This window comes from Butyrivibrio proteoclasticus B316 (genome assembly GCF_000145035.1).
GTDB lineage: Bacteria > Bacillota > Clostridia > Lachnospirales > Lachnospiraceae > Butyrivibrio > Butyrivibrio proteoclasticus.
In genome coordinates this window covers 1-186,325 of record NC_014390.1, presented here as the reverse complement: position 1 = coordinate 186,325, position 186,325 = coordinate 1, and the positions used below count along the sequence as shown (strand labels likewise).

General features: G+C 38.1%; 197 protein-coding genes, 1 tRNA gene and 1 pseudogene. 80 read left to right on the top strand and 119 right to left on the bottom strand.

What is annotated here, in order from left to right:
• Positions 1-945 precede the first annotated feature (945 nt).
• The 7 genes from BPR_RS19355 to BPR_RS20240 form a co-directional block, all read right to left on the bottom strand.
• Complete coding sequence (locus tag BPR_RS19355; protein WP_013283210.1) at positions 946-1,938, bottom strand: ParB/RepB/Spo0J family partition protein; 993 nt, start codon at positions 1,936-1,938, stop codon at positions 946-948.
• Between the two features lie 14 nt (positions 1,939-1,952).
• On the bottom strand, positions 1,953-2,393 hold the full coding sequence (locus tag BPR_RS19350) for a hypothetical protein (protein ID WP_013283209.1): 441 nt from the start codon (positions 2,391-2,393) through the stop codon (positions 1,953-1,955).
• 16 nt (positions 2,394-2,409) lie between these two features.
• Positions 2,410-3,204, bottom strand: a complete 795-nt coding sequence (locus BPR_RS19345) for a ParA family protein (protein WP_013283208.1) — start codon at positions 3,202-3,204, stop codon at positions 2,410-2,412.
• A gap of 1,357 nt (positions 3,205-4,561) precedes the next feature.
• Positions 4,562-6,190, bottom strand: coding sequence for an IS1182 family transposase (locus BPR_RS19340; protein WP_042257919.1), 1,629 nt, complete (start codon positions 6,188-6,190; stop codon positions 4,562-4,564).
• Positions 6,191-6,545: 355 nt separating this feature from the next.
• Complete coding sequence (locus BPR_RS19335) at positions 6,546-7,052, bottom strand: hypothetical protein (protein WP_013283207.1); 507 nt, start codon at positions 7,050-7,052, stop codon at positions 6,546-6,548.
• Between the two features lie 12 nt (positions 7,053-7,064).
• On the bottom strand, positions 7,065-7,829 hold the full coding sequence (locus BPR_RS19330) for a hypothetical protein (RefSeq protein ID WP_013283206.1): 765 nt from the start codon (positions 7,827-7,829) through the stop codon (positions 7,065-7,067).
• 112 nt (positions 7,830-7,941) lie between these two features.
• A complete protein-coding gene (locus BPR_RS20240) occupies positions 7,942-8,658 on the bottom strand; it encodes a helix-turn-helix domain-containing protein (protein WP_013283205.1) in 717 nt (238 codons plus the stop codon).
• A 282-nt stretch (positions 8,659-8,940) separates the two neighbouring features.
• Between BPR_RS20240 and lepB the strand changes: the two genes are divergently transcribed.
• The 3 genes from lepB (at position 8,941) to BPR_RS19310 (ending at position 11,963) form a co-directional block, all read left to right on the top strand.
• Complete coding sequence (gene lepB / locus BPR_RS20235; protein ID WP_013283204.1) at positions 8,941-10,893, top strand: signal peptidase I; 1,953 nt, start codon at positions 8,941-8,943, stop codon at positions 10,891-10,893.
• Positions 10,894-11,022: 129 nt separating this feature from the next.
• Entirely contained in the window at positions 11,023-11,379 is a 357-nt protein-coding gene (locus BPR_RS19315; RefSeq protein ID WP_013283203.1) for a hypothetical protein, read from the top strand.
• A complete protein-coding gene (locus BPR_RS19310) occupies positions 11,376-11,963 on the top strand; it encodes a hypothetical protein (protein ID WP_013283202.1) in 588 nt (195 codons plus the stop codon). Before BPR_RS19315 ends, BPR_RS19310 begins: the two co-directional genes overlap by 4 nt.
• A gap of 84 nt (positions 11,964-12,047) precedes the next feature.
• Here BPR_RS19310 and BPR_RS19305 read toward each other — a convergent pair whose 3' ends face one another.
• The 5 genes from BPR_RS19305 to BPR_RS19285 form a co-directional block, all read right to left on the bottom strand.
• Positions 12,048-12,923 carry a hypothetical protein gene (locus BPR_RS19305; protein ID WP_013283201.1) on the bottom strand — a complete coding sequence of 292 codons (876 nt, stop codon included), beginning with the start codon at positions 12,921-12,923 and terminating at the stop codon, positions 12,048-12,050.
• A 42-nt stretch (positions 12,924-12,965) separates the two neighbouring features.
• Complete coding sequence (locus tag BPR_RS19300; protein WP_013283200.1) at positions 12,966-14,471, bottom strand: ATP-dependent DNA helicase; 1,506 nt, start codon at positions 14,469-14,471, stop codon at positions 12,966-12,968.
• Positions 14,472-14,528: 57 nt separating this feature from the next.
• On the bottom strand, positions 14,529-15,866 hold the full coding sequence (locus BPR_RS19295; protein WP_042258785.1) for a YqaJ viral recombinase family protein: 1,338 nt from the start codon (positions 15,864-15,866) through the stop codon (positions 14,529-14,531).
• 193 nt (positions 15,867-16,059) lie between these two features.
• Positions 16,060-16,644: a hypothetical protein gene (locus BPR_RS19290; protein WP_013283198.1), complete on the bottom strand. Its 585-nt coding sequence runs from the start codon at positions 16,642-16,644 to the stop codon at positions 16,060-16,062.
• 47 nt (positions 16,645-16,691) lie between these two features.
• Positions 16,692-17,753, bottom strand: a complete 1,062-nt coding sequence (locus BPR_RS19285) for a DUF3854 domain-containing protein (protein WP_167531183.1) — start codon at positions 17,751-17,753, stop codon at positions 16,692-16,694.
• 345 nt (positions 17,754-18,098) lie between these two features.
• On the opposite strand from BPR_RS19285, the gene BPR_RS19280 reads away from it, so the two are divergent.
• On the top strand, positions 18,099-18,809 hold the full coding sequence (locus BPR_RS19280) for a DUF6100 family protein (protein WP_013283196.1): 711 nt from the start codon (positions 18,099-18,101) through the stop codon (positions 18,807-18,809).
• A gap of 121 nt (positions 18,810-18,930) precedes the next feature.
• Here BPR_RS19280 and BPR_RS19275 read toward each other — a convergent pair whose 3' ends face one another.
• Positions 18,931-19,179 (bottom strand): hypothetical protein, encoded by a 249-nt coding sequence (locus BPR_RS19275; RefSeq protein ID WP_013283195.1) that lies wholly within the window; start codon positions 19,177-19,179, stop codon positions 18,931-18,933.
• 41 nt (positions 19,180-19,220) lie between these two features.
• The gene (locus BPR_RS19270) at positions 19,221-19,487 is read right to left on the bottom strand and encodes a hypothetical protein (RefSeq protein WP_013283194.1); all 267 of its coding nucleotides are present in this window, start codon (positions 19,485-19,487) and stop codon (positions 19,221-19,223) included.
• Positions 19,488-19,757: 270 nt separating this feature from the next.
• Here BPR_RS19270 and BPR_RS19265 point away from each other — a divergent pair, with 270 nt between their 5' ends.
• The 10 genes from BPR_RS19265 to BPR_RS19225 all read left to right on the top strand — a co-directional run bounded on the left by BPR_RS19265 (position 19,758) and on the right by BPR_RS19225 (position 23,946).
• Entirely contained in the window at positions 19,758-20,456 is a 699-nt protein-coding gene (locus tag BPR_RS19265) for a metallophosphoesterase (RefSeq protein WP_013283193.1), read from the top strand.
• A 5-nt stretch (positions 20,457-20,461) separates the two neighbouring features.
• Positions 20,462-20,713, top strand: a complete 252-nt coding sequence (locus BPR_RS19260; protein ID WP_013283192.1) for a hypothetical protein — start codon at positions 20,462-20,464, stop codon at positions 20,711-20,713.
• Positions 20,710-21,273: a hypothetical protein gene (locus tag BPR_RS19255; RefSeq protein WP_013283191.1), complete on the top strand. Its 564-nt coding sequence runs from the start codon at positions 20,710-20,712 to the stop codon at positions 21,271-21,273. Before BPR_RS19260 ends, BPR_RS19255 begins: the two co-directional genes overlap by 4 nt.
• A 37-nt stretch (positions 21,274-21,310) precedes the next feature.
• Complete coding sequence (locus BPR_RS20230; RefSeq protein ID WP_013283190.1) at positions 21,311-21,874, top strand: GNAT family N-acetyltransferase; 564 nt, start codon at positions 21,311-21,313, stop codon at positions 21,872-21,874.
• A gap of 11 nt (positions 21,875-21,885) precedes the next feature.
• Positions 21,886-22,338, top strand: a complete 453-nt coding sequence (locus tag BPR_RS19245) for a cysteine hydrolase family protein (protein WP_013283189.1) — start codon at positions 21,886-21,888, stop codon at positions 22,336-22,338.
• Between the two features lie 3 nt (positions 22,339-22,341).
• On the top strand, positions 22,342-22,560 hold the full coding sequence (locus BPR_RS19240) for a hypothetical protein (protein WP_013283188.1): 219 nt from the start codon (positions 22,342-22,344) through the stop codon (positions 22,558-22,560).
• 196 nt (positions 22,561-22,756) lie between these two features.
• Positions 22,757-22,912, top strand: a complete 156-nt coding sequence (locus tag BPR_RS21420) for a hypothetical protein (RefSeq protein WP_242662280.1) — start codon at positions 22,757-22,759, stop codon at positions 22,910-22,912.
• Positions 22,909-23,436, top strand: coding sequence for a hypothetical protein (locus BPR_RS19235; RefSeq protein WP_013283186.1), 528 nt, complete (start codon positions 22,909-22,911; stop codon positions 23,434-23,436). Before BPR_RS21420 ends, BPR_RS19235 begins: the two co-directional genes overlap by 4 nt.
• A gap of 71 nt (positions 23,437-23,507) precedes the next feature.
• A complete protein-coding gene (locus BPR_RS19230) occupies positions 23,508-23,729 on the top strand; it encodes a hypothetical protein (RefSeq protein WP_013283185.1) in 222 nt (73 codons plus the stop codon).
• Entirely contained in the window at positions 23,698-23,946 is a 249-nt protein-coding gene (locus tag BPR_RS19225; RefSeq protein WP_052301852.1) for a hypothetical protein, read from the top strand. Before BPR_RS19230 ends, BPR_RS19225 begins: the two co-directional genes overlap by 32 nt.
• Before the next feature lie 481 nt (positions 23,947-24,427).
• Here BPR_RS19225 and BPR_RS19220 read toward each other — a convergent pair whose 3' ends face one another.
• Complete coding sequence (locus tag BPR_RS19220) at positions 24,428-25,207, bottom strand: hypothetical protein (RefSeq protein ID WP_143754416.1); 780 nt, start codon at positions 25,205-25,207, stop codon at positions 24,428-24,430.
• A gap of 557 nt (positions 25,208-25,764) precedes the next feature.
• On the opposite strand from BPR_RS19220, the gene BPR_RS19210 reads away from it, so the two are divergent.
• The 8 genes from BPR_RS19210 to BPR_RS21170 all read left to right on the top strand — a co-directional run bounded on the left by BPR_RS19210 (position 25,765) and on the right by BPR_RS21170 (position 30,625).
• Positions 25,765-26,592, top strand: coding sequence for a DUF5688 family protein (locus BPR_RS19210; protein ID WP_013283180.1), 828 nt, complete (start codon positions 25,765-25,767; stop codon positions 26,590-26,592).
• A gap of 63 nt (positions 26,593-26,655) precedes the next feature.
• The gene (locus BPR_RS19205) at positions 26,656-26,988 is read left to right on the top strand and encodes a hypothetical protein (protein WP_013283179.1); all 333 of its coding nucleotides are present in this window, start codon (positions 26,656-26,658) and stop codon (positions 26,986-26,988) included.
• 542 nt (positions 26,989-27,530) lie between these two features.
• Positions 27,531-28,055: a helix-turn-helix domain-containing protein gene (locus tag BPR_RS19200; protein WP_013283178.1), complete on the top strand. Its 525-nt coding sequence runs from the start codon at positions 27,531-27,533 to the stop codon at positions 28,053-28,055.
• A 26-nt stretch (positions 28,056-28,081) separates the two neighbouring features.
• Entirely contained in the window at positions 28,082-28,837 is a 756-nt protein-coding gene (locus BPR_RS19195) for a PIN domain-containing protein (protein ID WP_013283177.1), read from the top strand.
• Between the two features lie 30 nt (positions 28,838-28,867).
• Positions 28,868-29,053, top strand: coding sequence for a hypothetical protein (locus tag BPR_RS19190; RefSeq protein WP_013283176.1), 186 nt, complete (start codon positions 28,868-28,870; stop codon positions 29,051-29,053).
• Between the two features lie 271 nt (positions 29,054-29,324).
• Positions 29,325-29,666, top strand: coding sequence for a hypothetical protein (locus BPR_RS19185; protein ID WP_042258775.1), 342 nt, complete (start codon positions 29,325-29,327; stop codon positions 29,664-29,666).
• Positions 29,667-30,186: 520 nt separating this feature from the next.
• Complete coding sequence (locus BPR_RS19180; RefSeq protein WP_013283174.1) at positions 30,187-30,417, top strand: hypothetical protein; 231 nt, start codon at positions 30,187-30,189, stop codon at positions 30,415-30,417.
• A gap of 4 nt (positions 30,418-30,421) precedes the next feature.
• Positions 30,422-30,625: a hypothetical protein gene (locus BPR_RS21170; protein ID WP_013283173.1), complete on the top strand. Its 204-nt coding sequence runs from the start codon at positions 30,422-30,424 to the stop codon at positions 30,623-30,625.
• A 170-nt stretch (positions 30,626-30,795) separates the two neighbouring features.
• On the opposite strand, the gene BPR_RS19175 is transcribed toward BPR_RS21170, so the two are convergent.
• Genes BPR_RS19175 through BPR_RS19160 form a run of 4 tightly spaced genes read right to left on the bottom strand, consistent with a single transcriptional unit; the run spans position 30,796 to position 33,051 of the window.
• The gene (locus BPR_RS19175) at positions 30,796-31,083 is read right to left on the bottom strand and encodes a hypothetical protein (protein WP_013283172.1); all 288 of its coding nucleotides are present in this window, start codon (positions 31,081-31,083) and stop codon (positions 30,796-30,798) included.
• A 12-nt stretch (positions 31,084-31,095) separates the two neighbouring features.
• Positions 31,096-31,404 (bottom strand): YolD-like family protein, encoded by a 309-nt coding sequence (locus tag BPR_RS19170; protein ID WP_013283171.1) that lies wholly within the window; start codon positions 31,402-31,404, stop codon positions 31,096-31,098.
• 25 nt (positions 31,405-31,429) lie between these two features.
• A complete protein-coding gene (locus tag BPR_RS19165; protein ID WP_013283170.1) occupies positions 31,430-32,707 on the bottom strand; it encodes a Y-family DNA polymerase in 1,278 nt (425 codons plus the stop codon).
• Positions 32,704-33,051, bottom strand: coding sequence for a hypothetical protein (locus BPR_RS19160; RefSeq protein ID WP_013283169.1), 348 nt, complete (start codon positions 33,049-33,051; stop codon positions 32,704-32,706). The genes BPR_RS19165 and BPR_RS19160 overlap by 4 nt, the downstream gene beginning before the upstream one ends.
• Before the next feature lie 221 nt (positions 33,052-33,272).
• Between BPR_RS19160 and BPR_RS19155 the strand changes: the two genes are divergently transcribed.
• Both BPR_RS19155 and BPR_RS19150 read left to right on the top strand, forming a co-directional pair.
• Complete coding sequence (locus tag BPR_RS19155; protein ID WP_242662279.1) at positions 33,273-33,977, top strand: hypothetical protein; 705 nt, start codon at positions 33,273-33,275, stop codon at positions 33,975-33,977.
• A gap of 3 nt (positions 33,978-33,980) precedes the next feature.
• Complete coding sequence (locus BPR_RS19150; RefSeq protein WP_013283167.1) at positions 33,981-35,492, top strand: hypothetical protein; 1,512 nt, start codon at positions 33,981-33,983, stop codon at positions 35,490-35,492.
• A gap of 292 nt (positions 35,493-35,784) precedes the next feature.
• Here the strand turns inward: BPR_RS19150 and BPR_RS21680 are convergent.
• Positions 35,785-35,886: pseudogene (locus tag BPR_RS21680) on the bottom strand (flavodoxin); the annotation flags it as partial.
• A gap of 126 nt (positions 35,887-36,012) precedes the next feature.
• Between BPR_RS21680 and BPR_RS21515 the strand changes: the two are divergent.
• The gene (locus tag BPR_RS21515) at positions 36,013-36,147 is read left to right on the top strand and encodes a hypothetical protein (RefSeq protein WP_275450188.1); all 135 of its coding nucleotides are present in this window, start codon (positions 36,013-36,015) and stop codon (positions 36,145-36,147) included.
• Positions 36,148-36,279: 132 nt separating this feature from the next.
• Positions 36,280-36,519: a hypothetical protein gene (locus BPR_RS19145; protein WP_013283165.1), complete on the top strand. Its 240-nt coding sequence runs from the start codon at positions 36,280-36,282 to the stop codon at positions 36,517-36,519.
• 283 nt (positions 36,520-36,802) lie between these two features.
• Here BPR_RS19145 and BPR_RS19140 read toward each other — a convergent pair whose 3' ends face one another.
• From BPR_RS19140 to BPR_RS20225, 3 genes are all read right to left on the bottom strand, one after another.
• Complete coding sequence (locus BPR_RS19140) at positions 36,803-38,695, bottom strand: hypothetical protein (protein WP_013283164.1); 1,893 nt, start codon at positions 38,693-38,695, stop codon at positions 36,803-36,805.
• Positions 38,696-38,944: 249 nt separating this feature from the next.
• Entirely contained in the window at positions 38,945-39,736 is a 792-nt protein-coding gene (locus BPR_RS19135) for a hypothetical protein (RefSeq protein ID WP_013283163.1), read from the bottom strand.
• A complete protein-coding gene (locus tag BPR_RS20225; RefSeq protein ID WP_013283162.1) occupies positions 39,736-40,092 on the bottom strand; it encodes a Mor transcription activator family protein in 357 nt (118 codons plus the stop codon). Before BPR_RS20225 ends, BPR_RS19135 begins: the two co-directional genes overlap by 1 nt.
• A gap of 391 nt (positions 40,093-40,483) precedes the next feature.
• On the opposite strand from BPR_RS20225, the gene BPR_RS19125 reads away from it, so the two are divergent.
• From BPR_RS19125 to BPR_RS18950, 39 genes are all read left to right on the top strand, one after another.
• Complete coding sequence (locus BPR_RS19125; protein WP_013283161.1) at positions 40,484-42,184, top strand: KAP family P-loop NTPase fold protein; 1,701 nt, start codon at positions 40,484-40,486, stop codon at positions 42,182-42,184.
• Between the two features lies 1 nt (position 42,185).
• Positions 42,186-42,575: a hypothetical protein gene (locus tag BPR_RS19120; RefSeq protein ID WP_013283160.1), complete on the top strand. Its 390-nt coding sequence runs from the start codon at positions 42,186-42,188 to the stop codon at positions 42,573-42,575.
• 209 nt (positions 42,576-42,784) lie between these two features.
• The gene (locus BPR_RS19115) at positions 42,785-45,169 is read left to right on the top strand and encodes an AAA family ATPase (protein ID WP_013283159.1); all 2,385 of its coding nucleotides are present in this window, start codon (positions 42,785-42,787) and stop codon (positions 45,167-45,169) included.
• Complete coding sequence (gene mcrC / locus BPR_RS19110) at positions 45,159-46,247, top strand: 5-methylcytosine-specific restriction endonuclease system specificity protein McrC (RefSeq protein WP_013283158.1); 1,089 nt, start codon at positions 45,159-45,161, stop codon at positions 46,245-46,247. Before BPR_RS19115 ends, mcrC begins: the two co-directional genes overlap by 11 nt.
• Positions 46,248-46,278: 31 nt before the next feature.
• Complete coding sequence (locus BPR_RS19105) at positions 46,279-47,265, top strand: helix-turn-helix transcriptional regulator (RefSeq protein ID WP_013283157.1); 987 nt, start codon at positions 46,279-46,281, stop codon at positions 47,263-47,265.
• Positions 47,266-47,378: 113 nt separating this feature from the next.
• Complete coding sequence (locus tag BPR_RS19100; RefSeq protein WP_013283156.1) at positions 47,379-47,714, top strand: hypothetical protein; 336 nt, start codon at positions 47,379-47,381, stop codon at positions 47,712-47,714.
• Entirely contained in the window at positions 47,711-48,034 is a 324-nt protein-coding gene (locus tag BPR_RS19095; RefSeq protein WP_013283155.1) for a hypothetical protein, read from the top strand. Before BPR_RS19100 ends, BPR_RS19095 begins: the two co-directional genes overlap by 4 nt.
• A 21-nt stretch (positions 48,035-48,055) precedes the next feature.
• Positions 48,056-48,358 (top strand): HIRAN domain-containing protein, encoded by a 303-nt coding sequence (locus BPR_RS19090; protein ID WP_013283154.1) that lies wholly within the window; start codon positions 48,056-48,058, stop codon positions 48,356-48,358.
• A 22-nt stretch (positions 48,359-48,380) separates the two neighbouring features.
• A complete protein-coding gene (locus BPR_RS20925; protein ID WP_013283153.1) occupies positions 48,381-48,545 on the top strand; it encodes a hypothetical protein in 165 nt (54 codons plus the stop codon).
• A gap of 4 nt (positions 48,546-48,549) precedes the next feature.
• On the top strand, positions 48,550-49,341 hold the full coding sequence (locus tag BPR_RS19085) for a replication initiation protein (RefSeq protein WP_013283152.1): 792 nt from the start codon (positions 48,550-48,552) through the stop codon (positions 49,339-49,341).
• A gap of 15 nt (positions 49,342-49,356) precedes the next feature.
• Positions 49,357-49,497 (top strand): hypothetical protein, encoded by a 141-nt coding sequence (locus tag BPR_RS20920; protein ID WP_154649900.1) that lies wholly within the window; start codon positions 49,357-49,359, stop codon positions 49,495-49,497.
• Positions 49,498-49,786: 289 nt separating this feature from the next.
• A complete protein-coding gene (locus tag BPR_RS19080; RefSeq protein ID WP_013283151.1) occupies positions 49,787-50,206 on the top strand; it encodes a hypothetical protein in 420 nt (139 codons plus the stop codon).
• A gap of 38 nt (positions 50,207-50,244) precedes the next feature.
• Complete coding sequence (locus BPR_RS19075; protein ID WP_013283150.1) at positions 50,245-50,595, top strand: helix-turn-helix domain-containing protein; 351 nt, start codon at positions 50,245-50,247, stop codon at positions 50,593-50,595.
• Between the two features lie 10 nt (positions 50,596-50,605).
• Positions 50,606-50,827, top strand: coding sequence for a hypothetical protein (locus BPR_RS19070; RefSeq protein WP_013283149.1), 222 nt, complete (start codon positions 50,606-50,608; stop codon positions 50,825-50,827).
• A 154-nt stretch (positions 50,828-50,981) separates the two neighbouring features.
• Positions 50,982-52,016, top strand: a complete 1,035-nt coding sequence (locus tag BPR_RS19065; protein WP_242662277.1) for a helix-turn-helix transcriptional regulator — start codon at positions 50,982-50,984, stop codon at positions 52,014-52,016.
• A 12-nt stretch (positions 52,017-52,028) separates the two neighbouring features.
• A complete protein-coding gene (locus tag BPR_RS19060) occupies positions 52,029-52,862 on the top strand; it encodes a hypothetical protein (RefSeq protein ID WP_013283147.1) in 834 nt (277 codons plus the stop codon).
• 16 nt (positions 52,863-52,878) lie between these two features.
• Positions 52,879-54,066, top strand: a complete 1,188-nt coding sequence (locus BPR_RS19055) for an MBL fold metallo-hydrolase (protein ID WP_013283146.1) — start codon at positions 52,879-52,881, stop codon at positions 54,064-54,066.
• Positions 54,067-54,336: 270 nt separating this feature from the next.
• Positions 54,337-55,017 carry a hypothetical protein gene (locus tag BPR_RS19050; protein ID WP_013283145.1) on the top strand — a complete coding sequence of 227 codons (681 nt, stop codon included), beginning with the start codon at positions 54,337-54,339 and terminating at the stop codon, positions 55,015-55,017.
• Positions 55,018-55,199: 182 nt separating this feature from the next.
• Positions 55,200-55,409 (top strand): hypothetical protein, encoded by a 210-nt coding sequence (locus BPR_RS19045; protein ID WP_013283144.1) that lies wholly within the window; start codon positions 55,200-55,202, stop codon positions 55,407-55,409.
• On the top strand, positions 55,397-56,602 hold the full coding sequence (gene dnaX / locus BPR_RS19040) for a DNA polymerase III subunit gamma/tau (RefSeq protein WP_013283143.1): 1,206 nt from the start codon (positions 55,397-55,399) through the stop codon (positions 56,600-56,602). The genes BPR_RS19045 and dnaX overlap by 13 nt, the downstream gene beginning before the upstream one ends.
• A 101-nt stretch (positions 56,603-56,703) precedes the next feature.
• Entirely contained in the window at positions 56,704-58,146 is a 1,443-nt protein-coding gene (locus tag BPR_RS19035) for a DNA polymerase III subunit alpha (protein ID WP_013283142.1), read from the top strand.
• Positions 58,147-58,265: 119 nt separating this feature from the next.
• The gene (locus BPR_RS19030; RefSeq protein ID WP_042258768.1) at positions 58,266-59,528 is read left to right on the top strand and encodes an AAA family ATPase; all 1,263 of its coding nucleotides are present in this window, start codon (positions 58,266-58,268) and stop codon (positions 59,526-59,528) included.
• A 27-nt stretch (positions 59,529-59,555) separates the two neighbouring features.
• Positions 59,556-60,554: a hypothetical protein gene (locus BPR_RS19025; protein ID WP_013283140.1), complete on the top strand. Its 999-nt coding sequence runs from the start codon at positions 59,556-59,558 to the stop codon at positions 60,552-60,554.
• A gap of 138 nt (positions 60,555-60,692) precedes the next feature.
• Positions 60,693-61,538: a DnaA/Hda family protein gene (locus BPR_RS20220; protein WP_013283139.1), complete on the top strand. Its 846-nt coding sequence runs from the start codon at positions 60,693-60,695 to the stop codon at positions 61,536-61,538.
• Positions 61,539-61,660: 122 nt separating this feature from the next.
• A complete protein-coding gene (locus BPR_RS19015) occupies positions 61,661-62,293 on the top strand; it encodes an SGNH/GDSL hydrolase family protein (protein WP_013283138.1) in 633 nt (210 codons plus the stop codon).
• A 196-nt stretch (positions 62,294-62,489) separates the two neighbouring features.
• Positions 62,490-62,774, top strand: coding sequence for a hypothetical protein (locus BPR_RS19010; protein ID WP_013283137.1), 285 nt, complete (start codon positions 62,490-62,492; stop codon positions 62,772-62,774).
• Positions 62,771-67,243 (top strand): PolC-type DNA polymerase III, encoded by a 4,473-nt coding sequence (locus tag BPR_RS19005; RefSeq protein ID WP_013283136.1) that lies wholly within the window; start codon positions 62,771-62,773, stop codon positions 67,241-67,243. Before BPR_RS19010 ends, BPR_RS19005 begins: the two co-directional genes overlap by 4 nt.
• Before the next feature lie 17 nt (positions 67,244-67,260).
• Complete coding sequence (locus tag BPR_RS20915) at positions 67,261-67,428, top strand: hypothetical protein (RefSeq protein WP_013283135.1); 168 nt, start codon at positions 67,261-67,263, stop codon at positions 67,426-67,428.
• 168 nt (positions 67,429-67,596) lie between these two features.
• Positions 67,597-68,946, top strand: coding sequence for a replicative DNA helicase (gene dnaB, locus BPR_RS19000; protein WP_013283134.1), 1,350 nt, complete (start codon positions 67,597-67,599; stop codon positions 68,944-68,946).
• Between the two features lie 43 nt (positions 68,947-68,989).
• On the top strand, positions 68,990-69,970 hold the full coding sequence (locus BPR_RS18995; RefSeq protein WP_013283133.1) for an ATP-binding protein: 981 nt from the start codon (positions 68,990-68,992) through the stop codon (positions 69,968-69,970).
• The gene (locus BPR_RS18990) at positions 69,963-71,180 is read left to right on the top strand and encodes a replication initiation protein (protein ID WP_042258766.1); all 1,218 of its coding nucleotides are present in this window, start codon (positions 69,963-69,965) and stop codon (positions 71,178-71,180) included. The genes BPR_RS18995 and BPR_RS18990 overlap by 8 nt, the downstream gene beginning before the upstream one ends.
• Before the next feature lie 147 nt (positions 71,181-71,327).
• Entirely contained in the window at positions 71,328-71,717 is a 390-nt protein-coding gene (locus BPR_RS18985) for a hypothetical protein (protein ID WP_013283131.1), read from the top strand.
• Positions 71,718-71,971: 254 nt separating this feature from the next.
• The gene (locus BPR_RS18980; RefSeq protein WP_013283130.1) at positions 71,972-73,267 is read left to right on the top strand and encodes a hypothetical protein; all 1,296 of its coding nucleotides are present in this window, start codon (positions 71,972-71,974) and stop codon (positions 73,265-73,267) included.
• A gap of 14 nt (positions 73,268-73,281) precedes the next feature.
• Positions 73,282-76,602, top strand: a complete 3,321-nt coding sequence (locus tag BPR_RS18975) for a protein kinase domain-containing protein (RefSeq protein WP_242662283.1) — start codon at positions 73,282-73,284, stop codon at positions 76,600-76,602.
• A 138-nt stretch (positions 76,603-76,740) separates the two neighbouring features.
• Positions 76,741-77,115, top strand: a complete 375-nt coding sequence (locus BPR_RS18970; RefSeq protein ID WP_042258764.1) for a hypothetical protein — start codon at positions 76,741-76,743, stop codon at positions 77,113-77,115.
• Positions 77,116-77,151: 36 nt separating this feature from the next.
• The gene (locus BPR_RS18965) at positions 77,152-77,397 is read left to right on the top strand and encodes a hypothetical protein (protein ID WP_042258763.1); all 246 of its coding nucleotides are present in this window, start codon (positions 77,152-77,154) and stop codon (positions 77,395-77,397) included.
• Positions 77,398-77,462: 65 nt separating this feature from the next.
• On the top strand, positions 77,463-77,696 hold the full coding sequence (locus BPR_RS18960) for an HTH domain-containing protein (RefSeq protein ID WP_013283126.1): 234 nt from the start codon (positions 77,463-77,465) through the stop codon (positions 77,694-77,696).
• A 131-nt stretch (positions 77,697-77,827) separates the two neighbouring features.
• On the top strand, positions 77,828-78,688 hold the full coding sequence (locus BPR_RS20215; protein WP_013283125.1) for a cold-shock protein: 861 nt from the start codon (positions 77,828-77,830) through the stop codon (positions 78,686-78,688).
• A 605-nt stretch (positions 78,689-79,293) separates the two neighbouring features.
• A complete protein-coding gene (locus BPR_RS18950; RefSeq protein WP_013283124.1) occupies positions 79,294-79,554 on the top strand; it encodes a hypothetical protein in 261 nt (86 codons plus the stop codon).
• A 213-nt stretch (positions 79,555-79,767) separates the two neighbouring features.
• Here BPR_RS18950 and BPR_RS18945 read toward each other — a convergent pair whose 3' ends face one another.
• A complete protein-coding gene (locus tag BPR_RS18945; protein WP_013283123.1) occupies positions 79,768-79,980 on the bottom strand; it encodes a hypothetical protein in 213 nt (70 codons plus the stop codon).
• A gap of 33 nt (positions 79,981-80,013) precedes the next feature.
• On the bottom strand, positions 80,014-81,507 hold the full coding sequence (locus BPR_RS18940; protein WP_013283122.1) for a caspase family protein: 1,494 nt from the start codon (positions 81,505-81,507) through the stop codon (positions 80,014-80,016).
• A gap of 487 nt (positions 81,508-81,994) precedes the next feature.
• On the opposite strand from BPR_RS18940, the gene BPR_RS18935 reads away from it, so the two are divergent.
• From BPR_RS18935 to BPR_RS18920, 4 genes are all read left to right on the top strand, one after another.
• Positions 81,995-82,067, top strand: a tRNA-Ala gene (locus tag BPR_RS18935).
• A 29-nt stretch (positions 82,068-82,096) separates the two neighbouring features.
• Entirely contained in the window at positions 82,097-82,525 is a 429-nt protein-coding gene (locus BPR_RS18930; RefSeq protein ID WP_013283121.1) for an SWIM zinc finger family protein, read from the top strand.
• Positions 82,526-82,543: 18 nt separating this feature from the next.
• Positions 82,544-82,882, top strand: coding sequence for a hypothetical protein (locus BPR_RS18925; protein WP_013283120.1), 339 nt, complete (start codon positions 82,544-82,546; stop codon positions 82,880-82,882).
• A 197-nt stretch (positions 82,883-83,079) separates the two neighbouring features.
• Positions 83,080-84,219: a tyrosine-type recombinase/integrase gene (locus BPR_RS18920; protein ID WP_013283119.1), complete on the top strand. Its 1,140-nt coding sequence runs from the start codon at positions 83,080-83,082 to the stop codon at positions 84,217-84,219.
• Positions 84,220-84,479: 260 nt separating this feature from the next.
• On the opposite strand, the gene BPR_RS18915 is transcribed toward BPR_RS18920, so the two are convergent.
• The gene (locus BPR_RS18915) at positions 84,480-84,821 is read right to left on the bottom strand and encodes a hypothetical protein (RefSeq protein WP_013283118.1); all 342 of its coding nucleotides are present in this window, start codon (positions 84,819-84,821) and stop codon (positions 84,480-84,482) included.
• 145 nt (positions 84,822-84,966) lie between these two features.
• Here BPR_RS18915 and BPR_RS18910 point away from each other — a divergent pair, with 145 nt between their 5' ends.
• Positions 84,967-87,063 (top strand): PASTA domain-containing protein, encoded by a 2,097-nt coding sequence (locus tag BPR_RS18910; RefSeq protein ID WP_013283117.1) that lies wholly within the window; start codon positions 84,967-84,969, stop codon positions 87,061-87,063.
• Between the two features lie 199 nt (positions 87,064-87,262).
• On the opposite strand, the gene BPR_RS18905 is transcribed toward BPR_RS18910, so the two are convergent.
• The 11 genes from BPR_RS18905 to BPR_RS18855 all read right to left on the bottom strand — a co-directional run bounded on the left by BPR_RS18905 (position 87,263) and on the right by BPR_RS18855 (position 101,513).
• Complete coding sequence (locus BPR_RS18905; RefSeq protein ID WP_013283116.1) at positions 87,263-88,483, bottom strand: hypothetical protein; 1,221 nt, start codon at positions 88,481-88,483, stop codon at positions 87,263-87,265.
• Between the two features lie 507 nt (positions 88,484-88,990).
• A complete protein-coding gene (locus tag BPR_RS18900; protein ID WP_013283115.1) occupies positions 88,991-91,963 on the bottom strand; it encodes a type I restriction endonuclease subunit R, EcoR124 family in 2,973 nt (990 codons plus the stop codon).
• 27 nt (positions 91,964-91,990) lie between these two features.
• Positions 91,991-92,773, bottom strand: a complete 783-nt coding sequence (locus BPR_RS20210) for a restriction endonuclease (protein ID WP_013283114.1) — start codon at positions 92,771-92,773, stop codon at positions 91,991-91,993.
• Positions 92,774-92,782: 9 nt separating this feature from the next.
• A complete protein-coding gene (locus BPR_RS18890) occupies positions 92,783-94,009 on the bottom strand; it encodes a restriction endonuclease subunit S (protein WP_013283113.1) in 1,227 nt (408 codons plus the stop codon).
• A gap of 21 nt (positions 94,010-94,030) precedes the next feature.
• Positions 94,031-95,197 (bottom strand): restriction endonuclease subunit S, encoded by a 1,167-nt coding sequence (locus tag BPR_RS18885; protein ID WP_013283112.1) that lies wholly within the window; start codon positions 95,195-95,197, stop codon positions 94,031-94,033.
• A 2-nt stretch (positions 95,198-95,199) separates the two neighbouring features.
• The gene (locus tag BPR_RS18880; protein ID WP_013283111.1) at positions 95,200-96,795 is read right to left on the bottom strand and encodes a type I restriction-modification system subunit M; all 1,596 of its coding nucleotides are present in this window, start codon (positions 96,793-96,795) and stop codon (positions 95,200-95,202) included.
• Positions 96,796-96,814: 19 nt separating this feature from the next.
• A complete protein-coding gene (locus tag BPR_RS18875; protein WP_013283110.1) occupies positions 96,815-98,197 on the bottom strand; it encodes a restriction endonuclease in 1,383 nt (460 codons plus the stop codon).
• A 605-nt stretch (positions 98,198-98,802) separates the two neighbouring features.
• On the bottom strand, positions 98,803-99,657 hold the full coding sequence (locus BPR_RS18870; RefSeq protein WP_013283109.1) for a restriction endonuclease: 855 nt from the start codon (positions 99,655-99,657) through the stop codon (positions 98,803-98,805).
• Between the two features lie 494 nt (positions 99,658-100,151).
• Positions 100,152-100,412 (bottom strand): Txe/YoeB family addiction module toxin, encoded by a 261-nt coding sequence (locus BPR_RS18865; protein WP_013283108.1) that lies wholly within the window; start codon positions 100,410-100,412, stop codon positions 100,152-100,154.
• A gap of 4 nt (positions 100,413-100,416) precedes the next feature.
• A complete protein-coding gene (locus BPR_RS18860) occupies positions 100,417-100,677 on the bottom strand; it encodes a type II toxin-antitoxin system RelB/DinJ family antitoxin (protein WP_042258756.1) in 261 nt (86 codons plus the stop codon).
• Positions 100,678-100,757: 80 nt separating this feature from the next.
• Complete coding sequence (locus BPR_RS18855; protein ID WP_013283106.1) at positions 100,758-101,513, bottom strand: hypothetical protein; 756 nt, start codon at positions 101,511-101,513, stop codon at positions 100,758-100,760.
• A 210-nt stretch (positions 101,514-101,723) separates the two neighbouring features.
• On the opposite strand from BPR_RS18855, the gene BPR_RS18850 reads away from it, so the two are divergent.
• Complete coding sequence (locus BPR_RS18850; RefSeq protein WP_013283105.1) at positions 101,724-102,140, top strand: hypothetical protein; 417 nt, start codon at positions 101,724-101,726, stop codon at positions 102,138-102,140.
• A 15-nt stretch (positions 102,141-102,155) separates the two neighbouring features.
• The gene (locus BPR_RS18845) at positions 102,156-102,374 is read left to right on the top strand and encodes a hypothetical protein (protein ID WP_013283104.1); all 219 of its coding nucleotides are present in this window, start codon (positions 102,156-102,158) and stop codon (positions 102,372-102,374) included.
• A gap of 57 nt (positions 102,375-102,431) precedes the next feature.
• On the opposite strand, the gene BPR_RS18840 is transcribed toward BPR_RS18845, so the two are convergent.
• The 6 genes from BPR_RS18840 to BPR_RS18815 all read right to left on the bottom strand — a co-directional run bounded on the left by BPR_RS18840 (position 102,432) and on the right by BPR_RS18815 (position 104,646).
• Positions 102,432-102,851 carry an SseB family protein gene (locus tag BPR_RS18840; protein WP_013283103.1) on the bottom strand — a complete coding sequence of 140 codons (420 nt, stop codon included), beginning with the start codon at positions 102,849-102,851 and terminating at the stop codon, positions 102,432-102,434.
• 18 nt (positions 102,852-102,869) lie between these two features.
• Positions 102,870-103,148 (bottom strand): hypothetical protein, encoded by a 279-nt coding sequence (locus BPR_RS18835; protein ID WP_013283102.1) that lies wholly within the window; start codon positions 103,146-103,148, stop codon positions 102,870-102,872.
• 2 nt (positions 103,149-103,150) lie between these two features.
• Positions 103,151-103,456: a hypothetical protein gene (locus BPR_RS18830; protein ID WP_013283101.1), complete on the bottom strand. Its 306-nt coding sequence runs from the start codon at positions 103,454-103,456 to the stop codon at positions 103,151-103,153.
• Between the two features lie 134 nt (positions 103,457-103,590).
• Positions 103,591-103,803 (bottom strand): hypothetical protein, encoded by a 213-nt coding sequence (locus BPR_RS18825; RefSeq protein WP_042258751.1) that lies wholly within the window; start codon positions 103,801-103,803, stop codon positions 103,591-103,593.
• 28 nt (positions 103,804-103,831) lie between these two features.
• Positions 103,832-104,188, bottom strand: coding sequence for a hypothetical protein (locus tag BPR_RS18820; protein ID WP_013283100.1), 357 nt, complete (start codon positions 104,186-104,188; stop codon positions 103,832-103,834).
• A 167-nt stretch (positions 104,189-104,355) separates the two neighbouring features.
• On the bottom strand, positions 104,356-104,646 hold the full coding sequence (locus BPR_RS18815; RefSeq protein WP_013283099.1) for a hypothetical protein: 291 nt from the start codon (positions 104,644-104,646) through the stop codon (positions 104,356-104,358).
• A gap of 137 nt (positions 104,647-104,783) precedes the next feature.
• On the opposite strand from BPR_RS18815, the gene BPR_RS18810 reads away from it, so the two are divergent.
• Entirely contained in the window at positions 104,784-105,200 is a 417-nt protein-coding gene (locus BPR_RS18810) for a hypothetical protein (RefSeq protein ID WP_013283098.1), read from the top strand.
• Positions 105,201-105,266: 66 nt separating this feature from the next.
• Here BPR_RS18810 and BPR_RS18805 read toward each other — a convergent pair whose 3' ends face one another.
• Entirely contained in the window at positions 105,267-106,226 is a 960-nt protein-coding gene (locus tag BPR_RS18805; protein WP_013283097.1) for a DUF5688 family protein, read from the bottom strand.
• A 473-nt stretch (positions 106,227-106,699) separates the two neighbouring features.
• On the opposite strand from BPR_RS18805, the gene BPR_RS18800 reads away from it, so the two are divergent.
• The 3 genes from BPR_RS18800 (at position 106,700) to BPR_RS18790 (ending at position 108,858) form a co-directional block, all read left to right on the top strand.
• Entirely contained in the window at positions 106,700-107,299 is a 600-nt protein-coding gene (locus tag BPR_RS18800; protein WP_013283096.1) for a hypothetical protein, read from the top strand.
• Positions 107,300-107,358: 59 nt separating this feature from the next.
• Positions 107,359-108,084, top strand: a complete 726-nt coding sequence (locus tag BPR_RS18795; RefSeq protein WP_013283095.1) for a hypothetical protein — start codon at positions 107,359-107,361, stop codon at positions 108,082-108,084.
• A gap of 228 nt (positions 108,085-108,312) precedes the next feature.
• Positions 108,313-108,858 carry a hypothetical protein gene (locus tag BPR_RS18790; protein ID WP_013283094.1) on the top strand — a complete coding sequence of 182 codons (546 nt, stop codon included), beginning with the start codon at positions 108,313-108,315 and terminating at the stop codon, positions 108,856-108,858.
• Between the two features lie 108 nt (positions 108,859-108,966).
• On the opposite strand, the gene BPR_RS18785 is transcribed toward BPR_RS18790, so the two are convergent.
• The 8 genes from BPR_RS18785 to BPR_RS18750 all read right to left on the bottom strand — a co-directional run bounded on the left by BPR_RS18785 (position 108,967) and on the right by BPR_RS18750 (position 115,146).
• A complete protein-coding gene (locus BPR_RS18785; protein WP_013283093.1) occupies positions 108,967-109,749 on the bottom strand; it encodes an ATP-binding protein in 783 nt (260 codons plus the stop codon).
• A gap of 15 nt (positions 109,750-109,764) precedes the next feature.
• Entirely contained in the window at positions 109,765-110,550 is a 786-nt protein-coding gene (locus BPR_RS18780) for a hypothetical protein (protein WP_013283092.1), read from the bottom strand.
• Entirely contained in the window at positions 110,525-111,046 is a 522-nt protein-coding gene (locus BPR_RS18775) for a transcriptional regulator (RefSeq protein WP_013283091.1), read from the bottom strand. Before BPR_RS18775 ends, BPR_RS18780 begins: the two co-directional genes overlap by 26 nt.
• A 6-nt stretch (positions 111,047-111,052) precedes the next feature.
• Positions 111,053-111,379 (bottom strand): hypothetical protein, encoded by a 327-nt coding sequence (locus BPR_RS18770; RefSeq protein WP_013283090.1) that lies wholly within the window; start codon positions 111,377-111,379, stop codon positions 111,053-111,055.
• 111 nt (positions 111,380-111,490) lie between these two features.
• Positions 111,491-112,315 (bottom strand): hypothetical protein, encoded by an 825-nt coding sequence (locus BPR_RS18765; protein ID WP_013283089.1) that lies wholly within the window; start codon positions 112,313-112,315, stop codon positions 111,491-111,493.
• 181 nt (positions 112,316-112,496) lie between these two features.
• On the bottom strand, positions 112,497-112,754 hold the full coding sequence (locus BPR_RS18760; RefSeq protein WP_042258745.1) for a hypothetical protein: 258 nt from the start codon (positions 112,752-112,754) through the stop codon (positions 112,497-112,499).
• A gap of 44 nt (positions 112,755-112,798) precedes the next feature.
• The gene (locus BPR_RS18755; RefSeq protein ID WP_013283087.1) at positions 112,799-113,041 is read right to left on the bottom strand and encodes a hypothetical protein; all 243 of its coding nucleotides are present in this window, start codon (positions 113,039-113,041) and stop codon (positions 112,799-112,801) included.
• A gap of 587 nt (positions 113,042-113,628) precedes the next feature.
• Positions 113,629-115,146, bottom strand: a complete 1,518-nt coding sequence (locus BPR_RS18750) for a hypothetical protein (RefSeq protein WP_013283085.1) — start codon at positions 115,144-115,146, stop codon at positions 113,629-113,631.
• A 217-nt stretch (positions 115,147-115,363) separates the two neighbouring features.
• Between BPR_RS18750 and BPR_RS18745 the strand changes: the two genes are divergently transcribed.
• The gene (locus tag BPR_RS18745; protein WP_013283084.1) at positions 115,364-116,368 is read left to right on the top strand and encodes a hypothetical protein; all 1,005 of its coding nucleotides are present in this window, start codon (positions 115,364-115,366) and stop codon (positions 116,366-116,368) included.
• 164 nt (positions 116,369-116,532) lie between these two features.
• On the opposite strand, the gene BPR_RS18740 is transcribed toward BPR_RS18745, so the two are convergent.
• The 22 genes from BPR_RS18740 to BPR_RS18635 form a co-directional block, all read right to left on the bottom strand.
• Complete coding sequence (locus BPR_RS18740; protein WP_042258743.1) at positions 116,533-117,525, bottom strand: ORF6N domain-containing protein; 993 nt, start codon at positions 117,523-117,525, stop codon at positions 116,533-116,535.
• A 144-nt stretch (positions 117,526-117,669) separates the two neighbouring features.
• A complete protein-coding gene (locus tag BPR_RS18735) occupies positions 117,670-117,867 on the bottom strand; it encodes a hypothetical protein (protein ID WP_013283082.1) in 198 nt (65 codons plus the stop codon).
• A gap of 236 nt (positions 117,868-118,103) precedes the next feature.
• Entirely contained in the window at positions 118,104-118,388 is a 285-nt protein-coding gene (locus BPR_RS18730) for an HU family DNA-binding protein (RefSeq protein WP_013283081.1), read from the bottom strand.
• 146 nt (positions 118,389-118,534) lie between these two features.
• On the bottom strand, positions 118,535-120,013 hold the full coding sequence (locus BPR_RS18725) for a hypothetical protein (protein WP_013283080.1): 1,479 nt from the start codon (positions 120,011-120,013) through the stop codon (positions 118,535-118,537).
• The gene (locus BPR_RS18720; protein ID WP_013283079.1) at positions 120,000-120,239 is read right to left on the bottom strand and encodes a hypothetical protein; all 240 of its coding nucleotides are present in this window, start codon (positions 120,237-120,239) and stop codon (positions 120,000-120,002) included. The genes BPR_RS18725 and BPR_RS18720 overlap by 14 nt, the downstream gene beginning before the upstream one ends.
• A 110-nt stretch (positions 120,240-120,349) precedes the next feature.
• Positions 120,350-121,639 carry an MFS transporter gene (locus BPR_RS18715; RefSeq protein WP_013283078.1) on the bottom strand — a complete coding sequence of 430 codons (1,290 nt, stop codon included), beginning with the start codon at positions 121,637-121,639 and terminating at the stop codon, positions 120,350-120,352.
• Between the two features lie 140 nt (positions 121,640-121,779).
• Positions 121,780-121,971: a hypothetical protein gene (locus BPR_RS18710; RefSeq protein WP_013283077.1), complete on the bottom strand. Its 192-nt coding sequence runs from the start codon at positions 121,969-121,971 to the stop codon at positions 121,780-121,782.
• Positions 121,972-121,992: 21 nt separating this feature from the next.
• Positions 121,993-122,634 carry an SGNH/GDSL hydrolase family protein gene (locus BPR_RS18705; RefSeq protein WP_013283076.1) on the bottom strand — a complete coding sequence of 214 codons (642 nt, stop codon included), beginning with the start codon at positions 122,632-122,634 and terminating at the stop codon, positions 121,993-121,995.
• Positions 122,635-122,647: 13 nt separating this feature from the next.
• Positions 122,648-124,747, bottom strand: a complete 2,100-nt coding sequence (locus BPR_RS18700) for a helicase-related protein (protein WP_013283075.1) — start codon at positions 124,745-124,747, stop codon at positions 122,648-122,650.
• A gap of 19 nt (positions 124,748-124,766) precedes the next feature.
• On the bottom strand, positions 124,767-125,366 hold the full coding sequence (locus BPR_RS18695) for a hypothetical protein (RefSeq protein WP_143754413.1): 600 nt from the start codon (positions 125,364-125,366) through the stop codon (positions 124,767-124,769).
• Positions 125,367-125,392: 26 nt separating this feature from the next.
• Positions 125,393-125,812 carry a hypothetical protein gene (locus BPR_RS18690; RefSeq protein ID WP_013283073.1) on the bottom strand — a complete coding sequence of 140 codons (420 nt, stop codon included), beginning with the start codon at positions 125,810-125,812 and terminating at the stop codon, positions 125,393-125,395.
• Between the two features lie 200 nt (positions 125,813-126,012).
• On the bottom strand, positions 126,013-126,894 hold the full coding sequence (locus tag BPR_RS18685; RefSeq protein ID WP_013283072.1) for a hypothetical protein: 882 nt from the start codon (positions 126,892-126,894) through the stop codon (positions 126,013-126,015).
• On the bottom strand, positions 126,894-127,481 hold the full coding sequence (locus tag BPR_RS18680) for a hypothetical protein (protein WP_013283071.1): 588 nt from the start codon (positions 127,479-127,481) through the stop codon (positions 126,894-126,896). Before BPR_RS18680 ends, BPR_RS18685 begins: the two co-directional genes overlap by 1 nt.
• A 36-nt stretch (positions 127,482-127,517) precedes the next feature.
• On the bottom strand, positions 127,518-127,700 hold the full coding sequence (locus tag BPR_RS18675) for a hypothetical protein (RefSeq protein ID WP_013283070.1): 183 nt from the start codon (positions 127,698-127,700) through the stop codon (positions 127,518-127,520).
• 313 nt (positions 127,701-128,013) lie between these two features.
• Positions 128,014-128,472, bottom strand: coding sequence for a hypothetical protein (locus BPR_RS18670; RefSeq protein WP_013283068.1), 459 nt, complete (start codon positions 128,470-128,472; stop codon positions 128,014-128,016).
• Between the two features lie 22 nt (positions 128,473-128,494).
• The gene (locus BPR_RS18665) at positions 128,495-128,989 is read right to left on the bottom strand and encodes a hypothetical protein (protein ID WP_013283067.1); all 495 of its coding nucleotides are present in this window, start codon (positions 128,987-128,989) and stop codon (positions 128,495-128,497) included.
• A gap of 265 nt (positions 128,990-129,254) precedes the next feature.
• Positions 129,255-129,611 (bottom strand): hypothetical protein, encoded by a 357-nt coding sequence (locus BPR_RS18660; protein ID WP_013283066.1) that lies wholly within the window; start codon positions 129,609-129,611, stop codon positions 129,255-129,257.
• Between the two features lie 128 nt (positions 129,612-129,739).
• Positions 129,740-129,976, bottom strand: a complete 237-nt coding sequence (locus BPR_RS18655) for a hypothetical protein (protein ID WP_013283065.1) — start codon at positions 129,974-129,976, stop codon at positions 129,740-129,742.
• A gap of 169 nt (positions 129,977-130,145) precedes the next feature.
• A complete protein-coding gene (locus BPR_RS18650; protein ID WP_042258737.1) occupies positions 130,146-130,367 on the bottom strand; it encodes a hypothetical protein in 222 nt (73 codons plus the stop codon).
• Positions 130,346-130,840, bottom strand: coding sequence for a TNT domain-containing protein (locus BPR_RS18645; protein WP_013283063.1), 495 nt, complete (start codon positions 130,838-130,840; stop codon positions 130,346-130,348). The genes BPR_RS18650 and BPR_RS18645 overlap by 22 nt, the downstream gene beginning before the upstream one ends.
• A gap of 151 nt (positions 130,841-130,991) precedes the next feature.
• A complete protein-coding gene (locus BPR_RS18640; RefSeq protein WP_013283062.1) occupies positions 130,992-131,600 on the bottom strand; it encodes a hypothetical protein in 609 nt (202 codons plus the stop codon).
• A gap of 319 nt (positions 131,601-131,919) precedes the next feature.
• On the bottom strand, positions 131,920-132,837 hold the full coding sequence (locus BPR_RS18635) for a hypothetical protein (RefSeq protein ID WP_013283061.1): 918 nt from the start codon (positions 132,835-132,837) through the stop codon (positions 131,920-131,922).
• Positions 132,838-133,027: 190 nt separating this feature from the next.
• Here BPR_RS18635 and BPR_RS21165 point away from each other — a divergent pair, with 190 nt between their 5' ends.
• Complete coding sequence (locus tag BPR_RS21165) at positions 133,028-133,309, top strand: hypothetical protein (RefSeq protein ID WP_042258734.1); 282 nt, start codon at positions 133,028-133,030, stop codon at positions 133,307-133,309.
• Between the two features lie 82 nt (positions 133,310-133,391).
• Here BPR_RS21165 and BPR_RS18625 read toward each other — a convergent pair whose 3' ends face one another.
• The 21 genes from BPR_RS18625 to BPR_RS18530 all read right to left on the bottom strand — a co-directional run bounded on the left by BPR_RS18625 (position 133,392) and on the right by BPR_RS18530 (position 155,019).
• A complete protein-coding gene (locus BPR_RS18625; RefSeq protein ID WP_042258800.1) occupies positions 133,392-133,808 on the bottom strand; it encodes a single-stranded DNA-binding protein in 417 nt (138 codons plus the stop codon).
• A 215-nt stretch (positions 133,809-134,023) separates the two neighbouring features.
• Positions 134,024-134,293, bottom strand: a complete 270-nt coding sequence (locus tag BPR_RS18620; protein WP_013283059.1) for a hypothetical protein — start codon at positions 134,291-134,293, stop codon at positions 134,024-134,026.
• A gap of 46 nt (positions 134,294-134,339) precedes the next feature.
• Positions 134,340-134,510, bottom strand: coding sequence for a hypothetical protein (locus BPR_RS20910; protein ID WP_013283058.1), 171 nt, complete (start codon positions 134,508-134,510; stop codon positions 134,340-134,342).
• Between the two features lie 25 nt (positions 134,511-134,535).
• A complete protein-coding gene (locus BPR_RS18615) occupies positions 134,536-134,799 on the bottom strand; it encodes a hypothetical protein (RefSeq protein WP_013283057.1) in 264 nt (87 codons plus the stop codon).
• Between the two features lie 43 nt (positions 134,800-134,842).
• A complete protein-coding gene (locus BPR_RS18610) occupies positions 134,843-136,795 on the bottom strand; it encodes a hypothetical protein (protein WP_013283056.1) in 1,953 nt (650 codons plus the stop codon).
• Between the two features lie 11 nt (positions 136,796-136,806).
• Positions 136,807-138,468, bottom strand: coding sequence for a hypothetical protein (locus tag BPR_RS18605; RefSeq protein ID WP_013283055.1), 1,662 nt, complete (start codon positions 138,466-138,468; stop codon positions 136,807-136,809).
• Between the two features lie 140 nt (positions 138,469-138,608).
• The gene (locus tag BPR_RS18600; RefSeq protein WP_013283054.1) at positions 138,609-139,451 is read right to left on the bottom strand and encodes a hypothetical protein; all 843 of its coding nucleotides are present in this window, start codon (positions 139,449-139,451) and stop codon (positions 138,609-138,611) included.
• A 192-nt stretch (positions 139,452-139,643) separates the two neighbouring features.
• Positions 139,644-139,838 carry a hypothetical protein gene (locus BPR_RS21410; RefSeq protein ID WP_042258727.1) on the bottom strand — a complete coding sequence of 65 codons (195 nt, stop codon included), beginning with the start codon at positions 139,836-139,838 and terminating at the stop codon, positions 139,644-139,646.
• 234 nt (positions 139,839-140,072) lie between these two features.
• Entirely contained in the window at positions 140,073-141,173 is a 1,101-nt protein-coding gene (locus BPR_RS18590; RefSeq protein ID WP_013283052.1) for a hypothetical protein, read from the bottom strand.
• Positions 141,174-141,181: 8 nt separating this feature from the next.
• Positions 141,182-141,709 (bottom strand): hypothetical protein, encoded by a 528-nt coding sequence (locus BPR_RS18585; RefSeq protein WP_013283051.1) that lies wholly within the window; start codon positions 141,707-141,709, stop codon positions 141,182-141,184.
• Positions 141,710-141,730: 21 nt separating this feature from the next.
• Positions 141,731-142,147, bottom strand: a complete 417-nt coding sequence (locus tag BPR_RS18580) for a hypothetical protein (protein ID WP_013283050.1) — start codon at positions 142,145-142,147, stop codon at positions 141,731-141,733.
• A gap of 59 nt (positions 142,148-142,206) precedes the next feature.
• The gene (locus BPR_RS18575) at positions 142,207-142,647 is read right to left on the bottom strand and encodes a hypothetical protein (protein WP_013283049.1); all 441 of its coding nucleotides are present in this window, start codon (positions 142,645-142,647) and stop codon (positions 142,207-142,209) included.
• A 66-nt stretch (positions 142,648-142,713) separates the two neighbouring features.
• Complete coding sequence (locus BPR_RS18570) at positions 142,714-144,711, bottom strand: hypothetical protein (protein ID WP_013283048.1); 1,998 nt, start codon at positions 144,709-144,711, stop codon at positions 142,714-142,716.
• A 14-nt stretch (positions 144,712-144,725) separates the two neighbouring features.
• The gene (locus BPR_RS18565) at positions 144,726-146,579 is read right to left on the bottom strand and encodes a P-loop NTPase family protein (protein ID WP_013283047.1); all 1,854 of its coding nucleotides are present in this window, start codon (positions 146,577-146,579) and stop codon (positions 144,726-144,728) included.
• Between the two features lies 1 nt (position 146,580).
• Positions 146,581-147,756 carry a hypothetical protein gene (locus tag BPR_RS18560; RefSeq protein ID WP_013283046.1) on the bottom strand — a complete coding sequence of 392 codons (1,176 nt, stop codon included), beginning with the start codon at positions 147,754-147,756 and terminating at the stop codon, positions 146,581-146,583.
• Positions 147,757-147,766: 10 nt separating this feature from the next.
• Entirely contained in the window at positions 147,767-148,405 is a 639-nt protein-coding gene (locus BPR_RS18555) for a hypothetical protein (protein ID WP_013283045.1), read from the bottom strand.
• Positions 148,406-148,415: 10 nt separating this feature from the next.
• Positions 148,416-149,360, bottom strand: coding sequence for an SAF domain-containing protein (locus BPR_RS20205; protein ID WP_013283044.1), 945 nt, complete (start codon positions 149,358-149,360; stop codon positions 148,416-148,418).
• 64 nt (positions 149,361-149,424) lie between these two features.
• Positions 149,425-150,693 carry a S1 RNA-binding domain-containing protein gene (locus BPR_RS18545; protein ID WP_013283043.1) on the bottom strand — a complete coding sequence of 423 codons (1,269 nt, stop codon included), beginning with the start codon at positions 150,691-150,693 and terminating at the stop codon, positions 149,425-149,427.
• A gap of 26 nt (positions 150,694-150,719) precedes the next feature.
• The gene (locus tag BPR_RS18540; protein WP_013283042.1) at positions 150,720-151,295 is read right to left on the bottom strand and encodes a cell wall hydrolase; all 576 of its coding nucleotides are present in this window, start codon (positions 151,293-151,295) and stop codon (positions 150,720-150,722) included.
• Between the two features lie 40 nt (positions 151,296-151,335).
• Positions 151,336-152,496 carry an NlpC/P60 family protein gene (locus tag BPR_RS18535; protein WP_013283041.1) on the bottom strand — a complete coding sequence of 387 codons (1,161 nt, stop codon included), beginning with the start codon at positions 152,494-152,496 and terminating at the stop codon, positions 151,336-151,338.
• Between the two features lie 291 nt (positions 152,497-152,787).
• Entirely contained in the window at positions 152,788-155,019 is a 2,232-nt protein-coding gene (locus tag BPR_RS18530) for a hypothetical protein (protein WP_013283040.1), read from the bottom strand.
• A gap of 226 nt (positions 155,020-155,245) precedes the next feature.
• Here BPR_RS18530 and BPR_RS18525 point away from each other — a divergent pair, with 226 nt between their 5' ends.
• A complete protein-coding gene (locus BPR_RS18525; protein ID WP_013283039.1) occupies positions 155,246-155,626 on the top strand; it encodes a hypothetical protein in 381 nt (126 codons plus the stop codon).
• A gap of 52 nt (positions 155,627-155,678) precedes the next feature.
• Here BPR_RS18525 and BPR_RS20200 read toward each other — a convergent pair whose 3' ends face one another.
• From BPR_RS20200 to BPR_RS18450, 15 genes are all read right to left on the bottom strand, one after another.
• Positions 155,679-157,895, bottom strand: coding sequence for a P-loop ATPase, Sll1717 family (locus BPR_RS20200; protein WP_013283038.1), 2,217 nt, complete (start codon positions 157,893-157,895; stop codon positions 155,679-155,681).
• Positions 157,896-158,477: 582 nt separating this feature from the next.
• Complete coding sequence (locus tag BPR_RS18515; RefSeq protein ID WP_013283037.1) at positions 158,478-159,392, bottom strand: alpha/beta hydrolase; 915 nt, start codon at positions 159,390-159,392, stop codon at positions 158,478-158,480.
• The gene (locus tag BPR_RS18510; RefSeq protein ID WP_013283036.1) at positions 159,392-159,766 is read right to left on the bottom strand and encodes a hypothetical protein; all 375 of its coding nucleotides are present in this window, start codon (positions 159,764-159,766) and stop codon (positions 159,392-159,394) included. Before BPR_RS18510 ends, BPR_RS18515 begins: the two co-directional genes overlap by 1 nt.
• A 184-nt stretch (positions 159,767-159,950) precedes the next feature.
• Positions 159,951-160,235, bottom strand: coding sequence for a YbeD family protein (locus tag BPR_RS18505; protein WP_013283035.1), 285 nt, complete (start codon positions 160,233-160,235; stop codon positions 159,951-159,953).
• 2 nt (positions 160,236-160,237) lie between these two features.
• Complete coding sequence (locus tag BPR_RS18500) at positions 160,238-161,092, bottom strand: hypothetical protein (RefSeq protein ID WP_207636513.1); 855 nt, start codon at positions 161,090-161,092, stop codon at positions 160,238-160,240.
• A 103-nt stretch (positions 161,093-161,195) separates the two neighbouring features.
• Positions 161,196-161,939, bottom strand: coding sequence for a hypothetical protein (locus tag BPR_RS18495; RefSeq protein ID WP_013283033.1), 744 nt, complete (start codon positions 161,937-161,939; stop codon positions 161,196-161,198).
• A gap of 66 nt (positions 161,940-162,005) precedes the next feature.
• Positions 162,006-162,731 carry a hypothetical protein gene (locus BPR_RS18490; protein ID WP_013283032.1) on the bottom strand — a complete coding sequence of 242 codons (726 nt, stop codon included), beginning with the start codon at positions 162,729-162,731 and terminating at the stop codon, positions 162,006-162,008.
• Entirely contained in the window at positions 162,731-163,051 is a 321-nt protein-coding gene (locus BPR_RS18485; RefSeq protein WP_013283031.1) for a hypothetical protein, read from the bottom strand. Before BPR_RS18485 ends, BPR_RS18490 begins: the two co-directional genes overlap by 1 nt.
• Positions 163,052-163,338: 287 nt before the next feature.
• Entirely contained in the window at positions 163,339-164,079 is a 741-nt protein-coding gene (locus tag BPR_RS18480) for a hypothetical protein (protein WP_013283030.1), read from the bottom strand.
• Positions 164,080-164,257: 178 nt separating this feature from the next.
• Positions 164,258-164,851 (bottom strand): hypothetical protein, encoded by a 594-nt coding sequence (locus BPR_RS18475; RefSeq protein ID WP_242662281.1) that lies wholly within the window; start codon positions 164,849-164,851, stop codon positions 164,258-164,260.
• A gap of 57 nt (positions 164,852-164,908) precedes the next feature.
• Entirely contained in the window at positions 164,909-166,108 is a 1,200-nt protein-coding gene (locus BPR_RS18470; RefSeq protein WP_013283028.1) for a glycosyltransferase, read from the bottom strand.
• A 298-nt stretch (positions 166,109-166,406) separates the two neighbouring features.
• A complete protein-coding gene (locus BPR_RS18465) occupies positions 166,407-168,542 on the bottom strand; it encodes a VirD4-like conjugal transfer protein, CD1115 family (protein ID WP_013283027.1) in 2,136 nt (711 codons plus the stop codon).
• A complete protein-coding gene (locus tag BPR_RS18460; RefSeq protein WP_013283026.1) occupies positions 168,542-168,829 on the bottom strand; it encodes a hypothetical protein in 288 nt (95 codons plus the stop codon). The genes BPR_RS18465 and BPR_RS18460 overlap by 1 nt, the downstream gene beginning before the upstream one ends.
• Positions 168,830-168,898: 69 nt before the next feature.
• Positions 168,899-170,086 (bottom strand): hypothetical protein, encoded by a 1,188-nt coding sequence (locus tag BPR_RS18455; RefSeq protein ID WP_013283025.1) that lies wholly within the window; start codon positions 170,084-170,086, stop codon positions 168,899-168,901.
• Between the two features lie 248 nt (positions 170,087-170,334).
• Entirely contained in the window at positions 170,335-170,919 is a 585-nt protein-coding gene (locus tag BPR_RS18450; protein WP_013283024.1) for a hypothetical protein, read from the bottom strand.
• A 271-nt stretch (positions 170,920-171,190) separates the two neighbouring features.
• Here BPR_RS18450 and BPR_RS18445 point away from each other — a divergent pair, with 271 nt between their 5' ends.
• Positions 171,191-172,309 (top strand): IS110 family RNA-guided transposase, encoded by a 1,119-nt coding sequence (locus BPR_RS18445; protein WP_013280040.1) that lies wholly within the window; start codon positions 171,191-171,193, stop codon positions 172,307-172,309.
• A 480-nt stretch (positions 172,310-172,789) separates the two neighbouring features.
• On the opposite strand, the gene BPR_RS21675 is transcribed toward BPR_RS18445, so the two are convergent.
• The 9 genes from BPR_RS21675 to BPR_RS18400 all read right to left on the bottom strand — a co-directional run bounded on the left by BPR_RS21675 (position 172,790) and on the right by BPR_RS18400 (position 186,261).
• Positions 172,790-175,138, bottom strand: coding sequence for a VirB4 family type IV secretion system protein (locus BPR_RS21675; protein ID WP_013283023.1), 2,349 nt, complete (start codon positions 175,136-175,138; stop codon positions 172,790-172,792).
• A gap of 196 nt (positions 175,139-175,334) precedes the next feature.
• Positions 175,335-175,766, bottom strand: a complete 432-nt coding sequence (locus tag BPR_RS21400; RefSeq protein ID WP_013283022.1) for a hypothetical protein — start codon at positions 175,764-175,766, stop codon at positions 175,335-175,337.
• A gap of 135 nt (positions 175,767-175,901) precedes the next feature.
• Complete coding sequence (locus BPR_RS18430) at positions 175,902-176,606, bottom strand: hypothetical protein (protein ID WP_013283021.1); 705 nt, start codon at positions 176,604-176,606, stop codon at positions 175,902-175,904.
• Between the two features lie 15 nt (positions 176,607-176,621).
• Positions 176,622-178,955 carry a C39 family peptidase gene (locus BPR_RS18425; protein ID WP_013283020.1) on the bottom strand — a complete coding sequence of 778 codons (2,334 nt, stop codon included), beginning with the start codon at positions 178,953-178,955 and terminating at the stop codon, positions 176,622-176,624.
• 5 nt (positions 178,956-178,960) lie between these two features.
• Positions 178,961-182,653, bottom strand: coding sequence for an autotransporter outer membrane beta-barrel domain-containing protein (locus tag BPR_RS18420; protein ID WP_013283019.1), 3,693 nt, complete (start codon positions 182,651-182,653; stop codon positions 178,961-178,963).
• Positions 182,654-182,804: 151 nt separating this feature from the next.
• Complete coding sequence (locus BPR_RS18415) at positions 182,805-183,104, bottom strand: hypothetical protein (RefSeq protein WP_013283018.1); 300 nt, start codon at positions 183,102-183,104, stop codon at positions 182,805-182,807.
• Positions 183,105-183,358: 254 nt separating this feature from the next.
• Positions 183,359-183,808: a hypothetical protein gene (locus BPR_RS18410; protein ID WP_013283017.1), complete on the bottom strand. Its 450-nt coding sequence runs from the start codon at positions 183,806-183,808 to the stop codon at positions 183,359-183,361.
• Positions 183,809-183,822: 14 nt separating this feature from the next.
• Positions 183,823-184,773: a ParM/StbA family protein gene (locus BPR_RS18405; protein WP_013283016.1), complete on the bottom strand. Its 951-nt coding sequence runs from the start codon at positions 184,771-184,773 to the stop codon at positions 183,823-183,825.
• Positions 184,774-185,016: 243 nt separating this feature from the next.
• Positions 185,017-186,261 (bottom strand): replication initiation protein, encoded by a 1,245-nt coding sequence (locus BPR_RS18400; RefSeq protein ID WP_013283015.1) that lies wholly within the window; start codon positions 186,259-186,261, stop codon positions 185,017-185,019.
• Positions 186,262-186,325: the final 64 nt, after the last annotated feature.

The following is a 186,325-nucleotide window of genomic DNA, read 5'->3' as shown; positions in this document are numbered from 1 at the left end:
CCCGATTTCTATATATCTTGTACCCCACAACGTCACAAGTTAATACTATAACCTTTTTTCTTGTTCCTATAATATATATATCTTATTCCCAAATACGTCATAAGTTTCTTTTTTAGGCAAGAACTGACGTAAATGGGAATAATATGTGTTAACCTATTTGGTCAAACCTCATTGGTCAATTTGCTTTTCATTCCCTTTTACATCACAAGTTAGGTTATTTTTATTCCCTTTTGCGTCATAAGTAACCTTTTTTGCTTCCCTTTTACGTCATGAAATACTTTTTTCATTCCCTTTTACGTCATAAGTTAATGATCATAAATTTTGTTTTACAATTTTTTCCATTCAATATTTTGTATTTATTATTTTCCAGACGTCAAATTCTTGATTAGATGCCTTTTTTATACTAAAATAACAACGTTTTATTGTTAAATCATTCCCTTTTACGGTGTAAGTAAATGACCAGTTCCTTTTTAGGTCATAAGTTTAAAAATGTCATTCCCTTTTACGTCACAAGTTATAGCATTGAACATATCTCCTGGAAGGGAAAAAGCATGTATTTATCAGTATTTCCCACTATTTATATACTGATTTTCCCTTTTACATCATAAGTTTAATAATAAATACCTTTTTACATCACATGAAATTCCTAAAAACGTCAGAACTTGCGCCATTTTCATCAGTTCTTCGTTCCCTTTTAGGTCATGAAAAACGTTCCCTTTTTAGTCATTTCTATAACCTTTATACACCACAACTTAATCCCATTTAGGTCACAAGTATTTCCCAAAAACACCACATCTTTCATGTAAAAATCCCATATTTATGGGCTTTATCCAGGGCCTAATATTAATTAATACAACTGTTGTATATAAAATAAACAAATTAACACAACCGCTGTTGCTGTAAAAAATAAAAGAACCCATATTACAAATATGGGCTCCTTAGTAATCATAAGCTTTTTTCTAGTTTCTCAAGCGCTTTCTTTAACTCAGCTATTTTATCAAGTACTGCTTTTTTATCTGCAATACTCTTAGCACTCTTTCGGTATTCATTCAGGGTTGTAATGCACTGGTCAAATCCAGTAAGATTAACACTGCTCTCTTCTGCTAGATTATTCTCGATGATAGTTTCAATGCTTATAACTTCTTCACTATCGTCTTTAATGATCAGATCTGTCAAATCATTTGAATCTTCTTCTACAGGCTTTGGCATTGGAAAATCATCATCAATCAGCTCTTCCTGCTTTTTAGCGTTTTCCTTTGCTCTTATCTTTCCGTTGATAATCTGCTCTATTCTTGTTCTTGAGAAAACTATCTCGTCTTTTTCTACTTCGTCTTCGCTGATATTTTTGGTATCTGCCTCAAGTCTAATAAGCTCGTTATAAAGCTGCCTTTGCTCTTCTTTTGTGAGCGATGCAGCCTGGCGAAGAGAAGAATATGGGAACTGAGGTTTTTTACAGAATTCCTGAAGCTCCGGGATAAGTTTTAATAAAACTTCATAGCGGAATACATTTGACTCGGAGATATTAAAGTATTCTGCTATTTTTTGACGTGTATTGCCCTTAAAATTCTCTTTTTTGAGTATCTGCTTATAAAAGCTAATTGCGTTGGCCATTTCGAGTGGAGAAAGCCTTCTGGTGGCAATATTACTGCTAAGAAGTTTTCTGTCCTTTTCCATCTCTGTTTTGTATCCAGCATGGATATAACATGGGATTTCTTTTTGGCCTAATAGTTTCATGGCCTGATAACGTCTGTGTCCAGATGTTATCTCATATCTGCCATTCTTTTTCTTGTATACTTCTATAGGCGTTGTATAGCCTTCTTCATCAATTATCTTTGCAAGATGGTCAACGCTCCTCATGGAAAAAAGCTTGTCGTTTTCAGGGTTTCCATCGATCTTATCAAGTGGGATGTTCATTACAACAATTTCATCTTTTTTCATGGCTGCGAGTCTCCTTATTGTTTCATGTTTGATTTAACCATCTCGTAATACTGCTGGTTCTGTGCATAGTCCTGATTGATAAGGAATTCAATATAATCTGTTTTTGAAAGACCCTTGGCACTTGATCCTATGTTTATCTTTTCTTTAATTGACTCTGATATTCTGAAATTGAACATGGATCTGTCTTCGTCAGTCTTTTTTGGACGGCCTACCTTTTTTTGCTTTGGAGCTTCGCTTTTTGGCTGCTGTACAGGAACTTCTACTATAGGCTGAATCACAGGCACAGCTACTGTTTCAACTTTAGGCTCAACAATAGGCTTAGCAGGAGTGGCCGGCTTTTTTACTTCTTGCTTTTCTTCATGCTCGTACAGCTGTTCCACAAGATCTTCAGTAAGGTTTGATTCTTTTCGTGAATTGTACATTGTTTTAAACTTATTTGGTCTACCAGAAGCCATTTTTACCCCTCCTATCTCACTCTTCTATTCTTCTGACAATTTCATCAACAATACGTCTGTAGTCCATTGAAGCTGTAGATGATTTCTTATAAAGCTCAAGTGGCTTGTGTACCATTTTTGCTTCATCTACTGCTGCTGTTTCTCTTACCGTCATGATAAAGGGTCTTTCTTCTGGCTTAAGAACATCAGGTACATCGGTATCAAGCTTTTCGTTTATTATGTCTAGTACTGCATTTCCAATGTTTGTCTGTCTAAATCTTGTAATCAGTATTCCCAGTATCTTTGCATCGGATAGAGATCTCTTGTTTGATTTATGGTATTTCATCATGTCAGATACAATTGCATCTATACCATCAAGTGAATCTTCTCCTGAATCTGCGCACATGATGAAGTAATCTGCAGCAATATAGCTCATGTTTAGAGGAATATTTCTTGCTGGAGCATTGTCTATGAGGAAATAGTCATAATCCTCTGAAAGTGCATCAATAAGGTCATCAAGAAGATATACAGCTGTTGGATCATCAAAGATCTTGTCGGCCTTTGACATTTCAGGAGATCCTGCGATTATGCTATAACCAGCATCTACTGTCTGAATTGCCTGTGCCATATCAACATCATCTCTGCTAAATAAATCAAAAATAGTTGGAGCAGTTCTATCTGCTTCTGCGTTTTTTGTAAGGTTGCACTGCTGATCTAAGTCGATTGCAAGTACTCTTTTACCTAGCTTTGTAAGTATTGTTGCAAATTCTATAGTTGAGGTTGTTTTACCAACTCCACCTTTTTGGTTTGCCATTGCTATTGTTACGGACATTTTTGTTTCTCCTTTGAATTATGTAAATAAAAAATACACAAATAAATATGTAAAGCAGATATTTATGAAAATGCTTAATTATATAAATAATGTAAAGCTAAAATACACAAAACAATATGTAAATATCTGTATTACAAAACTAAATAATTGTGTAAATACAAAATACACAAAAATATTATATAACATCACTATAATTATGTAAAGATAATATTCACAAAATTATTTATGTAAATATGTGCTTTACATAAATATGACTAAAACAGTTGAGAAAAAGTATTTTTGTTGTGTTCAGTATGAACTAAAACAAATACAGAATATGAGTACAAGTGTAAATTTTGTATATTATTGCTTTACAAAAATATTTGGGAAGATTTGACTAGAAAACTAGATATAAAACGTAAATAAAAAATACACAAAACATAAGGAAATACGTAAATAATAAATTTACAAAACAAAGAATAATAATGTAAATAATAAATACACATAATAAAACAATTATGTAAATAAAAAATATACGTAAGCTAAAATCATTATGTAAATATAAAATATACATAAATAGAAATGAATATGTAAATATTAAATTCACAAAAATGTATAATATGTAAAGCTAAAATACTCAAAAAACAATTATTATGTAAAGCACATATTTACATAAATATTTGTAAAGCATTTATTCATAAAAACCAAAGGAATGGGAATTATGTAAAGCAAATATACACAAAATCATAGGAATATTTTGTAAATATAATATTTACAATAAAAGAACGTATGATTTAGGCTAATAGCTTAGGTGTATGTAAGAGGAAAGCTTTAAAAATATGGATAAGAACTTCTCATAGTTTTTAATCCAGCTTTATTGATCTAGAAAATTTAATTTGATAAATAAAGTTCACAGCCAGCAAAGAGCCGGTGCTGAAAGAATTATCGGAGGATCTCTGCATGTATCGGTGGTGCGGATCCAGTGAATTAGAAGAATAGAGCAATTTTGTAAATATATGCTTTACATAAATTGCAATATAGTTAAGAGAATATGTAAAGCAGAAATATACAAAAATGCCTTGAGAAAAGTGGAATGAAAGCCAAAGAAGTAATAAAGCATTATTTGGCTGTTTTAAAGACTTTTTTATGTAAGTGGGTAAATATCAAAGAATGACAAGAAGGCTTTTAAAAGCCAAAATATAAAGAAATGGGGCTGTCGCTCTAGATGATAAAATCATATGGGCGAGGCCCCATTTTTATGCCTTAAATAGTGGATTTGAGAAGTCGGTATCTTTCCTGCTGTCAAAAATAGAGTACTTTAATAAGCCGATGTGCTAATCGGTGCATTGTTGCCTTTTCTGCTTTGAAGTTTCAAAAATTATGAAACCTTTTTTAATTCAAACAGATGCGTTCCTGTTCGCTCAGCAGCAATTTTATGATGCAGCTTATTTATGTCATAGCCGATTGCCAAAAGTATGCTCTGTGTAAGAACATTTTCTTTTCCACGGTACAGATATCTTCTGAAGTTCATGTCTTCTTTCACATTTGCGAAGGATCCTTCTGCCTGGATGCTTCGGTTCATCCTCAGCTGTGTTCCGTAATCACTGGTTATCCGTTCAAGACATTCTGCTCGTTTTTCTTCCATTTTTCTTGAGACAGAAAGCTTTTTATTTCTATCTTCTAATGCGGTCTTACAGTTATTCCCTTTAATGCAATCTTTCTTGTAGGGGCAGTTATTGCAACTACTGCATTCATATATCGTAACTTCACGCTGATATCCGGTTGCTGATTTTTGTGTTCTTTTGGATACTGCAGGGAGCTGTTGACCATTTCTGCATGTGTAGCAGTCTGACTCAGGATCATAGTCCATGTTTTCACGCCTGCTTATGTCATTCCTGAACTTCCTTGTTTTTGAAAGTTCGTAGTTTTGAGGCTTGATGTACGCGGCCTGCTCGTTGGACTCGATGAATATGTAGTTTTCTTCGCTTTCGTATCCTGCATCAGCAACGATGTTTTTATACTTGAATGTAAGATGTGACTCCATGTCTTTCAGAAATGGTATCAATGTAATGGTATCTGTTGGAGCCGGAAAGACATCCAGCCATGTGACATACTCTGAATCCACGCCATGCTGCAGATTGTATGCTGGCTTAAGCTGGCCATTGAGCATGGCATCTTCCTTCATTCTCATGAATGTTGCGTCGGTATCAGTCTTTGAATAACTATTTCTGGTGCCGCATACATAAAGCTTATGGTTGTATTCTTTGAGTTTTTCTATGTATTCTTCAAGAGCTTCCAACGAACGTTGCAACTGAGTTTTCCTTTTGCCAATTCCATGAACGAATTCAATACCTTCATCCTCCTTGAGCTTGTACAGTTTCTTTCTAAGACGCTTAAGGGTATGTAATGATATCTGATCGTTATAGACTACTTTTATTCCATAAAGTTCTTCACATCTGGCGCAGAAAACACATATCTTTTCAGTGAGCTTTATCATGTTTTTGGACACAGCTTTTTTCCATACAAAGGTATACTTGTTGGCTACTGACTCTATCTTTGTTCCATCGATAAAGATGTTTTCGCCTGATATTTCTCCCAGTTCGAGCAGTATGGTCCCTACCTGTGCCATGATCTGCTTAGCGCATTGTGAAAGATGCATTGATATAAATCTTGCTATTGTGGAATGGTCTGGAGCAGGTGCTCCATCCAGAAGGTACATGAAATTGATGTCTCTTTTGCAGGCGGACTCAATATCACGACTTGAATAGATTCTGTTCATTGCTGCATAGATAACAATCTTAAGCATCTGACGCGGTGAAGCCTGGCCTTTTCTGATTCTGTCATAAGTTTTATACAGATCAGAAAGATTCATTTCCTCCACAAATGCACTTAACAGGCGCACCGGATCATCGGATGGGATAGAAATTTCTATGTCGAGCGGAAGTTTGATTTGATGATACAAGGAAGAAACTGTATAATCTCCTTGTAAGATTTTGTTTAGTCGCATAAACATATTTTACAGTAAAAACCAGGCTTTTCGAAGTCTGGTTTTTGCTTTATGTGAAGATATTTACTAGCAGCCCAGCCCCTCAGACATCTGCATGGAAATGTGCAGTTCTCGGACGAGGATGATGATTTTCAAAACGAAGAAAGCATCAAATGCCGATTTCTCTGAGCAACGTCGAAATGAGGCATTTGATGCTTAATGAGTTTTAGAAAATCACACCGCAGACGAAAACAATCATTTCTGTGCGGATGCCTGAGGGGCTGGGCGTTAAAAAGGCTGTCACACTAAATTAGTGCGACAGCCCCGTTGATAATTATTTGGAGATCATTAACTATGAGGAAAAATGAGGATAAGTTTATGACCTTAAAACATGCATGAATATAGGATTGAGAACAGTGTATGTGTTCTGGTTAAGCTGGCTTATTGAACCTTCATCTGAATAAATCCTTACAATATCGCCAGTCTTGTATGATGAAGAGAATGCAACAGGCTGCTTGAACTTTATGCCTTCTTCATTTTCAAGTAGGAGAGTACAAGTTTTTGAAGTGGTCATATCTTTGGAGAATGAACCAAGAAGCTTGTTTTCTTTTCTTTCAAGGTCAATGCATTTTGCATCAATAACCAGGACTCTGTTTGTGAGGGACTTATATATCTGCCAAAGAATATAAACTGCATAACCACAAGCTATAAGAAATGCAATAAAGATATAAAACCATTCTTTTAACATGACAAATACAAATGTAGCAGCAATGAATCCTAATCCGGTCAAAACAAATTCTTTTATAAAGTGGCTCTGATATGGAGCATCTAGATTGGAAAAAGATAGCTCGGGTTTCTCAAAGCTGTAATTGAAAATCTTCATAGCAATTCCCCTTTATACCTGAACGTAGAAGATACAATATGTAATAAGTGCAGCGATACAAACTGCTGAAAGGCTTATCTTTAAGATTACGTCCATATGAGAAGTCTTGGTTACTTCATCAAGGATAGCAGGAAGTCTGTCGTCATAATATCCGTCATGATTAGGATCATATTCTTGCTTTTTCTTTCCAAGAGAAGACTTTGTCTGTGAAGGCCTTTTTGTAGTCGGCATCTTTGGAGGAGTATTTCTATTCTGTCTTATAGTTGGAGCAGAAAGTACTTTTCCTTTAGATGGGAATTTGATTGAAGGCTTTGCTGGGGCAGCTTCAGGTTCATCAGCCTCTTCAACTTCATCTTCGTAGTCTTCTGTATCTTCATAGTCGCCTGATTCGTATTCTTCCTCAGCAGGAGCTTCGTCTTCGTAGTCGTAATCCTGGTAGTTGTTAGTAGTCTGAACAGGCTCTTCAATATCTTCCTCGTCTTCATATTCTTCATAAAGAGCTGCAGGCTGTGGAACAGGCTTAGGCTGCACAGGCTTCTTTACAACGGGAACAGGCTGAATGATAGTACATGTCTTTTTTGGAACGTTTATCTTTGTGGCTGGAGCTACAGGCTTCTTTTCAGATGTCTCTTTATTTAAGCTGCTTTCTCCAACTTTAGTAAATTTCTTTTTTGCAGGACTGCTTTTTGCATACTCAGGATTAGGAGCTGCACATTCAGGGCAGAACTTAAAACCAGAGTCATATGTATTTCCGCAATTGCATGTAATCTGTGACATGATTGATTATCCTCCTTATACAATTAGATATATTATATCAAAATATATACATAATGCAAGAAAAAAGGACGTATCCATAAAGATACGTCCTAAAAGGGGTGTATATGCTTAATTATTTCTTTGATGACTTTTTGGTATCAACAACTCTGTAGGCTACATCTAGTCCTTCGTAGCTGAGTGTCATACCTTTTTCATTTACGAGGCAGGTCTTGTCAGGAGTGTGATGGTACCAACCGGATACCTGACCTCTAAGAAATGGATCTGGAGAGATAGACTCTACAAACACATCCTTCATTTTGCGAACATCCTCAAGACCTAAATAGTGATGCGCAAGACTCTGAATAGTAATCAGTTCAGGTGGTGTGATAGTGCTGTATTTTAACTTTGGTGAAAGAGCAAGTTTCATATCATGGCAGATCAGAGTCTTTTTGCTGTAATCAAGGATTGCCCACTGAGGCTTCAATGATCCGTTAGGTCCTGTTATGAATACAGGCTTTCCATCATAATCCTGAAGCTTGTTAAAAGGAATTTCAATCTGCTCATCTATAGATGTGACCTTCTTTTTGCTTTTTGAAGCACCGGATGGTGCATTTTCAGAAGAAAGACCAAGAAGGTAATCAGCTGATACGTTAAAGAATTTGCACATCCATATGATTGTATCTGTAGGAGGAAGTTTTCTTCCTGTCTCCCAGTTGGAAATAGTCATCATAGAAAGAGTTTCTGTACGATTGATAAACTCAGAAAACTGATTGGCAAATTCCTGCTGGTTGAGGCCAAGGCCACTTCTTAACAATTTGATTCTTGCAGCTGTTACTTCATTTGGATTCATGGTGTTTCTCCTTGTAATTTGTCATATTGGAATAATCAACTAGCAATATGATTTAAGCATAATGAAATTATAACATAAATTATGTATAAAAATAGTTATAGTTTTGAAGTTAAAAGAGCTTTTTTGATAGAAATTGTGAGTAAATCCTGCGGAAAAAGGGCGGGAGAGGGCAATATAGTTCACTGTGAACAGAAAAAAATGATGGCGAAATGTGGCGGCATTAATTGACACCATATATATAAATAGATATAATATACTTAAAAATTTAATTGGGAGCCTTTTATGAAAAGATTAGTATATTATCTGGCTGTGCCTATTATGGTGTTAATGCTTCTTTGTCCTAGGTTTGCAGTTACATCTCATGCCGAAGAAAGCAAGACAATACAGGTACCCATAAACAAAAATTATACGTCAGCTAAATTCACATTAAACTTTGAGTACTATGATGATTACGTGGTAGTGATCAAGTCGCCGTCAGGTAAGGAATATAAGGGAGTACTTGCATCAACAAATGTCGTACAGTGCGTAGTTGATGATATCGAGATAGGGCAGTGGCAGGTACTCATTTCATATCCGGAAGAAATTAAGGATGAGCCTTCTGAGGAAGCTTCAACCGAATCGTCAGAAGAAAACGAAGGAGAGAGCGTACAAAGAAGAGCTATCAGTCCAGTCAAAGTACAGGTCCAGGGTTCTACAGAAAACCTAGTTGATGTTGACAGAGGAATATCTGTAGCTACAGACATTGCTGGTCTTAAGATGTATTTCAAGGATGACAGTTTCGTAGCTGAATGGACAGATACAACATGTGGAACTGTAAATGTTGAAGTAGTAAATGCGAAAAATCTTCAAAAGATAGATACTCAGCAGGTACAAGGAAATTCATATTGTTGTCCGCTTGAACCAAATGTGCAGGAGATTATGGTAAAGATAGTTCCTGCTGTAAGTTCTTCAGTACAGGGAGCAGAAAATACCTTCACATTTAAGTTCGATAATCATCCGGATGCTACGGTTACATACGAGGATCTTACAATAACAAACCATGACAGTATGCTGGTAAGCTGTGAACTTAGGGATAAGTACAGTGTAAGGATTCTGGTAAATGGTAAGCAGGTTGAAAATACTGATGTTTTGGATACCGGAATATATGAGTTCCAGGTTCCAATCGAGGTTGGCACAAACGAGCTAGTAACATACATAGTTGATTCCGACGGCAATATGCGTTCTACAAAATATTCCGTTGATAAAGATGTCATAGGCCCTTCTCTTGAACTTGTTTCATCCTACGAAGACATCGTTACACAGAATGAATCAATAGTCATTGAAGGTGCTGTAGATGATTTTAAAACACTCATGATCAACAGCGCTGAGGTTGAGATAGAAGGCGACAATACTTTCAAGTATGAGTATAAGCTCAAGGAAGGCGTTAATCAGATTGCAATCATAGCATCAGATGAAGCTGGAAATGAGACGGAATACGATATAGCAGTAGAGCGTGTTATTCCTGAAGAAAAGCCTATCCCATGGCTTAAGATAATAATCTGTGCAACTCTAGGTGGCATCCTTGGAATCTATGTGGTTGAGGTTATAAGGAGAAAAAACAATCCTGAGAAATATGAGAAAAAGAAAAAGGATGACGAGGACCACAGCGAGTACGATGATGTAGATATCTCTCATCTTTCCAAGAAAGAGAAGAAGGATCTGATGAAAGGTCCACATATAGCTTGGGATATCCTTTCATTTGCGGTTCCCCTTATAGCTGCATACATTGTCCTTTCGTATATCGTCATGGTATCAGTTATTCAGTCAGGATCCATGGCACCAACGCTTTCAGTAGGAAATACTGTTTTCTATAACAGACTTGCGTATGTTAACTCTGAGCCGCAAAGAGGCGATGTAATAGTATTTTACTCAGATGAATATGGTTCCTATTTTGGAAAAAGAATCATAGGTATGCCAGGAGATAAGATAAGATTCAAGGATGGATATGTTGTCGTAAATAATCAGTTCTGTGATGAAACAGCATATATATCTTCTGAGATAGAAACCAATTGTTCAAAAGAGTTTGAAGTACCGGAGGGATGTTACTTCCTTCTTGGAGATAACAGAGAAAATTCAAATGACTCAAGATATTGGAAAGAGCCTTATGTAGCACGAAACAAGATCGTGGGTAAATATATGGGCCAGATAGATTTCAGTTTTGAAAGAGATATTCTTAAGGTATATGCGAAAGAGTAAAATTAAGCTCCTATCCAATGTGGATAGGGGCTTTTTTAAACAATGGATGTGTTGTCTGAAGCAAAAGATGGATTTGAAACATATCGCCATTTTAAAGTGTATTCAGAGTAAAAGATGTGAGGGATGTGCATGGGAAAGATAAGAGTTGAAACTAATGAGGATTCGCTTTTTCTTGAGGGAGAGAAGATACATGCTGTCACAGCAGGTGAGGAGTATATTTTTGATCTAGAGGATGTTGTAAAGATGGTGATCCTTACGACCGATATGGGGCCTATGTACTGTGATATGGGACTTGCAGTTGATGTGGGAAATGGAAATGTCATATTCATAATGTCAGACCACAGGTGCTATAAGAGTTTTCTTTTTGATCAGATAGGAAAAGCCCTTCCAATTGATTACCAGAAAGTGATAGAAGCTGCCTCTTGCATAGATAACCAGGTATTCCTTATCTATGAGAAAAAGAATCAGGAGGAAACCGCAAGTTGAAAGGCAAGATAATCAAGATTACTGTGCTTGTAGCAATGATACTGATTTTTGTGTCAGCCCTGATGTATGAGGTAAAGCATATGCCGATTCATATAAAGGGGAATACTGGCTATAAGCCTGTAGTTATGGCTGATGGGGTGAAACTATCAGATGATATTTTCATTGCCATAGACTACGATGTATGTGGATATGGACCAATACTAGAATGTATGCCAGGGAAGCTTATCTTTTACACGAATGGCGATGTCATCCTTCAATTTGAAGGCAAAAACATCTATAAGGAAAATGTGAAAGATTTTGATAAAGTAATGGAGCAGATTGATATTGAAAAGCTCATGACTACAGATCCAGAGTCTGCTATAGATGCATTAGATGGAGCTAGCTGGGGATATTATTTCTATGATGAGGAGGGGGAAGTTGTTTGTAGAAATGTAGGATATTGTCCACAGAATGATGCATTTAGAGAGCCTTGCAGGATACTTTTTAGAAGCATAAATGAAGACTATTTTGACAGTGCTTTGGAAAATGCAAGGAGAGGGTATGGCAGAAGAAAAGGGATTCCGTATTATAAAAATCGGTGGTGAATAGTATTTTATTAATTAAATGTTTATAGCTGGGAAGGTTACAAAAGTAACCTTCTCAGCTATTGTTTTGAGCTTTAATAAAAATCATGCAAATCTAGTAAGATAATAATCGCTGTCTTTTTCTGCAACTTCAGCAGAAAATTCTAAAGTACCATTTGCAGATACTCTGGAATTTAGCTGAGATTCGAAAGAAGAAAGTTTCTTTTTATCAGCAATCTTATCCATTAGGCAAATAAGGCGGTGAATATTTCCGTTTTCTGTAACCTGGCACACCTTAATATTGCTTTTTCCTTTTACAGGCTCAAGGGCGCTTGTTGCCACAAGCCTTATGGTCTTCATTTTGGCTTCTATAGCCTTTTCTTTTTCTTCTGCTGATTCTGAAGCGTAAGTGTCTTCATATCTTGGCTGGTAGTCAGACTTCATGTTTAAAAGAGAATACTTTTCTGACATGTAGTCTTTTTCCAAAAAGCTCCATTTGTACTGAAGGACTTTCAGGTCGTTGAAAGTACATGGAACCCTGAGAGTAAGTATTGCTTTGGAGCCTTTTACCTTGATGAAAGCACCGTTGTCATTCTGCTCAGCCGGAAAACTGTAAGCAGTGAACAATACCTCGCTGGAAGAACCAGGGGCAATCTCAAAATACCTTGATATAGGTTTTCCGTTGTTACCTGTGGCATTTCCACCAACCGGTGACATCCATATGGGCTTAGGGTACTGTTCACCTTTTGCCTTTTCATCCATTATGGCTTTTAATAAGCTTTTATCCGTTATGGATGCCATGAGTATGGCACCAAACTCCTCAGCAAGCATGTAGCAGTCAATGTGGTCTTTTGTATTATTAAGGTCCACAAATGAAAACTGGATCTTTCCAATCTCAAGGCACTGCTTAATCTTAACAAATGCCTTTTTGCCATAGTAAGCGGCTAATAAATTCTTTTCTTCATTCTTTCTTTCGCTCATTTTTTGTCTCCTTTTTTTACGCTTTGATTTAGGTTGCGTTGCTTACATTAAGCTAATAAACAGTTCATATCGCGCTTTTTGATGCATTATCTCTTCTGAAAGACGTGTAACTCTATCATATCCGGACTCTTTCTTGCAGGCTTTTTTCGCTGTGTCTTCATTTGTAACTACGATGCATTCCTGCTTAGCTCTTGTAACTGCTGTATATATGGTGTTACGTGAGAGCATGTCCAGATCATCTGAAATAGCAGAGGTTATAACTGCCTTATATTCAGAGCCTTGGCTTTTAAATACACTCATCGCATATGCAAGTGACAGCTGAGATAGCTGTTTTTTTGAGTAAGTAACTATGCAGTCTGAGAATTGTACCTTTAAGCGCTGCTTGTCCTTGTCAATCTCGCAGACAGTGCCAACATCGCCATTTGCGACTCTTTCAGCATTGGCTAGTTGCATTACAGGATCACCGACTCTTAGTTTGGTCTGGTATCTAAAGCCGTCCTCTTCTTTTGTGGTATATGAAAAACATAGACCATTATCCTTTGGAGGATTGATGATAGCCTGCAATATGTTATTTAGCTTTATTGCGCAAGCTTCACCTTTCCGTCTGTAGGGAGTAAGGCATACAACCTGGTCTAGACCGTACTTTTCAGTGGCCTTTAGGTATTCCCTGACCATGATTTCTTTTGCCTTGGAAGTGTTTTCTGCTTTAAATACTTTAAAGTCGTCCCTTTCTTCAAAGCCGGTATAAAGACCTGCTTTTATCTGCGCAATGTTGGCAAATAGTCCGCTTTCAGAAGCCTGTCTGAATGTCTTCTCAAGCTTTGTGGTAGGAATCCCTGCATCAATGAGATCGCGAAGGACAGAGCCGTAGCCTACACTTGGAAGCTGCTCCGCATCGCCAACAAGGATGAGCTTTGTTTCGTGGCTTATTGCGGTAAACAGCGCGCAGGCTGTGACGGTATCCAGCATGGATATCTCATCAACTATCATGCATGCATTATTGACTGGCTTTGGTTTTGAGTTATCATCCTTAAGCCCCAGAGCTCTTGCCACGGTCTGTGCAGGGCATCCAACCGACTCGGTGATCCTTCGTGCGGCTTTTCCTGTTGGAGCAGTAAAGATAATATCCTCTGTCTTAAGGATCTTTTTAAGGCAGTAAAGGATGCATTTTAGAGTTGCAGTTTTCCCTGTTCCCGGTCCACCTGTAAGGATAAAGAGGTTATTGTTCACACTCTGAAAAACAGCATCCTTTTGCCACTCATCAAGCCTGATACCTTCCTGCTCTTCGTAGAATCCTATGTAGATTTCTATGAATTCTTTTGGGTATCTTTTTCTTTCGTCTTCACCAAAGTGAAGATGAGTGACTATTCGCTTTGCAAGTTCTATTTCCCTTGAACATACGGATGGGAGAGTGTAGTAACCGTTCTTTTCGACCAGTACTTTTCTTTTTACGCCTCCATCAAATAGTCTTTTGTACTTGGGTGAAGGCTTGTACCATGTGGATCCGGTATCGTTTATGTAGCTTTCGACTGTTTGTAATACGTCCATTTTTTCCTTTCTAATGGGGCCAATAATCTGGCCCCATGCAAATGTGATTGCTTTCCTTTAAGCCCTTTTTGCGTATTTATAAATCTCAAATGAGGGCTGCCCTTTAGGGTTTGGTTCTGCGGGGAGAGTGTATTTTGTTTTCATCTCCTTATACTTTTTTCCAAGGCTTGTTGTATCAAGCTGGGTTACGCTGAACTCATCGTAAAGGTCAGGATGGTCTTTTTTAAAGTTTTCCTCGTCGAACTGGGCTCTTTTCATAGGTGTCTTAAGCTTTATGCCGTAGATAGATTCATCATCCATCTCAATCTTGGCATAGGCATTAGTACCCATGACTGGCTGTATCTCTTTGCAGAGCTCAGCTCTTTTTGCCTCAAGCTCAGCAAGGCGCTTTTCTTCCTCTTCAATCTCAAGGTCTAGTTCCAGAGCTCTTTCTACTAGGATTCTACAGTCTGCTGGAAGTTCAACTGCGGTGTCTTTTGTGCCTGTAGCAGGGCCATAGAGCCTATAGTAGTACTGACTTACAAGCTCAGGATCAGATTTTGATTCTTCAAGAGGAAGCCCTATCTCCATGTCCTCTACAAACTTTGAGAGGTAGTCCATGAACTCTTCTTCAATCTTTAAGTCACGCTCAAGATATATCACTGCCATATCCTGCAATGTCACGCCCCAGATACATGTGATATATGCAAAATCTACATTCATGACTGCCATGTAAAATACCAGCTGCCAGTAGTAGTAGGGCGGGATCTTCCCAACTTCCCAGTAGTTTTTGATGCTCTGCCTTCTTGAAGTTGTTTTTGCTTCAAATATCCCTATGCGTCCGTTTATCTCAACAAGTCCGTCAATATTTGCAAGAGCAAAGGGGTATTTGAGAGTTCCATCTGGATTTTTGGTGTTGCAGCGCCACATGGATGATGGGTTCATGGGCCATTTCTTTCTGAAGCTTTCAATGACTTTTTCCTGTGATCTTAAAAACTCTTCGTATGATGTCTTGTCAGGACATGCATCCTCAAGATATGGAAGTATGTCACGTATGCAGTCTTTAATGAGTTTTACTTTTGTCTCAGGAAAGTTCATGTGCATGTAGCGGAGAAAGTTGATAGCTACAAAAGGCTCAAATACATGGCCTGCAGCCTTGCTTTCTTCAGAAAATGCAGCCTCAAGTACCGGCTTTATTCCCATCTTTTTATCCCTGTACTCTTCATCCGACAGCCAAGGGTTTACTCCAAGTGCAGCAGATGCACCTGAACCTGTTATGGTGTATGGGATGTAATCGGGATCAGTTGGTACTTTTCCAAGTCCGTGCTCACGGATTTGAAGCCACGTTTCATTGTCCATTCCGGTGGTATCAATGAGTTCTGTTGGATCTAAGGGTCTGTACTTTGTTTTAGACATCTTTCTGTCCTCCTTTAATTGGGGTTTTATGTTCCAATTTGCCATACATACAAAAAGAGCCCTTACTCTTTTGCCTTAAGAGTAAAGACTCCTTGCTGTAAAAATAAAAAAACCCCGGTCAGAAACCGAGGTATATAAGCAACAATGTATGAATGGTAAATCACTACTAAACAAAGTTATTTTATCACTATTATTACAATTGAGCAATAAGATGAAGCCTTATTACGTTCAAAAAATCGATCTGGAAGTACAGACAGATGATATATGCTGCGATGAAAAGAGCCCATATACCTTTCAGCATGATCTTTACATCTGCAAAACTCATTGAGGCATGGATGATGATTGAAAAGATAAGGTATATCATTGGCACAAGTATGTAGAATGGAACCGTATTATTTGCTGCGTAGGCAAAAAGAAGGATGGATGAGAGTGTTCCGAGTATCACAGGTGCAGTTGATGTGAAGGTACACTGAAGGCATCTCGTAAAAAGGGACCCTCTTGTAGAAAAGTTTACGTGCCCTAAACTTCCTGAAGTTTTGTCAGGCCAGAAGGGTTTAAATTCAGTGACAATAGCTCCTGTAAGAAGTGCAAGGGCAGCATGGGATAGTTCGTGGTGAATAACACCAGGGATGGTGAGATAGTTAACAACCGTCATGGCTACCTTCTCAGAGGAAATCTTTGATAGAAGGATATAAAGGAGTTTATTTAGAAAGTATATTAGAAGCCCCCAGATAGGGATGATCAAAGTTATTATAAGTGCTGAAATAAGATAATTCATATGGATTCCTTTTTGTAAGGCTGCCTTTAAAGGGCAGCCTTTGCTTTTTAGTTTTTGATGATGACCGGTTTTATTCCCCTTTGCTGGAATGCAAGGTAGTCATCAAGGCCTTTTAGGAAAAACTCGTTTCCGGATTCGTCCTTTTGTTTGTATTCCCAGTTCATCAGATTCTCATATTCAAGGCCAAGTTCCTTTATGAGAGCAGTTACCTTTTCCATGGCTTCTTTGACATTCTTGTTTGTCAGATAGTCCATGTCAAAAGCAACATTTACGGTCTTAAGGCCAAATGGCTTAAGTGCTATAAGGGCTTCTTTTAGCGGATTAAGTGCATGCACACCCTGAACAGCTATAAGTGAAGCGTGATTGTCTAATAGGCATGCGCAAAGATCTGCTTTCATTCCGCCTTCAGTCAAAGTTACCTTATTTCCGTGAAGGACTGGCTCGTACTGCTTTTTATCCCTGTAATAGATAAAATCAGTAGCAATGTGGACTGTCACATGAGGTCCGGTGCCGTGGGACTTGCCTTTACTAGAAAACCACACTATCTTGGCTTCAAGCTCTCCGTCATACTCGCGCCTTAGGTCATCATCCTTTCTTATCTGGAATCCTTCGATCTGATTATGGATTCCAATCTGCGGAATGATGATTCCTGGTGTGAGTCGTACGAAAGTCCATTCGTTCTTAGTGTTCTTATAGAAACCAGGAACTCCGGCAAGAGTGCAGCCTTTGTTTAAGAGCCTTCTGCACAGGTCCTCAAAAGATGTGTTTTCGGCTGAAGGGAATGTCTTATATCCTTTGGCCACAATGTCATCATCTGTGAAGCCTCTGGCTCTTAGGTTATCGTAGTTCTTCTGCGATAGGATAAGTTCTTCAAGAAATGCCCTGTATGTCCTGTCCCGTACTTCGATAGGGGCAAGTTCTTCCTGCGTTTCTTCCTTGTAGACCATTCTCTCAGGGAGATTGCCTTTCTCATCTGGGATATTTAGTCTTTTCCTTATGTCGTTTCTTGCATCATTTAGGGATAGGCCAGTATGTGCTGCATAATAGCTTGCTGAATCAGCAGTTTCGCAGCAGTTAAAGCAGTGCCCGATCCCTTTTTTGATGTTCATTCCGAAACGCTTTCCTCCGCAGAATGGACAGTAGATAGTCTGTTCCTCTTTGTTTGGGTTGAATTGGACTGACAGAAGTGATAACACGTCGGAGCAACTCCAAGAATACCCTTTGTACATGTTTGTTTTACCTCCTTTTTTGGGTTGTTAAGTGATTAAGGTTGTTTGCTGTTTGGCAGCTGATTAATAAAAAAAGGCAGCCAGATAAAAAATCTGACTGCCTGCAATAATAAAAATCAAACTACTAAACATAACCATAATACTACATTTAGATAGAAAATGCTATAACAAATAGATATAATATAATTAGTTAAATGGACGTTCACAGTGAACATGGAGGAATAAATGGTTTTTACTAAGATCTCTAAAGAGACTTCGAAGGAACTAGATAAAGAAGAGCTTGAGAAAAAGGGAAATAGAAGAGCAGTTCTTAAGATGTTTGAGCTACTTGATTCCTATATCAGTGCGCTCAAGACTTCCTCAGATTCACTTAAAGACATGATGTTTGAGGATTCTCCCAATTCATATCTTGTAAATAAGGAGTTTATGCAGCTAGGCCTTATATTTAAAAAGACAGGAAATAAGATAGGGGAGATAGGAAGGTACTCTGGTTTTACCGGAAAAAATGAGATAAGCAGCATAATAGGAGAGGAACTTAAGTTTTCCATGGAAGGCGATAAGCTCCACATTGTTTTTCCAACCCTTCTTCCAAAAAGGTACAATAGTTCAAGCAAAGCAATCTATACAAATGCTGACATCAGGCAGATGTATGAGCCGGCTTTTACAAAGTTTTTCTCAGGAGAGAAGCATGTAATATATCTTAAAAAGGCAGTTATCATATATACTCATTTCTTTTCTACAGAAAAGGAATTCATGGACCATGATAATTTCGAAACCAAGATCATCACAGATCTTATCACGGCAAACATGTTCCTTGATGATTCACCGAAAAACTGCGCGATATTCATGGATTACAAGATGGGTGAGCACAGTCATACAGAAGTAGACGTGATTCCTTATGACAGGTTTGGAGAATACATCGAGAAAAAAGAGTAAAATAAAAAGAAGCGGTGGCAAATCCCGCTTCTTTTCTTGTACCCGTAAAAAAAGGAAAAACAATTTTTACAAAAGCACAACCTTAAATCATTTATTATATTATTACATTTTGGGATACTTGTCAAACAGCAAATCTACAACTCCCTGTAGAGGAAATATCCTCTATCTTAAGCATTGAAAGGGTGTAGGAGCGATCATTTGCTGTGACAATGAATGTACGTTCATCTTCGTTTATGCTCTGGATCAGGGCGTTCTGTAAATATCCAGCAGATCTGTCCTTGATGTCTACAATCTGGCCTTCATAATACCAGTCACTTAAGTTGATTGAAAATGCTGCGATAGTTTTTGTTGCTACTGGGTTCAGGTTCATGTTCTGTCCTCATTTCGTTGTTTAGTAGTTTTTATTTAAAGTCAGCCCGCGGAGCTGTTTTCACTTTCTTCTTCTTTTCCGTTCACAAGCCGGTCAATGGCATGCAATATGTCGCTAAGGATTCCTTTTGAGATCTCCTTTGTTTCTTCGATGTACTCTTGTCCTTCCTCACTTTGTACTGCTTCTACTGTTTTCTCTCTTACCCAGTCTACTGCACAGAAATTAATATGGCCGTGGTTAACCAGGAATGTTACAAATACCAGTACGCAGAATAATGAAATAAGCTTATCTAGACCATTTCTAACCATTGTTTCCCTCCAAGACGCAAAAAAGCCGAAATCCTTAAACATAAGAATTTCGGCAACAATATTTGAATCAATTCAAAAAACTATTTACTAACTTAACAATAACGATATTAGCATATGCCGCAAGAAATGTAAACACCTAGTTATAATATAATTTTAAATATATTTTATATCTAAAAGTTTGGGTTTGTAGCTAAATATTTGCGTATATTAATATTCTAAAAAGGGATATCATAAAAGGCATAGGATATAAAAAGTAAGGAATAATGGGATATGTCGCTATATGCACTTGGAGATCTGCACCTTTCTTTTCAGGCTGACAAGCCTATGGATATGTTTGGTAAAGTGTGGAGAAACCATGAAAAGAAAATAGAAAAGAACTGCAATAAGATCCTTACGGATGATGATACGCTCGTCCTTGTCGGAGATCACAGCTGGGGAAGAAAGCTTGAAGACTGCGAAGAAGATCTTAGGTTTATTGAAAACCTTCCTGGCAAAAAGGTCCTTATTCGTGGAAATCATGATACTTTCTGGGATGCAAAGAAGACCAAAAAGCTAAATGACCTTTATGCTGGAAGGCTCTTTTTCCTTCAGAACAACTATTATCCGTATGGAGATTATGCGCTTGTAGGCACAAAGGGCTTCTGCTTTGAGAACAAAGGAACCAAAGAGCATGCGGATATGTTAGTTGAAAGAGAAGCAAAGCGCCTTAAGGAATCATTTGAGGCGGCTAGGGCTGATGGCTACGAGAAATTCATTGTGTTTTTGCATTACCCGCCAACTTCACTTTGGGAGAAGAGAAGTAGATTTACCCTTATGGCTGAAATATATGGAGCGGAGCAGGTAATCTACGCTCATTGCCATGGAAAAGAAAGATTCAATGACAGTCTTAAAGGTAATGTTAATGGAGTAAAGTATAGTCTTGTGTCAGGAGATTATCTGGATTTTAAACCGCAGCTGATATTAAGGTAAATAGAATGAGACTTGATAAAGAGAAAGTTAGAAGTGAAAAGCTGTATAGTGTTGGTTTCTCTAAAGAACTAGATTCTTATGTGATGAGTATCGTTGTTCCATGGACAGCTTGGTATAACAGATATTATAGGATCACAAAAGAAGAGTATGATTTCTTCAGTACAGATGAGCTTGATGAACTTGCTGAAAGATTTAGGCAGGAAGAATGCTCATCGGACAGATTTTTAAAATCAGATAAGGTGGAAGAAAACAGATGAGTAAGATACTTATTGGCAACTGGCTTATGGTTATATTCAGTATTTTTTATCTTACATGGTGGCTTATTGTTTTTAAGCCTCCGGCCCCGAAGGGAAGCCTTATCGGAAATATACTCCTTATTTGCGCATTTGCTTCTGGAATAGCGGGTTTATTTCTAACAATAAGGGAAATGGCTGTTCCGACAGCAGAAATGCAAAATAGGGGCGTTAATGGCTTTTTAATCATAGCCATCGGAATAGTTCTTTATTTGGTCCTGCTTGCAATGACCAAGATTGTATTCCACCGCCAGGTCACATCTGAGCTGTTCATAATAACCGGATGGATTGTACTACAAGCTGCCATCTGTAATTACATGTATGCTTTGGGTGTTTTCACCGTAAAAGAAGCAGCTATTGTGGCTGTAGTGGTACTTATTGCAGGCATAATAAGTCTTGTCTGCTATATTCTGTACTATGAGCTTCCATACGTTAAGGGATATATAGACGGATGTATACCACTGGTACTGGTGATGATAGTAATGATTGCTATTAACTTAATGATCAAGGGAAAGACTCTTTGATAAATAAACCAGAAGATAAATGATTGGAGCATTGTAAGTGAAACTAAGCGTTTTGAATATTGCTAAAATAAAGGAAATCTATGAGACACGAATGGTTATAGATTTTCCAAAGGCAGAACTAAAACCCATGAAATACATAATTGAAGCTGTTAATGTAGGAATATATGAGTGTCTGGGCTTATATGAAAATGAGTACTGTATCGGGTATACGTTCCTAGTAAAACAGGGAAATAGTTATCTTATCGATTACATAGCTATTTATCCAGACAAAAGAAATAAAGGCGCAGGGAGTACGCTCTTAAGGCTATTAAATGAGTATCTAGCTGATGCGGATATTGTGATCGTTGAAGTAGAGGATTCTAAATATGCAAACAGCGATGAAGAGAAAGACCTGCAGACAAGGCGTCTAGGTTTCTATCTGAGAAATGGTTGTATTGATACAGGGCTTCGTGTAAGGTGTTTTGGCGTTCCATTTATAATCCTATCTCTAGGAAAAGATAATGGTGGCGAGCCTGATACTCTTTGGGATATATACAATGCTTATTACAAGGCAGTACTTCCAAAGGAGATGTACGAAAAGAACATTGAAAGAATAGGTTAGGAGAGGGGAAAGTGTCATTAGCTCTGATAGTAATAGATATTCAAGAAAAATACATGGATAAATATGACATGGGGCTTGTTGACCGCGTGAATGCCAGGATAAGAGAAGCAGAAAAAAGCGGGATGGAAGTCATTTATGTTATGAACTCTGGAAAGAATGAGCATGATCCTGAATATAAGCTAGCTGATAAACTCTTTCTTGTTTCTAACTGTATTTATGAAAAGCATTTTCCAAGTGCCTTTACGTCTGAGAGATTTGTCGGATTATTAGATAGCAAGAGTATCAGAGAGATTGAACTGATTGGGATTGATGGTAGTTCCTGTGTTGCAAAGACAGCCTTAGATGGAGTTAAAAAGGGATATGACGTTACAGTAAACCTAAACTGTGTTAGTAGCATAAATGATAAGATTTTTAATGAGACTATTAAAAGGATGGCAGAAGAAGGGATAAAGATAATCAGGTAGCCTATGGAACAACAAAAACTTTTTTATAATATCTGTAATGACCTGTGGGCTTTTGCCAAGACACTTGATAAGACCAAGGACCAAATGACAGATGATGACTGGATAGCAGCAATTTCACTTATGGAGAAGACGTCAGAGAAATATAAGAGTCTGGGAGATGACGAGTATGACCTGGCATATTCAAGCATGATGATTATAATGGATTATATTGAGAAGTCATGAGAATTATGTAATACAAAATATAATGTAATACAATATATAAATAAATGCCACCGGTGCTTTTTGTTTGATAAGCTCGGTGGTTTTTCAATTTGGTAGGAATAATTGTTCCTATTTTGCCACTATTTGTCTATATCCTATGTTACAGATGTATTATCATCTTTCATGTAGGGAGCGGTTCCCAACAGAAGGAGATTGTATGAAAAACAAAAAGTTAGAAGCATTTGTATTTTTAATTGGTGGTGCAGCATGGGTATATGTGGCATTAACGAGTGGTAAGCCGATATTCTTTTGCGCAGCATTTCCGCTACTATATTTGACATATGATCTGTTTATGAAGGGAAAAAAAGGATGAGCAGTGATGCAATCTATCCAAGAAGGCTTGAAGATGTGGTCCTTCTTGATGGAAAAGATTTGGATATTTCGGATGTAGCTTATGCGCTGAAAAAGGACTGTATTAAGCTATTTGTCGGATATGTTTTTGCTTTGATACTTTCTGTGTCTTTCCTATCGTGCATGATAGTATTTAGTAACATTACTTTTTCTGATGCGCTATCTACGCTGAAAGCAGTGATAGTGATGATAATACTTCTTGCTATTGCTATATTTTCCGTTTGTGGGATGGTGGCAGTATGGAGAGTTAGATGTAAAAAAGCATTTAGGGGAATTCGCGGAACATGTGATAATTTGATTAAGTCCCATTCAAAATATGGAAATTATACAGCATATCACTGTACTACAGAGCTTTGTGAACATGGCATTGCTTTTGTAAATGGGTTTAAACAGAGAGCGGAAATAGGCGAACCAATCGTATATATAAGAGTTTTTAATCATGACTTTATTTACGCTGATAAAAGGAGCTGTGAAAGAAGAATATAGATATTAACCTGAACATACACTATACTGCACCGGATTATGTCTGGGACAAGATAAGAAATGTATATGAATCTATGCCTTATTGGATAGGGGATGATAATGGTCCTTGTTGGAAGGGAGATAATATAGATCTCTGGGCATCAGTTGAGCCTAGTGGAATCCAGATTGCTGGTGAGATGCCTGAAGACATTTGGGATAAGTGGTATCAGGATCTTAGGGACAAGTTGACTGAGGCACTTGGATATGAGATTGGAGAGCCTGAAGATGGCTATAAATTTAAGTATGACTGGAGCTGAAAACATGAAATGCATTCATTGCGATACTGAAATGATCACAGCCAATATGGATACTGGAATGACAGTAGGATCCTATTTTTATCTATGGAATAAAGAGAAGGGTATCTTTAATTCAAGGAAAACTACTACAGTAAAGGTTTATGTATGCCCCGATTGTGGGTATATAGAGCTTAGAGCTGAGAAGCCGGAGAATCTTGTAATAAATAAAAAGAGTTGAGTAGATTTAAAAAACGGAATTTGGGGATCATGTAAGTGATGTGATAAACCAATTTTTCCGCTTTTATCATTTTTACTAAATAAGAAATACCGTTATTGTTGTAAGGACAAAGAAGGCGCGGAATTGGATAATGAGGCGCGCCCTTGAATATATTGGGAAACCCCAGTGGCGCCCTTGCCCGTTTCCCAAGCCCTTCCCCGCTATTATATACGCGGTTTTTGTGTTATTTTTTCGTGATTGTTTTCTCTGAAATGCTGATATTTTCTGCATTTCATGTTATAATATTTTTAGTGATTCCGTTTGATTAGTCAAATTGTGAATTGAATGTGCTTGCCTCAGGACCAGTCATCCTGAGGCTTTTTTTCGGCTCAACTAAAAGGCAAGGAGAGCACGGTAAGTGAGAATAGAAGCGTGCTCTTTATGCTATTAGGGGACACCTTCCAGCCAGCCCGTCCCATAAGACCCTCACCGGTGACTGCGCTTATCTATCGGTAAGTCCGTATGTACTAAAAAGTTCATATAGTTCATCTGTCTTATCTCTGGCAAGCAGGTCTGCCCTTTCATCCATGGCTTCTTCATATGACCTGAAGATATTTATGTCCCTGTCTGCTATCTGTTTTCTTCGTTGTTCGCTCTCTTCAAAACAAAGGTCTCTTACCATGTCAGAAACAGAGTACTTATCGAAAAATTTCGGAAACATTTCTTTGTACTCATCGAAATTGTTTCTTATCTTTTCCAGGTAAAGGTCTGGGGAATCATAGTAGTTTAGTTTTTTGCTCCTCCTTCCGTGCCTCATCGGTATGACCCAGAAGTTTGCAAGGCAGTGGATCTTTTCATCTACATGCTGGAAACATTTCTCAAGCTCGCTCTCGTCAGTATCATTATTTCTTGAATACACGTATCTGAGGCTCTTTACTGTAAGGATCGTATCTCCGGCAAATTCTCTGTCAATTATGCTCCCATCTTCAAGCAGGATTTCTCTTTTATCTTTTAGTATCGTGTCTTTATAAAGGGCTTTGTAAAAGGCTATGGCGATATCACTCATGTCAGGGTCTAGTGCTCTTTTAAACTTTGAGCCATAATGCTGGGTGCTCTTGATGGTACTGCCTTCTTTCCATATCTTCTTTTTCTCTTCAGGACCAGTTTTTACACTTTCAATCTGCGTCAGAAGGATATCTTTTATCAGTTTTTCTTTTGCTGTCAGTGGACTTTTTTCAGGCATGTTTTTCCTCCGTAGGGCTTTCTTACAATATTCTTTCATGATAGTTTCTGCAGTTCAAGTACTTTTCGTGTACCATTCCGAGCAGCTTCGCAGGTCTGCCCGAGCTCCCAGACCAATATGTCCCTGACTTCCACCAAGGAAGTCTTAGTGTGGGACATACAAGGAATTATCTTAGTCCCCTTCTCCAACGGGTTCCCCAGAAGGAACCCCCTCTTTTTTCGTGTGGATTTTCCTATGTGTTTTTTCATCCCTTTCTGTATGGACGCACTTTCCAAGTCCACCGCCTGTCGGTTTGCTGGAGTGCATCGTAGCCCTTCTGGTCCTGTCTGCAAGGGCTGCCCTACGGCGTCTCGTTCCTTGTCTCTTGCATCCTGTCCCATCCGGGCTACAGAAGATGCACGCAAACCCGACAGATAGGCGATGAACTCAGAAAGCACATCCATAAACACAGAAAGGAGAAGAAAAAAAGCACATGGAAAATCTCACACGAAAAAAGGAACGCTCCCCTCCAGAAAAGGTTCTGAATCTAGAAAGCACATTCAGGGCTCTGCCCAAAAAACAAAAAATCGACTAATTCAAATTTGGAGGAAAAAATCATGAACATTACAGTTAATTCTATTATCGAGGAACTTACAAACAGAGGTTATATCGTATCAGAGCAGACTTGCATCAAGAATGGAATTGAAAAGAAAGGCGTTTCAGTCAAGAAGAGCGAAGAGGACAGGATTGCTCCTACTCTGTATCTTGAGGAAGTTGTTGAGGACGCAGAAGAGAGGAACATGACTCTTTCAGAGGTTGTGGACAGCCTTGAGAACCTTGTTTCTAGGGAGTTTAGTTTTGACGTTGACAAGTTATTTTCGGCAGACTACCTTGCAGAGCATATCCGCATAGGAGTACAGAGAGAGGGAACAGAGGAACTTATCAAGAAGACAAGTGAGTTTGAGGGAATCGAAGAGTATCTCTATATCGCAGATACAAACAACGGAGAGAGCTTTTCGATAAAGCTAAAGCCTAGAATGGCAGAGCAGGCAGGACTTACAGAGGAATATCTTTTCGAGGTTGCAGAAAGGAACAACCACGAAGAGTTTACCGCCCAGCCGCTGATGAACCTCATTGCGCAGATGATGGGCACGGACTCTTTCGGAAGTGATGGAGAGGTTGCTCCGATGTATGTTCTTTCTAATAAGAGCAACATCAAGGGAGCAAGCGCAATGCTTGATAAAAAGGGTATCGCAGAACTTGCCGACAGAATCGGTGTTCACGAGTTTGTACTTCTTCCATCGAGTATCCATGAGTGCATTTTAGTACCCAAGACAAGCGAGGTTGACATGAAAATGTTTGAGAACATGGTTAAGGAAGTCAACGCAACCACAGTTGACCCACTAGAAAGACTTGTTGACAGAGCGTATCTACTGACCGCCTAACATATAGATTATAAGACCAAGTGGGGAAGAGGAAAAAACTCTTCCCTACGGAAAGGAGCATTGATGACAAACGAGCAGATTATATTTAACAGCCGAATAAGGCTGATGAACGAGGGAGTTATAGGAACTACGGGAAGAAACATAGTGATAGAGGATAGTGAGGGTAGAAAAACACTCACAAGGGAACCCGAGGAGATACACACATACATGGAGTGGAAGAGAAGAGGCTACACCGTAAGGCATGGCGAGAAGTGCATCTCACGGCTTCCGATATGGAAGAGCATTCCGCTGAAGAAAAGCGGAGAAGAGCCACAAGAAAAAATGATCCTGAAAGAGGCTTTTTTCTTTAAGGCTTCTCAGGTAGAAAGGAGCGTAGAAGAGGAAAAGCCAGTCTGAAAACTTAATACCAGAAGAGAAAAGCAGCCGCGAGGAATTTATCACAGAATACCTTTTGGAGCGTGGCTGCTTTTGTCGTGGGGGAGCCCATGAGGCTTGACCCTTTCCCCCACACCCCCTTTCCCACAGGCGTTAGGAATGTCGAAGGCACGTGAGAATTAAAGTCGCCATTCCTAACGCCTGCACTGGTCTGCACTCGCGAGAACGTGAGAATTTAGTTCGCTCCTGCAGACCAGTTTACGGGCGGCGCAAGAAGGGGAGTTCTAGCGCGCCGCCCGAATCTAGTCATGACACCCCCGACACCCCGGCAGATCACAAGGATAATTGCCGCGCCCGTTTCCCGACACCCTTCCCAGGCAACGCCCAAAGTGCTGAAATAAAAAGAAATAGGATCTAAGTCAGTATTTTACTGGATTCTAGTAGTCGTTTTTTTGCCCCCAATAGGACAACAAATTAATACCACATTAAATGAGCAATATTTACTACAACAATATTGACAGGAACAAATAATATGTGGTATTAATTTTTCTGGAGGTGTAAAAATGAAAACTTATACTGTAAACGATATTGCAGAATTATTGCATACAAATCCTGAAACTGTTAGACGTTGGATACGTGAAAAAAAGCTTAAAGCAACGAAAAGTTCGAATAAGGAAGGAAATGAAATAGCTGAAAGTGATTTTGAGAAATTTTTAAAGGCTTCTCCAAAATACGCAAGTGTTGCAGGAATTTCACTAATTAGTGCTGGAATAGGTGGAGGAGTGGTTAGTCCAGCTTTAAGTGCGATAGGAATAGGAACAGTAGTTGTTGGAGAAATAATTAATGATGTGCTGAAGAATAATGATAACACCTCTGAAATACAAAGGTATGACATTCAAGATTTTATTGATATTTTTAAAAATCATTTAACTTCAAATACAGTAAAAATTAAGGCAAAGAAAGAAGAAGTTGAAAAAAAACGAGAAGAAATAGCTAATTTGCAGGCAGATATTGATAAACTTGAAAAGAAGAATAAAGCTCTAAAATCGACTTTGAAGATACTTTTGAAGGAAACAAAAGAAAAGTAAGAAGTAGTTTGGGAAAGGAATCCAGTATGGCAGATCAAAGAAATCTAGGTTACGTCAGAAAGATGCTTAGAGTAAATAACATAATTTATATTGATACATGTTCTCTAATGAATCCAGCGATAGACAAATTGATAAAGAATTATAAACACCTTTTTATTATGTATGATCGTAAAATTACTATTACGCATGATGTTTATTGTGAATTAGGTCGCCTTCTTTCTCCTGATAGCGATGAATGTAATAAGGCCATGCATGCTATTGAAATCTTACATAATAATCCTGATCTTTTTAATATAGAGCATGAGATAATTACGGAGGAAGCACTTGAAAAAGCGTTTGGAGATTATGACATTCATCAATTGATTTTTGAAAACCGACGTGAGGCGCATCAATTATTGATTACAAATGATCATAATCTTAGTGCAGACGTATTCAAATATAATAGTTTTAGGTCGGTAAAAGGAGAAAGCGTTTGGGTATGTTACATTAACTACAATGGTGAGTTACAACCATGCGAATGTGTTGCAGAAAAGGTATACGCCCAAGCTATTAATGGCTACCTGCAAGAGCAAAAAAGAAAGAAAGATTCAGATGGGAAAAATGAAACCGGGGATAAAAATAAATCCGAAAAAAGTGTAAACGCTAATCAAGAGAAGCATAAGCAGAAAACAGGCTGGGAAAAAGCTATGTATGGTTTGGCTGGTGTGGCAACGGGATTTTGTATTGGGAAGTTTGGAAAGGCAGCAATATCTGCACTTGGATCATTTATTTCGATGGTATAAAGAGTTTTTGTTTAGGAAGGAAGAGAGTATATGACAACTACTTTTTTTGATAATGATTTTTATAATGAGTATTTTGATGAGCCAGATCGCATATGTACAAATAGTTCAGATGGCGCGGTGTTTGCAGGATATGATGACGAGGAAGGTAATACCACTTGGTATAACAAGAATGGTACTATTGAGGGCACTTATGCAACTCAGGATGACTGGTGCTAGTATCCGGTATATACACTGAAGAAGTAGTATCTACTTCAGTGGTTGCTTGTTCTTCAAACCAAGTGCAAATTGACTGATAGTGGGCGGCTAGCGCAATCGCCCACTTTTTTGTTGGCGTAATTTTGTTTCGCAAAAAAACTATTTACAAATGGTTTTCATTCTGTTATATTATCCCTCGCAGCCATTCACAGCTGTAGTTATTGCGGTCGCAATAATTTACTTTCCAACACTTTTAGTTACTGACGTTTGTTTTTTGTTACAAGGAGTTTTTATGTTTACAGCTAATGATTTTTTATCAATGACAGATTACTTTGATTTCCGTTCCACAGATGGAGAGACTTTCTTTGAAGTAGTATCAAAGAACACTACTCACTGTTGGAAGGTGGTTGATATGGGAGCTTATTACAGGCTTTATCATGCCCATAAATACGAAGATGGATACCATATTCATGGCCAGTTTGGTCTGATGCTCGACTGTGTGCTTGAGATTGTTGAACATGATGAGTGGAAGATTGGATTGTGGAGACACAAGAATATCGGTAGAAGGAAGCAGCCTAAGACTTATTTTGACAAGCTTATAGAAACATATGTCAGAGTTCCAGCGTATGCGTAAGGTGGTTTCATGTTTCTTGAGGACCAGGCATGCCAAAATGGAGTTTGAATCTCGAATCGGAGTCAATAAAAGCCAGGCAGTGCCTGGCTGGATTGTAGGGAGGAAGGCTACCCTGCTAATCCAATTGGTAGCCTGTGTGTTATGAATATGAAAAAGTATGTGTGGGGTATCAGGTTTTCTGTTCCTGATAAGGCAATGATAGTATCTCAACCTAAACCAAACCTAAATTGAATCTGAAAGAAATATAAAGCTTATTATGCATCACCTGTTCCATTGGCGTTCCATTGGACTGTGGGAGCTGAATTATAGATACAGAAACGATTCTTGCGAATATAACGCAGTTTTGAAGTAGCAAAAAATATAGACAATTTGAAACCGCATGTAATCTAAGGTTCAAGGTAACCATATGATTGAGCTAGCTTTACTTCCAGATAAAATCTGCCTTTTTACTGGGAAGAATAATGTACATTTTATTGTTCATAATTCTGCGTAAGGCGGCATAGGGGATAGGAGATATGATATGTGTAGATATTGCGAAGATCATGATGAGTACTATGAAGGATGTATGATTGCCACTAGTATTGATTTGGGGCTTGCTGGAGAAATTAATATGTGGGTTCTCATTGAACCTGAAAGTAAGCAGCTTGCGGTACATGTTTTACATAGGGGAACTGCTAAACAGTTGGAATTTCGCAGAGGAATAAATTACTGTCCTATGTGTGGCAGAAACCTGATCAATGTAACTGAATAATACAATGGATTGGCCTATGCTGTCTCGGAGGAGCTATAGGGGAGATATTAGACCAGTAATCAGTATGAAGAGGAAAAGAGAAAAGATCATAATAATTTATGACAAAATAAAGGCGGCTCTCTGGCCGCCTCTAAAATCCCTTGGCCTTTATGAAACATACGTCATATTGGCTGTAGATGTATTTTTGATACCCTTTAGTAAAGCTTAAGCTACCTGAAGTATCTTTTTTTCCTATGCATTGGTAAAGCATCGCTACCTTTGCTGGTTTATGTTTTTAATACGGCTCGTCTTTTGTAAAGCGAAAGCTACTTGGACTGCTGTATTTTTGATGTTCTATATATTTATACGAACAAGGAATGATTGTGGCAAAACAATATATTATATTCCAAGTCGCCATTTTGGTTTTGTTGAGGGCTCGTAATATAACCTGATGATACGTTTGGTATTCATGGCTATGATCATACACTCAAATAAATAGGTATTACTTGTAATATAGACGCCATCCTCTGTAGTAAATGTTCCTTTGTCCTTTACCTGCCGGTATCCTTTGATATTATAGGTTTCGTATTCACCATTTTCGTCCATGAATCTCAAACGCATTGGAATAATGCTGCCATCTGCCTTGTGCTCACAGATCACATCAACTTCATCTTTTATTTTTCCCATAAATTGACCTTTCTATATTCCCTGGATTTCTCTGATATCATCAAAGCTTATGTCAGTAGTTACGACAGTAAGATACCGTGCATCTTTTTTGATCTTGGAGATAAGCCCTGTTTTGGTGAGATAGGCGCCATTATCAAAATAAACGATAGTGACCATATCGCCTATCTTTAACAGAGATAGCTGATAATCCAGGTACTCAAGGGACTCCTCTGTCAGAAGAATCTTTTCAACTTCAATATGTTCCTGTAGTCTTAATGCCTCTTCAAAGCCCTTTAGGGCTGCAAAGGGCATGAACTGGCTTGCTCTGTCCGTTCTTGGCATTGTCCTTTCCTCTGTATCAGATGTTTCACGCTTTGTGGCCGCCAATAAAGCTGTTTTTGGCTATGGTATTTCCGGCTTCAAGCAGGTCCATTCCCTTAACGATGGCATTTTTCCCATATCTGTTTTTTATCTGGTTGACGGACCGGATGATCTGTCTGTCTTTTTCCATCACCGTAGGATCAACAAAAAAGCTGTACTGCTCAAAGCATTCATCAAGGATAGCGTTAGCACTGACATTGACCCGTCTTATCGGAACATTCCTGAGCGTACTCTTCAAATATAGCTGAACAAAAGCATCCATCAGAATCCGGAAGGAATTGGTAGTCACCTGCAGCGTTGCACTTGCTCCTGTGGGCGGGAAAGTTTCTGCACTGTAGCCTATGAAAAGAGATATATTGTTACTCACTACATGGGCTGCGACCATATTTAAAGACAGTTCATCAGCCATCTCTTTTACTATCAAAAGAGCCTCATCATAAGAATAATCACGCATTAGGACCTGACCGCATGACAGGGACTTGGATCTTGTCTGATAGTTCTTGATGTCCTGCATGGTACACGACTCGCGCCCCCAGGCATGGTCTATGAGATACTCTGCAAGGACTCCGAACTGCTTGTACAGCATCTTTTCAGGGAAAAGAGCTATATCCCCCTGGGTGTACATACCAAGGGAGTTGAGCCTTCTCTGTGTGCCGGGACCAATCCGCCAAAAGTCAGTAAGTGGCCTGTGTTTCCACAGCCTTTCCTTAAATGAGTCTTCATCAAGCTCCGCAATGAAGTCAGGAGAGTGCTTGGCAAGGATATCAAGGGCTACCTTGGCGAGATACAGATTAGTACCAATGCCGCAGGTAGCCCTGAGTCCAAGCTTATTTCTGATGTCACCCATTATACGAAGGGCAAGCTCGTGTGCCGATAACCCATATAGAGCAAGGTACGCTGTCACATCAAGAAAAGCTTCATCTATGGAATATACATGAATGTCCTCCTTGGCAATGTAACTAAGATATATTCCGTATATGCTGGCTGAGACATCTATGTAGCGCTGCATCCTGGGCGGAGCAACTATGTAGTCAAGATGCGTAGGTATCTCGTAGATCCTGCAGCGGTTCTTGATACCAAGGGCCTTCATTGCTGGCGTGATGGCAAGACAGATAGTTCCCTTGCTGCGCTCCTTGTCTGCAACTGCAAGAAGAGTAGTCATTGGATCCAGCCCTCTGTCTACGCACTCTACGCTTGCATAGAAGCTCTTAAGGTCTATGATCATGTAGCTCCTCTGATGGGATGAAAGAGAAGAGCTACTCATAATGCAGCTCCTTGGAGATTTCCCATAGCATCGATATAGACACTTCTGTCGTCAATATACAGGTCACAGGTGATCTTCCTGCTGTTGTTTCCATAAAGCTCTACTATCTCAGGCAGATTGTCATTGACCGCATCAAAAGACACTCCGTGGTCCTCACACCATCTTGTGGCATCCATCAGCGCCTGCCCCGCACGGCAGGTCCAGAGGATGAGCTTATTTCCGGCAGCTTTTTCTTTAATCAGATATTCTATTAGTGTCTTATTGGGTGCACCCAGATCCGGCCAGTTGCTATAGCAAAGCGTTCCATCAAAGTCCACTGCAATAATCTTATAATCTGTTTCCATAGCATTTCCTCATAATAAAAATCGAATATATGTTCCGAACAACTGTTTGCGTATTTCATATAATACACTTACCGAACAAATGTTTCAATCGAACAGATTATAAAATTTTTGTGTTTAATGATATAGATGTACAATATTATTTGTTGATTAATTATAATGGAACTGATATGTGACAAGGAAAGGCTATAAATATGATTAAACAAACAAAGAAACTAATAATTGTGTGCGATGAAAAAACAGAAGGATATGCAAACTACCTTAGGCAACTCATCAGCACTAATGACGATAAAGAAGATAAGGTGGTCGGATTAGCTGATGGATCAGTAGATGCAGCAGTTTGGCTTGAGACAGATTATTTAGCAAATAAGGTAAAGATTTCTTCGAACGAGCATATTTTGTTCGTGGGAAACACCAAGGCCAGCAAGAGCGAGACTTCAAGCATGATTGTTAGGTTTGAAAAATTTGGAATGAAATATGGATGGCTTGGTAAGCGAGGAATGATGGTTGTAGATAATGATATGTTAAAGCCAGAAGAATACGATCAGTTTATTGAGCTTTGTTTAGGCTATGAAACTACTTTTGAAAAGATCGCCATGAAAAAATCTAAGTTAAAAGAATTAGTACACAAGCCGGAGGGACTAATTGATAATAAAGTAGATGAAGACGATGGTCAGGAAGTTGTAGAAGTGCCTGATACTGATGGAAAAAAGAAACTTTCGAACGCATTGGTGGCTGTTGGGAAAATCGCTGCTGAAGCTGCTGTAGGAGTTGGTGGGATTGGCCAGGCCGTAGGAGTAGCAGCTTCCAAAGGAATTGTGGATGGCATTAACAAAATACAATTACACAACAAAATCAAGGATCAGCAGTACAGAGCACTTGCCGTAATATTATATATTGATGGACTCTCAGAGTTTATGGAGGGATAAGGCATGGAGGGATTCAGAGAAGGATATAACTTCTTTGCAGAACATGCAGGCGTTTTCTTGGGAGTGGACACTGGTGAGATATATGTTGATCAGGTTAATCAAGAAATTAGCAACTTTGTTGAAAGTATCGATCATTTTGAGGGAATGAAAAGCAATGTGGATACCTTAAAAGGTGATCTGGCAGAGTTTTGGCATACAGGAACGTTTAATATTGATGCTGTTATAAAAGGGTCTGAACATAGAGTTCAGGTTGATAGAAGTCATGAATTTGGATCAGCTGATATAAGCGCAGTGAATTTTGATCGTTCTTTTGGCTTAAAATACTACAAAAATGGTGTCGAGAGTGCAAAACAGCAGGCGAAAAGTGTATTTGATGCCTATAAGCATTACAAGTCAGGAGGCGGAAAAGAAGAGTTAGAAGAATACTTGATTAATAGAGGGTATCCAGACGAAACTGTATTAAATGATCCAGTATATTCAGGACAGTATCGTGTTATTCCTGCAGACCAGTATAAGATTGCTGAACAATGGCTCAAGAATAAAATAAATACAGAGCGAGCAAATAGATCTGATCAGGTTAAACGTTATGAAGATGCTTTGCACATGCTTAAAAAGAGAGTAGAAGATGGTAATGGAGTAACTTCAAAGGATTTAACTGAAAAGGGGGCCAGAGCGTTGGCCATTCATGCAAAAGCTGGGGATGTTGATCCTGAAAAGCTTGGTCTTACTACAGAGGAATTGATTGAATATGAATATATCTTAAAGCAGGCATTCAAAGCAGGATTAACTGCGGCAACTATTTCTATAGTATTAAAAACTGCACCTGCAATAGTAAATGCAGTTAAGTACTTAATAGATAATGGGGAACTTGAAGGTGAGCAGCTTAAAAAGGTTGGTTTTGCTTCGCTTACTGGAGCTTCTGAGGGCTTTGTAAGAGGAACTGTTTCAGCTTCTCTAACGGCAGCTTGTAAATCCGGAATCCTTGGTGAAGCTCTTAAGGGCATTGACCCTTCAGTCATTGGTGCAGTGACAGTTATCACAATTAATACCATGAAGAATGCTTATGAAGTATCCGTTGGTAAAATGACTCGCAGCGAGATGGCAAATGAACTGATTAAAACAATGTTTACAAGCACGTGTGCCTTGGCATTAGGAGCTGTGTCCCAGAGTTTCGTAGAAATCCCTGTATTGGGATATATGATTGGAAGCTTTATCGGTTCACTGTTTGGATCTTTTACTTATTCAGCACTTTATCACCCGGCCATCTCATTTTGTGTAGATACAGGGTTTACTATGTTTGGGCTTGTCGAACAGGATTACCAGCTTCCTGAGGAAGTTATAAAAGAAATAGGAATTGATGTTTTTGATTATGAGCAATTTCAGTATAATCAGTTTGAACCCGAAAAATTTGAATTTAAACAATTTGATACAGAACAGTTCGCACCGCAGCAACTTGAAATGACATTTTTACGAAGAGGTGTTATTGGTGTTAATGAAATAGGGTATGTATTTTAATCATGAGAAATGATGTTGGAGCATCTGATATTAGTAACTCAACGGTGTCAAGTATTAAAACATTTGACACCGCTTTTTATATGGTATAAAGATGCGTCTTGGATCGGAGCCATATATAAGTGTCATGAAGAAAATAACCGAAATGGGTATGATTTTTGCAATACATACTTCGCATAACTACAATTAGGCGAAATATAATATATAATACAAATAAAAAACTTGCTTTTTTCTTAATTAAAACCGTGGAATTCTCCGTTTGAAACCCTGAAAACGCAATACAGAGCATTTTCTGTTATAAGTTCTTATAGAACTCTACAGCGTCACTGATTTCAGCTTCATCAGGATGACCCTTCTGGATTCCGCCAACAAGTCTGAATGGTTCATAGGTGTCAAAATCAGGAAATTATGATTTTGATACTTATGGGACCTTTGTATCTTTCATTCAGATTTAGAGAGTGGCGTGATAGCAAGAAATAATGTGTTTTTATATTTTTGAAAAATATGTGCTGGAGGTAGCTGTATGAAAAGGGATATGGCAGTAAAGAAAGAATGGACACTGATGGGAGTATTATTGTTTATATCTACAGTATTTGGTTTCCTTGGCTTTTTTGTTGGCAGGGATGCTTTTGGAAAGATGATTGGAAAAAGAAACTAACGTAGTGATTTAGTGTACGTATGAATGAAGTTAAAGCTCTTTAAATGTTATCTGCCAGATCAAGACACCATTCGTATAAATAAGTGAAAACAAAAAACATTAGCCCTAAGGTGAAGGCAGAAAGGAGCGCATATGAGAAACAATGAGTATAAAAAGTTCAAACTTAATGATAATGAACTTATGATGGTTGCTGGTGGTGACGCTGGTGGAAAATACTATATCGTGAGATATAAGGGAAATGATGGAAAGTATTATACAGCAATTTGCGCTACGTATCAGGCCGCACTTGACTTATGCGCTCGTGTAGGAGTGGATCCTTCAACCATAGATGTTACTGATAATCCTTTTCCAAGTTGGGGATTTGGAGCTTAAATCCATATGATCGTTCTCTATAAGTTGATAAGAGGGCAGGAGTTTCTGAACAGGAGCACCTGTTAAAAGCCGGAGCAAAAGCTCCGGCAGAATCTTAGGGAGGAAGGCTGTCATGCTGTTGTGACAGCCTTTTTGCTATGAAAATGAAAAAGTATGTGTGGGGGGTTATCAGGTTTTCTCTTCCTGATAAGACAATGATAATCTGCCTACTTTAATCCAACCTAAATTGTTTCTGAAAAAATCTTAACCCGATGGAACACTCGTTACGTTAGTACAAAATAGATTAACCTGTGCGCGAGGTTATTTTGATTTTCCCATTATTATACGCAGTGACGGTTCTATCTTTAAAACCCGAAATACTATCTTTAATGTTAAGCGACGAAAGGAAAGCTGATGCCATATCTGTTCCAGATGCAATTGAGGAAGGAACTATTGTTTCGAAGCCATCTTCTCCGCGAAGTTCCAAATATAGTTCCTTGCCCGCTTGGTATCCGACAGATGCAAGCATTGCGCCTGCCATGCTTCCAGCCATATAGGAAAATGGTATGAACGGGAATAGCGCAAGCATAAGTGCACCGGTTGTTTGAGAAGCAAGGGCGATAATTATATCCTGTGTCATTAAGTCTGCATATTCTGTTTTTGTAATTTTTCCTGATGAGAGCTGATATCCATAGCGGATAGCGTCTATTGTTAATACTGTCAATGTTCCAACGGTCTCTGGAGCAATGTTTACAAGACTTGTACCAAATTTCCCTGACTGAGCAGCGACGACAATCGCACTGCTCACAGAGCCTTCTACAAAGCCTTCAGAACCGGCAAGTATGCCATCAATACCGGTTTCTTTGAGTTTCTCTTCATCAACTTTGCCATTTTTAGCTGCATCTACAATTATTTCATATATATCTGGTCCAATGGCAAAAGCTGTGCTAATCATTGCTGATTGCGCACCAGCATTAATGGATTGCTTGAGGATATATCTGGTGGTAATAAGCTGTGATGGAGAAATACCAAAGTCTGCAGGATCAAAATCTCCATCCCTACATAGTTCAACAATTGCTTTTGCCTCACTCTCACTGAGAGGGCGTGACTTTGTACCATCAGGGGCTTCAATTCTATCAGCAAGGTTATCTATGGTTTCTTGTAAAGCGGGAGATAGCGCTTGCCGATCAAGGCTGTCGCTGCCTGTCATCTTGGCATTTCGATTTTTTAGATATGTCTTAGCCTTATCTAACTGATCTGTCGGGATGATTCGTCCTTGTCCGGAGTACAATGAATCATAAAGTGAATCCAGTGATTTGCCATATTGTGCAAGATATTCTTCATCGGACATAGGAGTTCCGCCATTGCGTTCAGTTTTGGCGCAATACTCACGATAGTCTTCAAAAAATGTCCTAGCTTGGGCATTTGCACTGCTGTCAGCGTCCTTATAGTACTTTAGACTGTAATCAGAAGTGTTTTTTCCATCTGAAATGACTACATCTGCGGAATTGGCTTTATTTGATGATGGCCTTGTAGCTTTATAATCAGAGTTGTTCAGAGCGGCATCGATGTTAAATGTATCTGTTGCCCACACCTCAGCAGCAAATCCGGCTTCTTGGGCAATGCCACGATTTGTGCGTACTGTGTCCACCATGTTTTTTTGGAGTGAGGTAATACTGTTCTGGACAGAGTTGACGTAGCTCTGTCCTTTTAGAGCTGCTATTGCAGTACCGGTATACTGTGCAGCATAATCCCATCCTGCCTCGAACTTGGCAGTGTCTATATTGGCGATATAGTTCTTGATGCTGTTGCCGGCTTTTGATGCCGCGTTTGATGCGGAATTATAAGCTTTTCCAGCACCATCAGAAATTACTTCACCAGTTTTTTCCGCACCTTCCTTGGCCTTAGTGGCAGCTTCCTTTGACGCTGCACCTGCTTTTTCAGATACATCTTTTGCAGCTTTTCCGGCGTCATCCATTGTTTGTTTAGCAGCAGAGCCAGCTTTTTCAGCGGCTTTTTTAGTCGCTTCAGCGGCTTCGTTAGCTTTTTCTTTAGCAGTGTTACCTGCTTCTTCGGTCGCTTCTTTAATTTTTTCTAGCGCAGATGCTGAAGCTTTTATTGTAAAGTAAGGCATGGAAACAGAGCTAAGAAGAATAGATATAGAAAGCAAGATAGTCAGAGGTAACTTTTTGCACATAAATAAAATCCCTTTCACTTTATAGCAAATGACCATATTGTGAGGTTATTTTATCATGTGTATGTTTTTACAATTATAAAAATAACTGCAACTTATTATGAAAAAAATATTAAGCTACGCAGTGAGATACATGTTCACATTTCTCGTAAACGAAGGATAAAAAAGCACCTTAAATGCGAAACCTGAGTTCTACATTTAGGGTGCTTTTGTTTATATTACATCGAAAGGCAATATCCTAACTATATGTGTTTATAATGGATTAATTGGTATTTCTATCAGTTGTCCATGATAGTATTCATAGTAAAATTGCCCATTAGCCTTCTTCACCACTCCCCATTGATTGGTTTTATCAACCCCTTCGTATACTACGTCCAAAATGATAAGGTGACCAGATTCTGATACATATCGGATATTTCCATTATTATTTGCTCCGCTTACTGAGGAAGACCAGGTTCCATCGGAATTGATTGAGATTGATGTTTTGGCCTCCTCTTCCTCATTATCATATTTATCTATATATGTGATTTCACCATACCAGTCATTGTATATCTGATCTGCCGGCTCAGATTCCAGCTTAGTCATTTTAAACTCTATAGTTTCCATATGCACGTATTCGTAATAATATCCATCTGGATGCTTTTCAAAAGACCATTCATTTGTGCCATCGGTTCCTTCATACTGGACGGTCAATACAATTCTATTTCCCTTTTCAGAAGCAGCTTCCCATGTGCCCCAATTAAAGTCTCCATCAACACAAGACGCCCAGGTATTGTCAGCGTTGATAGATAATACTGCATCAAATGTTCCATCATTATAATCGGTGTGTATTTCTGTTTGTCCAAACCAATCACCTATTATTTTTTCAACACCACCTGTTTCTTCGACACTTTCCTTTGACGCATCTGCTGGTTCATCAGTTTTCTGTGAATCTTGAATCTTCACGCTTTCAGAATTCTGCGGCGTTATTTGTGAAGACTCTCCGCATCCAAATAAGAAGAAATATAATGTGCACGTCAACATAATACTAATAATCTTTTTCATTAAGCGTTTCTCCCATTTTCTTTTTCGTTTTTTATCTCGTTAATGATTTGCCTTATCCTTCTTTCTGAAAGGTTCACATTCCTGGCTATATCATGAGGACGCATGGTTTCCATGTTTTCTTCGATAAACTGTCTAGTGAATTCCTTTGAGTATAGTCTTTGCGGAAAGGAGATATTCAGACCTGAAAAGCGCTTCCAGATCTTTACTGCTGCAGCATCGCCTAGCAAATCAGCCATTTCTTTATAAACTCCGCTATAACGGTCTGGATTGCTGTTTATGACTATCACCTCCTCATTTCTATATTCTACAGAAGAGTTTTTGAAAATATCAGTTGTTGTGTTCTCTGAAATATTCATATGAAATATACACATGTTAATTTCCGACTATAACAAGTGCCATCCTCCTTTCTAACCGAGGGCAGGATTTTTACACGAGCATATAAAACTATGAATATACCCAGCTATATCTGCTGTTATTAGCATGATGGGGAAATGATTATAAAACGTGAAAAAACTATGCAGTGAGTAGCAGATAAGGGGCAAAAATTCCATATCCTTTATTAATGGAATGCGATTATTTGACTGCAAAGGACATAGCCACTATTAAGGAAAACTTAGTAAGAAGATAACGGAACTGTGTTCAAGAATGAATACGCTTAATATTTATTTAATATCCGTTAACTTGCGTATGATGTAACATATATTTGTGGGATTGATCAATCGTGTTTTAATAAGGAGAAACCAGGATATGACACAGAACAACAATTATGTAATTGCATCATCTGACCTTCCTGCATCAGAGGATTCTTTTGGAATAAAGAACTATATAGCTAGTATGGCAGATTTTTTAATGACATGCGCAACACCGCTTACGGTGTCTATTCAGGGAAGCTGGGGAACAGGAAAAACTTCTATCATGAAGATGATTGAGAAAGAGTTGGATAAGGATAAATGCAGTTTTGTTGAGTTTAATACATGGCAATTTTCTCAGTTTAACATGGAAAGTAATCTTTCAGAAACACTTATTAAGAGTCTGATTGCAAAGATTGATCCTGAAAAGGGAAAGTCCAAAAACATGAATGCCTTGTTTACAACACTTTCTGTGATTAAATATGCGGGAATGCCAATTGTAGAGAAAGCAACAGGTCTTGGTTCATTTGGTGAGTTGTTTAAAACTGCAATGGATGCTGTATCGAAACAGATGGGTGGAGCGGATCCAGCAAATCCTGTTAACATAATGAATAAAATAAAAGAGGAGTTTACTAAAAGTGTAAACGAAAACCCTAAAGAACGAATCATTATTTTTATAGATGATCTTGATAGGCTGGAGCCAAGGAAAGCAGTAGAACTCCTTGAAGTATTAAAGAATTTTCTAGATTGTGAGAAATGCGTATTCGTTCTTGCGATAGACTATGATGTGGTCTGCAGGGGAGTTGCGGAAAAGTATAATTTTGATTTCAAGGATCCTGTAAATTACAAAAAGGGAAAAGACTTTTTTGATAAGATCATACAGGTTCCGTTCAAGATGCCTGTAGAACAATATAATATAGAATCTTACCTTGAGAAACAATTGACTGCTGTAGTTGTGGATGGAAAGCCAGTAATAGACGGCAATGATAATATAGCTATTTATGAAGGATTGGTAAGGAACTCTATTGGAACTAACCCTAGAGCTATCAAACGTCTCAAGAACAGCTATCAGTTATTGTGCATGATTGTCAGCAGAAATCATGATCTGGATCTAAAAGAGTGTAAATTACTTATTTTTGCGACATTATGTCTTCAAGAATTAGATTATTCTGTTTACAAGGCAATAGTTCAGGTGAAAGATGATCTATCTCCGGAAATGTTGCAATGCTTATGCGATATTGATTCTAACCTTGAAAGAGTTATGGAGTATTATCCTGATATTGACTTCAAAAAAATCGATAAGCCGAGGGTGGAGGCGTTTATAAGTGGTCTTATCGATGTTCTAGACACAAATAAAGACGATCCGCTCAGCAAGCCAGAGCTTGTGCCACTTATTAAAGTTATGAAGATTGCATCCATAACGGGAACTGATGCTCCTCAGGCAGAAGGTAAAAAACAGAGAACTGCATATACCTATGATGGTAAGATTTATGAAAAGCAAGGTGCGGGATTAAAGCTGTATGATTTGATGTGGGATTTAATTGTTAATGAAGTTATCGATGAATCCTGGAACTATCAACAGTTACATGATTATATAGTTGACCTTTCGCGGAAAGCAAAATGTAAATGGATTAGCTCAAGGATGCTTGTTAGGGATGTTGAGAAGAAAGAGGATTGGCTTATGGAAAGGCCTATAGAACTTTCGGATGGGACTAAGGTTTATCTGTATAGATGGTGGCCTTCTAATGACATCGATAAATTTTTAAATGCGTTAAGTATAACTGGAAAAGTAGTGGAATGCGAAAAAGTCGGAGAATAATATGGCTGGATTTATTATCCTGGTGATAATGATAGGATCAAGTGCTGTTGGTTACTATTTTAATCGCAGTTATGAGGATAAATATGGCGAACCAGCGATTAATTGGGCGGCGTTTGTATTGCAGGCTTTATTTATACTTTGTGCATTATTCACGTGGCCCAATCCGGACGTATCTTTTTGGTTTATAGTTTGGTGTTTGTTGTCGTTGATTTCGTATGTTGTCGCGGTGATAGCTTGTAAGCAACATGCGGAACAACAAGGTGCTCTCCGAGAAGATATAAAAAAAGCTATTGCTGCGCAGATTTTACTGCCGGTTGGAACTGCTATTGTTATATTACTCGCAATTGCCATGGTGCTAGGAGTTTTGGGTGGTGGAAAGAAAAAACGTTAGATAGGTAAACATTAAAAAATAAAGTAATTATTTAATGAGCGGTGTGCATAATTTTGCACATCGCTTTTGTTAAAATGCGGAAATATGGTGATTATAAGGGGTAGTCATTTTCTAAAACTATTATTAAATGTTTGTAATTACAACAATAATTGTTCTGTAAGTAATAAAATAGTATATGCGAGATAAGCACTCAAATAGGAGGTTAGCTAATGAATCTTGAAAAACTGGATGCAGCTGTAAATAGCTATAAAGAAGCTTTTGCTGGAAGATGGAATGACGAAAGATTTAAATGGGATGCGGTAAAGCAATTCCAAGATAATTGGGATATTAAAGCAGAAGACTTATCTGCAATGATAGAAGAGGCTACTGGTAAAACAGAAAGCCTTCTTACCTCTGTAAACAACTTTCCTAGAAGAATGATTGTTCACTATGCAAAACAGGATCCCGAGGCAGTTCGTGCCATGTTTATAGATCTTTTTGATGATAAAAAGGACCTTGCGGAACGTATATCTAGATTCCAAGATGAATCTCAGAGACTATGCGATATTCATAGCCCTGGAAAGAGTCACTATCAAAGACCAATGGCTATTACGGTTTATCTTTGGCTGAACAATCCTGAGAAGTACACTATCTATAAGTATTCAAATTTTAAGAGCGGAGCAGCTTATCTTGAATCAGATTACATACCGGCTAAGGGCCATACAACGGAGAACATACCTGAACTGATGAAGTACCTGGATGCGCTTAGAGATAGACTTGTCGAGGATAAAGATTTCATAAAAGAATACAGGGATTACCTTGATGACAATAGTTATGATGATCCAGATAATAGAATGCTTGCTTTGGATTTCTCACATTATGTAGCAAATGTTCTTGTGGAGAAAAAAGAAAAAAATACAGAATGGCTTGATCCAGAATTTAATCCGGGTATATCTGTTGATGAGTGGGTGGAACTGCTGAATAATGAAGATGTTTTTAATCAACAGAGTCGCGAAATAATAAAGAGATTAGAGGATTATGGTGGAGAAGCTACGTGTACCCAGTTAGCTGCAAGATATGGTGAAAGTGCAAACTTTTATAATGTTGGCTCCAGTTCACTTGGAAAACGTGTACAAAAGAAGACTGGTTGTAAGACGTTAAAGAATAAAAATGGTAAGGATGAGTATTGGTCAATACTGTATAAAGGAAGATATGCAAGCAGTGATGAAGATGGAGTATTTGTCTGGAAAATAAGAGATGAACTTCGCGAAGCAATAAAGCAAGTAGATATTTCTGTTGATCTATATGCTGGTTTTGAGCAAGATGATGTACAGTATTGGTGGCTAAATGCTAGTCCAAAGGTATGGAGATTCTCTGACATTTCAGTAGGAGAGGTTCAGACTTATTCAATATACAACGAGAATCATCATAAACGTAGAATATTCCAGAATTTCCTCGATGCTAAGGTTGGAGATCTGATTATCGGTTATGAGTGTTACCCTACAACTCAGATAGTAGCGCTGGCTAAAATCGTTAAGGAAAACGATGGAGAATATATCTATTTTGAAAAGACTGAAGGACTCAGTGCGCCTATAGATATCAAAGAATTGGAAGAGACACCTGAGCTTGAGAAAATGGAGTATTTCTCAACAAGGCAGGGAAGTCTGTTTAAGCTTACCAAAGGCGAATATGAAATCATCATGGATCTCATCCGTGAGCAGAATCCGGCTCCTGGCAAGAATGAAGAAGAGATTAAGCCCCAATATGATAAACAGAATTTCCTTGATGAAGTGTTCATGTCAGAGAGTCGATATGAGTCATTGAAGAATCTGCTCTTGAATAAGAAAAATGTAATTCTTCAGGGAGCTCCTGGAGTTGGTAAGACATTTGCAGCAAAACGACTGGCATATTCAATCCTTGGAGAAAAGGATGACAGTAAGATAGAGTTTGTTCAATTCCACCAGAGTTATACGTATGAGGATTTCATAATGGGATATAAGCCATATGAAGATGGCTTTAGACTGGAAAAGGGAATCTTTTATCGTTTCTGTAAGAAGGCAGAAAATGAACCACAGAATAAGTTTTTCTTCATCATTGATGAGATAAACCGAGGAAATATGAGTAAGATCTTTGGCGAACTATTGATGCTGATAGAAAGAGATTATCGTGGAACAAAGGCAACATTAGCATATGATGGCCTGTCTTTTGCAGTTCCAGAAAATCTGTATATTATTGGAATGATGAATACTGCGGACAGAAGTCTTGCACTTATTGATTACGCTCTTAGAAGAAGATTTAGCTTCTTTTCTATGGAGCCAGGGTTCCCTTCTGCAGGTTTCAAAAAATATCAGGAATCGTTGAAGAATGAGACGTTGGATGAGCTTATTCTGAAGATAGGAGAATTGAATAAGCAGATTGAATCAGAGTTTGGACCAGGTTTTTGTATTGGACACAGCTATTTCTGTGGTCAGAAGACATGCACAAGCGAGTGGATGAGATCGGTTGTTGACTATGAAATTATTCCAATGCTTGAAGAGTACTGGTTTGACGATAAGAGCAAAGTTTTGAAGTGGGCAAATGCACTTGAGGAGATAGTAGCTTCTAATGATCAGTGATAAGGGTATTCTGATAAAAAATATATACTACATGCTTGCATACGCATTTCAGGCATTACATCAGGATAATTATGCAGATATCCGAACAGAGGAATTTGAGCATATCCATGATCTTTTTGCTGTTATATTAGGCAGAGGTGTTGCCAGGCAACTAAAGCAAGGTCTTCACAGAGAGTATATTACTCTTAATGAAGACCTGAGTGTTATGCGTGGACGTATTGTAATATCGGGAACCATAAAGAATAAGCTGCAGCAAAAACGAAGGCTGAACTGTGAGTATGATGAGCTTTCGGAGAACAATATATTCAATCAGATTATAAAAACTACCCTTTTAGAACTCATTAGGTGTCCTAAGGTTAAAACTGAGAATAAAAACTCTTTGAGAAGCCTTAGACCGTTCTTTGACAATGTTGATTGTATCGCACCTCAGGATATACGATGGAATTCCATTATCTATCGCCGAAATAATCAGGAATATAGGATGCTTCTGAGTATCTGCTATTATGTTTTGACCGGGCTTATTATTACCGATGACTCAGGGAAAACAAAGATGGCATCATTTCTTGATGAGCAGAGAATGTGCAGATTATATGAGAAGTTTATTCTTGAGTATTATCGTGCAGAGCATAAAGAGATATTTGCCAATGCTATTCAGATAGATTGGGCACTGGATGAAGGGGAAGCTAAGTACATGCTTCCGGTTATGCAAACGGATATAACACTGCAGACTAGAGACCTGAAGAAAACGCTGATCATAGATGCAAAGTATTATTCTAAGAATACACAGATGCAATATGACAAGCACACAATTCATTCCCATAACCTGTACCAGGTATTTACCTATGTGAAAAACCTGGAGGCGCAGTATTGCGCGGACAGGACTATTTCAGGCATGTTGCTATATGCTAAAACAGAGGACCCGTTCCAACCAGATGGAGTGTTCCACATGACAGGGAATGAAATAACCGTTAGGACGCTTGATCTGGGCCGAGATTTTTCAGTAATAAGGAAAGACCTGGACGGAATATGCAACAAGCTTCTGCAAGAAGAGGATGTAGTAAATGAGACTTTAGTATGATACAAGGTATTTTCTCAATGGAGGAATTTTGATGTTTGCTACCGGAAATAAGAAAATGCTTAATATGCTCATCCTTGAAATTCTAAGGCAATATACGGATGAGAATCATTCTTTAACACAGCAGGAGATCATAAAGCTTCTTAAAAAGAATTATGATATGCCTTGTGACAGAAGATCTGTAAAAGCTAATGTCTTGTCACTTAAGGAGTTTGGCTATGATATAGATATGGAAGATGGCTACCGGCTTTTGACAAGAGAGTTTGACGATGCGGAGCTTCGTATTCTGATTGATAGTGTGCTCTTTTCAAAGGTTATTTCTACCAAGCAGGCCAAGGACCTGATTGACAAGATACAGAGACTTGCTAGCAATTTCTTTAATGCAAAGGTATCTCATGTCAGTAATCTTCCGGAGCTTAATAGGACCATAAATAAGCAGGCCATGTATGGTCTGGACACGCTCAACGATGCTATTGCAGCCAAGCACCAGGTGAGCTTTATGTATAACGATATAGGAACGGATTTTAAGCTCCATCCTCGCTGGAACATGCATTATATTGTTAATCCATATCAGATTGTGGCCAACAATGGCAGATTCTATCTTATCTGTAACTACGATAAGTATGATACAGTATCACATTTCAGGATTGACAAGATGACTGATGTGAAAGAACTGGATACAAAGGTTAAGCCTATGAAGTATGTAGAAGGCCTTGAGCATGGGCTCAATCTTCCAAAGCATATGGCAGAACACCTATATATGTTCAGTGGGCCTACAGTTCCAGTAAAGCTGGAAACCACAGTAGAAGTGTTTACGGATATTGTCGATTGGTTTGGCACAGATGTAAAAGTAATAGAAGAAGACGGTGATAAACTGGTTGTAAGAGTAATATGCAATGAGGAGGCCATGAGATATTGGGCTATGCAATACGGAACAAGTGTAGAAGTTCTCGAGCCTGAATCATTAAGGAATCAGATTATTTCAGATATAAAAGATATGATGAAAAGGTACAAAAAATAGCATAAAACTGCGTATTTACAGAAGGGGCTTCGGCCTCTTTTTTGTGTGCAAAAAAATGTACATTTGCTTTGTTATTATTTAGCTACACAGAAAGGAGAAGAAAGGAGAAGCGCATGATTAGCATAGAAGAATTCAAAAGATTTGTTGCTGATAATAACTGGATATTTGCCAAGACCTATGCTGAATGGGCACCGCATGAGTATGTTGTAAAAGATAAGCTAGATGAACGTAATCAGGCGCTTGTTCCAGAGGTCGTAGCTTTTATAAGAGAAAATGGATTCCCTGCTTTCTTTGGAAATCAGGAACATAAGTACTTGTACTACGATTGCCACTATTACTGGGAAATGGGCGATGATCCAGGGAAAACCATAATCATTAATCGATGCAAATATGACGATTATAGAATGACTTATAGGAAAAGCAACAATGAAGAAAGAGGTACTACATGAAAGTAACGGACTGGGAACAAGTTATAGATATGCAATTTAACTATGAGGATATCAAGGAAATAACAGAGAAAGGAATAATATTTCCTGATTACGACCTCCTCTTTGAAGAAGCCGTTAAGAACAGCTACTACGAAGGTATTACGCCTGGAATATTCGATAGGAAATATGTGTGTGATAGAAATAGCATGACAAAACCGCTTTATATGAAATTTGTTGTAAATGGAAAGGTAGTGATAATTCTTTTTAAAGATTATCATGATTATGGCAAAATGATCGGAGAATTAAAGGTCTTTGGTTATGAAACCTATGATATAACATGAATTTTGCATTGGAGGACATAAATGTGTGATTTATTCTTTACTATAGCAGGAACAAAGAATTATTACGGATGCGATTATCTTGAGCCAGGTATGAAAGTCAAGCTGGTCAAGGAGCCTGATAATGAGTACGACAAGGAAGCAATAAGGGTAGAACTCAGAGGACTAGGAAAGATTGGATACGTGGCAAATAGCCCATATACAGTGCTCGGAGAGAGCATGAGCGCTGGTCGCCTATATGATCATATTAAAGATGAAGCAGAGGCAGAAGTGCTTTACGTAACTTTTAAGGGTGCTGTTTGTGAGCTGAAATCAGCTTCAAAATAAAAATGAAAAGGAGATAAAGAAAATGGGTTCACTTTATGATGAGGATGAAGAGGAAATCGAGGAGTCTTTAACAGATGAGCAGGCAAAAAGGTTGACAGAGTGGGTGATTAAGAATGGACACACAAAGGAAGAAGCTTATGAGGCTCTCACGTATGTCATGAGCGCAACAGTGGAAAGAGGAAAATAACAATATGGGCGAAAAGTTATTCAAGAAGTCTAATAACCTGATATATGCATACAGTAATGGAACTCTTTTAGCTAACCAGCTGTTTGCTATTGGTTTGCAGAATATCTTTATTGATGAAGATAATCGTGCTGTTTCAAAAATGCTTGGAGAAGATATCAAAAAGGAACTTAGTCTCACCTCAAATAGTATTTACAAAAGGATCAGAGACCTGTGTGATAGAGAAGATGCTGTTGGTTCAATCTATGATTGGATGATTATGTACAGGGATTGCGAATCCGGAAAGATGATTGATTACAAAGTGGTATCGGATGCTTCATTTAGTAATGGCATTTTGTGGATTGCCTATAACAAAGAGATTACAAATCTGATTATGAATCTGAGCAAAAACTATACTGCATTATCCCTCTCAGAATCCATGTGTCTAAAGACCAAAAACTCTTACAGGCTCTACGAGATTCTAAAAGCAGATTATGATTTCAAATCACATGAGCAGAAGAGTGGCGAGATAGTTGTTGATTATAATCTTATGGAACTGAAACTGATGTTGGGAGATGTAGATTATAAGGCAATACCACTTATTTCTAATGAACTTGAAAAGGAACAACCAGATTATAATAGGATTGAAGATATCGTTGATAGTAAAGGTTTTGACTTTCATAAGGGATATTCCAAGTTTAATGAAAGAGTGCTTGCTAATGCCGTTAATGAGATAAATGAAAAGACGGGGCTAAAAGTGGAGTATGCTCCAATTAAGGATGGAAGAGCTGTTATAGGAGTTAGATTTTTTATTTATTGACAGTGAGGGATTATTATGGGAACCGGTTATCGTTTTAAGTGTAAAGAATGTGGACACGAATACAGCATACTTCTTGGCATTGGATTTCTGTACCCAAAGGTATATAGAGATACTTTAAAAAAGATTGCTGATGGCAAATATGGAGAAGAGTTTTGAGTTAGTTGAAGAGGATAATTACTTGATTCTATAGCTTTGCAAAAGATAAGGTGTATTTATTTTTTGTGCATAATCATATAATCAGCCCCAGACCACGTGTGATTGGTGATCTGGGGCCTTGTTTTATTCACTCCTAAATAATTATTCGCACTTTACTATAGCTCCAAGTTTTTTCTTATGAAAACTTCGTTCTATATTATTGCAGCATGATGGACTAATTATGTCCATGCCAAGTTGTATTGTTGTTTACGTACCAGAGGTTTGTTTGTAAATAGCATGTTAGGAAGATATGAAACTTAGTGAATATTATGAAGGTAGAGAGGAATCTGAGAAAGATAGCCCGGCCAGAAGGAAAAAGGCATTAGCACGAAAAATAAAGAAGATACAGAAGCGGCGGGATGATCATAAAGGGGAGTGGATTACCTTTGAAGATGCAAAAGAGTATCGCGATAGGGCAGAAAAACTGCCTTACAACGGCCTTCAAGATATTGGGGAAAGAAGAGAATTAAGGATTGAGTTACAGGAACGGTTTGGGCTTACTGAAGGAGAGGCTATCAATATTCTTAACGGTTTTCATATGAGGGATATAGTACAAGTTTACGATAACATCAAAAATCTGAGAATGCCGGAAGTTTCAAACATCGCTAATCCTTATAAAGGCAATTCTGACTCAGAGGTAAAAGAACGTCTGGAGAGCGATTTTGACTAGGTACTAAAGAGAATTTGGATTATAGGAGTATTAAAACGATGAAGAAACAATATATGGATAGCAACCGAGTATCTGAATTGCAAAAGAGAGATACAGAAATAGAGCCTTCCGTAATCATGAGAGCAGTGTGTGAGTACTGTCATGTTGATGAGGGAGACATTGTTTCCAAGAAAAAAGATGAAAAACTGGATTCTGCAAGAACGTTAATCATGTATCTATGTCGCAAATATACAGATATGTCGCTGGAAGGAATCGGAAAAATGCTGGGAATACGTGACCATACCAAGGTGATGAGCGGCATCTTTTCAGTTAAACGTGAAATGGAATCTGGCAGTGCTTATGCATATTCGATTGCAGCTATAGAAGAGTACATGTTCAATAACCACTGAGGGAGAGGTAATGGCTGATTCAGTTGAGTACGTGTTTAGAGACGCTTTACGGAAGTATTCTTGTGATGAGGGCAAGAAGAACGTTTATGGAGTGTGTTGGTATGCGTATCTTCTAGACAAGTTCGGTTGCGAAAATGAAGCAATACTTGAAGGTTGTGCATACAGAGGAAAAGAGAGTATGTTGTCTATGATATACTCGTTTTTGGAAAAGTATGGTATCGAACATTTTTGAATTGTGAAAAATGAATACTGCATATAATTGATAAGAGCGATGTGCCAAAAAATGCACATCGTTCTTTTTATTATTTTCTTGAAAGAACTATAAACAATGTATTAAAAAGCGTTAATATATGGCGATATATCGAATTGAGAGATGTAAAATGGACATGAATAATAATTTAGTTGATAGTAACGGAAAAGACCTGGAGGATTATTCCATGTACGGAACAAGTACGAAGAAAATGCTCAATATGCTCATCTTAGATATCCTTAAGGAACATTCTGATAGTGAACATAGACTTTTGCAGCAGGACATCATAGACTTACTAAATTCAGAATATGGCGCAACCTGTGAGCGAAGAGCAGTAAAGAACAATATTACTAGCCTTCAAGAGATGGGGTATGACATAGTAGCTGATAAAGGCTATTTTCTCAGGAAACGAGAATTCACAGACGCCGAGCTGCGTTTGATGATAGACAGTATCTTTACTTCTGGAGCTATTACGGATAAAGAGGCTCATCAGCTAGTAAAAAAACTTGAGAAGTTTTCAAATAAGTATTTTAAAGCCCATGTATCTCATATCCATAGTGCATCTAGTGGAAAGAATGCGGAGAATCAGAATGTTATGGAATCTATAGCAGCAATTGACACTGCTATTTCAAAAGGGAAGAAGATAAGATTTACATATCTTCAGTATGGAACAGATTTAAAGCTCCATCCGAAGCGGGATATAAGATATGTGGTGAGCCCGTATCAGATGATTAGTAGTAAAGGTAAGTATTATCTGATTGGTAACTATGACGCTTATGATGATATTTCACACTACAGATTGGACAGGGTAACTGATGTTGAGATACTTAAGGATGCTCGAAAACCAATGAAATCTGTAAAAGGATTGGAGAATGGTCTCAATATCGCAGGACATATAGCTGAGCATGTTTACATGTTTTCCGGAGAAAGTGAGCATTTCAAGCTTAGAGCAAATGAGAACCTCATGGATACACTTGTAGATAATTTCGGAAAAGACCTTCGGATTAATTACAGTGAAGGGACCGATATTGTGGTTGATCTTAAGTGTAATCCAGATGCGTTCTTCTATTGGGTGATGCAATATGGCAAGTATGCAGAGATTGTAGAACCGCAGAGCATGAGAGAACGAATAAAACAGGCATCGTTGGATATCTATAAAAGATACAAGTAAGGAGCATTATATATGGAATTTGAAAAAATAAAAGAAAAAATACATAAAAATCCAAAGAGTATCAATGTTCTTTATAGATGGTTAATGGACAAGGAGTTTTCTGGAGCTGCCTGCGAAGAACTGTGTAAGTACCTGCTTGATAATAAAGAGTTATTTGATAAGCACTTTTATCGTGATTTAGTACGCGTTAATTGTAATGGAGATTCTTTGGAATACAGATACGACAGCAGAGATGGAGCAACTGATTCTGAACCTAGAAAGGATAAAAATGGAAAAATAGATGAAAAACACCTAGCAATGATCATCTTTAAGCAAGGTAGAAAAGGTAAAGAACTAGTAAAAATCGATAATCTGGGATTCATACTGGATTATGAAATGCCTATAGGAGGTAACACTGAAAAGCTACTGAAAGAAAACGGAGAGCTTCGTGGTATATGCGATCCTGACCCGAACTCTAATCCATCAAAAAATAGCATGCTTTTCAATCCAGGTAAATGTGATTTGGTGTCATTTGATAATAATTGCTTTACAATACTTGAACTTAAAAAAGAAGATAATACAGAGCCGTTAGTACGTGCTGTAATGGAGGCATATACATATAGAGAAATGTTAAACAAAAGTGAAGCAGCTGATTCCTTAAGGGGAAAATATCGAGGATTAAGTATTCCTGAAGGGAACACAATATGGAAAGCGGCACCACTGCTTCCTTTTGGAGAAAGCCAATACAAGGAATATATGAGTGCTGGACCTAAACTGATAGAGTTGATGGATTTTCTTGAAATCAAGCCAATTTGGTACAGCTATAGTGAAAAAGATAAAAAAATCTCGGTAGTTAAATATTTATAGTTTAGCAGGTAAAAAAATGAGTGATAAGCAGATTAAGGTAACTCCATATAGAGGAATGAGTCAGATTGGCGGAGTATGTACAGAAATAGCAACTGATGAAGCTAGAATACTATTTGATTTTGGTGCGCCACTAGAAGATGAAGGCAATCAGAAACCACTAAGTATCGAAGGTGTAACAAAAGGCGAAGTGGGCTGTGATGCGGTTTTTCTGACTCATTATCACGGAGATCATGTCGGTGAAGTGCCTGCAATTCTTGCGGGAATTCCCGTATATATGCAAAAGACTGCGAAAAGGATCCTTCAGGCTCAGCAGGAACATAAGGTAAGTGTTGGTCAGGTTGTATGGGCTCAAGACATCCAGGCGTTGACTGAAGGAGAGGCAATAGAGATAAAAGATATTAAGATTACGCCTTTAGCCTCAGATCATTCCGCTATTGATTCTCTCATGTACTTAGTCGAGGGCCATGATAAAAGAATTCTTATAACTGGGGATTACAGATTACATGGTTTTAATGGAGAAAAGCTAAAAGAGACCTTTAGAAGTCTTGGACATATAGATTTAATGATAACGGAAGGTACAAATATAGATAGAGAGTCCCCATTTTGTCATGATGAGCAGTGGGTAGAGGGGGAGTTTAAAAGAATCCTCAAAGAAAATAAATATGTCTTTTTACTTGCTTCGTCATCTAATATAGACAGAATTGCTTCATTTTCGAGAGCTATCCCGTGCGGGAAACATGGACTATGCGATGGTTTTCAAAAGAGACTGATGAAGATAGCGGACATTGATAGGGATGAAGCATTCAAATCAAGGAGAATTTGGCCATACGATCCTGATAAGAAAGAAGATTATGAGAAACGTGGCTTTGGAATGGTAGTTAGAGCTGGAGATTTTTTTCTTCCGTATGTTGAAGAGTTCTTTGGTAAGTACCCAAATGACACTTGTTTAATCTATTCAATGTGGAGAGGGTATAGGGAATTGCCGACTGTTGCTAAGTTTCTTCAGTGTTGTAATAAGATTGAGTCTATTCATGTATCGGGACATATTACAAAAGAAGATTTGGAATATGTAATAAATGTTGTGGCACCAGATACGCTTATTATCCATCATACATCTGCTGAAGAAAAAGAACTTAAGAAGTTAGTTATACCGCAGGGAACAGTTCTCTCAGATCCTAAGGATGGAGAAACGGTTTTTATCTGAAGATATTTCGTGCATAGGAGGCGTTGACTATCCTAAAAATTTCTGATGAGTGCGCATATGGTAAAATATTGCAGGAAGAGCCACGATATTATAATTATGATGATTACAAGAATTATAGATACGAGAACAGGCTTCAATATCATATGTAATGCTTAATTGTAAAAAGAGATTCGGCAAAAAAGGCGATGTGCTAAAAACAGTACATTGCCTCTTTTAATATGTTTAATAGAAGATATATTTCCATGGCTGTAAAAGGAAGAAGGTAAAATTATGGAAAATACAGTAATAAGATTTGTGTCTAGAATCCAAAATAATAGAGATGAGGCATTGGCGGAGATTTTACGCCTGGGGGAATGCTTGTTGGATGAGAACGACTTTGAAGAACATCTTATAGAACCGCAAAATACAAGAGCTTATCATGCATCTGTGCTCCATTATATAGATATGCTTCCTTGCATGAGTGATGAAAATATTGCAAGGTATAAAAAAGAAATAATGGAAGAACGATGGAAACTAAAATATTCTAGAAGTGATGAATACCTGGATATTGGTGTTGGTAAGAGAGAGTCGTTTTGTATTGGAGTTTCACCTTCGTTAATAGCGTCTGTGGTTGAGGATACCCGCAGGATAATTGAGGATGAATGTATGGAAATCCTAACTGATCAGGAAGCAAGTATTATGAAATATGATAAATCTCCAATATTGATAGTATCAGAGAGCAAACGGACGGAGATTATAGAAGATGTGTTAAGGGAAAAGGATATGCTAATTTCTGATGTGGTGGCTGAAATGTCAGATGAGTCATGGTTACATAAGTGTGCAAATATCACCTCTGTTGCATCATTGATTGAAGACATTCGGTTTATGCGTAAGTGTGGGATTTGTGAAGCAATAGTAGAGTGTGCATTTGGGATTCTTGCAGCATGGTGTGATTACAGCCGTAGGGTATAAGTCACTAATGAGTTTTTTATATATCCATGGGTACTGCAGGATGGCAATGTGCTAAAAAAAGCACATTGCTTTTTTTATTATGTACCTACAAGGTAAGCATGATCTAAAAAAAGAAACACAAGTCTTTTAATTGAACCTAATTTGGAAGGGTCAGATATTAAAAGGAGGATAAGAATATTTCTATGACAAAGGAACTGATTTGTGAGGATTGTGGCTGTCCTTTCCTGCTCCAAGAGGAAGATGGTTATTATTGTGAGGACTGTGAAAGATATTATTCGTTTGATGAAGCTTTTTCACTAATGGATTTGCAAGAATATAGGCGAGAAGAGAAAAAAGCGAAGATCCGAACAGCATTTTTATCATTCAGGTGGATAGTAAGATGGGATACTTAGCATTATATAGAAAGTTTAGGCCACAATCGTTTGATGAGGTCCAGGGGCAGGATTATATTGTCACGGCACTTCGAAACCAGGTAAAACATGACATGGTTTCGCATGCCTACCTGTTTCATGGTACAAGAGGAACAGGGAAGACGACTTTAGCAAGGATCTTTGCTAGAGCAATCAACTGTGAGAACACTATAAACGGAAACCCGTGCGGAGAATGCGATTTTTGCAAGTCCTATGCTTCCGGCAGCGATGCAAACATAATAGAGATTGATGCTGCATCCAATAGCAAGGTGGTTGATGTGCGGCGCATAATAGCAGAAGTGTCCTATCCGCCCATGAAAGGTAAATGGAAAGTATACATAATAGATGAGGTCCATATGCTTTATGGAAAAAGAGGGGAGGCCTTTGATATACTTCTAAAAACTCTGGAGGAGCCTCCGCCCTATGCAGTTTTTATCCTGGCAACGACAGAAATGAATAAGGTTCCAGCTACAATACTTTCAAGATGCCAGCAATATGCGTTTAGAAGAATTTCAATCGATATCATCGAGCAGCATCTTAGGATGGTTACTGAGGCAGAAAGAATTCCTGCGGAGGAGACAGCTTTGCAATACATAGCCAAGGTGGCAGATGGTTCTATGAGAGACGCGCTGAGCATATTAGAACATGTTATTTTTGTAGCCAATGGAAAAGAGCTATCGTACGATATTGCCTTGGAGTCGCTAAGAATAGACGATACCAAGACACTGAGAAGGATGTTCTTTGCTTTGTATGAAAAAGACTTACATTCCGCAATAGTTGTTCTTTCAGAGAAAGTTGCTCAAGGGGTAGATCTTTATCAGCTTACAAATGAAATTATCTGGTACCTGCGAAATCTTATGCTGTTACAAAAGTCAGACCAGATAGATAACCTTATAGAAGCCTCATCCGAGAATCTTCAAATTATGAAGGACGATGCCAGAAAGGTAGATTCAGATACCATTATGTTGTTTTTGCAACTATTCTCTGAACTGTCCTCAGATATTCGGTACACAGAGCAGAAAAGGGTTATGATTGAAGCCTTGTTTGTTAAACTTTGTAAACGATCTCGTGCAGATAACGAGTATGGTAAACGGTTAAGCATACTTGAAGAACATTCAAGGTATATAGAAAATATGCTCCATATCACCAATAATGGGACATATACAATGACTTAATGAGGGATAACATGATACAGGCAATGTGCAAAAATATGCACATTGCTTTTTTTATTATGTAATTGGAAGAGCACATGAGGCTTGTATAAGAAGGGAAGCAGATGATGGTTAAAGAGACGAAAGACATAGTTCTATCTGAAGAGTATATATTCGGAGAAGGCCATAAAAAATACAATGTGACTACTCAAAGAACGGTTGATGAGGGGAAAACAACTGTAAAAGTGATGAGGGCTTTATTATATAATGGTCCTGCAACTGGAATAACGATACATAACTCAAATGCATACCTTTCAAAACTGTGTGAGGATGGATTATTGAGTGGATTAGTGCCAGATGGTAAAACTGCTTTTGGCTTTTTGGAAGAACTGTGTCACAAAGGCTTTTCTGAGAAATATCCTAATGTAACAGAGGATGTTCATGCACGCTTGGCGCATGAGCTTGAAGTCATAAATAAAAAGGGAATGGTAGGCGGATTTCTAATTATTTATGATTTAATCGAATTTGCGAGATCGAATAATCTAATGATATCTCCAGGGTGCGGAGCCCTTCCGGGGAGTCTGGTGGCATACTGCCTTGGAATAACAGGAGTTGATCCGATAAAAGAAAATCTTCTCTTTGAACGCTACCTAAACATGGGTAGAGAGACTCCCTCTTACTGTATTAGGATTGATGTTGAGAAAGGGGCCAAACCTTTGATATTTGGGTATCTTACTGAAATGTATGGAAGCGGAATGCCTAAGCTTTTGAAAATGGCAGATATTAGCATTAAAGAATGGGTGGAGCTTTCAATAATCAAAGACACTCTCGAGATTATATCTAGAAGCAAAAGAGAGAGAATAGATATAGTGAGAATTGATAAAACCGATCCGGCTGTTTTTGAGCTTCTATTATCAGGTGAGACTAATGGTATTCTCTTCTTTGACAAGGATGATCCTCATTCATATTCAACTTGGTGGCATCTTGATGATAACGGTAAATGGCATGAATATCATGAACCATTGGTTGCTGGGAACGCTGCTTTATATGAAGTGATAAGACCTAAAAACATGGATGAGCTCATGGCAGCAATAACGTTGGACAGGCCTTTGTCAGAAGAACATATAGAAAAGTATCTGCGTAACATCAAGAATTCACAGTATATTACATATGAATGCCCAGAGCTTGAAACGATTTTGTCCACAACATATGGCTGTGTAATCTATCAAGAACAAATTATGAGGATATTGCAGGATTTAGGGGGTTTTTCTCCTGAAAAAAGCGATTTATGCCGTAGAGATTTATCGAAAAGAAAGCAATTTACTATAGGAGAAATGAGAGAGGAATTTGTTTATGGAGCTACGTCGTCAAAGATTGTGGGGATGGACGTGGCGAATGCTATATTTGATATGCTATGGGATAAAGCGAGATATAGCTTTAACAAGTCTCATGTTGCTGCTTTTTCATTGATGATATATGAAATGGCCTGGTTAAAATTATATTATCGATCAGAGTTTATGGAGGCGGCGGAGAAGTACAGAGGAATCAAATCCGATATATTGCCATAATAAATATGAATACTTTTATTTCAGAGAAAAGCGATGTGCTAAAAAAAGCACATCGCTTCATTTATTATGTGACCATAAAAGTACACGACGTTTTTGGGTTAAGGAAAGGACCACGAGATATGAAAGATTACTTTGAAGAGATAAAGGGATATGAGGAAATAAAAAGAGAACTAACTATCATTATAGATATGCTCAATAATCCAGAGGTATATAAAGACCTTGGAGCTACTATGGACAATGGCGTGATTATTGTGGGGCGACCTGGTACTGGGAAAAGCACTATGGTTAATGCTTTGATCAATGCTATAAATCGAAAAGCTTATGTATTAAGAAAAAAAGTCTCAGATGGAAAGTTTATAGATGAGGTAGTAGAGACATTTAATAATGCTTCCGAAAATGCACCTTCCATTGTGTTTATGGATGATCTTGACAAGTTTTCTGATAATGATGATAGCGAGGATGCCGAAGAATTCGTTGCTGTGCAGTCCTGCATAGATGAAGTAAAGGGAAAAGATGTTTTTGTTATAGCAACAGCAAACGGAACCAGAAAGATTCCTGATTCCCTCCTAAGGCCTGGAAGACTTGGTAGAAGAATAAATACTCGAGAACCAAAGGCTTATGAGGCTGCAGAGATAGTTAGATTCTACCTCGACAAAATAGGAATGAAGGGGAGATTGGATGAGATATCGATTGCTAAGCTCCTTTCAGGAGAATCTTGCGCGACTCTTGAATGCGTTATAAAAAATGCAGCGATGAATGCTGCCTTTAACAGGCAAAAAGAGATTGATATGAGTAACATAGTTGAGGCCTTTCTTACACAGGAGTTTGGAGCTGAATTATTTGATTCACACATGAGTCAGGAGACATTGACTAGAGCTGCATATCATGAAGCAGGTCATGCCTTAGTGGCTGAGATTCTAGATCCTGGTAGTGTGAGCATAGCTTCGATAAGACAAGCGGACGACGATAAAGTTGGCTTTGTGAGGTATTACAGAAGAGAGCCAAAGGAATGGACTTGTGAGTATATCGAAAATATGATAAAGACCTCTCTTGCAGGAAGAGCTGTTACAGAGCTGGTGTATGGAGAAGTTGATGATGGGGCCAATAGTGATTTGCAAAATGCTTTTGATAATGCAAAAGGACTAGTAGACAATCTTTGTGCCTATGGCTTCCATAATTGGATTGAAGATCACGATAATGACTATTCAGCAGAAAATCGTAATAGAACAATGGCAATGATACTTGAAAGAAATTACATAGAGGTTAAAAAGATAATCGTTGAGAATAGGCAACTACTCGAGAAAATTGTAGATGAACTTTTGGCTAAGACAACGCTTATTCATGCTGATATACAGAGAATTATTGATGAAATGAGGGGCTAATCAGAAGGCTTCAGAAGGAGAGGATAAATGACTCAAGACCTGACATATACCGAACAGGCATATATAAAATTGGAACATCTATGTATTACAAGGATATACGATAGATATAACGATAATGATTTATCGGAAGCATACGAACGAATGAAAAAAGAACTTGCTGCGATAAAGAAGAAAGGGACAGCGCCTTTATTTATTGTTGTATATGAGGCACTTTGTGGAGTTGGGGCGAAACATGAGAAATTCAGCCTTAGAGGAGATACTGGATCATCAGTAGTTGCCTACCTTCTTGATATTTCAGAGATAGACCCTGTTAGGATTAGACCTAGGCTTTATTCTGAATTTTGCTTTGGCCTTAATGGGGAAGAAAACTTGTCTATTGAAATCAATGTGACGCGTAAATTATACAGAAAACTAGTTAAGTACTTTGAGCATTATAATGGCGACGCAAGAATAAGATATAAACATTTTACGAGTGGAATAGTTAACGGCGTTGGCATCAGTGACCCACAAGTTTTGTTACGTGATTATTACGACGATAACGAATTATTCTTTGGCTTTTTAGAGGTATCTAGGCAAAAGAGAATTGGTAGAAAGGTTTTATCTGGGCCAGTATTTGATCTATTAAATCCATTGACGTTTGAAGATAAAGTGAAGTGCAGAGGGTTAAGTGTAGAAGGCAACGGAGTCTGGGAAGAAAATGCGGAAGAGCTTGCTAAATCGGATGAGATTGCGCTAGGGGACCTGATTGCTCATAGAGAAGATGTGTTTGAGTTTATGCTTGATCATGGTATTGATAGAGAAAAAGCTTATCGGATTTCTGAAGATGTTCGTTGGGGAAGGATTAAAAGAAATGGATGGGATGCTGAGACTATAGCGCTTCTTTATAATGCAGGAATCCCAGAGTGGTATTTAAAATCATGCGAAAAGATCAGTCATGTGTTCCCAAGAGCACATAGTATGATGGAAATACAGCATTATGGTGGCTTAGTGGCTGAAAATAGCAAAGATAGGATAACTATTAACTGAGTAGGTAATAATTGTATTTGTATGAAAGGAATAGCATGGAGACAATAAGTAAATGCGGTGAAGGACTGAGCTATACAGATAGGGCATATTCTAAGTTGGAGCATCTTTGTTATACAAAATTACGTAAGGAGCGTATATATGGGTGAACCAAAAAGAGGCGTGTTTTGGCTTGTAGACAATTCAATACTAGCTTTCCCTTTTGAAGCGGATGCAACTGTTGGAGTTGCTAAGTCGGGAAAAAACTACAATCATAAGCTTCTGTGGGACTTTGTAAAACCTAAGGAGTGTAGTAATAAGCCATTTTACTATTACCCGCGAGGTAGAGTGGAGTTTAATTCAAAAGGAAAGCCGATTCTATATATGAACTGTAATATTGGTGAGGAATATATTCCGAAGATAATGGAATGTTTTGGATTAACAGAACTTCCCCAAGTGCATTATGACGGAAGTAGCCATTATATGAGCTATCTTGAGAAACAGGAATGGCAGATTATGGATAAGTATAGTTTCTTGAACTTTCGTGTTTCTTCAGGGAATTACTTTGCATTTCAAGCAGCACAGTTAATCATAGATCCGCGTAAAGAATCATATAATCCGCTATATATCTATGGAGATCACGGTTCAGGAAAGACACACCTTTTGAAAACAATAGAGGATTATATTAATCATGAAAGTGACGACAAGCGTGCATTTTATATTTTAGCGGAAAAGTTTATAAACGATGTCATGGATATGAAAACAAATGGGAATTCAAACAAATTTGTCGATTTTTATAGGTCCCTGGACGTTCTTCTTATAGATGACATAGATTGTTTTGTGGGCAAAAGTGAAGCATCAAGCGAATTGGTTAATATAATTGATGTCATGCTTAATGATGAGAAACAATTAGTATTTTCTTCGCAAAAAGAGCCACGTAAATTAGGGATTGAAGAAGCTCTTATATCACGTATAGAGAAAGGGCTTTTAGCTAGGATAGAGTTTTGATTATATGTTTATGAATTGTTAGGTAATAACATATGTAGTGGAACTAATATATTTGATGTGATTTAAACGTGCTTAAGAATGTTTTATTATAAGTATGACTAATTTCAAGAGGTACATAGGCGATGAAAACAATCCTTTGTTATGGCGATTCAAATACATATGGCTATATTCCAGAGACAGGAATGAGGTATCCAAAGGATATTAGGTATCCTGGAAGACTACAGATGCTTCTTGGGAGTGACTATGCAGTTATCGAGGAAGGCTGTAATGGAAGAACGACTATTCACGATGATCCAATTGATGGATGGAAGAACGGTCTTGATTATTTGAGACCATGTCTCAATTCACACAAGCCAATAGATATATTGATTCTGATGCTTGGGAGCAATGATCTCAAGCAGACATTCCATCTTACAGCTGAGCAGATAGCTGAAAATGCAGGCATTCTCATTGATGTAATAAAAGAATTTACTGCAGAAAAACAGGACTTTGTTCCAGAGATTATTCTGGTTTCTCCTCCAGAGATAGGTGCTGGCATAAAGTACTCTCCGTTTTATGGGGCATTCACTGAAAATGCTATTGATGAGTCTAAAAAGTTCCATGAATATTACGAGAAAATTGCTGACAGTAAAGGATGTATTTTCTTTAATGCAGCTCAGTATATATATCCATCAGAGACAGATTCATTGCATTTGACTCCTGAGGGGCACAAGATACTTGCAGACGAAATATATAAGGTTATTCAGGCAATTTAATTTATGGTTCATATAGCCCAAAATACTATTATGCTCGCAAGAGAGCGATGTACTAAAAAATGTACATCGCTTTTTTTATTATGTAAATCTGGAGAAAACATAACCTTAATTAAGCAATAATTCGACGTGGTCATAATGTGTCCACTTTGTTTTTTATACTTATATAACCTTTTTATACATCAGGAGGGAATTTTTTATGGCCTCAAAAAGAAAAAAACATAATGAGCCGGAAGATGAAATAGAGTTTGATCTTGAGAGGCTATCAGAATATATGCATAATCTCCGGCCAGGGGAATTCGCAGATGTCGATGATATGGTCAGGATGTGCGCGCTTAAAGACTTAGACCTGGATAAAGTTGCCAAGTATATCAGTCAGATCAAGCCGGGTGAATATATCATCTTTGATGATTTGGTGATTGCCTGTTCCAAAACAGAACAGGGGGATGAACCCCAAGGAATAAATGGAGCAAACGAATTATGAACAGAATGTTTTTTGAAGCATTTCCCATGCTTAAGGTCGATGATGATATTTTCAATGATATGAAAAGTGTTGAGATTGAGAAGATTTCATCAACTAAGAAGCATGATTTTATACGTATTTACATCAAAAGCAGCATATTAATCGAAAAAAGTACAATTTATAAGATTGAAAAGTCTATTCAAGACCAGCTTTTTTCTGGGGTTAACGTTACGGTGAAAGTATATGAAAAATTTACACTGTCTTCACAATATACGCCTAAATATCTCATGGATTTTTATTCGGAGAGTATCTTTCTGGAATTCAAGAATTATGATCCAATTGAGCATACCATCATAAAAAGGGCTACTTTTGAGTATCCAGATGATTCTAATGTGAACATATGTCTTGAAGAAAACGTGATTACTAGGAAAAAGGCTCAGGATATAAAGCGCGTATTTGAAAAGATTTTTAATGAGCGTTGCGGATTGAATGTCAATTTTAATATTACATACAGGGAGGCGGTAGAAAGAACTAAGCCTCAATATACATACGATGCAGTCCATATAGAAAAAGGACCTGAGATTGTAGAGGTTGATGCTATCAAGGTTGTTGAATCCAGATCTGAAAAGGTAGAAAAAAAGCAGGATAGTAATTGGAGCAATGAAAAGTCAAAGCAGGATATCAAGAAAGGTGCGACTTTTGCTAAAGGAAAGTTTTCAAAAATACCAGATGATCCATCAATAATCTATGGCAGAAACTTTGATGAAGAAATTACGCAGATTATCGATATCGAGGGGGCTATAGGTGAAATTGTTGTTCGTGGACAGATTATTAAGTATGAACGTAAAGACATAAAAAATGAAAAAGCTATTCTGATGTTTGCCATTACTGACTTTACGGACAGCATCAAAGTTAAGATATTTGCCAAACAGGAGCAAGTAGCAAAACTTGAGGAAAAAATCCATGTGGGTGCTTTCATAAAGTTAAAAGGAATAGCTGCACTTGATAATTTTGACCATGAAGTTTCCATCCAGAGCGTTGTGGGAATCAAAGAAATTCCTGATTTTACGACGAAGAGAGTCGATAATGCCCCAAGAAAAAGAGTAGAGCTACATTGTCATACAAAAATGAGTGATATGGATGCGGTTTCTAGTGCCGAAGATATCATTTTGCAGGCATACAAGTGGGGAATGCCTGGTATAGCGATCACCGATCACGCAGTTGTTCAAGGACTGACAGAAGGGGATCACTTTATAAAAGAATACAAAGGAAAGCATAAAGACTGTGATATTGATAAGTTTAAGCTTTTGCTAGGTGTTGAAGGCTATTTGGTTGATGACTTTGTAAAGATTGTTACTAATAACAAGGGTCAGGAGTTAAAAGGAGTTCCAGCTGTAGTTTTTGATATTGAGACAACAGGTCTTTCACCTACAGAGGACAAGATAATAGAGATTGGTGCAGTAAAAATGTTGGATGGTGTAGTAGTGGACAAATTCTCTGAGTTTGTAGATCCAAAGATTCCGATATCTCCAGCTACCACTAAACTGACGACCATTACAGATGACATGGTTATAGGTGCACCTTTGATTGATGCTGTTGTCCCAAAGTTTGTAGAGTTTTGCGGAGATTGTGTTCTTGTAGGACATAATGTTGGTTTTGATATCAGCTTCATTATAGAGAATTGTAGGCGACTGGGCATAAAAAAGGAATTCACCTGCATAGATACAATGGGATTATCAAGAGCTTTTTACCCACAACAGGCAAAGCATAGTCTTGAAGCAGTGTGTAAAACCTTAAAGGTTGTTAATGAGCAACATCATAGGGCGATTTCTGACGCGGAATGTACTGCAGAGATTTTTAAAATCTTCCAGGAGAAATTGTACGAAAAAGGTATTTATGATCTTGATGCTATTAAGGCTATCGAAGAACTGGATATAGAAGCTGTCAAGAGACTTCACAGTAATCATGTAATTCTGATAGCAAAAGATACTTGTGGAAGAACTAATCTCTATACATTAATCAGCAAGTCTCATATTGATTACTATTATAGGAAGCCAATTATCCCAAAGAGTGAATTGATCAAGTATAGGGAGGGATTGATTGTTGGATCAGCATGCTGTTTAGGAGAGCTTTATGAAGCTGTTAGAGAAGGCCGGTCGGATGAAGAGATAGCAAAGATAGTAGACTTCTATGACTATTTGGAGATTCAACCAATAGCAAATAATAAATTCATGATAGCCAATGAAAAAATGGAAAAAATCAATTCCGAAGAAGACTTAAGGGATATCAACCGAAAGATAGTTAAATTAGGAGAGCATTATAACAAACCCGTAGTCGCCACATGTGACGTGCACTTCTTAAACCCTGAAGACGAGATTTATAGGACAATTATTCTTTCCATGAAGAAGATGGACAAAGAAGATCCAGCACCTTTGTATCTCAGAACTACAGAGGAAATGCTTCAGGAGTTTGAATATCTTGGTGAAGAGAAAGCGAGAGAGGTGGTTATTGAGAATTCAAATAAGATATTTGATTGGTGTGAAAAGATATCGCCTGTAAGACCAGATAAATGCCCACCGGTAATAGAGAATAGCGATGAACTACTTAGAAAGATTTGCTACGACAAGATGCATGAGATGTATGGAGATCCACTTCCTCCGATAGTAGAAGAGCGTTTGGAAAAAGAGCTCAAGTCAATCATAGGGAATGGTTACGCAGTTCTTTATATCATTGCACAGAAACTAGTGTGGAAGTCCTTGGAGGATGGATATCTTGTAGGATCAAGGGGATCTGTAGGTTCATCGTTTGTGGCGTATGCAGCTGGCATAACAGAAGTCAACTCCCTGGCTCCGCATTATCTGTGTCCTGAGTGCCAATACAGTGAATTTGACAGTGAAGATGTAAAAAAATATGCAGGAAATTCCGGATGTGATATGCCTGACAAAAGATGTCCGCGCTGCGGTGCGCTGATGAAGAAAGATGGTTTTGATATCCCTTTCGAAACATTTCTAGGATTCAAGGGAGACAAGGAACCAGATATTGACCTTAACTTTTCCGGAGAATACCAGTCGAAAGCTCATAAATATACGGAAGTTATCTTCGGAGATGGTCAGACATTCAGAGCTGGAACAATCCAATCTGTGGCAGATAAGACTGCCTATGGTTATGTGAAAAAGTATTTTGAGCAAGCAGAAAAGACTAAGAGAAGTGCTGAAATTGAGAGGCTAGCAGAGGGCTGCAAAGGTGTGCGACGTGGAACTGGACAGCATCCGGGCGGAATCGTTGTTCTTCCTGTCGGAGAAAACATTTACAGTTTTACTCCAATACAACATCCAGCTAATGATATGGACACTCCCATCATAACGACACATTTTGATTACCATAAAATAGATCATAACCTGCTTAAACTCGACATTCTAGGGCATGATGACCCTACAATGATCAGATTTTTGAACGATTGCACTGGGCTTGATCCTAAAGATGTACCACTTGATGACAGGTTAGTAATGACTTTATTCATGAATACTACGGCTCTTGGCATTACACCGGAACAGATAAGCGGTACGAAGCTAGGATGCTTGGGATTGCCAGAATTTGGTACAGATTTTGCCATGAACATGGTAATCGATGCCAAACCACAGTCTTTCTCTGATCTCATAAGAATATCTGGTCTTTCACATGGCACTGGCGTATGGCTTGGAAATGCTAAAGATCTTATAGATTCAGGAGCTGCCACTCTAAGTTCGTGCATTTGCTGTCGTGATGACATTATGGTTTATCTTATCCATAAAGGCCTTGATCCGTCAGAGTCTTTTAAAATCATGGAGGCAGTGCGTAAAGGAAAGGTAGCAAAAGGAAAAGAAAATAACTGGCCCAACTGGGAACAAGACATGATGGATAAAGGCGTCCCTGAGTGGTACATGGGCTCATGCAAAAAGATTGAGTACATGTTTCCCAAAGCTCATGCTGCAGCTTACGTAATGATGGCTTGGAGAATCGCTTATTTCAAGATTTATATTCCACAAGCTTTTTATGCTGCGTGGTTTTCTATCAGGGCTAAAGCTCTCAACTATGAAAGGATGTTCCAGGGTAAAGCCACTTTGAAAAGGTACATGGAAGAATATAGGAAAAAAGGTGATGCTCTTACAGCTGTAGAAGAAGATGAGCTAATGGCGATGAGGCTGGCTGAAGAAATGTACGAAAGAGGTATAGAAGTTGAGCCTATAGACATTTACAAAGCGGAATCCAGAACCTTCAAAGTTGTTGGCGATAAGATTATGCCTAGTCTCGTAAGTTTGGAAAGATTAGGAGAGAAGGCTGCGGATCAGATAGTTGAGGCTGCGAAGGAAGGACCATTTACTTCAAGGGATGATTTTAAATCAAGAACCAAGTGTCCGCAGGTTGTTGTGGACAATATGACAAGGCTTGGCCTTCTTGGCAATCTTCCTGAGTCGAGCCAGCTAAGCATCTTTGATCTGATGGGGAAATAGGAAGTTAGGAGAAGGTTATGACTGATGATGTTTCAATAACAAATAGAATAAAGGAAAAATGGGATGATATTAAACAGATGGTGAGACAAGAATGTCGTCTTACCTATATTTCATATCTTACATGGATAGAGCCATTGGAGTTTCTGGTATTTAGAGGGAGTGATTTATATACTGTTTCCACATAAAAATGACATGGCTTTGGACTATGTTAAGCATAAGTTCTGTAGCTTTTTGGTTGAGACCATAGCAGATACAACAGAGTTGGACAAATCGCAATTGTCTGTGGAATTTTCATTTGATGGAGAAGAAATATAGTTTTTTGGCCAAATAAGCAGAAAAACGGGAGGTAGACAATGAATGACGAAAATATATTGCGGCGAATTCCGCCGAATAATCAGGATGCTGAGCAGTCGGTAATCGGTGCAATGATAATGGACAGAGCTGCGATTAAAACGGCGGCTGAAATACTAATAGAAGACGATTTTTATTACAGACAACTGGGAATTATGTTTTCAACAATCGTGGAACTAGAAAAAGAGGAAAATGCTGTAGATCCTGTTACCTTACAGAATCGCTTAAGAGAAAAGAATGTTTCGCTTGAGGTTTGTAGTGATGAGTTTATAGTAAGACTGGTAGAGAGAGTTCCCACTTCTGCGAATGTAAAATATTATGCCAATATCGTAAAAAACAAATCTACGCTGAGAAAACTTATCAAAGCGTGTAATGATGCTGAAAACGCATGCTATACGGAAGCTGATGATGTAGAGGGTGTATTGAGTGATGCTGAAAAAAACGTGCTGGCTGTAACACAGAAAAGGAGTGCTGGAATAATAACTCCCATTGACCAGATTGTCATGAATTCACTGAATATCATGGAACAAGCAAGTAAGATGAAAGGGCATATCACAGGCATTGCTACAGGCTTTACAGATCTTGACTATAGCACATCTGGCTTCCATTCAGCAGATCTAGTCCTTATTGCAGCACGTCCATCAATGGGAAAGACAGCGTTTGCATTAAATATCGCAGAGTATATGGCTCTACATGATAACAAATGTGTAGCTATTTTTTCTTTGGAAATGCCAAAAGAGCAGCTTGTAAACCGTCTTATCGCCATGGACTCGCGTGTTGATTCTACGAGAATAAAAAGTGGAGATCTAACTGACAGTGATTGGAATAGTGTCATAGATAGCGCAGGGATTATTGCGAAGTCCAAATTTATCATAGACGATTCATCAGGCATCACAATTCAGGATATTCAGGCTAAGTGCAGGAAATTTAAGAGTGAAGCAGGCCTTGATATCGTATTTATAGATTACCTTCAGCTTGTTGGAAGTAAACAAGGTAAGAACTCGTCTGCATCAAGACAGGAAATTGTAGCTGAAATATCTAAGGCGTTAAAATCTCTTGCCAGAGAGTTAGAAATACCGATAATTGCGCTTTCACAGCTAAACAGAGAAGCTGAAAAAAGAGCAGATCATTTACCTATCCTGTCAGATCTTCGTGAATCTGGATCAATTGAGCAGGATGCGGACATGGTAATGTTCATCCACAGAGAAGATTTTTATAACAAAGATACTGAGAAAAAAGGTGTTGCCCAGATTATCATCGCTAAACAGCGAAACGGTCCTATAGGGACTGTGGAACTGGCATGGTTACCGGAGTATACCAAATTTGCTAATCTTGCAACGGACAGGAAATAGTTAATAAGAATAATGGCAAAAAACTATTTTCGAAGGAGTAAAAATGCCTCTTACAAATAACCAATACAATAGCATTATGCAACAGTATGAAGCTTTGCATATTCGCCATAGGCGGGAACGAGAAAATAGATTGCAAAGAATATACGATACCATCCCTGAGTATAAGAAACTTGAAGAACAAACTGCTTCTGCAAGTGTGGAGTTTGGAAAACGTATCATATCTGGAGAGAGCCTGGATAAAGGTCTTTTAGCGTCGAAGTTAAATGATTTAGCAGCTCAAAAAGAGAAGCTTTTAAAGGATGCAGGTTATGCATCCGACTTTTTGGAAATTGGATATGTGTGCAAAGACTGCAAGGACACAGGTTATATAGGAAATGAAAAATGCCATTGTTTTAAGCAGAAAATTATAGAGACTCTATATGATAAATCCAATCTCCGGGCCATGACTAAAGAATGTAATTTTGAAAACATGACTGATTCATATTATAAGGGCGAAGATCTTACTAGATTTAAAGGCGCAAAGAAGGCTGCGGAAGAGTTTATAGCTTCATTTAACATTGATTATCAGAACCTTTTCTTTTTTGGCACAGTTGGCACGGGTAAAAGCTTTATGTCTATTTGTATTGCAGATGAGCTTTTAAAGAAAGGTAATTCAGTTATTTATTTCAGTTCAATTGGCCTTTTTGAGCTGATATCAGAGTACGCATTTGACTTTAAAAATAAAGCATGGTTAAGGACAGTATACGATGACTTGTACGAATGCGATCTTCTTGTAGTTGATGATCTTGGAACTGAGATTATGGGAAGCTTCGTAGCAAAAGAACTTTTTTCTCTACTTGAAGAGCGAGGTAATCGGAAAAAGTCGACAATCATAACCACGAATTATTCGCTTGAAGGACTGCAGAGTATTTATTCTGACAGGATTTTTTCAAGAATTACTGGAAATTATAAGTTACTAAGGCTGACTGGACCGGATATTCGTAAAGAAAAAAAACTTGCTAAAAAGGGTAAAAAAAGTGAGTGAAACCAAAAATGTTGTTGGAGGAAATGCTGCAATGAAAGCAGAAGACCGTAACGAACTTATAGTTAGGAGCAAGGACTATAAGAAGTCAAATGAACTTATTAATGCAATGGGAATAGGCACTGCCCTTAGTCAAAAACTTTTTGCAGTAGGAATGCTCAACATGCATATAGATGAGACCAACAATGTTGTGGCAACAATACGAGGGTCTCAACTCAGAAAGCTATTTAATTCCACTTCGGGATCTTTGTACCAACATATAGAAGAACTATGCGACCAGCAGATGAAAGGCTCAACCATCTTTCAATGGCAGCTTCTTTTCAAAGATAAAGAGAAAGGGAAGATTGAAGCACATCAAGTGGTAACAGATGCTTATTTCAAGGATGGAACACTTACGCTGAGATATAACAACTTCCTTACAGATAAGATTACAAATCTGAAAAAGGGCTATACTACACTAAGTCTTTCTGAAACACTTAGCCTTAAGAGCATTTATTCGCTTAGAATGTATGAGATTTTTAAATCTGCGTATGATTATCAGAAGGCCATAAAAAAGACTATTGTTTGTTGCGTAATAGAATACTCTCTTGTTGAACTGAAGCTTGAATTAGGAATCATTACAACTGGTGGTAATAAGGAAATAAAGGCCGAGCTTGAGAAAGAATATCCTGATTATGAAAGGATAGGTACGTTGGTTGATGCAATGGGGAAAAAGGTGGACAACCGATATAAGGAATACAAGGTGTTTAATAGATGTGTCCTAAGTAAAGTCAAGGAAGAACTTAATGGAAAAACCTGCATAGAAATGGATTATGAATCAATAAAGAGCGGAAAAAGGGTTGTTGGAGTCAGATTTTTTATCAACAGGCGGGACTTATCTGATGAAACTGTAACTGCTGAAGAATTCAATGAAGATGATATTTTGGACGATTTGTATGAAATAATGCATGAAAACTTTAAGCTTAGTGAGCTTAAGGAAATCCTTAGGACAGCTGATTATAACTCTGATAAAGTAAAGAAATCATATGAGTACATGCGGAACTATAATATAGAAATTGAAAATTCCATGGCCTTTATGAAGGAGTGTATCAAAAAAGAGTATTATTTGCATCCCCAGAAATCTTTTGAACGCAAGAATGGTACATTGCTGCAAAACTTCATGCAGCGAGAACAAGACTTTAGTGAATTAGAAGAAAAACTTTTGGATAATTGATAAAGTTGCTTTTGGGTTTACAAAATGGTGTGATAAAAAGTCATACCATTTTTTTATATGGACAAATAGTGTCGCTTCCTTCTTGTAATATGTATTTATAAAGTAGGGCTGATTTTTCTGTCATTTTGGAGTGTAAAGGATAATGATATGGCTTGTAAAAATAAACGAAGATATATGACTCGTGGCAATAATCAAGGAAGAACTCAAGGCGCGAAAAAAACTCAAAGCTGCATAGATTATTTGAAAAATAATAGTAAGAGTAATGGCTGGTTTTTGACAAATGATGATTGGAAAGTCATAAAAAAGCAAATAAAAAAAGAATTGAATTTAACTGATATTTCTTACTATACATGGATTGAACCTTTAGAGTTATATTTGCATACAAAAAAAGACATTGTTGTCGGGATAAAGTGTTCTGATATTTTTTGTGTGCATGTAATCCATTCTAAATATTGGTCAAAGATAGAGGAATCTTTACGGAGATATGTTGGTCAGGAACCTGAGATTAAATTGTGTATGGTACGAGAGCTTGAATAGCTTATTGCCCCCATAAAAAGTATCTCAAATACAGAATATTAGGATGTTGAAAAATAACATAGTGTCTTTTAATAGGATTTCTTAGAGAATGATTTTTTAACGAAGATAAGAGTTTCAGGTAAAATATTAATATATACTCAGCCAACGTGGACGAATATAAGCACAATAATACACTCGATTATGGATATCAAATGATATAATTGTATTAATCGAGCTTATGAATAAAGGTGTTTATTTGCATGTTGGAGGTGCCAATGGAAGACAAAGCACTAGCTGGGATGATTTCATCAAAACTGAAGGTAACTGAATATAATAATAGAACAAAATCAAGATTCGTGCGTGCAATGCACTGTTTAGACGACGATTATAATGACCTGCTGTGGTATATAAAAAAACTTAGTATTGATGATAATTTTCTTCTTGACGGTATTTGTAGAAAATTAGACATTGCTCTTCCATGTGACAATAAGGAAGAAACAATAGAATGTGTATATGAGAAGCTACGTAAACGTTATAAGGAGATTGGTCTTGATATCAATGGTAAAGATAAGAGCTACATAGAAGTTGTTAAAGGGTGGATTAAAGATACTGATCCAACAAGTACACAAGCTAGAAAGAATAAAAGAAATATCTATGCACTATGCATGGCTTTGGATATGGGTATTGATGAAATAAAGTCATTTTGCCTTAAGTACTTTTTAACCATCCCATTCAATTTCAGAGATAGGACGGATGTTACGTTTTTTTATGGAATAAATAATGGAAAATCTATTGTTGATATTTTTGAATTATTAGACGCACCTATACTTAATGATGATTTTTGTTCTGGCTGTGATCAAGAGAGCTCTACGCATAGCTTTGAAGTGGACCTTAGTAAGATTACTGACGATGAAGTTTTTTTGGATTTTGTAAAGAATTTTCTGGACGACACGAAGCGGTATCGCAGAGCAGTTGAGTTGCTAAAAGAGCTTTATGAACAAGTCGAATCTCATTTTTCTAAACTTCGAATGATTAGAGAGATGAGTGAATTAAAGAGGAAAGGTAATTCTGCGCAGAAAATTGAAACTCTTACTGGAATTAATTGGCCTAAATGGTATAGGGAAATCAAGTCAGAGTCTGATCAAGTAGAAACTTCAAAGAGATTGTTGCCAAAGGAGGTATTCCCCAAAAGCTACCTGAGTAATCTTTTACAAGATTACAAGAAAGATGTTGAGAATATTGTCAATGGAAAACTCGAAGATGTTACTGACAATAAATTAAGAAATGCAATCATTATTTTATCATTTCATGAATTCTTCCTGGCTCATGAACTGGAGAAGAACAATCCTGAGTTTTGGGATGATGAAGAAATTGAGGACCAAATCATTAGAAATTTCCGAGATTTTAAAGAACAATTGGACACAGATTTATATTCAGTGGGATTACCAGAAACTTATCCCAGAGCACTTTTAGATTTAGTTATATTAATTTGTGCATTGCAAGAGGATCCAATTGGAGAGTTTTTGGCATTCAATGGAGATGCTTCGTTATTACGAGAGGATAGACAATGAGGCAATATTTGACAGTGGATTATCTACTCCGGGGAGATAAGGATAGTTATAGGATTGTTGATCATATAGGAGATGGCTCATCATGTCTTGTGTATAAGTGTGAGAGTTTAAAAGATCACTCATTATATATTGTAAAAGAGTTTTATCCTAGTTATCTTAATTTGACAAGAAATCTTGATACTGGATGGATATCATGTAAAGAAGACGACAAGGAAGACTATGCGGCTGGACTTTTAAGGTTTAATAACTCAATTAGAATTCAAAAAGCATTACGCACTAGAGATAACAAAGTATTCGTAATTCATGACGACTTTGAACAAAATGGAACAAAGTACGTTGCAGTAGCAATATACGAAGGCGATATTTATTTGCATAATGAAAATATGAGCTTATATGAAAGGATGCAATTTTGCCTGTCGGTTGCTGAGCATGTAAAAAAGTGCCACGCTGCAGGATATTTATGTCTTGATATTAAACCGGATAATATTTTCCACATTCCCGATACAGCAGAGTTCGCTATGTTCTTTGATTTTGATAGTCTGATTAGAATTGAGGATGTAGAATCTTCGCATATTATTTACTATTCCGAGAGATGGGCTGCTCCAGAACAACTTCGTTCATTATCAAATATGATTACAAAGCAGACGGATATATACTTATTAGGAGAGCTTTTGTTTTGGTCACTTTTTAATCGCAATTCAACGCATAAAGAACATAGGTCATTCTCTGTATATAACTTTAAAGAAGCTTATCAGTGGGAGCAGTTAACAAAGGCAGCAATGAGTTTGATAACTAAAATATTACACTCTACGATCCGGTCTTCTTCCCAAAATAGGTATGGCGCTGTTGAAGACTTTATTTCAGATTTAGGAGAATTGATTAAAGAGATTAATCCTGACAGGAATGGATTGCAGGGAGATAGCCGTGGAATACATCAAAGAAACGGATTAGTTGGCAGATCTGAGGAGATTCAGAATCTTCGTTCTTTAGCTTTGAAGTCTCATGTTACGTATGTTTATGGCTCCGCTGGAATTGGAAAAAGTGAAACGCTTCATAAGTACATCTATGATTACTACGACGACTATAGCAAGGTCTTTTTTCTTACATGCTCTGATGGAATAATCGAGGCTATAAGTAATAATGAAAGCTTAATAAAAGGGTTTACGCGTCATGGTGACGAAGAGATAACAGCTTTCTGCAGTAGAAAGATTAAAAGAATAAAGGAACTATGCACAGAGACTTGCTTGTTCGTTTTGGACGATTTCCAAGTCGATTATTCTAACGTAGATGAAGTTGAGGCATGGGAACATTTCCAAGAAATATCAGGAAATATCATTGTCTCAGCTAGATTTCAACCAGAAGATATGTGTTCTTGCGCAATTAAGATTGATGAGTTAACGACAAATGATCTTATTAATTTATATTATGTCTACTTTTGTAAAGATTTTGTAGCCTTTGATGACAATATAAAAGATTATCAAACAGTCGAAACAATTGTAAACAAAGCAGAACGAAATACTTATATTATTAAATTGCTGGCAAAGTATGCTAGGCAAAATGGTTATTGTCCAGATGCGCTGTTAAAACGAATCTTAAAAGACGGTCTATTTGAGCTTGATGAAACGGTAGTATGTGGAGATAAGGAAAAAACGATTCTTAAGTATACTGGTCAAATGCTTAGACTTGAACAGCTTTCATATGAAGGCAAAGTAATCCTTGCAATTCTTTCTCTTATGCCACCAGAAGGAGTTAGCAAGCATGTAATTCTGAAAATTCTTGGACAGAATAGCAAGAGAGTTTTAAATGATTTGATTGAACTAGGACTTGTAGATGAGGACAACGAATTAAATGTACGCATCCATTCCTTGTCAGCTCAAGTAATAATCGCCGAAATAAAAGACAATGATAATATTATGATGCATCTCGGGGATATACTAAAAGAGAGTGTTTTCTTATTCTCTGAGTCAACTATAGATGAGGTTTTGAAGGAAGAAAAAATTAGAATCAGAATATCTTTTGCAAAGCATTGTATGAGTTATGGCTTGAAGAGTAATTCTATTGCGGAGTTTTTGGTTGCATCATTTTGGTTCAATAAGACATACGGTAATCCACTTGATCATTTGGATTATTTAGAGTATGCACTTTCAAATATTTTTGAAAGTGAGGATATTAATCAAGCAGAATTTGAGCTTTGGCGTGAAATTGCATATTTATTATTTTGCAATTACTCGTTATATTTACCTTTTGATGATTCGGATTTTGAGTTCCATAAAAAGCTTGCAACTGAACATGGCGAGAACTTGTTGGCTTACGCATGGCTGAACACCCAGGTTATTACCAAGCATGGTCCTTACGATGTGGCAGTACAGGAATTTTACAAAAAGAAAGCGATAGAGAATCCTTCAGCAATTCCATTATCGAGCTTGTCTGACAAGCAGCTCATTTTTTGTATTATGGCAGAAACAATACCATTCATAATAGAAAGATATTCGTTTAGCCATACTCTGGGAGAATGGGATAATGAATGCATAGATGCTGCTATGGAACTTAGAAAGAGTTATTATCCAGAAGACTATATGATCCAGGAGCACCCCCATAGCCTTGGGGAAGCTGCTAGTGTTGCCTTCTATACCGTTAATCGGTTTTATGTTCTTCGTGACGAAATCATATGTATGATCTGTCTGAATAAATTTTGTGATGCAATTACGTTTATGAATGATTGGATAGAAAGCTGTAAGTTATCGAAAGCGGACATAAGATACTCTGACATTCATAAACTTAAGGGCTATTGTTACTTTTCTTTAGAACAATATGAAGATGCCTTGTCTGAATATAAAGCATTGCAAGACGAGATAAAAGCATTTAATCGGATTCCAGATGATTATTTCTATACTCAGCCCAAGTATTTATTGTCACTGTGTAGGTGTGGAGATCAGAGTGAAGCCTTATCACGTATGCAAGACTTTGCCAACATCCTAAATGATTATATAGGTATTATAGATACTGTTGAGTGGGAAACCTTGGTGCGTATATTCCACGCGATTCTTTTTTTGTGCACGGATACATTTCATTACAGATCCGGATATCTGGCTGAGGCAAGAGAAGGTCTTGTATCAACAAGAGAAATCCTATCTAAAACTGACGATAGAATAAAATTAAAAGATGAATACTTGGCTTATTGTATAGTATTACAGGGAGATGTTGAATCAGAATTAGGAAATAAAAGTACGGCTAAAAAGTTTTACGATGAAGCATACAGATTTACAGCCAGTCATTTTGGTAATGACCATCCAAGAACTCTACAGTGTAAGAAAAAGCTAGGGATATTAAGATAGTGCATGATGCAACAAGCACCACTCAAATTGGGTGGTGCTTTTTTTCTGCAGGAAATCAAAAATTTACAAAATAAAAAAGGCATTTGATAAATTGATTTCAACAAACAATAAATGTTGATTCAAAAAAGGAGAAAAACTATGAGTAGAACAAAAGAACAAGACACAAAAATCGCAGCTATTATTCATACTGCAGCAGCGACAGCCGCAGCATCCGCTGGAATGTCAGCACAAATCCCCATGGCTGATAATGTGGTCCTTTCCGGTATAGAAATCGCCATGGTTATAGCAATTGGCGAAGTTCTTGGTCAAGAAATTACTAGAAGTGCTGCATGGTCGTTGGTTCTTAGCCAATTAGCCACATTGGGGGGAAGAGCTGCCTCTCAGGTATTGATTGGTTGGATACCTATCGCCGGTAATATTACAAATGCTATAACAGCATCTACGATTGTTGAAGCCATAGGCTGGTATATAGCAGACTATTTAACCTTCAATAATTGTTCTGAAGAAAACTGATATCTGAAATTCAGTATGTTGAGAAAGGAGATTAGTATGGTAATAGAACAATATAATTCCGTAACTGGTATAGAATATACAAACGATTTAGGGATAACAACGACTACGTATACAACTGTTGGCGAGACTAAGGTGCCTGATTTAGTAAATGAAGTTCTTAACGAGGTAAGTGATTGCGCTGAAGATATACTCCCAATTGTGGCTATTGGTGCTGCATGTTACTTACTTTTTTCAGAAGGGAAAACATTTTGTGACTATATAGGAAGCAAATTAGGATTATGAATGTTAGCTTTACTTCATGCTGTGGTGATAAACCAACAGTTCAGATCGATCTATGAGGAGTATTCATGATGATAAGATCAACTGATAAGGCTGCACGACTTTTATGTATTAATGAGTATCTTAATACAGGTAAGAATATAAATCTTCAATCTCTTGCGGACGACTTTGGTGTTAGTAAACGCACTATACAGAGAGATATGGATGAAATTAAAGCCTTTTACGCAAATGAAATTGTAAGAGAAGGAAAGTATCGGAACGTTTATTTCGACAAAAGAACCAACAGTTATCGTTTAGACTAATTTTTCGCGACGTAATTTATAAGCTAAACACTAAAAATTTAAAATGTCAGTTTGCATTACAAGCAACTGGGTGGAATGATAATTCTGCTCTACATATAAAAAAGGAATAAAAAACTTATGAGGTAAAATACATGGATGGCATTATTAAAAAATACTATGATGACAGAGGATTTGGATTCATCAAAGCGGATGATAGGGACTTTTTCTTCCATGTTAGTGATGTCGTGAATGGAACTAATTCTATTGTCACTGGAATAAGAGTCCGTTTTGATGTAGGCAGCAACAACAAGGGCGAAAAAGCAGAAAATGTCAAAATAATATCTGATTCTAAGTTCATCACCATTGACAATACTCGTATTAAGATGAGTAATATAAAGGAATATGGCGTGTCTAAGGCTAAACCCAGTTACAAGACATATGTATATACTTTGGAAGAATATAAGGAAACGCAACAAGAGCCAAAGAAAAAGGGAATTATTGAAGCATTAATAGAGTTTTCGATGGAAATGAATCGAGAAGCTAATAGAAATGTTTCTAGGACTGTGCCTAGGAAATATATATTGAAGAAGACTACAGAATTAGTTGATGTTTGTGATGTTGCACCGTATGAAGGAGGCATCTGGAGTTGTGATTTAGACGAACCGTTCATAGCTATGATAGATAATTTTGAATATTATGATAAATGGCTCAAATATGAAGACAGGATTAATAATACATCTACAGAAACTTCAAAGAAACCTTTTGATGCTGGTGATCGACATACACGCAAAATCGTAAGGGATGATTCTTTTGTTGGACATGTTTTTGCTTCAAAATGTGAATTAATTAAAGGCGATTTTTTCTTACGCGAAGAAGATTTTGTCAAAGTAGCTGGTGAAGAGTATCTGTACGTTACTACATACCAAGGTGATAACTTCGTATTCTATGCGTCCAATATTGATATAAAAAAGAACATCGATATGTTGGATCAATACTTTAGCTCCTTAGAATGATCCTCTGATAAAAAATGAAATACATTATTATTAATTACCAAAGCTGTGTATTTTAGAAATTTATTATTTTTATTTAATTGATGTAATTGTCTCAATGAACCATAATACCCATAGAATCGGTTTGTTTTTAGATATTTTCTGGTGGTGTGTTACCACAGAGATATTTCTTGTCTGTTACATAGTCGTATTCATCTGTGTGGGTGATACTCCTAATAAGCCTACACATTTGTTGCAGAGGGTGGAATTATATTCCACCCTCTAATATTTTGGTACTGAAGGAAAAAGTAAAAATGTACCAAATCTAACGTATCCCCAAAACGTACCAAAACTCCCCTTCTAATCCCCAAATTTCCCCGCTTCATTTAGTACCAAATCTGACGAACTTCAGTCTTGGCATACATTCCATCAAAAATGAGAGTCTTTCAAATACATTATCCACAGGCGCTATATCTTTCCATTAAATGCGCGTTTTGATGAAAGATATCTGAGTCCTCACCAAGTGATTATTGCATTAAATCTTTCTTTAAAGAAGTGGTTTCCGTTTAAGTATATTTTAGGTTGCCCTGATAATATGATCTCAACAAGGAGTACATATTATCATTATCATGACAACAGTTGGAATACAGGGAATAAGCACATATCAGATGCAGGTACAGTCTCTTAGCAGTCGTGCTAATGAGCTCTCTAAGGGTAACGACAATAACTCTTTATCCATGGCATCAGCACTTAGGCAACAAGTAAGCAGCGTCCAGAGCAAACTATTTGAGATTCAGACTTCAAATAAAAATGCTCAGCTGAACAGCTACAATTCAAATGCTGAGATCAAAATAAATACTATAGGAAGTAATTTTGACGCATGGTTCTGACATAGGCCTTGCGTCTTTTCTATGTTTGTGATAGTATAATATATATGACATTGAGCGCAATATAATTGTATACTATTCGATAAATCTGTGTTTTGCGAACGGTTGAAATATGACAGGTGTGTCACTATCTTGTAAACTCTTGTAAACTATCCTGTTAGCAATTGTTCGCAACAGTTAGAGCAGTTAGAGCATCCAGACCCCTCATTCATTTATTCAAGCTTTTCTATATCTATCGATGTTTATTCCCTCTCGTTGCGCCATTTTAATAAGTTCTTCATTAGATGCTTCCTGAGCATCACACATATCGGAATACCCTACCGCTCCGGTAAATGTCACCATCTGAGCACCATACTCATCCATAAGGTCATTTCTGAGGCGTTCATAATCAATGTCCTTATCACGGTTTGATTTAAAAAGCAATCCCATATTAAGATCTCCTTCAAATAGCTTTTTCTAATCTCAATCAATATACTTCAATAGTCTAAAGCCATCACTCCAGTAAACCTTTATCTTATTATCTTCTTTTGCTTTATCTTCAATATCAAACTGAATATTAACGCCTCTTCTTGAGCCTGCAACTCGCTCAATTACCTTAGTCTCAACTTCATTTAAGCCTAATGCCGAATATCCAAACCTATAATCATCATCTATGGAATAGTAATCAGTTCCGTCTGAATTATACATAACGTTGATTCCATCCAAAAAGATTTCTGATATTCGATATACCTTACAATCAGCATAAGGATCCTCATATTCCTTTAGGAAAACTTCAAAGTCTAATTTTTTCCCAGGAAAATAAATAATGTTTTGTGAGTACTCCTTTAACTGAGAGTAAATATATTTACCACATTTATTAAACCTGTCACTCCAAAGTTCTTCCAGAACATTCTTAGAAAATGCATTCATATCAAAAACTCGTCGAAGCTTACCAGAATCATCAAAAAACATCTCATAAGCCATACCATTTAAGAGATGTTCAGCCATATCGGCTGGATACGATGTTAATTTTTCATGTAATTGTTCAAAATAATGCTGAACATTAAAAGCCCTATGCGAGGCCTGATACAGAACCCTCCCCAATACAAAAATATCATCCGGTGCTTCCTTAACTACCTGTAATTTATTTCTATCAAGCATAGATGGTATTCGATTTTGCTCATTAAAATCATACGTCAATGCCATCTTAATCATTTCATAACATACTGCATGATTAACAGGTTCATAATCAGCATCTGCCAAAGCAATTTTGCTATATGCCATGTCCGAATCGACACTGCTATAATCATTAAACGAAAAATCCCCCAATAATGAAGTATGTTCCCATGTAATTTGCTTACCTTGGGTCTCCATATATACTGTATTTCTCACTCTTTTAAACATTTCTTCAATAGAAATATTCTTAGTTAAAAGGTGTTTGAGCAATGCTTTTGTATAATATCCATGTCCACTAACTGGATCTTCCTTGGCACCCTGCCCTGGAGAGGTAGCAAATGCTATAATTGTTCCTTTAGGCGCCATTATTGGTGCAAAAGTGCTATTGCTTCCCCTAGTGCTATTAGGCATTGTACGGCAAGCATCTACAATCAGTATTTTGATTTTTAGCGAGCTATTATCAAAATCCTCAATTATTTCTTGAAGTTTATAGGCTGTATGTGAAATAGATATATCATCCTCAAATTGAGTATCTTTACATGCTATATAGTTCTCTCCCTTAACCTGAAAGCCATGCCCGGCAAAAAAGAATAATCCGACATCATAACTGTCTAATTTTCTGGAAAAATCTGTAATTTCACTAGCTAAGTCATATCTTCCAATATCAGTAAATAATGATGTATCAAACTGTACTTCTTTGAGTTTTTGCTCTAATGCCGTAGCGTCATTCACCGCACATTTTAATCTTTGATCTGGATTATCATAATTGTCATTTCCAATAAGGATTGCTATCCTCTTCACCTTATTCCACCCCTAACGTTTAAATACAGCATCCTCTGTATTCTGATTTATACTTCCCCAAATACCATAGATGCAGAAGCAACCTTCTCCATAATAAACTGCCGATTTGTTTAATACGATAATTCTAATCTTTTCATACATAAAAATAAAGCCCACTAATGTGAGCTTCATTCTGTATTCTCATTTAATCTGTGAATAGTAACACCTTCATATTATCATTTCTGTCCTTGAAAGAATGTTGTGATTAAGGCTCGTTTAAGCTTCGAATTGTATTATGAGTACATCAAGAAGAACACAGCACTTCTTGAACCACACACAACACTTTTTCATAGAAACTTTCATAACACACAAAGGTCATCCCAAATTGTTGATGGCCTTCCTCCCAACATCAACCCGCTTATAAAAGGGGATTTAACATAGATGCACTTTCATGGCTCATATAGCATGGAAGTGCTTTTTTGCATATAATAGAGTAAGTTGGAAATTAGGGGCATTGGCGCAGCTGGGAGCGCGCTTCCATGGCATGGAAGAGGTCACGAGTTCGAGCCTCGTATGCTCCATGAATAAGAATATATAAGGGGAGTGTTGTATGGGGCTGATTGAACTTGCCAGTGGAAATTCAGTATGGCGTGGAATGGATTATTACAATGCCAAGAAAACGAAATCTGTAGAGAAGACAGGTCCGTATACATACGATGGAACTGTTCGGGGTGAGCAGCTTTATCATGTTCACATAGACAAGGAGCATCCGAGGAGATCTATGTGTACATGTCCTTTTGCTGAGGGTAGGAGAGTTATCTGTAAGCACATGATAGCTCTTTATTTCACTGCGGAGCCAAAGGCGGCAGAAGACTTCCTTAAGCAGGTTGAGGAATGGGAAAAAGAGGAAGAAGAGGAAGAACAGCGCCACTATGAGGAGCTTAGAGAGTATGTTTACAGTTTAAGCAAGGCTGAACTGCAGCAGCTATATCTTGAGGCGCTTATTGAAGAGGAAGAACGAAGGAATAGGTATTGGTGATTAAGAGGTTTGTTGGGAATGCAGGGGAAATATCCGGTAATTACGCTGTGTGGGAGCACACGTTTTAAAAATCAGTTTATGGAAGCCCAGAAGAAGCTGACGCTGGAAGGCAATATAGTAATCAGTGTTGGATTGTTTGGCCATTCAGGGGATTCCGAAGTCTGGGAAAATATGGATGAAGGTACTCTTACCAAGACCAAGGAAATGCTGGACGATATCCATAAGCGCAAGATTGATATGTCTGACGAGATCTTTGTTATCAATGTCGGAGGCTATATCGGTGACAGTACCAGAAGTGAGATTGAGTATGCTTTGGCTCATGTAAAGAAGGTTAGGTATCTGGAGGAACAAAAGTAATGTGGGAAATGGATTATGAAAAAGCAGCATAAGTGTGGTTAGAAAAGGATAAGGATTGCAAGACTGAATTAGAATATGAGGTCAAGTGGTTTTAGTTTTGACGCAAGATACTTCGCCTAACTTATGTTAAACGAAAGTTTATGGTATAATATAATCAAACAAACTATATTTTTCTTTTATCAAGAGGTATCTTCATCATGATGATTAACTACAAGACTATCGAATATAGAGACAAAATGGCTGAACAATACAATAGGAAAATACATGACCTTTTGGCAGAACTACCTCAGTATTGTAGCGACTATGAGTTGTATGCCAGGAAAAAGAATTCAATAAAGACCCGCGTGGAATATCTGACCGATATCACCAATTTCTTCAGATATCTTGTTAGCGTAAATCCAATGGTTAAGGCACCTAAAGATGTTACAACGGATATCCTTGAAAAACTCAATGGTTTTGACTGGGATCAGTATATGGATTGGCTTTCAAATTACAAATTTGATAAAAAAGATGAAACCGAAAAAATAAAGACCAACACAAATGCCTCCAAGAAAAGAAAAATGATGGCCATCAGATCCTTATATCATTTTCTTTATGTCAGGGATTATATTGCATGCAATCCAACAGAAAAGGCGGAACTTCCTACAGTAAAAAACAAAAAACGCGGTGATATCGCCATTTTAGAGGATGAGCAATGTAGGCTCTTTTTAGCTGAGATTGATAAAAAGTATGACGAAGCCAGGGAATATCTTGAGACAGCACCTAAAGACGAACAGACTAAAAAAGATAAATTAAGGCCATATTTGGCGCTAAGAGACAAGGCCATTGTTTACATGATCCTTGGCACAGGACTTCGTGTATCAGAGTTGTGTGCCATAAACTGCGCTAATATCTCCTACCAGCTAAGTTACATTAACGTATATAGGAAAGGTGACGGAGATTCTAAAGAAACTACGGATGAAGTATATCTTTCAGATGAAGTTATGGGAATCCTTCTTGATTACATTAATATCGCAAGAGACCAAATCGGAGCAAATGAAGAGAACTATGATGCCCTCTTCTTAAGCTCTCTCCATCGCAGAATGACTCCAAGAGCTATTGAACTCATGGTAAAAGAATACGCTGATAAGGCGCTCGGAACCGACAATAATGTACATCCTCACACCCTTAGAGCAACCTTTGGGACCAGATACTACAGGAAATGGAAGGATATCTCTGCTACTTCTACCGTAATGAATCACAGCGGAATCGAGATTACAGCCCAGTACTACGTAAAAGAGGATGCTAAGGCCAAGATGAAAGTTCAAGAATTGAAGGTTTTGGAGGATGAAGTATGAGAAATTTTACTGATTGATGGAAAAAAACTAACTGAGCTTATGATTGAATATAATATCGGAGTATCTGACGAAAGAGCAGTAACAATAAAAAAAATTGACAGTGATTACTTTGATTTATGACTTGCACAAACGACACTGGTTTTATGTTCATACCAGACGGAATAGATGAACTCTCCAAAGTTCCCTTTAATGACTATTAAAAATAAAGTGTGTAAGTAAGTGTATACTTAACTTACACGCTTTATTTACATACAACTACATTAAAGGCCGCTACTACTGAAAACCTCTGTAAAGATAATTTCCAAACCAGAAAGCTTCAAAAGTTCATTCCATGCTATTTTTGTAAACATGAACATAAGAATCAATATCGCTATCATGATAGTAATTGCTATCAAAGAAAATATTATAGCTCTCTTTTGCTGACGATCTTTTAGCTCGGCTTCACGTATTCTTGCATCGTCTATTGTTCTTATCGTTATAGTTTTGTTATTACTATCTCTAAATACTTGAGTTCCGCAATGCGAGCAAAAACAAGTATCACCATTTCCTTCAAAATGCAGTACAGCACCGCAATTTGGGCATTTATTTGTTGTCATTTCCATAGTTTTCACCTCTTTTTGATTATATCAAAGAAATGTTATAACATAGCTTAATTTATGGTTTTTTAATAATGGCATAACTAAATATCATATAGAATAAAAGTGTGGTTTGCGTATTAAGATTTATGCTAAGAAAGGATTGATTATTATGACTTCTAAATTGATAAAAAGAGTAAAATCACTTCTTTTTGTATATCTTATTTCGATTACAATTTGCGCATGCGCTAGCGTACCAGAAAATAACATCACGTCAGAAGGTGCCTCTGAGGAAAATACTATAGCTGAGGAAAGTGTTGTAGAAGCAACTGCTATACCTACTCATAAGCTTTATTTTGATGTTTCTGTAAATATTCCGGAAGATATTTACTCCGAACATGATATAAAGATCTTTTTAGATGGGAATGAATACCATTCATTTACAACATCAGAGTATTATACAGAATTATCTGATGTCGAAGAAGGCACACACTCCCTATCATTCTTTTATGATGATAATCAACTATCTGGAAACGAATATTCTTTTGATTTAACAAAGGAATCTAGCATTTGTTTTTCAATCGACTATCAGGAAGACTTAATTATAAGCCCAATTGAAATCAAGGACACTATAGCAGATTCCGCTATTTCGTACCCTGATGTGGTTGGACTTTCTCTCATAGATGCGCTTAACAAATTAGATTCACTACACTTTGTTAATATTATTTACAATTCAAATAATGACTCTAATATTTTAGATACATCTGATTGGGAAATAGAATCACAAAACATCAAGCCAGGAGACCTCATCGATAAGGCTGCAAGGATCGAACTTACCTGCAAAAAAGTATTCCACCAGCTATATTTTGATCTTTCATTTGATCAGAATCTTTTTCTGGCCACATACGATATTGATGTATATCTAGATGGAAACATGATAGATACTATTCCTCATGGTAAAAGTTTTACCTATCTCACCAAGGTAAAAGAAGGTAATCATGAAGTCATTTTCTACAAAAACACAAACCATGACGTTAAATCATCTAAGAATCTCAATATATCAACAGACTCTACTCTCATTGGAAGACTGCATTCAAACAACAATGATATTGAGCTTAACGATTTCATTGTAAAAGATACTATAGATAACACTTCTTTCGAAATTGTAAATGTTACTGGAATGCCTCTTGATAAAGCATTGAGCACACTCGGATCTATTGGCTTTATTAATCTGTCCGAAGAACCTAGTGGAGAAATATGGAGTAGAAGTAATTGGGTAGTTATTTCTCAATCTGTTAATGCAGGTGAGGTAAAAGACAAAAATACGCCAATAACATTAAGCTGCATGAAGAAAACTGATTACCTTTCCAAATATTACCTCAAACTAACAATTCCTGACGCTATAAATCGTTCTGAGGAAATGAATAACACAATTCGATTTGTAGACTATCTGCAAAATGCATATATGGACAATAAGGTTTCTAACATGAGTAGCGTAGAGCAGCAGAAATGGATTGTTAAGCAAGCCAGCTATGAAGATGAATTTATAAAGCTATCTTTTATTTATACTGGAAATATTGAAATGCCTGATCTAATTTCCAAGAATCTAGATGTAGCCTTTAAAACAATGACAGATAAGGGCTTTTCTAGTGTAGAAGCCATTGCTGATGATGGTTCTATAATCTGGGATAACAGCAAATGGAAAGTAATAAAGCAGAGCATTGAAGCAGGAAGCCCTGTAAATGCCAACGGAAAAATAACATTAACAGTAACTTCTAATGTAACTAGTACAAGCACTAGCAGTTCCGATAACAAACCGAAATCTGAAGACAAAACAACATCCACTAATAATTCATCTGCTGAAAAGTCTTCAGATGATAAAGGTTTATTCTACACCACCAATGATAAATCTACATATAAAAACGGAAACTCAGGAGTATATGCGTATAGGAGAAACGGAAAAAACTATGATTTATATATAATCATCGATTTTGATGAAGGAGCAGTATATGATTTCATGGATGGAAATGGTGATATAACATGCACAAAAGGATATATTAAATCTGGAGACCTTAATTCGGTGCTAATAGTTACTTACTATGACGGTGCGGATTCATGGGAATCCGGATACTGTTTCGCATGGAAAAATCAGCCTGATCATTTAAAATATCAAATTGATGCTTCTGATAGTACACAGTTTGATTATTATGCTACAAGTTTGAAATCTGCTTTAAAGATAAAAGACACGAAAACTATAATCACTGACTGAGATGCAACGCCTTTACAATTGCGGTGCATCCTGATGATATTCAAAAAGAGAGTTTGAAATTTTTCTGTAAATAGGATCTTCTATGATTTAGATTTACAAGGGGAGCAATCAGAGCGGTTGCTCCTTTTTATTGACTATACAATCAGCATATCTTTTAATTAAATATAGTAAAGGCGCTGAAAAACTCAGCGCCTTTTGCTTATTTGAAATCATAGCCGTAATCTTCTTCAAATTTTGAATCTATATCTATTACATCACCTATTGCAAGCGCAGAACCTTCTGACGGTTCTGATAGATTAAACCAATTAGGCTGTTCCGTTAATACATTACCTGCCGAATCTGTCCAAAGCAAATTTTTTACAGTTCCTGCATCCACAAGCATTACGCTTTCTTTACGTCCTTTTACTTTTATAGTTAAGCTGTGTTCTCTATCTGTTTCAGAAAATCTTAGTATATACCACGTTGCAGCAGCAGTTAATCCATCCATATCTTTTGCAAGCACATCAATTCGATACTGATATTTATTTTCTATTTCGTTGTATAACACATAATATTTTATACTACCGTCCTCACCCCAAGGATATTCTTTCTCAAAAACCTGACTGGATGATGCGTTTTCAATTTTATCATTCTTTTCTTTTACCGCTGTAAGATCATCGTCCCAGAATAAAGGAATTTTACGATAGTAAATAATATTTTGCTGTTTGTTCTTATCTATAACAAAATAAATCCTGATGCCATCACCGTTTTTGAATTTACTGATATCGCTTATTGGTATTACACAACTATCACCATTTTTAAACTCAACAGTAGATTTTGAATAATAATCACCATCTTCCTGATAAAGCGTAATACTTTCTCCACTATTATCATCAACCATACCATCACATCTATAAACACCCACAACCTTACTGTCATAACTTTCTAAATTCACATCAGGTGCGTTGTTATCATAATATTCATCAATATATTTTATTGATGGTTTCAAAGACTGGCTATCACAAATAGTTTTGCTACCTTTCTGAATCATATATTTATCATCTTGATTAAGTTCAATCAAATATCCATCATCAGTTTTACCGATAAACTTTCCAAAACATCTGACCTTCTCGCCGACATACTGTGATAAATTTTCGTCACTGCAAGTTCCAAACTGACCAAGACTAATAATCCAGTTATTATCACCTTCCTTGATTTTGGCAGCAACATACTGAATATCTTCAACTGTAATAATGTCAAATCCAGAAAGCGAACCTTCTACATAAATCTTTTTATTATTGTAAGAATACTCAGCAGAAGTTGAAGAAACTATTTCATTTAATGACACATATTTAAAACCTTCTATATCTTTCTTTTCACCACACCCATAAAGGAACATCGTCAAAACACATATTATCAACACTCTACTAATGTATTTCATCGTTTTCTCCTTTGAAATTTATTACGCTATTTTGATAAGTAATATTATATAAAACGATTATTACACTCTAATATCGGATGTATAAAATTATAATTAAGAATAAAAAATCAATTCTCAAATGTCTGCTTTTAAGTATGACTATGGTATGACTTTTCCTTGAAGATATACCTAATTCGTAAAAATGGGCAAAAAAAGAAACCCAGTAATTATCTGGGTTTCCTGAAAAATCAATTTTTCTTTGATTATCTCATTGCAAAGATTCGTCTAGCAATGAGGTCTTTACTTAATTGTCAATTTCCCCGGTTGATTTACTGACTCTTATAACGCTATTGCCCATGAGAGGTACGATCTCATCATTATCGTTTACAAAACCAAGCCAAAACACCATTGATTGGGATTTTCAAATTCATCCAGAATAACCAGGTTACTGGCGAGCTTTTCTTTTAGGGTAGCTCTTGCAACGTCTTGTGTAACCATTACCATTTTCCTTTTTATCTTAATATGCTGCTATAACAATGCTTCAATTTCAGGCATCAGCTCATTCTTAAACTCGCTTATCATTGCTGAATAGAATTTGAATTTAGGCATTGCTTCAGGAGTTGATTCCTTATAAGCGGTATAATTGGCTTTTTCTTTAAATTTACTTTCGTTAGCCATAACGCCATCTTTGTAGTTATATGCTTCATAACGCACATCTTCAAAGTCTATAAACCATTTGTCCGCGAAATGCTGGACCTCTTTATCGACTGTTGCATACCTGATTTGATTAAATATTACAGAGACATCTTTGCCAATGAATTTATTTCTGTCCTTTTCGATTTCATCAAGTACTTGCCATACAATAGCACCGAGCTGAGGGTTTGTCTCAGAAAATTCTTTTGCCATTTCTCGTATATACCCAAGTTTTCTGTCAAAGTCGATGCTTTCAAAGTCGTTATCTGACTGGTCTAGTGAATCGACGAATCCCTGGAGGAGTTCAACTATATATTCAAAGTCTATACGGAGTTTACTGAATGCAATCAGATCATAGTCGTCCCTTACTGGCTGTTCTGGGCTGTCGGAGTTATCATCTTTATTATCATCATCTTGATCCTTAAGCCAGTCTAGTACATTCTTATACTGTCCGTAGTAATCTTCATAGTCTTTCTGAGTGAATCCAACAATTGTCAGGATGGTTGGATCATACGTCGAGAAGGCTTTAAGATGAGAAAGACTATAATCCACATCCCTGAACAGATGAATGAATCTCTTTTTTTCCTTTTTAGATAAAGAAGAAACATCTGAAGGTAGTGGCACTAATGTGCGTAGTGCCTTAACTGCAAGCACGAACAGCTCTCTAATAGTGTCGTAGTCTTCGGATACTGGTTTCCCTTCCCCACCTCTTGAATAAAGTACAAGTGCATCATTTATGGCCGTCTTATAATCCTCTGGATACTGGAAGGTCACAATTTGACCAAATTTCTTCGTTTTATCAAATAACCTGTTAGTTCTTGAGAATGCCTGGATAAGTCCCTGCGGGCTTAATGGCGGTCTATCCATGAAAAGTGTTGAAAGGCATGGAGCATCAAAACCGGTCAAAAGTCTATCTACAACGATGACAAGATCCAGCTGCTGAGTTCTATCAAGGTATTTCTTTTCTTTTCTTGCAAGTCTGTCATTTAAGTTCCCGTTATAAGCACCAATGTTCTCAATCTCATATTTGGTATTAAACATTTCGTTGTAGTCTTTAAGAGATTTTTTCATCTTCTCCTGGTTAACCTGAGAGCCTTCCTCATTCTCTGTAACAGAGTATGTTATGGCAAACTTAGGGAAATCCGGGAGAGCTTTCTTAATATCTTCGCTTATTTTTAGCTCATCTTCTCCGTTCTTTACACGTATGAGAAGATCATAGTAATCCTGCGCAATAGCTATTGAAGGCACAGTAAGCATGGCTTCATATGTAAGTCCCCTGCCTTTATCCATGCCAAATTTTACATAGGATTTATTTAAGATAGTATCAAGTACTGCTCGCCTATGTCCCTCAGAAGAGTAATACTTGGCAGCATCTTCTGTTGGAAGTCCTTGAGGGCCTAAATGCTCGGTCATAAAGCCAAGCACTGCTTCATCATGGATTGCTTCTTTGATTGTATAGCTGTGAAGGCATTTTCCATAAAGCTGTTCAGTGGTCTGTGGAAGATCTCCTTTAAGTTCATATTTGTTTTCATCAAATATAGGAGTGCCGGTAAATCCGTACCACAATGAGTTGTTAAAGAATTTTTCCAGTTCTCTTTTGGTGGACGGAGTCACTGCCCTATGACACTCATCAACAACAAAGGCAACTTTTAATGCCTTTATCTTGTTGTACTGGGGAGTACCTTCTTTTAGCCTTTTGTTAACCACGATCTGAAGCTTCTGCCTTGTGGTTACGATCATCTGACGATGGCCATCTGTAAGGCGTTTGATCAGATGTGTCACATTCTCTGTATCATCAACGTCAATCGTGTCATTTTCTGCATATGACTGAAAGGCACCTTTTGTCTGCATATCAAGGTCCTTTCTGTCGATAAGGAATATAGTCTTTTCAATTGATGGGATATCCATCAGAAGATTTCTTGTTGCCTTATATGAGGTCATGGTCTTTCCGGATCCGGTTGTATGCCAAATGAAACCGGATATGCCACGCTTTGAGGCTTCCCTCATGGATTCTATAGCGTGAATCTGGTATGGCCTTAAGATAAGGAGCTTTTTCTTATCATTATCAAGGACCACATACTTTGAGACCATTTCATGCGCTTCAGGGATCCTAAGCACCTGCTTTGTAAATTCAATATAGTCAGAAACTGCGCGGTTTTCATGATTAAGCCACCCCGAAAGGAACTTGTGGTTAAGCTCAGTATCTCTTGCTGCAGCAAAATACTTTGTATCAACCGCATTACTTACAACAAACATCTGAACATTGGAAAACAGGCCATGGAACTTACCTTCAGCGATATACTTCTTAATCTGTCTGTAGCCTTCCATATACGAATGCTCTTTGTTCTTAAGCTCAATATGGATCAGAGGAATACCATTAATAAGGAGTGACACGTCAAATCTTCTATCTCTGTCTCCTTCGATATCTTCCTGTTTAAATGACTGATACTGGTTTATTACTTCATAGACACTTGTACCACCAGCAATATGCTCATTATTAAGCACAACCAGATGGAGCTGTTCATTGCCTCTCTGTACGTGAACATAGACCTTGCCGCTCTCACCAACAAGCCATTTGGCAGCATCATAAAAAGAAGCATGGGAAACATCGTTCTTTATCTTGGCAAATTCGGAGTCGGATAAAGGTGTATCGTTTAGTTTTGCCTTGTTGTTATATTCCAGGATCTTTTTAAAGTTCGCCCAGAGCTTTTCTTCCGTATTCAGATCAGGGCGGTATGTCCACTGAGATTCATCGCAACACAACTGGTCTATAAGTCTTTTTTCTAATACTGATTCTAATTCTGCCATAATTGCCTTCTCCGACTAACGTGCTTATTATCTTTTAATTGTCTTTAATTCAATTCCAAACTCCGCAGCTCTAGATTGAAAGACTGTTCCAAATGTAAAATCTGATATTGCCATTAGTCTTTCGCATCCATAATAGCTTGCTCGTTCGCTTAATTGTCTAAATGAATCTGCTTCTTCATGATTTCTGTTAATGCACTGGATAGCATATCTGATACCATCCTTCTGTGCAGTAATATCTACACCATAATCTTCACCACTTTTTATGATTTGAATGTCTTGATATCCTTCATGTAGAAGCCACCTTGCACATATACCATAGAACCTATTTGTATATCTTGCCTCTCTGCCAGTAAGTAACGTGATACTTTCCAAGTTTTTAGCATCCTTAGTAGTATTGTTATTCCCGCGCAAAGTTTCTCTGCAATTATTTGATATATCATTCTTAATTATTATTTGCTTGATAGTATCTCTATTCCACAATTCAACATTCAAACTAATTGCATCGCTCATCGCCTGAGTTGTAAATGAACTATTCGTAACTACCAATGCTCTATCAGCATGATAAATATCTTTACCGCTGTATATTTCTTGAATTGCCCTATTTCCAACTGAATCGGAATATCTTTTACACTGTATCACGTACTTGTAACCATATTTATGAGCCAATATATCGACTCCATGATCACCACTTCCTTTTGTTTGCTCAACATTCTCAAATCCAATACTTGATAGCAAGTTAACACAAAATGTTTCGAATTCACTTCCTGACATTTGGTCTATTCGATTCATTTTGTCTTCAATATTGTCCATTTGCTCTCCTCATTTATTATTTGGAAACAAATTTTTTAACATATACTTTTTTAATTCTTTGAGTTCATCACTCTTACGCTGATGAAGAGTGATAAGGTTGTCGAGGCCACTCAAAAACTCTGATATTTTTGTTTGCTCATCAGCAGATGGCAATAACACTGTGATAGAATTTTTCATTGAGTCAATGCCAATGTTAGCCTGTGAGCTTGAGTTTATCTCAAGTTTGATTTGTTTTTGCGCAGGATCTCCTGTAAGATAATGGTATAAATATTTTGAGTTTATTTTTTTACTTTGCTTAATAATTGCACAAGAATATGAAATCAGAAAATCTCTAGTAAAATCAACATATCTGACTGCACCAACTGAAGCGTATCGGGCGAATATAATATCCCCCTTTTCTGGTTTTATCTTTCGTGATAACTGTTCATAATCCTCTTGAGACACATGCTTCACTCCCTCAAAGTTCAGTTCATTTATGCCGCAAAAATCCCCTGTCATTAGATATGGAATACCATCCTCTACGGTAGGTGGCATTCTATGATCAATATCCCCGATTTCCGCGAGCTCTCCTAACTTACGCTGTTCCCAATCGTCAGTAAATCCTGCAAATCTAATTTCCGGAACTCGCTCACCATTTTTAGGAAACATTTTTTGTAGCATATATTTTTTTAATTCTTTTGTTTCGTCGCACTTACGCTGATGAAGGGTGATAAGGCTGTCAAGATTTGAAAAATACTCTCCAATTCTCGTCTGTTCTTCTTTTTTAGGAAACTGTATTTCAGTTTCACCAAATGTGGTTTTGTTTATTATTGGTACTGCTTGAGTAGCTGCTAATTTCTTTATCTTTTCAGCTTCATTCTCCAACATTGTAAACACAAAATTATCATCCATTTCAACATTTGGAATTACCGCATTTATTTGTTGATTTGTTGTTGCAGATTCCTTTATTTGAGCCACTTTACCGATGGTTGAACCGATACTTACAAAAAGAGTTGTTCCAGCTCTTAACTCTCTGCCGAGAGCATAGCCTTTTTCAGTTAGGGTTGTAATAGTCTCATCTACATATCTGTTCCCCTGAATATCAGCTGGACTAACGAACAATCTATCCCCTCCATAGTTGTCTTTGTCTTTGGTTGGAGGCGTTGTTCCAGTAACTATATCCGAGATTTCAATTAACTTACGCTGTTCCCAATCGTCATTAAATTTACCAAATCTTATGTTAGGTCTATTTGTCATTCTTATTTAATCCTATACAAATCAATTTTGTGGAAACATGTTTTGGAGCATGTATTTCTTTAATTCTTTTGTTTCGTCGCATTTACGCTGATGAAGGGTGATAAGGTTATCGATTCCTTTAAAGTAATCACCGATTTTTCTCTGTTCCTCATACGAAGGAGCCGCCGTCTCAACATTGTTTATAATCACTTTCGAGAGACTTGGTACCCCTGTAGATTCATCCTTTTTCTTCCAATCAATATTTTGAAAAAGGCAACTGGTAAAATCTAAATCATATCCATCCTTGGGAATGCAGTAAAATAGCGTATCGACAGTCCAAAACGGAGCTCTCAGAATATAAGGTTTATCAATAGTTCCTTTTCGACCAATTCCAATAGCATCCTTTTCTTCGGATAACGCAGCATCAACACTCAGCATATATCCGCCGGTACCATAGACGGGAATATCGCCCTCACCAAGATGCTTATAATCCATTCCACTGCCAATTTCTACCACATCAGAAAACTTACGCTGTTCCCAATCGCCAGTAAATCCAGCAAATCTAATTTCTGGTTTTGTTTCTCCATTTTTCGGAAACATTTTTTGAAGCATATATTTTTTTAATTCTTTTGTTTCGTCGCACTTACGCTGATGAAGGGTGATAAGATTGTCGATACTCCTGAAATAGTCTCCAACTTTTTTCTGTTCCTCTAATGAAGGTAACGATACAGGAGTTTCTGTGAGCTGAGTAATCGTATAATGAGCTATAGTTCCAACATGTGAAATACTCTCCAAATACTTTCTGAAAGTCGGCGAAAAGAAAAACTCATATATAAAATATGCATCAAATCTTCCCTGATTTTTTATCCACAACAAATCAGCATCTTTAGTGTATAAAGGCTTATTATCAGGCACAATATAAGGATTTCCAACAGAACCGCCACCAGTAACAAGGACATCTCCCTTCTCTAATTTACCTGATACAGATGAAAGCTTTTCATATAGTTCTTCAGAAATAAAAGCCTTCTCATTTTGGGTTCCGTTAATAGCAGACATTACATCACTTGATCTATAAAATGGCACCCCTTCAGATGTCCATTCATCTTTGTGAACGCGAGATGCTGACTTCAATTCTGTAAAATTTCCAAACTTACGCTGTTCCCAAGCGTCAGTATATCCACTAAACCTTATATTTGGTTTTCCAGCCATTATCAGTCCTCCTTGATTACATCAATAAGTTCTGTCATGGCAGCTTTAATGTCATCAGAAGAAAATACGAGCTCATTCATCATTCCCAGAAGACTAGTATTGGCTTCCTTTATCTCTTTATTTGTATTCTTTAACTCAGAAGAAAGTGCTTTGAGATCAATCTGCTCCTCTTCTTCGCTCGTATCAACGTATCTTGGAATATTAAGGTTGAAGTCGTTCTTTTCGATATCCTCGAAGGATGCAAGATATGCCTCTTTCTCGACTGATTGTCTATTTTTGTATAGTTCAAGAACGTGATCAATATGTTCTTCTTTCATCACGTTCTGTTTCTTTTCTTTTTCAAAGTGCTGTGAGGCATCAATAAAGAGAACATCTCTTCCTTCTCTATGTTTTTTGAGGACGATGATACATGTAGGAATTGATGTGTTGTAGAACATGTTTGAAGGAAGTCCAATTACTGCATAGATTGATCCGTTCTTCAGCAGGATTTCTCTTATAGCTCCTTCAGAAGCTCCTCTGAAGAGGACTCCATGTGGAAGGACAATCGCCATTGTTCCATTGGGCTTTAGGTGATAGAAGCCATGCAAAAGGAAGGCATAATCTGCCTTTGACTTTGGAGCCAGTACTCCGCCGTAGTCCATGAATCTCTCGTCTTGCTTAAAGCCCTCAGCTGCACTCCAATTGGCAGAATAGGGAGGGTTCATTGTAACTACATCAAACTCTGTTTCTTCATCTGTAGGCCAGTCAGCATCAAGGGTATCGCCGTTTCTAAGGTGCTGATTCTCTGGAAGAACACCATGAAGGAACATATTCATTCTTGCAAGATTATAGGTTGAAGGCATAAGCTCCTGACCATAATACTTGATATAATCCGGCTCTTTTGAGTAGTGCATGCAGCTCAACATAAGAGATCCGGAACCCATACAAGGGTCATATACCTGAAGCCCCTTCTTTTCCTCCTGGCCGAGCATAGCTATTCTGCAAAGAATCTGAGCAGGACCATGTGGTGTATAGAACTCTCCAGCCTTCTTTCCTGTCTCAGAAGCAAACTGTCCAATCAGGTATTCATACGCATTTCCAAGAACATCGCCCTTGGCATGGATAAGATCAGCGTCTTCTAACACCTTGATAACGTCTGCGATAGTCGCGGACTGCTTGGTATCACCTGTACCAAGCCTGTTAGAATAAAGGTCCACATCTGCAAACAAGCTGTTGAAGAGCTCATCTGATTCTTGAATCCTGTTAAATGCAGACTGGAGCTTTTCTCTGTTAAAGTTGTTATTTTTTGCCGCATTTAAAATGCTTGTATATGTAAGATCTGGATCTAAAGTATAGTGAAGTGAATCCTTTAACTCTTCAAGAAGAGCTTCACTATCATCAGACTTCATAGCTTCTTCATAGGCTTTCTGCGCGTCATCGAGGTTTTCAGGCTCTTCATCGTTTAAGAGATCATATACTTTTGCAAGATATGAATCTGAAAGATACTTAAAAAATACAAGCCCTAACAAATAGGTCTTATACTCATTTGCATCCATCTTTCCTCTGAGTACGTCTGCTCCACTCCATAATACTGCTAATAAATCTTTACTTTCTGCCATGATAAGCTCCTTTTTCTATTTATTCATTTTCATCAAGTGAAATGGGGATATACACTTTTTCTAATGGTATTATCTTTTGAGATTTCTTACTCAACTTCTCATAATAATCTAAAATAAGCACAACCAACTGCGGGCCATCAATCCCCTTTATTTCAGGGTGATTTTTTAGAAAAGCCGTAGCATTAGCCGTAAAATTAGACAATGTTACAAATGCTCCATAGTCACCAGAAGACATTGCTCCTTTTAGCGATTGAAGTGTATTTTCTTTAATATCCGAATCTGTACTCTTAACCTGCACAACAATTCTTGGCGGTAATTCATCCTTGTAAGCAGTAATATCTATTCCACTGTCACCACCATGCGGAGAAACCTGCGTCCTATATCCCATTGCCCTAAGCAAATCAGCAACAAAAATCTCTAAGTCATATCCCTTGAGATTCTTACTCAATTCCTTAAGTATGAAATCTCTTGTATTATCTTTGATGTCCTCAGCCGTTGCACTAATTGTATCATCAGGTAAATCTGGTGTTTTCGGAATAGCCTTTCCTGTTAATACTGCCAAATACTCATCCGCATAATTCTTAATTTGGAAGAATGACAACGCTGACCCAGCTTCATATAATGCTCCCTGAGAAAAACTAAGTCTCGGAATATGCTTTATCCATTTTACTTTTCTTCTCTGAGCGTAATCATATGGTTCCTGGTCAACGTTCTCTTCAAAATAGTAATCACTTTCTATCTGACCAATGTTTATCATTCTATCCTGCTTGGTAGGCAGAACTACGTAATCTCCTATGCTAGCTTCATAAACGAATCTATACAACTGCCCTGCACAATTAGCAGTACTTCCTTTTGATTTTCCAGGAAAAACTTCTTCATATTTATTTTTGAAAGCTTCTCTTGTATCGCCGAGCTTTTTTAGATCCCCCATTCGTGACCATCCAATAGCAATCACATTGTCATTGATTAACATCTGATCATTTAAGCAATGTATTCCCCAAATCTTTACATTATCTTCCACTTTTGAACCCTCTTTTTGTAATTTCATGTCTATTAATTCTAATAACCTATTAAAGGCCATTCTGAACCATTGCCTATTTTTTTCATCACTAAGCTGCTGTCCGTAGCTCCAATGGGTTATATACCTATATTTTGAAAAAATACCACTTGCTAAAATATCTATATCACTGATATAGTCTATCTTGTTCTTTAAAAGATCATTGTCTTGAAGTATTAATCCTCCACCAGTCAGTTTTTCTAATGAATGTCCACAGTCCATTTCAATTTTCAGTGAAAAACAAACATCAGCAAAGTCTTTATCAAGATCGTCCTCAGTACTTTTTTTATTCTCATATAATCTTTTATATTTACTACAAAATGCCTTTAACTCTTCTAAGTCCATGTTAGCCCTTTAATTGTCCAACAAATGTGCCTCCAACTCGTCAAAATTATAATCCGTATGCTGCATAAAATTGTTGTAGTTACTATTTCTTCTACTGTTGATATGACTTGCTGTCTTGGCTCCTTGCTGTATCATTTTACAAAGATAACCAACCTTGTCTTCTATTGGTTCCAATGTTTTCCATCCAATCGCCGCTTAAATTGCATGATTATCTATGTCATAACCATACCTTGTTTGATTTAGTTTAGTTCTCGTGCTGACTCTTGCCTATTCATATATTATATTGTTGTCCTACACAAATAACAAAACAGGCCCTAAATATGGCATTAATAATGATACCATATTTTGAGCCTGCTCAAATGCATATTCTATGCAGGTTTTAAATTTGTCTCATAACTTTTAAGTTATGATTACATTGCTCATTCAATACTATCCAAATAGAATCAGCGATTTGTCAGTTTTCTTGTCCTTAGGCACTTCTCCACCTCATATCTGTCAAAATCCATTTCAATAAAATGCATCATCTCTTCTTCTGTATATTTGATATTCATAAAGTAAGCCCTTCTCTTCCATCATGTTTTTCGAACAACAATACCAAATACGATTTATAAGCTATTTACCATTTTAATTAAGCCATCCATATCTACCAATGTAATATCTTTATCTTTTATGAACTCATATACACCTTTGGTAAAACCATTTTTTGAAACAATCATCCCTTTTTTGAAACCACCAGAGGTCATGGTCCCATACAAGTCTCTTGCTACTGCAGGTGCAACAGCCTTTTTATGAGCTTTACACTGTACAGCAATTCTCTCTTCGCCCTTAGTAAGGACTATATCGATTCCACCATCGCCACCTTCTTTACTAACCGCGGCATCATACCCATATTTTCTGTATAGATCAGCAACTTTTCTTTCAAAAGCATGACCATCCAAGCTATCCCAAAAAGCCACACTATTTATATTCTGCCAATATTCATAGGCCAATAAAGCATCTTCATATTTCTTATAATTCTCATCATATTGAGTAATGACTTTATCTGGGTCTTTACGAACCAAAGCGTATAAAAAGCAAAATGCAAAATAGGAAAGCGGAATCCCAAATATAGACATCCATGCCGTTTCTATTCCCTCTGACTGATAGAGAGAAACAAACAAAAATATAGGAAAAGCAGAAACAAAAACAACTATAACCATTTTCTTAATGTTGTTATTATGCTGTAGTTTCTCCATTTTTTCCTTTTTCTCAGCCTCCATAAGTTCTTCAACATTGTCTGGAAGATCAAAATCAGAAAAATGAGGCCTGTTTTTTACTTTTGGAACATTGCCATTGAAATGAAGCTCAGCCCATGCAATCTGTCCACTTGGCTTATCAATATTCCTTTGTATATTTTGAATATGCCTAAACAGCTGCCTTGCCTGCCGGAATGCCTGTTTTTGTTCATTACTATATGCCATGCTATAAACCTCAAACTTTCTCTTACTAATGATACCATTAGGTTCAGCTGAAATTCATTATTTTTACCCAAAAGAAGCTATGTCATTTGACGTTCTTTTTTCACTTCTATATTTTCTTCATTTGATTAATCTTTGATTAATCTTTTTGATGATGAAGCCGCAGGCCCTGTATTTATGCTTGTTTACGGGAGAACAAATGGTTCAAGTCCCCCTCTCGTAAAAAAGCATGCTAGTCTGGCATGCTTTTTTATGGTCAGGTTGCATTAGTTAAATTCTTTAAAATATCAGAGAAATCACACTGCATAATGCATTTTCCATAAAAATCCCTGCCTTTTCATCAATTTATACCGAATCCTTTCTTATTATGGAAGTCTTTATTATATCAGTGTAAGAAAGGATGTAACAAGGCATATCGTTTTTGGGTTAAAAATTCTGTCGAAACAGAATCATTCATCATGATTTAAAGCTCAAAGCATAAAAAGAGGACCGATTTCTCAGTCCTCATAGTGTCCTCTGCAGGATGCGATTATAATGTCACCGTTCTGTTCTTTATATACGAGCCGGTTACAATCGTCTATTCTTCTGCTCCACCAACCGGAAAGCTCATTTTTCAATGGTTCTGGTTTTCCTATTCCTTCAAACGGAGTTCTTTGCGCATCTTTAATGAGATTGTTTACTCTTTTAAGTGTCTTTTTATCCTGAGTCTGCCAATATAAATAGTCTTCCCAGGCTTCATCATGCCATTGTAATCCCATTTAATTACTCCTCTATAAGGTCATGTTTTTGTAGTTGAGCTTTACCAGATTCAATATCTGAGATAACACGTTTTAAATAATTCATGTTCTCTTCTGAATAGAAAGGATCAACCGATACATCAAAAGGAATTCGTTTTTCCCTTGTCATCTTCTTGGCAAAAATAGTAAAAGCCGTAGTCATATTTAAACCAAGATCGCGACAGGTTTCTTCCATATCTTTTTTTAGATCTTCATCCATACGAAAATTTACTAATGTTTGTGCCATATTATCACTTCCTTTCCTAATTAGATGATAACACATATAAAGATAATGTCAATACAATGTATATATGATGGCTGATGTAATCAGGATCCATGTACTCTCAGGTATTCGATACCCAAAGGGCCTTCTCTGTGGCACGCTACAAGCTCTGTTTCTTCTGCTTTCTGGTATAAGGTTTTACCTACCATGCTCTCATATTCTGTACCATCCTGAAGTCTTACTGTCACATAATAATGTGTTCCACCCTTTGTAGAGTGTGTAGTTGATTTTGAGACAAAAGTACAATCTTCATGTCTTGCAGGTGCGCTCAGATAATAGCAAGTTGTATTCACGGTAAGTCCTATGAATATAGCCATGATAAAGCCATAGTATATCATCTGATTCTTTTTGTCTTTTCCCTCAATTCTGAAAAAGCCAATGAGCATCATTATTAAGAAAATTGCCACCCATAGTATAATTATTTTGCTGAATCCTTTGTATGTCTGTGCAACCATGAATAATGCGATCATGTCATACAACAGAATAATGTCCTGAAAAAAAGCAAATCCATTAAAGAATTCAATGTGTGTTTCCTTCCATAGGGCTGTAGATCTTACTTTGTAATCTTTGTCTTTTTCATTACATTCATCCCAACAGGTTATTTTAGAAAAAATCAGCGCGTATATGTATCTGACCCATGGAAGTAATCCCAGCGCCAATAGCATCTTCTTTTGAGATGTCCAGATATCGAAGTGATATAGCACAATTATAAGGAACTGCGCTACTATCACCAGTGTTGATAATACTTTGCCTACAGTAACGATTTTCTTTGTTCTTGCCAATTCATAAGAATCAGTCATTATTAAATAATTTTCACTCTCCTTTGCAGCTTTTGCTGTTTAATAAATCATTACGAAAAAGAAGTATACTATGCAGTCCAACGAGGTTGAATAGCAACATATGCAAGATAGACGTATATATTTTACTGAGGAAGAGATTTTTTAATTCTGTTTTAGGGTTTAACATGATAATTGTAGTAGGATACATTCACCCCAAATGGAGGAAACACTATGTATACTATTGATAAAAGAGAAATACAGGAAGCAATAGAAGCAGCAGACGTTGCACTTGAGCACCTCTACAGAGCAAAGAAAAGCCTTTCCAGCGCAAGCGGATGGGGACTTTTAGATACCTTTGGTGGCGGATTCATAAGTGGTCTCATTAAGCATGCTAAGATGGGTGACGCAGAAGCTGAGATCAATGCAGCCAAGAAAGCCCTTGAAAGATTCTCAAAAGAGCTCCGGGATGTTAACGGATACTCTTCCATTCATATCAATGGGCTTCTTACTTTTGGTGACCTTTTCTGCGATGGTTTCCTTATGGATGTCATCGTGCAGTCACAGATTGGAAAAGCCAAAAGAGATTGTGAACAGGCTATAAAACAGGTTACAAAAATAAAGCATGACTTACAGGCCATGCTCAGATAAAAGGGAGGTATGATCATGGGGAAACTTGAATCAGAAATTGCAGAATATGTAGGAAATTACTTTCGAAGGCGCGGCTATCCACCGACTGTTGAGGAACTCATTAGGACATTTGGAATCCTTACTGTCATGTGCATGATGTTCTACATATTGAATCTTTTCAGAATCGGAATGATAAGGAATTCTCTGTTCTTTGGAACGGGAGATTTTAAACTTATTCCTGTAAAAGCGAAATGACATGATTGTTAAAGGCACACCTCAAAGTCCTTAAGGTGTGCCTTTTTACTGTTCTGCTTAGGCAAATGCTTCCTTTGGTATTATCTGGTTAACTGTGCCTGGGCAAAGAACTATACCCTCGAGGTTCTCACTAATTGCCATCTTTCTGGCAGTTTCATAGCATACCATAGTGAATCGTACATTTTCGCCGTAAATGCGTGTAGCTGCATTGTAAGAATCAAATAGTGGGAAGTAACGCTTTCCATCAGGGCTCATGATTGTCTGATAATGCATTATCTTTCCTGCAACAGCAGACTGATCCTGTGTTGTGTGGAACTTATCTACCGGAAGATCGCGAACTACGAACATGCCATCGCTATTAAGTAATGCTGCTTCTGCAGGCCCTCCATGAAGACAGTAATCCGGTTTTGTCAATTCTTCATTTACCTCATAACCAAAAGGTACAATAAACACTGCTTTTCTGATATCCAACTCCATATATTTAAAAACTCCTTTTTAATAATCTGTCACAACGTAATACCAGTATTCATCTAAAGGCTTGATGCTTCGTATTGGATGACCTGTTTCATTCTTCCAAATCAGGTCTTCTCCACCACTTGAGTATACAACTTCCATGGATCCGGATAGCATTTCCCTGAATACCCAAAAGCCAACCTGTATTCCGTCTTTGTCGTTTTCAAAGACATACACTGTTCCATCACTTGAAAGTGTTTTATAACCTGATGGCAGATCTGTAAGTGCACGCTCAGACTCTATTCTACCGTCTGCAATCATCTCTACGACTTCAAGACGTTTGTCGGAATGAAATCTATAATCCCAAGCAACCTTTGCATCTCTAAATGGAAAAATCTTACTACAAAAAACGTTGCTAGAAGAATTATGAGACCTGCTACGAATTGATGGTTTCCTTTAAGTAACTCTTTTATTCCTATGATGGCAAATACAATATAAGCGATAAAAAGCACTGGATACGGAATCAATCCAAATATAAAAGTAGTATCAAAAAGGACATCTCTGTACCACAGAAAAGCGAATATAGCTGCAGCTAGGGTTATTGTCCCCAGGAGATATTTTTTATTCATATAGTTATTCCTTTTCAGGTATTTCTAGTTCATTCGTATCTGTCTATAATACACCTTAAGGCACATATTTGTTGAATTAAAAAGCCATTTTCACCGAGTTTACACAGCGAAAATGGCTAGATAAGCATTTCTCTTTAGCACTTTTTAGGCCTTATTTTAAAGCCGATTGCCGCGGATAGAGTTCCTACTACTAGAAAGAGTACTGCTGCAATCCTAGTTTTTTCTATTTGCTCTGGTGTGGGCATCATTTCAAGTGATCCATTGAACAGTGCAAAGGCTCCTACAGGAATCATCATAATAGATAATGCAATTAGAGCTACTTTAAGCATGTATTTTGCAGAACTCATACATTATCACCCCTTCTTCACCTTCTGGTTAAGCTCTTTCTTTCCGATTCTTCTCAAAAGCACTCTTGATGATAAGGCCAGTTCCTACAATTACAGGAACAAAAACAAGAAGTATGTCTGTGAGTGATGCATATGCAAAGTAAAGTTCTGTACCAAGTACCAGTGCTGCTACCAACAGGCACAGTGACAATACAAGGCATCCAACGGTAAATCTGTTTTTATTTACAACAACTGCAATTGCTGAAAGGATTAGAAGAACCAAAACAATTGCAGAGGTGCTGATTCTACCGATACGATAGAAACCAAATGATGAAACTCTCACCATTTTGAATAGCATGAATAATCCAATAACAACCAGTACCCATCCAACATTTCTTTTTGTCATAACAAGTACCTCCTTTGTAATAGATATCCCCTCGATGATTGTAGTATACGATAGTGGAAGATTTTATTATATATCATTTGGGGTAAAATAGAGGCTCTTATTTTTCACTGACAATATATTGTATAATTTCCCATAGTAAATATAGATGGTGATAATACTTATTCATTTTATTTTGTGTATTCAATAAAGGGAAGAAATGATTCCTCTTCCTCATCCTTAACTGGAAGTGGCTTAAATATCAGCTTGTCTTCAGAAAGGCTCTTTAGATAAGGATCCGCAGCTTTGAATCTCTCCACACTGCTGAGCATTATCTGGCCAAGCCTTATAGGATCATAATCTGCTGATTCTGCAAGGAACAATAATCCTTCCGGGTTAAGGAGTCTTCCCTGCTTTTTGGCATTCTTGTACTTTTCATATTCTTTATACTCTTCTTTTGATATGTATCTGTCTTTTCCCATTTTTACGCCCTTTCCAAAGATCAGGATAGCCACTAGCCTGCAACTTTGCTTTACATGTTGTAAAATTGTATTTAAATGAGTTATGCTTAATATAGTATAACATTTAGTTTTAATAATACAAAATATAAAGGAATATAATGAATAAGATAGATCGTATAGAAAACTTCTACAGAAAGCTATATAGTGACGATTTCATATTGACGCATGGATTTGAGCGCTTTAGGTTTGAAGAACAGAAAATGTATGCCTGCGCTTCTACATTAAAGAGTAGATCCGGCAGGGAGATAACAATAAGCTTTAACATCCACGATGAAGAGCCGGATGAAGCTGAGCTTGTCATCCAGTTCCTTAATAAGTCTTCCGTTACGCAGCTAAGGAAAGTTGGAGAAGAATTAGCGGAAAGATTCCATAAGGACATCAATATATATGAAGAACCGGAGTGCATATCAATGGTCTCCTACTTTGATATAGAAGATGCCGAAGGGATAATCTTGATGTTTAAGGCTGTCCTTGAAGAAGTAAATAGATCCGTGTTGTTCACGGTAAACAACTAATAACAATAAAAAATCGTTCAGTTACCCATCGTAGTTGATGAATAACCGAACGCTTCTTTAATTTGTTTATGCGATATCCTCAGATAACGCGTTCTTACGTTCAATGTACTTCTCACCAAGTTCAAAGATCTTGTTCTTTGAATCGTAGTGATATACGTTGTCAGTAAGCTGGTCGGAAGGATCGACCGTTGTGGCATTCACTTCTCTTACCATCTGTTCAAGGGATGCAAGGTCAAATTTGCCATCATCAGGAATGATGAGAAGTTCATGGATGCTGCTTGGCAGGATGAAGAAATCTCCACCTACTCTTTCGGATGCTTTGTCCATGAATTCCTGATAAGCAAGAACTCCTGCACCATGTACGCTTCCTTCTACAGTAGCGACAAACATCTGCTCCTGCTCTGGAGGAATGTTCAGTCCCATCACTTCAAGACTTTCCTCGCCCATCTGCTTTGCGAGGACTTCGCTCATGCCCTGGATCACAAGAGGTCTTATCACGGGAGCATTTGCCTGGGCATCAGCATGAAGCTGGTCAACTGTGATACCGTAGTATTCAAGCAGAGCATTGGTAACAAGAATTGTTGCTGTACCCTGCTTAACGTCATCAGAGATGATGAAGCGGTAAACAATGGCCAAATCCTCAATTATCTTGTGTGGAACTGTCTCTAAAAGAGATGCGTTCTTATCTCTGGAAACAACCTCGATTGCCAGTTTGTCTTTCATGACGTTGTAATCCTTATAGGACTCAATATCAAATTCTGGACTCTGCTCCAGAGCTTCCTTGGCAATATTTGCGGCATTATCCACGATCATGTCGTAGGTTTTGCCCTCTTTATAGTCATCATAAAGAGTTGTGACATTAAGGTTAACACCGATGACGCTGTCTACAGGCTTTACTGTAAGAGCATCATACGTGTCGTTCATCTTCTCTACCGTTCTGAGTTCTAGTTCGAACCCTGAGCCGAGAGCTTTTTGAACATCCTTTGATAAGTTTTCCTTGAACTGATTAAAAGTTGTGATTTCCATGTGTTTTTCCTCCTTTTACATGGTTGCTTGCGCCAAAGGCGCTGATTTAAGGTGTGCTTTCTACACAAAAAAAGAACAGACTTACAAGTAAGCTGCTCTCTTCTCATGTATCGTTATAAGATACATGTAGTTGCTTGCCATAGGCATAAAAATAAGCCGGACCAGTAAAATGATTCGACTTCTACCTGCAACAATATAAACTTATAACTTAAAAACAATATTATAATATAACGAAAGATATTACTTGTCAACTAGATTGTTACATCTTTTTTATGAAATATGCAACAATGTTTACTCCGCATATGTACTAATTATGACAAGATAATTAATGCTAGATATAAGGCTAATAAAATAGGCATATTTATTCATGAAAACTCTGTAATTAATTTTAGTTTATGCTATAATATGTTAAATAATTGTCATATTTTTTTAGCTTGATATCATGGCAAATAAATAAAGCAGCAGGTGGGGTTATGAAGGAAACGAGGGCAAAGAAGTGCATTGAGCTTTATGGAGGAATGTTCAATGTAAACTACGACAGGAAGACATACAAGAATATCGAAAGTATTCTTAAATGTCACAAGAAGTACCTTAAAAACAGGGATATGTTCAATTTCGGAGTCATGGGGAAAGACTCAATTGAAAAAGTTATTCCATTCGTTTACAGGAATTTTTTAGGGAAGGAACCAATTCATCAGAACGTTATCAACAGGCTTTTGATGCAGATCCTGACAGATGAAAAGACTGAAGATATTCTTTATGATACGCTTGAGAATATAAAGCTATTTAAGCTTAGTGATCCAACAGATGATGAAGTAGATCTTGGAAAGCTTTACTACGATATCTTAAGAGAATTGTATTTTACACAAGAAGACGTTACTAATCTTCAGGTGTATTTAAAACTAGAACTAGATTCACATAAGTTTTCTTATAGAAAAGAAGAAGCCGTAATGCTCTTTGGTATCTATTTCTTCCAGAGATGTCTTGAATGTATCGATGACTGGCCTGGAATGATGGAAAAGATCCAAAAAGAAGAAGGCAGATTTGATCTACTGCTCGGCTATGGAAATTAAGATCTAGGAGAGGTAACACTCTCCTATTTTTATGAAAATAAATACTGATAAGGAATGACATGAAGACTAGAAAGATGAAAACACTGATAATTATTGCTATTCTATGGTTTGTTATTGGTACTGTCCTGATGCAGACTGTGGCTATAAAGTTTGCTCCTTCTGGAGGAATTGATAGTATCGCGGGTGCTCTTGTATATGTGTTTATATGGCGCTTCATGGTCTTTGTACCACCGGTGCTTTTCCTTATAGGAAGCATTTATATGTGGCTCTATGACAATCATAGGAATGTTTTCCAGATAGTAAGCGTTGTTTGTGTGTGTTTTGTAATACTCATTATTCTATATAACACAACGATCAAGTGGTTTGTTTATTCTCCAAAGTATGTTGCAAGACAGATGCAGAGCTATACTGATTATGCGGCAAATTCTCTTAACGAATATGAAAAAGAAAACTGGAATGAGAAGGAAGTAATAAGCCACTACGTGGATTTTAGGATAAATCACGTTGTAGGGAAGATAATCAGAAGGCCAGTTCTTAACGGCAAGATCATAGAAAGATATGTAGATGCATTCATGGACTATCATGCAAAGGAAATACCCTCTTTGGCTGAATGGGACTATGTACCAAACAAAGCTATCACTGGTGATCTTGAAAAATGCAAATATGAAAGCATTGGAACGATGGAGCTTGAATTCGTGGACGGATCCACAGAAGAGATTGAACTGTCGAGGTTATGGGATATAGACATGCAGTTTGTTACCCTTTTTGGTGGCAGGTTTAAATGATTGATGCACTCTGGTTACTATTATGGAAGCCAGAGTGTTTTTTTATTCGTAAATTCTAGGGGGAAAATAAGGGGGAACTCGGTCAAAAGTAGGTCAAATACAGGTCTAAAACAGGTGCGAACAATAGGGCAAAGCCCTCTAAACATGCGGGAATAAGCGTCCGAATCATACTTTTGAGTATATGGTATATTTATTATTGTCGAAAATTCATTTTGAGAGGACATTTGTATGGAACTAGCTTTGGGGAATTCCGCTAACTTCTTTGCAGTTAGGGGAAGAAATGAGTTTTCTTTTGACGGGGAATATTGGTACAAAGAAGGTGATAAGGTAAACCTTGTTGCCGACACCATCTACGATGGTGAGATCACTCTAAAGACCATCTTTGACGATGGCAGGCTCCTACTCGAAACCGAACATGGTGAATACTTATGTAATTTAAACGACATTCTCATCTCTAGGGGAGATTGCCTGGATCTTAAAGGCCATATGGACTCAAGGATTTCAGCAATCAGGGAAAGAATGCAGTTTAGTATCGACCTTGAAAACTGGTTTAGCGGGGGGCAAAGATGCACTGTCAGAATTGCTGATGAGCTCATGCAGGATGCAATGATAAAAACCATCTTTGAAGATGGAAAGATATTGTTTGCACATGACGGCATTGATGTTCTTATCAGTTATACCGAGATAATGGAGATATACAGATTCGTTGATAAACCGATCTTTGTATTTCCTAGTATCATTACAGAATGCATTCTAGCTGAATATGGGAAATAAAACAGCTTCTACACATTGACGATGTTGTCCATTTCTTCATCGTCTCTCCACAAAATAAATGCCCTTAAGCTTTCATGTAAGGCTTAAGGGTATTTCTATGTGCATATATTAGTAATTTTGGTAACTCTGGAGTGTTACAAAACCCTCCTTTGCCCTGTCTATCCAGGCGATGAGGGCTCTTATTATATCCTGCTCCATGACTCTTTGAGTAACTCGTGAATTTCTTGCTATATACTCACGTACCTGATCCAGGTCATATGGAACTGAGAGGCTGTTCATGTACTTGCATACGAATCCGAGCTTTTCTTCGTTATTAAGAAGCGGTATCTCTTTCTTGATTGAAAATCTTGAAAGAAGCGCAGGATCTAAGTTATCAACCACGTTAGTTGCTGCAAGGATAATGGCTTTTGGGCTGTGAGCCTTACAGTAATCAAGTTCCTGCATGAGCGCAATGGTTATGCTCTTTAAGGTGTCATTAGTTGATGCTGTTCTGCTTGTAGCGATACAGTCTATTTCATCTATCATGAAGATGCAGTCCTGAGCTGTCATGTATCTAAAGACTTTACTAAGATTTCTTTCTGTGTTTCCAAAACCGCCATCCATAAGGCTTGAGAAGTTCACATATGCAAAGTCTTTATCAAGACTGTGGGCAACAAAGCGGGCAAACGTAGTTTTGCCGGTTCCGGTGGGACCGTAAAGAAGCGTTGTATTAACGTACTGAACACCGTATACAGCAAGTTCTTTACATAACTCTCCGTTTCTTTCAATGTCCTTTATGATATCTATCTGAGTCTGTGTGACAAAGTATTTATCTACGTCAAAGTCATCACAGTTTTCTGCTTCTACAAATTTAGCTATATCATCTGGTATAGTGATCCTTAGTTTTCCCATGTCTAAAGTCCTTCCTTAAGGTGTCAAAAAGAATGTTGCATCAGTAGCAAGTCCAAAGGAACATACAGTCCTGTTATCAGGATTAGATGGTGTTCGCTGCATGGCAACTTCATATGGTATCTGATACTGCTCTCCTACCTTATACTCAGAGGATTCATCTTCTGAGCTATAGATGGTAAAAACAAGTTCACCGCGGACAAAGGTATAAAAGTCGCTGTAAACTAGGGAATCATCCGTGTAGAATTTTGCTTCCATTTCCACCTGGTTTTCTATGAAATAATCAGAGAGTTCTTCTATGTAATCGTAAAGATATATGGTGTCCTCTTCTTCTGTGCCAAAGTTCTTTGTGATGTATACCTCGTAGTCACTATTAAGCATCACATCTGATACAAAGCCATTCTGGTCCGCTGCTATATTTCTGTAGTTTACATTAAAGAGGGTTTCCATGAATGTAGTTGCATCAGTTTCGCACTCTTCAAAGATCTCATAGTGTTCTCTGTAAAAATCTTTGTTGCAGATATAGGCATCAGATTTTCTAAATGGTATCTCATAAAGCTCCGGATACTCTGATAGATGCCCCTTATAATTTGTCTCTGATATGTAGTTCGGTTTTTCTTCATCCTGCAAAGTTGCAGTGCTTATAGCAGGCTCTATTTCCGCAGAAGGTACTTCCTTTTTAGGGCCTGAAAGGTACAGCACTGCTCCTGTTACACCACAGGCAGCCACAACTCCCGCGCAAAGCGGGATGACGATGGCTGCCCTGTTTGAATTAAACTTAAATGACTTTCTTTTTTTGCTCATTGCTCTTTTTGCTTTCTCTGTCGAGTCTGCTTATCTTCTGCAGTCTCCGCTTTTCAACTAAGATAAAGTTGCCTTTCGCCTGAAGATCTGTGATCTCCTTTGTTGCATATCCATCTTTTTCTGAAACAAGTATTGATGGCAAGATAAAAGGCTCAAACTTCCAGAAGTACTCTTTTTTCTCATACATGGGAATGTTATTCCTAAGGTATCCGCTGATGGTTGACTGATTGGCAATGTCGAAAAGCTCAGCGACCTGTTTCTGTGTCATGTGGTGGTACTTCATGTTGATTTCCAGAGTAAAGGATGTGTAAAAGAAAAAATCTTCCGGGATTGGAAAGTCTTCAAGACTTTTCCAAAGGAGATATACATATTTACTTGGTAATTCATTTTTTTGTTCATACTGGGAATAAAACAGTTCGGTAATTCCGATGATCTCTGCAAACGCAGCCTTGGTGAGCCCATAGCTCTTTCTAACTTCTCTTAATGCTATTTCCATGTGTTATCACTCGTCACCTTCCGTCAAAACAATTAAGTCATCAACGGCTTTTTCCAGGCCAGACTGCTTGGAAGCGCTGATGCTTGATTTACGTTCCTGTTGATTTAAGGTTGATTCATCAGGCGTTACTATCTCATACTGCATGGTTTGCTCTTTATGTTCTGGTGCAGAGTAATTATCATTTGTCTCCATGGCTTTTGATTCTGGTACAGTATCTTTTCCAAATGGAACAAAGATAAATCCAGCGCAAAAAAGAGCGCCTGCGGTCATGATAGTCGCAAGTGTTAATCCAATCTTTTTTGACGGGTTTTTCTTTCTTCTTATTCTTCTCATAAATATAAGTATAATATATCAATATTTATATTTCAATATAATATATCTAAATATAATAGTAGGGTGCACAAAAAAAGCATGGCATCTACACCATGCTTTTTTCGATTTATGTTATTTATCGTTACTTACCCAACATGATTTGATAGAGAAAAGTGCAAAGACAACAGCTATTACATCTGCGCCAATTTCTTTTATAAGTCTAACTGCTAGATATTCATTTATGCTTGTGCTTGGAATAAAGAATATTATAAGTTTAGCTGCTATTATCAAAAATAATGCTACTGTGCATAAAGTATATATCTGCGATTCAATAGGATTGGCATTCTTCTTATCATCTTGGTAATTATTTAAGTAGGCGACTGGTCTCTCGCCCAGGATACGGCTGAGAGAATCATCATCTTTTCTCTGATCTTTATTTTGAGAAAGCAGTTCTTGGGAATACTTTTTAAGGTTTTCAATATCTATTTTTGCAATATTACTTCTTTTAAAGTAATCATTAAGAGCACGCCAGTGCATATCTGTAACACTAGTTCTATCGTTGATACTAATTACAACTTGCTTTTTGCACATTTCACTGGCCGTTCTAGAAATCACTATAAGATTATCGTATCGCGCGTCTGCGTCATGCTTCATATCATTTATGTATTCCAAAACGGCAGAAATATCTTCTGGTTTAAGATACCGAGATAAATTATATTTCCCAACAGGAAATAGGACTGCGGAAAAGACAAAGATAAGCATAGCAATGTAGGATGCCGCTCCTATTTTTGAAATAATGTTAACGGGCAGGAACGCAAATATTTTTATTAATGTATAAAATGAAATAGCTATGACGGATAAAATCAGTACAGTCATGGAGGCTAATAACCCCCATACTATTATCTTTTTTCCAATATAATATAGTTTAAGTTTTTTGGCGATTTCTGCTTTTGTCATAATTTTAATCCCTCGATGCCGGTTATAATGCGGATTTTAGCTTCTAAATAAATGATATCAGCATGGATACGGCATTTCAATAGAGCAAACAGCGAAAATAGCGCATGTATTATAGCTTTTTTGGTAATAAAAAAAGCGACCACCCGAAGGTAATCGCTGATTTTAGCTTTAGGCAATAACGTTATTCTTCAAAAGAAAAACCAAAGATAAGAATGTACATATCAATGAGTGCGACAGCCATCATTGCTGAATCAAAGTCACACAATCCACTTCTTACCATCCATAGTGATACTGCTGCGGAAATAAGAATCCAAATACCCATTATCATGCCATCAGTGATGCCTGATATAAGCAGGTATTTTGCCGGCTGGTTCTTTTTCATCCAAAGCAGTTTCTTTGCAAGTCTCCTTATTGATTTGTTCTTTGCCAGTGTTTTCATAGTTTTTTGCCTTTCGTTTGATTTAAAGGGTGCTTTCGTGATGATCATTCAAGAATGACATCAGGAAGGAGTTCACTAGTATCAGTGTTCTGTCCGAGAGTGCGAAGTATCTTCTGATACTGCTCATTCTGTTCACAGATCACCTCAGTGAGCTGTTTGATAGCTGTTGTGAGCTTGTCGTTGACTTCAAGCTGATACTCCAAAGCTTTATTAAGCCTTGATGTCTCATTCCTGAGCTCCTCGACAGTAGCTGCGAAAGTGAAATCTCCGTTTGTTTCTAGTAACATGTTTTTTTCCTCCTTTTAATTAGGTGCTTTACGGGTTTCCGTTTTTGAGTACAAAAAAAGAACAGACTTATACAAGGCTGCTCTCTTTTCTACAACTATTACATGTAGATGCTTCATGCCTTTACAGGCATAAAAATAAGCCTAAGCTCTGAACGCATAGACTACTACAAGCAATAATAAAAACTATACTACAAAAACAATTATATTATAGCTTTAATATATCGAAATGTAAAGGGGCGGATGACCGCCCCTTAAGAAAATTCTTTATAAAAACATCGACAAAAGGAAAAGAACAAATATTGTAAGAAGTATCCCAGCCATGACATATACCGGGATCAATACTCGTTTTAGGATGAAATCTCTGGTTGAGAGTTGTGTATTACGGCGATAGTGATTAAATGGCGTATTTCGCTTGTCATAACATTCATCGCCATATGAGGCAGCTTGGTACCAGTCGCTATACGAAAACCGTCTGCATCTTGTCCAGTTACCATTCAGATCCTTGTAATAGTAATGGAAAAGTGTTTTGTGCTCATACTGTTTATTTTTAGGTATGGTCATGGTTTATCTTTCCCCAAAAACACTTATTATTTTGCTGAACTTCCCTCAGCTGAGCTTTCATCTCTGGAAGATCCAGCGGCTGATGATTCACTGGATGCCTCGGCGCTACTATCTTCGGAAGAAGAATCTGTAGAAGCATCGCTTTCTGCAGCATCTTCGCTACTTGAGCTACTAGCAGCTGCTTCTTCTGTTGATGAGCCTTCGCTTGCAGATGCGTCTTCAGATGCTTCATCTGCCTGTTCACTGTGAACTTCCTCTTCATTTATGATGTGGTAATATGCTGCGCTTACTTCTTCTCCGGTAAGAGATTTTCTTTCTCCACATTCAAGACAGTATTCGTAGCAGCCATTTGGTACTGGGTAATATACATAGAGTCCTCTTATCCATTCACCATCTTCTACCGCTTTGTGGCCCATCTCATAGGTCCTTGCTTCATACTTTATGCCGCGGTATCTAAGTGGCTCTCCGTCCATACCTTTAAGCTTTATGTTAACGTAGTCGTCATTTTCGCAGTTCTTATAGTTAAGGTCATATTCAACAACTTCCCATGACTGGCCATCAGGTGCTTTAAAGTAAGCATAGTCGCCAGTCTCTGTGCAATAATCCATAATGAGTTTTTCTGCTTCTTCGCCTCTATACACTTTCTTTGGACAGATGATTGGCTCTTCGTAGGAAATAGTGAAATCATTAAAGGCACTTAAGATTCCGTTATCTCCTAAAAACAGCATGTTATAAGGACTAGATGTATATGCCTTTTCCTCGTCCTTATCAACGATACTGTTCTGATTGGAAAGATTCAAGGAGTTCTCATCATATTCAAAGATCTCTTCTGTTGTATCAACAGCCTGCTTTGAAGAATCGCCGGTAAGTGATACAGCATAGATATCTGTTGCAACATCCCCCTGAGAGTTAGAGAAAACAAAAGAGTTTACAATGGAAGCAATTCCCTTCTGTGAAGCATCAGAAAGTTTATCAAATCTTTCTCCGGGAACACCTACAAATATGGACCACTCTTCTCCGTCCTTATGGATGTTTGCAAGCTCTCCAACAAAGTCGCCATATGTGTTTGAGTTGATAGATACACCAGCACAGGCCTTTGTTATGGTCATTCCATTAGTTGTCTCACATGAGAACTTTTTTGTTCCCTGTGTAAACCATATATTCATAAGGCTTGTGTTTAAAAGGGAATACTCCTGATCGTTTGATTCTGCGATCCAGAAGTCAGTTCCTTTCTGCACGGCAACAATGAGTTTTTCCATGTTGAAAAGAAGATACTTATCAGTTCCGTTCTTATATGAATAGTACTGATTCTTCTGAAATCCGATATTGTCAGAGATCTGTGTGATGGCTGTTGCCTTTTCTACAAATGGTGTGTTTATGTAAAAAGAAACTCCTGGAACGCTGGTTATCTCTGTAAAGCCTGGACGTTCCTGTTGTGTAAGGGTCTGAGCAGATACTTTCTGATTGGCATTTACAAATACTGAGCCAACGATCATGACTACTGCTGCTACCATTATTATTAGGATAAGGATTCTTGACTTCATATATATTATCTCCCATTAGATATAAACTATAAATATATTATAACGAATAATAATAGCAGTCAATAAATAATACGCTTATAAAGCGCATGGCAAAAATTACATATCCTATGAAACTGATAAATACGCTGTTTTTTCTCTCAAAATCCTGTTGGTAGCAGTAAATTTATGGTATATACTGAATATTGTGTGAAAAAATGCAGAATACAGGGGGGTATATATGGACACATCAGTAGATAACATCGTAGATACAAAGACTATAGAAGAAACAGAATTTGATAAATGGGTTAAAAAGTCTGTAGCTAAAGCAGCGTCTAAGCACATCAAGCGAAAAACATTTTTCGCCGACAAGCTGAATATAGAGATCAAGGTAAACGGATCACATGAAGGAACATTTTCAATCCTGGTTGATAAAAGCATTGACGATAAGAAGAAATGGCTGACAGTACAGCCCTATGATTATAAGGGCCATGATGTTTTCATCGAAGGTGATGCTGATGTTATAAGAAAGATCCTAAAAAGACATGCGTCACTAGAAGAAGAGATTGAAAAGAAAACTGTTTCGGTAACAATCAAAAAGAACGATGACAAAAATCTATTGCAGCAGCTTAAATGGTACTTTACAGTCAGCGAAGAGTTTCTGTTTATTAAAGATAATCAGTATCTTAACCTTAAGCTGATGCTGGCAGTTTTTTCCTTGGGTTGCGCCACATGTGGTATTTTCACATACCTCATTACATCTGATAAAAATAGCGCAGCGATGCTGAACACTTTATGTGTCCTGGCAGCATTTGCCATCTTTCCACTTGCCATAATAAACCGAAATGCATTTGAACATTTTACAAGGATACTGCTAAATGTCGGCATCACCCTGGTTGGTGTATTAATTTCACTTAATGTATTCATGCTTCTATACAAGGTGTATTCTGGTGGCAACGAAAAACTTAGAATATATATACCGATGGTATTCTTCTTATTTATTTTTTCTATCATTTTGTGTTATTATGTCGCAGCTGCCGCATATTTCCTTTGGACCATTGTAAGTAAGCTCTGCGTAAAGCTGTTTGCATTCAATAAGTCAGAAGAAGGTGACGGTTATGAGTTCAAAGTCAGGAATTCAGTACTTTTGAAGATCATTGCTGTAATATCCACCATTCTAGCACTCATTGCGTATGTAACACCTATCCTCTCCCCTGTTTTGGAGATGTTTAAAGATAAAACTTAAAAAAGTAGATAGAAAAGGCCGGGAATCAAGTGTGTTATGCCTCCTTTGAAACAAATACAATAGAATCTATTATTGTTATCGGTTTGCCGTTATATCGATGCACAAAAAAAGCAGCAGACCATTTTGTGATCTACTGCTTCATGTGCATATTATAATACTATCAACTATTTCAGCTTTAACTGTGGATTCAATAAAAGATCTTTAATCATATCCTTAAAGTTATCCATCTCGTTTATCTCAGTAATTGTAGTTATCTTATTGCCTGCGTCTTTACTGCTGGCACCACAATGATACATCTTCATTGTATTCTTACCATAATCTGTAGCGATATACCTATCGTGGCACTTATTTGCTGTTTTAATAAAGCTTATCTTCATTGATGGATATTCTGTCATAAAGTCACTGAACTCTTGTTTCTTGAGAGCTGCATACCCCTTATTGTCAGTGATAATTGTTATATCTACTCCAGATTTTACATGGGTCAAATGCTGTAATGTCTTAGTCCCAATATAATCATCAACAATAATCAGATTAGACTTGGCTTTCTTATAAATCTTTTGATACGCCAAATCCGCTTTAAACGGTTCGCCATTGAGAATAAGAATTTCATCATCAGTAATTCCACTCTCAAAGAGCTTCATAAGGTCTGATAGTTCTGATTTTGTTACCATGTTCTTTTCAATGCTTTCCATCCTATCAGACAATTGATGTTGTCTTAATTCCAGGCTCTTAAGATCTTCATAAGGCAGCAACTGTTGATTCTGTCTTATATAATGTGACATTTCAACAAATGCCTCAATTATTCCTATGCTAGCCTGTATTGCAACATCTGTGTGTAGTACCGAAGTAAGCATTGCCACGCCCTGTTCAGAATACACATAAGGGTTATATGTTCTACCACCTTTTTTGCCCTCGGTCTGCATCGAGATGACAGATTGGCATCTCGATACTTCTTCATCCGTAAGCTGAAAACAAAAGCTTTCCGGGAAACGCTTTATATTACGCTTCCTAGCCCTGTTTAATGCACCTGTTTCGACGCCAAAATATACAGCAATGTCACTATCAAGCATAACTCTTATGCCACGAACCTCGAATATCTGCTCTTTAACTGCCTCTTTATCAATTGGCTCGAATGAAATTAGTTCATTTGTCCCCATATTTTCTCCATATACATCGAGATGCCAAATTGGCATCTCGATGCAATCCACATAAAATCAGCTTTCATTTTATAACAAGTTCATAACTTTTACTATAGGAATACCCATCTTTATAAAACAATTATAGTGTAGTTATATTCGCTTTTAACGTTCCTCACGATCCATATAGCCCGAAGCATCTACAGCAGATCCGCCTCCCATCATATACTTGTGACGGTTCTCAATTCTTCTTCGAGCATCGTTCGCTTTCTTCTTCTCCTGAGTAAGACGATTCTTCGCCTTCTGGAGCTGCTTCTCAGCATTTTCAATGCCCTTGTTAACAGTTACTTTGTTGTTGATCATACTCAACCCTCCTTGTAATAAAATGATTTAGTATTGTCCTGCGCAGGGCAAAGCAAAAAGGACTATTCCGTTTTGGAATAATCCTCTTTGCTTTGAACTACGATATATTGTTATCTAAACTCTTTTTCAACAAATAGCCGTGCAGAGATAATTAAGTATAATATAACATGAATGATTCCCGGCCATATTTTTTGCTCTATTATTTCTTATTGCTGTTTTTTCGCCCTAAAAGCGGTTTATTTCTTATTACCGTTAACGGTATCCTTAAGAGCCTTACCAGCTTTGAACTTAGGAACTGTAGCTGCTGGAATCTTGATAGCTGCGCCAGTCTGAGGGTTCTTACCTGTTCTAGCTGCTCTCTTAGCTGTCTCGAATGTTCCGAAACCAACGAGCTGAACTTTACCCTTCTTCTTAAGCTCCTTTGTTACAACATCTGTGAAAGCCTTAACTGCCTTCTCTGATGCAGCCTTTGTAAGGCCGGTCTGCTTTGCAATAGCTTCTACGAGTTCTGTTTTGTTCATAACATATCTCCCTTCTCATACTTTTGTTTGTTCGCTGTGCAACCACTTTATTGCTTTAACGAGCATTTAGTAACCATATTAAGATTATGGCAAGTGATGTACCGTGTCAAATAAAGCATTTCTATTGCTAGCTATAAGTACAACTATTATCCTTCAACAATGATTATCTCTGTATCGGTCTCTGTCTTATCCTTTACAGTAGGAGCTTGGATCGTAGTCTCTTCTGGATAGTGGTAGATTCTTACAACATAGTCACCTGCTTTAGCGAACGGTATCTCATAGTAGATATAGTACTGTGTATGATCCTGATCAATGGTGTAGCTTCCCAGTGACATCTCATATGTCTTCCCATCCTCAGCAAGAACAGTTCCAAATACTGTACAGCCCTCGACATTTGCCTTGTAGGATGTGTATTCTGCTATGAATTCTACATTCTCTCTGTCTTCCGGAAGTGTGAATACTGTCTCTTCACAGGTTGCTTCTTCTGCAAGCTTATCATTATCAACCTTGATTTCTTTTACGTTCAAAGTCTTTGGAATGATATTTAAAGTCCAGTCACCTGCCATTCCTTCAGCCATCGCGATGGTGAGTTCTTTGTCTTTAGAAGAAAAGTCCATGTTCATCTGTGTTCCATCGGGAGCAAAGACTATTCCCTGGATCGTATCATCAGCATAGGTGGTTTCAATGGATTCAAGTTTAACAGTAACTTTCAGGTCCTTTACCCTTTTAGGAACAGACACGCTGTACTGTCTTGAGTAGGCTTCTATCTTACTCTTTTCGTCTTTATAGTAGCTCTCGTTCATGTCTATGGTCTGTTCGTCTTTAGATCCACGAGTGAAATCGTAGTATTTATAAAGGCCTCCACCGTTTATGTTGTAATAGCCACTCTTCATATCCTGTGGCATTGAAAAAGACATATATCCGTTTGGAGTATCGTAAAGATAATCTTTACCAAATGAATACATTTCATATGCCTGATACATCCTGCAGTCTGCAGCTATATTTTTTTCGTAGTACTTTGTTCCAAGGAAGTAACCTACTTTATATGTTTTTCCCTGTTCAAGTCCTGTAATGACACCGGCTTTTCTATTTATCTGCTCCAGGGAAAGTGGCTTTCCATCTATAGTTGCAATTCTTATTGCATCTGACTCGGTCTCACCAATAGCGCTATAAAGGGATGATCCCTGGACCAGTCCTTCCTTATTACAATACAGGTATCCATCTTCTGTGATGCTTCCAGAAAAGCATCCGATGGAATATCCAAGAACTGCAAACCTTTCAAGTCCTACAGAATTAAGTCCAAGGCTGTATGACTGAAACGCTGCCAATTCGTCAGAATAAAAAGTGGGGATGAGCTTATCATCTGCCATTGTTGCTATGACTCTTCCCTCATTTAAAACGGAAGTTCCTGACTGAGCATTTCCAGCTACTGGAATGTATGTCGCATAAAATCTTGTATTATTCTTTACATAGTATCTGTCATTAACAAGCTCGGTGTCCTTATATGGAACCTGCTTATATGGATCTGTCTTAGTCTGAAAGATCTGGACATCTTCGCATCCTGTTAAGAGGCTCAGTGTAAGAATACAAATAGGAATAAGTGTTACAATTTTACTGAGCCTCATCGTATTCTTCCTCGAATTCTTCCTGAGATACTTCTGCTCTCATTTTCTGAAGAGTGAGCCCATCAACTGCAACTCTTTTTGCTTCCTTTAGCTTTTTGGTCTTCTTTTTCATGAGTTCTGAAAAACCGAATGTATAGATGAGTACCGCAAGTGTAATGATAAGCAGTACACCAAAGAGTGATTCCGGCATCCCATTAGGGATCTTGAGCATATCTGAATAATACATTTAATCAGCCTCCATATATATATTTATAGATATATTATATCTAAATATATAGTAGAGTCAATAAAAAACTCCCCTCAATGAAGGGAGTTGATAGATATTTTACATCGATTTCAGGCCGGTTTATTGTTTTTATCTTCCAATTGTTTCTTAAGATCTGTTACTTCTGCTTTCAAGCGTTCTATTTCTGAATTAGCTTCTTTTAATGCTTTACGTTTCTTGCTTAATCTGCCATAAAGCCATCCAATAATTGTTATTTTCTTCCATATTGATTTAAACCAATTGGCTATATTTCTAGGAATCGCCTTTATTTTTTCTCTCCGCTTAGCTTTTCGTTCAGCTTTCGTCTCTGCTTTGCATTTTGCATTTTCATCTCTGAGTACTTTTATTTTCGCAACCGCAGTTTTCCAGTCACTGTCGTAACTACTGGTATCCTTTTTGATGTCTATGTTACACAGATCACTTATAGAATATAGAATCTTTTGTGAATCCTCTTTTAAGCTAGGTTTTTCAGAGCACACTACTCTTTCATCATCCAATCTATAGTGAATGAATAGCTTCCTCTTTTTTCCATCCTTTTTTTCATCATTTTCTTCATTATTTTCTTCATCATTTTTTTCATCATTTATTCCTTCCTCTGTCTGGAAGTAATAAATTGCAGTATCATTCCTGTAAATAGTCTCAAGCCGAAACATCAAGGATAAAGTAATAATATTCATGAATACCATGTAAATGATAACCCAAACTAGAGAACCTTCTTTTATAGGATAAGAGATTAACAGAGATACAATGAAAAAGGCTTCAAGAAAAGATAGTATATCGCTTCGACCACCTTCATTAAGTGTCACGACATTCTTGCAAACACCAAATATAAAGATAAATGCCGCTATTATCACAAAAAATAACGTAACCGGGAATTTAGGTACAACTTCATGGACTACATTAAATAAATTTGTAGCCAAGAACATGAAAATCACTATAGAAAAGAACAGAATATTTAATCCTATAAAAAATACATTCTGCTTTATTTGATCAGTATAGCTCATAAATGATGTATCATATCTACTTTTAAACATGTTGATCAAAAAGGTAAATGCAGCCATGATAATACCAGACAGTGTGGCACCAAATATAATTACGCCAATTGGATTTCGTAGATCTTCAAATTTCGTTTCACTGTCTACCCACTGCATGGCCCAGTTAAATGCTTTTTCATATATATCTTTCAATTTGTACTCAGGAACCTTTATTATTTTGTAACCAAAATATACCAAAACAATAAAAACCACGCTGATGACAATATGTATAAGAAATATCCTTAAGGATCTTTTCTCTGAACAAAGATATTTTCTCCATACCTCCCATTCAGATTTTTCAGTCACTGTTATTTCTTCGTTCCCCATTTTATTTTTGCTCCCCTTTAATATGATTAATTATTTCCCCAATAATTTTCAAAAATTCTTTAAAAGATTTTTACGTTAAAAGTGGAATTATGCGTTTTTGAATCCTGAAAACACAATACAGAGCTTTTTTGAAAAAGCCCTTACTCCACCTCACCTGTTTCCTTGCTGATTCGTATTGTTGTATCACCCATTAGTGGCATTATAGTTCCGCTTTCTGTTATAAGTCCAAGATCAAAACACCATTCCTTTGGATTCTCAAATTCTGTTACTATAACAAGATTGTCAGCTAGTCTTTCCTGTAATATTTTTCTTGCCTGCTCTTGGTCTACCATTACTATAAATAACCTCTATATTTAATCTTCAATTGTTCTGATTACTTTTGAAATCTCATCCGCTAAAGTTATATGCCCCTCCGGTGTAAGGTGGAGCGAATCTACTTCTGAAGGATAGATGTATTTTGCCGCATCAAAGAATATACACCCTTTCTCTTTTGCTACCTTTTTATAGCACTCAGGGAACTTTCTAGATTCTTCAATTGCGGTTTCAGAAAATGCCCCAAAGAAAGGAGAAGTCCTTATCCCTGTTCCAATTTCCGGAGGAGATACAAGAATTATCTTGGGAACATACTCCTGTTTTTCAGCGGTGAACTCTTTGATCACATCTACCAGCTTTCCAGCACTTTCTGCAATCTGAGAAGCTGTAAGGTGGAATGTTGTCTTTAAGTCGTTGCTTCCAAGCATCAAAACCACTATGTGGATTGGTCTGTGTGAATAAAGGCATGGTTTTAGATAGTCAAAACCATTCTTCCACCCATCTATCGGATCATCATAAAGAGTGGTCCTGCCGCTACAACCTTCTTCTATCACATTAAAGTCTTCTCCCAGAAGGTATTGGAGCCTTCCCGGATATCTGATATCTCTAGGATACCTGGTCCCGTAGCCAGGCATATATCCATATGTATTTGAATCACCATAGCATAAAACATTTTTGATCATCTTATTTGCTATATTAACTCCTACCTTTTCTATAACACTCCTGACATACAGAATACTGATATGACCACTTTAACTTTTTGCCACAGCACTTACAGGACTTCATGCTGAGTTTCTGCATATCAAGGATAGTAAATATCTTTTCTGATATCTGTCTCTTTGTTTCAAGGATTGGCTCAAGATCTTCTTCATCCCCAAAGAATCTAGTAAAGGAATACAGAAAATCATATATTGCGCTGCTTGTCTCAAGTATCTGAAGAGCCTGCTTATACTTGGGGCTGATACCAGAATTGTCATATTTTCTCATGGTCTCTTCAAGCTCAACAGGTCTTCCCTCAGCAACAGCTCTGTAGAACTTCTTGTAAACGTCATATATCTCTTCGTTCTTTATATTAATTGGAATTCTGATGAACTGTCTTATTAGTTCCCTGTCATCCTTTATATCCTCAAGGGCATGGGCGACCGTGATCTTTTCTAAGATATCGCCTTTATCATAAAAGTCCGCAGCTGGAATCTGATTCCACAGTTCCAGGATTGTTGATATCTTCCCATCCTTTTCAAGGAATTCTTCTGGGATGTTTATCATGGCTTTTCCTATAGGAACCGCATCGTAGAAAACAAGATATTTGATGATGTCGTAATCATAATAGGAAGTAACATATCCTACATCATACTTACCATATCGACCTGCACGGCCTGCTATCTGCTTGATCTCAGATACAGTAAGAGGACGCTCTTTTATGCCGTCATACTTAACAGTCTCTAAAAATACAACTCTCCTGATCGGAAGGTTCATGCCCATTCCAATTGCATCAGTTGCCACCACGACATCAGTTTCGCCATCTGCAAATTTGCCAGCTTCTCTATGTCTTACATCATAAGGAAGTGATCCGTAAATGATACTGCAGGTCAGGCCGCTGTCCTGAAGCTCAGCTGCAACACTATGAACGTCTTTTCTTGAAAAAACAATCAGAGCATCTCCCTTTTTAACGTCCTCAGGGAACCTAAAGTTTGATGCTTCCTCATCCATTTCAAGTGGTGTCTTTCTTTCGTGATGGACAACTTCCATGATATCACCACAGCTCTTTATCATTCTGGTAAGGAGCTTTTCAGCATCAGGAGATGCGCAGACATGGATCTTTTTAGCACGAAGTCCCAAAATAGCTGCAGTCCAAGAGCCGCCTCTCTGGCGGTCAGCTACCATCTGTGCCTCATCTATAATTGCCATATCCCACTCATCCCTAATGCTCATCATCTCTATTGTTGATGACTGGTGGAACGAACCAGGAACTAGAATCCTTTCTTCTCCTGTTATCATGGAGCATGGGCATCCGTTATTGTTCATAGATTCGTACTGTTCATAGGCAAGGAGTCGTAACGGCGCAAGGTAAATTCCACTGTCGGCTTCCATGAGTTCCTGAACTGCCTGATAGGTCTTACCTGAATTAGTAGGACCTATATGAAGTACGAAATGCCTTTTCATCTTTCTTGCAAGAGGAAAGAGTGTTGTATAATCATCAGGCGTTGAATCCTGAATATTATGATATAGAAGCCTCTTTGCTTCCATTGTCTTCTTGATTCGCTCTGCAGCATGTACATACTTAGGGTTATGTGAAACCTGTTCATAAACAACCATCTCATTTAGATGTGCTCTCACATACTCTACGATCTCTCTGTCACGCTTTGTCACATGAAGGTTATTCAAGATGATCTTAGTGCCGATCTTCTCATTCACCGACATGGCAAAGTCAACAAGCGGCATGTTATCGCAGTTAAGGATCACACCGAAGATTACTTTTGCATAATCCGGCATCATCTCTTTTAGCATGGCTCCGGTAAATTTCTTAGGAATGTACTCACAAAACTTCCCCACATTTTCCTTAAAGATCTCCTGCCTCTGGCTTCGTCCATATGGCCCTTTTGAAATCATGAACAGTTTTTCTGTTGCAAGAACATCCAAAAAAGCATCGTAAACAGCCCTGCAAACATCGTCAGAATGCTTCTTCCAGTACTCAGTGAACTCTTTCTTGGGAAAAGCTTTCTCCGCCAGTAATTTATCTTTCTTATCTTTTTTCCTTTTGGCTATAAATCGATTATATTGTCCTTTTTTCTTCATATCTCTTTTTGTTTCTATCCTATTTTGTCTGAAGGATATTTGTATCTTTTTTTATGGGGTTCCAGTTTAACTCCGCTGGCTCAGTGACGTGGCCTTTTAAAAGAGTTTTCAGCTCATCATCCGAAATCGTTCTTGGATCCTGCCCTTCATAGTTTATTATAGTAGTATCAATTCCATCAACCCAAGGGTAATCCAGCTCCCACTGCCTTACAAACCCTTGTCCGCGTATATATGAATAGCCTTCGATGAAGTAATCAAAAAAGTATGTCCAGTATCCTGACTCTGGAAGATATCCATTTAAGGCCATTTCGCGAGTTACAACACCGCCTTTGATATCATAGACCACATATGTGTGACCTTCATCTCCCATCCTTGCAGTGATAAAGAGCTCGTCTGCTCCGTCTTTGTCTATATCATAGAGGGCATAGCCAGGATCTTCTGCTTCATCAAATGTATAGCCCATTCCTTCATCAGAAAACATTTCTTCTCCAGAGATTACTTTTTGAATCAGATCATTGTACAGCGTAAGTGTACTATCTTTTGCGGGAGCATTACCGCATCCGGAAAGCACAAAAGAAGCCATTATTCCTGATAACAGCACTGCCAATTTTTTCTTCATTTCATTATTCTTTTTTATTCTCATGATCATTTAGTTAACGCTTCTTCCTTGCTTAAGCCTTTTCTTATCCTAGCTCTATACGTAGATACCTTTACTCCATACTCTGCGCACATGGCTGCCTCATTGGCGTATCCATTTCCAAGATGATCCTCTACCCTGTATGACACCCTGTCTACAATATCATCAATGGAATAGCCCTTCTTTAGTTTTAACCGGAATGAGTTTGGATGTATGCTGAAGGCTTCGCATACTTCTTTCTGAGAGTAGTAATCTACTCCGCCGCGCGAAAAATAAGGCTGTTTACCTTCAAGTGATTTCTGAATAGTCCAGCCTCGTTCGATACGTTTTAGATATAGAGTTGGTGATACATCATAGGCATCACACATTTCCGTTATGGAACCGTAGGATATACCCTTATGATCCATGCACTTTGTTTTCTTGTTCATCAGATGATTCTTTCATATAAAACAACCCTTTTTAGCTTAAAATATTATATCATTTTTATGTACTTTCTGTCATTTTTGGTAATGCTCCTTTTGTAAATAAATGCTTTACAATATTTACAAAATTATAATGGCCACATATACAGACTAAAGACCCATAACTACAAATTGCAATTACGGGTCTTCTTTAACAATAGGTATTTTTATTTATCTTCAAATAGTTCTTTGAAGTCTTCTCTAAACAATAAAGCTAGTGTTCTAGCAAATTCACGAGGCACAGCATCATAAGCCATAGGCATATACTCTCCGCCTAGATCATTAGCTAAAATATAATCGCTGATGCCTGTTTCGCTAGTGTAGTCATTTTCAAAGTCTTTGTATTCATTATCTTCTTCAGTACCATAATAATTCTCATAATAATCTAATAGCTTTTCCAATCTGGGGTTTGCCATTCCCCATCTTTTATTATAGAACGGCCAATCGCTGGTATGACTTTCAGTACAAGCATAATCATACAGAGCATGGCATTCTGTGATAAGTCTATGAAGCTTATCATACGTACTTTGTCTTATTTTCAGGCTTTCAGTATCTAATAATTTATATAGATTAATAAAATAATCTTCAACTTCTACATGGATTCTATCTATAGCCTCATTAACTGATTCTGTTTCGTTGTTTCTTCTTCTCATTGAATAAGAAATGTGAAATGAATACATATCACTAGCAGACAAATATGTATATAAGAAATCAGTAAGAAGCTTATGTATGTAAATAATTATCTGTTTTTCATCATCTGATGGGGCATTGAAATTAAACTCCTTTGTAACTATCGGAGTAAGTAACTCTTGATAATCAATCTTAAAATATTCGGCTATCTTCTTGACTTCATCAAGAGTATCGGGGCCAAATTTCCCCAATCTCCATTTCTTTACGGTATCCGCCTCAACTCCAACAATCTGATGTAAATCTTCATCTATTTTGACGTACTTTTTGGCTTTATCGAAAGACTTTGCTTCAATATATAGATTTTGAAGTTTTTCTGGGCAAAAATTGCATGCTACACCATCATCTAAAAATGATCTCATTACTGCTCTCCTATGGCTTGTAATAGCTCTCTTCGATAGTCCTCTTTCGAAATGGTATAAGAATAATGCTTGATTTTAATGATAGTATATTTGTCATGAGGAAGGTTTTCTTTAAGAATATTATAAACTTTATCACCCATTGCAACCAGTACTGGGGTTCCCGATAAAAAAGATATCTCTTCCTCAAAATCATTTATATTTCTTTTTACTTCAGACGGATGTTTCTTCATATAAGAAATAACATTTTCTCCATTTGTATCTGCATGAAGTTTTATTATGTCAGTCAGATAAGACCCCCACAACTTAGTACCTTTCAAAGCATATCTAAGCTTATAATCATGATGTCTTGCATTGGGGCTATGAAAATTACGCCAGTCAGAAATGTTTGTATTAACTTCTGTCCCTGAAACATTCAATCCTACAAAAACATATCCGGTATCCAAGATGTCTAAGATATCTTCATTTTCAAACATGTCTAGATTTCCAACATTTGATTTTGGTGTCCCCTGCTCAGGAGCCCATACTGCCCAGCTGGATACTTTTCCATATTTCTGCTTCATTTCCTTATATATTTCTTTTTTAATCATAATATATTATTCCTTTCCTATAGTTAAAAAATCACATTATCTTCTATAATATTCACCATCGCATATGCACCAATCCTCAGTCTTTTTGCCATCTCTTATAGGAACCACATCCGAATCATCCATATGGCTTCTTACACTACACATAAACGACTTTTTTCCTATTTGTTCGAGGTTAGCACATCGTCTGCAACCAATACTAAACTCTGTTATGCTACCCATATAACTCTCCTTCATTTGGAACTATGGCCTGCCGCCACTTCTCACCAATGCAGACCATGTTTTATTGGATATCAGTGACTTACGTAAACAACACACTATTTGTCGAAAGGTTCTTCGCAAAATCATTTCTTGCGATGAGACAATGTTAGCAAACGGATAGTAGAAATAATAGTGAGTGTATTTTCTCTCCCCGATTCTCACCAAGTATCCCCATTTTTATTTACCGTGTTATCTATAATTCAAGACATATGCTTCATGCCTTGAAAATAGCATAAAAAAATACCTCCCATTACAGGAGGTATCTAAAACAATGTTAGATCATTTTTTGTAAGATGTCATTTTTGCTAAGGTAAGATGACTTTTTAGACTGACTAGATGTATTTGATTCCCTTTTTATGATCATGAACTTGAAAAAAAGCTCATTTTCTGGAATCTTGCTGTCGTATGCGTCGTTTGCTACTACCTTAAAGGCTTCGCAGTGTCTTCCATCCTTATTCTGGTAGTATGAAAGCTCTGTATGGCAGGAAATAAGATCTCCTTCCTTAAGGCCACTCTTTTCAATAGCCGCATAGATCCCTTCATCTGACCAAGCATAGAGATAATACTTTTTTCTAAGCTTAGGAGCTTCGATCTCTATGCTCATTCGCTTTCCAGCTTTATATTCAGATGTCTGGATATTCACGACACGACAATCGTAGAATGTCATCCGGTTCCATGGTGTGTATTCCTTCTTTCCCTCAGGAAATGTATAGGATACATATTTGATTTTCATGATTTGTTCTCCTTACAGAAGGTTATCTTACTGTTACTTCCAGTCCGCCTTCTACTTTCTCAACAGATTCGACTGAGGATATCTTGTTGAACAGATGGTCAGCAATTACATCGATATCCATACCTATCATCTCCTTTTCTGGAAGGAAATGAACACCGGGAGTTAAAATTGATAGGATAAGTTCGTCATGATCGCTTACCCAGTCTGCAAGTTTATTTTCTTTTTGAGGTGCTCCATCATTTGCATGACGTGCAGCTACTCTCCTTGCAGCTTCTCTCTCCACATATTCCCTATGCATACGCTCATAAACTGTTTCTTTCGAAACAACAGGGATATCATTTGGAACGGTCACGTTTTCCTTTTTGATTTCATTAGGATAAACCCAGATACCCATGGCATCTTCTGACCTTTCCATTTTTGTCTTTGTTTCTTTACCGATAGCATTTGCTGTAACAACTGTTGCAACTTCTATTGCACTGTTTACAATTGCTGTTAACCCAAGTAGTAGATCAAACATTGTTTTCCTCCTTAGCTGTCATCTTGGTTTTCGCTTCGTTTGGAAGCTTTCTTGGAATTTTTGTCATTTGTTTTTCCTCCTTTTACCTGATTTAAGGTTGCTATATAAAAAAAGAGCCAGGGCTTTATAGAATGAGCCATGACTCTGCTTAAAATAATAAAAGCCCTGGGAAAAATCCCAAGGCTCTACAAACAATAATATGATAAATTAAAACTACTACTAACATTTAGAATATAACATTATTTAATGTTCTTGTAAATATGCTCTAGTACATGCTTCCAAGTACACTCATGCTGGAAAACACAAGTAAAAACTCGGTAACAAAGCTAAGGAGCGGATATATAAGAAGCCCCTTGTCAGATCTGTTTTTAAAGAAAAGGATGAGTGAAACAATTACTGCTATCATGGTCGGCAAGAATCCAAGAAGTGTAAGGATCGCCGGTATAAACACTATCCCTGATAGAATCTTACTTATTTCATATATAAAACTTGTCTCCTCAACCGCAAGCTGATATCCATCCCATACTTTCATATGAATACTAAGATATAGGAAAAACAATACTGTTAGTACTATCTGAATGATGAGTAGAATCTTTAATGGTGTATGTTTTTTTGCTGTCATAAATTATTTCATCTCCTCCGTATGCATATAATAAACAATCTTTAAGATGGATTCGTTTCAAAAAATCATTTGAAAATAGCCAAAGAAAAAGCCCTGGATAAAATCCAAGGCCCTGGAATCTCAGTAATTCAATCCATATACTCTTCAAGTCGGCCAAGCATATCTTCACATGCTTCCTGCTCTGTTTTGTGGAGCTTTTGATCCCACTTCTTATTTCTCTCAGCGAAATAAACCTCATAGCCAAACTCAGTCTTTTCAAGGCATATAGCGCTGTCTGAGTAGCCACCAATATGATAAGACCTCTCAGGGACGTTCTTTAAAGCATCCTGTAGATCATTTATGTTTCTAACTGCGACCTTATCCATATCCTGCCTCCATATAATAATCTACCAACAGTTAATAGTTCTTATAAGTCTAGTGTAATGATTCAGGCCTCCAAATGCAATAAAAAATGTGCTTAAGAAAGGCTTTCTAGACATAAAAATGGACCATGCTTTTGTAGTGCATGGTCCGTTTTGCCTTTTGTTAAAGATATCAGATAGTTAATTGCGTAATGAGATACTGGTAAGCATCACACTGACTGTCGAACCTATGAAGGTCCATCTTGTGATTACGTTCACCGTAGTATACATCCCACTTTGATCCATCCTTCTCAGTACAGAGTACTCCTTCGGAGTATCCGTTTATTGAAAAAGGTTTTCTAAAGCGAAACTGAAGCAGTCGGATTAACATTTTCATTTCTCTTTCGTAAGCCATGAAAAGTCCTCCTCCAGCTTGTGCTGCAGTAGTTCATTAGCGATGCTCTGCTCATGATAATACTGAATAGCACCACCACAGCTGTTGAACGCAGCCCTTACCTTTCCTCTTTTTACTACGCATTTTACATGGATTCCGTCAGCTACAACTTTGTACTGATGGTATTCACATGTGCTTTTTTCATAGGGTAAGCCCAAGAGTTCAAATGCTGTTCCCAATGGAGCTGTAAAATATCCCTTGTTTGAACCATACCTTACAACAATAGTTCCTTTTGGAAGTTCTACGTCCATAAGGTACTGACCGTTTGGCTCCTTATGAGTCTTGTCAAACCCACAGTCATCAACCATAGCTGAGACCTGAGGCCAGTTAACAACAAGTTCTCCTGCAGCGTTATATCCGCCGAATGTTGCACTCTGAAGCTTTACCTTTATCCCCGTAATATCTTTTCCATAACAATTGTAAACTTTTTTCATCCTCTTTTTTCCTTTCTAATCAAGAGGAGAAAGCCATTACAGCTCTCCCCTCAGGTGATAAACGCTCCGGGAAGAGCTGTTGCATTATTTAGTTGTATTATCTAGTGATATAAAAAGAGCCTATCCACCGAAGTGAACAGGCTAATTTTGCTTATGAACCAAGGATCTTTCTGATCATAGGCTCAAGGAAGTTAAAAATAACAAATAGTGTACCTGCGATACTAACAAGATTTTTAAGGATTTTATCATAAAGATCAGTCTTAGACTTGATCTTATCGCCGGCGTCCTTAAGCTTGTCTATTACCAGTGTTACTAATTTTTTAAGTAACTGGAAAATAAGCATGCTGCATCTTGCTAAGTAAAATACTACGTAGATTGCACATCCAAACATGGCAACCTGTATAATACCACTGCAGTTACTGTATGGAACGGTATAAAAATTACCAATTAAAATGCCTGCAGCGAAAAAAGACATAAGCTCTAAAAGCTCTACATTCAATCTCTCAAAGAACTTTGTGATTGAAGCTGCACTGCCAGTAATTATAACCAATCCAATGATAAAGAGAATTCCTGCCCAAACGCTTAAAGCGAATGCTGTAGGGTCATTGTTTTCTGTAATATCAAGTAAGAAAAATGTATACAGAAATGATCCGCCAGACAATGCAAGGCCTATTGAGATTCTCCTTCTTTCGTTCTGATTAATAAAACCAGAAACCTTTGCTGATAACATCATAAGTTTTGTAGTGATTTTTGCCTTCATTTTGAAGTACCTCCTTATTTTACGGATTTTGATTTAAAGTATGTCTTTTGATTTAGTAAGTCCGTTGCTTAAAAATGGGCATAAAAAAAGCCGCTTCACAAAAATGAAACGACACTACTAGCAACAATTTTAAACTAAAACTACTAAACATGAAGAATTATACTATGAAGAAATGCCCATGTAAACTAAGTTTAGCGTATACTATATATCTATCTGTATTTTTTCTTACTCGGTTCCATTAGACTATCATAGTTGTCTTTACTTGTTGATTTGATATTAATAAAAGGGCCAAGTCATGTGACTCGACCCTCTTATTGCTTTAAACTGCAAGCTTTTCTTTTAGCTCTGGATCAGCATAGATAATGGATTTTGCAGCACATTTCACCTGCTCATCCTTAGAGTATCTGATAAGAAATGCCAGATTCTTAGGCGCTGTTTCATATATATCTCCAAGCGTCATCCCCTGATAATTCCCGCAATCTGCCTTTAAAGCTTTGGCTATCTCAATAGACATCCCTGCATCTTGAGCTTCATTCTGCATAGGTGGCACCACGCGATCAGCCTCTTTTTCTGCCTTTACTGAAGGAGCCTCTTCTTTAGAAGAATCCTTAACTGCTGCTTTTTTCTTTGGCTGAGGGATCGGATTGCCCATCTGGGAATATACCTTTTCTTTAACGCCTTCCTTACTTCGGCTCTTACCTTTTTCATCTACAGCTTCTGTTTCATGCTCATCCAGGTTTTCTTCCGGAGCATATATATCACCATAGAATTCAAGTCCTATTCCTGCATCATACAAAGCTCTGGATTTAGCAGCACCTATTACTGTTGCCTTCCATTTTGAAGCTCGTTCAGCCTCGCTCATGAAGATGCCAGGCATAACCTCATCAAGTGAAAGACAATGGAAGCCGTGTCCTAAAACTTTCTTTGTACCATCATCTGCGTAGGAAACAAAGAATACATTGGCGCAGCACACAAGCGTATCGCCAATCTTGTCAAAATAGACGTCCTCTTTGTCCCTATACACAAAGCCTGAATTAAAAAGACCGCATATGATCTTCTCTATCATCCTCTTGTACTGAAGCGGAATATATCTGGATCCTCTTCCATCTTCCTTTGACAGATAGTACATGTTTTCAATAACATCTTCCGGTGTTCTTATTTCTGCCATGCATCCATTTGCCTTCATTGCCGGAGCTAAAAGATTCTTTACCCAGTTGTTAATTATCATCTTGTTCATTTTCTTTCTCCTTTTTATCTGCCAGGATTTTTCCAATAACAAATCCCAGGTCAATAATGCTCAAAACCAGCAGTAATACTGCGCTTTTCTTTGACATAGTTTCTTTTATCATGGTAGAATAGAGTTACAAGGGAGTGGGTTGGACTCCCCCGTAACTCTGATCTTTTAAGGAAGAAAGCTCTTAATAGCAATGGCGATGTTTATCACATCTTTTACCATCGTTACTAAGGTAGCAATCGTCTTAACAAGATCGAGATTCTTTGGTGAAGAATTGGGATTCTTTTTTTTAGTCTTTTGGCTTAGAAGAAGAGTCCTTTTTCTTTACCTTCTGCTTTGCAGCTACCATGAACTTAAATCAAAAGATCTTATTCAGTCATTTCTTTTGTTCATGATTTTTCCGACAATCGGAATCAGTTTTGGCAAACCAAAAACACGAACAGTATCGCAGCAGCTGATTCAATTATTTCCATGACTTTCTCTCCTTTCTGCTAAATGGGCATAAAAAAGGGAAAGCCTAAACTCTCCCTTTATCTGCTCATGTATGCAGTTGCTGTTTAGTGAAATGGCAGCTCTTCTTCAATTCCATCCGGAATATCCATAAAACCGTCATCATCCGAAGAACCTGCCTCGGAATGTGTTTTACCAGAAGTAACTGATGATGCGTTCTTATTCTCCGCAAAATCAATCTTGTCAGCTACAAAGTCATATGTATAGACTTTTCTGCCATCCTTTTCATAAGATCCTGGTGTAACATGGGATTCAAGCTCAATCTTGATTCCCTTTTTCAGATACTTTTCGACAAACTCTCCAAGCTTTCCAAAAGCTACAACATTGATATATCCTGTTGTGTGCTCTTTGTCCTGCTTGTCGATTGCAAGTGAAAATCTTGCAACAGCGCTTGTCCTCTCTCCCTGAGTGTATCTCACCTCAGGATCTTTCGTCAGGCGTCCAGTAAATAGACATTTGTTCATCATTGTTTTTTCCTCCTTATTGGGTTTTATTGTGCTTTGTGAACAGTTTCTATAAGTAGAGGATGCTAATAACTGGAATAAAAAATCCGCTAAGCCTTGTACAGGCCTAACGGATCGATTTTTGCCACAATTATTAACTTAACTACTTATAACATATTTAATTATAGTATTTCGAAAAGTAAGAGTCAATAAAAACCTTCATTTTCTTTTAGCTTCTATAGCCTTTTTTCATGGTAGTTTCTCTTTTCTTGCTTCAAGGCTGATACACCCCCGCAAACAAATAGGAGGCCAATTATCAAAAATACTATCCTCACTAAGAGAAACATTATAGAAAAGAACCTGTCATAAACCGCTGTAGATGGCATGAACAGACTAAAAATCCATGGAAAAACAGCTACAAAAATGCCGCAGACTATCTTTGAGATACATAACTTAACTCTTTCCTTATGAATGTCTTCTTTAAGATCAGCAAAAACGTCTTTCATATCTTCCCCTCACCTTTCTTCCGAAAAAACGCAAGCAGTTCCTATCTTATAACACGCCATATCTATATCCGACATACCTTAGTACCAGCGCCAATATAAGCGTAATCCCCATGATGACGATAAATGTTGGTGTCAGTCCCTTAATTGTTTCACCTATACTAAAGTTTTCTTTTCCCTTGGTAACGGATACTTTGTTAGTTCCATCAGTCATTTCCATATGTAACCCCTTTACATATATAGAATCAAAACTTCACTATAACGCCCTTCTTTTCCTTTTTCTCACTCCTGTCCTTATACAGGCCATAATATCTGCATCTGTCATTGAACGTGATGATAAAATCCTTATGGATTGTACGATGTAATTTCTGGTCTACAATCCCCCACTGGCTTGTAAACGCTGAATTTCCATCAAACTCTATATATACCGGTGATTTGTCCTCAAGACTAGTAACATCTACTGGATATACTTCAATCCCACTGACAACCATTGTTAAGTTCCTTTCCATGAATCGGGCTTTGGTATCATCCAAAGCCCATATCCTTTTTTGTTTAGTTGACACCAAAGATTCCTGGTGAATACTTATCCTTAACGGATTTTTCTAGGTCGATAACTACTACATCACCTTCTTCAAAGTCAGGTATCGGTGTTGGATCTCCTGAAAGAGGCATTGTATTAAAGCCTTCAATCTCCCACATATCTCCACCGAAAGCACCGCCTAGATACCTAAGATGAGCTTTTCCATCCTTATATGTTCTTATGTTGAAATTAACAATAAGATATCCGCTCTTTTCAAATACAGGATCATCTTCTTTGATTCCAAGTCCACCATTTGCTGAGGCCATGTATGTTTCCATATCAAAGCCCGGGTGCTTGTTCAGATCAACGATGAACAGATCGGATGGAACATAGAACTGACCATACCATGTCTGCATGGATGTCCTGAATCTATCTGTGTCTTCTGCAAGCCATCCTGTATCTACGGTTCCGTCATTATCAAGGTCACTGTATCTTAATACGCTCTCAAATTCTGTTGCAGTATCCTTGGTATTCCAGCTAAGCTGTTCCCATTCACCAGAGTATAGTCTGAGGTTCTTATTTAGGATGATATGGCTAAGGCAGTATGATCTTGTACTTCTTCCAAGTACTTTCTCAGAAGTAAGCTGATTTGCTCCAGTAAGGCTGTAGTCTGAGTTATACTGCTCTGCTGTGAAGTTGCTCCAATCACCAAAGTGATACTTTCTTGCAGATCCACCGCTTTCAGTATCAGTCATCTCCTTGGTGTAATATGCTCCCTCCTGCATCTTTGTTCCGATCTTTGTATTCAGCCAGTTGGATGTGATGGTATCTCTTGATGTTCCATATTCGATATAGGAACCACTTCCATCAGAGTTGTTATAAAAGACCTTTATATGGTCACTGTCTACCTTATTTCCGCTGTTATCTACATATGTAAATGTTGGGATGATATCAACCTTATCGTTCTCATTCCAAAGATTTGCTATAGTCTTAACTTCAAAGCTGAAGGTCTGTCCCTTCCATAAAGCACCCTGCTTTTTAAACTGAGGAGATTTGCCGTCCGTTAAGGTTATAGTGTTTTTCTCCGGCCATGTGCTTTCTACACTGCCATCAAGAAGATATCTTTGGTTATCCTCTCCGAACCTGTTCTTGGTACCAGTCTTCTTTTCATTCTTGGACATTACGAATGAAAGTTCATTACTTCCAAGTACTGATTCCCCAGCATACAAAGAACCGTTGTCCGTTCCTGTGATAGTAAAGTCATATATCCATCCGGAAAGCTGTATAGGAATCTCATATGTAGCTACATATTTAGCTCCGTCATCAGCTATAACAAGGTTAAACCAAAGATTTCCTTTTTCTTCCTCTTCTGAGTAATGTTCTGCAAGGTCACCATCAACGTTTATGGCTTCAACCTTATAAAAGATGCTGCCTTCGTTACCAACTTCTCCCATTTCTCTTGCATATGAAGGGATATAAATAGGAGTGTCGATCCAGTGGTTATCTACAGTATCATGCCAGTCAGCTGGCTTTTTAATCTTGATCCAATTGGTGTAATTATCTGCCTGAAGCTCGTAATATACCCCATCGTAAAGAACTTCAAACGGAAACTTCATCCACTTATTCTGTGTGTATTTATCGTACTTACTAGGATTCTCACCGGATTCATCATATCCAAGGATCTCTCTATGTTTCATGGAATCCCAGTGCATGATGTATTCCGTATCAAGTCTTAGCTGATACCACGGTGTTGGGTTCTCACTTATAAGCTCTGTTCTGCCCTTTCCTTTATCTGGAATCGCATGCCCTTCACCGTCTGTAATAACTACTGGGGATATAACAGGTGTATGAACAAACAAGGGCTCATATACTTCATATCCATCTATGACATGTGCCGGATCAAGTCCAAGACAATTTACTGGAACTATCGTTGTAGCTAGTACCGCCATGGAAGCGGCAAAAGCTATTATCTTTTTAAATCTCATCTTCCGCCTCCTTAATCCGCACTAAACTGTATTGCTGTTTTTGAGTATGTAGCAAGTCGCTGATAATAGACTTTCATAGATGTTTCATAATATCCGTTATCAACTGTTGGCGGTATCTGAACAGATACGCTTCCTGTTACATCTGCTGGATCATATGCATGAAGCGGTTTCGTACCAGTTTGCTGCAAATAATCATGTACCCATGCTGCTGAATTTGTACACAGCTTATATGTGGTTGGTACAGGATTTTGTTCATCGACAAAATTACATCCAGTCACTGTCTCATTACTCATAAAAGTGTGACCGTCAATAACCAACTTATCGTTTCTTGTTCTTGTGTTTGCAGAGATAATCTTCCTTATAGCATCTATATCATTTTTTTTCTGAGCGTCTAAATCTGGTTTTTGAGATACAAGACCTAGATCAACAGAATTCTTATATGTGAATGTACCAAGGCTTACATGATCGCTTGTTGTTGCTTTCCAAAGAGGCTCTTCTGTGATCAATGGCCCATGAGTAGCTACATCTTTATAGTCCTTGGTCCCTATGCAAGTTATTGGTACTTCGTGCGTATCATCATAATAAATATGGTCACCATCATAAGCACCATTTGCTATGTCTGCATTAGTAAAATCATATATATGTGTATCAGACAAATACTGGAATGCCACATATGCTGTTCCAATATCAAGATTTACTGTCTCGGAATAAGTATCTATGTCATATTCCCACCAGGGAGTTTCGTTAATTCCATCATTATCAGTATCTATATATGTCCAATAGCCACTATCAATCTTCCATCTATATGTAATTGGATGCGTATAGTGCTTACTTACTATCCTTGCATAGACATTTGTATTTCCATACCAGCTGTCAGCAAGAAAAGTATTTGTAATATACTCACTTGAAGGAATACCTTTTGATAGATCGAACTCCGAAGAAAAATTGCTCATAGCAAATGCAGGCTGGTTTGCATCGATATTTGCATACTTATCCATTGTGTAATCATATGCCACAAACTCATCATCTTCATTGTCTTGTTGTATTTCAATCGTCCCATTACCTATAAGTAGATATCTATTAAAGTGCGAAAGAAGACCGTTATTTACATTAAATATCTGACTCATGCTATATCCGTCTTCCGTAACACCAACTTGCAGGTTTCCATCTGATCCACCATACCCGGGAACATTCAAAAAAGGACCATCTGCCTTTCCTGTCGTGTCATCATAAGCCATCATTATACAATCGATTTTTATATACACAGCAGGGCCTGTTCCATCAACCGCTTTTTGTATTTCCTCGGCCCATGCTGGGTCTTCAATTGCAGCTTGGCTAATTATGTCTTCTAGCTTTATTAACCACGTATTATAATATGTATTTCTTTCCTCATCTAAATCTTCTTTAACATTTGCCAATTGCCAATCAAAATGGTTTTTATCACTATGTATTTCCTGTTTTCCAGGATAAGCACATCTTGTTATTGTTACTCCTTTTGTTTGATAGTGTATCGGAGTTGTTCGCCTCTTATCGACAGTTACAAATGTCACGTTATTATATTCATCTAAGTGTACATCCCATGCATAAACCTTTACCGGAATTGCTAATAATAAGACAAAAGACAAAAAAAGAAGTCCACATACAGTACAGATCCTTTTAGTAATTGAGTGCATGATATTCTCCTTGTACTATTACATTTAGATATACTATAACACTTTCTAATAGTTCATTCAAGAATTGCACAACAAAAAACCCATAATTCTTGCGCGAATTACGGGTTTGTCTATTATATTCAGTTCACAGTGAACCACTATTATGCACTTTTTGCAAGTTTACTTTTGGCGTTCTTCTTTTTCATTACTGTCAGGCTAATGCCAACTATTACAAAAATGGCAATTACAGATATCAGGATATATAAATATGCTACTGGAAATCTGCTAGGCATCGCTTCTGTACTGAGCACCTCTTCACAACGTGTACATCTTGTCACCTTTTCTCCTGGAGTAAACCATCCAGCCTCTTTAGTCACTATTGGCGTTCCAGCTTCGTGACCAGTAGCTGCAATCTCCTCTGTATAGCTATCACCACACATTGAGCATGTATAAGTTATCTCACCAGACTCTAAACATGTCGCATCTTTGGTTACAGATTCTTCATATTTATGGTCAATAATTGGTATTTCTTCAGTATAAGAATCACCACATACTTTACAGGTATATGTAAGCACCCCAGCCTCTGTACAGGTAGCTTCTTTAGTAGTTTCAGATACATAGTCATGTTTTCCTGTTGCTGGAATCACTGTTTTGTAGGAATCACCACATTTAGAACATTTACTTATCATTTCACCATCTTCAGCACATGTTGCTTCTTTAGTAATGGATTCAACGTAGTCATGTTCACATGATTTGGCCTGCTTCACTGTTTCTTGATTAGATGTATCCTGAGAGTTATCTGTTTGCCCTGATCCACTTCCAAAATGGCCCAAAGTATACCCTGCATCTTCACATTCTTTTCGAAGCTTTTCAATCAATTGCGATTCTTCTTTAGAAGAATAAAACGTGCCTTCAGTACATTGCACATGAACTGTGCTTGCCATAAACATCCCTATCATTGATGCAGTTAGAAGGCATCTTTTTAATAACATATACTTTTTCATGCGTGTTATTCCCCATAACAATACTTTATATATATCTTTTTATTATATTAAATATAGTGCAGGACTGTATAATTGTCAATTTTTCTGCCATGTATCGCCCCAAAATGCCCATATATCCTGCAAGTATCAATTTTATATTATTATCTGCATCTTAGCAATCCGCATATTTTCGAGCAAAAAAATAGAAGGAACTCATTTATCGGATCCCTTCTTGCCAGTTGTTATAGTTTTCTTACTGTTTTTACTCTTCATAAACAGATCATATGCCAGGTAGAGTAGTGGAAACGCTGCACATAAAAATACGGGCTTTCCACTTGTTAATGCCACATATACCCACGCTGCTCCACCAACTAAAACTACAAATGCTTCTAACTTTTTGTTTTTCATACAATCTCTTTCTCCTTCTATAAGGAAAAGCTCCTTACATGATTGATAATAATACAGATGCGGCGTAGGATATAGGCAAATAACAGCAAAATATGGTTTATTATTCCTACCAAATTGAAAAAAAACAGGTCTGACAAAAATCATCCGCTTTATGTTACAGCTTGATAGTAAGAAAATAGCCAATTTCGCAGACTTTATTGCGAAACTGGCTATATACTAATTGTATTCAGATTACTAATTCCATTCATATACGCAGTTATGAGGAGTTGCGCCTCTCTTTGCACACTCTGTCTGGGTATTATAGACGGTTTCAATTTCATGACCATTAAACATATACTGTACATAGGTTGTTGTCACGGTCTTTGTAACGCCCTCTGACTCATAACTTGTTGTCACGGTATTTGTTACCTGTGATACGTCAGGATCTGACTCTATACAGTGATACTCATCACCATCAATAAAGTAGTGGTAATTTCTTACCAGCTCACCACCGCCAAGAGCATAGATATTTAGATATCTGTTGTCAGCCTTTGCTGCATACCCCTGCAAAAATGAGATGATCGTAGGGTTCTTTAAAAGTCTTGCCCAGTCCTCTCCTGCTATCTCTGGCATTTCAAATGTATACTGGTTTTCATAGTTATCACCTATAACGTTATGTCTGTTGATGTAATATTCACAGGCTTTGTTTATCTCTCGCACTATGAGCTCGTTCTTGTTGGCATTAAATGTATCATCATCCATCAAAAAGCACAGATTTGAAACCTCTGCGCCTCCAGGACGTTTTTCTGTGAGTGTTTTGTAAACATCCTTCCTGTTTCCTGAAAAGATGGTTCCATCGAGGGAATACACTTCAACATAGTCGCTAAGGTAATATCTAAGAAGAACTCCGCCATAGTTCTTTGTCCATGTATTTAGAGTGGTGAGGCCATTCCTCTTGTCAGTTTCTGAAGGGATCTCTACCATTCCCGATGTATCAAAAACAACGTTGTGACTTATATAATATCCGTCAACATCTACCATGCACACTACAGGAGTGTACAGGGCCATCTCATCTACCCTACCCTGATTGTCCCAGTTAAATGAATAAACAAGTGAGTTGTAAAAGACTGTCAGCGTATCATTTAAGTCGTCCTCGTCGTTCCATACATGACCGTATTTCTCGACGTTGTCGGTATTCATGGTCTGGGCTGCATCATAGGAAGCTGCGGTAAGTTTGTTTGAATACTCTATGTTCTGGGTATTTACCTTTTTGGTTATGTCCACATTTGCAAATGAAACAATACCAAAGCAAAGGATTATCCCAATGAAGATCAAAATATAATCACTAAACTTCATTATGCCTCCTACTGCCTGTTGTTACCTACATATCCGCCATAGGATGTGAACAGTGTTATGTCAGAGCTTTTGGTCTGGAATACCCTTGAAAGTCTTGTGCCGAGTGTAGGAGAAATATTCTTTACTTCCACGGAAATGTAATCACCATTCTTCATCCTGTAGTCCTGATCAGGGCCTGATGACGGGTACATGACTGAAAGGATCTCTTCTTTTGTATAGTCTACTCTGTAGGTTGCAACCTCATGATAGCCGGTTGCCGGGTCTACCACTTCTGTAGGCACTGTGTATGCTGATGAATGGGTAATCTTTATCTCGCAAAGAAGATGTGCAGTGTCTATGTCGTAGCAGAGCTTCTCATAGGCCTGAGGAGTGATCTTTCCTGCAACCTTCGCATTGTCTACGAACTCAACAACTGCATTGTCTATATAGCTTTGTCTGATAGTATCCTGTTTCTGGGCAATCAGCATGATAGGGACAATAAACATCAGTATGCATCCCAAAAATGCTGCAAATACTTTTCCTAAGACGTCACCCATAAATAGCTCCTTAATCTATAGTCAGCTGTGCGTGTACTCCACAGCCTTGATCTCGTTAGTTGAATAATACTCGTGTTTTATTACATAATCGTCGTCCATGCTTATCTTGGCTCTAAGATCCTGAAGGTAAGCTGGATTGTTTTCCCTAAGGTTAGTAAGATAGTCAGCATCAAGTACTGTACCATCCAGTGTTATTGTTATGTGGTCGCCCTGACTGATGATATCAGTGTAAACAGAGCTTCCTTTTACATATAAGACAGGTTCCGAATAACCTATCTGAGTGTCCATTGTTACAGAGGTCTTTGTATTCATGTCATCTATTTCTGTTTTGTTGAACATAGATAAAAGCCCCATATATGCAAAGAAAAATGCCAAAGCAGATGCAAAGACGATGGTCGCTACCACCATATGCATGTATTCTGATACTGTTTCGCCCATTCTGTTTTTCCTTTTTAGATGCCGGAGGCTTTAGCCTCCGGCAGTATGTTCCTAGGTTATTAGCTCTTTGTGAATTCGATACCTACGATTGCGTCTGTATTGACTGCTCTGATAACTTTTCCTGTGAACTTTGAGTTAGGATTGATGTATGCTGCGTTTGTCTTATCTCTTGCATCTGCAAGGTCAGCACCAGCACCTGTAAGAGATGGACCAGAATAGATGTAATTAACCATACCTGATCCTGTGTTAACGCCTACATAGATCTGATCGTTCTGGTGAAGCTTGATTACGTTGACAACTTCTGAACCTGTTACAACTGCTGCATCATACTGTGTGTACTTTGCTTCATCCATCTGTGTGATGGTTGAGTTTGAATCTGTAAGAGCTGTGTTTCCTGACTCCTTAACGGATGACCACTGCATGAATACAAATCCGATCACCAGACATGAAAGTACTACTGCGAAAACTGTTCTTAATCCTTCTGATAAACTTCCGCCCATTTTAAAACTCCTTTTTCTTTGATTTTTTATTATATGTATCAAGAGGCCCTGCTCTTTATACCTTAGTTACATACCGATACTCTTCATCATCTCCATTGAATAGAGCGCAAATGGCACGATCATGTATATGATCAGTGTCAGGATAAGTGGTATGAATGCCACGATCTTTCCGACTTCCGCCTTCTGTGTTGAAATGATCTCGTTATCGGTCTTTCTCTTTTCCTTGTAGTATTCTCTGTCAGTCTCGATCTCAGAGAACGCTGTAAGGATATCTTCTTCCTCGACCATAAGAAGGTTATCTACGAATCTCCTAAATGGTGGGAATGTTTCCTGGTTCTTCATCTTCTGAAGAGCCTTGCTTGTGGAATACTCAAGGTTGATGATGCATTCCTGGATTGACTGCCTGAAGCAGAATGAGAATCTTTCAAGCCAGTCAAGGACTGTATCAACAAGCATTCCATCCACATGCATCAGGATAAGGACAATCGTCTGATACTGGATTACCTCATCTTCCATGTCCATCTTCACGATACGAAGCTTGTACTGCAGAATCAGATATGGAAGGTAATAACCCGCCAGATATCCAAGGATATTGATAAGTAAAAACCACCATCTGTAATAGACGTCCCTGTACTTTGCTATCCTCGTAAATACCTCAGAAGTTACCTGCTCAGAAAACTTTGGGGAGATGCCTTTTTTCTCTATCTGCGCCTGCACCATCTGTCTGTTCTCAGGTGTATCCGGAAGATTCCTTGAGCTTAATGTGTACTCAACTGCCGCTTCCCTCATGGCCTCTCTGTATTCTTCATCAGGTACGATCGAGGATTCAAAGGTTGTCTTAAAGTCATTTAAAAGGTTATATTTGGTTCTCCATTCAGCAGTGAAGATAACAAGGTTTATAAGAAGTACTGCAAGAAGTCCAAATAAAACTCTCTTAACAAGAAATCCTTTTACGCCGATCCTGTCGCCGACCATCTTAAGGCCATCATCGATCCTAAGGTGCTTTGTATAGTGCCTGTTGATCTCCAAAGTAACAAACTTGTTTATATAAGGAACAGTAAGGAGCCATCCTATTATCTTGTGCTCTCTCTCATCATCAACATGACCGTCCTTAAGGTTTGCTATAAGCTGGTATACGATAACGGTTATTACAAAGATACCGGCCATTACTGTTGTTCCGGCAGGTCCTGCATAGAACCTGGTCATTTCAGGGATGTTTGATATTCCCCATGCTTCAATTGCCTTTAAGAAAAACAGTGGAAGAAGTGTAAGTGTTATAAGTCCTGAGAAAAGGAACGCATTCCTTCTTCTCTTTATAAGCTCTACATTTATCTCTTCCTTTAAGTAGTTGATGTTTGTAAGGAAAAGGGACTGTCCGTCATCAAGTGTCTTGTCACCATATTCCTTGATGGTTGCGCATATGGCCACCATAGTAAGGATGAACTTATTTGGCGCTATATCTGTGTACTTGTCTACTTCATGCTCAACATTTGTAGCTGTTAGCATCTTGTAGATCTTGGTTGCGTGAAGGCCCATCTCATAAGGAGTCTCATCCAAGGTGTCATAGATGGCATCTTCAACGTTGCCTGCTACAGAGTAGTGATGTCTTATGTTTGTGATAAAGTCTCCAAGCTGATTTAAGAGCTTCTTATCAAGGCTTTCCTGGGCTGCTGTGATGAAATAGGTAAAAATGAAGTAAGACATAAAACAGCCCATGCATATATAGAACCAGTCACCACCCGATATTGAGATGACAAATACGATAAGAAGAAGTGCTGCTCCAACGCACTTAGCTGTTGTGAGCGTAGCCTTTCTTTTAATTGACATCTCATCCGCAGGATAGTTGATCTCAAGGAAGGTCTTTATCTTTGCATAGTATCTTTTGAGCACAGGAGTCTGTGAAAAGAACCTGTATAACCAGTAGATTCCCTTAAGGCTCCTCTTCGTACTTTTTATAGGAGACAGTGATCTCTTTTTTCTTATGTTGATCGTCAGTAAGATGTAGAGTACCGCGCACACAGCAATCGCTATGAGCATTACCCGCATCATCATATTAGAAGACATTGATTATTCTCCTGTCATGCATACTTTTTAAGCTCATTAAACTCGGCTTCAAACAGTGCTCTCTGTTCATCTGATTTAAGATTTGCCCTGATCTTCTGCATGGTTGCTTCTGTAGGCATGCTCTTAAATACATATCTGCCATTTTCAAATACAACAAGGTCTCTTGATGTATATACTTCTCTGTCAGTCTTTCTTCTAAAGCTCTCAAGTGTATCAAGCTTTAATTTCTCTTCCAGAGGAAGGTCCTTATTCTCAGGAAGTTCTGAAGGATATCTTGTATCCTCGATAGGAATGATCTCTGTAATTCTGCTACAGAATCTGTGACCTCCAACTGATTCCATATGGAAATCGATGTTGAGCGCTCTGGCAACCATCTCCTCAGCCGCTCTTTCTGACTGGAATCCGGCACCTGAATGTGCATCAAGAAGGTTATTTCTCATAGAGATGATAAGATCACGAAGTGTCTTACCATGGTGAGTTCCGATCGTAGCCTTATTACCTACCTGAGCTGTCTGAACCAGCCATGATGCTCCTTCTGCGGTCGCAACTTCGGCAAATACGAAGTATGAACCGTTCATCTTCTTTTCAAGGTCAAGTCCTTCCTGTGCTGTAAAGTTATCTGTCTCCTGCAAGGTTGAGATGTTTCTGTCAGGGTAAGCCTGACGAAGGTTTGATTCGAAGGCGAGCTCCTGGATCCTTATATTTTCAGACTTTGGAACAAATCTGATAAATGACTTTAAGGTAGTTGTCTTACCTGCAGCCTGCATACCGGAGATGATGATGTTCAGATAACCCTTTATGAAATACTTCATGAATGTAATAGGTACAATGCTGTTCTCATCTGCAAGGAGTTTTCCTGGAACAAGAGATCCTACAGAGTCAAACTTACGAACAAAGAACTCCCATGAATCTGATGCCGGTGGTCTTGCTACAACCACACGGGAGTTATCCATCATGGTAGATACTACCTTAGGATTTCTTCTTGAAAGTGCGTATGGTGCATTGTGCTTATATACGTTTGAACAGATTCTTACAAGTTCGTCCTGTGATTCAAGGCTTAAAAACTTAAGCTTAAGATCAATACCATGAACCTTTATCCAGACGCACTCATATGAATAAGGTGCATCTTCTGCCTGCTGGGAATATCCTGTAAATGGTATTCCTGATGTACCACCGTCAACTTCATCGATAGCGTTATCAAAGAGGATGTCGGCTGCTCCAAATCCCTTGTACTCAGAGAATACTCTCTGGGAAATGATCTCAAGCTTATCCTCATAGTCGATGCTCTCGATTGTAACGATGAAGTCCTTATAGGCTTCTTCAATCTCTTCATTTGTTACTTCGTAGAGATAATCACCATCTTCATCAACCTTTGGCTTTAACCACTCATAGTCCTCGATGAGCTGTATAAGACCATCCTTTTTGTATTCCTTCATGTAGAAATAAAGCATGATCTCAAACTTATCTCTTGGAGTAAGTCTTATAGGATTATCAAAGGCAATGACGTTATTTACAGTATCTTCTGTGACGTTGATAGCCTTGCCTCGGATGATATCCTTGATGAAGTTCTTGATATACTTCTTTGCTATGGGGTTTCCATAAGCAGATTCCTTAAGGGAGATACGGAGCTCCTGCTTTGCTGATTCTCTTGCTTCAAGCTCTTTTCTTGTAAGGTTCTGCTCCTTAAGGTTAACCTTCAAGGCACTGGAGAACTCTTCTGCTACCTGTGCAGTGATGTGCTTTATGGTGTATGGATTTTCAAAGTCCAGCTGCTCTTCTGATTTTGATAACTTGGTGAAGTACCAGAACAAAAACGCTATAAGCGCAAGTCCGATCACCAGGATAAGAATAAAATTCAGCGTCTGCATCTTAAGCGTCCTTTCTAAGGCGGTTAAACTCTTTATCAGAATTCTCTACCTTGTTCTCCTTTATCTTCTTGCCTTTAAGACCGAAAGCCTTTGTATTTTTTGCTTTCTTTTCTTCTCTTAATCTTTTTGCCTCTTCCCTCTTAAGGCGCTTTTCTTCCTTCTTCTTTTCAGCCTGGAGCTTTTTAAGCTTCTTAGGATCAAGAGGTTCTACTTCTTTCTCTGGCTCCTCGGGGAATTCTTCCTTAACATTTACATGTGCTAAGGTCTTTGATGGCTTTAAAAACTTCTTTTCAGTAACTTCTATCTTGGCATTACCGCCTGTAAGCTTTACTGGCTCTTCGATTCGCCTTTCGATTGTCTTTTTGCTGAAACGGAACTCATCCTCATCAGATTCTTCATCATCAATAAGGGCTCTTACGAGCTTATCCATCTCTGTTACAAGATGATATGAATAATCGCTCTTTTCCGGCTCTGTATTAGAGAGGATGTACTGGATCATGTTCTCGTTTGTGTAGTAATCCTTAAAGTCAACGTTATATGGCATCACAAAGACTTTCTTTACTCCAAAGAGCTTTGCCATGTGATGTGCTGAGAACTGGCTCTTGTAGTCGTAGTTGGTTACAAGAAGGTAGTTCTTTGAAGTAGAAGGAGCTGTGATCTCCTCTTTCTTTCCCTGAGTGATACATGTAACTGTCTTATCAACATAAGGAAGGACTGCTTCTACAACCTTAGCGGCCTTTCCATCAGCAAGAACAAAGATGTTGTCATAGATCTTTTTAGCTGAGTTGATGATCGTTCCAACTGACTCAGGCTCCTGGACTATCTCTCTTGCAACGTCCGCTTCTACTTTCTTTGAAACCTTTAAGATATCAAGAAGATTCTCACTTGAGATAGCTGGTACAACCGCATTTGCAAAGTGGCTTGTTGTAAAGGCCTTTACTCCTGCCCTTCTTGTAAGGGAGTCCATACCTGTATCTTCAAAGATGTATTTCATGTCATCGATTGACTGCTCGCTTACTCTCTTACCGATAAGATAGCTTTCTACCGGGTACTTGGTTGTAAGCTGAAGTACTAATGTCTTCTTGAAATACTTTGTTGCAGCAAGGCCTGCTGTAAGCGCAAGTGCCTGTGGTGCGTAGTTTTTTGATACATCTGTACCTTTAAATAAGATAACCATTTGATCCACCTTATATGCGCCTTACGCGCTTTGCCTTTCTGTAGTATTTTTTAACTGTCTTCATGTCTTCCCCAGTAACAATGGAAAGCGCGGTCATTACCGCAAGCTGCATATCAACAGATGTATTCTTGATGCGCTGTCTTCCTGTATGTGAGAAGTTCATGTATGCGACTTCATCCTTTTCATCAAGCGGGATGTACCCAAGGACCTGGTCCTCATTTATCTCAAGCATCTTGATAACGTCTCTTTCAGTTACCTTGTTTGAAACCTTGTCTCTCATGATGAAATATGAACTGTCCAAAAGCTCCTTTGGAGCCTTCTGCATGTTGTGGATTCCGGATCTGCTGTAGTCATTTAAGATGAATGAAAACTCAGCGTCCTGGCTGTTCTCGTTAAGTCCCATGTAGTAAACAACATAGTCGAACTTACCGGCAAATCCCTCATCTACCTCTGCATCCCTGATGTAGACGATGTTTTCCTTTTCAACTGACTGTTCTTCATCCTTATACTGATGCACTGACTCGTAAAGGTCTTTTGAATAACTGTTATCTATGACAGCAACCTTAAAGCTGTTGCATGCAAGGGATTTCGCTACATAGTAGGGAAAATCACCTTTTTCTTTACCTCTTATTGCAATCGTCTTTGCCATATTTACCTCCTCAGTTGCCTGAAGTCTCTTCTGAAGAACTCTCTGTAGCAGCCTCTTCTGTTCCTTCTTCTGCAAGCTCTTCATTTTCTTCACTGTCTGCCGAGTACTGTACGCCGAGCTGTACACTTGTCTTTGCTGTATCTGCGATCTCATGGCCTTCCTGTACTGCCTTTAATGCATCCTCTGAAAGACCAAGAAGTCTCTGCTCAAGGCTGATTCTTGCCTCAAGGTTAAGAGTCTCTTTTGCGATGCTAAGGATGTTAGGATCTGAATTGATAAGGTCTATTACTTCAGGTCTTACAACATAGTTTGGTGTAGCCTCTGTCTGAAGGTTTGGCTCAACATATCTTGTTGTATAGATGTATGTTCCAGTTACTGTATATGCATCGATTGTTGCTGATGCCATTCGAAGAATCTCATCCTCATTTAAATATGAGTAAAATACGCAGTTATCAAGGATAAGGTTATGAACAGGCTTCTTTGTGAGTACTGTGTAATCCTCACCTGTTGGGAACATGATCCTGACATCAACGTAGTCGTACTCATCCTGGTCTGTCATAAGATTTGCTACTGCAATCTCATACTCTCTTGTGTCCTGCTGGATCTGAAGTGACGTGACCATGTCAGCCATGATAGGCTCAAGTGCCTTGATATCAAGGACTGCGATTCCACCAACTTCTGAATCAGAGAGGTAATACTCGGACTCAAGTCCTGTAAAGATTTCCTGCTTCATGATGTTCTCACCATCTACAAGTGTTTCTCCTGCGGAGATGTCATTCTTGGCAACATATACTACCAGCTTGTTGGCATCGATCTCATACTGCAGCTCATCGATCTGAGCCTTCTTTTCATCAAGTGTTTTCTTACCTACATAGATGATTGCGATACATCCGGCAAGAATGATGAGAACTGCCACAAGGATACTGATTATCAGCTTGAACTTATTTTTTCTCATTTCTTTTTTTGTCCCTTCTTTCGTAAATTTGCAGCCCTCCTTATATAGAAGAGCTGCTTTAATATCACTTTAAGCTTCCGTAGATGAACTTCTTTTCTTCATCCTTGGAATTAATCTTTACAATTACTGACTCACCCATGATTGGCATTCTTCTTCCGGATGATGGATGCTTACATACACAGTCCATCTTGTTATCAAGATTTACAAAGACGCCGCTTTCTGTGATTCCTGTAATAACACCTGCGTACAGGTCTCCAGGATTGAATTCTGAGAAGTATCTAAGTCTTGGGTTTGGCTTAGCCTGCTTGATAGAGCCGGTTGCCTTTACAAGTGTGTAATAGGAGTTTGCAACCTTTACTCTTTCTGTTGCTACTGAAAGGATCTTTACATTTACCCTTCCGCCTACCTTGTAGCACTCTGCTGTCTTGACACCATCAAAGTCTCTTGCATCTGCAACATAGAGCCAGCTGATCTCTTCGATAGGAATCCTTATCTCAGCTCCTGCAGCATCTACTGTAATGTACTCTCTTGCTACAGCGATGATCTTGGCCTGAACAAGTTCTCCAACCTGGATGTTAGGTCTTCTTCCATTTATTGATGTGTAGTTCTTTACACCTCTCATACCAAGAGCTGAAAGTCTGTCGCCGTAAACAGTACCTGTCTTTTCATCAACATATCTGACTACGAAATCGATCTCAGCACCAAGACGTCTCATCATGTTCTTTTGGATGTCCATGGCCATTGCCCTGTTCATTCTCTCGTAGTGGTAATAGTAAAGAACGTATGAAGGGATGTTCACGGTGAACTGTCCGGTCTTGAATCTTACTTTTGCCATGAAGTCAGGGATGTAATCAGGATCATCTTCATCCTTTGCTGAAGGGATCTCTGTAATAGAAGTTATCGTTCCCTTAAGGATCCTGTCCTCTGTTGCGGAAGCAACAAGCTCAAGCCACTCTTCTTTTCTGTGTGTGGCATCTGTCTCGACCATGGCCTCATCGCCATCTTCAACAAAGATGTGTTCAGATGCATATACATCCTTCTTTGCTTCCTCTGATGCCTTCTGCACAGCGTATGTGTTTCTCTGTACGTGGAGTCTTATGGCATCAGCTTCAGACATCTGATCGATCTTTCTTTTCTTTGGTCTTCCAGGTCCTCTCTTTACAGGTGCGCTTTCATTCAAAGTTCCCTGCTCCTTTTTTGCTTCTTCCTTAGGCTCTTCTTTTTCCTTTGCATCCTCCTTAGGAGCTGCAACTACAGCTTTAAGCTTTTTAGGAGGGTTGATGCCCTTTGTAAGCTCTTCAACTGAATCAGCCTGTAAATCTAGCTTTGCCATTTGCTTTTTCTCCTTTTTCTTTCCTTTTACAGTGAATAGAACACATAGCCGTTTATGGTAGTGAACCAGGGATAACTTTCCCAGGAATGTTCTTCCTCTTTTTCTTCCTCAGATACGGTCTCTTCATCCGTCTCTTCCTCAGAAGATTCATCTGTTTCTTCCATATCCCTTATGTCTAAGAAAAATACTGCTTTTTCATTTGCAAGGACTGAGAGCTTTCCGGAAAGGACCATTTTTGCGACATTTACTATCTCCTCTGGTGGTTCTATCTCGGCAAGTTCCGCTTTGCCTGCATTCTGGTAGATGACATCGTAGAGTGAATCAGGAAACATATCCGAAACAACTCTGTTTCTCATTACTTCGCCGATCGCGATCCAGCAATTCATGCCTTCGCCTCTGGCTCTTAGCGTAATGAGCTTTGCAAGCAGCATCTCTTCTTCTGAATTATAGTTATAAGTATAGTATAACGATTTTTGTGTGTCAATATTATTCGTTATATTATAACTATTTGCATAGTTGCCATAATTGACGTCCCCTTCTGCATAAGCTCTGATGATGGATTCATCAATTGTTTCTACTCCGTCAGATGGGCTGTAATACACGCTAAAGTTGCCATATCTTCCTACTGTTACTGTCTTCTTATCAGATGAACAGTGACACCACAGTCCATCTCCTATGTAGATTCCTGTATGGTTTGTTCCAAGCCTGTTCGTTACCCCGACGTCTCCCGGCTTTAGGTTTTTCCTTACTTACTCTTTTTAAGCTGCTTGATAGGATTGCCTTTGTTGAGTGGAGCTTACCGTATATGTCACTTGGAAAGCCTGATGTCATGTATGTCCACTGCACAAATCCCGAGCAGTCAAGGCCGTGCTGGAGTCCATTTTCTTCGTTATAGGACCACCACAAAGTGTCATATCCAGGGTGGGAAGCCTTTCCTCCCCATTCATAAGGAACTCTTCCTACAAGAGAAAGCGCTGTCTGGATGATGGTCTTTCTTATGCCCTCTGCCCCTTCTATATAGGAAGCATACTCAGCAAGTACTTCGCTTGATGCCATGGGGACTGTTGGAAGGTTTATGAACACGGTCTGTGCAATATTCTGGTTTGAAATGACGCGCCTTATCATGTCAGATCGCCTTTCATAGTCATCTTCAACCAGCTCTTTATCTATCCCCATTACCTCAAAGATGTCATCAGGGCTTATCACGTTGAGCGTTACATCAATATAGGAAACATCCTTTGTTTCCGGAGTTATTAGTTCCTTTTCCCCTGTTGTCTTGAAGTGTCCGTTTTGCTGCTGCTCATATACATCCACTTCTGTAGGCTCCAGGATGTACTGATCTCCAGCAAGGATGAACTCGTCAAGGATCTGATCCGACGCTAGGTATAGGGGAATCTTTGTCGGAACATACTCCTTGACTGACTGCTCTTTTACTTCGTATGTTAGGAAAGGAATCTCACAAAGTAGTAGTGCAGCCTTATTGTTCTCCTGTGCGTATTTCTTGCAGCTCATATAAGCTGAGAGATACCTGATATAATCTGCGTCCTTGTATGGACTTGGCTGATCATAGAACGAATCCATGGAAAGCGAATAGTCATAGCCTTTTTCCCTGACCAGCTCCTTTATTTCCTCCTCTGTCTTTTCATATCTGTCCTTAAAGACTTCCTTAAGGAGGTATACAACAGTTCCAACTGAATCTTTTAATCTACTTACTGCTACCGGCTGCGCGGCTTTAGCTTTTATGGGGCATGCCCCTACAGTCATTACCACAGCCATCAAAAATGCAATTATCCTTTTATGCATGTTTTTTCTCCTTGGTATTACTTTTAAATATAATATAACGTATTATAATATTAAGCAAGTGAGAAATTAAACTGTCATTTCCTTAGAAATACAGATAGAATCTGAGAATACGAGAACTGATTGGGAATAAAGGAGAAGAAAAACCATGAAGTTTATATTGACAAAAAGCACATATTTGTGATAATATAATATCAGGTTAAGTGATTTGTTTTTGCCCACTTTGTTGGGCCTCCTTTTTTACAGATAACATAAAAAATGCCACGGCCATGCCAGCCGTGGTATTTTTGTATCTTACTTTCTGAAACTAAAATCGTCTTTTTCTCTGCCCTTAACTGAATTTACCCAAATGGCAACTAAAACAGCTGCCGCACTTGCTGCTATGATAAGGATTACCAGACCCTTAAGACGCTTTTCATTTGTATTATCAAGTTTTTCTGTTGTCTGCATCTGAGGAGGACTTGAAAGAGCCGGGTCCTGCTCTCTTATTACTTCTATCTTTTCTGCTTCCGGAAGATCGGGGCTTACGCTGTTTCCAGCATTTGAAATAATCCTTCTCTCCTCTTTAACTACAACAGGCTCACTTGAAACGTCCTTAGAAGCAGTCTTTTTATTATCTTTCTTTTCAGTATCCTTCTTTGCTCCTAAAGTAGCGGATGAAGTCTTTTCTTCTTCCGCATATTTCTTATCTACAGAAGCGGTTGAAGTCTTGCTTGAGCTTTTTGTTGTTGCAGCTGAGCTCTTAGATGTGGTACTTGAAGTCTTAGTTGTTGTTCCAGAACTTTTAGCCGCTGTCTGAACCTTTCCGTTTTCCTTTGTATAATAGGACATCGTTCCGGATACTGTTGTTGTATTACCAGCATAGTCATATACAGTAAACTGGTATGTGCCATTTGAAGGAGCTTTATAGGTTGCATTGTCTGATGAAACCTTGTCTGATGAATTAGCTTTTATGACATAGTTACTTGCACTTGATGATGATACTGTGATCTTGGCAATACCTGATCCAGAGTCTGCAGCCTTAATTGTAAAGGAACCGCTCTTTGATACAACTTCCAGTGAAGGCTTTTCCTTATCTATGTTTGTTACAGTATATACCTGTGATGTATGAGTGTTTCCGTAGATATCCTTAACTGTGAACTGAACCGTCTCTTCATTTGCTGAAACAGTCTTTGTCCTGTTTGCTGAAAATGCAGCTCCGTTTATGGAATAAGGAGATACAGAAAGCTTCTCAATAATGGAATCAGGAAGTACAAGTGATACTGATACAGATCCATTGGTCCATGATGCAGGTGAAACCTTTATATAGTTATACAAGCTCTTTTCACTAAGCCCCTCTTCTTTTCCTGTATAAAGGCTTAAATATACATACTTCTTTAGGGAAGTAACAACACCGGCTTCGTTCTTAACTACAACAAAGTTATCACCTTCCTTAAGGTCAAAGAGCTTATCTGACTCCTGCCACTTGCCATCGTTTAATTTATACATAAGAGGCTGGTTGTCAGGATCTTTTGCCACAACATAAAGGTACGGCTTCTCATCTTCTTTGCCAAGGGATACTTCCGTGATGCTTGGAGAAGATGTGCTTATCTTTGAAACATTTATGTCCTTATAAGCTACATTGCCTGCCTTATCCCTTACAAACAAGGTATAGGTTCCATTGTCTGTAACCACATACTCAGTATCTTTGCTCCAGGTAATGCCCAAAAGGTCATCTGCTGAAGCACCCTCTACAACAAGAAGTTTTACCGCAGAAGAAAGCTTTTCATCTTTCTCAAAATAGTAAGCGTCATCTGGAAGACCGCTTTCTTCATCAGATGCCAAGGCTTCTACAGTCTTTTCAAAGGCAAACTTATCAGCCATGTCTCCTTTTATCTTTAAATACTTGATCGTTGGGGCTATCTCATCTCCAACACCTGTTATCACTGCTTCTACTTCTCTTTTAAAGACTGTATCAACGAGGCTGTATGTATTAGTTCCCTTTTTGACTCTTACCTTGTCTACTTCTTTTCCGTCTTCTACGAATTTAAGCGGTGCAAAGTTAGGATAAGGTGTCTTATCGATATAAAGGGTTATGTCTTTAGCGTAGAGATCCATGCCGCTACTTGCTTCCATATCCTTGATCATAAGCTCGGCATTCTCATAGTTATCCTTGCTTATTACATAAAGCCTTGCTACTTCTGCTTCTTCAAGTGAACCCTCTCTATCAACACACTTATAGTTCTCCATGTGATTTCTTGTAGTCGCTTTAATGAGCTTTAATCTTGCAGTTGTCCCTTCTGAGGTATCAATATGGGATTCATCCAGCACAACTTCAGCATCATTGCAGTACCAGGTCCTGCCGGTACTTTCTTTACTTATGGCTTTCTCTAATGAGATCTCAACGTCCTCTCCGTCAATGGTCGAAAAAATGACCTTGGGAGTATCTTCCGCTGCACTTACCTTCAATGGTCCAGCAAGTACCGGAATAAAAAGCGCTGACATGGCCACAGCTGATACAGCCTTAAGCATGCTATGCTTTTTCAAATCTATTTCCTCCTTGTTTTGTTTTTGGTTCACAGTGAACCATGCTTATATTTTAATATAATATATCTTTTATTATATTTTCACAAGTGGTAATAGTTTTGAAAAGTCTTTATTTTATCGGCCTTTAGGGGGATAATAAGATATTAGATGGGATTGAAAATTCTTTGCCTATAATTGACAAAATGCACATTTTTGTGTCAATATATAAAAAACAGGAGGAAAAACCATGGGAGATAAAAGATTTCTTTCAGGTAACAAGATAACTAAGAACGACATATGCAACTACATTCTTTCTGAATGTAACGATAACAATAGACAGAGTGGCCGCCAGAAAAAATACAGCGTTGCAAGCTATGACAGCGATTACAAGCGCTACATGGATCAGCCCACCTGTCCTGATGCTATAGATGATGAAGAGGATATCGAAGAGCTCTGCGAAATGCAGCAGCGTGAATGGGATGAGCAGGAAGATTACGAAAGAAAGCTACAGGACATCCACGACAGATACCCGGATTTTGATGCTGAAGAAGCTGCTTTTATGGGTGTTGATCCTGAGGAAGCAGAAAGGCAAGCCCTTGTTGATGACTATTTAAATAACTGGTACTAAGATTAAAGCCGCCCAAAATTGGGACGGCTTTTTCATGCTCTTATTTACTAGCCTACTTTTTGCCAAATGGTTTAATGGTTTTCTGCCCTGGCTGTACAGACTTCGGATTTACTTTTCTAAAGTCATATTCTTCTTTTTCTGTAATGAACGAGATCAGCTCACTATAATTATCGTTCTGTCCCTTCTCTAGATCTACAATCCATCGACATCCTATACGCCTTGGAGATATTTTTTCTGATCGTTCGTTTGTTAACGAATCAAAGCTAACAAAAATATATTTCAGCGGATGCTTTTCTAAATCGGCTGCAATCATCTGAAATTCCTTCCACACACCGCCAACTCCTTCATCAGCCTTTCTCTTATATTCTTCGGAAAGAACGATGATTACTTTGTCAAGCGACAGTCCATAAGTCATCATTTCATCTATATTGGGATATTTCCCTTTAAGTTTAACATCCATAGTTGCATCTATTCCCATTCCTAGAAGCATATCAACGAAACTGATTACATTCTCCTGGTGTTCAGGACTGTCATACGCATAGCTGACAAAAGCTGTTATTGGTTTTGGCATATTGAATTCCCCTTTCAATACATAATTTTTGATTGCTTCCTTCTTTTTTCTATCAACTAATGAAACCCTACCATTAGCCAACAAGTTTTCTTCTTTAATAGCAATTGGCGCACCCTTTACATACTGTTCAAACATTGAATAACAGTATTGTTTATAGTCTGGGTTCTGCATTTCACGGATCCACTTGTTTATATAAAACCTTTTTTCATCTTCTTCTGTCCATTCCAGTCCATCACCAACAAGAATACCCAGATCAAGCCTGTATTTATCCTTATGATTATGTAGACTCTTTATATATTCCCTTAATGCTGGATGTATTAAAAAATATTTTCCCTGAAGTCCATGTATAAAGTCTTCATATGGACTCTTAAATTTCTGTGTGATTGTTTCTTCTCCTGGCTGTTTTTCTACAACGCCTAAAAGCCCCATATTGTATAAATCGCAAAATGGATGCATATCAGAACGGCACATCTCACACTCACCCACACAGTTTACTTCATTAAACCTTTTGCAAATATCTTGCAAGTCATCATAAGTAAAAATATTAGAATAGATGAGTTTCAAAAAGTTATCAAAAAGCTCTTGTGTCCTAAGTGTTTTCAAAAGCATCCTTACCTCATCAAATAAACTAGGAATGATGCTGGTAGATGACACCTCTCTGACTGCTAGCTTTAATTGCTTTCTCTTTTCTTTGAGAGTATTATAACTATCTTTTTTCGTTGCTAGCTCTCCACATATCTGAACGAAATCACGCGGTCTTCCAATAGAATACCTGTACATAAATTCAAACACATTTTCATCTCTGTAAACGATAGTATTATAAAAAGTGTCTATTCCAAGAAATTCCTCTATAGTCGGAACTTTTTCATAATATTGTACTAAATGGTTAACAAGCGTTCTTAACTCAGCTGGCGAATAATTAATTTTTACTACTGATGATGAAATTGCACTTGAGTTTCTGGAACGATGCGAGGCATATGCTTCTTGCCTAATTGATAAATAGACTTTAGTGTGCGGATTTGTACGCATAATATTCCAAGCAGCCTCAAGCAGACCAACCTGAATTGAAGTCCATATCTCATCATGGGATAATTCCAACGCATTATCCAAACGGTCGAAAAAAATAACCATCCCTTGATGTAAATTTGCATATTTCTCTTTGACATAATTAGAGCAATCATTCACAATCTTCTGGATAGTCGATTCGCCCCTAGCTATAAGCTCATTAAAAATATAGTCAATAGATCTTTTTTTCGAGATTGCATCTGACAAAAACTCCTTATGCTTTTCTGCTCTTGACGGCAATTCGTCAATAAACTCTTTTTTATCTATGTCCGCGTGTGAAATCACACACAACTCAATAACAAACGTCCATAGTCTTGAACAAAACTCCCAATCCTTTAGGCTGTTAATGTGCTCTTTTGAAAGAGTCGTAGTTATATTTTCAACAAATGATAAATAAGGATGTCGATTTGGAATAAATAACTGTGATCTAGAATCATCACTTTCAAGTAAGAATCGCTTATATGACAACAAAAGTGTTTTTCCCATACCTTTTGCGGCGATAATAAAGCATTTGCTTGGATCATCTAAAAAAGAATTAACAATATCATTTCGATAAACAAATTTCCCCAGCTTATCAAAATCTACAATCCTACCAGCGTCTGTCTCCCATTTTCCAATACTTTTCGTACTCATGTAGCTATCCTCCCTTGCTGTATTATCATTTTGAGAAAAAGCAATAGATAATGCTTTATATCCCTTCTCTGTAAAAATGGATTACTACTGAAAACCAAAAAACATTTTGTATAGTCAAATTGTGCCCTGTAGTATACTAGCATATACTCGGTGTCTGCAAAACCGCATTAATACACATAAATAATCAGTATATTTCATCAAAATTTCCGATATTGTGCGGCTTTAAGAAATGCAGTAATCTATATCAGTGGGCTAAAATTCTTCAGAGCCACCGAGCAACGCGCATACTTGCCTCTTTCAATCTAGTCTATACACTTTTTTCAAACTGATATCATTATGTCATTCGCGAAAATATAATGGAGACAATGATGAATCGTTTGAGTTTATCAGCTTTATTTGAAGCAGTAGACCGAATGGAGTATTCAACAATACTCTTATTTCTTTATATTTACCACTTACGTTATAACTGTACTGATTCAAAAAAAGAAGGACCAGATTAAAATCTGGTCCGGACTGAAATATTAGATCATTTTTTGCAAGATAATATTCCGGTAGAACGTTCTATCGTATCGTTCTCCTTGCTTACCTCTTAATATATTCAATCATTCTCCTGTAGGCTGGCATTGCATCCTTAACAAGTGGTATGACAGCATAACAGTGATACATCCCAGGCTCAACCTCCATAGAAACATTAACACCGTATTGCTCTAGTCTTGCTTTGATAGAGTCAGCCGCAGCTGTAAACACTTCATCACCACCAAAAGTGAGATACACATCCTTTAATCCTGTATAATCTCCTAACTGCAATGACTCCATATAATCTGCAACCTTTTTACCGCCGGTCATTCCTTTCCATACAGAAAGTGTAGCCTTCTGACTCATTATTACATCCGTTTTGTCCAGTTCATCTGCCTTTTTCTTTTCATCATCTGTAATGAGCAGAGATCCCGAAGAACCGGCGTAAACCTTGCCTGGCATCGGCAAACCTTCGCCTTTATCATTGATGTATGAAATAAGTCCCAATGCCAGATTCGCTCCGCTGGAGCCTCCCAAGAAATATATATTTTCATGTGAATACGTCTTTAACATCTCTTTGTATAACGCATATATCATCTCGTATACATCTGTTAGGGTATTTCCCGTGTGAACGAGAGGATAATAAGGAAGCACAAAATCTACTTCGGTTTCCTTTGCAAGTTTAAGTACTTCCTTTGCCTGAGCAGGCTTTGGATAGTTCAGCATACCTCCGCCGATGAGATATATGCATGCCCTGTCATTTTTCTTTTTATCGCGATACCAAAGACATGTGGAACCAAGTATCTGCTCAGCCTTTATGTCAAACTGTTCATCGTGCATTTTGGGGATAACTACTCCCTTATATGCTTTTCTGAAAAGCTTCTGTGCCTTCTCAGGCGGAAGCTCCATAACTCTCTGCAATCTAACCAGCCTGCACAGTCCCAATAAAAACTTGTATTTAAAAGACCTTTGTATCTTCATTACAAATCATTCACCTCATCAAACTTATAAACAATCCCACTAGTGCAGCAGGTATCAGCGCAAATACAAGCCATAAGGCCAAAGGCAATTCCAAAGCCCTGCCAGAATGTGGTAGTTCCTGCAATCTTCGCGCATACTGTAAGAATCACAGTAAACATCAATACACCACAGGATTTTTCCACTATAACATTTTGGGATTTACCAGATACATCCACCTTATCATGGGTCTTGAAGTATTCCTCCTGAATATCAGATGGATAATTGTGGATGCATTCCGGACTGTACATTCTATCGCCATGATAAACAGCAAATAAAACCGTTGTAAAAATCGCAGCAAATACTATCGCTTCAATTACAAATACGTACCAAACCATAGCTTACGCACATGCCCTTCCAATGATTTTCTATCTTCATATTTTCATCATACTACTTTATGTTAGTTACCGCTAACTTTATTTCAAAAAGAATGCCCTGCACACGCAGAGCATCCGTCACCTTTATTTTCGAATAGAACCTTTATCCGCTCGCCATTGCAAGCATCTTTCTTATTTCAATTTCCTAGTGTTGTTTTTCAAAGAAGCCCCTAAGTTTTACCTGTTCAGAGCGTTCTCTGTAAGAATACTCGTTTGTAACCTCGTTCTTCATTGCAATATCCAAGCCTTTTGTCCAATTTATCTTCTTTTGGGCATTGAGATGGCTATTGATGTTAGGAAGTTCATCCATGTCTATCGCCGTCTGGATATAGCTCTTCAGCCTGTTATAGGAACCATTTGGACCTAGGCAGATCAGATTCTTATCATCCAGATCCGCATGCTTGTAAGAAATAAAAGCATTGTAATGCATGGTTATTCTGTTTCCTTTTCCAAATTCTTTTTGTTCTTATACTGAACGAATAAAAGAATCACTCCCATAAATGCGCTAAATAAGAACACACCGGCAAGTACTGCAGATTTTAATAAAATCATGAGTATTCCGATAACCAACGATATCGCAGTTTGTCCAATGACTGCCTTCATGGTCTTTTTATATTTTTCATCTGGTGTCATATGTTTTTTCTCCTTTAGTATGTTTAATGCCATTCTCTGCTCATCCGTGAGCGTTTGCATAAACAAAGAATTATTATCCGTCTTTACAGTAACAGAACCATTTTCAAAATCATTTTCAAATACAAATGCTTTTGTCTCTGTACACCAAATGGCCTTTTGTACCAAAAGCATATCATAACAAATATACTTGCCACTCTTGCCAATAGAGATTTTGAATGAACTTATAAGAATGAACATTACTGTAAGCGCAAGATTACTCAATATAAGGGCGCGCCAAACAAGCAAATTGCCAACATAAGCGCCATCGCCCAATAGCAAATATCCGGAAATTAACATAAATGAAGCAGCATGAGCAACAATTATACACTTCCTTGCTGCCGCAAAATAATAATAATCCTTTGAATAAATCTTCATTATCCAGACAAAGATATAGAATAACATGCCCATTCCCAATATCTCAAGTGCACAAATAACTGCTTCCCCTGAATCACTCAATTTTCCCGGCAAATCAAGTAAATATAAATATGGTTCTACTATCAATAGTTCTTTATTTAATGTTACAAAAACCAATAGTCCTACCGCTACAAGCTTCGTAAGAAGGTTAGTAAGCTGACTTCTTTGCAAATTCTCATAGTTTACGTAGTACTGTGACAATGCATATAAACTCAAGCATGGTAACATGTATAAAAATATCCACTCAATGAATAAATTTGAGTATTGCATAGTGTCCATCTCTTCCCCTTAATTTCCTTTACACTTAGGTGCAAATACTTTCTTTCTCTGCTTTTGTAAAAAGTCTTTCATAGCTGCTTCGTATCATGTTTATTGCTACATTTTCAGCATCTGCTTTGTAACTTGCAAAAACAATTTCCAAAGTATTAACAAACTTATACTGATTATCTCTGATAATCTTAAAGACCTGATTATCATCATCCCAATACACTTGTCCGTTCAATACTGTAATCAAAGCATCAGCATAAAACGCTGCAATTCGAAGAATTTCCTCTTTTACCTCTCCGTATTCCTTACCGCGGATCGCAAGCACAGAATCAGTAACCAGCTTTAGATTATCGCTATTATTATCTTTTGATATAATACCATGCGCTTTACAGAAATCATCCGAAAGCTTCAGATAATTATCACGAATAAACAAATAATCATCTGAGATAATACGAGGCTCTACCAGCTTTTTATCCAAAGCTTTATAGCCTTCGTCATTCATTGCCTTAGCTATAGTTTCAATAGCCTCTCTAAATGACTTTTCATCGGAATAGTTTACTTCAAAGTTCCCCCAGGGATAGCTCAAAAGCACGACAGTCCCTTCTCGAAGTAAATCTTCATAAATCTCAAAGCACTGATATACTTCTCCAACAGTCCTTTCAAAAAACCCTAATGATTTCTTGGTCATCTGCCCCTTGAGAATGCGCATATTGAAACCGTGTTCTTCTGCGTTTGGAAGCAGCAGTTCTTTAACATTCTTTTTGTAATTGATTTGTGACATTAGTAACCTCTGATCTATCACTAATTACATTTTTATAATAAATCGCTAAAGCATATCTATATTACTTCACTTTATTCCGTATTCTTCTAGTTCTTTCATCAATAGTAAGTCAGAAATACCTCTAATAACTTTTTGTCTCGTATTTCCTCTTAAAGCGGTAAATAGAACTGACATAACAGCTGTCATATTTCTCTTTCCTTCTGTTCTTTCTACGTAAAGAACTTTTCCATCATACTGATAAAATTTCGTATCAGGAATACGTAATAATAGTTGTATATAGAAGGCTGTTACAGAGTAAAAGTCTTGCTTTATACTATCCCAATCCTTACCCACCATTGAACTAATACTTTTTTCGATAATATCGATAGCATTACCAAAAGAAACATTATCAATATCAATTCCATTATTCAAGCCAAAACTTTGGGCAAGATTTACATAATTTTGGCAAACATAATCATAGTCTTGTTTAGATAAAGATGGTTGATTTCTTTTCTTATCTAATAAATCAAAACCTTCTTCTATTAGTTTCGCCTGAAATTTCTTTATAGCTTCAACAAAAGATTCATTATCGGTGTAATATAATACATACTCTTTTGTGAACAAATGCATAAGCGATAGTTTACCCTTTTCTTCTAAATCTTCCCTTATTTCAAACAACTGCTGAGGGCCAGTTCTTTTAAAAATTGCTATAGGCCAAAATGATGCTTGTTTTCGCTCAAAATCAATAGTGAATCCTCTTTTTTCGGCTTCCTCCCCCATTATTTCCATTATTATTTTTTTTCTATTAATCATTATGCTACCTCGCATCCATTAGGATCACCTATTCCTTTAAACCATCCATAAGCAACTATACAAAGGCATAAAAGCGCTGCCACTCCCGCTGCTGCAACTCCAGACGCGCCTATAGCAGCGGCCAAAGCCGCTCCTAGTAAATATATAAGAAATCCTGTGCCACCTTTTACAATGTGGGACTTTTCATTATCATCCACGTAAACATAGTTAACCTGCACGACGCCGTTCTTTGCTTCATTAACATTTGTAACGTAAACAGGCTCTGTGCTGCTTTCTCCAGCGGCATATTTCTTCTGCCTCTTCTGTAAGCTCGCCGCCATCTATTACATCATCCACAATATCATCTACAATCTGATTCAAAAATGCTTCTGCCGCAGCATTATCCTCAGCAGCATAGCTGTCATAGTTGATGACATAATTCCTACAGCCAGCTAAACTGCTGCTGACTTTTTAAATAATTTAAACATATCTCTTTCCCCGTATTTCAAAACTTTTTTCTATAAAAATATTGAAGCTTTGCTTCTTCTATTTTTCCGGTCTTGGCTAGTATTACTCCCTCAAAAAGAGTGCAGGTAATTGATTTGTGACATTAGTAACCTCTAGGCTATTAGAATTTCCAATCAAAAGCCTCATACTCTTCTTTAGCCATGACGTCTGCACAACTACGCTTAATTGACTCATCATCATCTTTCATCCACGCATTATACACATTAAAAAGAGGGTCAACTATTCCATTAGGGCCATAAATAGTGCTTCTATCAGGCTTTTTGATCATTCCTGCCTCTAGTCCTCCAATTCTTGTATCAGGGTAAGTAAGAAGAGTAGCGCAATAATACGCCCCAATTAATAAGAGCTCCTCTTTTATACTTCCCCAATCCATATTTTTAAGCTCATTAATCTTTGAAACTATCAAATATATTCTGTCACCAAACGCGATAGTTTCGTCTATATTATTCTTGTTGACAAACTCATCCGCTAATGTCTGGTAACCTTCCAATATGCGTCTATGATCTTCTACTCTAAAACCTGGTTCATTAGCTATTTTTTCATCTAGCATTTTGAAACCTGTTTCATTCATAAACTTTGCGCACTCCAAAATAATATTGGTATAAGATTCTTCGTCCTCGTACTTCTTCTCAATTGTATTTTTCCCGCAGCGAAAAATAACCTTATTGTAAACCAGATCAAGATTTATATCATACTTTTGACTATGACCATCAACACTTTTTTTGAATATAGCTATAGGCCACTTTGATATTCCAGGAGACAAACTAACCATCTTAAATCCTCTGGCTTTAGCTTCTTTACCCATCTTTTGGTTTATTATTTTTTTATATTCAATCTCCATTTTTTCTCCTTAGATAGTAATTTTATACTGAAAGATAAAAATTATCCGACTTCATCTATTTCATACTATGCCTCTATAGGCTTCCTGCCATGCAGTACAGTGGACGTATCCTCTTCCGCACAACTCCTCATCAGTTTCAGCTGATTTGATAACTATTGAATCGTTTATTTCTTCCATTTTATTCTAACCACTTCTCCAATCCACGGTCAGTCCAGACCTGGACCTCTACATAGCATTCCGGCCCATATTTAAAGTCCGGATTCCATTCCTGAGGCAGCCCATACTTGTCTATGATATTCTGAATCTCTTCAAAACTGTAAAGCCTATTTCTATATTCTTTCCCATCCTTTACATTACCGCTGAAAGTAGGGTGGGAATCTCCGTAAGTGAACGAGAGCATGCTCGTATCTAACTCATCGGTATCAATTATAATGCTTGCGGTATGTTCATACCATTTTTCAAAAAACGGCACTTCTTCCACTACCATATAATGCGGGGTGTCTCTCTCAGGTCTTCCACCGATTTTTATAAATTCGTTTCGAAGGATTGCTTCAAAACGTCTCCGCTTCTGAAGATAATCGGATGGCCGTTTGGCCAGAAAAACATCCGGCTTATCCTTGCGAATCTGTTCCAGAACCTTTTCTCCATCCTCATCAGATAGATCAGATATACTCCGAAACGGACCTTTTTCCCTTTCATAATAATGATATAATCTCATGCTACTCTCTTGGCTTAACCCCCTCTTTTCCCCAGGATTCAATCCAATACTCATCCCGACAAATTCTTTTGCTCCATTACAGACATTTATAATCTATAGGGCACTTGTAATCTACAAGACACTTCCGATCAGCCGTACTGCTTCCCCTATCCCATCCTCTGTTTTTATCTTTTCTGATATGGATAAAGCATTCCGCTTCTTGGTTTCATATGTACTGTTCATCTCTTCTATTGCGGCAATAAGTGCTTCTTCAGAAAGATCCTTGGCATTAATGTGCTTTGTTGCAACATCAATCCTTTCGAGCTGCATTGCAAAGCCGAGCTGGTCGAGTACATGTGGAACCGGGATTGAGGGAATCCCGTATATCATCGAAGAGGCGCTGGTACCGAAGCCGCAGTGGTGGATTACAAACTTTCCCTGCCCGAAGAGCCAGCTGTGCGGGACACTGCCGCAGGATATCATGGTATCCGGAAGTTCATAGTCGGCAATTGTTTTCTTAAAGCCCTGAATTACAGCCCTTGAACCTGTTTTCCGAAATGCATTAACAAACATATCCAGTTTGGCCTTGTCCGAAGCTGCTTCAAAGGACATGGCACCAAGAGCCAGAATTGCCGGGGGATCGCCTGCTTTAATAAACTTACTAAGATTCTCATCAGGGACATAATCTTTTTCTTCTTCATACCAATATCCGGTTATGATATTATTCTTTTCCCAGTAGGGGCTCGCCTCAAGAACGTATTTACTTACCGGGATCAGATTATAATAGTCAGATCTGATCTCATCACCGGTTTTCATCGGTTTTAACCCGTATTGCCTGCGGATCTTGTCATATGGTTTGTTCATCTGTTTCCCGATAAGCTTTCCAATGATCCTGTCCGAAAATTTTAAGGGCTTTCCTTTCTCAGGGATCATCTCCGTCTGAAGCGACACATCAACCGTAGGAATACCGAGAACACCTGCTTCTACCGCTCCCATTTTGCTGTGAGTCACCACAATCAGGTCTTTGTTTTCACAAAGCTTATAAACTTCACCTGTAGAGTTCTGAATAATCTTCATAATGAAGTTCATGCATCTGATCATACTGACAGCGGAATTAGACGACTTACCGCGTATTACAGCCGCCTCTTCCTCAATATCAATATCCGGTCCCACCGGCTCAAAATGAATCCCGTAAGATTCGATCAGTTCCTTCCAGCACGGATGTGATCCCAAAGTCACATCATACCCTGCATCTGCAAGTCCCTTTGAAAGATATATGTATGGCTGGACATCACCCCTGGTGCCCATCGTGAACATAGCAATCTTCTTCATAGAGATACGCCTCCCATCAGCTTTATCTATCCATTGTAATGCAGCATCATACTGACTAATATACACATTTTGTAGAATTACCGCACCCTAACCCTTCCATTATCGCAACTATAGCTTATTTTTGAACGCAAAATGAAGGCCACTATGATAGCAGCCCTCACTTTCTGGTACATTTGAAACCATTTCACTTTTGATCCAGAGTCCGTCTTTAGTACTCTGAACTTGAATTACTTCCCATTCCCCAAAGAATTGCAACGATGAAAAGTGCAGCCATAAGTTTAAACATACCTTCCTCCAATCAGCCCAGTTTTTCCAGGACTTTTTCAAGCTCTTTGTTTCCGTTTACTCTAGTGAACTTATCTCTTCTCTTAAGAGATCTCTCTTTAGGTGCTTCTTCCTGCTCGTTATAAGCATCAGGTTCGTACTCAAAAGCCTGATCAGAATAGTCTTCAGTCTCATAAGAAGCGTCCATAGATATGGCCTCACCTGTCTGAGGATTGACGTATTCTATGCCGTTTTCTGATTCTACTGCTACTGCTTCAATAGTCTCCTCTTTATTTACCTCAGAAGCTTCCCTGAATTTCTTTCGCGTCTCAGCTTTTTCCTTTTCTGCATCTTCAAGGCGCTTTCTCCAAAGAGGTTTGTGACGACCCGGAACTCTTTCATGGTCTTCACAGCCTTCCATGTATGGATTGTACTTACTAAGGTATTTATTAAGCTTTACAGGCTCAAAGCCAAGGATGCAGACGATAAGCTTATTTGCATCGAGCTTTTGTGTTTCGTCTATTGTAAGCAGGTCAGCTCCAATAAGGCCCTCTGTGATGGTCTCACTATTATGTGTATGGATCGTTTCACCAAGGTTATCTGAATACCTTGCCGCCTTATTAAGTCTTGTCTGCTTTCCGCATGCTATGTTGAAATATCTTCCTGTGTCTTCATCACCGGCTCGTAGAAGAATCTTTACTGTCATTGATCCAAGGATTGTGTTATATGCTTCTCCAGGATACATATCCTTGAGCTGTCCAAGCGTCTGAAGAACTGTAGTGATACCGATCTTTCTTGATCTTACTGTTGTGATAGTTCCATCAAAATTGTTGATAGCACCTGTTGCCTTAAACTCATCAAGGATGTAATTAACAAAGAGCTGGTTCTCTTTCTGCCTTGTTGTGAGTGAATCGGAATACTCACACTGCTTTATGAGCATCATGTTAAAGAACAGGTTTGCAATAACGTTGTAAGTCTTATTGGTATCTGGGATTACAACGAAGTACATACACTTCTGCTTCATAGGAAGGATAAGGTCAATCTCATCATGGCTTACTATCTGCTGAGCACAGAAATCAGTAAGGAATGAAAGCTTGATACCCATACCGTTAAGGATCTGTCCCTGTACATCCGGTGCGCAGTTAGCAAAGATATTAAATGCCTGTCTTGCCGGATGAGTCTTTGGAAGACCATTGAACATTGTAGCAAGCTGCTGAGGAGTATTCTGAGTACAGATGTTATACATCTCAGCCAGTGTATTTCTTCCAGCCTTCTTTAATGCCTCATTTGTTGAGATATAAAGAAGAAGTGCCTTATAACCATTTAGCTCGTTCTGTGCCCAGTAGTCCATGTGACCGTCACCGGTATTTTCAATGATACAGTTGGCCAACATCTCTGCTACTGAAGTATCTCCGTTTTCAAGGTACTTAAGAAGATGGAATGCATCGGAGTTTCTAAGCTCGTTAGACTTAAGGTTTAGGACCCTTACAACGTATCCTGCATCCCTTGCTTTCTGTGACAGTCTCCTATACAGGTCTCCTTTTGAGTCTGTTATGATTGCCGACTCTTCTCTTCGAATGCACTGAAGGATGTCGTTTTCAATGATGGCTGCAGACTTACCTGAACCAGGTGTACCAAACACGCACTTATTTCTGTTGATACCAACAAGGTCATCCTTTAAGGTATAAAGCCTTCCCTCATCATCCATTCCAAGGATATCTCCCAAAAGGTTGTTGATATTCTTGGATCTGTTAAAACACACATCCCTCTCTTTTTCTGTCTGCCAGTGGGCTGTTCCATGAAGTCCCTGTTTACTTACTAGGAACTTTCCTTCTCTGTCCACGTAGTAATCTTTCTTGGTTATCTTATGGAATCTGTATCCGCCCATCATGAAGAAAAATGTTATGAGTGCTGCAAGGATAATTCCCGGGGTATTAAGCCAAGCAACAAAGATCTGTGCGATATAGATCTGGTCCTGCTTGCCGAACAGCTTTAATACCAGCTGGCAAAACCACCCCGACAAAAGGATTCCTGCTATGGGCGATGTGATAAGGATAGACCTGTAAGTTCCTTTATGCTCTTTTACGTCATAAAAAAAGTCTGATATTCCCTGGGAGACCTTTCCTCCCTCTTCGTTATTTCCTCTTAACTTATCAAAAACACTTTCCATCAGCCCACCTTCTCCCTAAGCTTTTTCATGAGTAGGCACCCTATATATTCCACAGGATGCGTATAACGGTATAGCTTTGAATCCATTTTCTTAAAGTCTCTTTCAAATTCATCATCCTGTTTCTTTTTATTCTTTGCCTGTATCTGTTCGTAGGAAGCTCCGTTCATAAGGGCTTTAGCATTCTGAGCCCCTTCTTTGATACCTATAAGCACGGCCTTTACTGTCGTGAATATGATGGACATTATCAAAAGGCATACCGCCAGCTTTATCATCTGTTCTGTAGTCATCTTGTTTTTCTCCTTGTTGTTCACAGTGAACCAGGCTCTGATCTGATTCGTTCATATCTGATTCGGCTTTTAGATAGCCTTTTGCTGAACAAGCTTCTTACTATTCCAGTCCTTCAAAAAGTCCTCGAAGCTACATGAAAAGATTTCAGCATAGCCATCAAGAATGCTCTTAATAAATTCAGCCTGGTAATCAAAACATATAACACGTATTGTTTCCTTTGGCGGAACTGCAAACTTTACTTTCCGGACAAACTGTAATAGCCTTGCAAAATTCGGTACGCAGAAAACAAAGGTGTATACTTCGCCATCGTAGAAATCACATACATAGTCAAGCTTAGATGTATCTTTATAAGGTTCTTCCATGACGGCTTCATACATTCTTACCTGCCAATCTGATTCGGACATTATCTTTATCATGTCCCTTCCGTTCCTGTCATAGGGAAGTATGTAGAGGTCATCATATGTCATACAAAGTCCTTCATATCTTTCCCTATATTTCTTTGGTGGGTCTATTATCCGTTCAAAGAGGCACAGGTCATATGCCAGGATGATCGCGCTTTCCAGCATGCAGCTTTCTTTGTTTATGTAATTAGCCAGCATGTTTTGGATAAAGGATTTTATCTTATACTCTCCCTGGGCCGACCATGTCTGGATATCTTTTCCAAAGTGATACACGTTGTAATTGCCACCTGCTGATAATAAAGTTCCATTTATCCTTGATGCTATTGCCGTTTTTTCCCCGTCAATCTCCTCAACATCATCCGTATAACCTGAATACTTCCTTATCTCACGACTTTGATAATAAACATTGCCTGTAAGAGTCTTATTTTTTACTACGTCCTTCTTATCAGCTGGAAGTGTAGGTATGCCAGCACAGTCCATCATGATAACTACTTCACTACTCCGAATAATTCTCTTAGCATTAGCCTGCAGCTGGTCCTTACTGTATTTAGCTCTTTTAATATCCCTTATGCCATACTCTTCAAAGAAATCTAAGTTCTCATCAGGGATATTGTCATAAAAATAGTTCTCAAGATTTTCCTTGTAATTTGATATGACTAGATTTTCAAAGACTTCTACGCTATGTCCCTTTTCAACCACGCCTTCCCTTTTCATCTTGCACATGGTGTTGTTGATTGAAGACTGGGGCTCATCAAAGAGCTTATATGACCTTGGTGTAATTACGCTGGAAACATGTAAAAGATTCACGATCTTGTTCCTCATCGTTCCCTCAATATACCTCGGTTTATTATTCATTTCTGATGCTCCTCATACTAAATTCACATTTGGTTCAACTACAGTTTCCTATGTGATTTTTGGCTCATATCTGTTTCTAAGCTTGAGCTCCTAAAAGTTATCAAATGCCCAAATCATGCGGCTTACCACTGTTCAAAGGCGGTAATTTGCCCTCTCCGCGAAAAGGGGTATTTTTACCGTCTTTGGAAATAATTTTTACCGTCTTTGAGGCTTAAAATTACTTTCTTTGGGATTTAAAATTACCGTCTTTAAAGTTCGTAATATTCAATGCTTGGAACCTCTGTAAGTGGTCCTTCCACATAGGCAACCATGAAAGGAATTGTGAGGTTCATCTCTGCAAGAATATCCATTACGTCCTCATCATTAACAACAAATGTATAGAGCCTTCTGCTGTCTTTTTCTTCTCCAATCTTGCAACCTGTAGATGTGTAGAATGTATCCTGGATCATTGATACCTTAGAGATACTGTTCTTATCGATGAATGCTATATACTCTATCATCTTAGCCTTATTGATAAAGCAAACTTCTACGCCATTATCACAGGGATTTGCTGACCTAATCTCATCTGTCCTGGCTATATTTGATTCCTTTATCTTATCCAGCATTACCCAAAGGCAGTACAGCGTCTCTGGACTATACTGTGGTCTGTTCTGAAGAACAGCGTAGTTGTCATCAAGAAACTGTATTATCCTGCTGTTACACAGAAACGAGATCATAGGCTTTGGATTAAACCTTGTTCCCTCATACATCTTCTTTATCTGGTCAATTGTAAGAGCGCCAAACTTATTTAATAGATTTACGGTAACTCTGGTCTCTGGTGCTAATTCTGGCATGTTTATTCTCCTTTTATGCTAAAAACGTACTGTTTCGCATATAAATAGCCTTGTTTAGTGGAAAAATATATGTGTTTCCACTAAAAACTTGTTCCGGCTGTTTTCCCTTTGCATTAAAATGATTGTTTTTCACCTAAAACGTCTTTATATCTGCTACAGCACTAGACAATATGTAATGACCTCCACTATGTAGCAACGTGGATTTACCTGTATACTAAAGATGTTGAGTCAATGGTAACAGGGATTACCGCATACAAAGGGAGGTCACTAAATGAATAATATCACAGTTTACGTAGGAATGGATGTACATAAGGAAAGTTTTACTCTCTGCGATTATTTAATCGAAACAGAGAAGGCGTCTCATACAAGGCGCACCCACGCTGATTACAAGGAAGTCCTAAAATATCTGGAATTCCTTAGAACCATCTACGGAAATGATACAAACTTTATATGCGGTTATGAAGCCGGATGTCTCGGCTATACTTTATATCATCAGTTAACTAATCATAACGTTAACTGTGTGATACTTGCACCAACCACTATGCTTGAACCGCGTAGTGGCAAAAGAATTAAAACTGATAAACGTGATGCTGAATTGATTGGCAAATGTCTGGCTCAGCACAATTACAGTCCTGTTCATGTTCCTACTTCTACAGATGAAGAAACAAAAGAGTTTCTCCGTATGAGAGATGATCATAAGCTTGCACTCAAGAAAGTGAAGCAACAAATACTTTCGTTTTGTCTTCGCCACGACTATCGCTATGAAGGAAAAAGTCACTGGACAGAAGCTCATGTGAACTGGTTAAAATCATTAAAGCCTGAGGCACTGTATAAAGAAATACTCGATGAATATCTGCTGACCTACATAAACTTGAGAGATAAGCTTGAACGTTTAGACAAGCGAATAGAAGAACTTGCTTTAAAAGATGAATACAGAGAGCCTGTTAAAAAACTCTGCTGTTTCATCGGGGTTCAAACTCACACAGCACTATCTGTATTGGTTGAAGTAGGTGATTTCAAACGTTTTGCATCAGCCAATCAGTTTGCTGCATATCTTGGACTTGTGCCTGGTGAAGAATCCAGTGGTGATGAAAAGTCAAGGCTTGGAATCACAAAAGCCGGAAATCGTCATGTTAGACAGCTTCTTATAGAATCATCCCAGTCATACAGCAAAGGACAAATCGGACATAAATCAAAAGCACTTAAATCCCGTCAGATTGGCAACTCACCTCAAGTCATTGCATATGCTGATAAAGCTAATGAAAGGCTAAGACGCAAGTTTTACAAAATGGTTCTTGGTAAAAGCAAGAAACACAATGTGGCTAAAACTGCAATAGCAAGAGAACTTGCCTGCTTCATGTGGGGCATGATAACCGATAATATAGCATGATCAGGTATAACATCGCGCCTCCGATATCAAGGCCAAGCCGCCGTGGGCGGTGCTTCGCAGCCTTGACATCTTCACCCCGCTGTTATAGCGGGTAATCAAGCAGATGTAAGATGGCTTACGCCATTTACATCTGGCCACCAACAAGTACCAACTGAAGACATCTTGAAAGGGCTTCGGCCATTTCAAGGTTAGAGCTATCTACGATAAAACTATGTTGGCACAGAGAAATTTGTGATCCACGCAACTAGACGGTAGAGCTCACGGCGGACCATTGACCTGTCGGTAACCAATCCACGTATATCAGAGTGGCCAATGCCGGGAACTGATACCCCGAGGCTCTTTCAAGGTGCCTTCAGCAACAATTAAATATGTTTGTGGTGATTCCAGTCATTTTTTGCTTGACAGGAGGTCATTACATATCAGTTTTTTATACTAATCAGCTGTTGTTTTATACAAAAGACGCTTATCTTTCACCTAAAATCAACCGGTCTTTTTAGAAAACTTTTTACGAAGGTTAACATCGGTTGTATAGGTCTTGATCTCTTCTTCTGAGGAAATAAGGTCAATCAAAATCTTATCTTTATCCGACATAAGAAGCGCCCTTCCATGAGCTGGGAACTTCTTGAAGTTTGCCCTGTCGTTGGCATTTAGATCTACAACCCTTGCCACGTTGTTTATTTCCATATCCTCGATCCTGAGGAAGAACTTAATCTTTGATGCAGCAAGGATAGATTCTCCAAGACCATCGTTGCTTCTTAGGAAGTCTCCGATATCCTGAGTAGCCAGTACGGTACATGAACCATATCCACGGATGATCTTAACCATTTCCTTAACCTGCTTTGCACAATCCTCGTTCTGCATCATGAGCCAAACCTCATCCATGAATATTGCATCCTTATGTTTAAGGCTCTGCTTTGCAAGGTCGTAGCAGCAGTCAAATGCGATATACATCATCGCAGGAAGGTAATCCTCACTTATTGAAGTCTTATCTACGTCAAATATAAGGTACTGGTTATTAAGGTTTACGTTTGTAGGTCCGTTAAAGTTACTGAACATTCCTCCGTACATGTAAGGACTTAGCGCATCTCTTACCCTTGAAAGGACCGGATCTTCCTTAAGAGCATCGTTAAGGTCCTGAAGGATAGGCATAGGCTTTAATATCCTCTTTTCCTTGTTAAGCCAGATAGAATCGTTATTTGAAGTGATTCCATAGTTTGCATACAACTTCGTACAAAGAACGTTAAATCTGTTCTTCTCAGAAGTTGATAAGTGATCGTCCAGCATATTGAGCTGAAGGAAAGCACAAAGAGAAGCTATCTTTCTGGCAAGAAGGGGTGCATCCATTCCGTCTGCCTCATCTGTATCTTCCAAAAGTTCTCCGCTTGCGGAAACCTGAGGTCTTATTTCCATGATGTTTACACAGGTCTTACCACCGGGGATAAACTTTATGTACTCTCCTCCCATCTTCTCGCAGGCGTTGTAATACTCGTGAGCCTTTAACGGAAGAATGAACATGGTCCTTACTCCCATCATCCTCATTCTTGATGCAAGCATCATTTCAAGGAATGACTTACCAGAACCTGGCGTACCCATGATTACTATATTTCCGTTTGAATACAGCTGTGTATTGAAGTTATTGAATGAAACAAGTGAAGAACCCTGTACATTTCGTCCAACAACATATCCTTCATTGTCAAAAAGTGACATTGAGGTGAAAGGATATAGCTGAGCCATATTTCTTGTAAGCATGTTGTGCGAATACTTTTTGAAAAAGCTCTTTGTCACATACATATCCGGTGCTGTATTTTTAAGCCACTCATGTGCAGCGAGGAATGATGTTGATGTGTAGATTGAAAGACCCTCAAGGTGCTTCTGAATAGAGTTCTTAAGTTCCCTCATAAGAGCATATGTCTCTGCTCTTACAGTAATTATCACTTCACAGCTAAAGAGGTCTTCATCATAGTTACTCATGCACTGCTTTATGTATTCTGCATTCTGGATCTCTTTTGATATAGATTCTGCTTTGTCGAAGTTGGTCCTGTTAGCGTTAAAGGAAGAATACTTATATTTCCTCATCTGCTTAAGGCCTGTCTCAACAGTGCTTCTGTTAAGTCTCTTGGCGATGATATCAACATCAATGCCGTAGTCTATCGGTATGTTATCAAGCCATCCTGTCTGAACAATAGGAGGGAAAGTATTGTCTCTCATCACAAGCCATGTGTGATACATTCCATCCATCAGGATCCAGTCTTTAGTAGCCTTGCTTGAAAGTCCTCTTGGTGCAATGTAGTCAGCTTCCTTTGCCTCACCTATGGCACCATCTGTCATTTCATAGTCTGTTACTACCCTGTCTATTCTGTCCTGCAATGTTTCGCCTATACATGACAAAGGGTTGTAATACTTATAAAGAACTTCACATGCATGATAGTCTTCATTTTTAGGTGTTATAACAAGATTTCCGCAGCTCGTGAGTTTTGAACGAAGGTCATACTCGATACTCTTCATGTTTCTGTAGATATCAGTAAATTCCCTGCTGATCTTGCCATTCTCACCCTCGTACTGATAAATGATATAGAACCTTTTATCAACTGTATCAGCGTTCTGCAAAGTCGAGATATGAGCAATATAGCTTTCAGCCATTTCAGCTAGCTTTGGGTTATTTTCTCTTCTGTAGTTTTCCCTGATAGTATTAACGATCACATTCGTATCAGACTTTTCTGTCCTCATCTTGATATGAATGTTATTAGGACAGGTCTTGAACATCTGAAGGAATGCATCAGTTATCTTGTTCTTATCAACAACATCTTTCTGATAGTAGTTAAGAGGCATTACTTCAAGGATCTTTACATAAGTTCCATCTCCGCAGCATACAATGCCTGCCTTGATCTCTTTAACATTTACGATCCCCTGGGAATCAAAATTGTTCTTATCAGCCTTCTTATCTGTTTCTGCCCCTTTCTTCTGAGGAATGAGCCTGCCTACTCCATCTTTTGAAAAGGGTAATAAGCGGCCTTTAGATGAGTCATTATGCTCTTCTTTCCTTGAACTCTTCGTACTTTGCTTTGACGAACTCTGCGACTTTGTCTGCGGCACTATCCCCATTACCAATTCCATTAACGGATTGCGCCATTCTTCCTGATTTGTATCGTTCTTCATGATTTGCACTCCTTAAGTGATATTCCCCTTTATTTGCCAATGCCTGACGAAAGATCATAATAGCCTCAAATACACTCTGGTCCTTGATTCCTACAAGATTTAAAAGCAGTATGGGACCGCAAAGGCATACCATGAAAATCAGCTTTACTCTAAGTACGAACGGAATTGCTGCAATGATAAATCCAACTATTCCGGCACATATAATTCCCTCTATCCAGTTACGCGGCCTGAATCCGAAAACTCTCTTTGAATCAAGCACGTTATCAGGTATCTGGAACTCATATAATTTATCCTCGTTCAAGTTTCTCCCTCCTTGCATTATTACTTTTAAATATATTATAACGTTATATATAATATCCCAAAGGCGGTAATTTTTCAAGACTTTTGCACTAAAAAAGCCCTTACCAACAACATTTTTGCTGGTAAGAGCCTCATATTAGTGTTCGTTCGGATCTACTGCTGTAGCATCGCCTGCCTGTCCATCATCTTCCATATCAAGGTTCGGATCATATTCTATCCAGAAGTCACTCTTTGAGCCCTTTTCCTTAAGAGCCTGCAATGAATAGTCTCCAAGGTCTGATTTTATTCCAAACTCTCTTTCCTGTTTGTCATACTCAAGGTAAATAGTCATTCCCGGATACTTATCAACGGTTGCTTCCCAAGTGATAACTGAATAGTATTCTTCACATACGCAGGACCCTTCCGTGAGTGTAACAACATATCTTTCATCGAGATTTCCTGTGCATAAGTTGAAGTATGTATGAAGGTAATACGGAAGCTCATTACATATCTTCCAGTCATCATAATGTGTGTAAATCTCTTCAAAGTTATTTACGATGACGTGGATATTTGATTGTTCCTCATCAACTTCGTAGTGATCAGCCCCCTCAGGTTCAAACTCATCATCCTTTGCCAGTTCCTCTTCCGTGAAATTCCTCTTATCAGCGAACATTGGCACTGCTGTGCTGCTTGTACTGCTTTCGGAAGAATGCTCTCTTTCAGGAACATAGAAACCAGTTATTTCTTCCTCCTCATCTGAAACCGCCTCTGTACTGTTCTTATAAAATATAAGCGCTGTCATTAGGGATGCAAACGTAACAAGCGCCACGCCACCTAGTATTAACTTGGTCTTTGTTTTCATAGTTTATTTTTTCTCCTACATATGAGTTACAGTTCTGTAATACAGTGAATTAACATGGTTCCAGTCTTCATAAATGATATGATAATTGGCACGTCTTCCTGGATCCCAAACGTAAAGACCCGTTTCATCATAACCAATTCCCACAAGGAAATGTCCGTTAGACGTTCCATGTAACGTTCTTCCATCCTCTTTGGAATACCAATAACCTTCAATGTGAAGTATTACAGGCCTGTCGTTATTGATCTCATCTATAACGCCTTGTACAACATTTGTGGTTATATTGCCGCTCTTTTTAAGGCCATATACTGCAAGAACCTCATCGGAGTGAAGATCTCCGCCAGCATCTACATATTTACTGATTTCTGTTATAGGGATATGATACCTCTCGTAGTACATGATTATCATATCAATCGAACAGTCATAACACCCAGACCCCGCAACTGTCTTCTTTGAAGCACCTCTTTTTGTATCAGGATAATCACCCTGATTTATATACTCATACATATCAAGGATTTTTCCACCTTCTGGAGGTACTAAATCTTCTCCCGGAGGGTCGGCTCCGCCTGGATCTTCGTCCCAATCTATAACTTCAAACTTATCATTATATGTTTTATCAATGTAGCACCATGGGCTTCTTCCTTTACCCTGCCAGCCACGTTCTATAAGCCATGAGTCATGATTAACATCATAGAATACAGGGCTTAAGTAACTTCGCGTCTTATTAAACGCTGGTCCTAGTGCATCTGCAACTGATACAGTAACTCCAGCTGGATTTACGTATGAAACTTTAACATCACGCGCATATAGCCTTGTTACACGCTCGGAATATCCAAGCATATAAAGGTTATTATGCTGGTCAAAGTTTACATGCTTAAGATTGGATGCCCACGTAGGATCTGTTGTATTAAAAGCCATCGCAAAAAGCTCTCTTAAGCCAAATGGCTTAACTGTGACTTTTACATAATAATATTCCCAGTTGCATACTACTCCGTCCCACTCTATTGTATCGGGTGCACTTCTGCAGCCTTCCGGAGAATCAAACTCATATGGCTCACGCTCAAAAGTTATGGTGTCGTACGTATCATCATCATCTGTAGTAGGGTCATTTTCATTAAATACTTCTTTTTCGCCTACATATACCGGAACCCACATAAGTCCCAGCTCATACATGTACTTGTAGCACTCTTCCTTCTGGAGATATGTCATGAAATCCTCATAGTTTACATCTCCCCAGTCAAATCCATAATGCGCACCGTTAGCAACAGTATCTGTCATGCTGAAAACAGCAAATATCTCAGCGTAGTTAACGTCATCGTAGGTCGGATTCCATGTTGAATATGTCGTGTCATAAAAGGTCTGGCCTGGAATAAGTACATCTCCAATTCTTGGTTTAAACGTACTTGTAGCTAGGTCATATGGATATCTGTTCTTATAAAACGAGTCCAAGGACCTTTCACTGTTATATGGATGGCCATTCATAGATCCCGTGTACTTTTCAAGCTGCTTTACAATATTAGCGCAGTGGTCTCTAAGGGCTTTTGAAAGAGTTTGCCTTAGACCATCAGTTTTTCCGGAACCATCTTTGCCAAAAGTATAATCCCATATGGCATTATAAAGAGGCTGATTGTCATGGAAATCCTTAAGTGTCATGCCATCCTTGTAGCGATTTCCCGCATCAGACATGTTCTCTCCGTCAACCTTAGAATTCTGAAACTCTGTTTCCTGCCCCACAGATAATGGAGATGCGACTCCCTTGGAAATAAGCGTTCCGCAAAGGGTAGTTATTGCAAAAATCAGTATCAGCGGAATCAAAATAAAAGCATTGATCTTAGGACCATCCGGATTATCTTTATCCAGTGAAATATCTGTCTCTTTTTTTACAGCTGATGCAAGTGCAATAGCTGCTCCAATAATCGCTCCTACAACAATTCCTGCAGGTCCTCCTGCTGAGCCCGCAGCAGCTCCTTCTGCTACAGCTCCGCCAGCCGCTGCAGCTCCTGTAGTCGCTGCGGCGCTGCCTCCTGCAGCAGCCACTTCTGTTCCTCCAGCAGCGGTTGTAGTAGCTAAAGCTGTGCCACTTCCAGCAGCGGTTGTTCCAGCTCCAGCTTCTGCCGCAGCTTCAGCCCCGGCAACGCCAGCCGCACCAGCTGTTCCTGCTGTCTGTGCGGCGGCCTCTGCTGCATGCTTTGCACCTTCATTTGCAATATGCTTTGCAATGCGATTCCCAATCTCATCCTGGGCCTTTTGTCGTATTTTGTTGTCAATGGGCTCGGCTAAGGTTTTGATATCATTTTTGACGTCCCTAGCATCTTGCTCCATATTATCGCGAATGCTAAAATCATCTGCCATTATTATCACTGCCTCTTCTTGGGAGTCTTTATCTTACCTTTTTGAGCAAAACCAGGGTTCGTGTTATAACTATCAGCCGTCTCGACATCTTGACGTTCGTTATTGCCCTGCTCTATTAGGACCTCTGCATCCACAGTAGTATTTGATCCATACTGCCTTCCAGAAGATCCTCCTCTTCCGCCTACATTTACATCGTATCTAGTAGTATTTCCATAGCTATCACTTCCGATGTACATATAGCTACCTGCTTCACCATTTGTTGTAGAAGTACCATATATACCTCTGTCAGTGGCCGTAATATCTGTTTCAACACCATCCTTTGTTCCTGTTGCATGATATACTCCAACAGATCCTTCTACAGGCTCAAAAGGTGATACGGAATCAAATCTCTCTGATGTTGTAAGGCTATCCCTTATAGAGTTACCAATTGTTTCATCAGTGGATTCATATGTGGATACATTTCCATCAGAATCTCTAATCGAAGCTGTATATGTTCCGTCATTATTGCCGCTGAAACTTACGGCATAATCTCTACTTTCATCATCTGATATTTTCGCAGTTGCCGTATACTCGCTTGGTGTAAAGTCTCCTACATCGGCACCACCGCTCAGACTACTTGCAGCATCCTTTATTTCATCAGATGCCAGCGCATCTTCAAAGGTTGTTCCTTCTGGAACATTAAATGCCACGCTATCTCCCGATGCATTTGAGACAGTTCCTACGTAACTACCCGCTTCTTCTCCCGGTGTAAATGAAGCAGTAATAGGCGATGAAACTTCTTCCACTGCTGTTCCTGTTGCCTCATATTCACTCGGTGTAAATGGGGTTGTATAGCCGCCATCAACAAGACTGCTTACGGCCTCCTGTCCTGCCTCTGATGAAATCGCATCCTCATAACCAGTACCATTTGGAACATAAAAACTGCTGCTATCGCCATCTGCATTTGAGAATGTTCCAACTGTGTTTCCATTCTCATCAGTGCCCATGCTGAACGTAATTGGTGTTCCTGATGCATCAGCATCCACTGCCCATGCTCCATATTCGCTTGGTGTAAATCCTGATACTTCTGCACCACCACTGATACTGCTTGCCGCATCCATTATTTCATCAGATGCCAGAGCGTCTTCAAACGATAATCCACTTGGAACATTAAACTGAACGCTACCTCCACTTTCGCTTTCCAGTGTTCCTGTATATGAACCGTCTCCATTATCAGCAAAAGTAGCCGAAATAGACTGCACCGAGTCTGAATCTCCCGCTGTCGCACTATATGCTGTAGGTGTAAACTCTGCTACACCAGTGCCTCCACATACGCTACTAAGAGCACTCTGTCCTTCTTCTGAGCCAAGAGCCTCTCCAAAAGATGACCCTTTAGGAATGTCAAATGAACTGCTAGCACCATTTCCATTCGTTAATGTCGCTGTAGATGAGCCGTCGCTATTAGAAACAACGCTTGCAGATATTGGATGCATTGAATCAGGGCTTATCGTTGATGCACTATAGGATTTGGGTGATATGTCTGACAAACCACCTGAACAACCTATACTACTTACCGCGTTCTTTCCACTATCTGTAGAAAGAGCATCTTCTAAAGATGATCCATTTGGTACATTAAATGAGGCACTCTTTCCATCTGCACCTGTGAGTGTTGCTGTAGATGAACCGTCGCTATTTGGTGACATAGCTACTGAAACAGGTGAGGACTCTACATTCTGAGATGTAGCTGTTGCGGTATATCCAGTTGCCTTAAAGTCAGATACGTTAGATGCTCCCGCTCCTGATGCTGCTCCAATTTCTTCTTTTGCTTCCGCAAGACGCATATCATCACCATGGATTGGTGCATTTATATCACTGGCTGGTGTAAAATCACCCCCCACTACTGTTCCATACTGCTTTCCATTTGGATCACAGCAATTGAACACATCATTTTTGTTGATGTCTGTTCCAGCTTTTTGAATCACATCGTCATTACTATAGTTAGGATTATTTTCGCTCGCCTTTTTCATTGCATCGGCTACGTCTTGTCCTGCACGCTCAGCAGCTTCAGATGCATTGCATCTTTCTCCATTCTTCATAGCACCCTTGGCCTGGAATCCCATTCCATTACCAAAATTCTGACAATAACTAAATGCGTCTGCATCACTTATTGTTCCCTTAACTCCCTGAGACACAGCCTTTCCATCCTTGCCAATCTTAGTCTTCTCACCATTTATGGCAATTCCTGAATGCATCTTACCGTCTGCTCCCCTGAACTGATTCATAGATGCACTATTAACCTTGATTCCACTATTGCCCTGATCTGCAAGTGCCTGAGCACCCTGCTTCAATTTATTCTTCGACAATGCTCTAACCGCATTCTGCGCATCCCTATCCTGCGGATTAGTAAGTGCGTTTGCAAGCATCTTTCCAGCCTGTTCTGGTGTTACAAAATCATCATTAATCTTTTTACCCATAGCACCAAGCTGAGCGGCCATGTGTGATGGATCTGTTAGACCAACGCCCTTTGCAATATCTGATGCTCCAGCACTCAGCATCTTTCCGGCATCGAAAAGTTTCTTATTTCCAGTTCTAAGACCTTCAGCCTGCATAAGATTTCCGGCACCTTTTCTTGCTGCATTTGCCTGTCTAAGTGAATTTGCAAGGTTTCTTCCAGCACCTGCTATCGCACTTCCTATCCTAGATCCACCGGTAGCAACTCCAAGACCCATACTTCTTAACATTCCATCAAACTTAAGGCCAAATGCTAATAGTTCAAGAACAAAAATATACTGGATAAAAGTAAATGTGTTTCCTCCAAGCACTGCAAAGAAGCACCCCTTGAACCATACCATGTTAAATATCATTACAAGGAAACTACTAAATAATGTTCTTAAATAAGATTTAAAAATAGGTGATGTATTATTTGAAACAATCGTTCCACCAAAAGCTGCAAATAAGAGCAAAAGAACCATTGTCACAATGTACCTAGATACCATCTCGCAGTATAATTTCAAAAATCCTTTTATAAGCTTCCAGATAAGAATGATCTGCAAAATAACAATAATCAGACCGACTCCAGGAAATGTAAATTTAACGGCCTGCTTTACAGCAAAAATCGTCAACTCATCATCTGCTGATTTTGCAACGATATTGAGGAATCCTTCCTGCTTCATTGCATCTTTTGTGAGTGTATATGCCATTGTTCCAAAATAGTCGTCAATGATCGTAAGGATAGTTGTATAGATTGTCTTATGCTTATAGCATATGGCAATCGCAACACAGTATCTAAAGAAAAGGCTTATTGGAGTATCCTTTGAATCAATAACCTTGCCGTTTAGGAAATAAACGCAGATTCCAAAGCCAAAAAAAAGTGTTGCAAGGAACATTCCAGTAAATATCGAAAATCTATCAAGGAAGTCCGTAAGAGATACACTGACAAAATTCGTACTGTCAGTAAAGGTTTTTATCTGGGGGCCAAACGGCTGCAAAAGCGTATTGAAAAACCAATCAATAAGTGCACCTACAGCCTCTCCCAGCGACTGATTCATGGCTGTAAATATCTCATCAGTGATATTGTCCGTTACGGTGCTTGCAATCCATGAAAAAAATCCACCGCAATTAACCCTGTATGTTAAAAGCGATACAAACGCCCACGATATCAGGAATGCATAGAAGATCTTTTTCTTTTTGGGGATTGAATACAGATAATTTTCCAGCATTATCTCTTACTCCTTACTCTTTATTAAAAGTTATGTTATAACAAAAATATATTTTTTGTTATATTATATTCAAAGTTTTAGTGCGTGGCAAGAAAAAACTCCCCAGGTTTTGGGGAGTTCATCTTTTTCTTTATCAACAGTCATCGTGTGATTAAACACCTGCTGCTGGAGCAGCGGCTCCTCCGTTGAACAGAGACTTGATTGTTGATACAATGTGTCCCTTTGTAACCAGAACGATAAGTGCGAATGCAAGGCAACATCCGATAAGAATATGCTTCTCAACATCGAACTTCTTCTGATCTCTGGTAAAGAACATTGCGATACCGCAGATTACGATTGCAAGAGGGAACAGTGCTTCTGCAAGAGTAACAAGCTTGCTCTGAAGGTTTGTTACCGCTGTGCTTGCATCTGTGAATGCATCACAGTAAACAAGGTAATTAGCCCTTGCCACCGCCAATGCACCAAAAGCAGATGCCTTTGCTGCTGTGCTCTTTGCAAATCTTTCATCTTTGTCATCTTAACAACTCCTCCTTTTTAATGATTGTTTTTAGGCTTCGTAGCACATAAAAAGGGCGAGTATTTCGCAATCAAACAAAATACTCGCCCTAATTAATAATCACTACTAAATAACAACAATAATAATATAATACCAAAAAGTATATTTGTAAATAGTTTTGTTTATTTCTGCTGTTTTTACTTCTTAAATCATGCTCCAAATGCCTTTAATGCGTCATTAAGCGCATCCATATCTTCTTCTTTTATCAGATCATCTTCCGGGTCGTCTATAACTTCTTCAGGTTTTTGCCCCGTTTTGATAGATGTTATCTTATCTGTAGTCTGATAAGGCACCTGTGCCATCATTGGCTGAAAAATAGCACCCATCTGAGCAAAAGGATTATTCATGCCCTTTGATACCTGAAGCTCATATAAGCCCATGATCTGCTTAAAGCTATCCTTATCGAGCAGTTCTAGGTTGATTCCCATCCTCTGAATAAAATCATGTGCAAGTAACCCCATGAACTTTGACTGTTTGTGTCCACATAGCTCTAATAGTTTACAGCATTCAGCCTGGTACAAATCTGCTTCATCAAGATATATGTTCTTTTGCCTGTAGTCTCTGAATGTTTTATATTTCTTCTTTTTCTCAAAAGGCATTCATGGCTCCTTCCTTATGCCCCAAGGCAAAGAGCATACGCTTTGGCATTTGCATTTACATCTTCCAATATTTCCGGATCCTTAAGCTGGCTGTTCTCTTCAATCTGTTCTCTTAAAAGAAGGCATCCTCCGCCATAGAACACTACAGGATACAGAGAAAGCTTAACTCCCTGCTGGATGCAGCCGTTTACGATGTCTTCAAAATGTGTCTTGGCACCTGCTTTTATGAGGTCAATATACTCATCAGGAAGAATAGTCTCATCTCCGTTTAATACATCTTCAACAAGGCTCTCATCCAGCATCTCTCCATATTGCCTTTGAACTTCAGCACATATCTTTCTGTACATCACTCTTGTTCCAAGCTGCAGCGAGAAGCAGTTATTTACATCTGGCTGCCCGTTAACAACAGGAATCACATCTGTTGTTCCACCACCGATTCCTACAATGTAGTATCTCTTTTTCTTTGCTGTCTGACAGTGCTGATTCTTGTATACTGCTACAAAATCCTGTGGGAACAGCCTTATCGTATCAACAGAGAAGCAAAACTTCTTGTTCTTGTACTTAAACTCCACCGTACCCTCAAATTTCTCTTTGTAATATTCAAGAGTTTTTGCAGAATAAGCATTAAAGTGTCCCGGAGGAAGTCCAACGCCAAGCTTTATATGGTCATATTTATCAAGCTCAGTCTGGATCTGCCCCTCCCCTGCGCTTTCCTTTGCAATATACAAAAGCTCTTCTGCTATACCTATCAGTGTTAAGATAAGGCACTGATCATTCTGAGTCTTGTCTACTACATAAGGCTTTCTTTCTGAGATCTCAGGCACATAGTATTTGCCGTTGTACTCAAGAATTTTTGTTGCGATTTCAGGTTTGCTTGCGTATTCCCTATAACCACTAGGGATCTTACTGTGTGATGTCTTGGTGTCGTAATTGCCTACGTCCACCCCAATGTTGATTGCTCTCATGGTTTTATCTCCTTTCTTTACTATACCATAATGTTATCATATAACGTTTGGTAATACAATGATATTTTATAATAAAACCGCTTATTTTAGCACAATATTGACCTTTTTATCTTAATCGTTGTTCACAGTGAACAACTTCTCTTATTCTTTTAGGTGAAATAAATTTGCTTTATTCTAAAGTTCATGTTTTTAGCGTAAAAAAAGGAGAGGTAACAAAATCCTCTCCTTCACTACTTGCCTAATTTAGTTATCTAATAATATCTTTTCCAGCTCTACAAAATCATCTGCTCTCTGTTCATACTTGTTGAACTGAGTAGTCTTTTTTACCGGCTCTTCATATCCGCCCTTAATTGCACTTATCATGAATGCTGTAATATCATTTACACTACTCTTTGAGCTCATTACCCTGTATGCTTTCTCGACCTTTGAAAGGTCATACTCTGCAGCCTCTGCAATTGCACGAAGGTCCTTCATCTTGAGCCTTTCTTCGATTATCTCATTAAGGCTGTCAATGAACTCATCCTTTTCTTCAGGAGTAAGAACCTTTACAATCTTCTTCTCAACTACTTCGACCTTTGTCTTTTTCTTGTCATAAATAAAGAATCTGATTGAATGTATCTTACCACCACGGCCTGATTTGACTGGTTCATACTCAAACCTGATGCTGGTCATCTCATCAAGTTCTTCCTTTGCCTTATCAAGCGTGTTCTTTCTGAACGTACTAAATACGCTGTATTTAGGCTTTCCTGTATTGCTGGCGTCTTTATCTTTCTTACGTTCAGCGGACTTTTGTGAAAGCTGCTCGATATAGTCAAAGTCTACGTTGGATTTTTTCAGGGCATTATATATCTCTTTGTTTTCGTTAGGATCTATAATTCCAAGTCTGAGCTTTAAATCTGTCAGGTTCATAACCATCATATAAGGCTCTGAATTATCAAGGTTTTCACCACGCTTATGCGCCAAATAGCTCTGCTTATCAAATTCTGACTTTAGTATCTCGTATATTCTGTAGCTATAAATGCTCTTAAGAGGAATAGTCTCCTCCAGTGAGAACATTGTGTAGTTCTCCTTAAGCTGATACAACTGATCCGTAATCCTGTTGTTATAGCGCATCTCAAGGATTCCATCCTTAAACTTGCAGTCCGTAACAACGTTCAAAGCTTCCAGCTCCTTAGTACTATCATTTGTGTAAATAATTCTCCAGTCTAGAAGTGATGCCTTATCTTTCTCTGGCTCAACAAGATCTCTTATATGCTCATAAAAAGAACCGCCCTTATTACCAAATATCCTTCTGAGATCACCACCATGAAGTGTAGTAATAAGCTGCCCTGTCGATTCATCAAGTTGTGCCTGTTGTATTCCTACGGAAAATATCTTCTGAGCGAGAAGAGATGTTGTACCCTTTGCATTTATCAGACTATTAGACTTTGAATACTGTCTGCCCCTAAGGATACTAAGATCATAAGATTCATCTTTTTTCTTAGCCATATTTCCCCCATATCTTTTACTTCTTCCATGTACCATTATAGGGGCGAACAGTCTGTTATGTCAA

Bases quoted from the DNA above. Each gene is read 5' to 3' on its own strand.
- BPR_RS19300 (WP_013283200.1), bottom strand. From the start codon at position 14,471: ATGGACGTATTACAAACAGTCGAAAGCTACATAAACGATACCGGATCC.
- BPR_RS18715 (WP_013283078.1), bottom strand. From the start codon at position 121,639: ATGGGGAACGAAGAAATAACAGTGACTGAAAAATCTGAATGGGAGGTA.
- BPR_RS18765 (WP_013283089.1), bottom strand. From the start codon at position 112,315: ATGACAAAAGCAGAAATCGCCAAAAAACTTAAACTATATTATATTGGA.
- BPR_RS21165 (WP_042258734.1), top strand. From the start codon at position 133,028: ATGGCGATGTTTATCACATCTTTTACCATCGTTACTAAGGTAGCAATC.
- BPR_RS19210 (WP_013283180.1), top strand. From the start codon at position 25,765: ATGAACATTACAGTTAATTCTATTATCGAGGAACTTACAAACAGAGGT.
- BPR_RS19190 (WP_013283176.1), top strand. From the start codon at position 28,868: ATGACAACTACTTTTTTTGATAATGATTTTTATAATGAGTATTTTGAT.
- BPR_RS19140 (WP_013283164.1), bottom strand. From the start codon at position 38,695: ATGTGCAAAAAGTTACCTCTGACTATCTTGCTTTCTATATCTATTCTT.
- BPR_RS18485 (WP_013283031.1), bottom strand. From the start codon at position 163,051: ATGGCGGCGAGCTTACAGAAGAGGCAGAAGAAATATGCCGCTGGAGAA.
- BPR_RS19305 (WP_013283201.1), bottom strand. From the start codon at position 12,923: ATGAGCGAAAGAAAGAATGAAGAAAAGAATTTATTAGCCGCTTACTAT.
- BPR_RS19015 (WP_013283138.1), top strand. From the start codon at position 61,661: ATGAAAACAATCCTTTGTTATGGCGATTCAAATACATATGGCTATATT.
- BPR_RS20200 (WP_013283038.1), bottom strand. From the start codon at position 157,895: ATGAGTACGAAAAGTATTGGAAAATGGGAGACAGACGCTGGTAGGATT.
- BPR_RS18495 (WP_013283033.1), bottom strand. From the start codon at position 161,939: ATGTCACAAATCAATTACAAAAAGAATGTTAAAGAACTGCTGCTTCCA.
- BPR_RS18425 (WP_013283020.1), bottom strand. From the start codon at position 178,955: ATGGCAGATGATTTTAGCATTCGCGATAATATGGAGCAAGATGCTAGG.
- BPR_RS18875 (WP_013283110.1), bottom strand. From the start codon at position 98,197: ATGGACTTAGAAGAGTTAAAGGCATTTTGTAGTAAATATAAAAGATTA.
- BPR_RS18980 (WP_013283130.1), top strand. From the start codon at position 71,972: ATGGAAGACAAAGCACTAGCTGGGATGATTTCATCAAAACTGAAGGTA.
- BPR_RS20240 (WP_013283205.1), bottom strand. From the start codon at position 8,658: ATGAATCCAAATGAAGTAACAGCTGCAAGAATCAAATTGTTAAGAAGT.
- BPR_RS18410 (WP_013283017.1), bottom strand. From the start codon at position 183,808: ATGCCTTTTGAGAAAAAGAAGAAATATAAAACATTCAGAGACTACAGG.
- BPR_RS18835 (WP_013283102.1), bottom strand. From the start codon at position 103,148: ATGATTGCAGACGGTAGAATAGAGTCTGAGCGTGCACTTACAGATCTG.
- BPR_RS19005 (WP_013283136.1), top strand. From the start codon at position 62,771: ATGAACAGAATGTTTTTTGAAGCATTTCCCATGCTTAAGGTCGATGAT.
- BPR_RS18545 (WP_013283043.1), bottom strand. From the start codon at position 150,693: ATGGCAAAGCTAGATTTACAGGCTGATTCAGTTGAAGAGCTTACAAAG.
- BPR_RS19285 (WP_167531183.1), bottom strand. From the start codon at position 17,753: ATGAACATCAAAAAAGGGATCGGGCACTGCTTTAACTGCTGCGAAACT.
- BPR_RS19230 (WP_013283185.1), top strand. From the start codon at position 23,508: ATGCCTTATTGGATAGGGGATGATAATGGTCCTTGTTGGAAGGGAGAT.
- BPR_RS19355 (WP_013283210.1), bottom strand. From the start codon at position 1,938: ATGAAAAAAGATGAAATTGTTGTAATGAACATCCCACTTGATAAGATC.
- BPR_RS21170 (WP_013283173.1), top strand. From the start codon at position 30,422: ATGGATTGGCCTATGCTGTCTCGGAGGAGCTATAGGGGAGATATTAGA.
- BPR_RS19260 (WP_013283192.1), top strand. From the start codon at position 20,462: ATGAGACTTGATAAAGAGAAAGTTAGAAGTGAAAAGCTGTATAGTGTT.
- BPR_RS19240 (WP_013283188.1), top strand. From the start codon at position 22,342: ATGGAACAACAAAAACTTTTTTATAATATCTGTAATGACCTGTGGGCT.
- BPR_RS18455 (WP_013283025.1), bottom strand. From the start codon at position 170,086: ATGAATAATAAACCGAGGTATATTGAGGGAACGATGAGGAACAAGATC.
- BPR_RS18900 (WP_013283115.1), bottom strand. From the start codon at position 91,963: ATGGCAGAATTAGAATCAGTATTAGAAAAAAGACTTATAGACCAGTTG.
- dnaX (WP_013283143.1), top strand. From the start codon at position 55,397: ATGGGATACTTAGCATTATATAGAAAGTTTAGGCCACAATCGTTTGAT.
- BPR_RS18460 (WP_013283026.1), bottom strand. From the start codon at position 168,829: ATGACTACAGAACAGATGATAAAGCTGGCGGTATGCCTTTTGATAATG.
- BPR_RS18535 (WP_013283041.1), bottom strand. From the start codon at position 152,496: ATGCATAAAAGGATAATTGCATTTTTGATGGCTGTGGTAATGACTGTA.
- BPR_RS21515 (WP_275450188.1), top strand. From the start codon at position 36,013: ATGAAAAGGGATATGGCAGTAAAGAAAGAATGGACACTGATGGGAGTA.
- BPR_RS18590 (WP_013283052.1), bottom strand. From the start codon at position 141,173: ATGAAGTTTAGTGATTATATTTTGATCTTCATTGGGATAATCCTTTGC.
- BPR_RS19095 (WP_013283155.1), top strand. From the start codon at position 47,711: ATGAAAGTAACGGACTGGGAACAAGTTATAGATATGCAATTTAACTAT.
- BPR_RS19195 (WP_013283177.1), top strand. From the start codon at position 28,082: ATGGCAGATCAAAGAAATCTAGGTTACGTCAGAAAGATGCTTAGAGTA.
- BPR_RS19270 (WP_013283194.1), bottom strand. From the start codon at position 19,487: ATGGTTAGAAATGGTCTAGATAAGCTTATTTCATTATTCTGCGTACTG.
- BPR_RS18620 (WP_013283059.1), bottom strand. From the start codon at position 134,293: ATGAAAGACGTTTTTGCTGATCTTAAAGAAGACATTCATAAGGAAAGA.
- BPR_RS19025 (WP_013283140.1), top strand. From the start codon at position 59,556: ATGACTCAAGACCTGACATATACCGAACAGGCATATATAAAATTGGAA.
- BPR_RS20225 (WP_013283162.1), bottom strand. From the start codon at position 40,092: ATGAATATTTCAGAGAACACAACAACTGATATTTTCAAAAACTCTTCT.
- BPR_RS19235 (WP_013283186.1), top strand. From the start codon at position 22,909: ATGAGCAGTGATGCAATCTATCCAAGAAGGCTTGAAGATGTGGTCCTT.
- BPR_RS18405 (WP_013283016.1), bottom strand. From the start codon at position 184,773: ATGAGAGCAATCAACATTGGGGTGGACGTAGGCAATTACGACACCAAG.
- BPR_RS19175 (WP_013283172.1), bottom strand. From the start codon at position 31,083: ATGGGAAAAATAAAAGATGAAGTTGATGTGATCTGTGAGCACAAGGCA.
- BPR_RS18775 (WP_013283091.1), bottom strand. From the start codon at position 111,046: ATGGAAATAGCATTAAGAGAAGTTAGAAAGAGCTATGGGCTCACCAAG.
- BPR_RS18780 (WP_013283092.1), bottom strand. From the start codon at position 110,550: ATGAGCAAAAAAAGAAAGTCATTTAAGTTTAATTCAAACAGGGCAGCC.
- BPR_RS18605 (WP_013283055.1), bottom strand. From the start codon at position 138,468: ATGCACTCAATTACTAAAAGGATCTGTACTGTATGTGGACTTCTTTTT.
- BPR_RS18700 (WP_013283075.1), bottom strand. From the start codon at position 124,747: ATGAAGAAAAAAGGACAATATAATCGATTTATAGCCAAAAGGAAAAAA.
- BPR_RS18640 (WP_013283062.1), bottom strand. From the start codon at position 131,600: ATGAAGGCAAAAATCACTACAAAACTTATGATGTTATCAGCAAAGGTT.
- BPR_RS18825 (WP_042258751.1), bottom strand. From the start codon at position 103,803: ATGAGTTCTGCAAAATACATGCTTAAAGTAGCTCTAATTGCATTATCT.
- BPR_RS19280 (WP_013283196.1), top strand. From the start codon at position 18,099: ATGGTTTTTACTAAGATCTCTAAAGAGACTTCGAAGGAACTAGATAAA.
- BPR_RS19050 (WP_013283145.1), top strand. From the start codon at position 54,337: ATGGAAAATACAGTAATAAGATTTGTGTCTAGAATCCAAAATAATAGA.
- BPR_RS18860 (WP_042258756.1), bottom strand. From the start codon at position 100,677: ATGGCACAAACATTAGTAAATTTTCGTATGGATGAAGATCTAAAAAAA.
- BPR_RS18570 (WP_013283048.1), bottom strand. From the start codon at position 144,711: ATGTCTTCTAATATGATGATGCGGGTAATGCTCATAGCGATTGCTGTG.
- BPR_RS18655 (WP_013283065.1), bottom strand. From the start codon at position 129,976: ATGGATAAGGTCGCAGTTAGAAACATAAATGATCTACAGGATGCTTTA.
- BPR_RS19125 (WP_013283161.1), top strand. From the start codon at position 40,484: ATGACACAGAACAACAATTATGTAATTGCATCATCTGACCTTCCTGCA.
- BPR_RS18565 (WP_013283047.1), bottom strand. From the start codon at position 146,579: ATGCAGACGCTGAATTTTATTCTTATCCTGGTGATCGGACTTGCGCTT.
- BPR_RS19350 (WP_013283209.1), bottom strand. From the start codon at position 2,393: ATGGCTTCTGGTAGACCAAATAAGTTTAAAACAATGTACAATTCACGA.
- BPR_RS18735 (WP_013283082.1), bottom strand. From the start codon at position 117,867: ATGATCAACAACAAAGTAACTGTTAACAAGGGCATTGAAAATGCTGAG.
- BPR_RS21420 (WP_242662280.1), top strand. From the start codon at position 22,757: ATGAAAAACAAAAAGTTAGAAGCATTTGTATTTTTAATTGGTGGTGCA.
- BPR_RS20915 (WP_013283135.1), top strand. From the start codon at position 67,261: ATGACTGATGATGTTTCAATAACAAATAGAATAAAGGAAAAATGGGAT.
- BPR_RS18675 (WP_013283070.1), bottom strand. From the start codon at position 127,700: ATGGGTAGCATAACAGAGTTTAGTATTGGTTGCAGACGATGTGCTAAC.
- BPR_RS18760 (WP_042258745.1), bottom strand. From the start codon at position 112,754: ATGAAAACACTGGCAAAGAACAAATCAATAAGGAGACTTGCAAAGAAA.
- BPR_RS19100 (WP_013283156.1), top strand. From the start codon at position 47,379: ATGATTAGCATAGAAGAATTCAAAAGATTTGTTGCTGATAATAACTGG.
- BPR_RS19275 (WP_013283195.1), bottom strand. From the start codon at position 19,179: ATGAACCTGAACCCAGTAGCAACAAAAACTATCGCAGCATTTTCAATC.
- BPR_RS18970 (WP_042258764.1), top strand. From the start codon at position 76,741: ATGAGTAGAACAAAAGAACAAGACACAAAAATCGCAGCTATTATTCAT.
- BPR_RS20910 (WP_013283058.1), bottom strand. From the start codon at position 134,510: ATGGAAATGACTGATGGAACTAACAAAGTATCCGTTACCAAGGGAAAA.
- BPR_RS18505 (WP_013283035.1), bottom strand. From the start codon at position 160,235: ATGCATTACAATGCTTTTATTTCTTACAAGCATGCGGATCTGGATGAT.
- BPR_RS18850 (WP_013283105.1), top strand. From the start codon at position 101,724: ATGTATACTATTGATAAAAGAGAAATACAGGAAGCAATAGAAGCAGCA.
- BPR_RS18560 (WP_013283046.1), bottom strand. From the start codon at position 147,756: ATGGTTATCTTATTTAAAGGTACAGATGTATCAAAAAACTACGCACCA.
- BPR_RS18690 (WP_013283073.1), bottom strand. From the start codon at position 125,812: ATGAACAAGAAAACAAAGTGCATGGATCATAAGGGTATATCCTACGGT.
- BPR_RS18945 (WP_013283123.1), bottom strand. From the start codon at position 79,980: ATGGGATTGCTTTTTAAATCAAACCGTGATAAGGACATTGATTATGAA.
- BPR_RS19150 (WP_013283167.1), top strand. From the start codon at position 33,981: ATGGAGGGATTCAGAGAAGGATATAACTTCTTTGCAGAACATGCAGGC.
- BPR_RS18465 (WP_013283027.1), bottom strand. From the start codon at position 168,542: ATGGAAAGTGTTTTTGATAAGTTAAGAGGAAATAACGAAGAGGGAGGA.
- BPR_RS18790 (WP_013283094.1), top strand. From the start codon at position 108,313: ATGGAACTAGCTTTGGGGAATTCCGCTAACTTCTTTGCAGTTAGGGGA.
- BPR_RS18670 (WP_013283068.1), bottom strand. From the start codon at position 128,472: ATGAAAATCAAATATGTATCCTATACATTTCCTGAGGGAAAGAAGGAA.
- BPR_RS19080 (WP_013283151.1), top strand. From the start codon at position 49,787: ATGAAACTTAGTGAATATTATGAAGGTAGAGAGGAATCTGAGAAAGAT.
- BPR_RS18740 (WP_042258743.1), bottom strand. From the start codon at position 117,525: ATGGGGACAAATGAACTAATTTCATTCGAGCCAATTGATAAAGAGGCA.
- BPR_RS18660 (WP_013283066.1), bottom strand. From the start codon at position 129,611: ATGACAGCAAAAAAACATACACCATTAAAGATTCTACTCATCATTCAG.
- BPR_RS20210 (WP_013283114.1), bottom strand. From the start codon at position 92,773: ATGGACAATATTGAAGACAAAATGAATCGAATAGACCAAATGTCAGGA.
- BPR_RS18950 (WP_013283124.1), top strand. From the start codon at position 79,294: ATGACAACAGTTGGAATACAGGGAATAAGCACATATCAGATGCAGGTA.
- BPR_RS19055 (WP_013283146.1), top strand. From the start codon at position 52,879: ATGAGTGATAAGCAGATTAAGGTAACTCCATATAGAGGAATGAGTCAG.
- BPR_RS18515 (WP_013283037.1), bottom strand. From the start codon at position 159,392: ATGAAGATACAAAGGTCTTTTAAATACAAGTTTTTATTGGGACTGTGC.
- BPR_RS19135 (WP_013283163.1), bottom strand. From the start codon at position 39,736: ATGAAAAAGATTATTAGTATTATGTTGACGTGCACATTATATTTCTTC.
- BPR_RS18795 (WP_013283095.1), top strand. From the start codon at position 107,359: ATGAAGACTAGAAAGATGAAAACACTGATAATTATTGCTATTCTATGG.
- BPR_RS18890 (WP_013283113.1), bottom strand. From the start codon at position 94,009: ATGACAAATAGACCTAACATAAGATTTGGTAAATTTAATGACGATTGG.
- BPR_RS18420 (WP_013283019.1), bottom strand. From the start codon at position 182,653: ATGCTGGAAAATTATCTGTATTCAATCCCCAAAAAGAAAAAGATCTTC.
- BPR_RS19045 (WP_013283144.1), top strand. From the start codon at position 55,200: ATGACAAAGGAACTGATTTGTGAGGATTGTGGCTGTCCTTTCCTGCTC.
- BPR_RS19035 (WP_013283142.1), top strand. From the start codon at position 56,704: ATGATGGTTAAAGAGACGAAAGACATAGTTCTATCTGAAGAGTATATA.
- BPR_RS21675 (WP_013283023.1), bottom strand. From the start codon at position 175,138: ATGCCTCTTAACTACTATCAGAAAGATGTTGTTGATAAGAACAAGATA.
- BPR_RS18680 (WP_013283071.1), bottom strand. From the start codon at position 127,481: ATGATTAAAAAAGAAATATATAAGGAAATGAAGCAGAAATATGGAAAA.
- BPR_RS19115 (WP_013283159.1), top strand. From the start codon at position 42,785: ATGAATCTTGAAAAACTGGATGCAGCTGTAAATAGCTATAAAGAAGCT.
- BPR_RS19010 (WP_013283137.1), top strand. From the start codon at position 62,490: ATGGCCTCAAAAAGAAAAAAACATAATGAGCCGGAAGATGAAATAGAG.
- BPR_RS19340 (WP_042257919.1), bottom strand. From the start codon at position 6,190: ATGCGACTAAACAAAATCTTACAAGGAGATTATACAGTTTCTTCCTTG.
- BPR_RS19170 (WP_013283171.1), bottom strand. From the start codon at position 31,404: ATGCCAAGAACGGACAGAGCAAGCCAGTTCATGCCCTTTGCAGCCCTA.
- BPR_RS19145 (WP_013283165.1), top strand. From the start codon at position 36,280: ATGAGAAACAATGAGTATAAAAAGTTCAAACTTAATGATAATGAACTT.
- BPR_RS18805 (WP_013283097.1), bottom strand. From the start codon at position 106,226: ATGGAAATCACAACTTTTAATCAGTTCAAGGAAAACTTATCAAAGGAT.
- BPR_RS21410 (WP_042258727.1), bottom strand. From the start codon at position 139,838: ATGAAAAACAAAAAGTTAGAAGCATTTGTAGTTTTAGTTGGTGGAGCA.
- BPR_RS19060 (WP_013283147.1), top strand. From the start codon at position 52,029: ATGGAATTTGAAAAAATAAAAGAAAAAATACATAAAAATCCAAAGAGT.
- BPR_RS18810 (WP_013283098.1), top strand. From the start codon at position 104,784: ATGAATAAGATAGATCGTATAGAAAACTTCTACAGAAAGCTATATAGT.
- BPR_RS20205 (WP_013283044.1), bottom strand. From the start codon at position 149,360: ATGAGAAAAAATAAGTTCAAGCTGATAATCAGTATCCTTGTGGCAGTT.
- BPR_RS18755 (WP_013283087.1), bottom strand. From the start codon at position 113,041: ATGTTACTAGAAACAAACGGAGATTTCACTTTCGCAGCTACTGTCGAG.
- BPR_RS19330 (WP_013283206.1), bottom strand. From the start codon at position 7,829: ATGTCACAGATTACATGCAATTGCGGAAATACATATGACTCTGGTTTT.
- BPR_RS18450 (WP_013283024.1), bottom strand. From the start codon at position 170,919: ATGCCAGAATTAGCACCAGAGACCAGAGTTACCGTAAATCTATTAAAT.
- BPR_RS19065 (WP_242662277.1), top strand. From the start codon at position 50,982: ATGAATAATAATTTAGTTGATAGTAACGGAAAAGACCTGGAGGATTAT.
- BPR_RS18665 (WP_013283067.1), bottom strand. From the start codon at position 128,989: ATGTTTGATCTACTACTTGGGTTAACAGCAATTGTAAACAGTGCAATA.
- BPR_RS20925 (WP_013283153.1), top strand. From the start codon at position 48,381: ATGGGTTCACTTTATGATGAGGATGAAGAGGAAATCGAGGAGTCTTTA.
- BPR_RS18985 (WP_013283131.1), top strand. From the start codon at position 71,328: ATGGCTTGTAAAAATAAACGAAGATATATGACTCGTGGCAATAATCAA.
- BPR_RS18815 (WP_013283099.1), bottom strand. From the start codon at position 104,646: ATGGGAAAAGACAGATACATATCAAAAGAAGAGTATAAAGAATATGAA.
- BPR_RS18930 (WP_013283121.1), top strand. From the start codon at position 82,097: ATGGGGCTGATTGAACTTGCCAGTGGAAATTCAGTATGGCGTGGAATG.
- BPR_RS18475 (WP_242662281.1), bottom strand. From the start codon at position 164,851: ATGAGTATTGGATTGAATCCTGGGGAAAAGAGGGGGTTAAGCCAAGAG.
- BPR_RS19315 (WP_013283203.1), top strand. From the start codon at position 11,023: ATGGGAAAGATAAGAGTTGAAACTAATGAGGATTCGCTTTTTCTTGAG.
- BPR_RS19075 (WP_013283150.1), top strand. From the start codon at position 50,245: ATGAAGAAACAATATATGGATAGCAACCGAGTATCTGAATTGCAAAAG.
- BPR_RS19265 (WP_013283193.1), top strand. From the start codon at position 19,758: ATGTCGCTATATGCACTTGGAGATCTGCACCTTTCTTTTCAGGCTGAC.
- BPR_RS18915 (WP_013283118.1), bottom strand. From the start codon at position 84,821: ATGGAAATGACAACAAATAAATGCCCAAATTGCGGTGCTGTACTGCAT.
- BPR_RS18555 (WP_013283045.1), bottom strand. From the start codon at position 148,405: ATGGCAAAGACGATTGCAATAAGAGGTAAAGAAAAAGGTGATTTTCCC.
- BPR_RS19180 (WP_013283174.1), top strand. From the start codon at position 30,187: ATGTGTAGATATTGCGAAGATCATGATGAGTACTATGAAGGATGTATG.
- BPR_RS20215 (WP_013283125.1), top strand. From the start codon at position 77,828: ATGGATGGCATTATTAAAAAATACTATGATGACAGAGGATTTGGATTC.
- BPR_RS18635 (WP_013283061.1), bottom strand. From the start codon at position 132,837: ATGAACAAGATGATAATTAACAACTGGGTAAAGAATCTTTTAGCTCCG.
- BPR_RS18870 (WP_013283109.1), bottom strand. From the start codon at position 99,657: ATGGCATATAGTAATGAACAAAAACAGGCATTCCGGCAGGCAAGGCAG.
- BPR_RS18525 (WP_013283039.1), top strand. From the start codon at position 155,246: ATGGGAGATAAAAGATTTCTTTCAGGTAACAAGATAACTAAGAACGAC.
- BPR_RS19085 (WP_013283152.1), top strand. From the start codon at position 48,550: ATGGGCGAAAAGTTATTCAAGAAGTCTAATAACCTGATATATGCATAC.
- BPR_RS18800 (WP_013283096.1), top strand. From the start codon at position 106,700: ATGAAGGAAACGAGGGCAAAGAAGTGCATTGAGCTTTATGGAGGAATG.
- BPR_RS18610 (WP_013283056.1), bottom strand. From the start codon at position 136,795: ATGAGATTTAAAAAGATAATAGCTTTTGCCGCTTCCATGGCGGTACTA.
- BPR_RS18745 (WP_013283084.1), top strand. From the start codon at position 115,364: ATGGACACATCAGTAGATAACATCGTAGATACAAAGACTATAGAAGAA.
- BPR_RS19030 (WP_042258768.1), top strand. From the start codon at position 58,266: ATGAAAGATTACTTTGAAGAGATAAAGGGATATGAGGAAATAAAAAGA.
- BPR_RS18910 (WP_013283117.1), top strand. From the start codon at position 84,967: ATGACTTCTAAATTGATAAAAAGAGTAAAATCACTTCTTTTTGTATAT.
- mcrC (WP_013283158.1), top strand. From the start codon at position 45,159: ATGATCAGTGATAAGGGTATTCTGATAAAAAATATATACTACATGCTT.
- BPR_RS18490 (WP_013283032.1), bottom strand. From the start codon at position 162,731: ATGATTAATAGAAAAAAAATAATAATGGAAATAATGGGGGAGGAAGCC.
- BPR_RS18905 (WP_013283116.1), bottom strand. From the start codon at position 88,483: ATGAAATACATTAGTAGAGTGTTGATAATATGTGTTTTGACGATGTTC.
- BPR_RS18995 (WP_013283133.1), top strand. From the start codon at position 68,990: ATGCCTCTTACAAATAACCAATACAATAGCATTATGCAACAGTATGAA.
- BPR_RS19220 (WP_143754416.1), bottom strand. From the start codon at position 25,207: ATGAAAGAATATTGTAAGAAAGCCCTACGGAGGAAAAACATGCCTGAA.
- BPR_RS18445 (WP_013280040.1), top strand. From the start codon at position 171,191: ATGAATAATATCACAGTTTACGTAGGAATGGATGTACATAAGGAAAGT.
- BPR_RS18685 (WP_013283072.1), bottom strand. From the start codon at position 126,894: ATGAGATCATTTTTAGATGATGGTGTAGCATGCAATTTTTGCCCAGAA.
- BPR_RS18705 (WP_013283076.1), bottom strand. From the start codon at position 122,634: ATGATCAAAAATGTTTTATGCTATGGTGATTCAAATACATATGGATAT.
- BPR_RS19200 (WP_013283178.1), top strand. From the start codon at position 27,531: ATGAAAACTTATACTGTAAACGATATTGCAGAATTATTGCATACAAAT.
- BPR_RS18510 (WP_013283036.1), bottom strand. From the start codon at position 159,766: ATGGTTTGGTACGTATTTGTAATTGAAGCGATAGTATTTGCTGCGATT.
- BPR_RS18865 (WP_013283108.1), bottom strand. From the start codon at position 100,412: ATGGGATTACAATGGCATGATGAAGCCTGGGAAGACTATTTATATTGG.
- BPR_RS18710 (WP_013283077.1), bottom strand. From the start codon at position 121,971: ATGGTAGACCAAGAGCAGGCAAGAAAAATATTACAGGAAAGACTAGCT.
- BPR_RS18725 (WP_013283080.1), bottom strand. From the start codon at position 120,013: ATGAGGCTCAGTAAAATTGTAACACTTATTCCTATTTGTATTCTTACA.
- BPR_RS18785 (WP_013283093.1), bottom strand. From the start codon at position 109,749: ATGGGAAAACTAAGGATCACTATACCAGATGATATAGCTAAATTTGTA.
- BPR_RS18625 (WP_042258800.1), bottom strand. From the start codon at position 133,808: ATGAACAAATGTCTATTTACTGGACGCCTGACGAAAGATCCTGAGGTG.
- BPR_RS19185 (WP_042258775.1), top strand. From the start codon at position 29,325: ATGTTTACAGCTAATGATTTTTTATCAATGACAGATTACTTTGATTTC.
- BPR_RS18830 (WP_013283101.1), bottom strand. From the start codon at position 103,456: ATGAATAAAAAATATCTCCTGGGGACAATAACCCTAGCTGCAGCTATA.
- BPR_RS19120 (WP_013283160.1), top strand. From the start codon at position 42,186: ATGGCTGGATTTATTATCCTGGTGATAATGATAGGATCAAGTGCTGTT.
- BPR_RS18730 (WP_013283081.1), bottom strand. From the start codon at position 118,388: ATGAACAAAACAGAACTCGTAGAAGCTATTGCAAAGCAGACCGGCCTT.
- BPR_RS19165 (WP_013283170.1), bottom strand. From the start codon at position 32,707: ATGAGTAGCTCTTCTCTTTCATCCCATCAGAGGAGCTACATGATCATA.
- BPR_RS20920 (WP_154649900.1), top strand. From the start codon at position 49,357: ATGGGAACCGGTTATCGTTTTAAGTGTAAAGAATGTGGACACGAATAC.
- BPR_RS18920 (WP_013283119.1), top strand. From the start codon at position 83,080: ATGATGATTAACTACAAGACTATCGAATATAGAGACAAAATGGCTGAA.
- BPR_RS19160 (WP_013283169.1), bottom strand. From the start codon at position 33,051: ATGGAAACAGATTATAAGATTATTGCAGTGGACTTTGATGGAACGCTT.
- BPR_RS18960 (WP_013283126.1), top strand. From the start codon at position 77,463: ATGATGATAAGATCAACTGATAAGGCTGCACGACTTTTATGTATTAAT.
- BPR_RS19295 (WP_042258785.1), bottom strand. From the start codon at position 15,866: ATGTCTAAAACAAAGTACAGACCCTTAGATCCAACAGAACTCATTGAT.
- BPR_RS18750 (WP_013283085.1), bottom strand. From the start codon at position 115,146: ATGAAGTCAAGAATCCTTATCCTAATAATAATGGTAGCAGCAGTAGTC.
- BPR_RS18845 (WP_013283104.1), top strand. From the start codon at position 102,156: ATGGGGAAACTTGAATCAGAAATTGCAGAATATGTAGGAAATTACTTT.
- BPR_RS18480 (WP_013283030.1), bottom strand. From the start codon at position 164,079: ATGGAGATTGAATATAAAAAAATAATAAACCAAAAGATGGGTAAAGAA.
- BPR_RS18880 (WP_013283111.1), bottom strand. From the start codon at position 96,795: ATGGCAGAAAGTAAAGATTTATTAGCAGTATTATGGAGTGGAGCAGAC.
- BPR_RS18430 (WP_013283021.1), bottom strand. From the start codon at position 176,606: ATGAAAACAAAGACCAAGTTAATACTAGGTGGCGTGGCGCTTGTTACG.
- BPR_RS20220 (WP_013283139.1), top strand. From the start codon at position 60,693: ATGGGTGAACCAAAAAGAGGCGTGTTTTGGCTTGTAGACAATTCAATA.
- lepB (WP_013283204.1), top strand. From the start codon at position 8,941: ATGAAAAGATTAGTATATTATCTGGCTGTGCCTATTATGGTGTTAATG.
- BPR_RS19225 (WP_052301852.1), top strand. From the start codon at position 23,698: ATGGCTATAAATTTAAGTATGACTGGAGCTGAAAACATGAAATGCATT.
- BPR_RS19290 (WP_013283198.1), bottom strand. From the start codon at position 16,644: ATGAATTATCTTATTTCAGCACTTATAATAACTTTGATCATCCCTATC.
- BPR_RS19070 (WP_013283149.1), top strand. From the start codon at position 50,606: ATGGCTGATTCAGTTGAGTACGTGTTTAGAGACGCTTTACGGAAGTAT.
- BPR_RS18840 (WP_013283103.1), bottom strand. From the start codon at position 102,851: ATGGAGTTGGATATCAGAAAAGCAGTGTTTATTGTACCTTTTGGTTAT.
- BPR_RS18965 (WP_042258763.1), top strand. From the start codon at position 77,152: ATGGTAATAGAACAATATAATTCCGTAACTGGTATAGAATATACAAAC.
- BPR_RS19205 (WP_013283179.1), top strand. From the start codon at position 26,656: ATGACAAACGAGCAGATTATATTTAACAGCCGAATAAGGCTGATGAAC.
- BPR_RS18615 (WP_013283057.1), bottom strand. From the start codon at position 134,799: ATGGAAAGGAACTTAACAATGGTTGTCAGTGGGATTGAAGTATATCCA.
- BPR_RS18820 (WP_013283100.1), bottom strand. From the start codon at position 104,188: ATGACAAAAAGAAATGTTGGATGGGTACTGGTTGTTATTGGATTATTC.
- BPR_RS18470 (WP_013283028.1), bottom strand. From the start codon at position 166,108: ATGAAGAAGATTGCTATGTTCACGATGGGCACCAGGGGTGATGTCCAG.
- BPR_RS19105 (WP_013283157.1), top strand. From the start codon at position 46,279: ATGTTTGCTACCGGAAATAAGAAAATGCTTAATATGCTCATCCTTGAA.
- BPR_RS18580 (WP_013283050.1), bottom strand. From the start codon at position 142,147: ATGGGCGAAACAGTATCAGAATACATGCATATGGTGGTAGCGACCATC.
- BPR_RS18575 (WP_013283049.1), bottom strand. From the start codon at position 142,647: ATGGGCGGAAGTTTATCAGAAGGATTAAGAACAGTTTTCGCAGTAGTA.
- dnaB (WP_013283134.1), top strand. From the start codon at position 67,597: ATGAATGACGAAAATATATTGCGGCGAATTCCGCCGAATAATCAGGAT.
- BPR_RS19345 (WP_013283208.1), bottom strand. From the start codon at position 3,204: ATGTCCGTAACAATAGCAATGGCAAACCAAAAAGGTGGAGTTGGTAAA.
- BPR_RS18855 (WP_013283106.1), bottom strand. From the start codon at position 101,513: ATGACTGATTCTTATGAATTGGCAAGAACAAAGAAAATCGTTACTGTA.
- BPR_RS18770 (WP_013283090.1), bottom strand. From the start codon at position 111,379: ATGAGAAGAATAAGAAGAAAGAAAAACCCGTCAAAAAAGATTGGATTA.
- BPR_RS19090 (WP_013283154.1), top strand. From the start codon at position 48,056: ATGTGTGATTTATTCTTTACTATAGCAGGAACAAAGAATTATTACGGA.
- BPR_RS18650 (WP_042258737.1), bottom strand. From the start codon at position 130,367: ATGGCTTACGAAAGAGAAATGAAAATGTTAATCCGACTGCTTCAGTTT.
- BPR_RS18645 (WP_013283063.1), bottom strand. From the start codon at position 130,840: ATGAAAAAAGTTTACAATTGTTATGGAAAAGATATTACGGGGATAAAG.
- BPR_RS18925 (WP_013283120.1), top strand. From the start codon at position 82,544: ATGCAGGGGAAATATCCGGTAATTACGCTGTGTGGGAGCACACGTTTT.
- BPR_RS19255 (WP_013283191.1), top strand. From the start codon at position 20,710: ATGAGTAAGATACTTATTGGCAACTGGCTTATGGTTATATTCAGTATT.
- BPR_RS19335 (WP_013283207.1), bottom strand. From the start codon at position 7,052: ATGAAGATTTTCAATTACAGCTTTGAGAAACCCGAGCTATCTTTTTCC.
- BPR_RS18885 (WP_013283112.1), bottom strand. From the start codon at position 95,197: ATGGCTGGAAAACCAAATATAAGGTTTAGTGGATATACTGACGCTTGG.
- BPR_RS18400 (WP_013283015.1), bottom strand. From the start codon at position 186,261: ATGGCTAAGAAAAAAGATGAATCTTATGATCTTAGTATCCTTAGGGGC.
- BPR_RS18720 (WP_013283079.1), bottom strand. From the start codon at position 120,239: ATGTATTATTCAGATATGCTCAAGATCCCTAATGGGATGCCGGAATCA.
- BPR_RS18600 (WP_013283054.1), bottom strand. From the start codon at position 139,451: ATGAAAAAGTATATGTTATTAAAAAGATGCCTTCTAACTGCATCAATG.
- BPR_RS18585 (WP_013283051.1), bottom strand. From the start codon at position 141,709: ATGGGTGACGTCTTAGGAAAAGTATTTGCAGCATTTTTGGGATGCATA.
- BPR_RS18695 (WP_143754413.1), bottom strand. From the start codon at position 125,366: ATGAAGAAAAAATTGGCAGTGCTGTTATCAGGAATAATGGCTTCTTTT.